Source organism: Pseudoalteromonas sp. P1-30 (assembly GCF_001400005.1).
In the GTDB taxonomy this organism is placed as follows: domain Bacteria; phylum Pseudomonadota; class Gammaproteobacteria; order Enterobacterales; family Alteromonadaceae; genus Pseudoalteromonas; species Pseudoalteromonas atlantica.
On sequence record NZ_LKBC01000004.1, the window covers coordinates 1 to 210,974 of the forward strand.

At 40.4% G+C, this 210,974-nt stretch carries 171 protein-coding genes, 1 tRNA gene and 1 pseudogene; 49 read left to right on the forward strand and 124 right to left on the reverse strand.

Annotated elements, in window-relative coordinates; translation table 11 throughout:
* Positions 1–186: 186 nt before the first annotated feature.
* From AN395_RS09525 to rfaH, 17 genes and pseudogenes are all read right to left on the reverse strand, one after another.
* A complete protein-coding gene (locus AN395_RS09525) occupies positions 187–1,914 on the reverse strand; it encodes an SLC13 family permease (protein WP_054982846.1) in 1,728 nt (575 codons plus the stop codon).
* 85 nt (positions 1,915–1,999) lie between these two features.
* The gene (locus AN395_RS09530) at positions 2,000–3,298 is read right to left on the reverse strand and encodes an oligosaccharide flippase family protein (protein ID WP_054982847.1); all 1,299 of its coding nucleotides are present in this window, start codon (positions 3,296–3,298) and stop codon (positions 2,000–2,002) included.
* A 56-nt stretch (positions 3,299–3,354) separates the two neighbouring features.
* Positions 3,355–4,746 (reverse strand): undecaprenyl-phosphate glucose phosphotransferase, encoded by a 1,392-nt coding sequence (locus AN395_RS09535; RefSeq protein ID WP_235576565.1) that lies wholly within the window; start codon positions 4,744–4,746, stop codon positions 3,355–3,357.
* Between the two features lie 101 nt (positions 4,747–4,847).
* Positions 4,848–6,263, reverse strand: coding sequence for a phosphomannomutase (locus AN395_RS09540; protein ID WP_054982849.1), 1,416 nt, complete (start codon positions 6,261–6,263; stop codon positions 4,848–4,850).
* 161 nt (positions 6,264–6,424) lie between these two features.
* A complete protein-coding gene (locus tag AN395_RS09545; RefSeq protein WP_054982850.1) occupies positions 6,425–7,831 on the reverse strand; it encodes a mannose-1-phosphate guanylyltransferase/mannose-6-phosphate isomerase in 1,407 nt (468 codons plus the stop codon).
* 11 nt (positions 7,832–7,842) lie between these two features.
* Positions 7,843–9,081 (reverse strand): O-antigen ligase, encoded by a 1,239-nt coding sequence (locus AN395_RS09550; protein WP_054982851.1) that lies wholly within the window; start codon positions 9,079–9,081, stop codon positions 7,843–7,845.
* A gap of 3 nt (positions 9,082–9,084) precedes the next feature.
* Complete coding sequence (locus tag AN395_RS09555) at positions 9,085–10,002, reverse strand: glycosyltransferase family 2 protein (RefSeq protein ID WP_054982852.1); 918 nt, start codon at positions 10,000–10,002, stop codon at positions 9,085–9,087.
* On the reverse strand, positions 9,992–10,717 hold the full coding sequence (locus AN395_RS09560; RefSeq protein ID WP_054982853.1) for a WecB/TagA/CpsF family glycosyltransferase: 726 nt from the start codon (positions 10,715–10,717) through the stop codon (positions 9,992–9,994). The genes AN395_RS09555 and AN395_RS09560 overlap by 11 nt, the downstream gene beginning before the upstream one ends.
* A gap of 1 nt (position 10,718) precedes the next feature.
* Positions 10,719–11,657: a glycosyltransferase gene (locus AN395_RS09565; protein ID WP_054982854.1), complete on the reverse strand. Its 939-nt coding sequence runs from the start codon at positions 11,655–11,657 to the stop codon at positions 10,719–10,721.
* A gap of 14 nt (positions 11,658–11,671) precedes the next feature.
* Positions 11,672–12,481 carry a sulfotransferase gene (locus tag AN395_RS09570; RefSeq protein WP_157683949.1) on the reverse strand — a complete coding sequence of 270 codons (810 nt, stop codon included), beginning with the start codon at positions 12,479–12,481 and terminating at the stop codon, positions 11,672–11,674.
* Between the two features lies 1 nt (position 12,482).
* A complete protein-coding gene (gene cysN, locus AN395_RS09575) occupies positions 12,483–13,913 on the reverse strand; it encodes a sulfate adenylyltransferase subunit CysN (RefSeq protein ID WP_054982856.1) in 1,431 nt (476 codons plus the stop codon).
* An 87-nt stretch (positions 13,914–14,000) separates the two neighbouring features.
* Positions 14,001–14,347 (reverse strand): annotated as a pseudogene (locus AN395_RS09580) (four helix bundle protein).
* Positions 14,348–14,444: 97 nt separating this feature from the next.
* Positions 14,445–15,371: a sulfate adenylyltransferase subunit CysD gene (gene cysD / locus AN395_RS09585; RefSeq protein ID WP_268796016.1), complete on the reverse strand. Its 927-nt coding sequence runs from the start codon at positions 15,369–15,371 to the stop codon at positions 14,445–14,447.
* Between the two features lie 131 nt (positions 15,372–15,502).
* The gene (locus AN395_RS09590) at positions 15,503–17,734 is read right to left on the reverse strand and encodes a polysaccharide biosynthesis tyrosine autokinase (RefSeq protein ID WP_054982858.1); all 2,232 of its coding nucleotides are present in this window, start codon (positions 17,732–17,734) and stop codon (positions 15,503–15,505) included.
* A 15-nt stretch (positions 17,735–17,749) separates the two neighbouring features.
* Positions 17,750–18,184: a low molecular weight protein-tyrosine-phosphatase gene (locus AN395_RS09595; protein ID WP_054982859.1), complete on the reverse strand. Its 435-nt coding sequence runs from the start codon at positions 18,182–18,184 to the stop codon at positions 17,750–17,752.
* 10 nt (positions 18,185–18,194) lie between these two features.
* On the reverse strand, positions 18,195–19,301 hold the full coding sequence (locus AN395_RS09600; protein WP_054982860.1) for a polysaccharide export protein: 1,107 nt from the start codon (positions 19,299–19,301) through the stop codon (positions 18,195–18,197).
* Positions 19,302–19,947: 646 nt separating this feature from the next.
* Complete coding sequence (gene rfaH, locus AN395_RS09610; protein WP_029773213.1) at positions 19,948–20,433, reverse strand: transcription/translation regulatory transformer protein RfaH; 486 nt, start codon at positions 20,431–20,433, stop codon at positions 19,948–19,950.
* 447 nt (positions 20,434–20,880) lie between these two features.
* Between rfaH and AN395_RS09615 the strand changes: the two genes are divergently transcribed.
* A complete protein-coding gene (locus tag AN395_RS09615; protein WP_054982862.1) occupies positions 20,881–22,257 on the forward strand; it encodes an MBL fold metallo-hydrolase RNA specificity domain-containing protein in 1,377 nt (458 codons plus the stop codon).
* A 388-nt stretch (positions 22,258–22,645) separates the two neighbouring features.
* Here AN395_RS09615 and wecA read toward each other — a convergent pair whose 3' ends face one another.
* The 14 genes from wecA to AN395_RS09685 form a co-directional block, all read right to left on the reverse strand.
* Positions 22,646–23,716: a UDP-N-acetylglucosamine--undecaprenyl-phosphate N-acetylglucosaminephosphotransferase gene (gene wecA, locus AN395_RS09620; RefSeq protein WP_054982863.1), complete on the reverse strand. Its 1,071-nt coding sequence runs from the start codon at positions 23,714–23,716 to the stop codon at positions 22,646–22,648.
* 26 nt (positions 23,717–23,742) lie between these two features.
* Positions 23,743–24,975, reverse strand: coding sequence for a glycosyltransferase family 4 protein (locus AN395_RS09625; protein ID WP_054982864.1), 1,233 nt, complete (start codon positions 24,973–24,975; stop codon positions 23,743–23,745).
* 2 nt (positions 24,976–24,977) lie between these two features.
* Entirely contained in the window at positions 24,978–26,621 is a 1,644-nt protein-coding gene (locus tag AN395_RS09630; protein ID WP_054982865.1) for a heparinase II/III family protein, read from the reverse strand.
* Positions 26,618–27,496: a glycosyltransferase gene (locus AN395_RS09635; RefSeq protein WP_054982866.1), complete on the reverse strand. Its 879-nt coding sequence runs from the start codon at positions 27,494–27,496 to the stop codon at positions 26,618–26,620. Before AN395_RS09635 ends, AN395_RS09630 begins: the two co-directional genes overlap by 4 nt.
* Positions 27,489–28,664: an O-antigen ligase gene (locus tag AN395_RS09640; RefSeq protein WP_054982867.1), complete on the reverse strand. Its 1,176-nt coding sequence runs from the start codon at positions 28,662–28,664 to the stop codon at positions 27,489–27,491. The genes AN395_RS09635 and AN395_RS09640 overlap by 8 nt, the downstream gene beginning before the upstream one ends.
* The gene (locus AN395_RS09645; RefSeq protein WP_054982868.1) at positions 28,654–29,757 is read right to left on the reverse strand and encodes a glycosyltransferase family 4 protein; all 1,104 of its coding nucleotides are present in this window, start codon (positions 29,755–29,757) and stop codon (positions 28,654–28,656) included. The genes AN395_RS09640 and AN395_RS09645 overlap by 11 nt, the downstream gene beginning before the upstream one ends.
* A complete protein-coding gene (locus AN395_RS09650) occupies positions 29,754–30,839 on the reverse strand; it encodes a polysaccharide pyruvyl transferase family protein (protein WP_054982869.1) in 1,086 nt (361 codons plus the stop codon). Before AN395_RS09650 ends, AN395_RS09645 begins: the two co-directional genes overlap by 4 nt.
* A gap of 85 nt (positions 30,840–30,924) precedes the next feature.
* Positions 30,925–32,103 carry a polysaccharide biosynthesis C-terminal domain-containing protein gene (locus AN395_RS09655; RefSeq protein ID WP_157683950.1) on the reverse strand — a complete coding sequence of 393 codons (1,179 nt, stop codon included), beginning with the start codon at positions 32,101–32,103 and terminating at the stop codon, positions 30,925–30,927.
* Complete coding sequence (gene wecC / locus AN395_RS09660) at positions 32,100–33,356, reverse strand: UDP-N-acetyl-D-mannosamine dehydrogenase (RefSeq protein WP_054982871.1); 1,257 nt, start codon at positions 33,354–33,356, stop codon at positions 32,100–32,102. Before wecC ends, AN395_RS09655 begins: the two co-directional genes overlap by 4 nt.
* A gap of 126 nt (positions 33,357–33,482) precedes the next feature.
* A complete protein-coding gene (gene wecB / locus AN395_RS09665) occupies positions 33,483–34,616 on the reverse strand; it encodes a non-hydrolyzing UDP-N-acetylglucosamine 2-epimerase (RefSeq protein WP_095206640.1) in 1,134 nt (377 codons plus the stop codon).
* A 22-nt stretch (positions 34,617–34,638) separates the two neighbouring features.
* The gene (locus AN395_RS09670; RefSeq protein WP_054982872.1) at positions 34,639–35,610 is read right to left on the reverse strand and encodes a Wzz/FepE/Etk N-terminal domain-containing protein; all 972 of its coding nucleotides are present in this window, start codon (positions 35,608–35,610) and stop codon (positions 34,639–34,641) included.
* Positions 35,611–35,637: 27 nt separating this feature from the next.
* Entirely contained in the window at positions 35,638–38,316 is a 2,679-nt protein-coding gene (locus AN395_RS09675; protein WP_054982873.1) for an SLBB domain-containing protein, read from the reverse strand.
* Between the two features lie 121 nt (positions 38,317–38,437).
* On the reverse strand, positions 38,438–39,220 hold the full coding sequence (locus AN395_RS09680) for a YdiY family protein (protein ID WP_029773724.1): 783 nt from the start codon (positions 39,218–39,220) through the stop codon (positions 38,438–38,440).
* Positions 39,221–39,384: 164 nt separating this feature from the next.
* Positions 39,385–40,203, reverse strand: a complete 819-nt coding sequence (locus AN395_RS09685; RefSeq protein ID WP_024032471.1) for a mechanosensitive ion channel family protein — start codon at positions 40,201–40,203, stop codon at positions 39,385–39,387.
* Positions 40,204–40,466: 263 nt separating this feature from the next.
* On the opposite strand from AN395_RS09685, the gene AN395_RS09690 reads away from it, so the two are divergent.
* Positions 40,467–40,542, forward strand: a tRNA-His gene (locus tag AN395_RS09690).
* 506 nt (positions 40,543–41,048) lie between these two features.
* Here the strand turns inward: AN395_RS09690 and AN395_RS09695 are convergent.
* The 12 genes from AN395_RS09695 to prlC all read right to left on the reverse strand — a co-directional run bounded on the left by AN395_RS09695 (position 41,049) and on the right by prlC (position 53,462).
* A complete protein-coding gene (locus AN395_RS09695) occupies positions 41,049–42,476 on the reverse strand; it encodes an NAD-dependent succinate-semialdehyde dehydrogenase (RefSeq protein WP_054982874.1) in 1,428 nt (475 codons plus the stop codon).
* Between the two features lie 396 nt (positions 42,477–42,872).
* Complete coding sequence (fdx, locus tag AN395_RS09700) at positions 42,873–43,211, reverse strand: ISC system 2Fe-2S type ferredoxin (protein WP_004585776.1); 339 nt, start codon at positions 43,209–43,211, stop codon at positions 42,873–42,875.
* Positions 43,212–43,221: 10 nt separating this feature from the next.
* Positions 43,222–45,084 carry a Fe-S protein assembly chaperone HscA gene (gene hscA / locus AN395_RS09705; RefSeq protein WP_054982875.1) on the reverse strand — a complete coding sequence of 621 codons (1,863 nt, stop codon included), beginning with the start codon at positions 45,082–45,084 and terminating at the stop codon, positions 43,222–43,224.
* A gap of 41 nt (positions 45,085–45,125) precedes the next feature.
* A complete protein-coding gene (gene hscB / locus AN395_RS09710) occupies positions 45,126–45,653 on the reverse strand; it encodes a co-chaperone HscB (RefSeq protein WP_004585774.1) in 528 nt (175 codons plus the stop codon).
* 96 nt (positions 45,654–45,749) lie between these two features.
* Entirely contained in the window at positions 45,750–46,073 is a 324-nt protein-coding gene (gene iscA, locus AN395_RS09715) for an iron-sulfur cluster assembly protein IscA (RefSeq protein ID WP_004585773.1), read from the reverse strand.
* Between the two features lie 9 nt (positions 46,074–46,082).
* Positions 46,083–46,466: a Fe-S cluster assembly scaffold IscU gene (gene iscU / locus AN395_RS09720; RefSeq protein WP_004585772.1), complete on the reverse strand. Its 384-nt coding sequence runs from the start codon at positions 46,464–46,466 to the stop codon at positions 46,083–46,085.
* A 42-nt stretch (positions 46,467–46,508) separates the two neighbouring features.
* On the reverse strand, positions 46,509–47,726 hold the full coding sequence (locus AN395_RS09725) for an IscS subfamily cysteine desulfurase (protein WP_004585771.1): 1,218 nt from the start codon (positions 47,724–47,726) through the stop codon (positions 46,509–46,511).
* A gap of 25 nt (positions 47,727–47,751) precedes the next feature.
* A complete protein-coding gene (gene iscR, locus AN395_RS09730) occupies positions 47,752–48,243 on the reverse strand; it encodes a Fe-S cluster assembly transcriptional regulator IscR (protein WP_004585770.1) in 492 nt (163 codons plus the stop codon).
* Between the two features lie 220 nt (positions 48,244–48,463).
* Positions 48,464–49,192 carry a tRNA (cytosine(32)/uridine(32)-2'-O)-methyltransferase TrmJ gene (gene trmJ / locus AN395_RS09735; protein ID WP_054982876.1) on the reverse strand — a complete coding sequence of 243 codons (729 nt, stop codon included), beginning with the start codon at positions 49,190–49,192 and terminating at the stop codon, positions 48,464–48,466.
* 99 nt (positions 49,193–49,291) lie between these two features.
* A complete protein-coding gene (locus AN395_RS09740; protein WP_004585768.1) occupies positions 49,292–50,047 on the reverse strand; it encodes a class I SAM-dependent methyltransferase in 756 nt (251 codons plus the stop codon).
* A 50-nt stretch (positions 50,048–50,097) separates the two neighbouring features.
* Positions 50,098–51,279, reverse strand: coding sequence for a PleD family two-component system response regulator (locus AN395_RS09745; protein ID WP_054982877.1), 1,182 nt, complete (start codon positions 51,277–51,279; stop codon positions 50,098–50,100).
* A 131-nt stretch (positions 51,280–51,410) separates the two neighbouring features.
* Complete coding sequence (prlC, locus tag AN395_RS09750) at positions 51,411–53,462, reverse strand: oligopeptidase A (protein WP_054982878.1); 2,052 nt, start codon at positions 53,460–53,462, stop codon at positions 51,411–51,413.
* Between the two features lie 226 nt (positions 53,463–53,688).
* Here prlC and gorA point away from each other — a divergent pair, with 226 nt between their 5' ends.
* The 6 genes from gorA (at position 53,689) to AN395_RS09780 (ending at position 61,361) form a co-directional block, all read left to right on the forward strand.
* On the forward strand, positions 53,689–55,053 hold the full coding sequence (gene gorA / locus AN395_RS09755) for a glutathione-disulfide reductase (protein WP_054982879.1): 1,365 nt from the start codon (positions 53,689–53,691) through the stop codon (positions 55,051–55,053).
* A 106-nt stretch (positions 55,054–55,159) separates the two neighbouring features.
* Positions 55,160–56,386, forward strand: a complete 1,227-nt coding sequence (locus tag AN395_RS09760) for a site-specific integrase (RefSeq protein WP_054982880.1) — start codon at positions 55,160–55,162, stop codon at positions 56,384–56,386.
* Complete coding sequence (locus tag AN395_RS09765) at positions 56,373–58,082, forward strand: hypothetical protein (RefSeq protein ID WP_054982881.1); 1,710 nt, start codon at positions 56,373–56,375, stop codon at positions 58,080–58,082. Before AN395_RS09760 ends, AN395_RS09765 begins: the two co-directional genes overlap by 14 nt.
* A 1-nt stretch (position 58,083) precedes the next feature.
* Positions 58,084–60,147, forward strand: a complete 2,064-nt coding sequence (locus AN395_RS09770; protein WP_054982882.1) for a hypothetical protein — start codon at positions 58,084–58,086, stop codon at positions 60,145–60,147.
* Positions 60,140–60,631: a hypothetical protein gene (locus tag AN395_RS09775; protein ID WP_054982883.1), complete on the forward strand. Its 492-nt coding sequence runs from the start codon at positions 60,140–60,142 to the stop codon at positions 60,629–60,631. The genes AN395_RS09770 and AN395_RS09775 overlap by 8 nt, the downstream gene beginning before the upstream one ends.
* Positions 60,632–60,647: 16 nt before the next feature.
* Entirely contained in the window at positions 60,648–61,361 is a 714-nt protein-coding gene (locus tag AN395_RS09780) for a hypothetical protein (RefSeq protein ID WP_054982884.1), read from the forward strand.
* Positions 61,362–61,603: 242 nt separating this feature from the next.
* Here the strand turns inward: AN395_RS09780 and AN395_RS09785 are convergent, their stop codons facing one another.
* On the reverse strand, positions 61,604–61,870 hold the full coding sequence (locus AN395_RS09785) for a transposase (protein ID WP_054982885.1): 267 nt from the start codon (positions 61,868–61,870) through the stop codon (positions 61,604–61,606).
* Positions 61,871–61,965: 95 nt separating this feature from the next.
* Between AN395_RS09785 and AN395_RS09790 the strand changes: the two genes are divergently transcribed.
* From AN395_RS09790 to AN395_RS09820, 7 genes are all read left to right on the forward strand, one after another.
* Positions 61,966–62,277 (forward strand): helix-turn-helix domain-containing protein, encoded by a 312-nt coding sequence (locus AN395_RS09790; protein ID WP_054982886.1) that lies wholly within the window; start codon positions 61,966–61,968, stop codon positions 62,275–62,277.
* A gap of 31 nt (positions 62,278–62,308) precedes the next feature.
* Positions 62,309–66,091 carry an SIR2 family protein gene (locus AN395_RS09795; protein WP_054982887.1) on the forward strand — a complete coding sequence of 1,261 codons (3,783 nt, stop codon included), beginning with the start codon at positions 62,309–62,311 and terminating at the stop codon, positions 66,089–66,091.
* A 20-nt stretch (positions 66,092–66,111) separates the two neighbouring features.
* Positions 66,112–66,603 carry a hypothetical protein gene (locus AN395_RS09800; protein ID WP_054982888.1) on the forward strand — a complete coding sequence of 164 codons (492 nt, stop codon included), beginning with the start codon at positions 66,112–66,114 and terminating at the stop codon, positions 66,601–66,603.
* 19 nt (positions 66,604–66,622) lie between these two features.
* Positions 66,623–66,964 carry a hypothetical protein gene (locus AN395_RS09805; RefSeq protein ID WP_054982889.1) on the forward strand — a complete coding sequence of 114 codons (342 nt, stop codon included), beginning with the start codon at positions 66,623–66,625 and terminating at the stop codon, positions 66,962–66,964.
* Between the two features lie 21 nt (positions 66,965–66,985).
* On the forward strand, positions 66,986–67,585 hold the full coding sequence (locus tag AN395_RS09810; RefSeq protein ID WP_054982890.1) for a hypothetical protein: 600 nt from the start codon (positions 66,986–66,988) through the stop codon (positions 67,583–67,585).
* A 397-nt stretch (positions 67,586–67,982) separates the two neighbouring features.
* Entirely contained in the window at positions 67,983–69,680 is a 1,698-nt protein-coding gene (locus AN395_RS09815) for an ATP-dependent endonuclease (RefSeq protein WP_054982891.1), read from the forward strand.
* Between the two features lie 2 nt (positions 69,681–69,682).
* The gene (locus AN395_RS09820; RefSeq protein ID WP_054982892.1) at positions 69,683–71,293 is read left to right on the forward strand and encodes a UvrD-helicase domain-containing protein; all 1,611 of its coding nucleotides are present in this window, start codon (positions 69,683–69,685) and stop codon (positions 71,291–71,293) included.
* A gap of 228 nt (positions 71,294–71,521) precedes the next feature.
* On the opposite strand, the gene AN395_RS09825 is transcribed toward AN395_RS09820, so the two are convergent.
* Positions 71,522–73,183, reverse strand: coding sequence for a hypothetical protein (locus AN395_RS09825; protein ID WP_054982893.1), 1,662 nt, complete (start codon positions 73,181–73,183; stop codon positions 71,522–71,524).
* 895 nt (positions 73,184–74,078) lie between these two features.
* Between AN395_RS09825 and AN395_RS09830 the strand changes: the two genes are divergently transcribed.
* Complete coding sequence (locus AN395_RS09830; protein ID WP_235576567.1) at positions 74,079–74,663, forward strand: hypothetical protein; 585 nt, start codon at positions 74,079–74,081, stop codon at positions 74,661–74,663.
* A 209-nt stretch (positions 74,664–74,872) separates the two neighbouring features.
* On the forward strand, positions 74,873–75,709 hold the full coding sequence (locus AN395_RS09835) for a mechanosensitive ion channel family protein (protein WP_054982894.1): 837 nt from the start codon (positions 74,873–74,875) through the stop codon (positions 75,707–75,709).
* 50 nt (positions 75,710–75,759) lie between these two features.
* Here the strand turns inward: AN395_RS09835 and tldD are convergent, their stop codons facing one another.
* The 25 genes from tldD to AN395_RS09960 all read right to left on the reverse strand — a co-directional run bounded on the left by tldD (position 75,760) and on the right by AN395_RS09960 (position 105,057).
* Entirely contained in the window at positions 75,760–77,199 is a 1,440-nt protein-coding gene (gene tldD, locus AN395_RS09840) for a metalloprotease TldD (RefSeq protein WP_054982895.1), read from the reverse strand.
* Entirely contained in the window at positions 77,196–78,023 is an 828-nt protein-coding gene (locus AN395_RS09845) for a carbon-nitrogen hydrolase family protein (RefSeq protein WP_054982896.1), read from the reverse strand. The genes tldD and AN395_RS09845 overlap by 4 nt, the downstream gene beginning before the upstream one ends.
* The gene (locus AN395_RS09850) at positions 78,020–81,877 is read right to left on the reverse strand and encodes a YhdP family protein (protein ID WP_054982897.1); all 3,858 of its coding nucleotides are present in this window, start codon (positions 81,875–81,877) and stop codon (positions 78,020–78,022) included. The genes AN395_RS09845 and AN395_RS09850 overlap by 4 nt, the downstream gene beginning before the upstream one ends.
* A complete protein-coding gene (gene rng, locus AN395_RS09855) occupies positions 81,877–83,349 on the reverse strand; it encodes a ribonuclease G (protein WP_004585759.1) in 1,473 nt (490 codons plus the stop codon). Before rng ends, AN395_RS09850 begins: the two co-directional genes overlap by 1 nt.
* 1 nt (position 83,350) lies before the next feature.
* On the reverse strand, positions 83,351–83,920 hold the full coding sequence (locus AN395_RS09860; RefSeq protein WP_024032489.1) for a nucleoside triphosphate pyrophosphatase: 570 nt from the start codon (positions 83,918–83,920) through the stop codon (positions 83,351–83,353).
* Positions 83,920–84,399, reverse strand: a complete 480-nt coding sequence (gene mreD / locus AN395_RS09865) for a rod shape-determining protein MreD (RefSeq protein ID WP_004585757.1) — start codon at positions 84,397–84,399, stop codon at positions 83,920–83,922. The genes AN395_RS09860 and mreD overlap by 1 nt, the downstream gene beginning before the upstream one ends.
* The gene (gene mreC / locus AN395_RS09870; RefSeq protein WP_024032490.1) at positions 84,392–85,234 is read right to left on the reverse strand and encodes a rod shape-determining protein MreC; all 843 of its coding nucleotides are present in this window, start codon (positions 85,232–85,234) and stop codon (positions 84,392–84,394) included. Before mreC ends, mreD begins: the two co-directional genes overlap by 8 nt.
* Complete coding sequence (locus AN395_RS09875) at positions 85,234–86,277, reverse strand: rod shape-determining protein (RefSeq protein WP_002958401.1); 1,044 nt, start codon at positions 86,275–86,277, stop codon at positions 85,234–85,236. The genes mreC and AN395_RS09875 overlap by 1 nt, the downstream gene beginning before the upstream one ends.
* 136 nt (positions 86,278–86,413) lie before the next feature.
* Positions 86,414–88,453: a formylglycine-generating enzyme family protein gene (locus tag AN395_RS09880; protein WP_054982898.1), complete on the reverse strand. Its 2,040-nt coding sequence runs from the start codon at positions 88,451–88,453 to the stop codon at positions 86,414–86,416.
* 176 nt (positions 88,454–88,629) lie between these two features.
* The gene (locus AN395_RS09885; protein ID WP_054982899.1) at positions 88,630–92,370 is read right to left on the reverse strand and encodes an H-type lectin domain-containing protein; all 3,741 of its coding nucleotides are present in this window, start codon (positions 92,368–92,370) and stop codon (positions 88,630–88,632) included.
* Positions 92,367–92,852, reverse strand: a complete 486-nt coding sequence (locus tag AN395_RS09890; protein WP_095206642.1) for an agglutinin biogenesis protein MshP — start codon at positions 92,850–92,852, stop codon at positions 92,367–92,369. Before AN395_RS09890 ends, AN395_RS09885 begins: the two co-directional genes overlap by 4 nt.
* Positions 92,842–93,681 carry a type II secretion system protein J gene (locus AN395_RS09895; RefSeq protein WP_054982901.1) on the reverse strand — a complete coding sequence of 280 codons (840 nt, stop codon included), beginning with the start codon at positions 93,679–93,681 and terminating at the stop codon, positions 92,842–92,844. The genes AN395_RS09890 and AN395_RS09895 overlap by 11 nt, the downstream gene beginning before the upstream one ends.
* A complete protein-coding gene (locus AN395_RS09900) occupies positions 93,681–94,223 on the reverse strand; it encodes a type II secretion system protein (RefSeq protein WP_054982902.1) in 543 nt (180 codons plus the stop codon). The genes AN395_RS09895 and AN395_RS09900 overlap by 1 nt, the downstream gene beginning before the upstream one ends.
* Positions 94,210–94,701, reverse strand: a complete 492-nt coding sequence (locus AN395_RS09905) for a type IV pilin protein (protein WP_054982903.1) — start codon at positions 94,699–94,701, stop codon at positions 94,210–94,212. Before AN395_RS09905 ends, AN395_RS09900 begins: the two co-directional genes overlap by 14 nt.
* An 8-nt stretch (positions 94,702–94,709) precedes the next feature.
* Complete coding sequence (locus AN395_RS09910) at positions 94,710–95,276, reverse strand: prepilin-type N-terminal cleavage/methylation domain-containing protein (RefSeq protein ID WP_054982904.1); 567 nt, start codon at positions 95,274–95,276, stop codon at positions 94,710–94,712.
* A gap of 22 nt (positions 95,277–95,298) precedes the next feature.
* Positions 95,299–95,883 carry a hypothetical protein gene (locus tag AN395_RS09915; RefSeq protein ID WP_024032498.1) on the reverse strand — a complete coding sequence of 195 codons (585 nt, stop codon included), beginning with the start codon at positions 95,881–95,883 and terminating at the stop codon, positions 95,299–95,301.
* 5 nt (positions 95,884–95,888) lie between these two features.
* Positions 95,889–97,106, reverse strand: coding sequence for a type II secretion system F family protein (locus AN395_RS09920; protein ID WP_054982905.1), 1,218 nt, complete (start codon positions 97,104–97,106; stop codon positions 95,889–95,891).
* On the reverse strand, positions 97,093–98,820 hold the full coding sequence (locus tag AN395_RS09925) for a GspE/PulE family protein (protein WP_054982906.1): 1,728 nt from the start codon (positions 98,818–98,820) through the stop codon (positions 97,093–97,095). The genes AN395_RS09920 and AN395_RS09925 overlap by 14 nt, the downstream gene beginning before the upstream one ends.
* Positions 98,817–100,007 carry a tetratricopeptide repeat protein gene (locus AN395_RS09930; RefSeq protein WP_095206643.1) on the reverse strand — a complete coding sequence of 397 codons (1,191 nt, stop codon included), beginning with the start codon at positions 100,005–100,007 and terminating at the stop codon, positions 98,817–98,819. The genes AN395_RS09925 and AN395_RS09930 overlap by 4 nt, the downstream gene beginning before the upstream one ends.
* The gene (locus AN395_RS09935; RefSeq protein ID WP_054982908.1) at positions 100,004–100,906 is read right to left on the reverse strand and encodes an ExeA family protein; all 903 of its coding nucleotides are present in this window, start codon (positions 100,904–100,906) and stop codon (positions 100,004–100,006) included. Before AN395_RS09935 ends, AN395_RS09930 begins: the two co-directional genes overlap by 4 nt.
* A 2-nt stretch (positions 100,907–100,908) precedes the next feature.
* Complete coding sequence (gene mshL / locus AN395_RS09940; protein ID WP_029773095.1) at positions 100,909–102,567, reverse strand: pilus (MSHA type) biogenesis protein MshL; 1,659 nt, start codon at positions 102,565–102,567, stop codon at positions 100,909–100,911.
* Positions 102,551–102,874: a hypothetical protein gene (locus tag AN395_RS09945; protein ID WP_054982909.1), complete on the reverse strand. Its 324-nt coding sequence runs from the start codon at positions 102,872–102,874 to the stop codon at positions 102,551–102,553. The genes mshL and AN395_RS09945 overlap by 17 nt, the downstream gene beginning before the upstream one ends.
* Positions 102,852–103,532, reverse strand: a complete 681-nt coding sequence (locus AN395_RS09950; protein ID WP_024032505.1) for a hypothetical protein — start codon at positions 103,530–103,532, stop codon at positions 102,852–102,854. Before AN395_RS09950 ends, AN395_RS09945 begins: the two co-directional genes overlap by 23 nt.
* The gene (locus tag AN395_RS09955; RefSeq protein WP_054982910.1) at positions 103,529–104,128 is read right to left on the reverse strand and encodes a PilN domain-containing protein; all 600 of its coding nucleotides are present in this window, start codon (positions 104,126–104,128) and stop codon (positions 103,529–103,531) included. Before AN395_RS09955 ends, AN395_RS09950 begins: the two co-directional genes overlap by 4 nt.
* Positions 104,125–105,057 (reverse strand): hypothetical protein, encoded by a 933-nt coding sequence (locus AN395_RS09960; protein WP_054982911.1) that lies wholly within the window; start codon positions 105,055–105,057, stop codon positions 104,125–104,127. The genes AN395_RS09955 and AN395_RS09960 overlap by 4 nt, the downstream gene beginning before the upstream one ends.
* Before the next feature lie 77 nt (positions 105,058–105,134).
* Here AN395_RS09960 and AN395_RS09965 point away from each other — a divergent pair, with 77 nt between their 5' ends.
* Positions 105,135–106,043, forward strand: a complete 909-nt coding sequence (locus AN395_RS09965) for a 1-aminocyclopropane-1-carboxylate deaminase/D-cysteine desulfhydrase (RefSeq protein ID WP_054982912.1) — start codon at positions 105,135–105,137, stop codon at positions 106,041–106,043.
* Between the two features lie 138 nt (positions 106,044–106,181).
* On the opposite strand, the gene AN395_RS09970 is transcribed toward AN395_RS09965, so the two are convergent.
* The 6 genes from AN395_RS09970 to AN395_RS09995 form a co-directional block, all read right to left on the reverse strand.
* A complete protein-coding gene (locus AN395_RS09970; RefSeq protein ID WP_054982913.1) occupies positions 106,182–107,855 on the reverse strand; it encodes an EAL domain-containing protein in 1,674 nt (557 codons plus the stop codon).
* Positions 107,856–108,000: 145 nt separating this feature from the next.
* Positions 108,001–108,417, reverse strand: a complete 417-nt coding sequence (gene arsC / locus AN395_RS09975; protein WP_054982914.1) for an arsenate reductase (glutaredoxin) — start codon at positions 108,415–108,417, stop codon at positions 108,001–108,003.
* A gap of 9 nt (positions 108,418–108,426) precedes the next feature.
* Positions 108,427–109,443 carry an ACR3 family arsenite efflux transporter gene (arsB, locus tag AN395_RS09980; RefSeq protein ID WP_029773089.1) on the reverse strand — a complete coding sequence of 339 codons (1,017 nt, stop codon included), beginning with the start codon at positions 109,441–109,443 and terminating at the stop codon, positions 108,427–108,429.
* A 9-nt stretch (positions 109,444–109,452) separates the two neighbouring features.
* The gene (arsH, locus tag AN395_RS09985) at positions 109,453–110,175 is read right to left on the reverse strand and encodes an arsenical resistance protein ArsH (protein WP_024032512.1); all 723 of its coding nucleotides are present in this window, start codon (positions 110,173–110,175) and stop codon (positions 109,453–109,455) included.
* Between the two features lie 171 nt (positions 110,176–110,346).
* Positions 110,347–113,073, reverse strand: coding sequence for a response regulator (locus AN395_RS09990; RefSeq protein ID WP_054982915.1), 2,727 nt, complete (start codon positions 113,071–113,073; stop codon positions 110,347–110,349).
* A 170-nt stretch (positions 113,074–113,243) separates the two neighbouring features.
* Positions 113,244–114,155, reverse strand: coding sequence for a LysR family transcriptional regulator (locus AN395_RS09995; protein ID WP_054982916.1), 912 nt, complete (start codon positions 114,153–114,155; stop codon positions 113,244–113,246).
* Between the two features lie 138 nt (positions 114,156–114,293).
* Between AN395_RS09995 and AN395_RS10000 the strand changes: the two genes are divergently transcribed.
* The 4 genes from AN395_RS10000 to AN395_RS10015 all read left to right on the forward strand — a co-directional run bounded on the left by AN395_RS10000 (position 114,294) and on the right by AN395_RS10015 (position 117,694).
* The gene (locus AN395_RS10000) at positions 114,294–115,466 is read left to right on the forward strand and encodes an MFS transporter (RefSeq protein ID WP_054982917.1); all 1,173 of its coding nucleotides are present in this window, start codon (positions 114,294–114,296) and stop codon (positions 115,464–115,466) included.
* 69 nt (positions 115,467–115,535) lie between these two features.
* Entirely contained in the window at positions 115,536–116,675 is a 1,140-nt protein-coding gene (locus tag AN395_RS10005; RefSeq protein ID WP_054982918.1) for an MFS transporter, read from the forward strand.
* A gap of 11 nt (positions 116,676–116,686) precedes the next feature.
* Complete coding sequence (locus tag AN395_RS10010; RefSeq protein WP_054982919.1) at positions 116,687–117,220, forward strand: redoxin domain-containing protein; 534 nt, start codon at positions 116,687–116,689, stop codon at positions 117,218–117,220.
* Positions 117,221–117,283: 63 nt separating this feature from the next.
* Positions 117,284–117,694 (forward strand): hypothetical protein, encoded by a 411-nt coding sequence (locus AN395_RS10015; protein ID WP_054982920.1) that lies wholly within the window; start codon positions 117,284–117,286, stop codon positions 117,692–117,694.
* Between the two features lie 121 nt (positions 117,695–117,815).
* On the opposite strand, the gene ssb is transcribed toward AN395_RS10015, so the two are convergent.
* Together ssb and AN395_RS10025 are read right to left on the reverse strand one after the other, a co-directional pair.
* The gene (ssb, locus tag AN395_RS10020) at positions 117,816–118,520 is read right to left on the reverse strand and encodes a single-stranded DNA-binding protein (RefSeq protein WP_024032519.1); all 705 of its coding nucleotides are present in this window, start codon (positions 118,518–118,520) and stop codon (positions 117,816–117,818) included.
* Positions 118,521–118,540: 20 nt separating this feature from the next.
* The gene (locus AN395_RS10025) at positions 118,541–119,908 is read right to left on the reverse strand and encodes an MFS transporter (RefSeq protein WP_054982921.1); all 1,368 of its coding nucleotides are present in this window, start codon (positions 119,906–119,908) and stop codon (positions 118,541–118,543) included.
* A 163-nt stretch (positions 119,909–120,071) separates the two neighbouring features.
* Here AN395_RS10025 and uvrA point away from each other — a divergent pair, with 163 nt between their 5' ends.
* Complete coding sequence (uvrA, locus tag AN395_RS10030; RefSeq protein ID WP_054982959.1) at positions 120,072–122,891, forward strand: excinuclease ABC subunit UvrA; 2,820 nt, start codon at positions 120,072–120,074, stop codon at positions 122,889–122,891.
* 87 nt (positions 122,892–122,978) lie between these two features.
* Here uvrA and trpS read toward each other — a convergent pair whose 3' ends face one another.
* From trpS to rpe, 3 genes are read right to left on the reverse strand one after another with little or no spacing between them, the layout of a single operon-like run.
* Complete coding sequence (trpS, locus tag AN395_RS10035) at positions 122,979–123,983, reverse strand: tryptophan--tRNA ligase (RefSeq protein WP_029771853.1); 1,005 nt, start codon at positions 123,981–123,983, stop codon at positions 122,979–122,981.
* Positions 123,984–124,016: 33 nt separating this feature from the next.
* The gene (locus AN395_RS10040) at positions 124,017–124,682 is read right to left on the reverse strand and encodes a phosphoglycolate phosphatase (protein ID WP_004589357.1); all 666 of its coding nucleotides are present in this window, start codon (positions 124,680–124,682) and stop codon (positions 124,017–124,019) included.
* Positions 124,682–125,365: a ribulose-phosphate 3-epimerase gene (gene rpe, locus AN395_RS10045; RefSeq protein ID WP_054982922.1), complete on the reverse strand. Its 684-nt coding sequence runs from the start codon at positions 125,363–125,365 to the stop codon at positions 124,682–124,684. The genes AN395_RS10040 and rpe overlap by 1 nt, the downstream gene beginning before the upstream one ends.
* A 426-nt stretch (positions 125,366–125,791) precedes the next feature.
* Here rpe and AN395_RS10050 point away from each other — a divergent pair, with 426 nt between their 5' ends.
* Both AN395_RS10050 and AN395_RS10055 read left to right on the forward strand, forming a co-directional pair.
* Entirely contained in the window at positions 125,792–126,088 is a 297-nt protein-coding gene (locus AN395_RS10050; protein WP_054982923.1) for a hypothetical protein, read from the forward strand.
* Positions 126,089–126,091: 3 nt separating this feature from the next.
* Complete coding sequence (locus tag AN395_RS10055; RefSeq protein ID WP_024032525.1) at positions 126,092–126,277, forward strand: DUF2970 domain-containing protein; 186 nt, start codon at positions 126,092–126,094, stop codon at positions 126,275–126,277.
* Here AN395_RS10055 and AN395_RS10060 read toward each other — a convergent pair.
* From AN395_RS10060 to AN395_RS10100, 9 genes are all read right to left on the reverse strand, one after another.
* The gene (locus tag AN395_RS10060) at positions 126,225–127,091 is read right to left on the reverse strand and encodes a Dam family site-specific DNA-(adenine-N6)-methyltransferase (protein ID WP_054982924.1); all 867 of its coding nucleotides are present in this window, start codon (positions 127,089–127,091) and stop codon (positions 126,225–126,227) included. The two genes, AN395_RS10055 and AN395_RS10060, sit on opposite strands and share 53 nt — an antisense overlap.
* Positions 127,092–127,144: 53 nt before the next feature.
* Positions 127,145–128,524, reverse strand: coding sequence for an AAA family ATPase (locus AN395_RS10065; RefSeq protein ID WP_054982925.1), 1,380 nt, complete (start codon positions 128,522–128,524; stop codon positions 127,145–127,147).
* The gene (aroB, locus tag AN395_RS10070) at positions 128,524–129,594 is read right to left on the reverse strand and encodes a 3-dehydroquinate synthase (RefSeq protein ID WP_024032528.1); all 1,071 of its coding nucleotides are present in this window, start codon (positions 129,592–129,594) and stop codon (positions 128,524–128,526) included. Before aroB ends, AN395_RS10065 begins: the two co-directional genes overlap by 1 nt.
* A 28-nt stretch (positions 129,595–129,622) precedes the next feature.
* Positions 129,623–130,141 (reverse strand): shikimate kinase AroK, encoded by a 519-nt coding sequence (gene aroK / locus AN395_RS10075; RefSeq protein WP_004589350.1) that lies wholly within the window; start codon positions 130,139–130,141, stop codon positions 129,623–129,625.
* A gap of 184 nt (positions 130,142–130,325) precedes the next feature.
* Complete coding sequence (locus AN395_RS10080) at positions 130,326–132,416, reverse strand: type IV pilus secretin PilQ (RefSeq protein WP_054982926.1); 2,091 nt, start codon at positions 132,414–132,416, stop codon at positions 130,326–130,328.
* Positions 132,403–132,939 (reverse strand): pilus assembly protein PilP, encoded by a 537-nt coding sequence (locus tag AN395_RS10085; protein WP_024032530.1) that lies wholly within the window; start codon positions 132,937–132,939, stop codon positions 132,403–132,405. The genes AN395_RS10080 and AN395_RS10085 overlap by 14 nt, the downstream gene beginning before the upstream one ends.
* Positions 132,936–133,541, reverse strand: a complete 606-nt coding sequence (locus AN395_RS10090; RefSeq protein WP_004589347.1) for a type 4a pilus biogenesis protein PilO — start codon at positions 133,539–133,541, stop codon at positions 132,936–132,938. The genes AN395_RS10085 and AN395_RS10090 overlap by 4 nt, the downstream gene beginning before the upstream one ends.
* Complete coding sequence (locus AN395_RS10095) at positions 133,531–134,103, reverse strand: PilN domain-containing protein (RefSeq protein WP_054982927.1); 573 nt, start codon at positions 134,101–134,103, stop codon at positions 133,531–133,533. Before AN395_RS10095 ends, AN395_RS10090 begins: the two co-directional genes overlap by 11 nt.
* Positions 134,091–135,170: a pilus assembly protein PilM gene (locus AN395_RS10100; RefSeq protein ID WP_004589345.1), complete on the reverse strand. Its 1,080-nt coding sequence runs from the start codon at positions 135,168–135,170 to the stop codon at positions 134,091–134,093. Before AN395_RS10100 ends, AN395_RS10095 begins: the two co-directional genes overlap by 13 nt.
* A 131-nt stretch (positions 135,171–135,301) precedes the next feature.
* Between AN395_RS10100 and AN395_RS10105 the strand changes: the two genes are divergently transcribed.
* Entirely contained in the window at positions 135,302–137,818 is a 2,517-nt protein-coding gene (locus AN395_RS10105; RefSeq protein ID WP_054982928.1) for a penicillin-binding protein 1A, read from the forward strand.
* 54 nt (positions 137,819–137,872) lie between these two features.
* On the opposite strand, the gene metL is transcribed toward AN395_RS10105, so the two are convergent.
* Positions 137,873–140,218, reverse strand: coding sequence for a bifunctional aspartate kinase/homoserine dehydrogenase II (metL, locus tag AN395_RS10110; RefSeq protein WP_054982929.1), 2,346 nt, complete (start codon positions 140,216–140,218; stop codon positions 137,873–137,875).
* 6 nt (positions 140,219–140,224) lie between these two features.
* Positions 140,225–141,472 (reverse strand): cystathionine gamma-synthase, encoded by a 1,248-nt coding sequence (gene metB / locus AN395_RS10115; protein WP_024032534.1) that lies wholly within the window; start codon positions 141,470–141,472, stop codon positions 140,225–140,227.
* Between the two features lie 268 nt (positions 141,473–141,740).
* Between metB and metJ the strand changes: the two genes are divergently transcribed.
* Positions 141,741–142,061, forward strand: a complete 321-nt coding sequence (gene metJ / locus AN395_RS10120; protein ID WP_004589341.1) for a met regulon transcriptional regulator MetJ — start codon at positions 141,741–141,743, stop codon at positions 142,059–142,061.
* A gap of 61 nt (positions 142,062–142,122) precedes the next feature.
* Here metJ and AN395_RS10125 read toward each other — a convergent pair whose 3' ends face one another.
* Entirely contained in the window at positions 142,123–143,364 is a 1,242-nt protein-coding gene (locus AN395_RS10125) for a malic enzyme-like NAD(P)-binding protein (protein ID WP_054982930.1), read from the reverse strand.
* A gap of 520 nt (positions 143,365–143,884) precedes the next feature.
* Positions 143,885–144,100 (reverse strand): 50S ribosomal protein L31, encoded by a 216-nt coding sequence (gene rpmE / locus AN395_RS19355; protein WP_004589339.1) that lies wholly within the window; start codon positions 144,098–144,100, stop codon positions 143,885–143,887.
* Between the two features lie 232 nt (positions 144,101–144,332).
* Between rpmE and priA the strand changes: the two genes are divergently transcribed.
* The 5 genes from priA (at position 144,333) to AN395_RS10150 (ending at position 149,433) form a co-directional block, all read left to right on the forward strand.
* A complete protein-coding gene (priA, locus tag AN395_RS10130; protein ID WP_054982931.1) occupies positions 144,333–146,519 on the forward strand; it encodes a primosomal protein N' in 2,187 nt (728 codons plus the stop codon).
* Between the two features lie 11 nt (positions 146,520–146,530).
* Positions 146,531–147,058, forward strand: coding sequence for an SPOR domain-containing protein (locus AN395_RS10135; RefSeq protein WP_054982932.1), 528 nt, complete (start codon positions 146,531–146,533; stop codon positions 147,056–147,058).
* 79 nt (positions 147,059–147,137) lie between these two features.
* A complete protein-coding gene (gene hslV / locus AN395_RS10140; RefSeq protein ID WP_004589336.1) occupies positions 147,138–147,656 on the forward strand; it encodes an ATP-dependent protease subunit HslV in 519 nt (172 codons plus the stop codon).
* Positions 147,657–147,667: 11 nt separating this feature from the next.
* Positions 147,668–148,996 carry an HslU--HslV peptidase ATPase subunit gene (gene hslU, locus AN395_RS10145; RefSeq protein WP_004589335.1) on the forward strand — a complete coding sequence of 443 codons (1,329 nt, stop codon included), beginning with the start codon at positions 147,668–147,670 and terminating at the stop codon, positions 148,994–148,996.
* Between the two features lie 62 nt (positions 148,997–149,058).
* Entirely contained in the window at positions 149,059–149,433 is a 375-nt protein-coding gene (locus tag AN395_RS10150; RefSeq protein WP_054982933.1) for a gamma-butyrobetaine hydroxylase-like domain-containing protein, read from the forward strand.
* A 31-nt stretch (positions 149,434–149,464) separates the two neighbouring features.
* Here AN395_RS10150 and AN395_RS10155 read toward each other — a convergent pair whose 3' ends face one another.
* The 3 genes from AN395_RS10155 to AN395_RS10165 all read right to left on the reverse strand — a co-directional run bounded on the left by AN395_RS10155 (position 149,465) and on the right by AN395_RS10165 (position 153,008).
* Positions 149,465–151,345 carry a methyl-accepting chemotaxis protein gene (locus tag AN395_RS10155; protein WP_054982934.1) on the reverse strand — a complete coding sequence of 627 codons (1,881 nt, stop codon included), beginning with the start codon at positions 151,343–151,345 and terminating at the stop codon, positions 149,465–149,467.
* Positions 151,346–151,434: 89 nt separating this feature from the next.
* Positions 151,435–152,472, reverse strand: a complete 1,038-nt coding sequence (locus AN395_RS10160) for an MJ1255/VC2487 family glycosyltransferase (RefSeq protein ID WP_054982935.1) — start codon at positions 152,470–152,472, stop codon at positions 151,435–151,437.
* Positions 152,469–153,008, reverse strand: coding sequence for a phosphatase PAP2 family protein (locus AN395_RS10165; protein WP_024031314.1), 540 nt, complete (start codon positions 153,006–153,008; stop codon positions 152,469–152,471). The genes AN395_RS10160 and AN395_RS10165 overlap by 4 nt, the downstream gene beginning before the upstream one ends.
* Before the next feature lie 202 nt (positions 153,009–153,210).
* Here AN395_RS10165 and rraA point away from each other — a divergent pair, with 202 nt between their 5' ends.
* On the forward strand, positions 153,211–153,708 hold the full coding sequence (gene rraA, locus AN395_RS10170; protein ID WP_004589330.1) for a ribonuclease E activity regulator RraA: 498 nt from the start codon (positions 153,211–153,213) through the stop codon (positions 153,706–153,708).
* A gap of 77 nt (positions 153,709–153,785) precedes the next feature.
* Positions 153,786–154,832: a formimidoylglutamase gene (locus tag AN395_RS10175; RefSeq protein ID WP_054982936.1), complete on the forward strand. Its 1,047-nt coding sequence runs from the start codon at positions 153,786–153,788 to the stop codon at positions 154,830–154,832.
* Positions 154,833–155,034: 202 nt separating this feature from the next.
* On the opposite strand, the gene AN395_RS10180 is transcribed toward AN395_RS10175, so the two are convergent.
* Positions 155,035–156,699, reverse strand: coding sequence for a GGDEF domain-containing phosphodiesterase (locus tag AN395_RS10180; RefSeq protein WP_029771746.1), 1,665 nt, complete (start codon positions 156,697–156,699; stop codon positions 155,035–155,037).
* Positions 156,700–156,821: 122 nt separating this feature from the next.
* The gene (hutI, locus tag AN395_RS10185) at positions 156,822–158,069 is read right to left on the reverse strand and encodes an imidazolonepropionase (RefSeq protein ID WP_054982937.1); all 1,248 of its coding nucleotides are present in this window, start codon (positions 158,067–158,069) and stop codon (positions 156,822–156,824) included.
* 111 nt (positions 158,070–158,180) lie between these two features.
* On the opposite strand from hutI, the gene hutC reads away from it, so the two are divergent.
* From hutC to hutH, 3 genes are all read left to right on the forward strand, one after another.
* On the forward strand, positions 158,181–158,888 hold the full coding sequence (gene hutC, locus AN395_RS10190) for a histidine utilization repressor (protein ID WP_054982938.1): 708 nt from the start codon (positions 158,181–158,183) through the stop codon (positions 158,886–158,888).
* Positions 158,889–158,955: 67 nt separating this feature from the next.
* Complete coding sequence (hutU, locus tag AN395_RS10195; protein ID WP_054982939.1) at positions 158,956–160,629, forward strand: urocanate hydratase; 1,674 nt, start codon at positions 158,956–158,958, stop codon at positions 160,627–160,629.
* 2 nt (positions 160,630–160,631) lie between these two features.
* Complete coding sequence (gene hutH / locus AN395_RS10200) at positions 160,632–162,185, forward strand: histidine ammonia-lyase (protein ID WP_054982940.1); 1,554 nt, start codon at positions 160,632–160,634, stop codon at positions 162,183–162,185.
* Here the strand turns inward: hutH and AN395_RS10205 are convergent.
* Positions 162,163–162,933, reverse strand: a complete 771-nt coding sequence (locus AN395_RS10205) for an NADP-binding protein (RefSeq protein WP_054982960.1) — start codon at positions 162,931–162,933, stop codon at positions 162,163–162,165. The genes hutH and AN395_RS10205 overlap by 23 nt on opposite strands.
* A 116-nt stretch (positions 162,934–163,049) precedes the next feature.
* Between AN395_RS10205 and AN395_RS10210 the strand changes: the two genes are divergently transcribed.
* The 4 genes from AN395_RS10210 (at position 163,050) to AN395_RS10225 (ending at position 169,749) form a co-directional block, all read left to right on the forward strand.
* A complete protein-coding gene (locus AN395_RS10210; protein WP_029773386.1) occupies positions 163,050–165,077 on the forward strand; it encodes a methyl-accepting chemotaxis protein in 2,028 nt (675 codons plus the stop codon).
* A gap of 431 nt (positions 165,078–165,508) precedes the next feature.
* Complete coding sequence (gene secA, locus AN395_RS10215; protein WP_054982941.1) at positions 165,509–168,217, forward strand: preprotein translocase subunit SecA; 2,709 nt, start codon at positions 165,509–165,511, stop codon at positions 168,215–168,217.
* A gap of 60 nt (positions 168,218–168,277) precedes the next feature.
* Positions 168,278–168,676, forward strand: coding sequence for an 8-oxo-dGTP diphosphatase MutT (gene mutT / locus AN395_RS10220; protein ID WP_029773387.1), 399 nt, complete (start codon positions 168,278–168,280; stop codon positions 168,674–168,676).
* Positions 168,677–168,681: 5 nt separating this feature from the next.
* Positions 168,682–169,749 (forward strand): phosphotransferase enzyme family protein, encoded by a 1,068-nt coding sequence (locus AN395_RS10225; protein ID WP_054982942.1) that lies wholly within the window; start codon positions 168,682–168,684, stop codon positions 169,747–169,749.
* 154 nt (positions 169,750–169,903) lie between these two features.
* Here the strand turns inward: AN395_RS10225 and AN395_RS10230 are convergent, their stop codons facing one another.
* The 3 genes from AN395_RS10230 to pmbA all read right to left on the reverse strand — a co-directional run bounded on the left by AN395_RS10230 (position 169,904) and on the right by pmbA (position 174,179).
* Complete coding sequence (locus tag AN395_RS10230) at positions 169,904–171,979, reverse strand: M13 family metallopeptidase (RefSeq protein ID WP_054982943.1); 2,076 nt, start codon at positions 171,977–171,979, stop codon at positions 169,904–169,906.
* 250 nt (positions 171,980–172,229) lie between these two features.
* Positions 172,230–172,712, reverse strand: coding sequence for a DUF721 domain-containing protein (locus tag AN395_RS10235; protein ID WP_054982944.1), 483 nt, complete (start codon positions 172,710–172,712; stop codon positions 172,230–172,232).
* A 117-nt stretch (positions 172,713–172,829) separates the two neighbouring features.
* Positions 172,830–174,179, reverse strand: a complete 1,350-nt coding sequence (pmbA, locus tag AN395_RS10240) for a metalloprotease PmbA (protein WP_029773391.1) — start codon at positions 174,177–174,179, stop codon at positions 172,830–172,832.
* A 144-nt stretch (positions 174,180–174,323) separates the two neighbouring features.
* Between pmbA and yjgA the strand changes: the two genes are divergently transcribed.
* Positions 174,324–174,857: a ribosome biogenesis factor YjgA gene (gene yjgA / locus AN395_RS10245; protein ID WP_004589315.1), complete on the forward strand. Its 534-nt coding sequence runs from the start codon at positions 174,324–174,326 to the stop codon at positions 174,855–174,857.
* 112 nt (positions 174,858–174,969) lie between these two features.
* Positions 174,970–176,343 carry an oxygen-independent coproporphyrinogen III oxidase gene (gene hemN, locus AN395_RS10250; RefSeq protein WP_054982945.1) on the forward strand — a complete coding sequence of 458 codons (1,374 nt, stop codon included), beginning with the start codon at positions 174,970–174,972 and terminating at the stop codon, positions 176,341–176,343.
* Positions 176,344–176,450: 107 nt separating this feature from the next.
* Here hemN and AN395_RS10255 read toward each other — a convergent pair whose 3' ends face one another.
* From AN395_RS10255 to AN395_RS10265, 3 genes are all read right to left on the reverse strand, one after another.
* Entirely contained in the window at positions 176,451–176,966 is a 516-nt protein-coding gene (locus AN395_RS10255; RefSeq protein WP_004589313.1) for a DUF2489 domain-containing protein, read from the reverse strand.
* A gap of 12 nt (positions 176,967–176,978) precedes the next feature.
* On the reverse strand, positions 176,979–177,572 hold the full coding sequence (yihI, locus tag AN395_RS10260; protein ID WP_054982946.1) for a Der GTPase-activating protein YihI: 594 nt from the start codon (positions 177,570–177,572) through the stop codon (positions 176,979–176,981).
* 741 nt (positions 177,573–178,313) lie between these two features.
* Positions 178,314–178,946 (reverse strand): cytochrome c, encoded by a 633-nt coding sequence (locus AN395_RS10265; protein ID WP_054982947.1) that lies wholly within the window; start codon positions 178,944–178,946, stop codon positions 178,314–178,316.
* Positions 178,947–179,226: 280 nt separating this feature from the next.
* On the opposite strand from AN395_RS10265, the gene yihA reads away from it, so the two are divergent.
* Positions 179,227–179,883: a ribosome biogenesis GTP-binding protein YihA/YsxC gene (gene yihA, locus AN395_RS10270; RefSeq protein ID WP_054982948.1), complete on the forward strand. Its 657-nt coding sequence runs from the start codon at positions 179,227–179,229 to the stop codon at positions 179,881–179,883.
* 10 nt (positions 179,884–179,893) lie between these two features.
* Here yihA and AN395_RS10275 read toward each other — a convergent pair whose 3' ends face one another.
* The 3 genes from AN395_RS10275 to polA all read right to left on the reverse strand — a co-directional run bounded on the left by AN395_RS10275 (position 179,894) and on the right by polA (position 184,436).
* Positions 179,894–180,412: a DUF1285 domain-containing protein gene (locus tag AN395_RS10275; protein ID WP_054982949.1), complete on the reverse strand. Its 519-nt coding sequence runs from the start codon at positions 180,410–180,412 to the stop codon at positions 179,894–179,896.
* Positions 180,409–180,996 (reverse strand): YceI family protein, encoded by a 588-nt coding sequence (locus AN395_RS10280; RefSeq protein WP_029773395.1) that lies wholly within the window; start codon positions 180,994–180,996, stop codon positions 180,409–180,411. The genes AN395_RS10275 and AN395_RS10280 overlap by 4 nt, the downstream gene beginning before the upstream one ends.
* Before the next feature lie 710 nt (positions 180,997–181,706).
* A complete protein-coding gene (gene polA / locus AN395_RS10290) occupies positions 181,707–184,436 on the reverse strand; it encodes a DNA polymerase I (RefSeq protein WP_029773397.1) in 2,730 nt (909 codons plus the stop codon).
* Between the two features lie 524 nt (positions 184,437–184,960).
* Here polA and elbB point away from each other — a divergent pair.
* The 3 genes from elbB to AN395_RS10305 all read left to right on the forward strand — a co-directional run bounded on the left by elbB (position 184,961) and on the right by AN395_RS10305 (position 188,963).
* A complete protein-coding gene (elbB, locus tag AN395_RS10295) occupies positions 184,961–185,608 on the forward strand; it encodes an isoprenoid biosynthesis glyoxalase ElbB (RefSeq protein WP_029773398.1) in 648 nt (215 codons plus the stop codon).
* Between the two features lie 203 nt (positions 185,609–185,811).
* Positions 185,812–186,207, forward strand: a complete 396-nt coding sequence (locus tag AN395_RS10300; RefSeq protein ID WP_004589305.1) for a cytochrome c5 family protein — start codon at positions 185,812–185,814, stop codon at positions 186,205–186,207.
* A gap of 182 nt (positions 186,208–186,389) precedes the next feature.
* Entirely contained in the window at positions 186,390–188,963 is a 2,574-nt protein-coding gene (locus AN395_RS10305; RefSeq protein WP_024032156.1) for a diguanylate cyclase domain-containing protein, read from the forward strand.
* Here the strand turns inward: AN395_RS10305 and rep are convergent.
* Positions 188,956–190,974 (reverse strand): DNA helicase Rep, encoded by a 2,019-nt coding sequence (gene rep / locus AN395_RS10310; protein ID WP_004589303.1) that lies wholly within the window; start codon positions 190,972–190,974, stop codon positions 188,956–188,958. The two genes, AN395_RS10305 and rep, sit on opposite strands and share 8 nt — an antisense overlap.
* A gap of 161 nt (positions 190,975–191,135) precedes the next feature.
* Here rep and ubiK point away from each other — a divergent pair, with 161 nt between their 5' ends.
* Positions 191,136–191,399, forward strand: coding sequence for a ubiquinone biosynthesis accessory factor UbiK (ubiK, locus tag AN395_RS10315; RefSeq protein WP_004589302.1), 264 nt, complete (start codon positions 191,136–191,138; stop codon positions 191,397–191,399).
* A gap of 81 nt (positions 191,400–191,480) precedes the next feature.
* Here ubiK and AN395_RS10320 read toward each other — a convergent pair whose 3' ends face one another.
* The 8 genes from AN395_RS10320 to ilvG all read right to left on the reverse strand — a co-directional run bounded on the left by AN395_RS10320 (position 191,481) and on the right by ilvG (position 200,636).
* Positions 191,481–192,128, reverse strand: a complete 648-nt coding sequence (locus tag AN395_RS10320; RefSeq protein WP_054982950.1) for an NAD(P)H-binding protein — start codon at positions 192,126–192,128, stop codon at positions 191,481–191,483.
* An 8-nt stretch (positions 192,129–192,136) separates the two neighbouring features.
* Positions 192,137–192,796 (reverse strand): carbonate dehydratase, encoded by a 660-nt coding sequence (can, locus tag AN395_RS10325; protein ID WP_024032154.1) that lies wholly within the window; start codon positions 192,794–192,796, stop codon positions 192,137–192,139.
* A 64-nt stretch (positions 192,797–192,860) separates the two neighbouring features.
* Positions 192,861–194,036, reverse strand: a complete 1,176-nt coding sequence (locus tag AN395_RS10330; RefSeq protein ID WP_054982951.1) for a methyltransferase — start codon at positions 194,034–194,036, stop codon at positions 192,861–192,863.
* A 62-nt stretch (positions 194,037–194,098) separates the two neighbouring features.
* Positions 194,099–195,085, reverse strand: a complete 987-nt coding sequence (locus AN395_RS10335; RefSeq protein WP_039972499.1) for an ABC transporter substrate-binding protein — start codon at positions 195,083–195,085, stop codon at positions 194,099–194,101.
* Between the two features lie 144 nt (positions 195,086–195,229).
* Entirely contained in the window at positions 195,230–196,783 is a 1,554-nt protein-coding gene (gene ilvA / locus AN395_RS10340) for a threonine ammonia-lyase, biosynthetic (RefSeq protein ID WP_054982952.1), read from the reverse strand.
* 2 nt (positions 196,784–196,785) lie between these two features.
* Positions 196,786–198,642 carry a dihydroxy-acid dehydratase gene (gene ilvD / locus AN395_RS10345; RefSeq protein ID WP_024032149.1) on the reverse strand — a complete coding sequence of 619 codons (1,857 nt, stop codon included), beginning with the start codon at positions 198,640–198,642 and terminating at the stop codon, positions 196,786–196,788.
* Positions 198,643–198,747: 105 nt separating this feature from the next.
* A complete protein-coding gene (gene ilvM / locus AN395_RS10350; RefSeq protein ID WP_004589295.1) occupies positions 198,748–198,990 on the reverse strand; it encodes an acetolactate synthase 2 small subunit in 243 nt (80 codons plus the stop codon).
* Positions 198,987–200,636: an acetolactate synthase 2 catalytic subunit gene (gene ilvG, locus AN395_RS10355; RefSeq protein ID WP_004589294.1), complete on the reverse strand. Its 1,650-nt coding sequence runs from the start codon at positions 200,634–200,636 to the stop codon at positions 198,987–198,989. The genes ilvM and ilvG overlap by 4 nt, the downstream gene beginning before the upstream one ends.
* An 832-nt stretch (positions 200,637–201,468) precedes the next feature.
* Here ilvG and AN395_RS10360 point away from each other — a divergent pair.
* The gene (locus AN395_RS10360; protein ID WP_004589293.1) at positions 201,469–202,347 is read left to right on the forward strand and encodes a TraB/GumN family protein; all 879 of its coding nucleotides are present in this window, start codon (positions 201,469–201,471) and stop codon (positions 202,345–202,347) included.
* 36 nt (positions 202,348–202,383) lie between these two features.
* On the opposite strand, the gene AN395_RS10365 is transcribed toward AN395_RS10360, so the two are convergent.
* From AN395_RS10365 to tuf, 6 genes are all read right to left on the reverse strand, one after another.
* Positions 202,384–203,796, reverse strand: coding sequence for an ATP-binding cassette domain-containing protein (locus AN395_RS10365; RefSeq protein WP_054982953.1), 1,413 nt, complete (start codon positions 203,794–203,796; stop codon positions 202,384–202,386).
* A 77-nt stretch (positions 203,797–203,873) separates the two neighbouring features.
* Positions 203,874–205,598, reverse strand: coding sequence for a response regulator (locus AN395_RS10370; protein WP_054982954.1), 1,725 nt, complete (start codon positions 205,596–205,598; stop codon positions 203,874–203,876).
* A 158-nt stretch (positions 205,599–205,756) separates the two neighbouring features.
* Entirely contained in the window at positions 205,757–208,090 is a 2,334-nt protein-coding gene (locus tag AN395_RS10375) for a fatty acid cis/trans isomerase (protein WP_054982955.1), read from the reverse strand.
* On the reverse strand, positions 208,087–208,452 hold the full coding sequence (locus tag AN395_RS10380) for a hypothetical protein (protein ID WP_029774302.1): 366 nt from the start codon (positions 208,450–208,452) through the stop codon (positions 208,087–208,089). The genes AN395_RS10375 and AN395_RS10380 overlap by 4 nt, the downstream gene beginning before the upstream one ends.
* 118 nt (positions 208,453–208,570) lie before the next feature.
* Positions 208,571–209,368, reverse strand: coding sequence for a VOC family protein (locus tag AN395_RS10385; RefSeq protein ID WP_054982956.1), 798 nt, complete (start codon positions 209,366–209,368; stop codon positions 208,571–208,573).
* 401 nt (positions 209,369–209,769) lie between these two features.
* Complete coding sequence (gene tuf / locus AN395_RS10390; protein WP_004589660.1) at positions 209,770–210,954, reverse strand: elongation factor Tu; 1,185 nt, start codon at positions 210,952–210,954, stop codon at positions 209,770–209,772.
* Positions 210,955–210,974 lie beyond the last annotated feature (20 nt).

Below are 210,974 nucleotides of genomic sequence, written 5' to 3' on the forward strand. Positions count from 1 at the left end.
CGCTTCGCGCTACACCGAGAAAAAGCTCTTCTCATTTACTTCTCTGAACTCTCTTTGGTGAATAAGGCACTTTTGGTTCATTACTAAACTACATTCAACTACCACAGAAAGCACTAAGGTGCTGCACAGAAGAACCTTAATTAAATTAACTCACCCTAAAATTACTTTTGTTTTTCACGCTTATTATTAGAATGGAAAAAACAAAGGCACAAGCGTTATAACCACCGCACTGTATGTAATAGAAATAGGTAAACCAAATTTAATAAAATCTGTTAATTTATAATTGCCGGCGTTATATACCATTAAATTTGTTTGATACCCATAAGGGCTAATAAAGCTACCGCTTGCAGCAAAAGCCACAGCAAGTACAAAGGGCAAATAACTCACGCCAAGGCCCTGTGCAATACTAAACGCGATAGGAAATGTGAGAGCAGCCGCAGCGTTATTAGTAATAACCTCAGTGAGCACTAAAGTGAGTACAAACACCCCTATAAATGCTACATAAACACTTTGGCCTGCAAGCAAGTGCTCTACACCAGAGGCAATAAGGGCAGAAACACCTGTATTATCTAATGCCGTAGCAAGTGTTAATGCGCTCATTACAATTAACCATAGCTCAAGCGGAAAACGACGCTTTATTTCGTTTAACGACAAACATTTACTACCAACAAGTAATGCCAAATAAAATACAAAACACTTAAATAAGCTAATATCAAAAATAAGTGAGCCGCCAATAGTCGCTAAAAAGCCCCATAAAACTATTCGCTCTTTTAGGCCACTTAACATATTTTCGGCTTTTACACCGCTTAATATAAAAAAGTTTTTTGTCAAATTAGTACGCTTGGCAAAGTCTGCTCCAACAGCAAGCACTAAAAAATCACCGCTTTGAATGGTTATTTCGCCTAACTTACCAGAGAGCTTTTCACCCTCTCGCCTTACAGCAACAACGGCAGCATCAAAACGCGCCCTAAACCCAGCTGTTTTGAGTGTTTTTCCTACTATCGCAGCACCTGGTTTTATAACCACCTCGGTAAGGTTGTCGCGTAATAAACCATCTTGCTCGGCAAATAAAGTCAGGCCTTCAAATTGTTGTAATATTAGTACCTTAGTTACATCGCCCGAAAAAATAAGCTTATCGCCTTCACGGATCATTTGGCTAGGCGCCACAGGCGATATAAGCCGGTTGTCACGGACTATTTCAACTAAAAAAAGTGACTCTAAATTACGCAAACCATTTTGTTCTACCGTTTTACCTATTAGTGGTGAATTTTCAGTTACTTTGGCATCTACAAAATAATCACTAATTACGGTGTTGTTATTTAATGTGCCTTTTAATCTATTAATTGTTAAAGCCATAACAATAAAGCAGACAATAACAGCAGCTAAACCAATGGGTAAAAAGTCAAAAAATGCAAAGCCAGCTTCGCCTCGCTCAATCAGCATAGAGTTAACAATTAAATTAGTAGAAGTACCAATAAGGGTGAGTGTACCGCCCAAAATAGCAGCGTACGAAAGCGGGAGTAACAATTTAGTAGCAGGAATAAGTTTATTATTTTTAACAGGGCTTATAAGAGTGGCAACTACGGCGGTATTGTTTAAAAAGCCAGATGCAATAACAGTGGCAAACAAGGTTTTTAAATACGATTTAAATACTGAACCATTAAATAAAATAGTGGCAATTTTACGTAAAAGGCTTGTTCGTTCAAATGCGAATGCGCACACAACCAAAAGCAATAATGTTATTAATCCTGGGTTAACCGCATTATTTAATAACTGCTCTGTAGAGACAAGTGAAAGCGCAAAACAAGTAAGACTGGCTGCAGCAAATACGCGCTCTGGCACTTTTTGAAACTTAATCAAACCTACAATGGTTGTAATAAATATAACCACTATCAACCATTGCTCTAAAACCACTTATTCTTCCTTAAATTCGCCCGCTAATAAGCCGCAGCCCTTAGCCCGCAACTCTTAGCCCGCTGCTAGTAACTCTCAGTTTTTCTTAAATTTTCTGCCAAAACTTTAGTGTATTAAAACCTAAGCGTTTTTTTACAAAGTACACTGCAAGTAAGTTTTGTAAGCTAATAAAAAAGGCGGTAGCAGCCGCTGCTCCTATTACGCCATATAAACTTGTAAATAGTGGTACGCTCACTAATACGCCACAACCGCTTATTATCGTTACTAACCGCATATCACGCTCATTACCTGTCATTTGCAATAAAAACCCGACAGACCCTGTAATCACGTTTACGGCTTGCCCTAACACTAATATTTGTAAAATAACCGCGCCTTGCTTAAATTGCTCACCAAATAAGCCCATTAAAAACTCAGGTAACAACAACATAAACAATACAATAGGCATGGCGCTTAAAACTAATAAGCGTACGCTAAACAATGCCGTTTTTCGTATGCCTTCCATGTCGTTTTTAGCTTTAAAAGCAGCAAATTTAGGCGCAACCACTAAATTTATAGCCATTAAGATAAAACTAGTAAGCAGCGCTATGCGCTGTGCAACACTAAAAAAAGCAACTTGCTCAGCCACTAAATACACACCAATAATAATAGGCGCGCTCCACTGTACTGCTTGGCTCATTAAAATAATAATCCAATTCGGGCGAGCACTTTGCCAGAATTCACGTGAACTAACAGTGTTACCAGCAGTGTTTAAGTTTTTTACAGCAAACCAATAAAAAAAGCTTGCCGATAAACTTAAGCTTAAACTCAAGTAAAGCAAAGCAAGACTCGCCGTGTTGATATTAAGGACTATAACTGCAGCACCGCACAGAAAAAAATGTGCAATATTTTGACACGGAATACTAGCCACTAGTTTTTGCCTAGCTTGCAAACTCATCGCCACTATAAACACAACACTAAGTCCAACGATCGCAGGGGCGATATACTTAAGGCTCTGTGTCATCAAAGGTTTATTAAAAAGTACATCAGCTATAAATGGGGCAGCTAAATAAAGTATCATCGCTATGGCTACAGCAAATGGTAAACTATATCTTAAAGCGAAAAGCAAAATACTTTTTACTGTCAACCCATTGTTTGCACTTGCCCCAGTAAAACGCAGCACAGTATTATCAAACCCAAGCCTAGCAACTGCCGACAACAACATAGCAACTGCAAAGCTTAAAAAAAAGTAACCTGCTTGCTCGGCCCCTAATTGCCTTGCAATAATTAAGTTAAATATAAATGCCATACCTGCACCAAAAACGCGTATAGCGAGCGCAATAGCGGCATTTATTGCCGTGTGGCGGTGTTCGACATCACTTAATATAGCTTTTATTTTGCTAAACATTTATTTCTCATTTTCCGTAGCCCGTAGCCCGTAGCCCGTAGCCCGTAGCCAAAGCATTAATACGCATTTTTATTTATAAAGCCTTTAAAAATAGTTAAAAACACTATTTTTAAATCTAAAGCAAGTGACCAATTTTGAATATATTCAAGGTCAAACTCTATGCGTTTTTCCATTTTATCAAGGGTGTCGGTTTCACCCCGCCAACCATTTATTTGTGCCCAGCCAGTAATGCCGGGTTTTACCTTATGACGTAGCATGTAGCCGTCAACTAAGCTACGATACTGCTCGTTATGTGCAACTGCATGGGGACGAGGGCCTACAATCGACATTTGCCCTTGTAGTACATTTAAAAACTGTGGCAGTTCATCAAGGCTCGTTTTACGAATAAATTGCCCTATGGGTGTAAAGCGCTTATCGTTTTTCGTGGCTTGGGTAACTTTAGCGCCGTCTTCCATTACGTTCATTGAGCGGAACTTCCACACCTTAATTGGCTTACCATCAATACCGTAGCGGTTTTGTTTAAAAAACACCGGCCCTTTTGATGTAAATTTAACAGCTATTGCTAGCCCTATTAACACAGGGGAAATCAAAGTAAGTATCAAAATAGAAAGTATTACATCCTCTATGCGCTTAACTATAGCGTTACTGCCATCTATAGGGGAGTCGTAAATACTGATAGTGGGTATACCCATGATGATATCACTACGTGAATGCAATAATTGGTAAGTAAATACATCGGGCACTATATAAACACTGGCGGTACTGTCGGATAACTGTTTAACTAGCCACTTTCTACGTTCATAAGCCTGTGGGGGTAACACTATATAAACACGATCTATTCCACCGTTTTTACAGTCATCAACCAGTTGCTCTAGGTTACCTAATGTTTGCGCTGCAACCACCTTTTGGCTAGGGAGTTCATCATCATAATAACCACTAAAAACTAAGCCGAAGCTTGAGTGTTCAATAATATTATTAGCTAACTTTTGCCCTAATACCCCTGCCCCCACAACTACCACATTTCGGGTATTGTAACCTTGCGCGCGTAAAAGCCTGAGCATAAAACGTAAAAACATACGATACAAACTCAACAGCAAAGTAGCTAATACAAACCAAGTTAATTGTAACCCTTCGGGGGTTAAGTATTCGGGCGCTATAAAATTAACACTTAAAAACAAAATTGCTGCGCTAATAAACCAATGAGAAATCGTTTTTTTAAGTTCTTTATAAAGCGATAAACCGCGCCACGATATATATAGCTTGTCGAGCTCACTAGTAAAGTGGAACAAAAAAACGGCTAATAATGCAGCTGTTGTATGCTGCAATAACCAAGCTACATTATGAGCATTAGTACTAACCCACAACGTACCGACAATTATTACTATATCGAGAACTCTTTGAATAAACGCAACAATAGTTGCGTTACTTTGCAAAATTCCTTTATGCATTTGCATATCATCTCAATTATTGTTGTTATAAAGGCAATTTAAGAATAACTGAATAAACTTAGATTACCATAACTTATTAACCTTTAAGTGACTGCAGCAAGCTAGTGCTTAGTTACATACTTTAAAGTATTTACTACAAGCTTTTCTGCTAATTGCTCACTAGTGCTTTCAGCGTAACAACGTAACTCTGGTGCATTGCCTGAGGGCCTGAGGTGAACAATATCACCACAGTTTAAGGCAATGCGCAAACCATCTATTGTATTTACTGAATAGGCCTCTTCATAACCTAAGTAACTTAAAAAATAAGCCGCGTCGTTTTTTAACTCATTCATCAGTACCATACTATTTTCTTTAGAAAAATTCTTTAGCCTATCACTCGCTGTATAGCAAGAGGGTAATTCATGAGTAAGCTCAGATATTGCCTGTTGTTGCATAAACAAAACAAGCGCAGGTAATAAAGCATCGCGAGTCGGCAATGCTGTTAAAACTGTATCATTGAGCTGTATATCCTTTCCAAGTAAATACCCCCCATTCGCTTCAAACCCTGCTACGTTTTGATATGAACGATTCAAATCAGAAAACTCCGCAATTACATAAGGAGAGCCAATTTTGGTGCGCGCAACATGTTTAAAGTACCCAGACTTCTCTATAGCTGTATTACAACTAACAGGCACTGCTAACGCATCTATGCCGAGTAATTGACTACATAATAAACCCAGAATATCCCCACGCAGCCACTCACCATTCTCATCTGCCACCAACGGACGGTCGCCATCACCATCTGTTGAAAATATCGCATCAAAACCATGCGCTTTTGACCACTCACGGGCTTTTTGCTTATCCTCATCCGACACGGCTTCGGTGTCTATAGGCACAAAGGTATCGCTTCTTTCTAAGCTCGTTACTTCTGCCCCTAGACTTTCAAATAATGATTTATATATATCACGCCCCGCGCTTGAGTGTTCGTATATACCTATCTTTTTACCCGCAAGCGCATCGGCACTAAATAGCGCTGCATAACGGCTTATATAGGCCTGCTCTGCTGCATTACTCACAGTTAGCACTGATGACTCACTTAGCGGCATAAAAGGCGCATCATTATGTAAAATAGCTCGCTCATCGTCTTTCGTTATTTCACCATCCGGACGATAAAACTTTAAGCCGTTACGGTCAAAGGGAATATGACTGCCTGTAATCATTATACATGGCATACAATCTTGCATTGCTTTATAAGCTAGCGCGGGAGTGGGTATAACGCCATAATAAACTGTGTCAATATTAAGCTGTTTTAACCCTTGCGCGCAGGCTTGCGCCATAGCGTAGCTACTGGGACGATTATCTATCGCAAGTGCAACAGTGTTAAAACTAAACTCATTATCAATTGATTTTACAAACGCTATAGCAAATGCAGCACATACATCAGGAGTAAAATCCTCAACTAAACCTCGCGCACCACTAGTACCAAAAACAATACCACATTGCGAGATCACCTTTGAGCTAATTAACTTTTTATTCATTATATTTCCAAGTGGAGTCGCAGTTACCGTTTACCATCGAGAACTGTGAGTCGCTGGGTGATGGACAGAAGAGAAGTTTGGATTAACTACTAACCTTGACTTCCCTGTGCCTCGGTGGTGGAAAAATTAGTAAGCTGAACTCTTATATTTTATATTGCTGATTACTTTACCCGACCATATCGGTCTTCAAAACGCACAATGTCGTCTTCACCAAGGTAAGAGCCTGACTGTACTTCAATTAATTCTAAATCAACCTTGCCTGGGTTTTCTAGAGCATGTACTGCTGTGATAGGAATGTAGACTGACTCGTTCTCTGTTACATATTGCTCTGTATCATCAATTTGTACTTTTGCTGTACCCGATACCACAATCCAATGCTCTGCACGGTGGTGGTGCATTTGTACTGATAACTTAGCACCTGGTTTTACGGTAATACGTTTTACTTGAAAACGCTCACCATAATCGACAGAGTCATACTTACCCCATGGGCGGTAGACCTCTCTGTGTAATTTAGCCTCTGAACGCTGCTCATCTTTTAATTGTTGCACTATTGCTTTTACATGCTGCGACTTATCTTTATGCGCAACAAGCACGGCATCTTTTGTATTAACAATTACTAAATTTTCTACGCCTACAGTAGCAACAAGCTTATCTTCGCTAAATGCTAAGGTGTTTTTTGTATCAGCAGCTTTTACATCACCTTTAAACACATTGCCATTTTCATCTTGGGTTGATACTTCCCAAAGGGCAGCAAAGCCACCAACATCACTCCAACCTGCGTCCATAGGCACAACAACTGCGTCTTTTGTGTGTTCCATTACTGCATAATCAATCGACTCATCAGGGCATGCCTCAAACGCGGCTTTATCTACACGTACAAAATCCATATCATCACTTTGCACTTGCATCGCTTTTTCACACGCAGTATATATATCTGGACGAAATGCATTTAACTCCTCTAGATACCGACTTGCTTTAAATAAAAACATACCACTATTCCAGTAGTAATCTCCGCTTTCTACATACTCCTTGGCTGTATCTAAATTTGGCTTTTCGACAAAACTATCAACAACATAGCCATGCTCTATCGCTTTACCACGTTTAATATAGCCATAGCCTGTTTCCGGCTTATTACCCACAATGCCAAAGGTCACTAACTTACCTTGCTCGGCAAGCGATGACGCTTGATAAACACTTTGCTGAAATGCACTCGTATCATTGATAACATGATCTGCGGCAAGTACAAGTAACAATGGATCTTCACCATTTTCTAATGCTTTAAAAGCTGACAGTGCAATGGCTGGGGCAGTATTACGTCCGACGGGCTCTAAAAATATACCACTGTGCTCAACCCCTAGTTGACGCACCTGCTCCGCAGCGATAAACCGGTGCTCTTCATTACAAATTAACATAACAGGTGAATGAACTAACCCATCTAAGCGATTTAACGTGCTTTGCAACATGGTATACTCACCGCTTAGTGTTAAAAATTGCTTAGGATAATTACCGCGCGAAAGCGGCCATAGACGTGTGCCTGAGCCACCCGCCATTATTACTGGTAAAATCACGATGTTCCTTATTAAAAATTACTTTTATAGCCCCAGCTTTTCACTTTAAATAATGAAACTGAAACTAACATAAAAAAAACAAAACATACTGATTGAGGAGCATCTAAATCTTCGAAAATAAGAATAGGCAAATTAGTTAAAATTAAAGCCATACCATCAAATCCTCCTTTTCTCATATTTAAAATAAAATAGAACAAAATATAAATAAAAAAGGTAAGGACTATTAAAAATCCAATTATACCTGTTCTGACAAAGACACCTAAAAAAGTATTATGAGACCCTAGAGGTATATCCCAACCGTCAAGCCTGGGTTTCACGCCAACTCCCAAAATAGGATTTGCATTCACAACCTCCCAAAAACTTACTTTATAAAGCAGAAAACGTAAGTCTGTACTTCCTTGCCTTGCATTCAAAGTAGAATCCAAGGCACCCGTCGCAATAAATAACATTATCAAAAGCAAAAACAAGCTAATACTAAAAAAGATAAATATATTACCCTTACTAGATAAGATAAAAGGCTTGACTAACTGTAAGATATAAAAAACCATTAAGGCTAACAATACTATTCTTGAAGCCGTCATAAAAACTACAATTAACGCGATGACCGAGAAAAGAACAAACACTGAAAGACTTGATTTTCTATCAAACATATATAAACAGCAAACAGCTAAAAATGTAATCCATGCAGCGGCTGTGGGATAAATACCAAAACCACTATACCGGACTGTACTCTCCCCGTTGATCCAGTCACCCACGTAAAATTTTAAAGCTGTAGAATCTAATATTAAAGGCGGTAGTTTTTCCGGAAGTAAAACACCTAGTGCACTGTGCAAGCTACCGCCTGCAGTACCAGTTAAGAACAAAGATGAAAAGCAAACAAAGAAAGTTGTAAGTATAAAAAACTTCGCCCCTTTGGCTAACTGCTTTGTATCCAATCTTTCTATATTCGTTTTACTTTTGAAAAAAGCTAAGATAGTAAAGGCTATAATCCAATATGACCAATTGTACAAACTGCTAATATAACGCTGGACTTCATAATCCAATGTAAAAAAAGAGACACCTAAAGAGAACAAATATGCCAAACAAAAAAAGAATACGATTACCGCAGGAATACTTAGCCTTTTTATAACTGAAACATTTGTTAGCAATATATAAAACACTATCAAATGAAAATAGAAAAAACTAACACCCAGCAGCCACACTGGCAATAAGTAAAAATATATTTTTGAAAAGTGATTATGGATATTCATTATTTACCTGTAACCAACCTTCAATAATTTGTCGGCAAGCTTTTGATAATATCTCTTTGGTAAAAATATTTGTAACGCAACCTCTATTGAGTGTTTAAATGAATAACAACCGAACATTAAAGCTCTAAAGAAGTAGTATATTGCTGTAAACTTACTTGTTCCATTTTGGCGAAACAGTGCTTTAGCGCAATGCCAACCTAAATCAGAGTAATAGGCTTTTTTTGGAATACTTTCTTTAATACTGTTAAGCCATAAAATCCTGTTTTTAGGATGAGGAGTTGATGATATTCTTATAGGATCATAAACATCATCCCAGATAACAGAGTAACTATCTTGCATAATAAAATGATAACCCAAATTATACGCCCTAATCGCGAAGTCAGTATCCTGACCAGCCTTTAAACTTGGATCAAAAGTAATTTGCGAAAATACGTTTTTACTTAAAAGTAACGTGCTTGTTTGAACAAAACCTTTGTTACAAAGGAGGTACTCAGCCATATTTTCGTTTTCTAAAATAGCTCTTTTGGGCTTAATAAAACCAACCTCTTCGGAACGTTTAGCATAGACTTGAGAATAAACAATTTTATTAGGGTTACTTTGTAATAGTTTGACGCCATTTTCTATATGAGTAGGCAAATACTCGTCATCAGAATCCAAAAAAGCTAGATATTTCCCACTTGCTAGTTTTGCACCAAAATTTCTTGCAATATTAGCACCTTCATTTAATTTCTTATGAAATAAAATATTTTTATTACTTAGTTTTTCAATTACTAACTCTGGAAAATCAGATGAACCATCATCGACTATTATTATCTCTATATTACTGTAAGTTTGTTTGTTAATTGATTCAATAGTACGTTCTATCTTATTAGCTCTATTATAAAGGGGTATAACTATACTTACTAATTTATTATCGTTCATCACTCAAACCTATTATGTTAACCCTGAAACTCTTTATAAAAAAACCATAAACTAGCTTAAAAGCATTAATGAAGTAGCCAATAAAATAGCGTTTTACTGTATGTGGCTCTTTATACATTCTATAAAAAGCTCTAAGTTTAAGCCTCTCGATCCATAATGGGTAATAATCATTTTTGCTATTACTTTCTTGCCTTATAAAGCCACCCGCAGTAAAACCAACACCATCAAAGCCGTGGCCACGCAGTTCAATTAAAAAACCCTCTTGAACACCTGCCCCCATACTTGCAACGACCACGTTAATGTCATTATGTATAATTTCGTTGATGACAGTGGTACGGTCTGTATTCATAAAATAGCCATCACAATACCCGATGATAACTAAATTTGGGTACCGTCCTTTTATTTTTTTCACAAACAGCTCTATCTCGATTACTGAAGCACCAACAAAGTAGAGTGACAAGTTATTACTTTCAGCATAACTGAATATTGGATCAGCTACAGAAGTAAAATCAAAACTAAAACGACCAATTCTTTTAAAGTTTAAAAAACTTAATAACCCTGCTAAAAGCATACCATCACAAAAATAAGTCATATTCTGTTCTTTTTTATCTGCAAGCACTTCACCTACCGAAGCTAAGTTTAAAAAAGAATAGTCCCCACCTTTTTCCATTACACTTTTTAATTCAAAATTTTTAACAATGCTTATTCGCTTCATACTATTTTAAATACTTAGTTAAGATATTAATAATTTTCTCATCTCTAAAATGAGAGCTTATACTTTGGTCAAATGGGCTTGTATAATACATCATAATGTCATTAATTTCAGACCATGAATTAATACAAAAAAAAGAGTTACTATTTTTAATACCTATTTCTTCAAATAAACTAGTAGAACGTGTAATAACTTTTGTTTCGAGAGTAAATGCATGGATAATTGATCCGGAAATAATTGAAGTATTACCAGGATTAGTTACTAATACAGCCTGTGAGCTTCGTATTTTTTCATTCAACTTTTCAGTTGGAATGAAATCATTCAAAACATTAACATTGAGCAAATTCCTTCTGTTTATTATTGATTGACACTCATCATAATAAGCTTCATCAAATTTACCCCAAAGGGAAACTTTAATATCTGGTGATATAACCGAAAGCAGCTCGACAATCTCTTTATATTTTTGCATCCGCCCAAAAACTAAGAGGCCATCTTTACTTATAATTTCCTCTGAGATAGGTTGCTGTCGAGTATATAAAGGATGTGGTAAGTAGACTAATTTATTATTTTTAGAATAGCTTTTTCCATGACAAAAGGTGACATCAGATAACAAGCTTATAATTTTAATCGAAAGTTTATTTATTTTAATAGAATATGCGCTATTCAGGTTATGACTAACTATATTATGCTTTACGTAAAAGACCCTGTAACCTAAAACTTTTACTAAAATCATAAACACAAAGATCAAAAACAAACCTAAAAGCCCATGGTTTCTTGATTGATTTTCAAACCAATTTAAAAAAATATAATTGTTCTGATAAGCGTTTCTAAATAGCTTAAATAGTGAAAACTCTTCTGATTTAATACCAATCTTGTTAAATATATTTTTAAACAACTCTATATATTCATTTTCTTGAGTTTCAAACGGAATAACAAATATCATGTAAAACACCTAAATTAGTAAATCATCGCTAATAGCTTAATATACTCTTCATTCAACTCTTTATATTTCTGCATAAATAGCTGTTCTGATAAGAAGCCTTTAACCTCTCCCTGGTTATTTCGCAGCCCTACTTCATTGAAGTTATTGTGTTTCCATGTTTCACTTTCGTCAATTATATCTTTTAAATCTATCTTCCTAGTAACAATTGGCTTAGTTAAAAATTGGCACAAACCATCTAAAACATGCTCTTTATGTGCAACAAAATAATCGTAATCAACAAAAAAATGATTTTTTTTATTAATATATTTTTTATGAATATTGATGTCAAATGCATACCTTTCTATTAATTCATCAATATTACGACCACCGTTCCAGTGCTCGGGCTTTTCATTACTGGCTTTATAAAATGACCGTAAATTTTCGAATGGCTTTCGTACTATATGAATAAACATCGCATTTTCATCTACACTTTTTATTTGTTCAATAAAATGCAAATGCATTGGTGTTTTTTCTATAAAAAGATTTTTACCTCTAGCTTTTTTTACTTCCTCAAGAAGCTCAAAAAAAACTCTTTGAGCTCCTTGACTAGTTAGCAGCTTACTTCGTGATAGTTCAATATTTAGTTTTAAATTTTTATTTAATAGATTTATAAATTCATTTACATACGACTTTTTACTATAAAAAAGGGGCTTAAAGGGGTTTTTTGTTTTCATTTTAGAAAAAAAATGGGATTCTGGGATAGATAAAGAATCAAAGCCCTTATAGACCTCCTGTTGAAGCAGCGTAGTTCCGCTTCTAGGTGTACCTACAATAAATATATTCACGTTATAACTTCTCACAGTTCCATTCTGGGTAATACTCACAAATATATTTATTAAGAGCCACTTCAGCTTCTGTATATGTCCGAGCTACGGGCTGCGGGCTGTGGGCTTCGAGCATCGTATTTGTAATCATACCAGCGCCTACAGTTACATTAGTTAGGCGGTCTATAATAATAAACGAGCCCGTGCCTACCACGTTTTTATACGTGTCGATCACTACTGGGCTTGCGGTTTCTATATTACAGTTTGCAATCTCGTTTAATTGCAGCTCGCTGGCTTGTAGTTCATTTAAGGTATTTACATCAATACGGTGGTTTATTGCACTTATAGTGCCAAAGGTGTTTTTGGTGCCAATTTTAAGCTCGTATTCTTTACCTGGCTGCATTGGTGCATCGGCCATCCATACTACATTGGCAGCAAAGTTTGTAGTGCTGGTAGGCTGTTGCAACTCATCGCTAGTAGTACGAGTAATTACATCACCACGGCTTATGTCTATTTCATCCGCAAGCGTAAGTGTAATTGCTTGGCCTGCAAACGCCATAGGTAGGTCGCCATCGGCTGTTACTATACGTGCTACGCTTGATGTTTTACCCGATGGGTAAGCCGTTACCTTGTCGCCAACATTAATAACACCACTGGCTATAGTGCCGCAAAAACCACGGAAATCTAAATTAGGGCGGTTTACGTACTGCACAGGTAAACGAAAGGTATCTAGGTTTTTATCGTCACTAATGGTTACTGTGTCTAGCAGTTGCATAAGTGTTGCACCTGGGTACCAATCTAAATTACTGCCTTTATCAACCACGTTGTCGCCTTTTAGCGCCGAAATAGGCACAAAGCGAATATCGGGTATGTCTAACTGCTCTGCAAAGGCTTTGTAGTCGGCTTTAATTTGGCGGTAAACGTCTTGGCTGTAATCAACTAAGTCCATTTTATTAATCGCTACAATCACGTGCTTAAGGCCAAGTAAAGATGCAATATAGCTATGACGCTTAGTTTGCGTTTGTACTCCCTTGCGCGCATCAATCATCACAATAGCCAGGTCGCAGTTAGATGCGCCGGTTGCCATGTTACGCGTGTATTGCTCATGCCCTGGGCAGTCAGCTATTATAAACTTGCGTTTTTCGGTTGCAAAGTAGCGGTACGCTACATCAATGGTAATACCCTGTTCACGCTCTGATTGAAGGCCATCAACTAATAGTGCTAAGTCGAACTCTTCATCGGTGGTGTTAAACTTTTTAGAGTCGCTTTTTATAGCCGCCATGTGATCTTCAAAAATTAATTTTGAGTCGTGTAATAAGCGCCCAATCAGTGTTGATTTACCGTCATCTACGTTACCGCAGGTTAAAAAACGCAGTAAGTCTTTATTTTCGTGCTGTTTTAAGTAACCTTCAATATCGTTTTCTAAAAGGTTAGTTTGTGTTTGTTCGGTCATGATAATCCTATTTAGCTTTAAGCTGTAAGCGACGAGCTACTGGCTACGAGCTACGTGCTTAAATTTATTTATGTTGCGAGCTAAGAGCTACGAGCAACTTTTAATTGTTCTAATTAGACTACCTAGCATTTTTCCAATTAATTCACATTCATTAATAATTGATAAGCTATCTTCTTTTGAAATATAAGCTATTTCAGTTGCAATCATTAACTGTGTTTTTAATTCGCCTAAAGAGCCCTTTGCTATAATTAAAAAACGAGCCTTTTCTTTATCAGACTCCCTTTCAAAGCCTTCTGCTATATTACTAGGAACAGAAACGCTGGCTCTACACATCTGATCTTTTAGGCCAAAGTCTTTTAGCTGCTCAAATGGTTTATAAATTTTATACTTAGGCGAAAACTGCGCTGCCAAACCTCTAAATTTTCGTATCTCATAAGCATCCTTGTTTATTACTTTTGGCTACTTACTGAGAGCTAATAGTTGAATATTTAAGCTCGCAGCACTTAGCTAGAGGCTCGAAGCGCTGGGCGCTTAGAAGTACCCTTCCATTTTCTTTTTCTCCATTGAGCCAGATGAATCGTGATCAATTACACGGCCTTGGCGCTCAGAGGTTTTGGTTAGCAGCATTTCTTGGATAATTTCGGGTAGTGTTGTGGCCGTTGACTCAACCGCACCGGTTAACGGGTAACAGCCTAGCGTTCTAAAGCGTACCATTTTTTGCATCGGTACTTCGCCATCGGCTAGTGGCATACGCTCGTCATCAACCATTATTAATGTGCCGTCGCGCTCTACTACTGGGCGTTCTGCTGCTAGGTATAGTGGTACAATGTCGATATTTTCTAGGTAAATGTACTGCCAAATGTCAAGTTCGGTCCAGTTACTTAACGGGAATACACGAATGCTTTCGCCTTTTTCTACTTTGCCGTTAAACGTGTTCCACAGCTCTGGGCGTTGGTTTTTTGGGTCCCAGCGGTGGTTTTTATCGCGAAATGAATAAACACGCTCTTTTGCGCGTGACTTTTCTTCATCGCGGCGCGCGCCGCCAAAGGCTGCGTCAAACTTGTATTTGTTAAGCGCTTGCTTTAGGCCTTGGGTTTTCATTATATCGGTGTGTTTTGCACTACCATGGGTAAATGGCCCTACGCCTGCGTCAATCCCTTCTTGGTTTTTATGTACAATTAAGTCAAAACCCAGCTTTTTAGCCATTTGGTCTCTAAACTCAATCATTTCTTTAAACTTCCATGTGGTATCTACATGCATTAAAGGAAATGGAGGTTTTGCCGGAAAAAACGCTTTCATTGTTAAGTGCAACATTACTGCTGAATCTTTACCTACTGAGTAAAGCATTACTGGGTTGTCGAACTCAGCCGCTACTTCACGAATTATGTGAATAGACTCCGCCTCTAATTGCTTAAGATGGGTCATCCTAGCTTGTGAGATTTCCATTTTTTTCTCCAGGGTATTAAGTTTTAAGCTGTAAGTTTTGAGCTACAGGACTCAAGCGTCGAGGTGTAGGCCTCGGGCTACGAGCCTCGTAGCCCGTAGCCCGTAGCCCGTAGCCCGTAGCCCGTAGCGTAGCCAATAATTATCTATTTATCTGATTTATATTCGTAATTGTAGTAGCCATAATAGCCGTAGGCATTACTGGCTTTTTTTACTACACCGTTAAATACAACGCCTTTTACATCTATTCCGTTTTGCTCAAATCGGTTTCGTGTTAGCTCTATTTCACGAAGGTGGTTTTGCCCAAATCGTGTAACCAATAATGTAGTGCCACTGTGCGCACTTACTATTGCGGGGTCGGTTACCGCTAATATAGGAGGTGTATCTATAATTATTAGGTCGTATTCGGCGCTTATCTCTTCTATAAACTGGCTAAAGTTACTGTGCATTAGCAGCTCTGATGGGTTAGGTGGTATTTGCCCACGGGTTACTACACTTAACCCCTCAACTTTTGTTGGTTTAGTTACTTGCGCTAAATTTAAGCGGCCAGATAGGTAATCACTTAAGCCATTATCCCACTTAAGGCCAAACTGTGTTTGCAAATACCCTTTGCGCATGTCGGCATCAACTATAAGTACTTTTTTACCGCTTTGTGCAAGTACAGTAGCCAAATTTACCGATATAAATGATTTACCCACACTTGGGCTTGGGCCCGATATAGCAATAATGTTGTTTTTGGCTTCCATCATCGCAAAATGCAAGCTGGTACGTAAGCTGCGTAGCGCCTCTATAGATAAATCGGCGGGATTATCTAACGCCAATATACTCTTAGGTTTGTTCACTTTATTTTTACGGGCACGCTCAGCAAAACCACTTAATTTATTTTGATAGTCTGAGTAAGGGACACTTGCATAAACAGGTAGGCCTAGCGCTTCAATTTCATTTGGATCTTCTACCCCACGGTGCATGGCTTTTTGTATTAACACAATGGCGACCGCTAAAAACCCGCCTAATAATGTTGCAACTACAGCTATTAGAGCTTTTTTAGGTTTAACTGGCTCGGTAGTGTCTACCGCTGCTACATCTACCACGCGTACATTACCTACTGTACCCGCACGGACTATATCTAGTTCTTGCGTTTTACTAAGGAGTAGCATGTAAATTTCATTACCTACTTCTACATCACGCTTTAGGCGTAATAGCTCTTGTTGTGTTTCTGGTAAATTCCCCACCTCACCAACTAATTGCTCTTTTTGACGATCAACCTCTTTGATTTGTTCAATAATACCTTGGTAAGTTGGGTGATTTTTTTTGAACTTGCGACTCAGCTCCAAACGGTTAAGCTCAAGCTCTTGAAGCTTTGTTTCTAGCTTTACAACTTGCTCAAGTACTCCTTGTGTCTCTAAAGAGATATTTATAGATTGCCGCTGTTTTTGGTAGTCATTAAAGCGTTGCTCTGATTGCTCTAGCTGCTTTTTAACCTCAGGTAATTGTATCTCTAAAAAGTCGAGCGACTTTTTAGCTTCTGCGCTATTACGCTCTACATTACGGCGAACATAAATTTGCGATACTTTGTTAAGCACTTTTTCTGCATGTGCTGAACTTTTGTGCTCGTACGCTAGGGTAATTATGCCTGAGTCTTTGCCTTTTTCGCTTGCCGATATTTCCTGCTGAAGCTCAACTACGGTGCGGTAACGGTTATTTTTTACAAGTGTAAAGGTAGTGCCTGGGCGAGCATTTAAACTGCGTATTGTTAAATTATAAAAGCCACTTTGCTCATCTTGTCCAACAGTGCCGGTTAGCACTGTTTCACCGTCGGGGTTAATAAGCTTATAGTGGTTATTTTTTTCAGTAACTAGTTCAAACGTTTTGCCTTCAAGTGCTTTTGGCACATCGAATCTAAATACATTTATGCTTTCGCCGCCCCATGCATAGCTACTAGCTCCTAATAACGGGCTAGCTAACTCGTTAGGTTGCTCTGCTACAAAACCACGGTAAACTTTACCCCCAATAACAGGAAATAATTTAGGCTCTGCAATTATATTTAGCTTTAGTGTATCTACCGCTTCGCCAATTACGCTGCGCGATTTAAGTAGCTCTATTTCGGTTACGGCTTCGCTTGAGCTTTCAAACATTCCGGCCATGTCGTCTAGGCCTGGTACTGAGGGGCTGCTCTCTTCTACCTGTATTAGTGCTGTTGCTTTGTATATAGGCGTGCTTAATATGGCCACAGCAACACCAACAATTGCAAACACTGCGGTAAATAAAATAATAAAATATTTACGGTCGAGTAGCGTGCCAAATAAGGCAAGAAGATCTATTTCTTGTTCGGGAGATTTATTTTGGTCATTGGTTGGTGCTGTAGTCTTAGGGGTCATTTACTGTGCCAATCCTTATAAATACTTTTGCCAAGCGCTACATGCGCTCTCAATTAATGCGTATACATGCTCAAATGCTTCAGCACTTTGACGATAGGGATCTGGGATTTCGGTGTTATTAATCCATTTTCCTAATAAAAAAGTTTTACCACGTGCTTCGGGGTAACGGGCGTATAAATCTTTTAAGTGGCGCTCTTCCATTACTAAAATAACGCTATTTTGCGCAACTAAAGCCGACGTTAATTGACGCCCTTGATGGGCATCCATATTTATACCATTTGCTAACGCTATTTTTGTTGCTAGGGGGTCGGCTGGCTTGCCCTCTAATGCGGTTAAACCAGCAGACGATACGTTAATATTTTTCCCTTCAAGCTTATGCTTTAAAACGTATTCACCGGTTGGACTGCGGCATATGTTACCCGCGCAAACAACTAAAATTGAATCAAACATTATATTCGCCTTAGTTGTTTATATCGTTAAGGTTATCAACGGTAGCTACAGATGGTAATAATAAGCTTATAACGCGATTCCAACGGGCCAGTGGTGCAGAGGTTACGTATACAATGTCGTGAGGTTGCAGCTCAAATTGCTCGGCTAAAACCATTGCAGCTATATTTTTTGCATGTAGCTGATAAACGTTTGCAATATAGCCTGTTTTTTCTATGTCACTTTTACGCAATACAAATACACCATTTGCATCAGCTGTATTTTCGTTTAAACCGCCTGTGTCACTTAGTGCCTCGGCTAAATTTAAACCATAGCGATTTAGTGTGACTGAGCCTGCGCGCTTTACATCACCTAAAACGTAGACCTTTTGTGCATCATTGCGATTCACATGCACTATATCGCCGTGTTGTAATAAACGGTTTTGTGATATATCTCCATGCGCATAAAAGTCATCAAGCTCAATGACTTCTGTTTTATCGCCGCGAGTAAAAGTAACACTGCGCCAGTCGGCTGCACTTGTTAAACCGCCAGCTTGGTTAAGAGCATCAATAAGCGTAAGTGGCACCTCTGTTACTGGGTATACGCCCGGCTGTTTAACCTCTCCTGTTACATATGCTTTTTGGCTATTAAAGCCTACTATTTTTATATCTACTTGAGGGTCTTCTATTACTCGGCTTAAGCGGCTTACTAAATCGTCTCGTACTTCACTAACTGTTCTGCCCGCTGCTGGTATATTCGGTGCATAGGCATAAGTTATAGTGCCATCTTCTTGCACTCTAAAACCGTCAAACTCAGCAGTTCGCTGAACTGCTGCTGGGATTGTAAGCTCTGGATGATCCCACACACCAATTGTTAATACATCACCTACACCTAGTTTGTATTGGTAATTACTAGTATCAACACCAGCATAACTTGATATTGGTTTAGCCGCACTGCGAGATTGCTTTTGGACTAAAGAGGAGTCAATAATTTGAATATTAACTTTTTCGAGATCTTGCTCAAGATTTTGAGTTTCCTCACCAGGCGAGATCCCCTTAAAGTGACTACCTGGAACTATTGTACAGCCTGTTGCTGCTAGCATTACGAGAGAAGTTACGAGTGATTTACAGCTTGACGCCATTGTAGAATCCCAAAATTATTTTAAATATTGCACTTGCTCACCAACCTTGGTGAGTACTTATTTTTTTAGCGGTGTAATTAAAGCATGAGGGGTGATAACGCGCAAGCGCGAATCATTTTATGCGTATTAATTTAAAGGCCAACGCGTTGGTAAAAGTGCAAAAAAGCAATTTAAATACACCAACTGAGTAATAGCGAGTTTACCTTGCGTTTACTCTTATTAGTTTTACGCAACATAAAGCCGCTACCACAACTACTGTGGGCTTCGCCCATTACGCAGCAAGCTGCGCGTCTACGAGCTAAACATTGAAAGTTTTGCACTAACCTAGTAGCAGCGAGTTTACCTCGCGTTTGGCCTTCATTAATATTGTCGCGGCATAAAAATGTAAAAGCGTTGCTTTTATTACGCCAGCAAGTTGCGTGTCTACGAGCTTGTCTAGCCCTTTGGGGACGCTTCACGTTCCAGTTCGTCGCAGAGCTCCTCTCGCTCCAGCTTGAAAGCAAAACTATTTGCTTGTCTAGCCCTTCGGGCACGCTTCACGTTCCAGTTCGTCGCAGAGCTCCTCTCGCTCCAGCCCTAGGTTGCAGTTCCTACGTACTGATACTTACTTAAATTTTTTGGCATAAAGCCGAAGCTGTGCATTTTGCTAGTATTGTTTTATATCTTTGTTATCTACGCTCATTTCTACTTGTTTATTAAGTAGATTAATTAGCAAAATACTGCGCATATCACCGTCTGGCTCTTTGTAAATAGCTTTAATATTATTAAATGAGCTGTTATTTACGCTAACTACATCACCCGTTTTAGGTATAGTAGAATCATTAGTATGTAAACGCTCACTTTTAAGTTGTTCTATTAGGGCTGTAGGTACAATTTGATAATTTGCCCCATAAGATACAAAGCCGCTAATTCCGCGCGTATTTTTTACCGCAGAAAAGTTACCGTTTTGTGACTCAAGACAAACAAATAGGTAGTTAGGGAATAGAGCTGACTGTTTAACGGTACGTCGACCTTTAACCAGTTTCTCGGTGGTTAGCTTGGGGTAAAACACTTCAATCCCTTGGTTTAGTAAGTTGGTGGCTGCTCGCTCTTCTTGGCGAGGCTTACACGTAACTAAATACCAACTTTCCATAGCAATCCTTACTACAAATATAATTGCAAAAAACACAACGTTAAATTTAATAACGCGTAATTATAAACAATTTAAGCGCATTAAGTAAATAGATGTTTATTGTAAATATTTACTAACCTTGTTAATTGTAATAGTGAGGTTTGTTGTAACAATTACGCGTTTTGTCGCTAAAATTAAAACTTAAATCGTTCTTTGAATATTAGTGCCAGCATAAAGCCACTGCTACAGCTATCGTGGGCTTCGCCCATTACACCAGCATGTTGCGTGTCTACAAGCCATAAACTAATAAGAGTAAAATATATCTAGTAGCAGCGAGTTTACCTCGCGATAGCTCTACAAATTTTTACGCGGCATAAAGCCGCTGCTACAACATAACTAAACTTTGCTTAAAGCGCTGTTTGACCCTACTTTTAACTTTATCCTTAAAAAACTAAATATAGATACCCTATGAAAATACTTCACCACGGAGCGGTAAATGGCGTGACTGGCTCGTGCCACGAATTAGTTATTAATAGTATAAACAGCGTGCTAGTAGATTGTGGGCTTTTTCAGGGGGAAGACGCAAAGGATGATTTATCAATAGAATTTGATATTGCGCACATTTCCGCGCTTATTGTTACCCATTGCCACATTGACCACGTTGGGCGCATTCCTTATTTATTAGCAGCCGGTTTTAAAGGGCCTATTTATACTACGCCTGCCTCGGCTAGTTTGCTGCCATTAGTGATTGAAGATGCATTAAAAGTAGGTGTTACCCGCAATACAAAAATTATAAATGCGTGCTTAAGCTTGATAAATAAGCAGATAGTAGCGGTTAATTTTTATACCTGGTTTGAGCTGCCTTGCGCCAACCAGCAAATAGCTAAAGCGCGGTTTCAGCGTGCTGGGCATATATTAGGTTCAGCCTATGTTGAAATAGATGTTGGCATTAATGCAAAAAATAATAAAAGCCATAGAGTTGTGTTTTCGGGCGATTTAGGGGCGCCCTACACGCCGCTATTACCGGCTCCAAAACCTCCTTATAAGGCCGACACATTAGTTATAGAGTCAACCTACGGTAATAAAAATCATCAAGGCCGAAAAGAGCGCACCCAAACACTAAAAAATGTAATTGAACGCGCAGTAGCAGATAACGGCGTAGTGTTAGTGCCGGCATTTAGTATTGGCCGCACACAAGAGCTACTTTACGAGCTAGAACAACTAATACATCAATCAGCTAAAGGATCGCCTTGGCGAAGTATTCATGTAATTTTAGACTCCCCTATGGCTGCCAATTTTACCGAGCAATATATTAAGTTTAAACACTTATGGGATGCCGAGGCTAAGCGCAAAGTAGCCAAAGGCCGCCACCCGCTAGACTTTGAAAACCTAACCACGGTTGATACCCATAGCGAGCATAACGCTATTATTAATTATTTAGCGTCGCGCCAAACTCCAGCCATTATTTTAGCTGCCAGCGGAATGTGCAGTGGCGGACGAATAGTTAATTACCTTGAGCGCTTTTTACCTGACAAAACAACCGATGTATTGTTTGTTGGCTACCAAGGCCGCGGCACGTTGGGGCGCGATATACAAAAATATGGCCCCCGCAATGGGTATGTTTTTATAAACGATACACGCATTACAATTAACGCACAGGTGCATACCATTAGCGCTTACAGCGCGCATGCCGATCAAAACGGATTAGTAAAATTTGTAACCGGCATGCGTAAAAAGCCAAGCCATATAAAAATTGTACACGGCGATGAAGATGCAAAGCGCGCTTTGGCAAGTAAATATAAAGAGGTGTTGGGTAGTGAAGTTAAAATTGAGATAGGGACTTAGCTTAGCCCAGCACATTTTTACCACCGAAAACACAGAGGCGCTACGCGCTCCATCGAGAAGTTATTGGCTTTTCTCTTTCACTTCTGCGTGTTCTCTGTGGTGATAGTCATCTCTTAATGATTTTATAAAAACAAATCTACCACCGAGAACACAGAGACGCTGCGCGCTCCACCGAGAAGTTATTGCGCTCCACCGAGAAGTTATTGGCTTTTCTCCTTCACTTCTTCGTGTTCTCTGTGGTGATAATCATCTCTTAATGATTTTATAAAGACAAATCTTCCCCCGAGAGCACAGAGGCGCTACACGCTTACAGAAAAAACATAAACTCTTTTTCTACAGATCTCGTTGGTAGAATAGTTACTTACAAAGCTATTACAGGAGAAATTAGTTATTGTTGAATTGTAAGCTTAGGTAAGCCTAGCTTACACCTTATAAAGTTAATTACTTTACAGTAGTTTGCAAGTGCGTATAAATAAAGGCTAAATACAGCTAGAAAACCATAAAACATATAATACTCTGGAATATTATACACTTCTCCGATCATCCCAACTCCAGCAAAGATTGAAGCGATCAAACAAATTAATGCCAATGTTTGCATTGGAGAGCAACCTATTCTCTGACAGATATGATGCAAATGCTCTCTATCTGGTTTAAATGGCGATTTTTTTTGCTTTATTCGTCGCACCATTATTGCGACCATATCCATTAGTGGCACTGCTATTAACCAAAGAGCTGTTACAGGGCGAATCATTGGACTGCCTGGGTTTTGGCTGGCACCAATCAACAACCAGATTACTGTAAAGCCAATCATCATACTGCCTGCATCACCCATAAATACTTTTCTGGCACGTCCAAATAGGCCTAGATTCATTATAATGTAGGGGATCATAGTTACTACTAACAGCACGCAAAGATAACTTAACTTTTGCTCACCGGTAAAGAATAATAAAATAGCGATACTGCCAAATGTTACGATAGACAATCCACCTAAAAGCCCGTCTATACCATCAACCATATTAAACGCATTGATACAGCCAATAACAGCAAATACTGTAATTATTGGCCCAGCCCATGATAGGTTAACTTCTCCAAACCCAAACATATTGCCTAATGTTTGCATTTGCGCTTCAGCAAAGTAAATCATAATAATTGAAATGCCCGTTTGAACGGCCATTCTGAACTTTACACTCAGATTGTACTTATCATCGAGCACACCTATTGCTGTTAATGCGGTTATACATAACATAAATAAGTTCTCGTGGTTTATCATTCCGGGGTGTGAATAAATATAATGTACGATAGTAATACATATCGCAACGCCACCAACTAAAGGGATATTACCGGTATGGGCCTTCCTGCCGGAAGGCTTGTCAACAAGCTCAATTTTTCGTGCTACTTTTCTCATAAGAAAAAGCAACGCAAATGCAATTATAAACGTGAATGAAAGATCTATGAACATAAAATAAAACCTAATAAGGGCGAGCGCTAGCTATTAGTTCTAACAGTCTCTTCAATATGAGTTAACATGGTATTGGCCTGCACAACTCGGTCAAACTTCTTAGCAGCCTTGGCTGAGCCTTCTCTTAATTTAGCTAATTTATCTTTATCTTTCGAAAGCGAAAGTACAGCCTGAGCTAATGCAGAAGGATTTTCAGGTGGAATTATAACTCCAGCATTATTATCACTTACTATTTTTGTAGATTCACCTTCAGGAACAGACATAATAATAGGTAATCCCATCCCCATTGATTCAAAAATTTTTGAAGGAATAACCGTTTTAAAAAGTGGAGTATTTTTTAAATGGACCAGAGAAACATCACAAATGCTCCAAAGAGAGGGCATATTACTCTTATCTTGACGAGGAATCATCACAATATTTGATAAATTATTTTTGACAACAAGTTCTTCGATTCTAACTCTATCAGCACCTCCCCCTGCAAATACAAATTTTATTCCGTCTTCGGCTTGTAGTAACTCTGCAGCCTTCACTATATTATCCAATGAATGAGCCAAGCCATGAGTGCCAATATAACCTGCAATAAATTTACCATTTAATGAATAAGTATCTACAAACTCTTGATCTTTATCAGTTTGTGAAGCGAAGCTACTTAAATCAACGCCATTTAGCACAACTTTAATTTTGTTTGGTTCTACTCCCCTTTCTATTAATTCACTCTTAAAGCTATTAGTAACGGAAATAATACTACTGGCTTGTTTATATAAAAATAGCTCTATTTTTTCTAAAATACTTATTAGCTTACTTTTCTTCATAGCTCCAACAGCTGTGATAGATGCAGGCCAAATATCTCTCAATTCAAATACAAATGGCACTCGCTTTAGCTTGGCTAAAGCCCACGCAGAAATGGCAGTAAAAAACTGTGGAGATGTACCGACCACAACATCAACTTTTTTGGTAAAAAGACCAAATAAAAAACTTGAAAGCATGAAAGAAATAAAATCTAGGGTACGTTTCACGAAGCCTTCGTTTGCTGTGATGTATGTTTTAACCCTCCAGACAGTTATTCCATCAATATTTTCTTTATGTAACCATTTATTAGAATAACCTTTAAATACAACACCTTCAGGAAAATTTGGCGCCCCAGTTATAATTGTAACTTGTACTCCTTTTTTTACCCACTCCCTGGCATGTTCATATGTGCGAGTGGCTGGTGCATTACCTTCGGGTGGAAAGTTATCTGTTAAAAATAATATATGCATTACTAAAACCTTACAAAAACTGTATTTTGATTATTAATCAACGTGCAAACTAATTTTACATTAGGTATTGAAATGCCAAATTCAGGATGCCACGTGGTATTAAGAATTTCTACTTCCCCTATACTAGAAAAAACAACCTTTTCATGGTTAGGTAAAATAAGGTGAACTTCGCTTTTACTAATACGCTCCACTTTAATATCAGGATGGAGATGGAAGTGAGATTGACAACTTCTATGGGGCCCTAATACCTCATCTTTTACTTCTACACTTGATTGATTAAATTTCCAGCTCCGCTGATGTATAGGGTTTCCCTTTAGGCGTTTAAAACCATTGTGTGAGCATACAATCTGTAAATAACTCTCATTAATTTCTACTTTTTTTACTGTGGGGTAAGCTCGTCTCGCCACTCGAAAACCACTCCACACCTCACTTGAATCTAAACCGTCAATACTCAGAGTGTTATGCGATACCGTTTTCCTCTGTCTTAACCTTTCATCTGTAACACCATATAAACTGGTGCCACTATTTACGAATAACCGTTGAGAACCATGGCTTATTTCGAATGATAAAGTATCAGCATGAGCGTGCCCAGGGAGATAATCAGGACCAACACGTGCCATATCTAAAATAGCCTTGAATGTTGAATTTGAAACAACGGCATATCCACTGTTTTTATGAAAAGTGAAATGATCTATTCCTTTTGTGGGAACGGTTGTATTTTTAAGCTCTTTAGTAGTTAAAGCTAAAGCTTTACTATACTTATGCAGTACCTTTATATCTGGCGCGATCCCAAATGCAGAATCATTAAAAAAAGACACTTTACCATCTGGGTGGCTCATACTCTGCCCCCAATGCAACATCTTAGTTATAATCGATTGCCAGCCATCAACTTTAGACATTAAATCTTCTTTATTTGTCGAATTTGCGAGATTTACAAGGTCTAGCATGTCAGTAAGAATAATATTGTGGTACATAGGTGATAGTTCAAAGTTTGCACCATCGCTTAGTACTTGCTCATTGAGCTCTGCAGTTATAATTTTCAAACCTGTAGCAAGCCACTTTTGTGACTCCTTACAGTTAAAAAAACTACCTGCAAAAATCAAAGCCTTCGCATTTGCAAAAAGGTGATTGCCTAAAAGGTGATATTCAAGCTTTTGACTTAAGACATTTGATTGTGACCAAAGACTTTCTATCGCCTTTTCAGGCAACGCCTCCTCACTCCAATGAAATTTAATCCAATTAACAATGCGCAACGATAGTGGGTAAGGCTCCCAGCCAACGCCAGTGTTAAATTTATTATGCTCCACCCAATGACTAATTATTTTTTGATTTAATTGGTGTTTTTCAGAGCAACCTCTGGCATTTAAATAATCAAAGTAATGTAAATTATAAAGCCATAGTAACGGTTTCGTTTTATTGTCCCAGTCAAGTATTTTTCCTGTTTCATTAAGAAACGTGACATTTTGAGAGTCAATAATTGCATTATCTAGAGCTTCTAGCTTTATATACTGATTATTATCTAGAATCTTAAGCTCATTTGGGCACTCCAAATAAGTAATTTTTTTATACTTTCTATAAATTCTATTTACTATTTGTATAACTTTCATATAGTAAATAGTGAACAAAAAAAGGTGTAGCTTTCTCATTTTTTAAAAAACCTTTTTATTGAACTAAAATTAAAATACTTAAAAAAAGAAACATTATTGTTTGCGAAAAACTTTATAGTTCTAAAAAGCTCTTTACGACCATAAGCCCGGCTCATATATATTAAAGCTAACGGAGACATGCCTATAATATTCTTATATTCATTAGGCAAATAGTGGAACATACGAGAAAAAACCTCTAACCTAATTCTAAAAAGCTCAACGTTTTTTATTTTTGTTAGGCTTCCTTGAGAAACGGTTACATTATATATAGGCTCGGAAAAGCATTTTATTTTTTTGCTTTTTAACGAGCACTTTGCTGAAAACATCCCGTCATTAGCGATTAATGTCTCATCGAAATAAATACCATTACTTTTAATTAACTCAATATTTATGGCTTTACTCCAAGGGACATAGTGAGAAAATAAAAGCATGATTTTATTTTTATAAGAATCATCCCGAATATATGAATACACTAAGTCTGAATACTTTAAATGCCTTTTTGCAGCTTTATTTGTATCTAAATAACTAGAAGTAGGAGGGAAAAAGAGAATATCTTCGTCATCAGTATTGTTTATTGCAGAAACTACTTGGTTTATGCCTCCTTCGATAAAGTAATCATCAGAATCTGCAAACAAGAGCCAATCCCCTCTTGCTATCTCTATCCCCGTATTACGTGCCCCGCCGGCGCCTTTAGCATATTTGTTACTCACCAATTTAAAATTACTGTGAAGGGTTTTAGGTAATTCAACTGGTTGAGTACTGTGATCATCTATAACAATTACTTCTATACAAGGGATATTAGGGATTGATGCTAATAATTTTTTTAAAGATTCAGATGAGTTAAAGTGTGGAATTATAATACTTATATTAATCATTACTTTTTTCTTTTTTGAAGCATGGGTAAATCGTTAATAAATATGAAAATATAAAAATAGGAATAAATAACCTCAAACCTACAATTGAATATGACTTCATAAAGTTAAATGTTAAGAAAATAAAAATAGCGTAAAGTAAGGCAAGCTGATTATTTTTAGGACCATATAGAAGACTTGCAAGAAAAAGTAAGAAAACTGACAATGTTACTAGCCCTGTTTCAAATGCTAATTCAAGAAAAACATTATGCGGATAATAATAAGCGTCAATACCGTACACTTCTATACCAAATGTGCCAAGACCTTTACCTAAGAAAACAGCTGTGAGATCTTCGAAACCATTATGATACATACTCTGAAGTGCGAATAATCTCTCGTTCACCGAGTTTCCACCGTTATCATTTAATAACATTTCAAATCTCTTAATAGTTCTTTCAAAAAAACTATATAGATCTATATTAACCGTACTTATAATATAACTACAAACTATAAAAACCAGAGGTAATAAATAGAATCTTCGATATATAACCTCTCTAATAATTGTCTTATAATTAGCGAAGAAGAGTATTGTGAGACATAAAAAAAGCCCTAAAAGTGGTCCCCTAGCACCAGACATTAGAACTGCAATTATATTAACAGATACTATGAGGCCATACAAAATTTTCGCTCTCGCTATTTGAGTAACGGCATAAACAATCGATATACATAAGTATAGGGGCAAACTCAGATAAATACTTCTAACTACGTCTACGCCCCCGGCACCGCCTGAAAATAACTTTGGTAGTATATAAATAAAATATAAAGCTACCGGAACTGACATTATACTAAAAACATCCAAGTAGGTTTTAGCATTATATTTATTATAATTCAGTGTTAATAAATATAATGAAATAATTAACCCTGGGGCTGTTGCTATAAACTTATAACCCCCAACACTCTCAGATTTTGAAAAATAATAACTAACCCCCAACATTATAAAGAACAAAAAAAGAAGAAGAATGGGTGAAGTTACTTTAAAATTTTTTTCAAGGAATACGTATAAAATTGAAACAGCTAAAAATGATAATAAAGTTATATCAATAGGAAAAACATATAGCTGTTTAATTACGCTGCTATATAAGAACAGGGATGTAAAAAAAGATAGAAAAATAAAATAGAAGTTATTTTTCATACTTTATTCTAGTAATAAGTTCTAACCATTGCTCTTTCCATATATCAAAGCTGAATGATGAAGATGTACTTTTATAAGCATTCTTACTCATCTCAACACGTAGAGCGTCATTAGATATAAGTCGGTCCAAGCTTTTTTCTATCTCACTAGCTCTTGGGTCTATTAAAAAGCCATTGAACCTGTTAAGAATAATGTTTGTCATTCCTCCTACATTGCTTGCAATTACAGCACACCCTGAGGCCATAGCCTCAAGAAGACTCAATGAAGTACCTTCACCAGCAATTGTAGGCACAACAGCAATATCGAACTTTTTGTGAAACTCCAATGATTCATAAGCCTGGTAGGATGTAATGCACACTCTACTTTCGCCTTTAAATGAACTCTCTATGTAAGGCTTTAAAGGACCATCACCCGCAAAAGTAACTCTTATGTTTGAATGCCTATCTAAAATGTTTTTTATAGCTTCACAGAAGATATATACGCCTCTTTTTTCTATAAACCTTCTTGCATAGACAATTTCAATTATCTCTTTATCTTTAAAAACGATGGGCTCTCTGTCTGGCAAAGTTGTAAAGTTTGGAATCACTGTAATTTTTTTAGATATGTTATTCCGAGTATACGTTCTGTACCAATTAAGGTAATTATAATCAACACAAACCACATGATCTGAAGTCGCAGTCAGTTTTAAGGACTTAAGCCTTTGCCCTAATTTAAAAAGGTGTCCTAGACAGCTTTTCATAACTTTTAGTTTAAGTTTAGAGTTGGTGTTTGTGTAATCAAAACCTATACCGTGTTGTATCGAAATAGATTTGTAATTGCCCTTAATTACATGACTATCCGTGCCCCAAACTACAACATCTTCCTTTTGGATATTTAACTTCTGAAAAGCCGGGATTTTACTCACTTTATCAGTAGGCACTGATATTACTTTAAGCCCATTTACTTGAAAAGCATCAAACTCACTGCCCAATTGGCAAATGACAACGTCATGTTCACTACTAAGTGACAACGATAAATTGTAAAGGTAAGTCTGTATTCCACCAATACATAACGTTCCATCCTCAAAAACTTTGTCATGCAATATATAAATCATTCGATTACCTCTGCATTTATATTTAATAAAGCTTTGGACATATCACTAGCCTCCATATATTTTTTTTCTCTAATAACATTGAGGTTTTTAACATGATTTTCATAATCATTATTTAGTTCTTCAATTAACGAATATAACTGATTAATATTAAAGTCATCATTCCAAATAAGCCCAGTATTTAGGGAAGCGCCTATCATTAGCTTTGGCTCTATTTCTATTGAAATTGCCGGTATACCTAATAGAGTTCCATACACAACTCCATGAAACCTTGATGATATAAAAAACTTGTATTGAGATAACTTTTCTATAAATGATTTTGATGAGTAAACTTTAGGTTCCCATTTAACAAGGTTAATGTTATTTAGTTTAGCAAAATTTACCCATTCGGAATCGTTGGCAAATAACACCAAATCAGTGTTATTTTTATTTTTAATCAGATACTCTTTTATAGCAGGGAAATGCTTACGACCACCTTCATCATGTATCCAGTCTCTTAAAATAACCGCACTTTTTTCACTACTATTTAGCTTAGTAAGTTTTTTTAAAAAACATAAATCCGTATTAATTTTTACATTTTTTACTTTATTATTTTTACAAAAGTCATAGCTTTTAGTATCTCTCACGTACAACTCATCAAATGATTTTAAGTCATTGATTATTTTTTTAAATTTTGAAGAGTTTTTTGTATAAAAAGGACCTAAACCTAAACCTAAACCAATTTTTTTATCATAAGAGATTTCTAGGCCTCTTCTTAATATTTTATTAATTAAGTTTTTTGGGTTTTTGAGATGATATTTGACTTTAAAAATAAAGCTATCTGAAGTTGGGAATAAGTAAAATTGTGTTCCGCCTCCATAGATAAACACTGAGCAATTAATACTTGCTACATCATTTGGGTGATAAACATCAAGCATAGGATAACCGTCTTTTAAATAAGATGCATTTCTTGCAATAACTGCTACTTTACTGTTAGGTGGTAATTGATTGAAAACTACATCAAACAATGCATCGTCGCCAAAGTTACCCGTACCATAGGCCCCTTTGATAACAAAATCATATTTATAACTACTACTCTTAATCATCAAACTCTCTTATTCGCTATAAACTTATTCACCAATGCTTAATAAGTTAAACTTTTAAATAAACTAAATACAAAACAATAAAAATTTATGTATAGAAATGATTTTTTTCTTTTTTTAAAATAAAATAAAATCCTAATAATGAAGTAAGTCTAACAGAGACGAAAGCTAATACAGCACCGTATAAGCCCAGTAATGGTATCAGCGCAATGTTTACTAATAAGGATACGGCTAGCTGACAATAAGAAACTATATTCCCTTTTTTTTCTTTTCCAAGAGCAACTAAGCTAAGTCTTTCTAGATTAGCTATAAATGAGAAAAAAACCCCTACTCCCATAATAGGTAAAATAATTAATGTTTCCTCATACTTCTCACCAAATAAAAACTCTATCGCTATGCATGCAATAGATATATAGAGTATGATCATACTCAAAAAAATTAAGATAAGCTTAGCTTTAGCACCTTCCAAACTATTATTTTTTTTTAGTGTTGGCAATAGAATAGTAGTTAGACTCGAACTTATAATTGGTAACAAAAATATAAAACTAAATGCTGCCCAGTAATAAGCTACACTTTGTGAGTTCAAATAACCAACACCAACAAAAAAGGTTAATAACCAAACCTCTAACCTCATTAATACCAATACAGACACTTCAAAAACTATAAAACCTTTAGAAACATTTATAAGCTTTTTAAGAGAATTTAGCGGCTTGTTTCTTAATCGAGTTTTGGAGTATAGTAAATATATTAGAATACTAATAAAAAAAATTATGCTAATACTCTTAAAATATGCATCGATAAAATCCTCATTAAAGAAATGGAGTACTACAATCATAATTAAAAGCAGCAAAATACTTCGTAGAGGAAGTAAAAAATTGTAAACTTTAAAATTTTCTGAGGCTTGGTATTTACTTAAAACATGATCGAAGCTTGCGCCTAGCAGACCAGCTAAAATAGAATAAATATAAATTTTTTCTATAAAAACAGAAGAAACAAGTAAAATGAATAAAAAACCTAACGTTACTATCAATTTTGAATTTTCGTAATCTTGCATTGAAATATTTGTGCTATTTACTACATACGCGTTATTAATTCCAATACTTGGCAAGAGCATGGCTGCTGTAAAAATAGAAAATACAAAACTAAAGTAAGCATAATCAATTACAGTCAGTTCTTTCATCAGTACAAGTGTAATCAGAAATGAGCAACCAGCACCTAAACAGCGAAAAAGGACAATCGACAGTACCTTTTTAATACTGACATTCAAGGCAGTAAGCCAACAAAATCTAAAGTGTATTCATTGTTTTTTAAATTATAAAACTCTTTGTGTTTTACTAAAACAACATGGATATCTGCATACTCGACAGCGTCGTTAATATTAGTACATTCAATACTATCTACATGCGTTGAATCTATATTTGGCTCGACGGCTTTTACTGTACCTCTATGGAAAGACTTAATCTTTTGGGTAATAGTTAGAGCAGGACTTTCTCTAAGGTCATCAATATCTGGCTTGAAAGCTAGGCCATAGCAAGCAATAACAACATCTTTAGCTGTTTTACTTGGATTGGCTTGTAGGAAATCGGAAATAGCAACTTTTACCTTATCTATAACCCATTGAGGTTTAGCATCATTTACTTGGCGTGCAGTACTTATCAATTTAGCTTCATCAGGTGTTTTGCTTACAATAAACCAAGGGTCTACCGCGATACAATGGCCACCTACACCAGGCCCAGGCTGCAAAATATTTATTCTAGGATGACGATTAGCTAATTTTATTAGCTCCCAAACATCTATATCTAATTTGTCACATATAACTGAAAGTTCATTAGCAAAGGCGATTTGAACATCTCGACAAGAATTTTCGGTTAATTTAGCCATTTCAGCAGTTCGCGCATTAGTAATGACACAATCTCCCTTCACAAAGGTGTGATAGAGCTCTACAGCACGAGCTGAACATTTAGCTGTTATACCTCCAATTACACGATCGTTCTCAACAAGCTCTCTCACTACATGACCCGGTAGTACCCTCTCAGGACAATGAGCGATGCTAATGTCGGCAGATTCCCCGGCTTTCATTGGAAAGGTTAAATCAGTTCTAGCTAATGCTAACCACTCAGCCATTTGCTCTGTTGCACCAACAGGTGATGTTGACTCAAGTACAACTAAATTCCCTTTTTCGAGTACAGGAGCAATTGCTTCACAAGCTTTCTTTATATAGCTTAAGTCTGGTTCAGGGATTGAAGAGTGATTGTTTTTAAAAGGTGTAGGTACCGCAATTAAGAATGCATCTGCTTTTTCTGGAACTGTAACAGCTTTTAAAAAGCCTTTATTAACAGCTGTGTATACTATTTTATCTAAATCAGGTTCAACTATATGTATTTCACCTCTGTTTATTGTATCTACAGCTAATTGATTTACATCAACCCCAATTACTTTTTTTTCATACGACGCAAACATTGCTGCTGTTGGTAAACCTATATAACCTAAACCAATAACTGAAATTTTTTTGAATGACATTTTAATCCTTTCTACCTTACTGCTTTGTAGCTTTTACACTCAAGCTTTGGGGTGATTCAAAGCTTATAAATATATTAAATAATCCGAACACTAAGCTTATTCAATTCAAGCTAAACTAAATGCATATTAGTTCATGCTGCTAGCTAAAATGTCACATATACGCTCACAAGCCTTGCCATCTCCATATGGGTTGTGAGACCTACTCATCTCTTTATACGACATATCATTATCTAACAACTCATCTAAAGCTGAGGTGATTCTTTCTACATCTGTGCCAACTAATTTTACAGTCCCGGCATCAACGGCCTCAGGACGCTCAGTAGTGTCTCGCATTACAAGCACCGGCTTGCCTAAGCTCGGAGCTTCTTCTTGAATGCCTCCCGAGTCTGTTAGAATTATATGCGCTCGATTCATTAAGTAAACGAATGGCAGATATTGTTGAGGTTCAATTAAATGGACATTATCTACATTTTGCAATATGCGGTTTACAGGCTCTTGTACATTTGGATTTAAATGTACAGGATATAAAATTTGGCACTCTGGATGAGCTTTTGCGGTTTTGGCTAAAGCTTCACAGATACGTTCAAAGCCACCACCAAAACTTTCACGTCTGTGCCCAGTTACTAAAATTAGCTTTTTATCTTCATTGAGCATAGGGAATTGCTCTGCAAGTTGATTACTTAATTCACCATTAGTATCTATCTGTTTTTTAACAAGTAATAGGGCATCAATTACAGTATTTCCAGTAACGCTTATATTTTCGCATTTATGATTTTCTCTTAATAAGTTTTGCTTAGAAGTTTCTGTTGGAGAAAAGTGATATTTTGTCAATGTTCCAGTTAACATACGATTTCCCTCCTCCGGCCAAGGAGAATAGATATTGCCAGTTCGTAATCCGGCTTCTACATGCCCCACAGGAATTTGCTCAAAGTAGGCTGCTAAGCTTGCTGCGAACGTTGTAGCTGTATCTCCATGTACAAGAATTACATCAGGCTTAAACTCTTTTAATACAGGAGTTAGTTCTAGTAATATACGACTCGTTACTTCAGGTAAAGTCTGTCCTGCTTTCATTAAATCAAGGTCATAGTCAGGCTCAATCTTAAATAACTTTAATACTTGATCCAGCATTTCTCTATGCTGCGCTGTGACGCATACCTTACTATCGAAGCGATTATCAACATTTAACGCATTTACAAGAGGCGCCATTTTAATTGCTTCTGGTCGAGTACCAAAAACCACCAATACTTTTTTACTAGCCACACATTTCCCCAAGAATATTTAATTAATTATAACGTCTAGATTTCTTTAAATTCTCTCTAAAGTAACCTTTTAGTAACACGATGAAAATACCTAGCAGAGCACCTAAGAAAGCGCCCAAAACACAAATAAGTGCTCGTTTGGGACCTGATTTTTTTTCAGGAACTAGTGCTGGATCTATTGTCTTAAATACATACTCATCCCTAACCTCAGCAAACATGATCGTTTTAGACTGTTCCTCAATTAGCTTATAGAGTATCGAACGCATATCAGCGACTCTAGTCTGCTTAAGCTGCTCAGTTAAAAACTTTTTACTTTTAACCGCTTCTTTTACATCTCTAATTTTCATCGTTTGATTTATATCTTGTACTAACCACTCAACCCACTCTCTAGCGATGTATGGGGATACGTGCTCAACGCTTATAGTTACGATTCCAGTATCTTGGTTTTCGATTACTTGCATAATTTCTATAAATTTCTCATAGGCCTCTTGCAAGGATGGTATTGCTTTTTTAGGTGGCTGAACTTCACGGACCCACTTTTGTAGCTGGGTATCATAGAGTTCAGCATCATAAATAATAGAGTTGCCCATCACATTCCAGCTTTCAGCAGCAAACAGGTCTATCAAAATATTATGCTTTTCTACAAAGTCATTTATAAACTTTCGAGATTTAATTATTTCTAGAGCTAACTTAGCATTACTACCTGAAGAATTCATGTTTATACCAGCTAAGCTGGCTAAACCACCGAACTGCCCAGAAAGAGCTGATAAACCACTTGATTGCTTAACATCAGCAGGAGCTAATATAACCTGGGTTTTATAAATATCAGGTAACTTTAGAGCATAAAAAATTGATAATACAGAGCAGAAAACAGTAATCGAAAATATGATTACTTTTTCTCTCCACAAACTTTCAAGTAAATTCCAGAAGTCTGTTTCATTCTCGTAAATTGAGCTATTAGGCTTCAGCGAAGGAGAGGTATTATTTGTATTCATTTATCACTCTTAATTATTTAATTTTGTTTACAAACTACCAATCGCAGCTACTGCTACACCCAGTTGATAAAGGATTTGGGTAGCTGTGCTCCATAGCGTTAGCTTATCCATATGGCTTGCATCCATCGGTATTACTATTGTATCACCAGGCTCTAACTGCTCTGAGTTATTAACCGCAAACCAGCCACCTTTATTTGGAATTTTTACTGAACCATTAGCTTTAATAATATAAATGCTATCTTCATTGGCACGCTCTTTAAGACCACCACTTAGGGCAATATAATCGTCAACACTTACACCTGCTTTATATAAGTGTGATGTTGAGTAATTAACCTCACCAATAACGCTAATAGAGTCACGTTTGCTAGGTACATACAATACATCACCGTCTTGAAGGACTAAGTTTTGCTTGTTTTCAACAATAAGTGGTAAATCGATAACTAGGCGCCCTACCGCTTCTACATTCGCTAAATCATTTAATAACTTATTCATTTCATCATAAGAAAGTGAATTACTACTCACTGAGTTTTGAAAGCTCTTTGAAGCAATATCGCGGCGTAGCTCAGTTGATAAGCGGGCTAGCTGTTGCTGCTCTTGTTCTTTAATTGAGGCACGGGTGAATACAGCTGCTTTTTGTTCAGCAAACTCAGAGAAGCCACCTGCACGCTCAAGTAACTCAGTTAGTGTTTCGCCTCGGCGAATTGTGTATGTACCAGGGAACCTAAGTTCGCCTTTAAGCTCTACTTTTACGTTTTCTTGCCAATTTGGGATAGCGAATACGTTAATGCTGTCTTTACTTTGCAATGTAATGTTGCTTTGTAAATCACCACGCATTGCACTTTCGAGGTCTAAACGTAAGTGTTCTATTTTAGACGCGTCGCTTGCAACAATACGCGTAATTTCGGCTTGTTTTACGTAGGCTGATTCTAGCAAGCCACCTGCAGCGGTTACTAAATCACGTACATCACCGCCTACCATTAACGGGTAAACACCTGGGAATGTAACGTTACCGCTAATTTCTACTAGCTGCATAGCCTGCTCAACTGAGGCTTGCTGCTTAAATTTGGCAATAATGGGGGCTAAAAGGTTATGGCGGCTAAATAAAGCGTAATCTTCAGGCTTTAATTCAAGTTCGGCTTCTTCTTTTGCTTTACGTTTTGAAATTTCGGCTATTGTAAGGGCTTTATTTTCTTCAAAAATAAGCTCCTCTTCTTCTTGGTTTATACCGATGTATTTTTCAAACTCTTTTTGCTGATATGTATGCCATTGCTCAGCCTTTAGCTGCTGCTCTTGCTGCTCCTGACTCAACGCCATATTAGCAAGTGCTGATTTTTCAGCGTCTTTCTCTTCAAAGCGGCTAAATACTATGATTTTGTCATTAGCTTTTAATGCTAAATTGTTTTCAGGATTTTTAATAATGGCTTGTGCTACATCAAATTGATGCGCTTCTATATCACCATTTATGTTAATTTCGCGAATAACTAAGCCGTAGCTTAAATCTGCTTGTGGCAACAAATCGCCACGTACTGATTTTAAAACATCAGAAATACGCTTACCTTGATACCATTGATAATTCCCTGGGCGCGCTACAGCACCAATTAAGCTAATAGAGTTTTGGTATTGTGAGCTTACAGAATTAAAGCGTACACGGTCGCCATCTTGCGGGATGTAGTTAATTTGTGGCTTAGTAAAATCTACTGATAGCACTTCTTTGCGATCAAAATTGAAACGTTCTACCACGGCATTTTTTGCATAAGCACCCGGCTTTAGGCCCCCTGCCATAGTGAGTAACTGCTTAGCTGTTTCACCTTTTTTAAGTTCAAATATTGCAGGGCGTTTAACTAAGCCGTCCACAGTAACTTGAGCACCTACTGGTGGTACAAAAACGACATCGCCAGGCTTTAGTACTATATCGTTGCTGCTATCGCCATTGATTAGTAAATCGTAAAGGTCGAAATTAGCTACTGTTTTACCAGCGCGTTTTACTTGTATGTTACGCAGTGAAGCAATTTCAGACACACCACCACTTACAAACAAAGCATGTGATACGGTTGTTAAAGACGATACGCTGTAGCTGCCTGGTTTGTAGGCCTCACCTAATACAAGTATGCGCATACTACGCAGTTGGCCCAGTGATACAAAGGCTTTTACACCGATTACTTCTTGCTCAACCTTTACTTTTATTAGCTCTTTAATTTCGGCAAATGTTAAGCCTGCTACTTCTACAGGGCTTAAATCGGGAATGCTAATACGCCCTTCACGGCCAACAGTTACATCAAAACTATCGCTTTCTTTCCCGTAAAAGTTAATTTTTAGTTGATCCCCTGGACCTACTATATAAGTGTCAGGTACGGCTGCATTTTCACTTGGCATAAATGTGGTGGGTTCACCGGCAAAAAGCTCGTAGCCGTAAGGCTTTAATTCTTCTGTTTTTGGCTTAAAACGCTCTTCGTCAGTTAAGTCTTCTTGTTCTTTTTCTGGGCGTTCGCCGATAGTTGACTGCTGCTCATTTGAGTTTTCGTCATTTGATTGATTAGCGCCGGTGATCGTAGAAATATCTACACCGTATTGCTTTGCTAGGGCTTCTTGTTGGGCTTTTGGCAACTTTTTAAATTGCTCAATTTGTGAGGCCGTTGGCGTAAAAGCCATGGTACTAAAACTACAAAGTAGAATAAAAGCACTAAAAAATTGTGTAAAAACTTTCACGAGTAGGTATATCCCTAGGTCTACAACCAAAATTGGTGGCTATAATACATTAAATCTAAACAAATAAAAAAGGGACTTTCGCCCCTTTTGTCACTTAAATGTCATTAAATACGGTTTTTGGTTAAAAACTGTAAACTAACGTTAATGACGTCTCTGTATCTGTGCTTTCTTCGTCATCAGCAACATCTGAGTTGTTGGTAACATTAAAAGCGACTTTCATTTGCAGCGAGCCATTTATTTTTGCTAGCAATGCAGTTTCTGAACGCGTTTTGGTGTTTGAATCACCGTACTCAACTGATACAAGTTGAGTAAAACGTGCGCTATCTGAAATCTGCCAGTTGTAATCAAGTTTACCTAAAGCAATTACTTCACTGTCGCTTTCGCCTGCAAGTAGGTTACCGTCGTCATCAACTTGCGTGCTGTCGTCTGAGTATTCAAAAAATTTGTAACCCGGACCAAACTCTGCATTTAACCACATATCTGGTTGGTCAATTAAACGTAAGCCGTAACCAGCAGAAATTACAGATTCAGTTCTATACGCGCCAAAGTAATCTGAAACGTGTGAACCATAAATGAACAAATGAGAATTCTTTTCATTTAATTTGTAATTACCTTGCGCAGATGCAGAGTACTTTTCGTTCGTACGCTGCTTGTCTTTGTCGCCGTTGTCATCTTCTACTTCATCTTCTTTATAGATGCCGTCGATTTTGTACTCGTTATTCCAGTTTTCTAGGTGATGTAATACCTTTAAACCGCCTTTCAACGTTGTAGTTTCAGTGTTACCACTAGTGACAATAGCACCTAGCTCGCTTGTTACTTCCCACGTTTTTTTCTCTGCGTCTTCAGCGAATGCGTTAGTTGCAGCAGATGCTGCAACTAAAAGTGTTAAAAGCTTTAATTTCATTAAAAATAACCTATTTAATCCTAAAAATTATACTAATTCGCTTAATTAAGTAATCTATTTTGAGGCTGGAAAAGCGTGTTAATAGCCAGGCAAAAAATTCGCTATTTAGTTGTTCTAAATGAGAATTTTTTAACGAAATGATTAAGTATTATTGCGGATTTGTATTAGTCTTGCTTGTGTAAATGTACATCCATTTGTGGAAATGGGATTGTAATGTCTGCATCATCTAATGCAATTTTAATGTTCTCTAATAATGCCCAGTACGTTGGCCAGTAATCACCAGAGTTTACCCAAGGACGCACAATAAAGTTTACGCTTGAGTCTGCAAGTTCAGAAACTGCAACAGTGTATGCTGGATCTTTAAGTAAACGAGTCTCTGCGTCAAGTACTGACTGTAATACTTCTTTTGTTTTACGTAAGTCAGCATCGTAACCTACACCAATTACTAAATCGATACGGCGAGTAGACTCACGCGAGAAGTTAGTAATAGCACCAGACATAATTTGTGAATTTGGTACGATAATTACTTTGTTATCTGGAGTGCGAAGCTCTGTAGAGAATATTTCAATTTTTTTAACCGTGCCCATTTTACCGCCAGCTTCAACAAACTCACCTGATTTAAATGGACGAAGCAATATAATAAGTACGCCAGATGCAAAGTTAGACAGCGAACCTTGCAGCGCTAAACCAACAGCTAGGCCAGCCGCACCTAAAATAGCAATAAACGAGGTTGTTTCTATACCGATTTGCGAAAGTGCCATTAAAATAGTGGCAGCAAATACGATGGCATAAACTATACTCGATACAAATGAGCCTACAGCTTTATCAACTTTCTTTTTATCGAATGTTTTTTCTGTTAAGCCTGCACAAAACTTGGCAATACGGCTACCAAGTAAAAAGATAACAAGCGCAATAACTGCTTGAATACCGTAGTGTAAAATTAGGCCTGAGTTTTCGTTTAGCCAAGTAAGTATTGAATCCATAGTAACTCCAAATAGTTTTTATTAAGCAATTTCCCGCAAGTGAGTATACATTAATTTACATTTTATTCTCATTAAATAGTAAATTATCACTACAAAATAATTTTTATTATCAGCGCTAATACGCTACACACTCTTTATGAACCTTTACTGATAGTAGGCAATTTTATGAAATATTTATTTTTTTTGATTTTTTTTAATTTTAGGCTTCACAACATTTATAATATTATGTATTATGCGCGCCACACCAAACGAGGTGTGTAGTGGCGGTTGTAGCTCAGTTGGTAGAGCCCCGGATTGTGATTCCGGTTGTCGCGGGTTCAAGCCCCGTCAATCGCCCCATTTTTTCTCTTCTTATTTTTTCATGTAAACTTCCTAGCAATATTTAAAATAAATTATTAATTTATTACCCTCAATGAAATAACTTTTCACACACCCATTTTTATTTATATTAATTTTTGTTTTTAAATACGTTTTAAAATAGCATCCAATCTAAAGTGCGTTTAGATTTTTATTAAAAATGTATCGAAGTAATACTATAAAAATAGGCGAGTTTGAAACTGCGGTATAATTAAAAATGCTTATCGAGGGCGTGGAGTTTAATCATCAAGCTATAAAAAATGCCACCTTGCGGTGGCATTTACACACGGGTTATTTCTACAAGTAGAAATTCTTTTTATTTTTGATTATTTTTAAACAAAAATTATGCCGTAAATGTAGCACTAAGGCCTATATCTAGCAATAAAAAGGTAACCTGTAGTTATAGATCACTTAATTAAGCAAATTGGTATTAGTAACCTAAACCGTGCTGGGTAACCAATTTTTCATGGTTTCTGGTGTCATCGTTTTTAAACTTTGATACACACGTATTTTTCTTCAAGGTATTCATCAAGCCCTTGATGGCCGCCTTCTCGGCCTAAGCCTGATTGCTTAACTCCACCAAACGGTGCCACTGGGTTAGATATAACCCCTTCGTTAACACCAACCATGCCAAACTCAAGCCCTTCGCTAATACGATAAATCTGCTTGATATTTTGACTGTAAAAATAAGCCGCTAAGCCATATGGAACATCGTTAGCAAGGGCTAGTACTTCGCTTTCTTCATCAAAAGGAATAACAGTTAATACCGGGCCAAATACTTCTTCGTGGTATATATCCATTTCGGTCGTTACGTTAGTAACAATAAGCGGGTTTTGAAAGCTGCCGCCTAAGTCGCTGTTATCCCCTATTAGGTCTGCGCCTTTATCAAGTGCATCTTGCACAAGCTGCTGCACTTTTTCTTTCGCTTTTGGGTAAATAAGGGGGCCAATGTCTACGTCCTCTTCAAACCCATTGGCTACTTTTAATGCGGCTACTTTAGGCGTAATTTTACTCAGCACTTCATCTAAAATACTGCGCTGAATAAAAATGCGGTTTGCGGCTACACATGCTTGGCCACTGTTTCTAAACTTAGCCGCCATGAGGCCGTCGATTGCTTCGTCTATATCGGCGTTATCAAAAATAATAAAGGGGGCGTTTCCGCCAAGTTCCATGGAGGTACGTTTAATCGTACCCGCACACTGAGAAAGTAACTGCTTGCCTACGCCTGTTGAACCTGTAAAAGTAAATTTGCGCACCACTTCTGAGTCAGTAAGTATTTGTCCGACTGTTTTTGCGTCTTGCGAAATCAGTACGTTAAAAGCCCCTTTTACAAACCCAGCTTGATCGGCAAGGTATGCCAACGCCAAAGCACATAAAGGTGTATATTCAGAAGGTTTTAGCACAAAACTACAGCCTGCAGCGTATGCTGGCGCCACTTTACGTGTCACCATAGCAACCGGAAAGTTCCAAGGAGTAATGCCAGCCACAACGCCTACAGGTTGTTTAAAGCTCGTTAATCTATGTGTATCGTCGGTTGGGGGGATCACATCGCCGTAACTGCGTTTAGCTTCTTCTGCAAACCATTTTATAAACCCAGCGCCATAGTCTATTTCACCTAACGACTCTTTAAGCGGTTTACCTTGCTCTTTGGTCATTAGCTCAGCAAGCGTTTGCTTGTGTTTTATTATCAGCTCATACCAACGCATTAGCGTATTACTTCGCTCAGTGGCATTGGTTGATTTTAACTTAACAAACGCACCTTGCGCTGCCTTTATTGCGCTATTAACGCCTTGCTCGTCTATATCACTTACTTCAACAATACTTTTTTCGGTCGCGGGGTCGTCAACGCTAAAACGTTTATTGGTTTTATAAAATTCACCATTAATAAACGAGTCACAAAAAATTAGATTACTCAAAATAGACCTCCGAAATAGTTTTATGGGTTAGGTAAAACGCGTAGCAGCGGGTTTAGCCAAAAGCGATAATTCCTTGACTGTAATTCGACCTGTAAAACGTGATCACTTTAGATCTAGGCCTATTTTAAAAACGCGACATAAAGTCGCTGCTACGGTGTAAGATGTAGCAGCGGGTTTACCCCGCGATTATGATTACGTGGTCATTCATTTAAAAACGCGACGTAAAGTCGCTGCTACCGTGTAAATGTAGCAGCGGGTTTACCCGGCGATTATGATTACGTGATCATTCATTTAAAAACGCGACATAAAGTCGCTGCTACGTGCTTATACAATCTCTTAAACAAAAAAGCCGCTGTAAAAAACAGCGGCTTTTAAAAAATTCTCGTTAATTAAAAACTAGTGCTCTTCATTAACGATATTGAGATTGTACTTAGGTATTTCAACTACTAAGTCTTCATCTCTAATCACTGCTTGGCATCCTAAGCGAGATTCTGACTCTAAGCCCCATGCTTTATCTAGCATGTCGTCTTCGAGCTCATCGCTTTCATCTAGTGAGTCAAAGCCTTCGCGGATCACTAAATGGCATGTAGTACATGCACACGATTTTTCACATGCGTGTGGAATGCTAATGCCGTTTTTAAGGGCCACATCAAGGACTGTTTCGCCCGCAGGCGCTTCAAGTGCTGCACCGTCAGGACATAATTCCGGATGGGGAAGAAAAATAATTTGTGGCATTCTAACCTCTTTAAACGTTGTCTACTGACTGCCCTGTAAGGGCCTTTTTAATTGATGCATCCATTCTGCGCGAGGCAAAATCGCTGCTAGCGTTATCTACTTTTTCAATTGCGGCTTTAATTTCACCTGGTTGCTGTGCGGTCTCGCGCACTTTAGCAAGCTCGCTTATTTCAGCTTTTAAATTAGCAAGTTGAATATCGTCGAGCAACTCACCGTCGCTAGCAAGTGACGCCTCTAGTGCTTCTATAACACGTAGCGCCTCTACTTGTTGCTCTTTAAGCATACGTGCTTGCATGTCATCTTTAGCGTTGCTCATTGACTCTTTAAGCATGTTAGCTACTTGGTCATCAGATAAGCCAAATGATGGTTTAACTTGGATTTCAGCTTGCACACCAGTCGATTTTTCCATTGCTGATACACTTAACAAGCCATCGGCATCCACTTTAAAGGTAACACGAATATGTGCAGCACCTGCTGCCATAGCCGGTATACCTTTTAAGCTAAATTTAGCCAGCGAGCGGCAATCGTCAACCAGTTCGCGCTCACCTTGTAGCACATGTAAAGACATTGCCGTTTGGCCGTCTTTAAAGGTAGTAAATTCTTGCGCACGAGCAACAGGAATAGTGGTATTACGCGGAATTATTTTTTCAACTAACCCACCCATCGTTTCAAGGCCAAGTGACAGTGGCAATACATCAAGTAATAGCATGTCAGAATCGGGCTTATTACCTACTAATACATCAGCTTGTAATGCTGCACCTAGTGCAACAACACGATCCGGGTCGATTGATGTTAGCGGCTCTTTTTCAAAAAACCCTTCAACTTGGCTGCGAACCAGTGGCATGCGAGTTGAACCGCCTACCATTACAACTTGCAGCACTTCTTCGTTTTCGATGCCAGCATCTTTTACTGCACGACGACACGAACGAAGTGTTTTTTTAACAAGTGGCATAGCCAGCTCGTCAAAAGTTTCGCGTGTCACTTCTACGGTGTGTTTTTGCTCGTCAAATTCAAGCACTACATTTACTTTTGCGTACTGGCTTAGGGCTTCTTTACAGGCTTTTGCTTTATTAATAAATAAGCGAAGCACAGAAGGTGATAATGATGACACACCTGTTTGCTGCTTAAAGTAATCGACTAATAACGAATCAAAATCATCGCCACCTAAGCTTGAATCACCGCCAGTTGCCATTACTTCAAACACACCTTGGTGTAAGCGAAGTATAGAAATATCAAAGGTGCCGCCGCCTAAATCGTAAACAGCAATGATACCTTCTTGGCCCGAGTCTAACCCGTAAGCGACTGCCGCAGCGGTTGGCTCGTTTAATAAACGTAATACGTTAATGCCAGCAAGTTCGGCTGCATCTTTAGTGCTTTGGCGCTGTGCGTCATCAAAGTACGCAGGCACAGTAATTACTGCACCTAAAATGTCTTGATTACCAAAGCTTTGCTCTGCACGCGCTTTTAGAGCCGCTAAAATATGGCTAGAGGCTTTAACAGGGCTGATTTTTCCGGCATCGGTTTGAATGGCAAGCGAGCCGTTATCTTCACAAAACTGGTACGGTAATTGGCCGTAGCTTTGCTCTATTTCGGCTTGAGTTTTACCTAAAAAACGCTTAACCGAAATAAGGGTATTGGCTGGGTCTTGTGTTGCAGCTTGTGCAGCATCGGTACCTACCGTGATGCCGCCAGCTTGGTAACGCACAACCGATGGCAACATGGCTGCACCAAGGTCATCTGTTAATGTGCGGGCTTCGCCACTTTGTACCGTTGCAACCAATGAATTAGTGGTACCTAGGTCAATACCTATTGCTAATTTGTGTTCATGTGGTGCCGCGCTCTGCCCCGGCTCAGCAATTTGCAATAATGCCATAATGCTCTTTAAACTCGTGTTGCTCGCTTTACAGCAAGTAATTAATCGTCAAATAAACTGTCTTCAATGCGCTCAAGTTCGTCTTCTAATTTATATACAAACTTTAATTTGCGAATGTTGTCAGCAGCTTGTTGATATTGCGCCTCGTCGTTACTTGCAAGTTGCTCGGCAAGTTCATTACTGTATTGGATTTTTAATTGCTTTATTTGTGATTCAAAATTGGCGATAGCGGCCTCAGGGTTACTTGCTGAAGCGAGCTCTTCAAGCTCCTCACGCAGTTCCATTTGCTGCATTAAGAACATTGGATCTTGCAGTGTTTGTTGCTCAGCTCGAATATCAACACCTAGTTCGCTGAGCATATATTCAGCTCGTTTTACTGGGTGTTTTAGCGTTTGTAGCGCATCGTTAATTTCAGCGGTACTTTGTACGGCCATTAACTTATCACGGCTGCTCGCATTAGCGTGGCGATCGGGATGCACTGCGCGCTGCAGCTCTAGGTAATGCTTATTTATTGTTGCCAAGTCAATGTTGTAATCAACTGGTATTGCAAATAACTCAAAGTAACGCATAGCTTCAACCAATAAAATTTAGAAATACAAATTTCACAAATAACAAAGCCCTACAATTACTGGCAGGGCTTAAAAATACTACAAAGGTAGCTGAGCTTAAACAGTAAAGCTTTCGCCACAACCACACTCGTCGGCTTGGTTAGGGTTATTAAATTTAAACCCTTCATTTAAGCCTTCTTTGGTGTAGTCAAGCTCAGTGCCGTCGATGTAAACCAAGCTTTTAGCGTCAACAATTAAGGTAACGCCTTTAGCTTTAAAGGTTTCATCGTCTTCGTTAAGCTCATCAACAAACTCGAGTACATAAGCAAGACCTGAACAGCCCGTCGTTTTAATGCCAACGCGCAGGCCTAAACCTTTACCGCGGTTTGCTAAAAATGATTGTACGCGGTTTGCTGCCGCATCTGTCAATGTCACTGCCATGAATTTCTCTTACTTCGCTTGTTTGCTTTTGTAATCAGCAATTGCTGCTTGAATTGCATCTTCAGCTAAAATTGAACAGTGAATTTTCACTGGTGGTAATTCAAGCTCTGCACTGATATCAGTGTTTTTAATAGTTGATGCTTCGTCTAGTGTTTTGCCTTTCACCCACTCTGTTACAAGTGACGATGAAGCAATTGCACTGCCGCAACCGTATGTTTTAAATTTTGCATCTTCAATAACGCCTTCAGACGATACTTTAATTTGCAATTTCATTACGTCACCACATGCTGGTGCGCCAACCATACCCGTTGCCACTGACGGATCATTTTTGTCTAAAACACCAACGTTACGTGGGTTTTCTACGTGGTCGATTACTTTATCACTATAAGCCATAATTCTATCCTCATTACCTGCTACGGTAGGTGCTCACTCGTATTAGTGGTGAGCCCATTCAACTGAATCTAAATCAACACCTTCTTGATGCATTTCCCATAAAGGAGACATCTCGCGTAGGCGACCGATAGAGTTTTTCATTAATTCAACGGTGTAATCAATTTCTTCTTCGGTAGTAAAACGGCCAATACTAAAACGAATTGAGCTGTGTGCTAGTTCGTCGTTACGGCCAAGTGCGCGTAATACATATGAAGGCTCTAAGCTTGCTGATGTACACGCAGACCCTGATGATACCGCTATGTCTTTTACTGCCATAAGTAACGACTCACCTTCAACAAAGTTAAAGCTGATGTTTACAATACCTGGTACTGATTGGTCTTGTGCGCCGTTAAAGTATACTTCGTCCATATCAGCCATAATGCCGTCAATTAGGCGTTTACGTAATGCGCTGATGTGTGCGTGATCTTTTTCAAAATCTTGCTTAGCAATTCTAAATGCTGCACCCATACCTACTAGCTGATGAGTTGCAAGTGTACCTGAACGCATACCACGTTCATGGCCGCCACCGTGCATTTGCGCTTCTAGGCGAGCGCGTGGTTTACGACGAACGTAAAGTGCGCCAACACCTTTAGGGCCATATACTTTGTGGCCTGAGAACGACATAAAATCAACTTTAAGCTGTTGTACGTCGATTAATACTTTACCTGCGCTTTGTGCTGCATCTACGTGGAACATAATTTTACGTTCGCGACACATTTCACCAATAGTATTGATATCTTGAATTACACCTAGCTCGTTATTAACGTGCATAATGCTGACAAGAATAGTGTCGTCACGCATAGTTTCTTCAAGCTTTTTAAGATCTAACAGGCCGTTTTCTTCAACGTCCATGTAGGTTACTTCAAAGCCTTGGCGCTCAAGTTCACGACACGTGTCGATTACTGCTTTATGCTCAGTTTTAGCGGTAATAACATGCTTACCTTTCTTTTTGTAAAACTGCGCTGCACCTTTAATTGCAAGGTTATTTGATTCTGTTGCGCCCGATGTGAAAACAATTTCACGCGGGTCGGCATTAATTAAATCGGCAATGTCTGTACGCGCTTGGTCAACTACTTCTTCAGCTTGCCAACCAAAACGGTGCGAACGTGACGCAGGATTACCAAAATTACCGTCCATTGTCAGGCATTGCATCATTTCTTTTGCAACACGCTCGTCAACAGGCGTGGTCGCTGCGTAATCTAAATAAATCGGTAACTTCATTTCTCTCTCCGCTGCAGGTCAACTTTTATAGTTGACAGCTTACTTGAATGTTTTCCAACTGCTTAATTGCATTATTGATGCTGTTATCTTGGCGAGATGCGATTTCTTTCACATCTGATTTTTCCACCAATTCAGCTAAGGTAATATTATTTAAAAACTCTTCGATACGTGCGCTTAAATCAGACCATAGGTTATGAGTTAAACAACGCATACCGCTTTGACACCCGGTATCGGCACCTTGGCAACGTGTTGCATCTACCGATTCGTCTACGGCGCTAATTACATCGCCAACAGAGATAACCGCGGCTTCTCGGCCTAGCAAATAACCGCCGCCAGGACCACGAACCGAGCTCACTAAGCCATTTTTACGTAAACGGGCAAATAATTGCTCAAGGTAAGACAAAGAAATTTCTTGTCTTTGTGAAATATCAGCAAGGGCAACAGGACCTACACTCGCATGTAGTGCAACATCCAGCATAGCTGTTACGGCATATCTGCCTTTTGATGTTAACTTCATAACGCCCCCCGCACAAAAGAGTGCAAATTTTAATTACCAGAGTAAAATAGTCAAGTATTATCACTTGATAAAAATTTGATTAGAGAACACTGTTCTATTAACAAATTTTTAATACCTGACCTTTTTGGTCAAGTATTAGGTGTATTGTAATTACTTGAGTGTTTTAGTCAAGTATTAGCTCGTTATTTACCCGCAGGTTTTTATAACCAATCGCTATACCTTACTTAGGAATAGATTTATTAATTGAGGTAAGAATACCGCGCAGTATGTTCAGCTCTGCCTCTTCTGGGCGTGCACGGTTAAACAAACGGCGTAGCTTGGTCATTACTAAACCTGGATGCTGCTTAATAATAAAACCGGTGTTATCGAGCGTCTCTTCTAAATGCTCGTAAAATAACTCTGTTTGTTTTGAGCTTGGGTAAGCAGTCTCATCGTCTGCTTGCTCAGCCTTTGGCTGCTGATTTAAAAACGCCATACGTGTTTCGTAGCTTAGCGTTTGTACCGCCATAGCTAAATTAAGCGAGCTGTACTGTGGATTTGCAGGAATACATACATGGTAATTACACAGCTGTAGTTCTTCGTTAGTTAAACCGCTGTTTTCACGGCCAAATACAAGCGCTACAGGGCCGTTTACAGCCTCAGCAACTAGCTTTTCACCGCACTCACGTGGCTCAACCATAGGCCAAGACAGCGTGCGTGAACGAGCACTCGTACCAATAGTTAATGCACAATCGGCAATCGCATCAGCCACGGTATCAACAATAACCGCATTACCTAAAACATCGGTTGCACCGGCTGCTAAGGCGCTTGCATGGCTGTCTACTTCACAAGCAGGGTCCACTAAATACAGTTTTGATAAACCCATGGTTTTCATGGCGCGAGCCGCCGAACCAATGTTGCCAGAGTGTGAGGTATTAACTAAAACGATGCGAATATCATCTAAGATCATTGCTGTGCTACTTTACTATGCCAAAAAATTGTGCGAATTCTAACATAAAAGCGCGCTAAGATCCTAGATCCTTAAAGCCGATCAACACGCTAAATACCGTTAAACCATGGCCGCTTTTACATACACATCAAAACGGTTCTTTTTTGTTTTAATTTGCATGCTGGGGGTTTGATTGTTTAAAAATGGGGCGTAATCGGGGCGTTTAACGACCACACGCTTACTGGCAAGTGGGTAGGCGAATTCAAGTAAGTCATCGGCGTCGGTATCTGCGCCTACTAATGCCTGAAATACGCGCATTTCTTTTTTAACTAACGCTGATTTTTCTCGGTGTGGAAACATAGGATCTAAATACACTACATCAGGCATGCTCTCGCACTGCTCTAATAACGTGTGGCTTGAGCCAAACACTAAGCTCATATTTTGCTGCATCCACGAACCAATCTCTGCATCTTCGTAAGCGCGTTTTAAGCCATCAAATAATAAAGCTGCTACCACAGGGTGGCGCTCATGCAGTATAACCTTACAGCCAAGTGACGCTAGCACAAAGCCATCTCGGCCAAGCCCGGCGGTGGCATCAAGTACAACAGGGGTTGCGCCTTTATTTAACCCTACCGCTTTTGCGATTGATTGCCCTTTGCCGCCGCCAAACTTACGCCTGTGAGCAACTGCACCTGTTACAAAGTCTACGTTTATTGCGCCAAGTTTAGGCTCATCGCTTTTTAAAAGGCTAAGGCCTTTATCGTCGTAATGCAGAGTAAAACCGCTACAACTTTGCGCCCATTGGGCTAAGTTAAAACGCGTTTCTAGCTCATTTAAATATGGGCGACACTCTTTAAAAGCACACTGAATAACCACTACACACTCCGACGAAAAATTTCAGCTGCAGTATAACAAGCGTTAAAGCACTAAAATAGCTCTATATCGCTTTGGTGCGCAAGACTATGTGAGCTGGCCTCCTCTACTTTAGAGCGTAAGTTGCACAATAATTCGTTGCGGCTCTCGGTCACTTGTTTAAGCTGGTACTTTATAAACGCTAAATCACTATTTGCGGTTACTAGCAGCTGCATAGTTTCGTCTAATTGCGACATGTATAAAGTTAAATCGGCAGGATTGGCGTGTGCTTGTGTTTGTTTAATTGCACAGTTAAGTTCATGAAGCTGCTCTATAAACTGCCTTGTATAGTCGTTTTGTACAACATTTTGGCTAGTAAGCTGCTTTACTATATCTTGCAAAGCAGTGCTAATTTGGGTGGCTTGTTCAAAGCTATTTTCGTTTCTTTCCATAGCAACGACCTTTTCGTTTGTCACTTCGAGTATGTGCGGGAATAAGTCTTTATAACGGCCGTATAAAGCACGATTATCAGCCGGCATATTCTTAATTAATAAAGATATTTTGGGGTAGTTAATAATGGTGCTGTTACCAATATCCACAAACCGATTGGCATTACGGTGCTGCTCTAAAAGCTCCTGCTCGAGCGGGCATACACCACTTTCAAAACTATAAAAATAGCTCCCCCCCTGATACCAAAACACAATAACCACGTCTAAATTAAACGGGCTGAAAAAGGCAAGTAAGTGCTCGCTTAACGAATGAAAGTTATGAGAGTGATAGCTTTGCCCCACAAACCTAACAATACGCCCCATATCCCCCGACTCCGCCAAAGCCATTGCGGCGGTATCTTGCGCTTTAGCTACATCAAATTTTAGCTTTTCACATTGCTGCCGGTACTCATAAAGCACTTTAATGCGTGCCATTAGCTCTTCGGTGTTGAAGGGTTTTATAATGTAGTCAGATGCGCCTACGCTGTAACCTTTTACTCTATCGTTAAGCTCCACCTTAGAGGACAAAAACATAACGGGTATATCGTGTGTTGACTCATCTTCTTTTAGTGCTTGGCATACTTGGTAGCCGGATTTACCGGGCATTTCTATATCAAGTAAAATTATGTCGGGCGTGTGCTTTTTGGCTAGCTTAAGTCCTTGTTCGCCATCTTTAGCGTGAATAAGCTTACAAAAGCCCGCTAAAGCCTCTTCAATAATTCGATGAACATACAAATCGTCATCAATCGTTAGTACCAACTTTGCCATGCCCTAGTCCATTTTGCTGCGTATACACAAAGCATAGTACGGGAGGTTAAAATTACTAAAAACAATTGGCCAATATATTAAAAAACATAAAAAAAGCGCCATGTAGGCGCTTTATAAGGTTAAGTAGTTGTTTATGCAGCTATACCACTGTGACGCAGTAGCGCATCAACATTTGGCTCGCGACCTCGGAACTTTTTAAATAACTCCATAGGTTCTTCACTGCCGCCTTTTTCTAAAATATTTTCTAAGAAGGCTTTACCTGTTTCGGCGTTAAAAATACCGTCTTCTTCAAATTTAGAAAATGCATCGGCAGAGAGTACCTCAGCCCATTTGTACGAGTAGTAACCGGCGCTGTAGCCACCTGCAAAAATATGACTAAAGCCATGTTGAAAACGATTAAACTCAGGCGGGTTAACCACCGACGTGCGGCTACGTACGTCGTTTAAAATCGCTTGAATTTGGCACTCTTGGTTTGCCTGGTAGTCGTGGTGGATTCTAAAATCGAACAATGAAAACTCAATCTGACGCAGCATTTGCATGCCAGAATTATAGTTTTTGGCAGCCAGTAGCTTATCAAGTAGCTCTTTTGGTAATGGCTCACCACTTTCAAAATGGCCTGAAATAAAGCTCAGCGCTTCTTCATCGTAACACCAGTTTTCTAAAAATTGGCTTGGTAGCTCTACGGCATCCCATGCAACGCCGTTAATACCAGCAACAGGAGCAGCATCAACTTGGGTAAGCATGTGGTGTATACCATGGCCAAATTCGTGGAAAAGCGTGGTTACTTCGTCATGTGTAAATAGCGCCGGTTTGTCGCCTACCGCTTTATTAAAGTTACACACTAAGTATGCCACGGGTGTTTGCAATTCGCCGCTGGCGCGCACTTTACGCCCCATACAGTCATCCATCCACGCACCGCCACGTTTGCGCTCACGTGCATATAGATCAAGATAAAAACGACCGCGCAATGTATTACTGCTATCAAAAATTTCAAAAAAGCGAACATCGCTGTGGTAGCTATCAAAGTCGCTTACTTCTTTTACCTTAATACCAAAAAGGCGGTTAACGGTTTCAAATAAACCGCTAAGTACTTTATCTGCAGGGAAGTAAGGGCGCAGTACTTCATCTGAAATTGCGTATTTTTCTTGCTTGAGCTTTTCGCTGTAGTAACCAAAATCCCATGCTTGAAGCTCAGTAATACCATGGTGTTGCTCAGCATAGGCTTTTAGTTCTGCCACTTCTTGCTCTGCTTGAGGCTTAGACTTAGCGGCTAAGTCTTCTAAAAATGAGAAAACTTGCGCTGGCGACTCGGCCATTTTAGTTGCTAATGATTTTTCAGCGTAGTTATTAAACCCTAATAGCTGCGATAGCTCATGGCGTAGTGCAAGCTCTTCTTTCATAATGGCTGAGTTATCAAACTCACCCGCATTAGGGCCTTGATCTGAAGCGCGCGTACAAAATGCCGTGTAGGTTTCTTTGCGCAGTTCGCGGTCATCTGCATAGGTCATTACCGGTAAGTAAGACGGAAAATCAAGCGTAAATACCCAGCCGTCTAAACCTTTGCTTTTAGCTGTTTCGCTAGCAAGCGCTAATGCCGACTCTGGCAAGCCTGCCAATTGGCTTTCATCGGTAATGTGTTTATGCCATGCAAGCGTTGCATCCATTACGTTGTTGCCAAATTTAGAGGCAAGTTCAGATAAACGCGTGCTAATTTCGCCGTAGCGCTTTTGATCTTCTGCTGATAATGCAATGCCTGAAAGTTTAAAATCACGTAGGGCGTTGGTGATGGTTTTTTGCTGCGCAGTGCTGAGTGTTTTAAATTCATCGCTGTTATAAAGCGCATTATACGCTTCGTACAGGCCTTGATGCTGCCCGACAAATGTTGAGTACTCAGATATAAGTGGTAAACATTGCTCGTAGGCTTCACGCAGCTCGTCGTTATTCATGACTGAATTAAGGTGCGATACTGGTGAAAACATACGCGAGAGTTTATCGTCGGCTTCTTCAAGGGGTAATACTAAATCGTTCCATGTATACGAGCCTTTCGCTAACACGTCATCTATGGCTTTACGACATTGCTCTATACCGTGCTTTAGTGCCGGTACTACGTACTCTGGCTTTATTTTTGAAAACGGGGGTAAGCCTTCTAGGCCAATGAGTGGATTTGTTTGTGCTTCGCTCATGAATTTTCTCAATTTAATTGACTATGAATTTGAAGTTGGGGCAAAACGGTGAAATACAAGCCTCCATTAATGGGTCTAATATAGCTTAGGATGAAACTGATCGGCATAATAAACAATTTCGTTTGTTGTATTTATCAGCTTTTTAGCGCGCCGCGCTGGGTGACTTGCACTTAGCATATGCTATCATCGGCACATTATAGTTAAATATATTTTTTGAGGATAAAACATGGCTCAGCATTTTGATTACATTGCGATTGGTGGTGGTAGTGGCGGTATTGCCTCTGCTAACCGTGCGGCAATGCGTGGCGCTAAAGTAGCGCTTATCGAAGCAAAACACATGGGCGGCACCTGTGTTAATGTAGGCTGTGTGCCTAAAAAAGTAATGTGGCATGGCGCACAAGTTGCTGAAGCAATTAACTTATACGCACCTGATTACGGCTTTAACGTAGAAGTAAAAGACTTTAACTGGAGCAAACTCGTTGAGAGCCGCGAAGCGTACATTGGTCGCATTCATAAAGGATACGACAACGGTTTAGCGAACAATGGCGTAACCGTAATTAATGGTTTTGCTAAATTTGTTGATAGCAAAACCGTAGAAGTAAACGGCGAGCATTACACGGCCGATCATATTTTGATTGCAGTAGGTGGACGTCCGCATACACCTAATATTCCAGGTGCTGAGTACGGTATAGACTCAAATGGCTTTTTTGAATTAACAGAGCAGCCAAAGCGAGTAGCGGTAATTGGCGCAGGTTACATTGCTGTAGAACTTGCTGGTGTACTGCATGGTTTAGGCACAGAAACTCATTTATTTGTACGTAGACACGCGCCGCTTCGTAATTTTGATACGCTACTGGTTGAAACCCTGGTAGAGATCATGAAAAAAGAAGGCCCAACACTGCATACCGAATGCTCGCCTAAAGAAATTGTTAAAGAAAGCGATGGTAGCTTAACCATTCATTTTGAAAATGGTTACAGCCAAAATGTTGACCAAGTAATTTGGGCTATTGGCCGCGAGCCAAGCACCGATGTAATTAACATTGCAGCAGCAGGGGTTGAACTAAATAGCTCTGGTTATGTAAAAGTAGATGAATATCAAAATACAAACGTACCTGGTATTTATGCTGTAGGCGATATTATTGAGCACGGTATAGAACTTACGCCTGTCGCTGTTAAAGCCGGCCGTACCCTATCAGAGCGTTTATTTAATAAAGACCTACCTGATGATTTAAAAATGGATTACAGCCTTGTACCTACCGTGGTATTTAGCCACCCACCTATTGGTACTATTGGTGAAACCGAGCAAGAAGCCATTGCTCGCCACGGTGAAGAAAATGTAAAAGTGTACAAGTCGGGCTTTGCCGCTATGTACACAGCCGTTACACAACACCGCCAACCGTGTGCAATGAAGCTTGTATGCGTAGGCCCTGAAGAAAAAGTAGTTGGCTTACACGGCATTGGTTTTGCCGTTGACGAAATGATTCAAGGCTTTGCGGTTGCTATGAAAATGGGCGCAACTAAAGCTGATTTTGATGCTGTTGTTGCACTGCACCCTACAGGCTCAGAAGAGTTTGTTACTATGACAGGCTAGTGTAGAAAACATACCAATACACTTTTAAAAAATCTGGAATAATTCAAAAGCCAACTATACTTACCTTAAAGTTAGTTGGCTTTTTTATTTCAGAAAGGAGGAAAGTGTGGCTAAACTTATTCGCTCAGCTCTGGTAAAAATAAAAAAGTCAGAGACAGAGCTTGAAGATTTAGAGTCTCTACCAACTCTATATACTTCTGACGCGAGGTTCGTTCACTCTGTTAATGCTTGGTTCTATGATTTGGTAGCCTGCAAAAGACTGAAAGATCTGAACTCTTATTCTAGAGCACTTCTTTGTTACTGGTCATATTTAGAAGTTAACTCTCTGAATTGGGATGAGTTCCCACCAATAAAAAGGCTAAAGCCCACTTATAAGTTTAAATATCACTTATTGTCAGAAGTAAACAGTAGAAAAATTTCTCCCTCAACCGCTAACCTTTATTTAAAGCACGTTGTGCAATTCTATATATGGGCTATCGAAGAATCTGAGATCGAAATAAATGACGAAAAAACAGCTCCTTTTGTAATTGAGTTCATTAGCATCAAAAGAACTGATAAATTAGCTCATTTAAAACCTAAGTTCATAGTTCAAACTACTGACCTGAAAATACGTGTCCCAAAAAAGTCTGAGAGTGGTCTAAGTCCTTTAACGAGTGAGTCGCTATTAGCATTTTCTAATAAGCTCAAAAGCGAACCAATTGAATTTAAATTAATGTGTGCCCTTGCTCTTTTAAGCGGGCTTAGAAAATCTGAGGCCTGCTCGTTCACACAAGAAGCTTTAAATAGCGCTATACCAACTAGCAATTCCCACACTAGATATACTTTAACTTTAGGGCCATCTACAGGTGTAAATACCAAATATAACAAACAAAGAGAAATTGAAGTTCCTGCAACTCTATTCAACAAACTAAAAGATTATTCAATTAGCGAAAGGAGGCTAAAAAAGATCCAGAAATTAAAAATTCGTGGTGAATATGAACCACTTTTTATTAGCCAATACGGAAATCAAGCTCCCGTAGGAACTTTGAGTGCACGTTGGTCTGACTTCAGAAAAATTATCAAGTTCACACATAGCAACTTTCACTACTCGTTCCATGACTTGAGGAGTACGTACGCGACCTATCGACTTAACGATCTTCTTGATGCAGGGCTTGGTGTTGGTGAAGCTCTTGATTGCCTTATGCATTGGATGGGCCATGATCAAGAAAGCACTACAATGAAATATATAAGGTATTTACAGAAAAAGACTGCCCTTGAAAATAAATTCGGCTTGCTTGATCAAATAATGCATAACGCTATAGAGAGTGAAGGTTTCATCAATGAGTCCGAATAAATGGCAAGAAGAAATGTGCTTGAAGCTAAGAAGCGGCGCTAACACCACGCATTATTTAGATTTTAATAGAATACGCTTCAACGGCATTCCACCAACTAAAAGAATAAGAGACTTAAAAGGCATTGAGTTTGCCCATCGTGATGATTTAGCTAATGAGTTCCAAAAAGTACTCACAATGCTTCGCTTAGAAAAGTCGGATGCAACCATATCAAACTACTACTACAAATTTACTTATTACCTTAAGTGGTGTGACGCACTAAACATGCTCCCAATTGAGCAAAGCACAATACAAAAATTCTGTATGTATTGTTACGAGCGCTATCGATTAGGAGAGCTTAAAAGTAGCGCATATATAACTTTTACTAGCACTCTAAAAGTGATTTTTTCAAACTTAGAAATCAACAACGCCTCAGAAAAATGGCTAAATAACATTGTTATCATTCCAAACAATGACACTCAACCACATGAACCCTACACAAGCTCTGATTTGAAAAAGATGCTTCCTTTTCTTCGTTCACTCTTCAAACAAACGGCTAAACAATTTTTAGCTTCCCCAGAGAAATATATAGCCGCTTCGAAGAAAAGCTCTCCAATGTTCTTCGAATGGAAAGGTAAGACTCACAAAGTTTATCTTCCTGTAAATAAAATGATGATAGCCGCTACGTTTTTACTCGCTTATTACACTTATTCCAATACAACCCAAATTCTAAACCTTCGACGGCCAAAGTCTGCAGGGTATAAAAATGAAAATTGGTATGTAATGAGCGCCTTTAAAAGAAGAGCCTTCAAAGTAATAAACATTGAGATAGGTGAGCACCATATTGACATACCTAAATATTGCATAGATTTTTTTAATACTTTATTAGATGTATCAAAAGTAATTGATAACTCTGATGACGCTCCTTTAATTCAGGCTTGTTGGGAAAATAAGAGAGCACCTTTGAACAATGCGTTTTTACGTGATTTCAATAGTATTTTTATAAAAAAAAGCTTCCCGATGTATGACTCTACAGGCAAAGAGCTTAGATTTAGCGTTTCAAGATTCAGAGCAACAGGAAGCTTTATTTCTCAACTTAACAGCAATGAAATCGAAACGGCTCTATTGCTAAACAACACTCCCAGAACAGTCAAAAGTCACTACTCAGAGGGAAATAAGCTAGAAAATAACATAATGATGCAACAAGCATCTCTAATAAGAGCAGAGCAAGCCAAGAGTCTTTCTTCAATAGATAAAGCTAAGGAGAACCTCGATATCAAGGTTCTCAAATATGAAGAACTGCAAGAACAACTTTCACCACAAATTAAACAGTCTGCTCATGGTTCATATTGCGCCAACCCTTTTGGCGAACAATCAAAGAAGTTTAGTAAAAAAGTCAGTTCCTATGGTTTACACGAGTTAAAGTTAGCATGTGCTGATCTTCTTGGTTGCTTTGGATGCGATCATCAAGTAATTGTCCAATCGGTTGAAGATATATGGTGCCTATTGTCATTCAAAGAGTGTATTGAAGAATCATTGTACTTCCACCTAAATGCGAAACACTTTGATCAAAACTTTAGTAAGGTTTTAAATTATATCGATCAAAATATTCTCCCTAAAATTGCAAAAAAGATCATTGCTGACGCTGAAGTTAAATTAACTGAAGAAGGGCGACACCCTCTTTGGCTTACCCCTGACTCGCTACCAACGGTTAAATAATATGACCCCACTAATTGCTCTCCCAAAAGACATTCCTCAAAAACTACTGACACAGTTTGTAGATGTAATCGAACTACGTAACAAACATGACTGGAGGAAACTTAATCAGGTTGTAATTAGTAAAGACTTTATGGGCAAGGATAAAAGCTACTTCGGAGACCAAGTTTGGGATATGACTGCCTACGCAGCGAGGATTCAAATAAATAAAAAAAGTAAATTTGACTTTGGCTTTATAGAAAATTCTGAAGAGTTAACTCTAGAATTAAAACTTATTGTTTATGGCTGGATTTATCAAAAGAACAGCACAAGAAGTAGCCATATAAAAATACAAACTTTAGTAAATAGGCTTGCCGCGCTTAAAAAGGTTTATACTTTTTTACTTCAAAATAATCATAAATCAATTTCAGCCTTAAATGATAAAAGAACTTCACAATCACTAGATTCATACCTTATCAATAAAAAGTTAGCACAACGCACTTTAGAGCACGTTTATGCTGGTATAAACAGCATCTTCAGATTACAAAGTTGGCTACAGCTTGATTTGACTCTATCAACACTAAAACCATACGAACACGCTTTAAAATTAAGCACTAAAACACCCCAACAAACCCTTTCTATTCCAGAAAGAATAGCTGATGAGCTCTATGCTAAAGCGATAGAGTTAGTCGAGGTTTATTACCCGCATAGGCATACGCTCGCAGATATTGAGAATGATCTACAAGATAATTACCTCAGAGGGAAAGCCATTGTTGATTTTAAAATCAACAATGGTAGTTGGAAGTTTTTAAATGTACCCAAATCAGGTTACCCTATAGCTCACCGAAAAGCCCAGGAGGTTAATAAGGCTGCCCCTCAAAAGTGCTCAAGTATATTATCAAAATACACTTCAAAGACTCCTTTTCAGAGCATAAAAACTGCTACTAGTTGGAAAAAGTTATATGGCCGAATAACCACAGCTTGCTATATTTGCTGTGGTGCATTTTCAGGGATGAGAGACTCAGAGCTTAGTGTATTGAAACCAAACAGTTATTTCTGTGATGAAATAGGAGGGCATACATTTCATCTATTGCAATCTCGAACCTTTAAATTAGGTGAAAAAAATACAACGTGGGTTACAGCTCCAATTACCGAAAAAGCTGTCGAACTTATGAAAGAGTTCACAAAAAACTGGAGGAAGGAGCTTCTTGAGGCTAACTATGAAAAAGAAAGTAATTATTTATGGTTAAATAGAACCGCTCGCTCAAAGTTGCCTGTAGTCATAACAAAATGGCCTGACAGATTACAGCTTTTTTCTGACACATATGGCTCAACAATAACAAAAGAAGATCTAGTTGAAGCATTTCGATCTAATCCAAATGCACATGACAAGATTAAAGAAATATGTACCTTAGGTAAAAACTGGCCCCTCAAAACACACCAATTTAGGCGTTCATTGGCACTGTTCACAACAAGACATCGAATCGGTAATAGTTGCGCTCTTAAACAACAATATAAACAAACTTATCTGCAAATGGCTGATTGGTATAGTGTCGGTAGTATTAGTAACAGGCTACATGATTTAAGAATAGATAGTGACTTTCAACACCTTCTTGAAAAGACACAGTTAGAAGAAACCGCTAATAAATTTTTTGACATGATTAACAGTGACACTCCTTTATCCGGAACTCATGGCAAAGCAATCATGCAAATGCGCGAGGATCTTCCATACATTTACAGCTCCTGGGATGTAATTTACGATGCAGTCAAAAAAGGAACTTTAACATTGCATGGAACTATGCATAGCTACTGCAAGAATGGTTATGACTGCAATATGGATGGGGTCATAAACCCTGCCTTCTGTGTTGACTGCAAAAGCGGCGGCAGCATTATTGACGAAGCCCAAGCCAAAAACTGGCAACAAAAACATACTCGGCTCAGTTCGTACCTCAAAACCCAAATAGATTTATCTCCTTCTGTTTACGCCCATTGCATAACTCAAATCCGTGCGGCTGAGTCTGTAATGTCAGATTTCAACATTTCTTATGAACAATATAAGCACCCCATTGAGGTAACTCAGTATGACTAAGAGTGAAAACACCCTCATTAGATTAGAGGCAGCACTTGAGCGTATTTTGGCGGGAGAACCTAAGCGCATCCCCAAAAATAGGAAACTAAGCATAAGGGCTGTTGAAGAAGAAGCTAATCTTGGTAACGGAAGTTGTCACTACTACTCTGAATTCTCTTCCAAGGTAAGGATACTAAAAAGTAAACAAAAAAGCTCAAGCAGCCAGCAAGAAGCAGATACAGAGTATACTGATTCTTTAAGGTCTAAGGCCTCGAATGAAAAGAGAATAAAAGAAAAGTATCGTTCAGAAAATGTGGAACTAAAAAAGACAATTCAGCAACTAGCAGCGGAGCATCATCAATTTAATGAGTTAATACGCCGGCATAAGGCGCAGTCAAAACAACTCGAAATAGAGAATAAAGAGCTTAGCGTTGCTCTTGAAAATACTAGAGAAGAGTTGACGCAATTAAAGAGAGAACGCATTATCGAGTTCAATAAAAAATAAATGAGTATCTAGCCGCATGGAAGCAATCAATATTTTTAATGACTTGATAAAGCAGTCACCAAAAAATAAAAAACTCCTGGAGATCTTTTATGCCAATAAATTTGAAAAATACACACTAGTAACAACAGGTTTGTCTATAACCACGTTTTTTATACTTTACCTTTTTGATTCATCTAGAGAGTGGTCCCCGTTTGCGCTAATCACAGCTTTCATTCTCATTATTGCATACGCCTTTGGTCAATTTATATTTAACATCTCAAGCTTGAAAAACCCATCTAAAGACGTATTAGTTAGTATTGCTGAAAGCTTAGATCGACAAGTTTTACTTACTCAGCGATTAGGAACGTATTCATCATGGAATCTCCACCTTGCGAAAAGCCGAGTTGAATATGACATAGATAGGATATCAACTCGATTAGGGTTCCTAGTTGGAGCAATGGATAAATTAGGTCTAATTCCAGCTGCGTTTGGTTTATATTTAGTCTATGCCAAAACTTTTGGTGGGCCTCAGCTAGATAGTATTCCATATCCGATTTTAGGCTTTCTGGGTGGCTTATACTTGGGAGCTTTCTCAGCAGTAGCTATTATCAGCCGTTTTAAATATTTAAGAATGGTTTTGACTCATGCCATTGACTTAGCACAGCACAGAGAATCAGTACTTAAACAACCCTTAGCAAATGTACCTGATGCAGGCCGATTCGACACCCCACAATACAAAAACAATATTTGAGAAAATAATACGCCCCCATATATGAATAATGATGAGTTACAACGACTTGTATATGAAGCGTTTACTCGCTTTAATTATTTTTCAAATCAGCGAAAAGGAGTGTTTAAACTCCCCCCAGTATCAGTACATGACAATCTGCCCTTAAGGTTACCGAAGCTATTACCGTGATCCAAGCTCGCGAGGGGGAGAAATTAAAGATACTAAAAATAAAAAAATAACCAGTTAGCCTATTAATGAAAAAGCTAAATAGTTAATTTTTTTGCAAAAATAGAAGCGGCTTTAATTAAAATATCTCTCTCATCTGAGACTTGCTGAAGCCGCTGCTCTAACTTCTTCACAATAAACTTTTCTTTTGAATTCTTTTTTATTTCACTGTTTGCCTTTAACCACCTGTAAATTGTACTTTGCCCAATACCGTATTCACTAGAGACATCAGATACACGACGACCTTTAATGATGACTTTTTGTAATACCGATTTTTTAAATTCAGAAGAATAAGGTTTACTCACAGTATCCTCACATAGTCACTTAGGATTCCTAAGTATACATGATAGACTATAACTTAGAGAATCTAAGCATGGCTTTCTTTTTTCATGATTAACTTTTGGATTTTAATAACCCACTTCCCAAGCGCCTCAAAGAGGCGAGGCAGCGAGAAAGAATTTCTCAAAAAACACTGGGAATTAATATTGGCATGGACCCTAGCTCTGCGAGTGGTCGCATGAACCATTATGAAAAAGGCAGACATACTCCTGATCTTCAAACCTTAAAAAGAATTGCTAAAGAGCTCGATGTTCCACTGAATTATTTTTTCTGTGAAGATGAGACTACAGCAGAGCTAGTTATTGAGATAGCAAAATTAGATACAGAGAAGAAGTTTATATTAATTCAAGAGCTTAAAGGACTGCCTAAATAGCTACATTGTATCCATAAACAAGGAAGGTTAAATGCGATTTAATGAAAATGGACCTAATATTCCAGATGAACTTCTTGATAAATGTGACCGCGGCAAAGTAGTTTTATTTTGTGGGGCTGGTGTTTCTTTTAACTCTGGACTACCAAGCTTTATAGATCTAACAAAAGCTGTAATTGATTTTTTTTCTCCACCAGAAAGCTCCGAGGTTTACCAAGAATTCTTACCTTGGATCAGCGAAGGCTTTAATAAGTCACATTTAAAAACTCCATTAGATCAAGTTTTCCACTTGCTATACCAAGACTACGGACGTGACGAAGTTAATCAAATCGTTGCCAGGGTACTTTCCAAATCTAATTCTATTGATGATGTTGGCAAGGAGCATGGTATATTAAAACTCTTATCCAGTGGTCAAAGCGGTAAACCAAAAATAGTAACTACAAATTTTGACCTACTTTTTGAGCAGAACGAAGTCCTCTCTTATAGTGAACCTCCTTTTTTCCCTGATCTATCATCCGGCGCAAGTCTCGAAGCAATAACCTATTTGCATGGCAGGCTAAAAGATCCGTCTGAAAAACATCATCCTTATATTTTAAGTAGCGCAGATTTTGGAAGAGCATATTTATCCGAAGGTTGGGCAACTAAATTTATAATTCAATTATTAGAGGTATACACAGTAGTTTTAGTCGGCTATCAAGCTGAAGATCCTCAGGTGAAATATTTACTTCAGGGACTTAATCATGATGAAAAGTTTGACCGGACAAAAATTTACGCATTTGATAAAGGCGAGGCTGAAGACATCGAAGCCAAATGGCGTGATCGCGGTGTTACTGCAATAGCATATCCAGACCACCGAGATTTATGGGAAACACTTTCAATTTGGTCAGAGAAAGTCGATAAACCCAAACAATGGAAAAAGTATATATTAAATCTTGCATCCTCAAGCCCAAGAGAGTTAAAACCTTTCCAACGGGGCCAAGTTGCTAATTTTCTTACTACCTCAGCTGGGGCTAAATTATTTAGTACTGCAGAGCCCACACCTTTAGCTGAATGGTTATGTATACTTGATCCTCAAATAAGGATAGGAAAACCGAGTAAAAGTCACAACTTTAAGGATAGCGATGCCGAATCATTTGATCCATTTATTGAGTATGGACTAGACGATGATCCTTCGAGACCGGTGGATACAGAAAACTACAATTTGCCAATAATACCATATAAAAACTATTTATCATGGTTACCGTGTGACAACATTGCAACTGAAGATATTGACTTGCGCTCAAACACTAACTTGATATCACCTAGACTCTGGTATATCACAAATTGGATAATAAAGAGCTTAGACGACCCTATTATTGCATGGTGGGCCATTAGAAAAAGATCTTTGCATAACACTTTAAAAGAAAGAATCTTAGAGAAGCTTTATAGTACTAATACACTTAACCCTAACGCACGAAAAGTATTAAGCTATATAGCTAACAAGCAGTTTGAGGGTGGTGATTGGTTTAACCCGTCTTATAACTACTATAAATTTCAAGATCTAATAAAAAATGAAGGATGGAATTTCACAACCTTACGCTTTTATGAGACAAAGTTAGAGCCTTTCGTGGAATTTGAAAGCCCATATGGTATACATGCATCAAGACCCCCTTTAAAAGCATGGAGTGAAATACGTTTATCTGATATTTGTAATTTTGAAATAAAGTTCCCTTTAAGGCTTGAGCATAATATTGAGGTGCCAGACGCCTACTTGTATCGAGTTTTACAAGCTACTTTAACCCACTTACAATATGCTAACGATTTATCAAATGAGTTTGACCACAAGCATTTTTATAATACTCCTTCGTGTTATCCAGACCCTAATGAAGACACTTACAACTTAGAAGAGCACAGCTCATTTTATTTTTTTATTGAAAATTTCGAAAAATTAGTAAATAAATTTCCCTCACAAGCAAAAGCGCTTAGCTTTAATTTAAATTTAAACAACTCCTTATATTTTAATAAACTAAACTTTTATTCATATGGGTTTAACTCTATTTCCTCCGCTTCAGAAGCGGCAAACTATATATTATCAATTGATCAGGAATGTTTTTGGAGTCAAAACTATCAACTCGATTTACTTCGTTTATTAGAAAAAAGATGGAAAGATTTTTCTAATACAAATAAAGAAAAACTAGTTAAAAAAATCCTACAGGGCCCTAATAAACATAAGCATATATCAGATGAAGAATTTCAAACTTTCAAGAACATAGAAATATTTCGCTACATTAAATGGTTTGAACTCAGTCAATTGGTTCTGCCTGAAAAGTACAGAAAAAAAATCGACATGATCATATCCATGCATCAAGACTGGCAAGTTAAAGAACCGGCGGAATTGGTGCATAAAACATCTGTAAAAGTTCATGGAATTACAATTGATGAGGAAACTGATTTAATCATTAATGCTCCAATTAGTGAGGTAATTAAAAGATCAATACAAGTTTATGATAGAGGCTTTGAAGAATATACAGCTAGGAGGCCATTTGATGGCTTAATAAAACTTAGGCCTAAAAAAGCGTTATTAGCATTGTCGTATTTGAGTAAAAGAAAAGATAACCCAAAGTATTTCTGGTCGGTTTTATTAGATAATTGGCCGGATAGTGCAAGCAGAAAGACTAAAATCACATTACTAAATCGGCTTTATAAATTACCTAAAGAGATATTAATTGAGCTAAGTTATAACTTAAGTAATTGGCTTGATCGCCACGGTTCAATCTATTTAAAAGAGTTACCTAGCTTATGCTATAAATTTTTCGACTACTGTACATCAGTAATGTTAAGAGATGAGCAAAGCGCTTTGGACTCCAAAGATACTTCAATCAGTCACATTACATGGATTGAAGCTAGAGCTAGCTTAACAGGCGCTATTCTTAATACATATATCAGAGAAATTGACTCTTATCGTTTAGATAGAAATGCTGAAATACCAAGCATATTTAAAGACAAAATTGAACAATTTTTAATAAGTGAAGATACTGTTGGCGCTTACGCATCAGCAATACTTTCTTATCAAATAAGTTGGTTACATTATATAGACTCTTCTTGGGTTCAAAGCTTCCTTTTGCCATTACTAAATCTAGATAATAAGTTATCTGCTCCTGCTTGGAGTGGTGTAATTGCAAATAAATTACCATCTGTCGAGGTAAGCGTCCTATTGAAGCCAAAGATGATTCATCTGTTCCCCAGAATTTATGAATGGGCTTGGGATCAGAGACTCATAGAGGCCACATCACATAAAATAATTGAGCTTGCCTTACCTTCATATGAAGGTAAGGATAAAATAAACGCTTCAGATGCTAAAAATTGCTTTAGAAATATGAGAGAAAAAGAAAGAGCAACGGTAATTCGATATTTGAGTAAGGGCTTTACAAAAAACTCTGATGAATGTCTTAGAGACGTAACTACTATTATCGAGGATATTTGGCCTAGAGAGAGAAAATACAGAACTAAAGAACAAACAGCAGCATGGATTAGCTTATTAGAGAAGTCTGGTAGCTATTTCCCCACATTATTTTACTCTATAGAGTGGTGTTTAACACCATTGGAAGTTCAACATCATTGGTTACATTCATTTACACGCAATACTTCAGAATCAATTCCATTAGCTTATCAATTTCCCAATGAGGTTCTAAGCCTGTGTAATCTGATAATACCAAAAGAGACACGTTCATCCCTTTATCACTTAAAAGAAGTTCTAGATCTTATAGAGCAAGCAAACAATGATATTGTTAATGATCAGCAATTCATGAAACTAACTAAAATATGTGAAAATATTTAACTTACAATTAAGAGGTTAGAATGGATATAAACCTTTTGGTTCAGCTCATTACAATAATAACAGCGTTATTAGCTATTGGGCTTACCTATTGGACTATTAGAACACAACAAAAACACAATAAACTATCGGTTTCACCAAGGCTAAGTGACTGGCTTCATACGGACGATAGCTCCATTTGCTTCGATATAATCAATAAAGGGCTAGGTACTGCACAAGTTAGATCATTTGAGTTCATTGTTAATGATAAAAGCATCTCTTGGTCTGAACTTGATAGTGATATTCGTAATTATTTTAAAGCCGAGTTAGACACTAAGAATGTATATACATCAAGTTTATCTGCCACGAGCTACATAGCTCAAAATGAAAAAGTATGTATTCTTAAGTTACATTTTTTACCTGGAATGGATATGAGCTCTATCGAGAAGAGACTAACTACCAGATATAAACTAAAAATAGAATATGCCTCGTTATATGAGCAAGTATATTTTTACAGCTCCCCCCTTAAGAGTTAATAGTATTTAGGTATGTGTAATGATGAAAAATGAAGTGGAAAAAGAAATCTTTGAGCTGCAAATACAATTTACTGAGTTAATGCGTCTATTTGATGACAAAGAAATAAATTTGGATGTTATCTCAGTCAGATATTCCAAATTAAAACAACAAGTAAATGGTCGTGTAAACGATTTAGAAAAAGCTAGAAAGGATAGTCGGCTCAATGAATATGAAGGCTATTTCTTACTTCCATGCATGAAAAAGATAAGCCTCAGCTGTAATGCTAGAGTAGGTTCAAAAGATAAATCCGCACTAAGCTCATCTATATATGATGGTGAGGATTATTGCTCGTATTGGCTGACAGAAATAAAAAATAGTTAAATTACTTTTAGGTAAACAATAATGCCGAACCAAATAGAAATATCTATTGTTAGATCGCAACGACTTATATCTGCTGCAAAGACTTTGTTAGATTTAATCGAAGACGATGAGCTATTCTTGTGCGATAAGCGAGAGCCCTTTGTTTTACTCTGTGCTTTATCTATAGAAGCAATACTAAATGAAGCCCTAAGCGACTTAAAAAACTTATTGCAAGAGCAAGAGCTAGGCAAAAGTTTAATTAATGCCTTTGCTACTATGGGGTTACAAGCAAAACTTAATAGTTTATTTTATATTCTATCTAAGGGGCGCTATACAATAAATAAATCTTCAGACTGTTATTCATATTTGAGAAAAATAATAAAAGCTAGAAACATAAGTGCTCACCCAAAACCTGTTGAATTGGGTTCATTTGAAATTGACATGTACAAAAATACCGATGGTTTTGATTCTTTTTCGCTGCCAAAAGAAGTGTTTACTAAAGGGCTGTTGCAATCCGATATTTTTACGGCTCAAGAATTAAAAAACTGCTTATTAAATATCACTCTATTACAAAATACCCTCAAATATATAGTCAGAAAAGATCCGTTAGAAAACAGAGAACTTTTACTAGAGGTTAGCTAAGATACATCAATGTAATGTCTTTTAAAGCTACTTATATGTAGTAGCTTTGACAGACATTACGCTTTTTTGTACTTCATCTAAAAGGCTGCGATAACCTGACACTGGGAAAGTTAAATTTATTCCTGCTTTTTTGAGTAGGAGCCTAATTTTGTCCGATAACATTATTAACCGCCGTTTTGGTTCAAAATAACAAGCTTAATTTCAAGCTATCTTAATTACTCGTTTACAAAGGTAATTATTGGTGAAATTATCAGGGTATGTAATACACGCCGTTTTAGTGTGTATCAAACCACCGAAATGGTGTTCGATAAGCTGTTACACGTCATTTCAGATATACAGCAATGAGTTTCAAGGTAGTAATTAGGTTAGCTCTGCCAATGTCTATAAGGAAAGAGAATTGAAAATAAGTAAGGTGCATTTAGAAGGATTTAGAAATTTTTCCAATTCGAATATTAATTTTAACAAAAACACTTTAATTATTGGCGCCAACGATGTGGGAAAAAGCAATTTACTCCATGCATTAAGAATACTATTAGACAAAAGCTTATCTGAAGTGGATATCGAGCCAAGTGAGCTTGATTTTCATATTAATCCGACCGGTGTCAGCGACGAAATATCAATTACCGTTAAGTTTTCAGATATCACCGAAGACGCTGTTATCTCGGTTCTTAAGGGGAGCGTTAGTGAAAATAATGAAACCTTTTTACGATATACCGCAGTACATAGCAGCCTAAGTTATAAGCTATTTGTTGGTCCTTCAGTTGATGATCTACAAGAAGTCAACAGTCGTTTTTATCTAAAACACATGCACTTAAAATATATTGAGTCTCAACGTGATTTAGAGAGGTTCATCCGCAAGGAAAAGCGGCAGCTGTTAAAAATTGCTCAAGAATCACTTTCTGACGATGAGAAGCAAGAAGATGATGATTTACTTGGTGAAATCAGTAGTGACTTAGAAAACCTCAATGATAAAGTCTCTCAATTGGTTTATGTAGATAACGCAATGAATAACGTTAATGACGAACTAAAGAAGTTAGCTCATCATTATGCTAATTATGAGGTGCAACTTGACACGGGGGCAATTCAGGTAAATGACTTTATAGAAAAGCTACAGCTTGGTGCTAATACCAATGGCTCTAACGTGATGCTCGGTGGCGATGGGCGAAATAATCAAATACTGTTAGCTTTATGGAAAGCAAAAAGTGCACAAGAACATGATTTAGAAAACGAAGTTATCTTCTATGTTATCGAAGAACCAGAAGCACATTTGCACCCTCATCAACAGAGAAAGTTGGCAACTTATTTAATTGATGAGTTGCCCGGTCAAACGATTATTTCTTCCCACTCACCACAGATAACTGTGAATTTTTCGCCTGACTCTATCATACGGTTACTTCCCCAAAATTCATCAACAGTAGCTGCTAGTGAGGGATGCTCAGATTGTATTGAGTCAGGTTGGGAAGATATGAGTTACAGAATGAGTATTTTGCCAGCTGAAGCATTTTTCTCTGACGGTATATTCTTAGTCGAGGGGCCATCTGAAATGCTCTTTTATCAGTCACTATCTAAAGCCTTGAATATTGACCTTGATTTTGAAAACTTGTCAATCCTTTCCGTCGACGGTATTTCTTTCAAAGTATTCATATCTATACTCGATGCGCTTCAAATTCCATGGATAATGAGAACCGATAACGATGTTTCAAAAATATCAAGTAAAAATGAATGGCAGCATGCAGGCATTAATCGTTGTTTAAGTCTTATAGGAGAAGACCCATTCGATAGAGGTTATACCGAGTTTTCCCCTCAAGATACTGTGGACAATGGAGAGTGGCAAACAGCTTCGGATATGCTCAATGACCAAGGAATATTTTTATCTAAAGTTGATTTAGAAACTGATTTAGTTGAAGAACTATCTGATGAAATACAAACAGCGGTTGGAAAATCTGACGATGATTCCGCAATCAAGTACCTTCAAGGAAAAAAAGCACTAAGGATGAGAAATTTGCTTAAATCTATTTCAAGAGATCTTCATAAGCTGAATAGAGGTGAATTAGCAAAACCATTGCACAAACTAGTAGAGATGAGAAGGTCTTAGTAATGAGCACTTTTAATCCAACACTGCAGCAGCAGGCCGCGATTGACTGTGAAGATAGCATTGTCATTACAGCTTGTCCTGGTAGTGGAAAAACCACCGTGATAAAGGAAAAAATCCGAGGGATTACACCGAATCTATCTAGTCATAAAGGTGTAATTGCTATTACTTTTACGAAAAAAGCGAGTGAGGAGCTTAAGAAGCGCTGCAAAGAGAATGCTCACGACACAAAACTTAGCTTTTACGGCACAATAGATAGCTTTTGCTTGAAAGAATTGATATTGCCATTTTTAGGTCGAATATGGGATGGCAAACCGTCTGATTGTAAGATAGTTAAAAAACTAGACTCTCATCAGCAACTTTACTTATCCGGAGAATACAATTCACCGACTTGTGATGAACTTAGTTCTGATGCTGGTTTTAAAGCATTATACGATGCAGGTATATTGTGGATGAATAGTTTTGCTGCATTGTCATTATTAATTCTTAACAACTCGGTTACCGCACAGCGTTATATAAGAGCACGTTACTCGCATGTTTTTATCGATGAATACCAAGACTCGTCTCAATCTCAGCATGAATTATTCATAAAAATAAAAGAGCTTGGATTAATCGCAACGGCAGTTGGAGACATTGACCAGTCGATATATCAATTCAGGGGAAGTCAGCCAAAATTCTTGCTAGCCTTAATCGAAGACAATGCTAACTTTCAGCACTTTGAACTCGACTTAAACCATAGATGCCACCCATCAATTGTTAATTATGCTTCCCGTGTTCTTGATCCTGAATACAAATTGATAGCTCATGAAGATGATATTTATGTGTTTCGTCGTCTTATTAATGGAAGCTTAAAAAATGCTGCAGAACATATTTCACCATGGATAGACGATTGGTTAGAAAAAAACACAATTAACAATGCATCTGATGTAGCTATCCTAGCTAAGAAGGAAATATCGTTAAGAGAATTTGCAACTGGTTTAAACCATAATCACCGACTATATACTGACAGCCCCCTCAATGACATAGGAACTGAATGTGCTGACGTTTATTCAGATTTGCTATTATATAAGTACGGAGCTATTCCAACCGCTCAAGACGTAATAGAAAAGTATTTCTTTCAACTGCCAGCAAGAAATATGGCAAATATACGAAGACAATTAAAGGGTATCCGAGCAGAAGCTATACTAGAGGCTTTCATTGAGAAGAGTAACGACTTACTTGAATTAATCGGGTTCGATGAATTTGAAGAAGAAAATGATGCTGTGAGGCTTATCTGGAGCAAAGATACATGGGTTAAGCTGTTCAAGCCAATAGCTAAAGATGAAGTTCAGTTAATGACACTTCATAAATCTAAAGGCCTAGAATTCAAAATAATATTGCATTTAGATATGGAGGAATGGTCTTTTCCACATAGAATTCCGGGGGTTAACTGGGATGACATTAACTACCCAAGCCTAGCCGAAGATACTAATCTGCATTATGTTGGGGTTACGAGAGCTGAGTTATGCTGCATTTTAATTCGTACATCGTTACGCAGAAACGCGCAAGGAAACTATGGAAACTCAAGGCCATCTTATTTTCTAGGTTTACCTCAGCTTGAAGGGTTATACCAATGAATCACTTAGAAAGATTGAAAAAGTAAAAGAGCTTATTGTTAGCAGTCTAAATCACGTGTAATAAGTCAAAGCGCTCGGACAACATGAACGGTGCCGGTGTTTGAAGCGTTACCAATGTTTGCTGTTGGCACACAATTGAACTTCGCCAAAAAGCGAATTTCAGATTGTAAAAGGCTGCAATGCTTGGAGCCAAGATTTTGTATATTCAGTTTTCAAAAGAAAAAGTTTTTAGCTATTTTTTCTATTAGTAGTTAATAAAATAATTAATGCTACAAATATAATTATACCTATAGAGATCCCTATAGATATTAGCGGACTTTGAACGTTGCTTAATGAAGGCCATACTTTTTGAACTAAAGGGTGAAAAACAAAATCAGCAAGACTTGCCGCCCCCACTAAACCAAAAGTAACTGCAAGCCACCTGTCACTTCGACTCTTAGCTTGATCCGATTTATATCTTAATTCGTCAAGGTGAAATCTTGCGGCTTCCTTACTAGGATTCACTAAAGATGCTGTTCCGAATACTTGAATTGCGTGTGAAAGTGCATCGTTAACTTCTCCTGCATTGCTACTTTGATGAACTAAAACTTCTGAATTTGCTAATACTTCATAAGCAGTTAATAAGTAGTCACTATTTATAGGTGATTGAGCCCATGAACAGGCTCTTGCTATATTAATGTTATTGTATTCGAGATGCTCTGTTCTCGCTTGGTTCTCGTAGATTCTTGACATTGTATTAGGTTCATTCCAAGCATCATCTAAACAATCTTTGGTTTTTAACCATGTCCATAGGATAGTAGCTCTATTTAAATGTAACGATGAATCATTGAAAAGTCTTAAGTCAATTGGTAAATCCAATGGACTTACTACATTTTCAGCTCTCATTAAAATTCTATTTATAGAGTTAGCAAAACTATTCAAAAGCTCACCTTTCGTTGACGGCTGCTCCTCAAAACGCATTAAAGAAATGGAGGGGCGACCTTGCCAAAAGTAACCTAGTGGCGATTTGCTCCCAACACTCTCATTAGTTACCAAAAGACTACTTATGCTGTTGCAATATATACTTCTACACTGTTCAATGGTTGACTCTTTTGAGTCAGTATTCTCGGTACCTACAATTTTATGGAGTGCCCAATCAAACCCGTCTAAAACAAATAGTTCCCCATCACTTTTTAATGTTTCTTCTAAAAAGTGACGGCTCTCATTCTTCATCTTTTTTATTAAACGTCGAATCCTGAAGCTTTTCAAAGGCTCCCCACCTAAAGAAAAATAGTCCTCGTAAGCATTTATTAAAACAATATTTGCATCCAATTTTTGTAACTTTGAGTCAACCCAAATTGATTTAAAATAACACTTAAAAATATTGACTACCTGAGGAATAAATTCTCCCTCATCTAAACCTTCCCATGTTTGATCCATTTGAAAACTGAGTACTGCAAGTCCACTGGAGAATATTTTAACCGATGAGTACAAAGGAATATGGTAGCCTTCAAAATCAATTACTAAAGGCGGTAAACTCGCTCTCATGTATGGCACTGAATGATTTTGAAATTGATTTTCGTGGAAAGCTATTTCAAGAGAATTAAATAAATCACTAGCAATGTTTTTAGGGATTTTATCGCTTAGTTTAATCTTCCATGATGAATCCCACTGGCGACCCTCTGGGCTAATTATTTCGACTTGTCTTTTTCCAGAGCTATCAAGATACATACATTTAAAATCGGAAAAGAATATGGATTTTGATACACCCGCTTCAAGCAACTTAGCTCCTGTTTTTAACAAATCTATATATAAACAATCAAAACCAATGGAGTAATTATAAAATACATTTGCTTGATTTATTTTTAAAGGTTTAATAGGTTTTTCCTTACTAACATAAATACTCCTCAAAACTATTTATCAACCAAAGAAACTCTTGATAACAATAGTATTTAGAGAATCCAAAGGCGATGTATGCCCATTAGATTACTTTACCTAGCGATACAAAACATCAAAAAGTTTATTTATATCAATTTCCCTAATTAAAGCCTGTTTGCAGTCTAGTTTTGCTTCATTTAGGTAATCAATGTAAGGAGTTGAGTCGTCAGTGATAGCTAAAACTGCTTCTAACTTAATAAATGCTTGTCCAGTACAGCTCTGCTTTTTTTGCTTTAAAATAAATCTTATAGGTATAAAAAGAGTAGGCCTTAATTTTAAGTATCGTAATCAATTACTGTTGGCACTTAGGCGACTGTCAGATTTGGTTAATTCCTATTATTCGAGCCAGTTAGTAAAGTTAAAACTTATTTGATGTCCAGCAAGTATGGAAATCCAATACAAAATCTGGAAAACCATTTTCCAGACCTCAGAAAAGTCCAAATTTCTTTGCAATTTTTCACTTTTTCTGAAAAAGCATTCTAGGTTATGTAAAACGTAGCTTTCCAGACTTTCTTCAGATTTTAAATGTAACAGTACGCCCAGACGATGCGCTAGGCATATTCTGCTTATAACGTTAAAAGCCCTTACTATGTTTTAGTAAGGGCTTTTTTATGCTTAACGCATTTAACCCTATACAGCACAACTAATTAACTCAACTTATTACAAAAAACACATCATAAATACATAATATAAAAACATAACCCATTAATTTAACAGCAAAAAACTTAGACCGATAAATATATAAAAAGTTTCTATAATGTTTTGGCTTTTAGCCATTTTTATAATTAAACTGCCGCGCATTGTTTTCTATTTGAGCTTTTATATGTTTTTACTGCGATCTTTTATTTACTTATTATGCTTAGCAGGTGTGGCTTTTTTAATTCAGCTTGAAGGTTTTGATTTACAGCAAAATGCACTTTACAGTGAAGAAACACTAACAGAACACATGCAAGATATTTTAACGTTTTTAAGTTGTATGCTGTTTTTTTACGCCTCACGTATTCACTCTGATCTTAAAATAGCCGCGCTGTTACTGGCTACATTGACAGCTGCTATGTTTGTTAGAGAATTTGACACCTACCTAGATATATATGTGTTTGATGGCGCATGGCAAGCAATTGTATATACGCTGTTAGGGAGCGTACTACTTTATTTAAAAGCCCAACGAGGCTTTATTTACAGCTCGTTAAAAGCCTATGCGCAAACACCGAGTTATGGTATTTGTCTATCTGGCTTAGTGACCTTACTCGCTTTTTCGAGAATGATGGGCAAGGGCGAGTTTTGGCACTCAGTTATGGGGGAACAATACGTTCGGGTCGTTAAAAATATTATTGAGGAAGGCATAGAAACCCTAGGTTACACGCTTATTTTTATCGCTGCCATTGAGCTTGTATTGTTTTGCCAAAAACACGCTAAACACACGCAGGTCTCTATTACAGAGCAAACAGCCTAGCTGCTAAGTAATACCGGTTTAATTAAGTATTAGCCATTCTAGCGTACAAGATAAAGCGCTAACAGGGTTATAACGCTATTCAGCTATTGCTATAAATGGCTCATAACTTAATACAATTGGTATAAGTGATTTTATGTAGCTTAAATTTGCTAATTGGTTTGATTACTCAATATACTTAGCGTGCCTATTGCTACTCGTATTTGGAAGTTATGATTAAAGACATATTCATGCACCCTTTTTTAGTTTCTGTGCTCGTGCTTGCCATTGCTTTTGTGCTTAAAGTACTGGTTGATAAACTAGCAAGAAACCGCGCAGAAAAAAAAGAAAAAGACATTCGTTACATCACTCATAACATTAAGCACTTTATTAATTTTGTTATGGTGTTGTCGCTGCTATTTGTGTGGTCGACCGAAATACAAAATTTTGCGCTGTCTATTGCTGCGTTTGCTGTAGCTATAGTGCTTGCAACTCGCGAGTTTATACAATGCGTTATAGGCTTTTTTTACCTGGTTACCACCCGCCCGTTTAGAGTAGGTGATTGGATACAAGTGGGTGACTATTTTGGCGAAGTAGCCGAAACAGACTGGGTAAAAACCACCATGCATGAAATAGACATGCACACTTATCAGTTTTCGCGCAAAACAATTTATATTCCAAATAATAAGCTGATCACCAGCTCAATTAAAAACCTTAATTATGTAAAGCGCTTTGTTACTCATCATTTTACTATTGTACGCAGAGAGAGCTTTAACCCTTATGTTATTCATGACGAGTTAGTCAATCAGGCAAAGCTGTACTGCGAAGAGTTTCACGATGTAGCAACACGTTATAATTCGATGATAGAGCGTAAACTCGATGCAAAAATTTCAGGTCCGGCACCGGTTATTCACTTTGGTACTACGGAGCTTGGTGAGTTTAAAGCAAGCTTTACGCTATTTTGCCCAACCAACAAAGCACTTGAAATAGAGCATAAATTAACTGAGTGTTTTATGGCTTTGTGGTACGAACAGGCGAAGAAGAACAAAGAAGAGCAAAGCGAGGCGTAAACCTCGCATTGGTAACCTATAAAGCGCGAATTGCTTCGCGCTTTATTGTTTTATGCGGTGCCACCTACTGTAAGTTGGTCTATTTTAAGGCTTGGTTGACCTACCCCTACAGGAACGCTTTGGCCATCTTTACCGCAGACACCCACGCCTTTATCAAGGGCTAAATCGTTGCCTACCATAGAAATATGCTGCATCACCTCTGGGCCATTGCCAATCAGTGTTGCACCTTTAATTGGCTGGGTAATTTTACCGTTTTCAATTAAATACGCCTCTGATGCGCTAAATACAAACTTACCTGAAGTAATATCTACTTGGCCGCCACCAAAGTTTGGTGCAAATACCCCTTTTTTAACTGAGCTTATAATATCGGCTTGGCTATGCTCGCCCCCTAACATGTAGGTGTTGGTCATACGCGGCATAGGTAAATGCGCATACGACTCACGACGTGCATTACCCGTTGGGTTTACACCCATTAAACGCGCATTGAGCTTATCTTGCATGTAACCTTTTAAAATACCGTCTTCGATAAGTACGTTATAAGCTGCAGGTGTGCCTTCATCGTCAACGTTAAGTGAACCGCGGCGATCAGCCATGGTGCCATCATCAACTACTGTACACAGCTCAGACGCTACTTTTTGCCCCACTTTACCGCTAAATGCCGAAGCCCCTTTACGGTTAAAGTCGCCTTCAAGGCCATGGCCTACCGCTTCGTGTAGCAACACGCCAGGCCAGCCATTGCCTAACACAACTTCCATTGTGCCAGCCGGGGCATCAATTGCCTCTAGGTTTACTTTAGCTTGGCGTACTGCTTCTTCGGCAAAGCCCATCCAGCGCGGCTTGCCTTCAACTAGCTCTTTAAAGTAGCCATAATCTAAGCGTGCGCCGCCCCCTGCACCACCGCGTTCACGGCGGCCATTTTTTTCAAGTAAAACGGAGCAGTTTAAACGAATAAGCGGGCGTATATCGGTAGCAAACGTGCCATCGCTGGCAGCAATTAATACCTCTTCGTATACAGCCGACATTGAACTAATTACTTGCTCAGCATCAGGGGCGAGTTCGCGTATGTAGTTTTCAAGCTCACGCAATAAACTCACTTTATCGCTGTCACTCATGCTTGATATTGGCTGATGCGGGGCAAATTGCTCTTTTGCTTTCACATCGCTAAATACTTTAATGGTTTTATCTTCGCCTGCATCGGCAATGCTACGAGCTGCCGTTGCGGCTTTGTTTAAAGCTTCAAGGTTAATGGCATCAGAGTAAGAAAACCCTGTTTTTTCACCACTAACGGCACGAACACCCACTCCGCGCTCAACATTGTAAGAGCCTTCTTTTACTAAGCCGTCTTCAAGCACCCATGACTCATGATGGCTTGATTGAAAGTATAAATCGGCGTAATCCACTTTATGCTGATGAATATACCCAAGCGTTTTTTCGAGTTCTTCTCGATTTAGCTGGCTGTCGTGTAATAAATGCTGTTCAACCGAATTCATAATAAATGCTCTCTAAATCGTTGATGAGATTGCACGGGCATATCTCTTCTAATTTTATTTAACTGGTTTAGGTCGGCGTAACCGCTTATAAACCCTACTCCACTTTCAAGCGTTGCTATTTGCTCGCCCCACGGTGAAATAATAATACTGTGGCCGTATGTTTGGCGGCCATTTTGATGCGTTCCATACTGCGCCGCTGCAATAACGTAACATTGCGTTTCTATTGCGCGTGCTTTTAATAAGGGCTGCCAATGTGCCTGCCCAGTAGGGACTGTAAAAGCACTGGGCACTAAAATTATTTCAGCCCCTTGGCGCGTAAGTGCGCTAAATAATCCGCTAAAGCGCAAATCATAACATACTGTTAAGCCAATTTTACCAAACGGTGTAGCAACAACCACCACATCATCGCCTGCTTGAGTAAAGTCTGACTCTCGATAGCTGGCGGTTTTATCGGCCACATCAACATCAAATAAATGCATTTTATTGTACGTGGCTACGCATTCACCTTGGCTATTAAATAAGTGCGAGGCCGCAAAGTATTTATTATTTTTGTGTGGCTCAGGGATAGTGCCCGCATTTAGCCAAATATTATGCTTTTTACACAATGCACTTAATTGCTGCTTATAGTGTGTAATACGTTTAGCAACCGCTAGCGTATCATCGCCACTTTTACTAAATACTAAAAACGCCTCGGGTAAACATACAAGCAATGGCCTGGCTGCGGGGAGTTTATTTAACGCCTCGCCAAGGGTTGCCATGTTTTCGTCGGGGTTGGTGCCTGAGCACATTTGCAAAGCAATTATATTGGCGTTTAACGTACTCATTGTGTTGCTGTTACCGCGGCATCTTTAAGTGTGAGTGTACTGGCCGCTTGCGGCTGATTTTGCGCAGCTTGCGGTAAGGTAACTTCTTTACTTTTACGCTCAAGCTCTTGTACCACAGGGTCATTCATTTTGCCGGTTACTTTAAAGTTAATTTCGGAGATCACCCTTGCTGAGTGAATAACCTTATCAAGCGCTAAAGCGGCAAGCCCTGTGACGGGATTAACCATCCAAGCCACTATAACCGGAATACTAGATGTTACTTGCGGTGCCACAGCTAAATCGTAATCTATTTCAAGGGTGTTTAAATTAGCATAGCCGTTAATCGTTAAATCGGCTGGCACGCCATCCATTTTGGTATCTTTTGTGTAGGCTATACCTTTATCTAGCTGCATAGAGCCTTTTAAGCTGTTATAAAAAAAGCCTTTTGAAAATACATCTCTAAAATCGAGTTTTAATTTACGCACTAGCGAGTCAAGGCTAAGTAGCGAAAATACACGTGCCCCACCATCACTTATTTCAGCAATGTGGCCTTCGCCTAAATCCCACTTAACTTCACCGCCCAAACTAGGTATATCAAAGTCATACGGGGCGCCTTGCCAAGCAAGGTTGTAGTTAATATCGGCTTTTGAATCTTTTATAGCGGTGGTGATATCAAATTCATCAAATAGCGCGCCTATATCGTCACTTTTAAGTTCACCATTAAATTGCGTAAAGCCACCTTGCCACTGCCCTTCGGTACGTAAAATATGGTCGCCCTTATCAACCACAAGCTCAGAAATAGTAAGCTTGTCGCCTTCACCGACCAGCGAAGCGCTCACTTTATCAAGCTGATAACTTGCCACTTTACAATCTGCACATTCAAATTCAATGGCAGGTACTGTGTTAAGCCACGCTAGGTTTTGCTCTGGCAGTACATCGGTGATCTCAAGATCTTCTTCTACTTTAGGTGCAAAGTTAAGTCTTAAGTAATCGCTATTTATACGTATCGGCTGGCTTGGCTGAGAGCTGGGAATAAACACGTCAGCACGCAGTTCTTTGGCATTAAGCTTTAAATATAAGTTGTTTTGCTGGGGCGCTAAGCGCATTTCAAAATCGTTAAAAATAATGTCGCTAGCATTAACCTTATCAATATGCGCAACCACTTCATTTAATGGCGGCATAATACCCTCAGACTGCTGGTCTGGCTTAGCTTGAGCGGCTTTAATTATTTGGTCTATTAATTCAAACCATGCTTCTAGTTGCGTTTGTTCAAGGTTGATATTAACGCTTAAATCTTTTTGATTTAGCCCTAAATCTTGCTCACCAAGTACAATATGCATATTACTAAATTGCGGCTGACCGTTTTCTAAAATCGCATTAAAATATAACTGCTGATTAGCATTAGCCGTAATAAGATTTGAAATATCATCGCCTTGCACTATGCCCGTTAACGGCCAAACCTGTTCACTTGTTTTGCCATAGGGCGCTGGTAGCGTGCTCGTCAAGCCACGTAGCTCAGAGCTAACCTGAGCGCGGTAATTAAAGCCTTGCTCGGTAAAATTAAGTGCAAGGCCTATATCAACTTCACTTTGCCCACTCAGGTACCCTTTCAGTATACCTTGCGCCTGGGTTGTTAGTGTATCTGCATTTAGTAACGCCGTTATATCAATATTAGCGGTGTACTGCTGTGCTTCGCTTGCACTATTATAGTTAATGCTAAGCGGCATACCCAACCATGTAGCGCTGGCGTTTTGCATGCTAATTGTATCGTTTTCAAAGCTGAGCTCGCCGCTTAGTTTTTCAAGCGCAATGCCAGGGGCTGCAATATAAACAGGTAAATCGTTTAGCTTTACTTTGCCGTTTACACTGGCTCCACCTTTAAATTTAGAGCCAATTAAAAGTGTTACGCTTGCATCGGCTTGACCTTTACCCTGCACCACTTCAAAAATATTGGCCAGTGGGTTTGCAATCGGCGTGGCTGCAAAAAAGTCATGCAGTTTTTCCATTTGCGTGCGTTTATCTATTTGTACAATGAGTTCATCAGCGTGCATTAAATCGGCAATACTCACTTGCACGCTATCGCCTACTTCTAAATTAACTAACTGGCCTTGCTGGCTGTAAATATCCATTCGCTCGTTGGCAAAGTGCAACTGCACATTGGCGTTAGTTACTGCCGGCCAATTGGGGTCAAACGCGTACGTTGCATTATCTATTTGCGCGAGTACATCAAATTGGCCGCTGCCATCGGTGAAAGGAAAACCTGAAAGCGGGCCTGCAAATAATACTTGCGCCTTAGCCACTTCGCCCCCTTTTATTGCACCGTTTAAGTAGCTTACAAGTTGAGGGCTCATTGCCTTTAACGGAAAGTAGTGCCCAGCTACTGTGGCATCCTCTGCATAGGCTTCTGCGTATAGATCTAAGCGAGGATCGTCGCTAAGGCTTACATTTAGCTCAGCCGCTAAGGTAACTTCGTTATTATCAAACCAAATATTATTACTGCTTACATTCCAGTAATTATCTGTTTTTGCTAAATCCAGATCGATATTAATTTGGTTGTAATCAATATTTTTACTGAAGCTATCGCCAGTTATTAAAGTCCCGTTTTCGCCAAATAGCTGCACTCGCCCGCGCTGCTGATTTATAAGCCCCGAGACTCTAAGCGCCTGCGCTGCAGGAATACCAGACACTTCTTGCCAGCCAATATTATTAGCTGAAAACCATAACTGCCATTGCTCATCTGGATTAAGTTCTAGGTAGGCTTGATCGATAAAACCACTTGGTTTGCGGTTTAAAAGTGGTTGTAATGCTTCAAAATTAGTTAACGACGCCAAGTTACTCAGTAAAGAAAGATCAACCTGCTGCAGCCACACTTTATTTTGCTTACCTAAGTTCGCCTCAAATTCTAGACTTGGCCAGGTTGTGTCGTTATTACTAAATGTCAGACCCGTGCTTTTTAAGTGCCAAGCGTTTGCCTCAGGAAATAAATGAAATCCCCCTTCACTTAAGCTTACTTGTTTAGCTTGTTGGTTGTTTTGCCAGTGTACAAAGCTAGGTAACCACTGCATTTTTACATCGCTGATAAAACCATTTTCGAGCTTAAGCCAAGACTTTAAGTTTATGTCTGTGTAAAGCTGTTGTTTTTCAGTATTAATATATTGCGCCAACCAATTAGACACATCTACGCTATTTGCTTGTACGTAAATATCACCCGCAATTTGCTCTATAGTTTTGCCACTAAGCGCGATACGTGCGTCAAAGCTACCAACACTAATGCCGGGCAAGGCGAGGCTGCCGCTTCCTAAATGTTGTTCATCTTGGTTTTGCCATACTATGTTTTCGAGTAATAGTTTGCGCTCTCTACCATCTTCTAAAATAAAATTAATACTCGAATTTTCAATAGCAAAATGCCCTGTATCTCCTAAAAATAGCTCTTCAATTAGCTCTTTTTGTTCAAACGAGACATCATCGTTATTGGTGTTATTAAATAAATTTTGAATATTTACACTGGTATGAAAGCCATTAATAACAAAGTAATTAGACTTTAACTGAAAGGCTTTAATGCTCTCCCATAGGTTAAGTTCTAGGCTTGTTTTGGCAATAGTAAGCGATATAGGCGCAGTTTCGTTATCCTTAAAAGAGAGATCTTCTAATACCAAGGCAGGGCCGGCGCCATGCCAACTGGCAGAGATTGCGCCTATAGAAAGACTAATGGCAAATTTATCGTGCAGGTAGGTTTCTATATCGCCTTTGTAGTCGTTTGCATAAGGTAAGGTGTACTTTAAAATAGAAACAATCACGGCCAGTAATACTAAAATTATGGCGCAGGTTTGCCATAACTTTCTAAAACAAAAAAAACAGACCGCTTTCGTTTTCATTACATCATTACCACATCAAACTGCTCTTGGCTGTATAAGCTCTCTGTTTGAATATTGACCTGTTTTCCAATAAATAGTTCAAGTTCGGCAAGGTTATGATACTCATCATTGAGTAAGGCTTCACTTACAGCCGGCGCCGCATACACCATGAATTTATCGGCATCGTAGGCACGATTAACGCGCACTATTTCACGCAGTATTTCATAGCATACGGTTTCGACTGTTTTTTGTGAGCCGCGTCCAGAGCAAGCCGGACATACATCACACAAAATATGCTCAAGGCTTTCGCGGGTGCGCTTACGGGTCATTTCTACTAAGCCTAATGCGCTTAAGCCGTTTATGTTGGCTTTTGCACGGTCTTTAGATAGTGCTGACTCTAGAGAATGTAATACTCTGCGTTTATGATCTTCGCTGATCATATCGATAAAATCGATAATAATAATACCGCCTAGGTTACGCAGGCGTAGCTGCCTAGCAATGGCTGATGTGGCTTCCACATTGGTATTAAAAATGGTTTCTTCTAAATTACGATGCCCTACAAACGCACCTGTATTCACATCAACTGTGGTCATCGCTTCGGTTTGGTCGATAATTAAATAACCGCCTGACTTAAGCGTGACTTTACGATGCAATGCTTTTTGAATTTCGGTTTCAACGTCAAATAAGTCAAAAATTGGGCGCTCACCTGGGTAATACTCAAGTGCTTGCGAAAGCAAAGGCACAAACTCTTCAGTAAACAGCTTTAGCTCTTGATAGGTTAGCTTAGAGTCAACCCTAATACGCTCCATATCTTCACCTACGTAGTCGCGCAGGGTCCTAAATGCAAGCGTTAAGTCTTCGTGTAATATACTGGCTTTATTGGTTTTTTTACGACGTGATACAATTTTTTGCCACAGTTTTCGTAAAAATTCAGCATCGTGTCTTAGCTCCGCTTCACTGGCGCCCTCTGCCGCTGTACGAACAATAAAACTGCCATTATCGTCGCCGTATTCTGCCACTATTTTTTTAAGTCGCGCACGCTCTTCTTCGGTTTCAATACGCTGACTAACACCTACATGCGTAGCGTCTGGCATAAACACTAAATAGCGAGAAGGAATAGTGATATCGGTAGTAAGCCTTGCTCCTTTAGTGCCTAGTGGGTCTTTAACCACTTGCACCATAATGTATTGGCCTTGGCGTACTAGCTCACGTATGTCTTGTACTTTTTTGATCGGCTCGTCGTCTACGCCCTCAACTATTGAGGCGCTATTGACTATGTCTGATGCATGCAAAAAAGCGGCTTTTTCTAGGCCTATATCAACAAAAGCAGCTTGCATGCCTGGCAGTACGCGGCTTATTTTTCCTAAGTAAATATTGCCTACGATACCTAGGTTGCCTATACGCTCTAGTTGAATTTCTTGTAATACACCGTTTTCGATTAGGGCAACACGGCTTTCACTTGGCGTGACATTTATTAGTAATTCTGTACTCATGTTACCTTCTTAGGAATGCTTGTAATAATTGTTCGGTCTCGTATAAAGGTAAGCCTACAACAGCAAAATAGCTACCCGCAATGTGTGTAACAAAGCGACCACCTAAACCTTGAATGCCATAACCACCGGCTTTATCTTGTGGCTCGTTTGACTCCCAATAGCTATTTATCTCTTCATCGCTGAGGGTTTTAAAGGTCACATCGGTACTCACTACACAACTTAGTACATCTGTTTGTGTAGCAAAAGCAACGGCAGTAAGTACTTGATGTGTATTACCAGATAAACGTTTAAGTGTTGTTATGAAATCGTTTTTATCGCGTGGTTTACCCAACGATTCGTTATCAATAACAACCACAGTATCACTACCAAGCACTGGACGGTCTGTGTAACCAAGCGCCACGCCTGTTTGCGCTTTTAAGCGGGCTAAGCGCTCAACCAACGCATGAGGCTGCTCGTTTGCAAGTGGGGTTTCGTCTGCATCTACACTGAACTGTTCAAACTCAATGCCTAACTGACTCAACAACTCTTTACGTCGCGGGGAGGCTGATGCCAAATATACTGCGGTTGTCATTACCTGATCCTAAAATGTCTACGGTATTTGCGAAGAAGTAAAAAGACCCAAAACCAGCTGACCATACCGGTCGCCACTGGCCACAGGTATTGTGGATTAAAATAAACACCTAATAAAAAGTGATTTAACCAAAATTGCATTAAGTGATACAAGGTTAAAAATAAGCCCACTAATAAACTTTGCTGCCAAAGCGAAAAGTTACGTATTTTTTGAAAGTTACTTGCGGTCACAAATATACAAATAGAATACGTGAGTGAATTAACTCCTAATGGCGAGCCTAAGGCTAAGTCCATGAGTAGACCAACAACCCACGCGGTACCAATATTTAATCTATGCGGCACTGCCAGTGACCAGTACATTAATACCAGTAATACCCAATCAGGTCTGAAGGGCTCAAACGAAAAAGGCAGTGGCATTAATGCCATAATTAAAGCAAAAAAGATGCTTAGGGCAATTAACAATGAATAACGATTAATCATCGCTGATTTGCTCCTGTTGGTTGCGCCATAAAATAACCAACAAACGAATACGGTCTAGCTGTGCAATAGGCTCTGCAAATACTTGAGCAAATGGGCGCCCTTCATCCCGGTTTATTTCGGTGACAACGGCCACCGGATAACCTTCAGGAAACGTACCGCCAAGCCCCGAGGTCACGAGTACATCACCAATGCGCACATCAAGGCTATGAGGTACATGCGAAAGCTTAACAACGTTAATTTTACCTATGCCTTCAACTACCGTGCGTACGTCGTTTCGTAGTATACGTACCGGCGTAGCATGAGTTGTGTCGGTCATTAGTAGCACGCGCGATGTGGTAGAGCCTACTTTTGTTAATTGACCAACAACCCCCATTTCATCAATTACAGCTTGCCCTTCACTGAGTCCATCAGTAGTGCCGCGGTTAATAACCACTTGATGACTATAAGGGTTTGAATGTACAGAAAGTACTTGGGCTATTTTTTTACGATTAGATTGCTTAGCCGATGAGCCAAGTAAAGCACGTAGCTTTTGGTTTTCGCGGGCTAAAAATTGGTATTGCTGCAATTGCTCGCTTTGTAGCATTTGCTTTTTTTTCAGCGCTTCGTTTTCACTCAGTAACTGATCGCGGGTATGCAGGCTTTTAGCACCTAAGCTAAATATTTCGTAAGGTAGGTTGGCAACGTAAATTAATGGGCTGACAAGTGTATTAAGGCTTGTACGTACAACCGTGCCGCCTTGTGTAAACTTATCGCCCGCAATGAGCACTATGCTCAAAAGCACTGCGACAAAAAGTCGCAGTTGCAAAGAGATGGTTTGTCCAAACAGTAATTTCATTAATCGTAACTAAAAACGTCACCACCATGAACATCAATCATTTCAAGTGCTTTACCGCCGCCACGTGCTACACACGTAAGTGGATCATCGGCAACAACCACAGGAATGCCTGTTTCTTCCATTAATAAACGATCTAAATCTTTTAATAGTGCACCACCGCCAGTCAGAACCATACCGTGAGCTGAAATATCTGATGCAAGCTCAGGTGGAGACTGCTCAAGTGCAACCATTACCGCACTTACAATACCCATTAGCGGCTCTTGGAGTGCTTCTAAAATTTCGTGCGAGTTAAGTGTAAATGAGCGAGGAACACCTTCGGCTAAGTTACGACCGCGTACTTCAATTTCAATTGGTTCGTCAGTTTTAAAAGCAGAGCCAATTTGATGTTTAATATTTTCAGCCGTTGCTTCACCAATTAGGCTACCAAAGTTACGACGCACATAATTAATAATGGCTTCATCAAATTTATCGCCACCAATACGCACAGACGATGAGTAAACAACACCGTTTAGTGAAATAATAGCAACTTCGGTAGTACCACCACCAATATCAACAACCATAGAACCGGTTGCTTCTGATACTGGTAGCCCAGCACCAATTGCTGCGGCCATTGGCTCTTCAATTAGGTACACTTCGCGCGCGCCGGCACCCATTGCTGATTCGCGGATTGCACGCTTTTCTACTTGGGTTGCACCACACGGTACACAAATAAGTACACGCGGGCTTGGGCGCATAAAGTTATTGTTGTGCACTTGTTTTATAAAGTGTTGTAACATTTTTTCGGTTACATAAAAGTCGGCTATTACGCCATCTTTCATTGGGCGAATCGCTTTAATATTACCCGGTGTACGCCCTAGCATTTGTTTTGCTTCTGTACCCACAGAAGCAACACTTTTAGGTCCACCAGCGCGTTCTTGACGAATAGCTACAACTGAAGGTTCGTTAAGTACAATACCTTCTTCTTTTACATAGATAAGGGTATTGGCTGTACCCAAGTCGATCGATAGATCGTTTGAAAAAATACCACGGAGTTTTTTAAACATGAGGCTGGATGACCTTTGAAATACGTTCTTATGTTAGCTGCACTCACTTTAACATGCCTAATTAGATGAGCAATATAAAGCGCAACTACCTTTGTTAATTTGTGAAAAAAGGAAGCTAGGCTTCCTTGGTTAAATGCTATCGTTCGCGGACTAAGCGAAAGCCAATGTAGTTAGATCTAAAATCTGGCGCTAAAATTAATCGTGTTGAAGCACGTGCAAGGCTTGGTGCAAAGTTCCACGCCCCGCCTCTTACTGCAACATCAGATTCGCCCGACTCTTGAGCTGTCCATTCCCACACATTGCCTACGGTGTCGTATAATCCAAATGCGTTAGGAGAAAAAGAACCCACCGGTGCTGCACGTTTGTTTGACCATTCGCTACCACACCAACCACAGTTAGCTAAATTTTTACCTATTTCGTTACCCCAAGGGTATTCTGTTTCTGTACCTGCGCGAGCGGCGTATTCCCATTCAACTTCATTAGGTAAACGGTACTGCTGGCCGGTTTCGCCAGAGAGCCATTCGGCGTACGCTTTCGCGTCGTTAAATGTTAAACACACAGCAGGAAAATCGCTGCTTTGCTCAAAACCTGGGTTACGCCAGTTTAAATTAGCTTCCCATACGGGTTCGCCATTTAAATAATAAGCACACCCTTTGCTTTGCTCTGCTTGTGTTTTATACCCAGTACTTGCTACAAACGCTTCGTAGGCACCTACGGTAACCTCTTTGGTTTGCATAGCAAATGAGCTGGCTATCACTTTTTCAATAACCGGGCGTTCATTTGCTAAACCATTGCCGTTAATATCGCCCATCTTAAATTTACCGGCGGGCACAACTACAACATTATTTTGTACATCAGCAGAGCGATTAGCGCTTGCTGTACGACTTACAGGTTTTGGTTGCTCGCGAGTGTAAGCCGGTGCAGCAATCGACTCAGACTTTTTTACTAAGTTAGCATGAATAGTCTGTGCTTTAGTTAAATCAACTCTTACTTTGTAAGGCTTATAACCTAATTTACGTATTTCTACGTTATGCACACCACGCGGTAAACGCGTAACTAAACGCGTAGAGCCAAAGCTCACCCCATCAATAAACACTTCATCATCGTAAACATTTGAACGTAAAGTCAGCTCAACTTGCTGATTTTTCTCTTTATTTATAATTGATGGATAGTTTTTTTTTGTAGGTGCAGCTTTCACTGAATAATCGCGCACTGGCTGATTGTTCATTCGCGATACAGACACAGTGTCGGTATTATCCGCGGCGTTGCTGAATGTTAACTGACTATCAGAGTAGGTTGTACCGTAACCAGGCTGATACGCTGTCGCGAGTGGCGAGCCATATTCAGAACAATAACGGTTATCTACGTTTAATAAATTACATAGGCGGCTGCTGTTTACTTCGCCGCGCATGGTTACGCTTAAGTTAACGTTGTAATTGCCTTGTCCGCTAAATGCACTGTTAACTACATGGCTACTTAAAATTTGTACTTGTGCGCCTGCCATGTTGCGTTTTGGTTCAACAATTCGCTCTTCTGTTAAATTAGCAAATATTTGATCAACAAAGCGCTTAGTGGCTTTTTGTAAACCCATTTGCTGACCGCGTTGCTCACAAGCTGCGAGCGTTTCGGTACGCTTACAGTTAATTGTGTGGTTTACTTCCAGTGTACCTTCGCGGGTAAACTCATTACGTAAACGCTCTACTCGGGCTGTAGTTAATTGCTCTTTTAGGCTTTCTAAAGTGTTTAAAAGCGTATGTTTTGCAACACGAATTTGCTCTATATCTTTACGATGAGATGCAATTGCCGCCAACTGCATTGAGATGTCGTCTTTATTTTGCTTATGATCAACCACGGCTTTTTGATAGCGCGATTGGGCAGCACTAATATCAAGCGTAGGATCGTCAATTAAGCGGCGATACATTTCGTTCATCGCATCAAGTGCTTGGTTTTTCTCTTTATCAAGCTCTGTAGAGCGAGAACGAAGTAGTTCAAGTTGGTTTTGTAACTGACTTTCTTCTTTTAAGTGTTTTTCAAGTATTTGTGTCGAGTTATCGTATTCTGTTTGTTTAATACTAATCTCTGATTCAATTCCGGTTACTGTTGCTGTGTCTTGTGCAAATGCACTACTAGCTAACAAACTAGCGGAAATTAACAGAGATAAAGGAGCAATTCGCATATATTCCAGTCCCAAAAAGCGGCAATTATTTGGTCGTTATTATTGTTTATTAGAGTGTACTCACTTTTAAAAGCTGAACATTTTTCAACCATCAAAAATCAATACACCCAATGCCTTATGCTATGTACTTGAAGCACAAAACACAAGCTTTGTTCAATTATTATCTTAGTTTACAACTATTCTCTTGTTTCACGCCAGTAAATAACCCGATCATTTCCTCTAAAGCGACCAAATTGCAAAATAGCATGAGGATCTTGCTGTGAATTATCACCAAGCCAATCCCACTTTAACCAATTTTCTGTTTCGTATTCTAATGTAAATGTACCACTGCCATTTGGTGTTGCATAAATAGCATTGTTTGTAGGGTAGCTGCCTGCCTCTAATGAACCCGCTGCACCTGCACCATACTCATAGCTTAATATTGGCGTTGAAGGCGATATTTGGGATAACTGCGGATGCTCAAATACACTGCAGTTATCTTCGGTATTTAATACAAAGCCTGTTCCATCAAAGTACTGAGCCTGCATTGGCACACGTAATGAGTCTAAATCTGAGCCGGCATTGTTGCCTAGCACTAACCGTCCAAAGCGAAAGTCTATTGGCACATCATTTAAACGCACGCTATTGCAATCAGTGCTGCAGTTCGCTTGCGTACTCGGCTCATCGTTAGCATCAATTAACGTAGCGCCTTCTGTATTAGTGACGGTGGCCATAAGATTAACCATAGTAAATGGGCCGTCGGGGTTATTTATAGCCAAGCGCGTTAACATGGCAGTGCTGTCGCTCATTTGCCATTGTCCATCAGCTAGGGTGTTCCAACTATTGCTGCTTATATTGGCTAACCTGCTGGTTAGCGTTGTTGCTGGTACATAATTACCAGCTTGATTGTTTTCGGCATTTATTTGTACTTGGGCTTTTTCAAAGCCTTGTTTGTAATTAGCCATTAGCTGATTGTTATGATTAAGCGCTTGTACCTTAAAACCCAGCTCAAAGGGCTGATCTAAATAGGTTAAATTACTGCCTAACTGTGTACATTGCGCAGCAGCTTGAACACCTAATACTTGATAGTGCGATGGAGCAAACCGCCCTACGTTGTTTAGCTGCCCTTTTACATCGCCCACACCAAAATAATCGCCATCTTGTAAACCCGCAAACACATTTATAATACCCACTTGGTCATAAGCGTACTGCGATATGGATTCACTCAAGCTTCCCGTATCAGTAAAGGCAAAGGTACTTAGCGCTTCAATTTGTCCCTCATTACCAGAGCTGGGTAATACTAAGCTCTGTGTTACTAAAGGAGACTCGCTAATGAAGTGTTTGGCAATGGGATTGCTATGAATAGCGCTATAGTTATCAGGTATCCCGTCATTGTTATTGTCTTGCCCTGCACGCCACTGTACTGCATTCATTTTTAAATCAAATGACTCACCCGTTAATCTAAATAAACTATCGTTTGCTGTTTGGGCATAGCCGTCACTTGCAACTTGCATCGCTAATCCAAAGGGCTTAACTACATATTCGTTAGAGCTGCCGCTTAAGCTTACTGATAAATTAGTTACTGGGTCTAATACAATTGTTGCCCGTGCATTTAAACTTAATTTAGCGGCATCAGGGTAGTTAATAGCAATAGGGGCTTTTGAGTCTTGATCAAAGGTGAGCGAAAAAGTTTGATATGCTTGCTGCACGCTATACGTATTCGCATTATTACTAAGTTGTATTGGATCTGAACACGTAGCGCCGGCACTGCAGGTATAAGCTAAATCTAAATCAACTTGACCACCTGCAGGGAATGCGGCTTCGCATACGCCTGTTGTAGTATTTGTTTTAACCGCTTGAATGGATAGCTCGGCGGCATTAAAACCCTCGCTAGAGGGTTTACCAGATAATTGAGTGGGGATACTCGCTGTATTGGCTGTGTCGTTATTAAAAATAAACCCTGCATCAGAAAAAACCACTTTGCACCCGCCCAGCCCTACGTTACTACCATTAATATAACAACGCAGCGGTGCAGATGGGTCGGCGGTATTATAGCCAAGTGTGACGGTCCCTGTGGTACGCTTTGCAAGCGCTACGGTGGCAGAGCCTGTAAAGGTAACATTTTCACCGTTTACCCAGCTTTGCTGGCCATTGTTATCTGGAGACAGGTCAAGTGCGGAGGGCTCATCGTACAGTAAATCACATGCATCGTTTGCACAGGCGGTTAATGTCATTTCTTTTGCTTGGCAGGTTAAGCCTTGGTTATCACTTAATGATATGCGGTAGTGATCAAGCAAAACCGGCGTAAAAATACCGCAAAATCCAGGAATACTCTCTGGCACTGTTAACGCATCAAACGTAGAGCTGCCCTCGGTTATTACTTGTGTTGCAGCGGTTATAGAGCCCTGGTATGTGACATTTTGAGCAATTCTTACCTCCCCCGTTGCGACAATATATGCAGCAATATTTGCATCGGCCGCAATGGCAACATCACCATCGACATATATAGCTAAATACGCCCCTTCTTCAACCACAATATACGTTTTGCCTATGTTCAAAAATGCGCTAGAAATTAGCGACGATGTATCTTTTAAAAAGATACGGGTGGGCGCTGTTACCTTGTACTCATCTTCCAATAAGTTAAGTGCTAGTTCGTCATAAAAATAATCACCAGCTAACGATACAGGCACATCACCGGTAGAGCTTCCATCGTTTGTGACCGTGGGTACTTGCGCAGCTTGATTTGGCTCAAGGGAGTTATACCCAGTGGCCACACAGCCTTGGCCATTACACAAAGGCGGGTTGGTGAGTGCCGTTGATATTAAATTAGTGGTGGTAATAAATTGTGCATTGCTATCGGTTATTTCCACACCTTGAACAAGCTGCACTTGTCCATCATTGTAGGTAGAAATAGCGCCAGGAAATAAAGTATCGCAATCTAAAATATCGCCATTAAATACAAACGTACTGGTCATGGCTAATATAGAGGCTTCTTCTTTTACGTGGTTACGCTCTCTGTCGCCATCACGGTCTTCATCAACCACCAGCCCTAACCGATCCGCTCTTAAATTACAGCTGCGCAGCCACCCACCGTCTTCTTCCAGTCGAGAATTTTTACTTGCCACCACCAGCGGTGCTTCACTAAAGTTATTGTTAAAATTAAAGTAGTTACATCCATCATTCCAACCATCAACTTCGAACCCTGTAAAAAAGGTCTCCCACGACACTTCTACTCCATTGTCATCGGTAAAGGTGCGATTACTGCCAGGCTCTACAGCCATGTAGGCCACCGTTTCAGTTTGAATAACACCTAATGCGGTTTCTGAGGCCTCTAACGCTATATTTACCCCGCTTGTAGATAAAGAACCACTTTGCACTGCAATGGTTAAAAAAGGCACAAGCGCTTGAGACGGCGGGTTACTATCTAAACTATTTAGTGTTTGTAACGAATGAAAAAAGTTAGGCCTTACCGCAAACTGTTTATTAAAAGTCAGTGATTTGTAACCTTTAGGCGTGATGGGGGCAAACCCCGACTTATCACCGTATTGTAGCTCAAGGCGTAAGTCGGTGTTCCCGACTTCCATAATGGTCCCATCAGGAAATTCATGCACTCCATATTCTACCGCTAAATAGTGCGCGCCCATGGTTATATGCTCACCATCTTCTCCTGATGGCTCAAGTGGCAATGCTTCAAACCCTGTGGTTGTTACATTGCGTATTCTCACTATAGCGGGGTTACCGCCTTGATTAGTGGACAACATAAATACCGCAGGAGGGGTTATGTATTGCTGCTGAAAATTTATTTTTGTCCATATGGGTGAAGTGTATGTGTCTTGTAGCTCTATAAATCGCCCTTCAATTTTAGGCGGTACACCCATAGCGCATCGGCTTAGTAGCAAACTTATTAAACATAAAATACAGAGGATATATTTGCTCATGGTAATGTTTTAGCCTCCACACTTAGAGTACGTTGGGTTTGCCAATATTCCTTTTGACATGCTGCACCGGCAGCACAATCATTGGCGGCGCACGTTGCAGAGCTTTGTAAGTAGTAAATATTAACAGTGCCAGAGCGGGTGCTGCTATCGGGTAAGGCTATGTATTCACTACAGCTCAGTTCAACCTCACAATTGGCTAGATAGAGGGTGCTAAAATTCCTACTGGTGGTTACTGCACTGCATGTTTGCGCAGTGCTATTTAGTGCAAAAATTTCGCTTAAGCCGGTTTCTAATCCGCTTTGGGCTGCCATGTAAGCGCGCGCGCCGTAATACTCAATGGTATTTTGCTGCGCCGCACCCGATAACACTTTAGAAAGCGCCAGCCCTAGTGCCAGCAAAGTGACAATGATCACCAACGTAATTATGAGCAAATTACCTTGCTGCTTTTTAGCAAAACTGATGTTTTTTATATTAGGGGACATTAGGCACATGCACCTCATGGCTAATACTTATTTGTTCGGTGTCGTTAAACCCCATTTGCGCAAACACATTAACAACCGCGCTGCGCTGTAGCGAAATCTCACTTAACGTAAAAAAGGCTCTGCTCGTTAAGTTATTGGCAATATAATTACTCATTAAATCGCGTTTAACACCCGAGCTAACCTGTAAGCTGGCGGCGTTTAATTGGTTTGTAGTAAAGCCGTAGTTGCTATAGCGATACAGTGAATTACCTTCTACACAAAAGCTAACGGGCTGATCTAATAAATAAAGGCGCTTACTCGGTGACTCTTGAGCAAATGCTTTGCTAAATTGCCATGTATCTAGCTCACTTGTAACGGCGCTGTAGCCGCTAACTTGTAAACGCTTGTTTTGACTTTCATCGTATATATCGCTGCTATTTAATGGATAGATACTTGCCCAATCGTTTATTTGTGGCTCAGTTAAATTATTAAGCGCAAAATTAACGGCGGTAATCTCAAAAGGGACACTAGTGGGTAAGTAATCGGTATAGTGAGTGGCAGATAAAAACGGCGTAAATTCTAAACATTGCTGCGTGCTACACGCTCCAATGCTGGCGTTATCGCAATTTAAGCGCAGTGAGTTAGGGGTTGCGTGGCGAAGCTCTTTACTTAATCGGGTCAAAACAAAGCGACTTTGCGCCACCGCTTCTTGGCGTTTCACACCTTGGCTGTAAATATTAAATCCAGCGCTAATAAACGAAAATGACGCTACGGCTAAAATACCAATAATTACCATCACAAGTAATAGCTCAACTAAGGTAAAGCCACGCTTTTGCTTTGCTCTATTCATTAGTAATTACCTTTATATGCACTAAAGCCGTACACTTGCCCCAAGGGTGAGGTTACTTCAATGGTAATTCGTTTAAAGGCAACGCCATCGTTATTGGTTGCCTCGTTTAGGTCGCTGTCGTATTGCACGTTCACAACCAGTGAAAAGTCGCTGTATTGCGCTAATGTATTCCCTAAACTATCACTAATTGGTTGCCCTGTGAGCGCAATGTAATCATCAACATCGTTAAAATCAGCCCGAGTTTCACCGCTATCAGCACCAAGCTCAGAATGAGTACTACAAGGCTGGGCGCCTAAGCTTGTTTCGGAGCAGCGCCTAAATGGTGGCGTGCGCTCGCTATGTTCATCAAATGATTTAGCTAACATTTCGTTCATTAATGCTTGCCCAAGCTCTGAGGCCCTGAGTGCGACAATAGGCTCGGCACTTTGCTTTGCTTGAGGTGCTATAAGCGCTGTAATGATACTTAGCGCAATAGCAAACATCACAATGCCAATAATCAGCTCAATCAAGGTAAAACCTGATTGTATTTTAGGGGCAGGCATAAATAAGCCCTTCACCGCTAATGCAGACCGCGGCTAGACCCAGGTCAATTTTACATTGTACTGTGCAATTTTGATCTGCTCGCCCAAGTGGGTCAAAGTTAATTTGCGTAAACGCATTAGCATTGCTATCTAAGGCATTAAATCGTACGTCGCTGCGCTCGGTATTGATAGCAACAACTAAATGCTCGCTATTATTGGTACTTGGGCCACCAGTACAGGTTTCTGGCTCTGGCCCCGCAACCAAGGTAGGTGAAATATACAGTTTATGGCAGCTGCTTGTTGCAGTATTTTGCATCGCGCGTAATTGTACTGTGCGTAGGGCGTTTAATACCCTATCTCTGTATGAGTATGCTTGCTCTGTTGAACTTCCTAGCAACTTGGGCACTGCCGTTACCGACAGTATGCCCAAAATAACTAAAGTAATAATTAATTCAACCAGTGTGAAGCCACGCAATCGTTGATTACTACTGCTATTCATTTATGCAATTAACAGCCTTCTATAAAAAGCTCAACTTTAGGCGGCGTCACGTTCACTGGCCCAGTAGTCGCCGTTGCTTGAGTGTACTCAATACGACATTTGTCATCTGTAGTTGCATCCCCTGTTGCAGTATAGCTGTTTGGGTAAATAGTAACTTTTGGTACGGCACCAGCATCAGTAGTACCATTAGTACCATTAGACGTTTCTACAAGGTTAAAATCTGCAGAGTCATCAGATGCAAATTCTACATCTAAAAAAGCTTCAAAAGCTGCTTCTGTCGCTGCGGGGTAGCCATAAACAGTGGGGACGTCTGCACCACTATCTACAGAAACCAAATCAGCATCTTTTTTATGGGTACTTGCGATAATAGATTTACCATTAACGATGTTCATACCACTGCGAATTGAGCCTTGCAAACCTTCGAGTGTAGAAGCGTTAGCATCACCCTGCAGGTTTAAAAAACGAGGGGCAGCGGTCACCGCTAAAATACCTAAAATTACAATTACAATTATTAGTTCAACAAGCGTAAAACCTGCTTGCTTATTCATTGGTTGTTTTAATGACTGCGTTTTCATAAGTAAGCCTCTTTATAATTACTTAGTTTTTAAAAATTTGCACTTTGCCTGTTGTTGGAAAGTACGAAAACCCTACTTTTTTAGCCATAACGGCGCCATCGGTAGGTAGGTTATTGGTGTTTAAATTATGAGTTAAATAATAAATACACTGGTTGTTTTTAGTGTTATAACGCACTAAATAACTCACCTTGGTTATTATAGAAACCTCAGTACTTAATGTGCTTGTAGGCGCATCTTGTAAAATTACACTTAATACTTTTTGGCATTGCAGTGCAGTCATTGCGCTGGCCCGCGTATCAGTATTAGTCGTTTTATCACCCGTTGGTGTGCCTCTGTGTCCATCGACACCAACAATGACACCTCCGTAATTAATATGTGTTGTATTATTAACGCCCTTTGGACGCCCCGATAATTCCCACTGACCTTTGACCATCAACACCGCAGAGGCAAATCCACCAGCCACCACATCCACACTCGCATTGTGTGCCTGATTTTTAATGCCTATGTATTGAGGTATAGCAAAAGCCATAATAACTGCCAGTAAAACAACTACTAAAACAAGCTCAAATAACGAAAAACCTGTTGCACGAACACGACCGTTAGTCACAATGGCTACCCTTTAATAGCCGACATCATGTTCCACATCGGCATAAAAATACCGAGTGCTAAAATAAGCACCATAATGGCAACAAACACCGTCAAAATGGGCTCTATTTTTGCGGTTAAACTGCGTAAATCGTAATCGACTTCTCGTTCATAAAAATCAGCCGCTTCTTGTAATAACTCATCTACGCGACCGGTTTCTTCACCCACTGCCACCATTTGCAGTACCAACTGTGAAAATAGCTGGCTACTTCGCGAAGCCCGCAACAAACTGTCGCCTTTTTCGATATCTTGACGCATGGTGATAATGGCTTTTTCCATGTAGCTGTTATCAACTGCATGGGCCGTTAACGACAGCCCGGTCGTCATAGGGACGCCCGAGCGCAGCACCATGGCTAAGCTTTGGCTATAACGGCCAAGTAAGGTGCGTTTTAAAATATCGCCTACAAATGGAATTTTGAGTTTGTGGTGATCCCACTTAAAGCGCCCAGCCGACGTATTTAAATACCGACGCCATGCAACGACTCCACCCACTAACATTAGCGCTAGCAGCCACCAATAATTGACAAAAAAGTTACTGGTGCCAATGAGGATCTGGGTCATTAAAGGCAGCTCTGCATCAAACTTTTCGAACATGCTGGCAAAGGTTGGGATCACAAAAATATTTAATATGATCATCGCAACTAAAAGCGCCAAAATAACAAAAGTGGGGTAACGCATAGCGGCTTTTATGCGCTTACGAGTCTCTTGCTCTTTTTCAAAGTAAATAGCCAGCTGATAAAACGCATCTTCTAATCGTCCCGACCCTTCTCCGACTTTAACCATAGAGATAGTTAAGCGGCTAAACACCTTGTTGTGTATAGCTAACGCACTAGAAAGTTCACGGCCTTGTTCGAGCTGGCGTGTTACCTCAAGCAATACACTTTTAAACTCTTTATTTTGCGTGGTATCAGCAAGCCCTATCATTGCCCTAATAATGGGGATCCCGGCTTTAAGTAAAGAATACATTTGCCGTGAAAACATGATCATGTCATCAAGGGTTATTTTTTCGCTAAATAGGTTATCGAATAACTTTATATTGTTTTTTGTTTCAACTAACGAAATTGAAATAGGTATGTACTGGCGCTTTAATAAGCTATCGGCCACACCGGCCTCATTATTTGCCTCAACACGCCCTTTAACCAGCGCACCTTTTGCGTCTTTGGCTTTGTAACTATAAAGCTGCATCGTCATCACCTACCACTTCAGGTACATATTCAGCCACTTTAAATACCTCATCTAACGAGGTAATGCCTTGCTTTGCATACGTTAAAGCCATATAAGAAAGCGGTGCAAAATTAGCGCTATTTTTAGCCGCTTCACCAAAACGCTGTGTGTCGTTAATACGCAGGGCATCCATCATAGCGTCGTTCATTTCTAACAGCTCAAAAATCCCCACCCTGCCTTTGTAGCCGCTATGGCTACATGCTGTGCAGCCTTGGCCTCGCCAAAACTGTGTGCTGCTAACATCTTCGCCTAAATAGGTAAGCCAGCTTTGTTCTTGTTTATCTGGGTGATACGGTGTTTTACATTCATTGCAAATACGCCTAACTAAACGCTGAGCAATAATAGCGCGTAGTGAGCTTGCAACTAGATAAGCGGGTGCTCCCATATCAATTAAGCGCATTGCGCTTGATATGGCATCGTTGGTATGTAACGTAGAAAGTACTAAATGGCCTGTTAATGCAGCCCTTAGGCCTATATCAACGGTTTCTTGGTCACGCATTTCGCCAACCATAATAATATCGGGGTCTTGGCGTAACGTGGTTCTTAATACACTGGCAAAACTTAAGCCTATTTTGTTGTTTATTTGCACCTGGTTTACCCGTCCAATGCGGTACTCAACCGGATCTTCTACAGTAATAATTTTACTTTCTTGTTGATTAAGCTCACTTAAAGCGCCATACAAGGTGGTCGTTTTTCCTGAGCCGGTAGGCCCAGTCACTAACACCATGCCATGAGGACGTTTTATAATGCTGCGCAGGCGTTTTAAAATATGCACCGGCATGCCCGTTTCATCTAACGATAAAAGCCCTGCAGATTGGTCGAGCAACCGCATCACAACTGATTCGCCATATTGCACTGGCATTGTCGATAAACGTACATCAATGCTGTGCGCGTGCACTTTTATATTAAAACGGCCGTCTTGCGGTAAACGCTTCTCCGATATATCTAACCCCGACATAAGCTTTAGCCTAAGTACTAAAGCAGAGGCTATTTTTACTTGGTTTAATGTGTGCTCTTGCAATACACCATCAACTCGTTGGCGAATGCGTAATAGCCTTTCATCGGGTTCTATGTGGATATCTGAGGCACGTACTTGTACTGCATCTTCAAATATAGATTGCAGTAGTTTTACTACGGTGGCGTCAGAGGTTTCATCTGCTAAGGAATTAAGATCAAACTCTTCTACGTCTTCGTATTCTTCGTGTAGCTTTTCAGCAAAGTTAGTAATATCTTCTGTTCGGCGGTACACATTATCAAACGCTGCCATAAGCTGGCTTTCTTGCACAACAGCAAGCTCAATTCGCTTAGGGGCTAGCATCGGCGCTAACTGATCCAACGCTCTCAAATCAGCGGGGTCACTCATTCCGACTAACACAGAATCCCCGTTATCTTCTATTACTAATGCTCGGTAGCGTCTGGCATAAACCTCTGAAAGTAATTTAGATACATCTGAAGATATTTTGCGCTGCGAAATATCTAAAAACGGTATTTGTAATTGTTGGGCTAAAAAGCGCAATAATTGCGGCTCACTTATAAACTCAAGCGCAATTAATGTAGCCCCTAACTTTCGCCCTGACGCAGCTTGCACATTGAGTGCTTCGCTTAGCTGCGCTTCGGTGATCATTTGCTCATGAACGAGTAAGTCCCCTAAACGCATTTTTAAACTGGGTCTCATACAGCCTCCTTCAATGCGACTAAGCGCTGTAGTGCATGTTGCGTCATTGCGGCATTTAAACCGCCTAAATCTAGGGCAACTTTATAAAGGTGCTTTGCATCAGCAAACTCCCCCAATGCATCTTTTGAAGTAGCTAACGCCAGCCACCATTTAGCCTGCTGTGGTTGAAGCTGTGTAAGCTGTGTAAAACTCGCAAGCGCTATTTGATGTTGCTGCGCATTTTGTGCTGCAGTGCCTTTTAATACCCAAAACTCCAAGTTTGCTTGCGGCTCAAGTTCGGCTATAAGCAGTTTAAGTACGCCTTCGTACTCTTGTTGCATAATTAAAATTTTACTGAGCATTACACGCCACTGCACAATCTCAGGGTTTATTTTTATGCCAGCAACTAATAACTGCTGAGCCATAAGTACATCTTGTTGCTGAAAATACGTTGCCGCGAGTAAATTACGCGCTTCTATATGCTCAGGTTGTGTTTGTAAAATAGCGGTTAAATCGTTAATCGCATCATCATATAAAGCAAATTCCAACGCTTGTTTAGCACGCTTTAATTGCAGTGCTATACGCTGGGCTTTGCTTTGCTTAACACTGGCAGTTTTTACTAATTTATTTTCAGCGGGCGGCTGCTCAGCCTGTGTAATGCTTTTTACTGGTGCACTGCTTTTTGCTTCAACTGGGGCATTTATTTCTGGTCTAGTAGCTACTTGTACGTTTGCTTCTGTGGGGCTTGCTTTTTTGCTCAGTAGCGCAGCTTTGTCTGCAGCGTGTAGCTGTATTACTTCGTCTTTTGGCTGATCAGGTAATGCGTTATTGCTTTGTACCTGCGCCAGCTCTTTTTGCGTATCTGCATTAATATGAGCTGCTTTAGCGCCAGAGTTTTCTTCGCTTAATTGTTTTAAGGGCTTAATTACGGGGGTAATTTTAGCTTGTGCAATTTCAATCGGCTGACTGTTATTATTAACCGCATATGCTTTTTCAGCCGTGTCCTTACTCGCTTGTGGTGCCTGTGCAAAAGGTAAATAAAGGTAGGCTGTAAAAATTAGTACAATCGCTAATAAAACACTCAGCACTTTAAATAATACATCGTGGTAGTCGCGTACAGGGGGAATAGCGACCCCGCCACTTTGCTGATTACGCTGTGCAGTTTGGCGCTGGTCGATATTTTTTAGCATGTTATTAATAACACTCATAACCATTGCCTCCATACCCACATAACTGCAATAACAAAAACACTAATAGCTAATAAGCTGTAAGCCCAGTAATGGTTAGCGTGGTGCTTTTTGCAATCTTCGGTGTCTGCAATGGCAAGATGTATATGGCGCGGTGTTACTTTATTAAGGCCTTCACCGTATGCCTGCAGTAAAACTTTATGGCATAAAATATTGACCAAACGGGGAATTCCTCGACTCGCACGCGCTATTTTTAATCCTAAACGATTCGTAAATAGTGGTGGCTGATTAAAGCCTGCCACCTGTAAACGGTGATTAATATAATAAATAACTTCACTGGCGGTCATTGCACGCAATGAGTAGGAAAAACTGATCCGCTGGCGTAGTTGCCTCACTTTACTATTGGCAAGTTTTTCATCTAATTCAGGTTGGCCAAATAGCACCACCTGAATAAGCTTATCGGTTTCGGTTTCTAGGTTTGTAAATAATCGAAGCGCTTCAAGTGTATCCCAACTCAGGCACTGCGCTTCATCTATTAGTAGTACAACCCGTTCGTTATCTTCTTGCAGCTCTAGTAAGTAATGGTTTATTTGCTGACTTAACGATTGCTGATCTAGGCTTTTATCTACCTCCATGCCAAGTTCTACAGCAATAGCCCAACGTAATTCTTCAGGGCTTAAATAAGAATTAGGTAAATAAGCCACAAAGTAGTCTTCTTCAATTTGATTTAGAAGTTTTCTGCATAGTAAGGTTTTGCCTGTCCCTACTTCTCCTGTTACTTTTATAAATCCCTCCCCCATTTCTAGCGCTGTGGTAAGTACTTGCATCGCTTCGTGGTGCGGCTCAAGTGCACAAAAAAACTCGGTGTTTGGGGTTAAGGTGAAAGGCATTTCACTTAAATTAAAAAAGCTCAAATACATAGTTAGTTCTCATACCATGTATTTAACAGCGCGCGGCTGTGAGCTTGTTGCTTTTTCCACGTGTCGGGCATCACCACCGTTGGCTTGATTAAAATAACGAGCTCTTTTTTCTCTTGGCGCTTACTAATACTTTTAAACAAATTACCTAATATTGGCACATCGCCCAAAATAGGTGTTTTCGATTCTTCATCTTCTGTGGTGGTTTGCATTAACCCACCAATTACGACTATTTCACCACTTTGAGCGCGGATCACCGTGTCAGATTCGCGAATATTACTTTGTGCAAGCGGCAACTCAAAACGCTGATCATCTAATGTAATCACCTTGAGCTGCTCTTCTGTTTCGGTTACCGATGGGTGAACGTGCAAAATAACTGAGCCATATTTATCGATTTGTGGTGTGACATCTAAGGCAATTCCCGAAAAAAACGGAGTTAGATCTATTTCTGGTGACGTAGTCGTTGAGGTGCCCGTTACTGTTGTGCTCGAAACGTTAGTAACAAAGTACTCATCTTGCCCCACTTTAATCACGGCTTTTTGATTGTTTGTTGCAGTTACACGCGGGTTAGAAAGCATTTGCAGGTCGCCCTGCGTTTCAAGCAAACTAATTACGCCACTAAAGTCGCCTTTTTCAATCGTTAACGAGGAGACTCCTCCTAAAGTAGCTGAAATAGAATTACCTATGCTGCCTGCTGTAGTTGCAAACGACACCCCACCTTCTAACCCTCTAGAAATTCGCTCCCAGTTAACGCCTTGTTGGTATTCATCTTTTAAGGTTATTTCGACAATTTTAGCCTCAAGAATAACTTGCCGCTGAAGGTTTTCTTGGCTTTGACGTAAAAAGTCTTTTAACTGGTTTATTTCACTTGGTAATGCATTAACCGTAACCAAGCTCGCCTGTGGGCTGGCAACCACATAACGACCATCGTTTGAACCAATAAGTGATTTAAGAGCAAGCTCAAGTTCCTTCCAAAAGTCGTTTTGGTTAATTGTTTGGATGCGAGAGCCATTTAGCTCGGTATTTTGATTATCGCTGCCAAACTGATTATTTTGGCTCGAATTATTACTACTGTTTGAGCTTGAATTTGAACTTGAGTTGTTTTGTGAAAACTGGCTCACTCCACCAGCAACAACACTTACCGTTGATTGCCCATGGCGCTGCATCATTAAATAATTAACCGGTATAGTTTCTGTGCGCATGACCGCTGGTAACACCTGCACAATACGACCTTCTTGGACAATATCTAACGGGTACATGCGTTTAATAACAGCTATAACTTCCTCAAACGTGACGTTTTTTAAATTTAAAGAAATAACTCCGCTCACCTTTGGGTGTACTGCCACGCTGTATGGAGTATCAGCAGTTAATCCATTAAAAAATGAGCTTATTTCTACCTCTTTTGCGGCTACATCAAAACGCTTTACAGCTAACTCATTTATTAAACTTTGCTCGCTATTAAGTGACGAAAGTAAGCTTTGTGTAAGTGCGCTACTCACCTCTACCGGGGCAACACTTTTAGCATTGTTGCTTATAGGGGCAAGCTCTTGCGCTATGTGTGGCTGAATCTCTTTTCCGGGCTTAAAACTATGGCACGCTGTTAAAAAAGGCGGTATTAAAATAAGCGCAAGCCATGGCTTTGTTATATTATTTTTTAATTTCATAGTCGTATAATTCTAATTTTATTTGCTTATCATCATTTGCTAACAACACTGAATTGGCGTTTATTGTTAGCACCCGAAATTCACCTATTACATCTCCTGGCTTATACACCTGCTTAGAAATAATCGCTTTGTATTGCTTTTCGGTTTTAATAATTGACTGTAACGACAGCGCTGCATTGCTAAGTGCAGCACCTTTTAGTATTGGTGCATTGCTTGGCTGAGTAGGATCGCGCAGTATTTCAGCTGAACTAACAGAGAAAAAACACACGCAACACACACTCAAACTATAAAGCGATAAATTTTTCATTGGCACTCACCGTTGCGATTTGTAATGTTAACTCTGCATTAGGGTATGTTTGCACCTGATAGTTAAACTGCTGTATTAACAACTTTTGCTGGCTAGCTTTAAGGCCTTCTAAATACTGCTGTAAGCTAAAATAACGCCCCTGCAAAGTAACCACCATTTGGTGTTCGAAAAACAAGGTTTGCGTATCGTGCTCACCAAGTTTTTCTACATCAATTGCTTTTGCTGGGTTTACTCTAAAGCCAACCACTTGCACATCGGGGGTATTTACTAATAAATCCTTTAATACAGCAGGTACTTTGTTTGCTGAAATAAAGCCTTGGCTAAACGTGCTTAACTTATTATTTATATCTTCTAGCTCGCGCTGGGTTTGCCCTACCTGATTTCTAAGTACTTTTGTGTAGTCATGCTCTAATGCCTGGGTAAGCATAGAGAGCTGTGCTTCATTTTGATTGAGTTTTTGCCACAATGTATTTTGTTCAACGCGTAAACTATTTACTGCATCTTGCTGTGGAAACACCACAAACCATAAACCTAAATAAACAATAAGAAACAAGCCAACAAACAGTACAGAATACTTTTCCCGCTGCTGTAATGCCGCAAATTGTGCTTGGTATTTAACGAATAATGGCCAGCCTTTATTTTCATTTTGCTCATTCATTGTGCTACCTCACTTGAACTAAGTTCTGTAGCCACATTAAACTCGCTCACGCCATCACTGCTCGACAGCTCCAGCACTGAAAACTCCTTCCCTTTGAAAAAGCTCGAATGCTTGAGATTAGCAAGCCAAATAGGTAAAAATTTGGCTTGCTGAGTACGCCCTTTGAGCATTACTTTTTGGCCTTCAAATTTTATCTGATCAAGCCAAATTTGCGGTTCGTGGTACGCTGCCAAATCGCGCATTACATCGGCATAATCCGTCTTCGTGTGCATGGATGTGTTTTCTAAATAATCAAACACCTGCTGTTTATGCAAAATTTCTTGTTGCAGTACTTTTAGCTCATCTATCAAATGCGATTTATTTTGTTTATCAGCTAATCGCTGCTTTACCACGTTTAATTGCTGCTGCGTTTGCTTTAGATAAGCTTGGCTTTGCGTAAGTAATTGCTGGCTATTGTGCTCTTCGTATAAATAAAACAACCAAGTTAATGCAACCACTAACAATGTACCTAGCCACAGCAACAGCATTCCCTTAAAGGGCACGGGGTCGCGCCTAACCCTAATGGCTTTTTGGTAAAAATTAATCCGTGTTTTCATAACACTGAATCCGGATCAGTTAATTGATACGCTGCGCCTAATGCGTAATAAAAGCTTGGTTCGAGATCCTGTGCTAAATCTATATTAGGTTTAAAATCAACAACCTTTACTTGCAAAAATTCTGCAAGGCCTGCCCTTAACGTCAAAGACGATAAATCATCGCAATGCAGCTGAATGCTTCTGATAGGAGGCTGTTTTAGTTGGCTTTCAAAAAAATCCATTGATCGTTGGATCTCAAGCCCTAAGGCTTCAACCAAACCGTGTGTGCGCTCTTTATCTGAAATGCCTAAAAACCCGTTTAAACGCCTAGCTAATAAAAGCTGACCATCACGAATAATTAAAATACGCGGCTCATGCCCTGCATGTTGCACTATAAGCATGTGCGCGCTTTTATCTTCGCCAAACAAGGTCACTAAAATCATTTCTTCCGAGGTCATTGCTCTGAGCACAGGCTTTATTTTTGAAAAGCTATCAATAAAAGGCAGTAACTGTAGTTTATTAGTAATAAACACATTCATTTTACTGCTTTGCATAGGCTGAATAATGGGGTAATCGATAAAGTCGGCAACAATGTTCTCTGGTGGAATATCAACTAAGTCTTTTGTTGTCCAAGGTAAGGATTGAATGATCTCTTCGTCACTCAGCATGGGTTTATCCATTTGCACTATTTGATAAAAATAATGAGGAACCACTAAATTTACTGGGCACACCTCAGCGCAAACTTCATTTGTGCAAGTTGCAATAGCGACTGTATAATCCGTTTGGTCCTCTACATTCACACTGTGTGAGTTATGTACGTACCACTGCCCTTGATTTTTTTTTAAACACACCGCGTTTACTGTATCTGCATAAGTAGCAATACCAATCGCTGTGCTTGAGTCTAAACTGCGATTTAACCAAGATAACAACGAAAACAGCTTTTTTTTCATATAGCTACTATTGTTAATAAGAGATTAATTAAGTGTCGTACAAGTTTTTTAGTTTGCAAGTTTAAACACGAGAAATAATGCTTAATTTATTCAATATTGAAAAAGAAAGTCCAATACAACAAATAGATAGCGACTGTCTTAAAAAGAGAAACATACGGTTAAGTATAAAAAGAGATGACTTACTTCACCCACTAATAAGTGGTAACAAATGGCGTAAGCTAAAATATAATTTACAGCAAATGCAAGCCCTTAATAAAACACAACTCCTCACCTTTGGGGGGGCTTTTTCTAATCATGTTCACGCCTGTGCTGGTGCGGGTAAACTATTTAATATAAAAACCCACGCCATAATTAGAGGGCCACACTTAGATTCTCAAAACCCCACCCTGCAATTTGCTAAACAGTGTGCAATGGATTTACATGCGGTTACTCGTATTGAATATAAGCAGCGCCATGACCCAGATTATTTAGCCCAGTTGCAAGCACGCTTTATGCACGCCTATATAATCCCTGAAGGTGGAAGTAATACATACGCCCTGCCTGGGTGTGCTGAGCTTGCTAAAAGCTTACCAAAGCATGATTACTTAGTATGTCCCACCGGGAGTGGAGGAACACTTGCAGGCTTAATTGAAGGTAGCCATGAGGCCACACAGCTGTTAGGAATTGCGGTATTAAAACAAGCCGAGTACTTGAATAATGAAATTACAGCGCTCAGTAAAAAAGCAGCTCAGCAATCCAATTGGCATCTACTTACTGAGTTTCATGATGGCGGTTATGGCAAATTTAGTAATGACTTATGGCAGTTTTGCCAACGCATGCAGCAGCAACATAACTTACCTCTTGAGCCTATATACAGCGGTAAAATGATGTATGCACTATGGCAACTTATCGAGCAAGATTACTTTGCTGCTGGTAGTCATATAATGGCGATTCATACAGGCGGTTTACAGGGGCTCAATGGGCTAAAATATCGTGGCCTGATCTAGGGCTATTAACCTCTGGGCATTAAAACATGCTTACTTAGGGCCAGTTTAACCACGGTGCTGTGTGTAACATAGTGAGCTCTACAACCGCTGCTAGAGTGACCCTTTTGGCTGCGCTTAGCTTAAAAGGATTAACTGCCCTTAGTAAAATGTGGCATGTGTGTATTCCTGCAAGGGCTCAGAAAAGTAAAAACCTTGTGCGGCAACTACGCCTAGTTTAGCCAACATAAGTAGCTCTTTTTGGGTTTCTACACCCACCGCGTACACAGGTATATTGAGTAGCTTGCTTTGCGCCACAATGTTTTTAACTTGTTTTTGCTGTTGTGTTTTTTCATCCACATTATGAACAAGCGGATATCCTAGTTTAATACCGCTAACTAATTTTTGAGAAGCAATTTGGTTAATGTGCTCCACATTCTGTACATTATCAATCACCAGCAAACTTTGTAGGGCCGTCAGTTTTTCAAAGGCACCTGCTAGTTGCGCTTGGTACTTAATAAAGTCTGCTTCGCTAATTTCAAACTGTAACTTTCGCTTTGTCGTAAAATCTTTCATATTAGTGACAAACCAGCTCCAAAACTGCTCGTTAAACCAATTACTTATATGCAAATTAACGCTCACCGTTAGAGCACTGGGCTCAGCTAAAATAAGCTTTTTAACTTGAAGTAGCACCGCTTTATCTAACTCAAATGCTTGGTGATTGTTAAAGTCTTGATTAATAAAGTAACGCGCAGCTAATAAACCGTGCGGTTGCTGCCTAATTCTTATTAGCACTTCATGTTGTACAATATCGCCGCTGGTGATCATAAATAACGGTTGAAAGAATAAGATAAATTTATTCTTTTTAATATTTTCAATAACCTGCTTACTAGAAATTAAGTTCCCTTGCTCGTGCTGTAACGCGAGCCTATGCCAGTGCTGAATTAAGCTTTTTTCTGAAAATACTAAAGCTGACTTAGCTAGTTTAAAAATAACGGGTTGCTCAGCCGCATATCGATAATCGCACAGACCAACCTTTATGTTTTTACGCGTTACTGTGCTTCGATAACGCTTACAAATTTGATAAACGCATTCGTGTAGGCTTTCACTATATGTATCTAGCTTTGCTACGGGGATATTATTTAAAGTAATAGCAAGGTTGTTAGCATCAAATACATTAACTGATACTGCAGGAAGCTCTTTAAAATATTTTGCTATCAATACCTTAAAGCTTGCTTGGGTATCGGTATTTTCATCAAACACACAATCACATTTCACTATGGCAAATAAGCTATGACGCGCTGCACTAACACCGTACATAGACTTTACTTCGCAGTTTAATGTGGTTATTTGCGTAGAAAGTTTTTTTGCAGCTTTAGTTTTGCTGTAAGGCAATGGCAGGTTCGCTGCCGGTTTTGTTACTAATACTTTCCACCATCTAACCCACCAGCTAGTGGCACCTAATATAATGATATTTAATAGTAAAAATAAGTAAGCTTGCTCCACCCAGGCAGGCCAGTGGTATAAACTTATGCTGAGCGTTTTATAGCTAAATACATCGTGCTGTATATCAACTAAGTATTTGAAGTGTTCGGAATTTGAGTGTGCAGCCAGCATAAAGCCCTTACTTTGCACCAATGCCTGCACTATTTCTTTATCGGCATTGGCATTAATTTGCAGCTCAAAAATTTGCTGTGTTAACTGCTGACCATTTTTATGAATTTTTTTATGGAGCGTATCATTTAAAAGCACATTAAAAATAATTACCACCAGCGTGAAACTGGTTAAGTAAATTATTTTTTTTTGCTCAGCAATTTTTATTAAGGCTTTATGCATAGTGCTCTCTGTGGCAACGCGACTATTTAAAGTGTTGTTCAAAATAGTCATTAGCACAAGCAGGCAAAGCAAGTTTAAATGTTTATAATTTTGCTAAACAAAAAAACCCCGTGTAAACGGGGTTTTGGCAAATAGTTTATTACTTTTAGGGTTGTTCGCCCTGCGCGTTTAATATCATTTCGCCGTCTTCTTTGTATAGCTCACCTTTAGGCCATTGTGCTAATAGCGTTAAAACTTGCTCACTAGGGCGGCACAGTTTAACCCCTTTTTCGGTGCACACTATAGGTCTATTAACCAGTATAGGGTGCTCAAGCATCGCCTCTAAAATAGCTTCGTCTGTTACGTTTTCATTTAACAAGCCTAGCTCTTCAGCAGGCGATTTACTCACTCTCAACGCTGTTTTTGGTGTTAAGTTTGCTGCGGCAAATAACGCTAACAATTGAGGTTTTGTCCAGCCCTCTTTAAGGTATTCAATAACCGTGGGGTTATAGCCAGCGGCTTTAATAATCTGCAATACATTGCGCGATGTACCACAATCTGGGTTGTGATGAATAACGACCATGACACTCTCCTAGTTAAACCAATGACGCGTTTTATTAGCAAAATAAACTAAGCTAAGCATAACAGGTACTTCAACAAGAACGCCCACAACGGTGGCAAGCGCAGCACCAGAGTGTAAACCAAATAATGAAATGGCTACGGCAACAGCGAGTTCAAAAAAGTTAGAAGTTGCAATCATGCAAGCTGGAGCTGCAATATTATGAGCTAGGCCCATTTTTTTTGCGGCTATATAGGCTATTGCAAAAATACCGTACGTTTGAATAAGCAGCGGAATAGCAATCAATACAATGGCTTCTGGGTTATCTATTAATGTTTGAGACTGAAAACCAAATAAAAGTGCCACCGTTGCCAGTAAGCCAATTATAGAATACGGTTTCATTACCTTTAAAAAGTGATTTAACCGTGTGTGATCTTCACCTTTATCTAACTTTTTGCGGGTAATAGCGCCTGCTATTAATGGAATAAGTACATACAAAACCACCGAGAGTAATAACGTGTCCCACGGTACCGTTATGTCTGTTACCCCTAGTAATAAACCTGCGATGGGCGCAAAGGCAAATATCATAATAATATCGTTTATAGATACCTGCACTAACGTGTAATTAGCATCGCCTTTTGTTAATTGACTCCACACAAACACCATTGCAGTACATGGTGCTACTCCTAATAAAATCATACCGGCTATGTATTCTGTTGCCGTTTGTGGATCAACAAAGTCTGCAAAAATGCCTTTAAAAAATAACCACCCTAGTAAGGCCATGGTAAAGGGTTTTATGAGCCAGTTGATAACAACTGTCAGTACTAAGCCTTTAGGCTTTTTGCCTACATCTTTAATAGAAGAGAAGTCAATTTGCACCATCATTGGGTAAATCATAAACCAAATGAGTACAGCGATAACAATATTTACATGTGCATATTCTAAGCTTGCAACAACACTAAATACATCGGGTACGGTGTAACCAGCGACAATCCCTACCGCGATTGCCAGCGCAACCCACACCGATAAAAAGCGTTCAAATAACCCCACAGTAACCTCCTAAATGTCTTTTTGATTTACGCGTTTACTGAGCTGCTCTGCTGTTTCTACTCGCTCAGAGTATCTATCAACAAAGTAATCTTTTTGGTCGCGCATTAATAAGGTAAATTTTACGAGCTCTTCCATTACATCCACAATTCGATTGTAAAAAGCGGAAGGCTTCATTCGGCCATTCTCTTCAAATTCTAAAAACGCTTTAGGCACCGATGACTGATTAGGTATTGTTACCATGCGCATCCAGCGCCCTAATACGCGTAACTGATTAACCACATTAAATGACTGCGAACCACCACAAACCTGCAGCACAGCCAGCGTTTTACCTTGTGTAGGCCTTACCCCACCCAGGTTTAATGGAACCCAATCAATCTGGTTTTTAAACACACTCGTCATAGCACCGTGTCGCTCCGGCGAGCACCATACTTGCCCTTCAGACCAGAGCATTAAATCACGCAACTCTTGCACCTTAGGGTGCGTCTCATCTTCACTATCTGTTATGGGTAAACCTTCAGGGTTAAATATTTTAACCTCAGCACCAAAGTGGGTTAGCAAGCGTGCACTTTCTTCTATAACTAACTTGCTATATGAGCGGGCTCTTAGCGATCCGTATAACAATAAGATTTTAGGTTTATGAGATGAAAACGTTAACGTGAAATCCTTAACGGTAGGCGGAGTGCTTTGTGAAAGTTCTAAATTAGGTAGCTCGTGTTCAATTGATTTACTCATAATCCTTAACCTTGTAGTTCTATAGTGAACTAAATACATATGAAAAAACGAATATATGAAATTTCACATATCAAAAGGTGTGAGTCAAACCCTATTTATATAAATTTTACGTTTGGCTTTTTAACGTTGCAGGCGTTAAAGCCTGCTATTAAAGGTAGGTAATTGATAAGTTTATTTATTTAAGCAATTAAGTATTGTATCGCGTAATGTTTTAGCTTTTATTGGTTTAGCAACATGTGCATTCATACCAATAGATAGGTAGTGAGTAATATCACCTTTCATTACGTTTGCAGTTAACGCAATGATAGGCATAGAGGCAAGCGCAGTATTGCTGTCACTGCGTATTACTTTAGTCGCTTCTACACCGTCCATAATGGGCATATGAATATCCATTAAAATAATATCAAACGTTTCTAATTTTACGGTTTGTATGCATTCTAAACCATTTTCTACTACGTGCACCTGCGCCCCACTGGCGGCTAATATATCGGATACAATTAACCTGTTTATGGCGTTATCTTCCACAACGAGTATTTTTACCCCTTGCAGTGGCTTTTCGGTGGCAGGTTTATGGGTATTACTTGTAGAAGGGCTAACCACTTTGCTTTTCATCGCTTCAAATAACACGCTGGTAAGCACAGGCTTATGCAAAATAGTTTTAATGTTTATTTTTTTAGCTATGTCGTAAATTGCGTCGTTTTTGCTTGCTGTAAGTACAATAATATTGTTGCAAAGCTGTGGGTTTACTTTGTAAATGCGGGTAAAAAACGTTTCACTGCTCATGGTCGGCATTTCACAATCAACAATAATAATTTTATAAGTGTTTATATTTTCTTTAATTATCTCTATTGCATCACTTGCCTGCGTGCAAGGCGTACAACGCAGTCCCATTGCACTAAGCTGACTTTTAATTAAGCTTAAATCATCTTCGTTATCATCTATTAGTAATACATCAAATGGTTCAGCAAATGATAACTGTGGGCTGTCTTCTATTAATGCTTGGGTGTTTACCTCAACGTTTATGGTAGCAATAAACTCACTGCCTTCACCTTGCGTACTGCTTACAGAAATATCGCCACCCATTGCTTGGCATAAACGTTTACTAATGGCTAAGCCTAACCCCGTTCCCCCGTATTTTCGGGTTGTAGAGCTGTCGGCCTGAGTAAATGATTCAAACAAGTTAGGTAAGCTTTTTGCATCAATACCTATGCCGGTGTCTTTAACACTAAAGCGTAAAACAATACTTTTGGCGTCATTGGGGGCTTCTTCTGCGTCTATTTGCACCGAAACAGCCCCTTTAGAGGTAAACTTAATCGCGTTAGAGCACAAGTTAATTAATACTTGGTTTATACGCACCACATCGCCAACTAAGTTATGTTTCACGTTATCGCTAATATTAACCTCAAACGCAATTCCTTTACTCCGCGCCCTATTTTCAAATGTGGTCGTTATATAATCGACAACCGCGTTTAGCGAAAATGCAAAGGCCTCAAGTTTAATATTTCCTGACTCGATTTTTGAAAAATCTAAAATGTCATTAATAACCACAAGCAATTGATCTGACGAGTATTTTATTTTTTCTAAATATTGTTTGTCTTCTTCAGGTAAGTTTTTGCCCAATAAAATATTTGTCAGCCCTATAATGCCACTCATTGGGGTTCTGATCTCGTGACTCATATTGGCTAAAAATTCAGATTTTGACGAGGTAAGTTGCTCTGCTTCTTCTTTAGCTTGTAATAGCTCTTTAGTGCGTTGCTCTACACGCGATTCAAGTCGTAGCTTTTCTTCGTCAAGCGCGTTTACAAGCTGAATGCGGCGGCGGTTTAATCGTAATACAAACACTAAAAAAGCGCTCAATACAAAAATAGTAATCGCGGCGCTGTAAATTAACACTTTATTTTGTTCAAAGTAACTCGGCTTGTAATAAGCAATAATCGATTTTTCTGGCAGGCTTTGCGGGGCAACATTATATTTTTTTAGCTGTCGCCAATCGTATTTATGAACACTTAAATTTTCATCGCTTATAGTAGGTAACACGTTATTTTCACTGTAAGAAATAATAGCTTCACCCACGCGTTTACCTATTTTCTCACCTGATAAAACATAACCACCCACTACACCTGAGCCCAATAAAACTTCCCAGTAGCTAAAAATGGGGGCGTTACTATGCTGAGCGAGTAAGCTGACGAGCTGATACGGGCTAATCGACTTATTTTCGTAATTTCTAAATATAGGGGTAAATAAAATAATGGCGTCTGAAGGCGCATTTTTTACTTTTGTCATCAGTTCAGCAGCCGGAAGATCAAACCATTGCTCAATCTCTAAATACGAAAAATCTTGGCTGATAATATTGAACAGCCCTGTATAAAAGTTTATACCTATTTCATTTTTAGTATCTAAGATGACAATGAGCTTTTTAGGTTTCATTAAATTAACCGCGCTGGCGGTTGCTTGCTTGTAGTCTAACTTAGCCTGCATTGAGGCATTATTAGTGTTTGCCGGCAGCCTAAACTGTTCGCCAGGTTCTAAATAAATTTTTGGTGTGCTAGTAAAAAAATCATTCAATTGCGATATTAACGTGGCAGCTGAGGGAGATTGCGTGACAATTATATCAATGTGCTTATTTTTATATTTTCGCTTAAGGTAGTCGCTCATTAATTGCGTTTGAGTGGCCTCATCAAAGCGCCCTACATCAATGTTTTCAACAAAAAGCTCATAGTCAAAAGTCCGTGTTGATAGCTCGCTATTTAAGCCCTCTTCAACACTTTTATGCCAAGGCATATGTTGGTTGGTAGAATTTATAAATAAGACATTGGTAATTTTAGAATCCGGTTGAGCGCTTACCGGCAAACTGGCAAATTGAAAAACAAGAAATAAAAATAAAATAATGGCTTTCATGTTTCTCATAGTTGCTTGAAGTAATTAGTACCACTAGAGTAGATGTTAATTAGTTACAAATCAATTAAATGAGATGTAAATTACAAAGGTGTATTTGCGTTTTTTCGCATTTACGCCTCGCTAATTATTGCAGCGCATAAGTTAGCTAAAAGCGCTTTTATAAAGCCAACTCAATTACGCATGCTAAGCTGAATCTCTGCTTGGGCATTAAGTGCCATTTCAACAAACGCTTGCGTGGTAGCGCTGTTGTTAATTTGCTTGTATTGCAGCTGCAAATAAATTTGTGTGTCGACCTTTTCTAACTCTATAAAATGGCACCCCTCGCTATATAATTTACTTACACAATAAGGTGCTATAGCTAACCCTAAACCAGCGGCAACCTCTGTTACTAAGGTTTGCATATGCCTTGGTTGACTAATAATGTTAGGTGAAAAGCCAGCGCGCTTGCAACGAGTAATAATTTCATCAAACAACCCTAAGGCTTCGTCGCGATTAAAAAGAATAAATGGCTCATTTTTAAGGGTTTTCAAATCAATAGTTTGCGCCGATGCAAAGGGATGATTTTTGTTGACCACCGCTACGAGGCGGTCAACGTACATAGTTTCACTTATAAACTCATCGGCTATGGTGCTTGGTAACGGCCGAGAAAACGCAACATCTACCCGTTCGTTTTTAAGGGCCTCTATTTGCTCGGTCGCGGTCATTTCTAGCAAGGTAACGTGAACATTAGGAAACTGCGACTTATACGTTCGGATTAATTTGGCCAAAAATGTTAAACACGCAGAGCTTAAATACGCAATACTCAGCGAGCCTAACTGCCCGCTATCGACCAGTTTAACCTTATTTTTAGCCCGCTCTGTAAGCGCTAAAATTGCCGTGGCATCTTTAACTAACTGCTCTCCGGCTTGCGTGATCGACACCTCCCGAGAGTTACGGATAAACAAGCTAACACCTAGCTGCTCTTCTAACGAAGAAATATGGCGACTTATAGCGGGTTGAACTGTATGTAGCTCTTGAGCCGCTTCTGAAAAGCTCAGGTGCTTAGCCACTGCAATAAAACTTTTTAATATTTTTATATCCATGTGCGACTCAAATTTGCTCTGTATGAGAGGTATAGCAACAACTATACGTTATTTGTATAGATTCCATCAAATTTAAACATTTCTAACATCAAGCTTCTCCCTCTATCATTCGCCTACCTTTTAATGTTGGAGAGCAAAATGACCCAGGTAACGCAAAGCGCCTCGTTAAGTCGCTTTATTTTATTGTTGATGACAACCGCCATTGCAGCAACCGCTGCAAACCTATATTACAGCCAGCCAATTTTACCTCTGATTGGTAACGAGTTTAATTTAACGGATTCACAACTTGGTAGCATTCCCGCATTTACTCAGTTTGGTTACGCTTTTGCCCTATTGTTTATTTCGCCGCTGGGGGATTCTATTGCGCGTCGTCGCTTAATAAGCATTTTATCGGGCTTACTGGTTATTGCATGTAGCTTTGCCGTATTTACACCTAACTTACCGCTGTTATTAATGTCGGTATTTTTAATAGGGGTAAGTGCCAACATTACCCAGCAATTAATCCCTTTTGCGGCATCACTTGTATCTGCTGAAAATAAAGGGGCTACATTGGGCACCTTAATGATGGGTCTAACCATTGGTATTTTACTTTCACGCACGTTAAGCGGTTTTGTAGGAGAGCACTTTGGTTGGCGTGGCGTATTTGTTATGTCTGCAATATTAGCTGCGCTATTTGGTGTACTACTTAGGCTCTTTTTACCCCTAAATAAACCACAAACTAGCTTACGTTACTGGCCGCTACTTAAAAGTACAGTGGCGTTATTTAAACAGCACAAACCACTACAAGTGTTTACTTTAACTGGCGCGCTTTGGTTTGCTGCTTTTAATGTACTTTGGGCTACTTTAGCTATTTATGTCAGTGATGCACCTTTTAACTACAGTGCCCAAGAGGCCGGATTATTTGGCATCATCGCATTAGCTGGCGTAATAGGGGCTAAGTCTTCGGGTAAGTGGGTCAATGCGTTGGGCTCTAAAAAATTAGTCATGATAGTACTCACACTTGCCGCAATTGGTTTTGCTATTACAGGCGTTTTTTTAGGAAACCTAATAGCCCTAATTATCGGTATTATTTTAATCGACTTCGCTATTTTTAGCGCACAAGTAGCCAATCAAGTCCGCGTATTTAGCATAGACCCAAGCGCACAAAGCCGTATTAATGGTGTTTACATGCTCGGCTACTACTTAGGCGGCGCCTTTGGCTCAATTATTGGTGTGAAAGCCTTTGCTTTGTACCAGTGGCCTGGCGTAGTCGTCCTTAGTGTAGTGTTAATTACCATCAGCGCTGCTTTTAACTCTCTCGCAAAAAAATAACCGCCATTAACTCCTTGCAACTAAGCGTAAGTCCCCCTTAGTTGCCCCATTTAAAAACAGAGAATACTTATGAATAAACTCAATAACGCAGGAAGCTACACTTTGCTGTGTATAGCTTGCTTAACAATCATGGTGGGTGCATTGGTTGCACCTGGTTTAATCAGTATATCAACAGCCCTAAATGTTGCTGACAGTGCGGTATTTTTAGTGACCTTACCGGCTTTAGGGGCTGTTATATTTGCGCCTATTGCAGGTAAATTAATTGATAAATATGGCGCTTACCGTTCATTAATTATTGGCTTATTTTTATACGGTTTTTTAGGTGCAAGCGTGTATTGGTTGCAAGGGCCGTTGTTGGTTTTTGCTAACCGTATTTTGCTTGGCGGTGTTACCTCAATTGTTATGGCCGGTTGTACCGTTTTAATATCACAGTGGTACTTTGGTAAAGCGCGCCTAGGCATGCTTGCTAAGCAAGGTATGGCAATAGAGCTCGGTGGCGTTATATTTCTATTTATAGGTGGCCTACTTGCTGTGCAGCATTGGGCTTTACCATTATCGTTGTACCTTATTTCTTGGGTATTTTTAGCCATGTTGCTACTTTTTGTGCCGCGTAATCACCCTCAAGCACAAGAGGCACAAGCAATACAAGAGCACGTAATATCAAATAAAGGCTTATCTCTTAAGCATGTGTATTCGCTGGCTGTGCTTGCAATGGTCACGTTTTTTAGCGCAATTGTTTTACTGCCCAGCACAATGCATGCGCAAAATTATAATGAAGAACAAGTAGGGTTTTTACTCTCTTTCATCTCGTTAGTGGCTGTTGTTGGGGCACATTTTATGCCTCAGTTAACTAAAAAAATGGGCGAGCAAAAAGTACTTGCGCTGGCATTTATAGGCTATGGGGCATCATTTGCTTTCTTTTTACAAACGGGTACAGCCTTATTGGTAATAGGCGCTGTGTTTAGCGGTATTGGCTTTGGTTTTAGCATCCCACTATTAAACCATATGACCGTAGAGCGTAGCGCAGCCTCTGTTCGCGGTCGTAACCTCTCTTATTTCACAATGGCTGTTTTTTCTGGGCAATTTTTAACATCGTTTGTTGAATATATCCCAGGAGGCACTCGCAATATTTTTATTAGCTGTATCAGCTTATGTGCACTCATTGCGCTGTACTTATTTGTTAAAAAAAATCATTCACAATCAGTATAAAAGAGGTTTTTATGTCAGAGTCATTTAAATTAATAGCCGGTAATTCATTTCCAACAGTTACTGCACACTTGCTCGATGGTACAACCGCAGATCTAAGTAAGCCGCACGGTGGTGCCGAGTGGCAAATGCTCGTGGTATACAGAGGCAAGCACTGCCCGCTTTGTATGCGTTACTTAAATTTACTTGAAGCGCAATTACCCGCATTAAAGGAACTTGGCGTAAGCGTTTGTGCTGTTTCTGCAGATAACCGCGCACAGCTAACACAAAGTATGGACACGCTCGCGGTTAGCTTTCCTATAGCTTATGGTTTAACACAGCAGCAAATGAAACAACTTGGGCTGTATATTTCCTCACCTCGCTCTGAGCAAGAAACCGACCACAACTTTGCAGAGCCCGCTATGTTTGTCGTAAATAAGCAAGGGATATTGCAAGCTGTAAATATTTCTAATGCCCCGTATTTACGCCCTGAATTAGACGTGGTTGTAAGAGGCTTAAAGTTTATTAAAGAGCAAAATAACTGCCCTATTCGCGGCACTGTTGTGTAACCATTTAAATTGCAACCGTGGCGTTTATTACCTGACGGCTGCTTTATTAAGGCATAAGCCTTCATGAAGAATTTATTTAGTAATCTTTTAAATTTAGCCAGCGCGCTTTTTATGTTTAAGTTTGCCCTGCCAAAATTATTAGCAGCGCAAGTAAGCGTTAAAACCTTTAGCTACTTTGCACAGGTACTGCCCGTTAACGCTAAAATTTATATGTATAGCGTTGGTTTACTGGAGTTGGTAGTGGGTTTAATGATGCTTGCTCTTTTGTTTATTAAAAATGAAAAGCAAAAAGCACTGTTTATCTATGTTGCGTATGTTTTATTGGCGGGTACGTTAATTGGGGCGCTGTTACATGAATATTTTGTTCGCCCCGAGCCAGTTGCTCAGTTAGTCTCTTACTCAGGCTGCTTTTTAGTTATATGTGCCATTCAATTTTTAGCCTATAAAAAGGCGCTAATAGCGCGTTTTGAGTGACTTTAAGGCGTTAAATGGTAGATAGAAACAGTGCCTTTTGTGCTAAAACGTGTAGTTACAAAAAAGCCGCTAAATAGCGGCTTTTAATATTATTTTTCAACATTTTGTTTTTTGTCTTTGATCAAAACGGAATGTCGTCATCAAAATCTATTGTTGGTTCCATAGGATTTGATGCACCGCCCTGAGGGGCGTTTTGCGGCTTAGGTGCAAAACCACCTTGCTGCTGTGGCGCATTACTTTGCCCAGGAGCAAAGCCACTGTTGTTTGATTGTTGGTATTGGTTATTTTGCTGTGGAGCAGGAGCTGCAGCTGGGCGTTGTGCTGGTGCAGCTTGTTGCTGTGGTGCATAACCACCTTGCTGGCTGTTTTGGGCTTGGTTGTTTTGACCATAGCCACCGCCTTGTTGATTATTTTGGTAACCGCCACCTTGTTGGCCGCCTTGATTACCTTGATAACCACCACCTTGCTGATCGCCACCGCGAGCACCTAGCATTTGCATTTGACCCGTAAAGCCATCAACAACGATTTCTGTTGTGTATTTTTCTTGGCCTTGTTGGTCGGTCCATTTACGTGTTTGAAGTTTACCTTCAACGTAAATTTGCGAGCCTTTACGGCAGTACTCACCAACAATTTCAGCTAGCTTGCCAAAAAATACTACACGGTGCCATTCAGTTTTATCAACCATTTGGCCAGTGTTTTTGTCTTTATAGCTGTCTGACGTTGCTAAGGTAATATTTGCTACACCATTGCCATTAGGCATGTAACGAACTTCAGGATCTTGTCCTAAATTACCAACCAAAATTACTTTGTTCACACCGCGTGCCATGGAACCTTCTCCTATAAACGTTAGATTAAACCAGCTACTTTACGTGCTTGGTCTAGGTCAAATTCTTTATCATTAATCTTTAAATAGCTGCGGCTTTCGTCGCGTACTACTGTTGCTTCTATTACGCCAGGTAAAGCAACTAGCTGAGAAGCAAGTGCTTGAGCTTGCTCTTCAGAACTTAAATTGGTCATTAAACTAATAACTTTACTTTTCGGTGGGACTTGCATTTTCCACGCAATAATAAGCCATATTAACCCAACAAGTGCCGCTGCCGCAAACACAGCTTGCGTACTTGTAGTTTGGGCAACATAACCCCCTAAAATACCACCTAAAAAAGCCCCCAAAAACTGGCTAGACGAATACCCACCCATTGCCGAACCTTTTTGGCTAGCGGGCGCAATACGCGATACAAGCGCAGGCATAGTGGCTTCTAAAAAATTAAATGCTACAAAATAAAGCAGCATACAAATGGCAATGCCAACCACGCTATTCACCCAAATAGACATAGCAAGCATACTAATAGAAAGCAGTGCTACTGAGCCAATAAACGCCTGTTTTTCTTTTTCTTTTTTAATGGCAATAATCATAATAGGGACCATTAAAATAAACGCTAACAGCAATACTGGAATATATAAATACCAATGATGGTTTGCCACTAAGCCATCTTTTATTAGTTGGCTCGGCAGTACCACAAAAATAGTGGTTAGCGTTAAATGTAGCAGTAATACACCTGCATTTAAGCGCGATAATTGCGGATGCTTAATAAGCTTTTTAATATCACTAAAGCTTGCCAAGGTATCGCCTTTGGGCGCTTTGTTTACTGCGTTTGGCACTAAAAATAAAATAATACCAATACCGAACACGGCAAGTATTGCTGTTAACCAGAATACTCCCGCTACACCCCACGACGCGGCAACAATAGGCCCAAGTAACATAGCAAAAGCAAAGCTCATGCCTATGCTCATACCAATTACGGCCATTACTTTAGGGCGCTGTTCGTCGCGGCTTAGGTCGCTGGCAAAAGCAAGCAGCGCACTGGCTATAGCGCCCATACCTTGTAGTGCACGGCCCACTGTAACCATTTGAATAGATTCAGCAAGGGCTGCAATAACAGAGCCCAACGCAAACACAACTAAGCCACCAACAATGACTTTTTTACGGCCTATTTTATCTGACAAACGCCCCATAGGAATTTGCAGTACCGCTTGCGTTAAGCCATACGCGCCAATAGCAAATCCTATCCACATAGGCGAAAAACCATCAAGCGATTGGCCATAAATAGCCAATACAGGCATCAGCATAAACAAGCCGAGCATTCTAAATGCAAACACACTCGCCAGCGATACAGCGGCGCGCTTTTCTCGTGAATTAAGTGAAGATGCGGTCATTATCTGCGTATTCTTACGATATGAAAAATTTAGGCTGGGATTCTACCACAAGCTTGGCAATAATTAATCGCCTATAAGTAAGGATTTTTTCGTTGATCATTGATTAATAATGTTTCGTATTATGCGATACTGGACAAATAATTTTGGTAATAAACGAGATAGCATGGAAAACATTGAAGTCCGAGGCGCCCGTACGCACAATTTAAAAGACATCAGCCTAACCATCCCACGTGATAAATTAATTGTTATCACAGGCCTATCTGGTTCGGGAAAGTCATCACTGGCATTTGATACTTTATATGCAGAAGGACAGCGTCGTTATGTTGAGTCACTTTCTGCCTACGCAAGGCAATTTTTATCGTTAATGGAAAAGCCTGACGTTGATCATATTGAAGGCCTCTCTCCCGCCATTTCTATTGAGCAAAAATCTACATCGCACAATCCTCGCTCAACAGTGGGTACCATTACCGAAATATACGATTACTTGCGTTTAATGTTTGCCCGCGTGGGCGAACCACGCTGCCCAACCCACGACTTACCGCTTGCAGCTCAAACAATTAGCCAAATGGTTGATACCGTTTTAGCACTGCCAGAGGGCACTAAGCTGATGCTTTTAGCGCCAGTGGTTAAAGATCGTAAAGGTGAGCACGTTAAATTACTTGAGCAACTTGCAAGCCAAGGCTACATTCGTGCTCGTATAGACGGTGAAGTATGCGACTTATCAGATCCACCAACGCTTGAGCTTCATAAAAAACACACTATTGAAGTGGTTGTTGACCGCTTTAAAGTAAAAGATGGCCAACAGCAGCGTTTAGCAGAGTCGTTCGAAACCGCACTAGAGATGTCTGGCGGTGTGGCAAATGTAGCCTACATGGACGACAGTACGATAGAAGAAATGCTGTTCTCGGCAAATTTTGCCTGCCCCACCTGTGGCTACGCAATGACCGAATTAGAACCGCGCTTATTTTCGTTTAATAACCCTGCCGGTGCGTGTCAAAGCTGTGATGGTTTAGGCGTACGCCAATACTTTGATCCCAACCGTGTGGTACATAACCCAGAGCTCAGCCTTGCCGGTGGTGCTATTAAAGGCTGGGATAAACGCAGCTTTTATTATTTTCAAATGCTACAGGCGGTCGCCGAGCACTATAACTTTGATTTAGATGTGCCATTTGAAAAGCTGGCTAAAGAATCGCAAAAAATTATTTTAGAAGGCTCAGGGCAAACAAAAATAGCCTTTAACTACCGTAACGACAGAGGCGATTTAATAACACGCAACCACGAGTTTGAAGGCGTGTTAAACAACATGAACCGTCGCTATCGCGAAACTGAGTCAAACTCGGTGCGTGAAGAGCTCGCTAAATATCAAACTAGCCAAGCGTGCCCTAGTTGTCATGGCTCGCGTTTGCGCCAAGAAGCACGCCACGTATTTATAGGTCAAACAAACCTACCTGCTATTACAACTATGAGTATTGGCGAAGCGATGGACTTTTTTGAAGGGTTATCGCTAACAGGTCAAAAAGCTCAAATAGCTGAAAAAATCCTGAAAGAAATTCGCGACCGCTTATCGTTTTTAATTAATGTAGGCCTTAATTACTTATCGCTTGAGCGCAGTGCCGATACCCTCTCCGGTGGTGAAGCCCAGCGTATTCGTTTAGCCAGTCAAATAGGTGCAGGCCTTGTAGGCGTAATGTACGTACTGGATGAGCCATCAATTGGTTTACACCAGCGCGATAACGACCGTTTATTACAAACATTGGTGCATTTACGCGACTTAGGTAATACCGTTATTGTTGTTGAGCACGATGAAGACGCGATTCGCGCAGCCGATCATATTATTGATATTGGCCCAGGCGCGGGTGTGCACGGCGGCCATATTATTGCACAAGGTACACGTGACGATATTTTAGCCACTAAAGACTCAGTAACTGGCCAGTTTTTATCAGGCGTGCGCAAAATAGAAGTGCCACAAGAGCGTAACCCAACCAGCGACAAATGGCTTGAGCTATTTGGTGCCACAGGGAATAACCTAAAAAATGTAGACTTAAAAATTCCATTTGGCTTATTAACCTGTATTACAGGGGTATCGGGCTCAGGTAAATCAACGCTCATTAACGATACACTCTTTAAGCTTGCGCATACCGAGCTTAACGGCGCGACTACAGCAGAAGCCGCGCCTTACAAATCAATTAGTGGCCTTGATCATTTTGACAAAGTGATTGATATTGACCAAAGCCCAATTGGTCGCACACCGCGCTCAAACCCTGCAACCTACACAGGTATTTTTACCGGTATTCGTGAGTTATTTGCAGGTACACAAGAAGCCCGCTCTCGCGGCTATAAAGTAGGTCGCTTTAGCTTTAACGTGAAAGGCGGGCGCTGTGAAGCCTGCCAAGGGGATGGTGTAATTAAAGTAGAAATGCACTTTTTACCTGATGTATATGTACCGTGTGATGTATGTAAAGGAGCACGATACAACCGCGAAACCTTAGAAGTACAATACAAAGGTAAAAACATTCACCAAGTACTCGAAATGACCGTTGAAGATGCGCACGACTATTTTGATAAAATACCTGCAATAGCGCGTAAACTTAAAACGCTAATGGACGTTGGTTTATCGTATATTCGCCTAGGGCAAGCTGCTACCACGCTCTCTGGTGGTGAAGCACAACGTGTAAAACTGGCTCGTGAGCTTTCTAAACGCGATACAGGTAAAACATTGTATATACTTGATGAGCCAACAACCGGCCTTCACTTTGCCGATATTGAACAACTACTTGTGGTACTACATCGCCTGCGCGATCATGGTAATACCATTGTGGTAATTGAGCATAACTTAGATGTGGTTAAAACCGCAGACTGGGTGGTTGATTTAGGCCCTGAAGGGGGCGCTGGCGGCGGTGAAATACTCATTGCAGGCACGCCTGAAGAAGTAGCCGAATGTGAGCGCTCGCATACTGGGCATTACCTAAAACCATTGCTTTAAGATAGATAATAAAAAGTATTCATTAAAAGTTACAAAAATGCCGCTAAATTTAGCGGCATTTTTATTTGCTTATACTAGTAAAGCAATTTATGTACGAGGAATAAACCCTAGTGCATCGTAAACCGATTTAAGTGTTTTTTCTGCACGTACACTGGCTTTTTCTGCGCCTGATTTCATGATGCTATCAAGTAGGTTTTGATCTTCTCTGATCTCTTTAAAACGTGCTTGGATTGGCTCAATCATGCTAACAACTGCATCGGCTGTGTCTTTTTTCAGGTGGCCATACATTTTATCTTCGTACTCTGGCACTAAGTCTTCAATTGAGCGCTTAGTGGCTACGCTTAATAAAGTAAGTAAATTAGAAACGCCTGGCTTTTCAGTGCGGTCAAAGTAAATACGCGCTTGCTCGTCTGAATCGGTTACTGCTTTTTTAAGCTTTTTCTCAATCTTTTTAGGCTCATCTAATAGCATGATGTAGCCATTAGGGTTTTCATCAGACTTAGACATTTTTTTGAGCGGATCTTGAAGGCTCATTACGCGTGCGCCAAATTCGGGAATATATGGCTCAGGTAACTTAAATACGTCACCGTATAAATTATTAAAGCGTGTCGCTATATCTCGAGTTAATTCTAAGTGCTGCTTTTGGTCATCCCCTACCGGTACTTGGTCAGCTTGATATAATAAAATATCCGCTGCTTGTAATACTGGGTACGAAAATAAACCGACGTTTACATTGTTAGCATGCTTAGATGACTTGTCTTTAAACTGGGTCATACGGTTAAGCTCGCCCATTTGTGCGTAACAATTTAGCACCCATGCTAACTGCGCGTGCTCTGGCACTTGCGACTGTACAAATAAGGCCGATTTTTCAGGATCTATGCCACATGCCGCATATAACGCTATACCATCTAATACACGAGAGCGAAGAAGTTCAGGCTCTTGGCGCACGGTAATCGCGTGTAAATCAACAAGCATAAAGAAACTTTCGTGGTCTTCCTGTAGCTTTAGCCACTGGTTAATAGCGCCAACATAGTTGCCTATTGTCATACCACCGGTTGGCTGAATGCCACTTAAAACTACTGGTTTACTCATGATTTTCCTTTACTGTTTAGTTAATTAAAAATTTTAACGCTGTGTTAGTGTTGGTATTATATCTAAGAAGTTATCGCATAGGTACTGTGGATTATAATCCTCAAGATTTTCGCCTTGGTTATAACCATAATCCACCGCTATTACATCAATTTTAGCGGCATGTGCTGCCAATATATCGCTTTTTGAATCGCCAATCATAATAGCCTTACTCGGCTCAACATTCAGCTTTTTACATGCATACAATAAAGGCGCTGGTGAAGGCTTTTTAGCCATATCGTCTCCACACACTATCACTTCAAAGTGACTGGTAAGGGAAAGCTTATCAAGTAGTAGCTCGGTAAATAGACGCGCCTTATTAGTAACAAGTGCTTTTGGCATGCCCCGCAAAGCACTGAGCCCTGTTTCTACATGCTGATACAACACACTATACTTGCCCACTAGCTGCTCATAATGTTGGTAAAATAAGGCAATGGCTTTTGCACTAAGCGCTTCATCTAAATGTTCGCTAATTTGCATATCGCCGCTGAGTGCACGCTTGACTAGGGTTTCAATACCGTTGCCTATCCAGCTTTCAACCAAGCTTTGGCTAACAATAGGAAACGCTAAATCACTCAGTGTTAAGTTTACTGCTAGGTATAAATCGTAAACGCTATCAACAAGTGTGCCGTCAAGGTCGAACAAAGCTACATCATATTTCATTACTTTACGTTTCCTAACTGCTCACGCATTTGATCAATAACAACCTTGTAATCAGGCTCATTAAAAATAGCAGACCCTGCTACAAACATATCGGCTCCTGCTTGCGCCGCTGCGGCTATGTTATCAACCTTAATACCACCATCTACTTCTAGGCGAATATCACGACCCGACTCAACTATACGCTGCTTAGCTTGAGCTAGTTTTTCAAGGGTGTGGGGGATAAAGCTTTGGCCGCCAAAGCCTGGGTTTACCGACATTAATAAAATAGTATCTAGCTTATCAATAACGTGATCGAGGTAGCTAAGGCTAGTGGCAGGGTTAAATACTAAGCCTGCTTTACAACCATGGTCTTTAATGAGCTGTATGGTGCGGTCTATATGCTCGCTGGCCTCAGGGTGAAAAGTAATTATTGATGCGCCGGCCTCTGCAAACAAAGGGATTATACTATCGACTGGTTTTACCATTAGGTGCACATCTATAGGCGCTGTTACACCGTAATCTCTAAGCGCTTTACACACCATAGGCCCAATAGTGAGATTAGGCACGTAGTGATTGTCCATGACATCAAAATGTACTACATCAGCGCCTGCAGCGAGTACTTTATCCACATCTTCGCCTAATTTTGCAAAATCGGCTGACAAAATAGAAGGCGCAATTAAGTATTTTTGTTCAGGGTTTAACATAGTAATCCGTCAATCAGTAAAGTATGCCTTAATGTACCGTAAATGCTGAGGTTTCCCAAGTAATACACTGTAAATTAGGCATAACTAAAAATATCGATTTAAATATATAAGTATTTATTTATGAAAAGCTTTAGGGCGTGTTGAGCTTTAGTGGTTGAGTTTTGGGCAGCATGTTTAATTTTTGGTAAGGCCGTGAGTAGACGCACAAGCTTTGCTTACATGATGTAAGCTATTAGATTAACGTAAGAGCAGTTATTGTGCCCACTCGATTACAAACTTCGGGGCGCGATTTAAAAACTCTTAGCTTGAGAGCACACTTTAACTCGCAAGTTTCAACAGGCCTTAGCTATTACAGGTAAATATTAGTTTGTTATTTATACAGCTTTTGTTATTATTAAAGGAGTAACTTAATTTTAGGCTAATATTATGCGTGCATTTAAAACAGGGATCTTAATTGCGTCGGCATTGTTATTTATTGGGGCATTTAGTTTTGCGCCAAGTTCTGAGCAAGATTTAAGCTTAGTTAGCAATTGTCAGCATCAGGCAAGTAGTAAAAACGCTCCAAACACCTTAACGTGTGCGAAAGTAGAAGAAGACTCATCGTGGTTTTCGTGGCTAACAGGCGATAGCCGCAGTGCGCAGTTTCATTATTTAGATTTATTAGAGCTGTTAACTAGCTCAGAAGACGCTAAGAATACGCCTTCAATAAAACCTCTATTTTAAATAATGCTGCACTTTATTAGCGCGTTGCAAAGTGTGCTAGCAGCATTTTTTGGTGTGCAATCAGAGCACAAACGCCAAGCCGACTTCCAACAACACTCCCCTCTTTTTATTATTGCTTTAGCTGTGCTGTTTTTTGTTATTTTTGTAGTGACAATTTACGCAGTGGTTGCTTGGGTGCTAAATACATAGCCATTAACTCGTCGACCTTGTTGCGTGATCCACCTTTAGGGCTGATAGTTCGTTTTACCTGAATTTTACCAAGTGTAGCTTGGCTATAAATTTTTCGCGTCCATACGGTATCGTGGTTAGATATAAGCACTGGGGTATTGTTTTTAAACGCGGCTTGCTCGGCTAAGTTTGCCAAGTTTGCTTGATCGTCTAAATTAAACCCGCCTTTAGCATAAGAGGTAAACGACGCTGTTTTACTTAGCGGTACATAAGGCGGATCGCAATAAATAACCGCATTGTTTGGCACAAGCTTAAACACATCATCGTAGCTTAGGCAGGTAAATGTGGCTTTTTGTGCTTTTTCGGCAAAAAAGTACATTTCTTTTTCTGGAAAATAAGGCTTTTTATATTTACCAAATGGCACGTTAAAAATGCCTTTGAGGTTATACCTACACAGCCCATTGTAACCATGGCGATTCATGTATAAAAAGAGCATTGCGCGCTCATATACATCATTGCTTTTATTAAACTGTACACGGTATTCGTAGTAAGCGTCTGGGTGGTTATTTAAATCAACAAATAGTTTTTTAGAGTCGCTTATAAACTCATCAGGCGAGCGCTTGAGCTCTTTGTATAAGTTAATTAAATCAGCATTGATGTCGTTGAGTAAATAGTGTTTAAAATTACTATTTAAAAATACCGAGCCTGCACCTACAAAAGGTTCTACCAAGGTTTCAGCGTGTTTGCTGGCTTGAGATAAACGTGCATTAATATCTTCAACTAGGCTGTATTTACCGCCAGCCCATTTAAGGAAGGCTCTACTCTTTTGTTGCATTGGTTCTTAACTTCAATCTGCTGTAGCGCGATTTTACACTAAAGTGAGTCAGTTTACTGATCAAGTCGTGCAATTTCTTGTTTTATTTTGCTGATTTTTTTATAAAAAGGCTTGTTCTTTCTAAGCGCACTCGACAAGGCAGACAACGCACTTTTAGCATCAGCGAGTGATGCATAACTGCCAATAGTAACCACCCACCACACTTTATTATTTCGCTTAGTTTGATATACCTTAGCGCGCTGGCTTAAATTATGTTGAATAATAAACTCACGGGTGATTTTTTCCTGTGTAACAGCTAGCAGCTGCACAGTTGTATTATTATCTGGCTGTGCTAAATACCAAGCGTTATCTGATACGTTATTTGAGGTTTTAGGCTGCGGGCTTTCTTTATCGTCACTTTCGATTGGCTCAATAGTCTCAGGAGTGTTTAAGCTTTGTGGTAACGCCTCACTTTGTTCACTTTGCTCACTCTGAGCGCTTAGTTGAGCTTGGTGCGTTAGGCTTTGCATTATCGCCGGCACATCGTTTTTATGAGGCGCTACATTACCTTGTGATTTATAGCTGACCGGCTCTAAAGGCAAATCCGCTTTTGAAATATCAGCATTCGCATTACTGACTTCTTTATCCACGCTCGGGATAGCGGTAATTTTAGAAGCAGGAATAGCGGTATCTATGACCTGGCTTTGTTGATTTTGATAGTACGTTTGCCACCACTGAGTCATATCATTTTTATACAGCAAACCAATGATAAGTAGCATAATTATAATTAACAACGAGATTAAGTGTACTCGCCACGACACTTTATCTTTTTTTACAATATCAGCCACATGCTCCGTTGGTTGCCATGCTAATAATAAGCTGGGGTTGCCATTCGCTTCATTTAAAAATGCGCTAAATACGGGGTCTTCATCGTACGGTAAATTAGGAAAATACCAGCTCATTAGCTGTTTAGATTCAAGTGCAGATAAAGGCTCTAAGTAAATTTCAACGGCATTATTAATAGCTAGCTTTGATTGCGAAGCTAGCATGATATAAAGCGTTACAGGGCTGTTTTTGGCAAGTAACTCTAATTCCTGTAATAGCTCTTCAGATAGGTGCCTTGCATTATCGAGCACCCACAAACAAGCCTCACACGGCTGCTGCTGCAACAATTGGTAAAAGTTTTCACTTAACGATAAATCGTGGTCAATCAGCGGAGAGTTAAAGCTTTGCTCTAATATATCACTCATCAGTGATACATCATTTACACTGGCACTTACTTGTACAAATGCTTTATTAAAACTGTTGTATTTGTCGGTGATGAAGGTTTCGAGCATATAACTTTTGCCTAGGCCAGAGGTGCCTAGTAATACAATTAAGTTTTGCCCGTATTCAAATTGCAGAGCGATTCTATCCACCAACGCCGCACGGCTTGGTAAAATTTGCGCCTGCATTATTGCTCGATTAACGCTCTAACTTGGTCGTCTGATACGTCATCTACCAATGCGCATTGACCAAATTGAGTAGGTAAAATAAAGCGGATAGTGCCTTTTTTATTTTTTTTGTCTTTGCGCATATGCATTAAAAACTGCTCAGCAGTCATTTCACTTGGGATCTCAGTCGGTAAATTATAAAGCTTGAGTAGCGTTACAATTCTATCTACCTCAGTTTGCGATAAATCACCGCGTGTATGCGCTAATTTAGCAGCAAGTACCATTCCGGTAGCAACAGCCTCGCCATGTAGCCATACACCGTATCCCATTTGCGCTTCAATTGCATGCGCAAAGGTATGCCCTAAGTTGAGTAATGCACGAAGGCCATTTTCTTTTTCATCTTGCGCCACGATAAGCGCTTTAATTTCACAACATCTATAAATAATATGCTGCAAACTTGCTTCATCTAGTTGCTGTAGCTTTTCTACATTTTGCTCAATAAAAGCAAATAGCTCGGTATCGTAAATTAAACCATACTTAATAACTTCGGCCATACCCGCTGCAAATTCGCGCGCCGGTAAAGTGTGAAGTGAATTAGTATCAATAAAAACCGCTTGCGGCTGATAAAACGCCCCAATCATGTTTTTACCCAGTGGGTGATTTACCGCTGTTTTGCCCCCTACAGAGGAGTCAACTTGTGATAGTACCGTGGTCGGAATTTGAATAAACGGTACACCGCGCTGATAACATGCAGCAACAAAACCTGTTAAATCGCCAATAACGCCGCCACCTAGTGCAATTAAGCATGTGTCTCGGCCGCAATTATTTTGCAATAAAAAAGCAGATATTTTCTCAAACCATTCAAGCGACTTGTATTGCTCACCATCTGGAATGACAAAAGAAAGAGGGTCTAGATCAGCTAACGAATCAAGCAGTCCTTGTAAATATAAAGGCGCAACTGTGTCGTTAGTGATAATGATAGGCCGACAATCACCAATGTGGTGAACAAGGCGGCCATTATCTTGAAGTGCAGATTGACCAATAAAAATAGGATAACTTCGCTCGTCCAAATTAACAGTTAATTCAAGCATGCTTTGTTATTTCCTTTATTATTGGTTTTTAAAAATCTAATTTCTCGATGATTTGGTTAGCAACAACTTTAGCGCTTTGCTCATCGGTGCGTACAACAAAATCGGCAACTTCTTTGTATAGTGGCTCGCGTTCTTCTGCTAAGCGCTCTAGTACATTACGAGGTGCTTCTTCAGTTTGCAGTAATGGGCGACGCTTGTCGCGTTGCGTGCGTGCAACTTGCTTTTCTATAGGTGTCTCTAGGTATACAACGATACCACGAGCCGAAAGCTTGTTTCGAACTTCTTTACTCATTACTGAACCACCACCGGTTGCAAGTACAATACCTTGCATTTCGGTTAAGTCGCCAATAACAGATTCTTCACGAAGTCTAAAGCCTTCTTCACCCTCAAGATCAAACACCCAGGCAATATCTGCACCGGTACGGCGTTCGATTTCTTGATCAGAATCGACAAATTCAAGGTGTAATTGGTCAGCGATGTGACGACCAATCGTGCTTTTGCCAGCCCCCATGGGGCCAACTAGAAATATATTACGTTTCTCAGCCATATCTTTTAGTACAAACGAACTCTAAAATTTGAAATAAAACCCCGCCTAACGACCTGGCCCCAAAATTAAGGAGGGGATTATCTCAGTAATTGGCCGGGTATTTCAAGTCTATTACAATAAAAAGCCATATAACGAGCAATTATTATCAATAAACACTCGTTGACGAACATAAAACCACTAAATTTTAATCTATTTGTATTTTCGGTGTCACGAAAATAAGTAATTCACGTTTCTCATTAAACTCGCTGGTGCTCTTAAATAAGCGTCCAACATATGGAATATCACCAAGTACAGGTACTTTATTTGTGGTATTAATTATTTGCTGCTGAAAAATACCACCCAGCACAACGGTTTGGCCGTTATCAACCAGCACTTGTGTTTCAATTTGTTGAGTGTCTATCGAAACCGCTTCACCTGTTCCGGTTTGAACCGTTTCGCCACGAGTATCTTGTGTAATAACTAAGTCTAAAATAACTTTGTTATCAGGCGTTATATGCGGTGTAACCTCAAGGCTCAATACCGCTTTTTTAAAGCTTACAGTAGTAGCGCCACTTGAGGCCGATTCGGTATAGGGGATTTCAGTACCTTGCTCAATACGTGCTTTTTGCTGATTAGCTGCAGTAATGCGCGGGCTCGCAATAATCTCACCTTTATTTTCTTCTTCTAAAGCACTAAGCTCTAAATCAATTAAAGTGCCATTAGCCAACTTAGCTATGTGTAAACCAATACTTGCCGCAGGGTTAGTAATAGGTAGGTTTACATTAAGACGGTCTGATAAATCAGGAATAGTGCCATTTGAGATAGACTCAGCTCCTTCAAGCGAGCCAGATATACCATCACTATCTTGTTGATCACTAAACCCCCAACGCACGCCTAAATCTTCTGTGACGTTATCGCGCACTGTTACCATACGTGATTCAATAACAACCTGTTGCACTGGAATATCGAGTGTTTCAATCATACGACGAATACTCTCAATGCTCTTCGCTGTATCTTTAATAAGTAATGTATTGGTACGCTGGTCAACCGATACACTGCCTCGGGCAGAAATGATGCTGTTAGTATCGGTTTTGAGTAAATCCGCAAAATCTTCAGCCTTAGCGTAGTTTAAACGAATATACTCACTGTAAAGCGGCTCTAAATCCTCGACCTTTTGTTTTGCTAGTAAATCTTTAGCTTCACGTGCTGCGAGCTCTTCAGCTGGCGCAACCATCAATATAGAGCCATCCATGCGCTTATCAAGTCCTTTAATACGTAGTACAACGTCTAAAGCCTGATCCCATGGAACGCCATCTAAACGAAGCGTAATATTGCCGGTTACTGAGTCACTCGTTACTAAGTTAAACTCGTTATAACCCGCTATGATTTGCAGTACAGCTCTAACCGAAATATCTTGGAAGTTTAAGGTCATTGGACGACCTTGATATTCTTTGCCGCCATCTAAATAGGCATTTTGCGTTTCATCTTTTTCAATGGTTAACGTTAAAATGTTATCTATTTGCTGGTAGGTAAAGGTAAAAGCAGCATTAGGCTCAATAACTACACGGCTTAAGCTATCTTCTTTAAAGGTTTCGATGGTACTTACTACAGTACCAAAATCAAGCACATCTAATTCATACAGTAAGTCGTCTAAAATATCTGTGTGATGAAACTCTGCAATTATTTTTCCACCACTTTCATGTACTTCTATTGCAGCTTGCGTGTCTTGTAAAAATACTAAAACTTTTGCTTCACCTTTTTCACCACGGCGAAAATCAATAGATTGAATCCGATTAATATAAGCGCTTGAGGCATCATAACTATTGCTGCTTTCATCAGAAGCTTGTTCAGTCAGCGGGTTATCAGATACGCGCAACGACACTAAGTTATTATTAACTTCTGTTTCGTATATTTTTAAACGCTCTAAATTTACCGTAACTTTTAAACCCTGCTCTGTTAGTACGCTGCTTACACTGTTAATACCTGCGTGATCGACCGGCACATTTTCAAGGCCCTGTTCTAGTTCTGCACCATCAAATAGCATTTCTATGCGCGCTGGTGTGTTGTGTACTTGAATTTTAGGTTGTTGTGTTAGCTCTTCGTCAAATACAAGTTGTAACTCTGTCTCGCCTTTTAGCAAGGGGTTATAACGTACATCATAAAGTAGCGGCGCTGCACTGGCTGTTTTTGCGACAAAAAGAGCCAATATGACAAATAACACCGTTTGAAAACGATGATGCCAAAGTACATCTTTATGCATGTGTGTTTTACCTTTTTTATTATTAATTTGCGCCATTATTTGCCGCCTCTAACATTTCCAATTTAGTCAGCCGCTCTTTCCAACAACCCGACCCATCAGGGATTAATTCAACTAGTTCTACATAATCACTACTTACAGACTTAACTTTACCGTCATACGTTCCTAAGTAATTATTTACCGTTACCCTATGCAGCGTTTCATCCGCTGCGGTGATCAGTGCCCACATTTGCCCGTTAGAGCCTAATGTACCTTTCATTGATAGGTTATCGAGCGGGTACTTTTCTAGTGGCTCTCTCACTCTATCAGGGTCAGGGTGTAAACAATTTTTAATTTGCGTTAGTTTATTTTGAATAATTTCAGGCTGCGGAGCCACAAAAGGACTACGTAACTGCGATGCATTATATTCAAAATGTTCAAACTGCGTTAATTCAGGTATTTCCTCAACTTTAGGCGTGGTGCTGGCCTTAACTTGGTCAATAAATTCTTTTTGCTCCGACGTATCGTCGTTACAACCTGCCAACAATAAAACTGATAATGATAATAAAGGGACTAATCTCACTTTTTAACCCCTTCTTCATAACGATATGTTTTTGCTACCACACTGAATGTTAGTTGCTTTTCGCCAGATGATACAATCGAAAAGTCGTGTAAACTTACAATTCGTGGTAATTGGGCTACTTTTCCTACAAATTCACCAAATTCATGGTAAGTGCCTATTACTTCAATTTTTATTGGCAGCTCAGTATAAAACTCTTTTTCGACTTCAGGTAACCAGCCAATTTTCAAAAATGTTAAACCGCTAGTAGTACCTACATAAGATAAATCGTCTAACAGGCCTGGGGTTTCATTTGAGGTAGGTAATCGCTTTAGTAGTTGTGAAAACTTATCTTCCATTTCAACCATTTGCTGGCGGTATATATCAAGCTTACTGGCTACGGCATACTTTGTTCTGTAGGTACTGCGCAGCTCTACTTCTTTAGCTACCGCGCTGTGATAGCTGTCAATTTCATCAGATACCAATAGGCTGTAACTAAAAAACAACACTAAACCGGCTATAAATAAGCAACAAATTGCTTTTACTGCAACGGGCCACTCGCCAATGTTGTCGAGCTCAATTTCATTCCAATCTATTTCATTTAAGGCTTTTAAATCAAGGTTCATCACTTACCTCACCAATTTCATCAAATGGTTTTACGTAAAACTCCATATTAAAATCACTGAGTAACCGTGATGTTTGATCGCCTGCCACAATGCCTTGCATGGTAGGTCTTTCTAATAAATATGAGCCTTGCACCTGACGCAGCATAGTAGATAAACGATTGTTTGATTCACTGCGCCCTAGCACATGTATTTGACTACCGCGGCGCTCAAGCTTAGTTAAATACACGCCTTGAGGTACAATTTTAGCTACTTCATCCATAATTTGAGTACCTAAATTACGGCTGCTTTGTAGCTCTTCAATTAATCGCATACGTTGTTGTAAATTTTCTTTTCGCTTATCAAGATTTCTAATTTCACTGATTTTTTTATCAAGCATGCTTATTTCTGAGCTTAAATAATTATTTTTTAAATTTTGGCCATCTTTTAAACCCGCGTAAAAAGAGCTAAGTAAGTACATACTTGCAAAACAGCAAATAACAACCGCAACTAAAATTGTTATAAATTTCTTTTTTGATTCTTCACGCTGCAGCTCTCGCCACGGCAATAGATTTATATGTGGCATGATGAAAAGCTCCTTAATGCCAAACCAGTAGCAATTGCAAACTGCGTTCTATTTCGCTGCATTACATTTCTGTCTACTTTTGGCGAAACTTCCATATTTGCAAATGGTTCAGCAACCACAGCATGAATACCTAGCTCTTCAATTAACAACCTATCTAAACCGTCAATCATCGATGTACCGCCGGTTAGCACAATATAATCTACTTGATCTTTACCTGTAGTTGTTAAAAACATTTGTACCGCACGGCGCACTTGTTGCAATAATGATGTTTGAAACGGTGCCAGCACTTCAAAAGTATAATTAGGGGGTAAGTCACCCGTTGTTTTGCCTATTTCAGCCTCATCAAAGCCTTTGTTATAGTAAGACACAATGCTGTTAGTGTATTGGTCGCCACCAAACACTTGGTCACGGGTATAAATTGTTTCACCTGCTTGAACAACACTGACCAACATTAAAACAGCGCCAATATCTACCACAGCAACACACTTATTAAAGGCGTCACTTGGTAATTGCTGATAATACACATCCATTGCTCTACTTAACGCATAGCTTTCAACATCAACCACTTTAGCGGTTAAGTTTGCCGCCTCAAGTGCGCCCACACGGGCTTCAACACTTTCTGTACGTGCAGCAGATAACAACACATTCATTTTACTCGGGTCGGCTTCGTTGGTAGAGAGCTTTTCAAAATCTAAACTCACTTCATCAAGGGGGTAAGGTATTAAGCTGTCAGCTTCTATTTCAATTTGCGACTCTAATTCAGCGTCACTTAATGAAACATCCATAAAAATAACTTTAGTGATAACGGTTTGCCCTGATACAGCCACTGCCGCTGATTTTAAAGATTTTGGTAGTTTTCTTTTTAATTTTGTAATTATGTTACCAATTGCTTCAATATCCTGAATAGAGCGCTCGCTCATTGCGCCTTTTGGCATAGGTTCAATTGCAAGTGCTTCTAGTCGAAATCCCGTTTCAATTTCACTTAAAAGCACTGCTTTGATAGAGTGCGATCCGATATCAATTCCGACCATCGCAGTGGATGGCTTTTGAAATAGTTGACTTAGCATGTTTGCAACTTGACCTTTGTTTTAATAATAAACAAGTTATAATTTTTTTAGTAAAAAATATTATTCATTTTTTAATCAATATATACTAGCAGTCTAAACTCGCAATTGGGAGTCCATTTAGGGAAATATAAGTGATTTTATTAAAACGAACATTACAATTTTTTATCATTTGCACGTTATTTGGTCTGATCACTTTAATCAGCCTTTATTATTACGTTAAACCTGATATCCCCAGTGTGCAAGTTTTAAAAGACGTGCAATTACAAACCCCTATGCAAGTCTTTACCAAAGATGGACTCTTAATTAATCAATTTGGTGAAAAACGCCGCATCCCCGTCACTATAGACGAAATCCCCCAGCCTTTAATTGATGCTTTTTTAGCAACAGAAGACAACCGTTTTTATGACCATATTGGTATAGATCCTATTGGTATTGTCCGCTCTGCTATTGTGTTAATTTCAACAGGTGAGAAAAAACAGGGCGCGAGTACCATTACTATGCAGCTTGCTCGTAACTTCTTTTTAACACGAGAAAAAGCGTATATTCGTAAAGTTAAAGAGATTTTTATAGCTCTACATATTGAAAGTGTATTAACAAAAGACGAAATTCTTGAGCTGTATCTTAATAAAATAGAACTAGGTAATCGTGCATTTGGTATTGGGGCTGCTGCTCAAGTTTACTATGGTAAAGAGCTAAAAGACCTCACTCTTGCACAAATGGCAATGATTGCCGGTTTACCTAAAGCCCCTTCGGCGCTTAACCCGATTCGTAACCCAATTAGAGCTAAAGCACGTCGTAATGTAGTGCTTGGTCGCTTACTTACTGAAAACTATATTACGCAACAGCAATACAACGATGCGGCTAACCAGCCTATCACAGCTTATTTTCACGGTGCTGAGATAGACCTTTACGCCCCTTATATCTCTGAGATGGTTCGTGCTCAGATGGTTGAGCGCTACGGTGTAGAAAAAGCATATAACTCTGGCTTTAAAATATTTACCTCTGTGGAGTCTAAAGTTCAAAAGGCTGCGCAAACAGCTTTAGTTAATAATTTACATAACTACGATATGCGTCATGGCTTTCGTGGGCCTGTAGACGTGTTGTGGGATCCAGAAACACAGCCTGCCTTAAGTGAGCAGCAAATTATAGAAAAGCTAAAACCTGTTAAAGAAATAGCTGATTTGCATGCTGGCGTGGTGTTAAATGTGGCAGAGAAAACCGCTGACGTTATTTTAAAAAATGGCCAGCGCACCACACTTGATTGGGATAATTTAAAATGGGCGCGCAAATACATTACTCGCTACCGCCAAAGTTTTGCCCCTAAAGCTGCTACTGACATTCTTACCCCTGGCATGCAAATATGGCTGCGTAAAAATAACGACAACAGTTACCTACTAAGCCAAATACCAGAAGCTGCCAGTGCACTTGTTTCACTCGACCCACAAGATGGTCGTATTAAAGCTATAGTAGGTGGTTACAGTTTTGAGCAAAGCCAATACAACCGAGCGGTACAAGCTAAACGCCAAGTTGGCTCTAATATTAAACCCTTTATATATTCTGCTGCGCTCGAAAATGGCTATACATTGGCCTCTATTTTAAACGACGCGCCAATAAACCAGTGGGATAAAAGTTTAGGTGTAGCGTGGCGACCAAAAAACAGCCCAGCCGTTTATAATGGCCCTATACGTATTCGCCGTGCACTTGCACAATCTAAAAACGTTATTTCTGTGCGCTTACTTCGCGGTGTAGGGTTACAACGCACCGCCGATCACTTGCTTAAGTTTGGTTTTAAAGATGCTGATATTAACCGCAGTGAATCGTTAGCATTAGGCAGTGCATCAATCACGCCATTAGAGCTTGCTCGCGGCATGAGCGCATTTGCTAATGGCGGTCACTTAATTGAACCTTACTTTATATCTGAAATTCAAGATGCCTATGGCAATGTACTATTTAAAGCAAACCCGGCTCTTGCTTGCGATGAAGACGAGCTATTACCCGTCTCTAAAGCAGTGGATAGCTTTGCCAACAATAACCTAGATACCGACATAACAGATGATACAGCCACGCAACCACGTTGTGCACCACGTGTTATTTCAAAGCAAAATGCTTTTTTAATTGCTGAAGCAATGCACAGCGCAGTATGGGGTGGCGGTAGCTGGACCCATAAAACAGGCTGGAGCGGGACAGGTTGGCGTGCGCAAGCATTAGATAGACGCGATCTATCGGGTAAAACAGGCACAACCAATGACTCTGTTGATACTTGGTTTAGCGGCTTTAACCGCAATGTAGTAACGTCTGTATGGGTTGGTTTTGACAACCCAGGTAACTCGTTAGGACGCTCAACCTATAATAACAACCTAGATAGCAGTCAAATCTCTGGTGCTGAATCGGGCGCCAAAACGGCACAGCCTGCTTGGGTTGATTTTATGAAAGTGGCGCTTGAGGGCACACCAGAGGCGCCAATAGAGCCTCCTGAAGGACTAGTTTCAATTCGTATCGATTTAAAAACAGGTTTGTTAAGTCATAAAAACGACTACACCAGTCGCTTTGAATATTTTGAAAAAGGCACTGCGCCTACAAAATATGTGCTGTCTCAGCCAACTGATATTTTTGAAGAAGATACAAAAACAGAAGAAGAGTTATTCTAAAAACAAAAACGGCAGCTTACACAAGCTGCCGTTTTACTATTAATATTTGCTGCGCTATTTTAAGTTTTTAACTAACCAATATAAATCAGAGTGCACGCCCGCGGCGGTCACTTCTTTGCCTGCCCCTGGGCCTTGTATTACTAAGGCATTTTCGTTGTACCACTGGCTATTAATAACAAAGATATTATCGCCAGGTGTTAAGTTAGCTAAGGCGTCCCCTTTAGGCGCATAAGTTATACCTACCTTCGCCGATACTTTACCCTGCTCTAATGCTAATAAACCAGTATACCTAAGTACAGCATCTTGCGCATTTGCCGCATCGGCATGGTGTTTAATAAAGGCATTTAGCTTATCTTTATTCGCTAAAAAGTCATCCCATGAACCTTGGGCTAACTCATCAGGCATTAATGCTTGTAAGCTTATATCATTTAAATCTAATTCAATGCCAAGCTCGCGCGCAAGTATTAGCAATTTACGTTGCATATCGCGGCCCGATAAATCCTCGCGAGGATCAGGCTCTGTAAAGCCCATTTTTTGCGCTTCAAGAACAAGGTCAGAAAATGCCACACTGCCATCGTATTTGCTGCATAGCCACGAGAGTGTGCCCGAGAAAACACCTTCAATACGGGTAATTTTATCGCCACTATTTTGTAAATCAGCTAACGCAAAGTTAATCGGCAATCCAGCCCCAACACTGGTGTTGTAGCGCCAATGCAAGTTACGCTCGCTAATACTTTGGCGCAGCGCGTTATACCAATTAGATGCAGCAGTGCCCGCGTACTTGTTAGCACTTATTAAATGGCAGTCTCGCTCAACAAAGTCAGTGTATAATTGGCTAAATTGCTCGCTTGCCGTTATATCAACAACAACTTTGTGCTCGTAATCAAGTTCGTTTAATGCACTTAATAAATCCGCCTGCTCATAAGCAACGGCATTATGCTGCCATTGTTTTTTCCATTGCCCAAGCGTAATACCCGAGGCATTAAATAGCATATGTTGCGAGCGAATTAACCCAACTAGCTTAATACTATAATCGCCCGACAAACGCTTAAATTGAGCATCTAGCTGGCTTAAAAATTCATCGCCTACATTACCTAAGCCAGCCACAACCAGGGCAACTTCTTGGCCTTTATTAATTAATTTTTCGTGCAATAAACTAAGTACATCGCTTTCTATTAACTGATCAGTTAACAGCAATGTATAGCCTGTATCTTGATGAATAAAACGAGGGTGAATACTTTGCTGATTTAAAACCTCAGCCGCTAATGTACTTAATGTGTAAACATCTTGCGTAGGCGCAACCACCGCGCAGCCATTTAAATTAGACTCGCTTATATTTGCTCGCCCAGCAAAATAACTCACTACTTGATGCGTTGCACCCGCGGGCACAACTAAGTATGTACCCCCGTTATGTATAAAATGATGAAGGCTGTGCTGAATAAGCTGGCTAACATGCGCCACTTCACCCGCGTTAAGGCCTTCAACGAGCAATAAATCAACGTTTTGTAATGTAGTAATAAAACGTTTTTGCTTAGCTTTGCCTTGTTTTACAATATCGGTAGGAGCAGTTTGCACATCAAAACTACTACGTACAGCCAGTTTAATATTACTGTTTTTTAAAGGCGAAAGCGTTTTAGCATGTAACACAGGGTTACCCAATCGAGCTAATAAGTTAGCTTGTTCACGGCACACCTTGTTGTACTTAATCGCCTTTTCAACTTTACGTGGGTCGGCACTAAAGACCCCTGGCGTATCAGTCCAAATACATACATTTTGTGCGTCGCAATAATTGGCCAATAAGGTGGCGCTGTAATCACTACCATTGCGCCCAAGCGTAACTGTTTTACCATCAGCACTTGCTGCGATAAACCCTGTTACTACGTTAATTTTATTTGCATCAATAACTTGGCTGCATTGCTGTTTGTTTTGCGCATGCAAAAGCTCCCCGCTTGTTACACTAAACAGCGCTCTAGCATCATGAGCACACGCTTGAATGTTTAATTGCGTTAAATAGGCTGCTAATAATCGCGCAGACCACAGCTCACCATGCGCCAGTAAGGCCGCCTCTTGCAACTGCTGCTTGCTGGCTTGCTCCGCTACATCACTTAGCTCTTGCGCTAACACAGCTAAAGCCGTGTGTTTAGCATCGGCTTTTAATAACTCTTCAATTAATGCCGTTTGGTGATTACTCAATTGCAGCAAAATATCAGCAACGGCTTGCTTATCTTGTTGTTGATAACTTTGCCACAGCGAAACCAATGTATCGGTGGTTTTACCCGCAGCAGATACAACCACGCAATCGCCAGGCTGTGTGTGGCCAATAATTATTTTTGCCACACTTTGATAGCGCTCGCCCGAGCTTAAGCTCGAGCCGCCAAATTTATGTACACTTTTTACCATACTCAATCACCACAAAGCTGGATGAGCAGCCTGCTGCTTTACATCACCATTGGCATTGCCTGCAGCTTTACCAACACGCCCTACATTTTTATTTTGACCAGGTTTAACTAAGTTAAATACACGTTCGAAATCAGCCAGTAGGTCTTCTACATCTTCAATACCGACCGAAATACGAATTAGCGTATCGCCCACACCCGCCTCTAAACGTGCTTGAGCTTCCATACCTGCGTGAGTCATGGTCGCAGGATGACAAATTAAACTCTCAACCCCACCTAACGATTCTGCTAAGCTAAATTCTTTAAGGCTTGTTAAAAACGCCGCAGCATCATTCACATCGCCTTTAATATCAAAACTAACCATACCGCCAAACCCAAGCTGTTGGGCTTTAGCAAGCGCATGTTGAGGATGCGATTCAAGGCCTGGGTAGTAAACTTGGCTAACATACTCAGAGCTTTCTAGGTATTTAGCAATTGCCAGGGCATTTTCTTGGTGCTGCTTTAAACGCACATTTAAAGTACGTAAACCACGTAACGTTAAATAGCTATCAAATGGTGCGCCGGTAATACCAATGTTATTGGCCCACCAAGCAAGCTCATCACCAAGCTCTTGTGTTGCAGCAACAACTGCACCGCCTACAACATCAGAATGGCCGTTTATATATTTAGTGGTTGAGTGCACAACAATGTCTACGCCAAACTTAATTGGGTTTTGTAATGCCGGTGATAAAAAGGTGTTATCGGCGGCCACTAATGCACCGCACTGTTTTGCTATATCCGTCACGGCTTTAATATCCGTTAGGCGCAGCACAGGGTTACTTGGTGTTTCTATCCAAATTAATTTAGGTTTAATGGTTAAAATTTGTTCTAGGCTTTCTGGTTTAGTTAAATCAAGTACTTTAAGTTTAAGCAAGCCGCGCTTTTCTAAAGACGTAAATAAACGGTAGCTGCCGCCATAACAATCGTGAGGAATAACCAATGTATCATCGTTATTTAATAACTGTGTGGCTAAGTGCACTGCTGCCATGCCCGTAGCAGTAATAATTCCGCGTGCGCCACCTTCAAGCTCTGCTAGAGTGTCAGCTAAAATATCGCGATTAGGATTACCACTGCGTCCATAGTCGTATGCGCGCTTAGTATCAAAATCGGCAAACGAATAAGTCGTCGATAAATAAATTGGCGGTACAACGGCGCCATGATGTTTATCGGCATCAACCCCATTTCGTACAGCAATGGTTGCTTTGTTTTTTTCGCTCATATTCGTCACCTGATTAATTTGGATGTTTAGACGTCTAAAAGAGTAAGTTATCCATTATAATAAGTCAAAGAATTTAAAGCTCTAGATGGCTAAAAATAACAGACGTGTAAAACTTCAATGAGGCTGTATTTACTATTACAGCCAGCTTATTAAGATAGATTGCTATCTATTATTTGACTATCTTTTTTAAAACGATAGAATTTCACGCATATTTACACGCTTTTTACGCCGTGTGAGAAATTAATAATCTGAGGCAACGATACATCTTATGGCTAAATGGAATGGTGAGTATATTCACCCATACGCAGAACACGGGAAAAAATCAGAGCAAGTTAAAAAGATCACCGTTTCGATCCCGCTAAATGTATTAAAAGTATTAACTGATGAGCGTACACGTCGTCAAATAAACAACCTGCGTCATGCAACAAACAGCGAGTTACTATGCGAAGCGTTTTTGCATGCCTTTACAGGCCAGCCATTACCTAATGATGATGACCTACGTAAAGATAACGCAGAAAAAGTACCTGAAGAAGTTAAAAAAATAATGCAAGAAATGGGTTTAGAAGTGCCTATTTTAGACGAAGAATAAAACGTCTTTTTAAACAAAAAAACCTCAGCATGCTGAGGTTTTTTTGTTTAAGCGCTATATATTACGCCATATAATTTTCCGGTAAGTCAATTTGTGCCACGCCCGATTCAACAGCAGCAATAGCAACCGCCTTGGCTATACGTGGTAATAAACGCGGGTCCATAGGTTTAGGAATAATGTAGTCTGCACCAAATTCGAGCTTTTCTACACCCGCTGCTTTTAATACTTGCTCAGGCACTGGCTCTTTAGCAATGCGACGAATAGCTTCAACAGCGGCTATTTTCATTTCATCGTTAATTGCGCTTGCACGTACATCAAGTGCACCACGGAAAATAAACGGGAAACATAAAACATTATTAACTTGGTTAGGGAAATCAGAACGCCCCGTTGCCATAATTAAGTCTTTACGTGCACTGTGCGCAAGCTCAGGTGCAATTTCAGGATCTGGGTTTGAACATGCAAACACCACTGGCTTATCGGCCATTAGTTTTAGATCTTCAGGTGCAAGTAAGTTAGGACCCGATACACCTACAAACACATCAGCATCAGCAATTACATCTTGTAGAGTACGCTTATCTGTATTGTTAGCAAAAAGCTGTTTGTATTCGTTTAAGTCATCGCGGCGAGTATGAATAACCCCTTTGCGGTCTAGCATATAAATATGTTCGCGCAGTGCACCACACTTAATTAACAGCTCCATACAAGCAACCGCTGCTGCGCCTGCACCTAAACATACAATAATGGCATCTTCTATTGATTTGCCCTGCACTTCTAAGGCGTTAAGCATACCTGCCGCAGTTACAATAGCGGTACCGTGTTGGTCATCATGAAAAACCGGAATACTGCAACGCTCAATAAGTGCTTTTTCAATTTCAAAACACTCTGGCGCTTTAATATCTTCTAAGTTAATACCACCAAACGTGTCGGCAATATTAGCCACTGTATTTATAAAGTCTTCGGTGGTGCGATGCTTAACTTCAATATCAATAGAATCTAGGCCAGCAAAACGTTTAAATAAAAGCGCCTTACCTTCCATAACAGGTTTAGAGGCTAATGGCCCTAAATTACCCAAACCTAAAATTGCCGTACCATTACTGATTACCGCAACCATATTACCTTTACCGGTATATTTATATGCATTGGCTGGGTCTGCTGCAATTTCGCGCACAGGCTCTGCAACACCGGGGCTGTATGCTAATGCTAAATCTTGCACCGTTTCGGCTGGTTTTGTTAGCTCAATGCTGATTTTGCCTGGAACGGGGTGAGAGTGGTAGTGTAATGCTTGTTCACGAAAATCTGACATAACGCGATGGTATCCTGCAATTTAAGTTAAGTGAGAGGGAGTATGGGGCTAAGATACTCTTATTATTTTTAAATTCCAAGCAATATCAGGTCTATCCTGTTATATGCTATATCCGTTAATTTTAAGTGATTTATCAGCAACTTCGCTAAAAGTTATCAATATTAAACAAATAAAAATTCATTCAAAAAGTGCTTTTTGAGGTTCATTTTGCCCTGCCAATATTTTTCTAAAATAGCAGAATATTAAAATAGTAAAATGCACCAATATGGCGCGTTTATCACCGTTAAAAACAAATATCGCCACGATAAGCACTTTTAGCAGCTTGGTTAAAAATTAACGTATAAAAAATATAGAGAAGAATTGTGAGTTTGTCTGCAAAGGTTTATGCATATTCAGAATAAGAACAGGAAATAGTTATGCATACGTAGTACGGCAACAATCGGTGATTTTTTAGTAAAAATGATGAATTTTAGGCACAAAAAAAGCACCCGAAGGTGCTTTTTTTACTAAACAGCAATAATTACTTCTTGCTGCTAAGTGCACCGAAGCGCTTGTTGAAGCGATCAACACGGCCGCCAGTGTCTAAAATCTTTTGCTTACCAGTGTAAAACGGGTGACACGCAGAACATACGTCTAGGTGAATGTCTTTACAAAGAGTAGAACGAGTTTCGAATTTGTTTCCGCATGAACATGTTGCAGAAATTGCTTCGTACTTAGGGTGAATACCTTCTTTCATAGGAACCTCTAGTTAAGGCCGCATCGCTCTCCAAACCCGAAGTCTGGCACCATACGTCGTTAAAACAAATTTATAGGCCGCGGATTTTATCCAACTAGCTTGCCCCGCACAAGCTTTAATTACGCTTTTTGCCAAAAAAGTAACCAACCAGCGCTACCGCATCCATTTGTATGTAGGTTTTTAGCCTTATTTTTAGTACATTAAGCTATTACCCTTTATCACATGAGTTGTTATGCGTTTTGTTGAAGTTGCTATTAAAGTTCCGTTACCACGCACCTTTGATTATAAAATAGATGAACAACTCATCTCGCCCTCGGCGCCTATTATGCCAGGGATGCGTGTTTTAGTGCCTTTTGGCAATCAAAAGAAAGTAGCGGTTGTTCTTGCACTTAAAACGCATACCGACGTGCCAGAGAACAAAATTAAAGCGGTTACTGAGGTTATTGACCAAACCCCTATTTTATCATCACAGCATTTAGAACTGCTTAGCTTTACTGCACGCTATTATTGCTATCCGCTCGGCGAAACCATACACACTGCACTGCCAGGTGCGCTTCGCCAAGGTGAAAACCCAGATAAAACCAGCATTAACATGGTTAGCCTTACCGAAAAAGGCGCAAAGGTTCCATCGTTAAAAGCGAAAACTCAGTTAAATTTACTAAAGCAACTCGCGCAATCCGGTAAGTCGTCGGTAACCGAGCTAAAAGCGCTCGGCTTTAGTAAAAAAACAATAGATGCCTTAATAGATAAAGAGCTTATAACCCAAAGCATTGAGCATGATAATCAATGGCAAAGCGTTGCGCCCACAGTCGGCACCAAGCCAGTACTTAATAAAGAGCAAGCCGTAGCGTGCACTACAATAAATCAAAGTGTTGGCTTTAAAAGCTTTTTATTAGAAGGTGTAACAGGCAGTGGTAAAACCGAAGTATATTTACAATGCCTAGAAGAAGTCCTTAAACGTGGCGAGCAAGCCTTAGTATTGGTGCCTGAAATAGGCTTAACGCCACAAACTGTTAACCGATTTCGTCGTCGCTTTCCCGATACGCCAATTATGCTATGGCACTCTGCCCTAACCGATAACGAACGCTTGCAAACATGGCGTTTTTGCGAAAAAGGCAGCTGCGCAATTGTAATAGGTACCCGTTCGAGTATTTTTCTACCTTTTTTAAAGTTAGGAATGATAGTGGTTGATGAAGAGCATGACTCTTCATTTAAACAGCAGGATACCTTACGCTACCACGCACGCGATTTAGCAGCTTATCGGGCATTTCAGCACAAAATACCGCTTATTTTAGGCAGTGCCACCCCTGCGCTCGAAACACTGCACAAAGCTATAAACAACAAATACCAACTTTTAAGCCTTACAGAGCGCGCACAAACTGCGACCGATAATCAGTTTATGTTGCTTGATATGAAAGGCCAGCCCGACCAAGCGGGTATTGCACACGCAAGTCTTGCCACTATGCGCCAACATTTAAACCGTGGTAAGCAAGTTATGGTGTTTTTAAATCGTCGTGGCTTTTCTCCTACGCTAATTTGTCACGAATGCGGTTGGCTGAGTGAGTGTAATCGCTGCAGCACCAGCGCAACCTTTCATAAAGCCATTGGCCAAATGATTTGCCACCACTGTGGGGAGCAACACCCGGTACCTCACCAATGTCCTGATTGCGGTAGCACACAAATTTTTCCTAACGGTAAAGGCACCGAACAAATTGAAGAATTTTTATCGAGTGAATTCCCCGATACACCCGTAACCCGCATCGACCGCGATTCAACCCGCCGTAAAGGGAGCCTAGAAAAAGCCTTAGAGGAGATAAACCAAGGCGGGGCGCGTATTTTAGTGGGCACACAAATGTTGGCTAAAGGTCATCATTTTGCCGATGTTAGCTTAGTGCTTATATTAGATGTAGATAGCGGCTTGTACTCGTGCGATTTTAGAGCCACAGAGCATTTAGCCCAGCTGGTAACTCAAGTTGCTGGGCGCGCGGGTCGCTCTGGCGAACCAGGCCAAGTATTACTGCAAACCCACTTTCCTGAACACCCTTTATTGCAAGACTTAGTAAATAATGGCTACCAAGATTTTGCCCGTTTTGCTTTAAGTGAGCGTGATGATGCCGACCTTCCACCCATTACTAATATGGCTATAGTTAGAGCACAAGGGCACAGTATTAAGCTCGTTGTCGATTTTTTGACGGATTTGGTTCCTGTTAACGGTGTATCTGGTATACAATTGCTCGGTCCAATCCCTGCCCCACTAGAAAGAGTGGCGGGTATGTACCGGTTTCAATTGCATATTCAAGCGCAAGACCGCAAAGTATTGCATCAGTATCTTGCGCAAATGGTCGACTATTTAAGCACCAGCAAACTTGCACAAAAAGTGCGCTGGAGCCTTGATGTTGACCCTATAGACATGATTTAGGTTAAAGCCAAATGGCACAGCACGATTATATTAATAAAAAACCAGCGGGTAGAAAAAACACCAAGCAAGCCCCTGCTAAAAAACCATTTCCTATACTTTTAGTTGTTATTACTGTTTTGCTTGTAAGCGGCTTTGCTTACGGCTTATGGTTTATTAAAAATAACGCCGACCCTGAGCTTGTTGAGCAGCAGGCGCACCCTAAAACAGCTGAAAAAGTAGAAATAGCTAAACCTCGCGCTCCTAAGTTCATTGAAGAAATTAAAGAGCACGAGATCCAAGTTGAAGTAAGAGAAATTGAGCAAAAAGGCCCCTATGTTATGCAGTGTGGGTCGTTTAGAACACACGCACAAGCCGAAACCCTCAAAGCTAAGATTGCCTTTGAGGGCTTAATTTCTGAAATTAAAAAGACCACAGGTACTAATGGTGTTTGGTATAAAGTGCGTTTAGGCCCTTATAAAACGAAGCGCCAAGCCGAAAGCGACAAAAACAAACTCAAGCGAGTGCATGTTGTTAGCTGCGGAATTTGGGGCTGGACTTGAAATTAGTCCATTCACCCATATAACCTCATCATAATCGTTTTTTACAAGCTGCCCCCGCAGCTTGATGATGAGGAATAACATGACCACTATCGTAAGTGTACGCCGCGACAATAAAGTAGTAATTGGTGGCGACGGCCAAGTTTCACTTGGTAATACCGTAATGAAGGGCAACGCCCGTAAAGTTCGACGCCTTTATAATGGCAAAGTAATTGCTGGTTTTGCCGGCGGTACTGCTGATGCCTTTACCCTTTTCGAACGCTTTGAAAGCAAACTAGAAATGCACCAAGGTAACCTCACTAAAGCCGCTGTAGAAATGGCCAAAGACTGGCGTAGCGACAGAGCCTTACGCAAGCTTGAGGCACTCCTTGCGGTTGCAGATGAAACTGCTTCACTAATTATCACCGGCAATGGTGATGTAGTGCAGCCAGAAAACGATTTAATAGCCATTGGTAGCGGTGGTAACTTTGCTCAATCAGCAGCCACTGCCCTATTAGAAAACACCGATTTAAGCGCTCGCGATATCGTAGAAAAAAGCCTGACCATTGCTGGCAACATCTGTGTATTTACCAACAACTTCCAAACAATCGAAGAATTATAATAGGACCCATTATGTCTGCTATGACCCCAAGAGAAATTGTACACGAGTTAGATCAGCATATTATTGGTCAAGCTAATGCTAAAAAAGCCGTGGCTATTGCCCTGCGTAACCGCTGGCGCCGTATGCAACTAAACGATGACTTACGCAGCGAAGTAACCCCTAAAAACATTTTAATGATTGGCCCAACCGGTGTCGGTAAAACTGAAATTGCCCGCCGTTTAGCTAAGCTCGCTAATGCGCCTTTTATTAAAGTAGAGGCGACTAAATTTACTGAAGTGGGTTATGTTGGTAAAGAAGTAGAGACTATCATTCGCGATTTAGTTGATGTATCAATTAAAATGACCCGCGAGCAACAAACTAAAAAGTTTAAACACCGTGCAGAAGAAGCAGCAGAAGAGCGTATTTTAGATGCACTTTTACCACCGGCTAAAGATCAATACGGTGAAACACAGCGCGATGACAACTCATCTACTCGTCAAACATTCCGTAAAAAATTACGCGAAGGTCAGCTTGATGATAAAGAAATAGAAATAGATCTAGCGCAAGCACAGCCAAATGTAGAGATTATGGCGCCTCCTGGTATGGAAGATATGACCAACCAGCTGCAAAGCATGTTCCAAAACATGGGTGGCGACAAACGTACTAAGCGTAAGTTAAAAATTAAAGAAGCCTTTAAGTTATTAACCGAAGAAGAAGCCGCTAAATTAGTTAACCCTGAAGAGCTAAAAGAGCAGGCTATTTTTGCAGTAGAGCAAAACGGCATTGTGTTTATTGATGAAATAGACAAAATTTGTAAGCGTGGCGATTCGTCAGGCCCAGATGTTAGCCGTGAAGGTGTACAACGCGACCTACTTCCTTTAATTGAAGGCTCAACCGTTAATACTAAACACGGTATGGTGAAAACCGACCACATGCTATTTATTGCATCAGGTGCGTTCCAAATGGCTAAACCATCAGACATGATCCCTGAGCTACAAGGTCGTTTACCTATTCGTGTAGAGCTTGAAGCACTAAGTGCTAATGACTTTAAACGAATTCTTACCGAGCCACATGCTTCACTTACTGAGCAGCAACGTGAACTGCTTAAAACTGAGCAAGTAAATGTTGAGTTTAACGATGATGCAATAGAGCGCATTGCTAAAGCCGCTTGGCAAGTAAACGAGAAAACCGAAAACATTGGTGCTCGTCGCTTACATACGGTAATGGAAAAGCTAATGGAAGAAATTTCATACGATGCATCTGAACAAGCAGGCTCTACCCTTACTATTGATGCCGCTTATGTAGAAAAACATTTAGGCGCATTAGTTGAAGATGAAGATTTAAGCCGCTTTATTTTATAAGGTAGGCAAAAATACTATACTAAAAGCCTCCATATTGGGGGCTTTTTAATGGGACATATAAAATGAAACACGTAACAAAAGTGCATTATCATAGCGTGAGTAAAAACCTAGATGTTTACTTTGATGATGACAGTATGGCTGTATTTAGCTGCGAGTTTTTACGCGTTCACTCTCCCTCGGCCGAAGTGCAAGGGCATGGTGCAGAGCCAATGAAGTTGGTACTTAATAAACAACATGTTGGTATAAAAAAGATTGTACCGGTGGGGCGTTACGCACTTAGATTAGACTTTGATGATGGTCATAACAGCGGGCTATTTAGCTGGAGCTACTTTGAAACACTACAAGCGCAGCACGAAACCTTGTGGGATAAATATCAAGCGCGTCTTGCCGAGCACGAACAAAACAAAGATAGCGTACCAATAAAGTTTGTTCCTTAAACCTTATTGGCTTTTTAAACGCTACACTGTATTACACTTTAAATTTATCAATAGCCGCAAATAATACGCGCGCTTGTTCAGAGACTTCTTCACTGGTTTGCGCATTATTAACTGCATGCTCAGAGGCATCTTGGGCAATGTCTCTGATGCGTACTACATTTTTGTTCACCTCTGATGCCACCTGACTTTGCTCATCAATAGCAACGGCAATTTGAGTGCTCATTTCCATTATGGTTTGCACATCTTCGGTAATAGCGCCGAGTAAATCACCCGCTTTAATAGCTTGTGAAGCACTTTCATCACCTTGCGAGCGACATTGATGCATAATACTTACTACCTCTTGCGTGCGCTGCTGAAGCGTATTAATAATGCCTTCAATTTCACTGGTAGACTCTTGTGTACGTTGCGCAAGCGAGCGTACTTCATCCGCCACAACAGCAAACCCTCGCCCTTGCTCACCAGCACGAGCGGCTTCTATCGCAGCATTCAATGCGAGTAAATTGGTTTGCTCTGCAATGCCTCTGATTACATCGAGCACAGAGCCTATGGTTTCACCGTCTTTTTCAAGTTGCGATACCACACTTGATGCGTTACCTAACGACGAAGATAAATCGCGTATCTGCTTAACCGTAGAGTCTACTTCATTTCGCCCTTGCTGCGCGCTTAAATTGGTTGACTCTGCTTTTTTAGCGGCAGCTTCGGTATTATGAGAAATATCTTGAATCGTTGCCTGCATTTGCGTAGCCGCAGTGGCAACCATATCCGCTTCGTGTAACTGCTCTTGCATGCCTGAACTTGTTGCAGAAGTACTTTCAGATAAGTGCTCTGTTGCCACATTTAACGTATTAAGCGCGGTATTCACTTCGTTTATGAGGCTTTTAAAATCGCCTATTAAACTATTAAAGTCCGAGGTCATAATGGTAACTTCATCATTACCTGTTTGCTCTATCATTACGCTTAAGTCGTTATTACGGCGTATGTCGTTTATGGTGTGATATACCCGCTCAATAGGCACAATAATCGAGTGGCTAGTAAAGTACACCAGCGCCAACACTATAATCCCCGAAATAACAAATACAACGATGGCAATAAACTGCGCTTGGTCAACGCTTTTCTCAACTTCCAGCTTAGTTGACTCAACAATTTGACCAACAACTTGATCGCTTTTTTCTACGTTAATACGCATAACGCCTAGTGCGCCAGAGTCTAAATCGAGCCCTAACTGCGTTTGTGCCTTTACAAGATTTTGAAAAGCACTTTGATACGTATCTATTAAAGGGCTTATTTGCGACTTATAACTACTTTGCAAATCAGCTTGGGTAATTTTTTGTTTAAACGTACTAATAAGTTCGTTAAAGCGAGTTAAGTATTTTGCATCAAAGCGCAGCATAAAATCTTTCTCAGCGCGTCGCAGCTGTAGCATTGCCGATAAAAGCTCAAAGTTATCTTGCTCTTTTAATAGCACCTCAACTTCGTGCACTGCAGTTCTGAGCTTGCCATACAACCCATCTTTAGGGTTTAAGCCTATCTGTTGCTGTAACCTAACAACCTCTGAAAAATTGTTATTGTAATTAGTAATAAGCGTATGAAAATGCTCAATTTGCGCTGTGGTAATGCCCTGCTGTTGCATTACCTCCTGCAGCTTTTTGATTTTAGTGCTTAGCTGTTTAAAATCCTTATCAAATGATGTAAGTGCTTCCTGCTGCTTGTAAAAAAGAAAGTTTTTTTCATGCTTTCTAAGCTCTAGTGCATGTACGTTGAGCTCTTCTGCAAGCTGAATTGTTTTATTCAGATTGAGTGTTACGCGCGACTCATAAATTATCACACACAACAAAATGACCATTGCCAGACCGACTACCACTGCATTAAGCTGCAAACGCCTTTTAATGGTTAAGTTTTGTAAAAAATTCATTGAAAACACCTATATTTAATATGCACTAATAGTGTAGTACGTTCTGGCGCTTTATATTGAACTTTTTATTAACTTTTTATACATATAACTCATGCTTTCAGATTAACATTCCCCCATAAATTTTTATGCAATGAGTGAGTGTCATGCCACTGTTTATTAAGTAGCCATTTAACCAAAGGGGCAGGATCACTGGGAAAATTAATTTGTTTGTTTTGCGGGGCACTATTCCAATCATCCAGCGCTTGCGGGTTTAAATAATTCATTACATGGGCCATTTTCATCGCCCGCAATGTTTGTGCATTTGCATCTTGTTCAAACTGACCATCGAGAGGTTTAAGTAATAATTTTTTCCCAAGCTTTAAGGCCTCACTTGCCAGCTCAAAGCCTGCATTACCAATTACGCCACTGGTATTTGCTAAGTCGTTTAAAAACCCCGCTCGTGAAGGAGTGCGCAAATGAATATGCCCGAGGGATTTATCCTGCGCATGCGGGTGGTAACAGTAAAACTCTTTTTCTGGGAAGTCCTTTAGATAATCAATAATGTTGTCGAGGTTCTCAAAGGGCAAATACACCAGCACTTTATTCATAACGGCGACAGGATTGCCATGGTCATGGTTTGCAATAAAGGGCGGTATAATATTATCTGCAAAGGGCTGCCAATGTACGCCTAAATAGGTGCTTGCTGGCGCGTAGTGCTTAATGAGAGATTTTCTAAATAAACCACGGCCAAACATAGGCACACTATTAGATAAAAAAGCCGCTTGGTGACTAATACCAACTACAGGCACGCCTGCGCGCTTTGCAGCCCAAGCTGAAATAGGCTCAAAGTCATTTAAGACGAAATCGTATTTTTTTACATTAAATGATTTTATATCGTTAACTAACTTACACACTCGGGCATTTTTTAATGTTTGATAGCTTTTTACTTGGCCGTTTTTAGTGCTAAACGATAACCCCCGAAAGGTTTTGTAATCAGCAAATTCCTGCATATCAAAGTAGTCTTTTTCAGGGCGTCCTGAAAAAACGTAATCTACATCTATACCTAACTCTTTAAAACAACTTGCCATAACACGGGCGCGCGTAATGTGGCCATTACCTGTGCCTTGTATGCCGTATAATATCTTCATACAGGCACCACCAAAGCTAGCGCAAATAAACCACATGAACTGCCAATAACGGCGCCTATTATTATATCTGCCGGAAAATGTACGCCTAATACTACGCGAGAAACCGCCACCCCCGATGCCCAACTAAACCAAAGCCACGCATACTCTGCAAAAAAGTGACTCAATATTACCGCAACTAAAAATGCTGCTGCACTGTGTCCCGAAGGCAAACTAAATTTGTCACTAGGCACAATATACGCATTACTGACTAAGCAATCACAGGGGCGGATTCGGCCAAAGCTACGTTTTGCTAAAAAATAAATAGGCCTTTCAATTGCAAACCCCAGTAACACTGATATTGGCAATAACTGATGCTGCTCATTGGTACTTAGCCACCAAATAGCGCCACACATAAGTAAATATAAACCACCATTACCACTTTTAGATAAACCAAGTGCAGCCGTTTTCAGCCATTTGGGTGAATTATAATTAAACAGAGTTAAAAAGAGTTGTTCATCCATTTGAGCCATTTTTTTAAGCACGTTATTGTCGTTCATTATTTACCCTTAGCTGCACAATATCTAACCATAGTTAAAGCTTAGTGGCAGAAAATAACAATTGAGTGACGCTTTTAAGACACTATTGTTGCCATTTCTAATTTCGGTATTTTTTGAATAAATTTACTGCTATTAAGTCGTTGTTATTGCATATAAGGAGGGTATACTGAGGGTAACTTATGTACCCTTTGAGGATAAAATAATGGATTACAGCACTTCTGACTTATGTGACTTTTTTGCCGATGTGGTTGACGTGCTTGAACCGATGTTCATCAACTTTGGTGGTCGACACACGTTTGGCGGCCGAATTAAAACGGTTAAATGTTTTGAAAATAATGAACTGATCCGTGAAATACTCTCACAAGACGGTACTGATCAAGTACTACTTATCGATGGTGGTGGCTCAACACGACGCGCCCTTATCGACATTGAACTTGCAGAGCTTGCGCTTGATAACAACTGGAACGGCATTATTGTATTTGGTGCTGTGCGTCATGTAGATGAGTTAGAAGAAATTGATTTAGGTATTCAAGCGATTGCATCAATTCCTGTGGCCGCCGACAGCGAAGGCGCTGGTGAAGATGGCATTGGCGTTAACTTTGCTGGTGTGTCGTTTTTTGATGACGATTTTATCTATGCAGATAGTACTGGCATTGTATTATCAGCAGAAGAACTTGAACTAGAAGTTATCGAAGAATAAAGTAACAAGCAGTGCTCAATAGAGCACTGCTTACGCCACCACGAATAATTTTTGCTGCTCAACACGGATTCAACACAGTGCACCCTACCTTAAAAGTGTATGATGAAAACGCCGTTAAACCCTATTGCTCCACACGCGTTAACGAAACAAAAACTTGGCAGTCTGTTGCCCTATTAGACACCCATGTAAATGTACAACAAGCCCTTAACGATGCAGCGCAATTTGGTATTCGCTACGTATTAATTGGTATATGTGAAGATATAGGCCCTCGCGCTAATTTAGGCAATGGCGGCTCACATCAAGCTTGGCCCGCTTTTTTACAATACTTTTTGAACCAACCAGTTAACCAGTTTAACGCGACCCAGCAGGTATTGCTGTTAGGCGAAATTGACGTTGATGATGTAATGGCGCAAGCCCAAGGCTTAAATAACCAGCATGCTGAAGAGCTGGCTCAACTACGCAAACTATGCGCAACAATAGATGAGCGAGTAGAGGCGGTATTAACGCTTATATTTAATGCGGGCCTTGAGCCTATTATTATCGGCGGTGGGCACAATAATAGCTTTGGCATACTCAGTGCTTTAAGCAAACATAGTGGGGCTTCAGTTAACGCTATAAATTTTGATCCCCATGCAGATTTACGGCCTTGCGAAGGTCGCCACAGCGGCAATGGCTTTAGCTATGCCTTGAAGAAAAATGCATTGCAGCAATATCATATTATTGGCCTGCATGAGCAAAAAAATAACCAAGCCATTTTTGACTTAATCGCGCAAAATCAATGTAGTTTTCACAGCTATCAAGCTATTAATGTACGCCGAGAAATATCACTAACCGATGCCGTACAGCACGCCTTAGCAGCGTTTAATAATGCGCCACTTGGTATTGAACTCGACTTAGACAGTATTTCATTTTTACCGGCCAGCGCGTATACATGCTGCGGCTTTAGCGTTAGTGATGCTGAGCATTATGTTTATTTAACAGCAAAACACAGCACTGCCCGCTACCTACATTTGTGTGAAGCTGCACCGCTAAATCACCCTGCTGGGTTAACAGCAGGTATGCAAAGCTGTGGGCAAATTATTAGTGCATTAGTTAATGCCTACTTACATGCAAAAACGCGTTAATTGTAATTAGCTTAATTAATCGCTGCATTTTTTAAGGCCGCCAAATTGCCTTACTGGCTTAGCTAATAATGGTGAGTTAATTGAGCTTACTATTGGCAGGTGTATAACTCACTTTTGCACGCTATACGCTCATAAGTGAGTAATCTTATCGCAGCGAATTGCAGAATTTTCCTTACAAAATAATTATTGCAGCTTGGAAAACTTATTGAGTTTGGTGAGCCTGCCACTGCTTTAGCCAACTCATTAAGCCAATGCTGCTTAACGGGTGGCCAAAATAATAACCTTGTGCTGCGTGCGCTTTTAAACTTTTTACAAACTTTAATTGGTCTAAGGTTTCAACGCCCTCAAAAATAACCTTGGTATTTTGTTGGTTATGCATTTCAACCATACCGCCTACTAGGCTGCGAATATTATTTTGATTGCTAAAATCTGCAGTAAGCGATGGCGCCACCTTAATGTATTCAACAGCTAGATTTGGCAGCTTAGAAAGAACAATGGGGTTATCGCCTAGCCCATCAACGCATATTTTTAAACCTATATTATTTAATCGGGCAATCATCGCACGACCCTTATTATCTAAATCTGTGAATATATGCAGCGGGCATTCAACAATTAAATCTCCGTGCTGTAAGTTGTGCTCACTCACCACACTATCTACAAACTCAACAAACTCTTCGTTCAGCATTTCGGGGCCAAATAAGTTAATGCTCAGCGGTATAGCAATTCCCTCTATACGCAACGCCATGGCAAGCTCTGCAGCTCGCTCTATAACAAATTTAGCCAGTGGGTAAGCTAAACCCGCAATATGAATATCATCAATAAATCGGTGGGCAGATAAAATACCTTGTTGAGGGTGCTGCCAACGCAACAGAAGTTCTAAAAACTCAATTTGGCCGTCGTCATTGCGAATAATAGGCTGAAAATAAAGTTCAAGCTCGCTTACAAAATCAATATTAGCCAGCTCTTTTAAACGGGCTTGCTGCTCAAGTTGCTCAACCATCATTTGTTGATGGTACACAACCACAGCTTTTTTAGGCTGACTATCAAGGGCTAAGTATGCACACGATACTAAGTTATCAAAGTTAGCGTCTTGCTCATCGCAATTAACGTAACTCGCCCTTGCTTTTACCTCTACGGTACAATTAGCAACGTTAAACGGCTTAAGTGTTGCGCCAATAATTTGCTCAATGATGTGTTCATGGCTATGTTTGTGCACAGCTAAGCTGCAAATAAAGGCAAAGTTAAGACCGCCTAAATGCGCCAATTTTTCTTGGCCACCTAAATCAATCACGTTGTCGTTATTTAGTAAGTCTTTTATTCTGTTGGCCGATTGAGCCAACAACAAATCACCAAAATCTCTGCCTATGTGCTGATTAACTTGCTCAAACCCTTCTAGACGAACAATCACCAGTGCTGCTTCTAGCTGTTTTTCTTTACACCAGCTGTAATAGCCTTGGCGTAACTGCTGTTTATCTGCAAATGCAGCAAGAGGAGAGTCATCTTGGTACGGCTCAGGCTCATTAATGTTATGCGAATCTTCAACTTTGGGCTCTTCTTCCTCGCTCATTAGCCCTACAACCGCTAGCAGAATAATAGCCACCACCACCCAAAATAGGGGCACATCCATAAGTAAATGCGCTGAAAACAACACCACAAATAGCAACCCTGAAACGGCGCTTGTGATAATCATGCTCCAACTATTACGCTCAAACGCTTGCCATAAATGAAAGCAAAAACCAAAAGCGAGCAATATTGCTAACCAAGCAGCCCCGCTACTTAAAATGGCTAAACCGACAGCGCCTGTACATAAGTAACTAAATTTAATACTGGTATTTTTAACCGCAAATAACGTAGCGACCATCGCCATTAACAGCGCGCCGCTAAAAAATATTGGAAAGTTACTGTCAGTCAAAATACTCAAGCTTACGCCACTCCACTAGCTATAAAATTTAATAAAAGCATGTTAAATATGGACAAAAATAATACAAACTAATTAATTCTACCCAAAATCCATAGATTTAACAGTTTATTTACGCCAAATTGGTAACTTAATTGTGCAGGGTGACCTATTTGCCAGTGCGCAATATCAGCCCTTGCACCAACCTTTAGCACGCCTCTGTCTTTCAAACCTAGTGCCTGCGCTGCATTGCGGGTTACTCCCGCAAGGGCCTGCTCAGGGGTGAGCCTAAATAAAGTACATGCCATGTTCATCATTAATTGCACAGAACATAAAGGCGAGGTGCCTGGGTTAAAGTCACTGGCAATAGCAATAGGCACATTGTATTTTTGCAGCAAATCGATGGGAGGGAGCTGTGTTTCTCGTAAAAAATAAAAAGCCCCAGGTAATAAAACAGCCACAGTGCCAGTATCTGCCATGGCTTTTACGCCGTTTTCATCAAGGTACTCAATATGATCAGCTGAAAGGCCTTTATATTCAGCCACCAGCTGTGCGCTCTGCTGATTAGAAAGCTGCTCAGCATGGCATTTTACCGGCAAGTTATGTTTTGTAGCTGCATCAAACACTTGTTTTGTTTGTGCAAGACTAAAGCCTACATTTTCACAAAATACATCCACAGCATCGGCAAGGTTATTAGCCACTACCTGCTCAAGCATCTGCGTACATACTAAATCAATGTATTCATCTGCACGGCCTTTGTATTCAGGGGGTAGCGCATGTGCACCTAAAAACGTGGTTTTAATATCAATAGGATGGTGCTCATTCAGCAAACGCGCCACTTCTAAAATTTTTATTTCGTTTTCAACATCAAGCCCGTATCCCGACTTAATCTCAGCAGTCGTTACGCCCTCGGCAAGTAAAGTGTTTAAGCGATCTTTTGCATCAACAAATAGCTGCTCATGATCTGCCGCGCGAGTGGCCTTAACAGTACTGGCTATACCGCCACCTTGCGCAGCTATTTGTTCATAGCTTACACCTTGTAAGCGCTGCTCAAACTCCTCAGCTCGGGAGCCTGCAAATATTAAATGTGTATGGCAATCAATAAGCCCAGGTGTTAACCATTGCCCTTTAATACTTAATGTAGGGGTAGCAAAGGCATCAAAACTGGGTAAGTTTGATTGCTCACCTAACCATACAATTTCGCCGTTTTTAATCGCCAGTGCCGCATTTTCTATAGCCCCATAAGGTGCATCTATTGTGCTATCCATGGTTGCTATGTTGGCATCAGTTAATAATAAGTCGAGATCTTCTAAGGTGTAACCCGTTGTTTTATTTTGCATACTTAGCTCCCTAATGCGCTTAAAATACAGTCTAACAATACACCTTGTATATACAAGATAATTATGCCATCTTTATTAAATAGTTTATTTTAAGTACAACTAATAATAGTAATGACCACACCTAAATTTGCACAAATAAAACAATTTATTGTCGATAAAATAAAAAATGGCGCATGGCAAGAAAACCAACGTGTCCCTTCAGAAAACGAGCTTAGCAGCCAATTTTCTGTAAGCCGTATGACCGCACGACGTGCACTGAGCGAATTAACAGATGCCGGTATTTTAACGCGCAGCCAAGGGTTAGGTACGTTTGTAGCAAGTTTTAAATCGCAGTCGTCACTACTTGAAATTAAAAACATAGCCGATGAAGTAAAAGAACGTAACGGGCAATACAGCTGTAGTGTGCAAGTGCTTGAATCAATCAATGCGGTAGCACCCATAGCCATTGCGCTTGGCGTTGAAGTAGATAGCCTGGTGTATCGCAGTGTGCTTGTACACAATGAGAACGACAAACCACTGCAAGTTGAAGAGCGATTTGTAAACCCAGCTTTAGCCGCGGGTTATTTACAACAAGACTTTAGCGCCCTCACCCCGCATGAATACTTATCGAGCGTAGCGCCGCTCACACAAGCGCGCCACACAGTGGAAGCGGTTATGCCTAACTCGCAAATGTGCCAATGGCTTAACCTGTATAACGAAGAGCCCTGCTTGCAGGTTATTCGTCGTACTTGGTCTACAAAAGGCATAGTAAGCTTTGCTCGCTTAGTATCACCGGGCAGTAAATACCGTTTGGGCGGGCACTTAACATTTAAAAAATAATAACAACGTAACGCTCAAGGGCGTTTTTTTGTAGCTGATCATCTTGTATATACAACAGGAGAAATTCATGAACAACCGGCTCGACACACACCGAGAAATCCGCGCGCCTCATGGCGATAAAATTAGCGCTAAAAGTTGGCAAACAGAAGCCGCTAAACGCATGTTAATGAACAATTTAGACCCTGATGTGGCAGAGCACCCTCACGCGTTAGTGGTATATGGCGGTATTGGCCGTGCGGCAAGAGACTGGCCAAGCTTTGATAAAATAATTGAAACCCTTAATAGGCTCGAAAACGACGAAACCCTGCTTGTGCAATCGGGTAAGCCCGTGGGCGTATTTAAAACCCACGAAAACGCGCCGCGCGTTCTCATTGCTAATTCTAACCTGGTGCCACATTGGGCAAATTGGGAGCACTTCAATGAGCTCGATAAAAAAGGCTTAATGATGTATGGGCAAATGACCGCGGGCTCTTGGATTTATATTGGCTCACAAGGCATAGTGCAAGGCACTTACGAAACCTTTGTAGCAATGGCAAAGCAACACTTTGGCGGTAATGCAAAAGGTAAATGGGTTTTAACAGCAGGCCTTGGCGGTATGGGAGGCGCACAACCACTCGCCGCGACGATGGCAGGTTTTAGCGCATTAGTTGTGGAATGCGACGAAACCCGTATCGATTTTCGAATTAAAACCGGCTACGTTGATGTAAAAGCCACGACACTTGAGCACGCGCTTGAGCTAGTTACCGATGCTTGCATTAAAGGTAAGGCATTATCGGTAGGCTTATTAGGTAATGCTGCCGATATTTTTACTGCACTGGCAAACAGCAATATTACCCCTGATATAGTGACCGACCAAACCTCAGCGCACGACCCACTCAACGGCTACCTACCGCAAGGTTGGAGCATGCAACACGCAGCAAAAATGCGTGAACAAAACCCACAGGCAGTGGTTAAAGCCGCCAAGCAATCTATGGCAGTGCAAGTAAACGCCATGCTAGCACTTCAAAAAGCCGGTGCTGCCACTACCGACTATGGCAATAACATTCGCCAAATGGCATTTGAAGAAGGCGTTACCAACGCATTTGATTTTCCGGGCTTTGTGCCTGCTTATATCCGTCCGTTATTTTGTGAAGGAATTGGCCCATTTAGATGGGTTGCGCTTTCAGGCGACCCCGAAGACATTTATAAAACCGATGCAAAAGTGAAAGAGCTTATCGCAGAAGATACCCACTTACATAACTGGCTTGATATGGCGCGTGAGCGCATTCAATTTCAGGGGTTGCCAGCGCGTATATGCTGGGTTGGTTTAAAAAACCGGGCTCGCCTTGCACTGGCCTTTAACGACATGGTTAAAAATGGCGAGCTTAAAGCGCCGGTTGTAATTGGTCGCGATCATCTCGACTCTGGCTCTGTAGCAAGCCCCAACCGTGAAACCGAAAGTATGCAAGATGGCTCAGACGCCGTTTCTGATTGGCCGCTACTTAATGCTTTGCTTAATACTGCGGGTGGCGCAACGTGGGTGTCGCTGCACCATGGCGGCGGAGTGGGCATGGGCTTTAGCCAGCACGCAGGCGTGGTTATTGTTGCAGATGGTAGTGAACAAGCTGCGCAACGCATAGCTCGTGTGCTTTGGAACGACCCTGCTACCGGCGTTATGCGCCATGCTGATGCAGGCTACGACATTGCAAAAAATTGTGCGCAAGAGCACCACCTAGATCTCCCTATGCTAAACAAGGAATAGTCATGATTTCACACACTCTCACACCAGGGCAGTTAGATTTAAGCACCCTAAGAAAAATTAATGACTCAGCTGTCACACTTAACTTAGTCGATGGCGCCAGTACACAAATAGCGGCCAGCGCACAAACTGTTCAAAACGTAATAAACAAACGCCAAACGGTGTACGGTATTAACACCGGCTTTGGCTTATTAGCCAATACAAAAATAGCAGATGACGAGCTTGAGCTACTGCAGCGCAGTATTGTACTTTCGCATGCTGCCGGTATTGGGGAGCTCATGGACGACAGCACTGTAAGACTAATGATGACCTTAAAAGTAAACTCTTTGTCTCGGGGCTACTCAGGGATACGCCTAGAGGTGATCGCATTTTTTATGAAACTACTGTGCAGTGAAGTGTACCCGTGCGTACCACAAAAAGGGTCTGTGGGTGCTTCGGGCGATTTAGCGCCTCTTGCTCATATGTGCCTTCCACTATTAGGTGAAGGCAAAATGCGCCACAAAGGTGAAATTATAAGTGCTGCTCAAGGGCTGAAAATTGCCAATCTTTCACCTATTACATTAGGCGCAAAAGAAGGACTGGCACTGCTAAATGGTACACAAGCCTCTACCGCGTTTGCGTTACAAGGGCTTTTCAAAGCAGAGGATTTATATGCACAAAGCTGTGTTATAGGCTCTATTAGCATAGAAGCCGCAATGGGTAGCCGTGCGCCCTTTGATGCACGCATTCACGAAATACGGGGGCAACGCGGCCAAATTGATACGGCCAGTGTATTTAGAGAGCTACTTAGTACTGAATCACAAATTAGCCAATCTCACGTAAACTGCGAAAAAGTGCAAGACCCTTACTGCCTTCGCTGCCAACCTCAGGTACTCGGCGCGTGTTTAACACAAATACGCCACGCCGCAGAGGTGTTGTTATGTGAATCAAACGGCGTTACCGATAACCCGCTGGTATTTGCCGATGTGGGCGATATTATATCCGGTGGTAACTTTCATGCAGAGCCCGTTGCTATGGCAGCTGATAACTTAGCCATTGCGATTGCCGAAATAGGCGCGCTGGCAGAGCGAAGAATCGCGCTACTTATTGATTCAAACCTCTCTACACTGCCACCTTTTTTAGTTGAAAACGGCGGAGTTAACTCAGGTTTTATGATTGCCCAAGTAACCGCAGCTGCGCTTGCCTCCGAGAACAAATCGCTTGCGCATCCCGCCTCGGTAGACAGCCTGCCAACATCAGCAAATCAAGAAGATCATGTCTCTATGGCAACCTTTGCAGCAAGGCGCTTAAAGGAAATGGCCAATAACACCCGCGGGGTATTAGCAATTGAATGGCTTGGAGCTGCTCAAGGGCTTGAGTTTAGAGCCCCACTAAAACCTTCACCGCAAGTAGAAAAAGCAAAAGCTCTGCTGCGCGAGCATGTAAGTTACTACGATAAAGACCGCTACTTTGCCCCCGATATAGAGGCAACCAATACGCTTTTAGCACAAGGGGCATTGTGCGACTTTATTCACCACAACCCACTACCATCGCATTTTAAATTCCATGCTGATAGCTAAAACCTAACGCCTCAATTGCTGAGCCAAGTACTTTGCGCTCAGCACTTTCATTACTGGTAAAGGTTGGCATTTCGCCGCCATGCTCTGCACACTTTTGTGCATAAAAATTCGCTTTAGTTGGGTGCGATGGATTTACCACGTTATAAATATTTTGCCCCGAGTTATAGTTTTCTATTACCGCAAAAATGGCGTTTATCACATCTTGTTGATGCACCATATTAACCACCTGCTGGCTCGATGAATTTAACTCTTTCCCAGCAACAAAGCGCCCCGGCTCGCGGTTAGGCCCTAATAACCCTGCTAAACGCAGTACTTTACCATCTTGCTCAAGCACCTTTTCTTCGCCATCGTATAGTTTTATTTGTCGCTCATTGGTACAACTTATTTCACTGCTTTCAGTGTAAACACCTGGCTCTTGGTCGTACACACCGGTAGATGAGCACAAAATAAAGCCCTTTGCATTTAATTGTTTAGAAAGTGAAAGTGCAGTGCTTAGTGTTTCTGGGTAGTTACTTTCACTGTGTCTGCTTCGTGGGGGGATTGCACACACCCAGTAAGCATCGTGTAAATCTATTTGGTGTATTAGTTGCCCATCAATCAGTACAAATTGACGCTGAAAATCCTCTGTATGCTGATCACTTCTATGCGTACCTTGTACCTGCCAACCCGCCTGTTTAGCTTGTAGGCACAAAGTATGACCCAACCAGCCTGCGCCTAATACTACTAATTTATTAGCTTTTGTTTCCATTTTTGCATAACCCTTCATTTTAAACGCATAATTAGTGCTTTTTATCTAACTTCATAGAGATTTAAAGTAAGATATGATTAGATACAACCTACTAAAAAACAATAATACGTGCACTTATGCTAAATAATTTATCATTACGGAAGAAAATATTATTATTGATTGGTGGCACCATCACCATTTTGCTAATTATTGCTTCAACATTTTTTGTAAATCACATCGCTAACCTTTCCAGAGTAAACATTGAGCGCGAAGCTCAAAGCTACCTACAAAGCGAACAACTTTCAATGCAAAGCTACTTTGCAAAGTATGGCAAGCTGGTTTCTACGTTTGTTAATAACCCGCATTTAGTTAATTTTTTTGAAAATTGGGATACTCGCGACCAGCCGATTAAAAATGCCCCCGGCTACAACGAAGTTAATCAAGACTTTGTACGCATTAGCTCAAATGACGAAAATGTACTGTCGGCGTTTTTCGCATCAGCAACCACCGGTGAATACTTTAAAGAAAACGAGCGTACCAGCCATTACAATGGCCAACCTTACTACGCCTATAAACGTGGTTGGTGGCAAGAAGCTCTGCAAATTAATAAACTTTACGTAGGCCCTATATCGGTCGATTTAACCACTGGGGTTGCCTCAGCAGTTGTACAACAGCCGGTATACAACGCACAGCGTAAACTTATTGGTATGGGCGGCGTTGATTTACAGCTTAATAAAATCAACGATATGGTTGAAGGTATTCGCTTTAACGGCCAAGGCTATGGCTTTTTACTCGATGGCAATCAAAAGGTTGTACACTTTTCAAATGCTACCGGCCATAAGCTGTCTAACACCGACGAAGGCCCTAAAGGTAAAGAAGGGCTAGATGGCCTTGAAAGCCAGTTTAATAATACTTCAGGCTTTACAGAGCTTAACGCACAAATGCGTAATAACCTCGAAGGCAGCCAATTGGTGACCTTAAAAGGAGAAGAGTATTATGTGGTGTACCATCGCTTACAACTAGAGCAACCTTATCTAGATTGGTATGTAGGTATACTGATCCCAACCAGCATGATTGAAGCCCCCGTTAATGAGGCGGTTACCACCACAACCACCGCAGTGGTGATTATTTTAGTGATCATTCTAGCGATGATATTATGGGCAACCCACATGATCTCGCAGCCTATTACCACTTTAACTAATATAATGCGTGATATTGCATCGGGCGAAGGCGATTTAACCCAAAAGATTAATATTACCAGCCAGGATGAGGTCGGCCAGCTTGCCAATCACATGAATACATTCATTGATAAGCTGCGCGCCATGATGTTAGAAACAGCCGCACAAGCTGAACAGTTAACCAATGCCGCAGCGCAACTTAAAAACGTATCTGCTCAAACCAACACCGAAATACAGCAAGAAAAACAACAAGTAGACAGCGTAAGTGCCGCCGTGACCGAAATGGCCAGCACTGTACTTGAAATATCGCGTAACGCGCAGCATACCAACAGCGCCGCCGAAGAAGTACAAGCTATTACTGCCGAAGGGGCTGACCGCTCAACTCAAGCACAACGTGTGATGACCGAACTTGCGCTACACATAGGTGAAGCGTCTAAAGTGGTAGCAGGGCTTGAGCAAGAAAGTAATAACATTGGTGCATTAGTGGATGTAATTAACTCCATTGCCGATCAAACCAACTTACTTGCTCTAAATGCCGCCATTGAAGCTGCGCGTGCAGGTGAGCATGGCCGTGGTTTTGCGGTAGTTGCTGATGAAGTACGTTCACTGGCAAGCCGTACGCAAGAATCAACAGACGATATTCGTAATATGATTTCTCGCTTACAGCAAATTGCCCAACAAGCGTCGGTAATGATGCTACAAGGGCAAGAGCAAACTGAAGGCTCAGTATCGCAAACAAAAGAAGTGCTAAGTTCATTACAAAACATTGCTCAGTCGGTAACTAAAGTGCAAGACCAAAGCCACCAAATTGCCACTTCAACTGAGCAACAAACCGTTGTCGCAGAGGATATTAATACCAGCCTTGCAGCAATTAATGGCTTAGTAAACAGCACCGCTGATCACGCACACATTTTAGCAGATGAAGCGCGCGATTTAAGCGACCTTGCTGTTGCCTTAAACAAAACGGTTAATCAGTTTAAGCTTTAAATACATAGCGTAATAAGGTGGGTAACTAAGTATAAAATTAACCCACCTAGGGCGTGTTGAGCTTTGTGGATTGAATGAATTTTAATCACCCAAGGCCCGCATGCCCTAGCACTCTTGTTTTTAAATTTTTTAACACCATATCTTCACAACTTGCTGCTATTTTTTAGCGTAATTAAATCAGTTAAAGTGGTTTTTACGCATCAGATCAAATTTTTCTGTTTTTAATACACATCTTTTAGTTGAGATAGTTTGTTGTTTGGCAGAGTCTGGTATAGTAGCACACGTATTAAACAGTGCTTTGAGGCTCTTTAATACAAAATTGCTAATTAATATGTTCTACAGGTTATGTAAAAGTACATATTAATTACCAATTGTAAAAAATGGGTTAGCCGACACTCGGTTAACAAAGAATACATTGTAACGGTTTTATCATGATATCTAATTTATTTACCAAGATTTTTGGTAGTCGCAATGACCGCACTATTAAAAACCTAAGAAAGACGGTCGCGCTAATTAATGCGCTAGAAACGCAATTAGAAGCGCTTTCTGATGAAGATTTAAGAGCTAAGACAGCTGAGTTTAGAGAACGTTACGATAACGGACAAAGCCTTGACGACATTCTACCAGAAGCATTTGCTGTGGTACGCGAAGCGTCAAAGCGTGTAAATGGCATGCGTCACTTTGACGTACAGCTATTAGGCGGCATGGTTTTACATCAAGGTCGTATTGCAGAAATGCGTACCGGTGAAGGTAAAACCCTAACAGCCACACTTCCAGCCTACTTAAATGGCTTAACAGGCAAAGGCGTGCACGTAATTACCGTGAACGACTACCTTGCTAAACGTGATGCTGAAACAAACCGCGAGTTATTTGAGTTCTTAGGCCTAACTGTGGGCTGTAACGTACCAGGCATGATGCCACAACAGAAAAAGCAAGCTTATACTGCTGACATTACCTACGGTACAAATAACGAATTTGGTTTTGACTACCTTCGTGACAACATGGCATTTAGCATTGATGAGCGCGTACAGCGTCCATTGTTTTATGCCGTAGTGGATGAAGTGGATTCAATCTTAATTGATGAAGCGCGTACACCACTTATTATCTCAGGCCCAGCTGAAGATAGCTCTGAGCTATACATCGAAATCAATAAAATTGTGCCGCTTTTAGAGCTTCAAGAAAAAGAAGACGAAGAAGGCATTGAAGGCGATGGCGATTACACAATCGACGAAAAGTCTAAGCAAGTTCATTTAACTGAGCGCGGTCAAATTAAAGTAGAAGACCTACTTACTGAACGAGGCTTAATTGAAGAAGGCGACTCGCTTTACTCAGCCGGTAGCATTACCTTACTGAGCCATGTGTATGCCGCACTTCGTGCCCACAAGCTTTATCAAAAAGATGTTGATTACGTTGTTAAAGAAAACGAAGTTATCATTATCGATGAGCACACAGGGCGCTCAATGGAAGGTCGTCGTTGGTCTGAAGGTTTACACCAAGCTGTTGAAGCTAAAGAAGGTGTAAAAATTCAAAACGAAAACCAAACACTGGCTTCAATCACTTTCCAAAACTACTTCCGTTTATACGAAACTTTAGCCGGTATGACAGGTACAGCCGATACTGAGGCATTTGAGTTTCAATCTATTTACGGCCTAGACACGGTTGTTATGCCAACTAATAAGCCGATGATCCGTGATGATCGCGCCGATTTAGTTTACCTAACACAAGAAGAAAAATACGAAGCTATTTTAGCCGATATTAAAGATTGCCAAGAGCGCGGACAGCCTGTGCTTGTAGGTACTATTTCGATTGAAAGCTCTGAGTATTTATCGCAGTTTTTACGCAAAGAAAAAATTAAGCACAACGTACTTAATGCTAAATTCCACGCGCAAGAAGCTGACATCGTATCGGATGCTGGTTTACCAGGTACTGTAACAATTGCAACCAACATGGCCGGTCGTGGTACCGATATTGTGCTTGGTGGTAACTGGAACAGCGAAGTTGAAAAACTAGAAAACCCATCAGATGAGCAAATTGCTGAAATTAAAGCGGCGTGGAAAATTCGTCACGATGCAGTAATTGACGCTGGCGGTTTACACATTATTGGTACTGAGCGTCATGAATCGCGCCGTATAGATAACCAATTACGTGGCCGTGCTGGTCGCCAGGGTGATGCCGGCTCTAGCCGTTTTTACTTATCGATGGATGATGCGCTAATGCGTATATTTGCCGGCGAGCGCATGACTAACATGATGCGTAAACTAGGCATGCAACGCGGCGAAGCCATTGAGCACCCTTGGGTTAACCGTGCAATTGAAAACGCTCAGCGTAAAGTAGAAGCACGTAACTTTGATGTACGTAAACAATTACTTGAGTACGATGATGTAGCAAACGATCAACGTCGTGTTGTTTACTCTCAACGTAACGAGCTGCTTGAAGAAGGCGATATTTCAGAAACCATTACAGCAATCCGTGGTGATGTACTTGCCGGTGTTATTGATCAATACATTGCACCACAAAGCCTTGCTGAAATGTGGGATATCCCAGGCCTTGAAGAGCGCTTAAAACAAGACTTCCTGATTGAGCTGCCTATCACGCAGTGGTTAGCTGATGACAATAAACTATACGAAGAAAAACTTCGTGAACGTATTGAGCAAGCGGTTGAGCAAGCTTACAAGCAAAAAGAAGAGCAAGTTGGCGACTCTGTACTACGTCAGTTTGAAAAAGCGATTATGCTTCAAAGTCTTGATCAGCACTGGAAAGATCACCTTGCTGCAATGGATCATTTACGCCAAGGTATTCACTTACGTGGCTATGCACAAAAGAATCCTAAGCAAGAATACAAGCGCGAGTCGTTTGAGCTATTCACCGAAATGCTTGAAAACTTAAAAGTTGATGTAGTGGGCATTTTAAGTAAAGTACAAGTTCGTGCCGAAGAAGATGTTGAAAAAGTAGAAGAGCAACACCGTAAAAGTGAAAATGCCCCTCGCGAGTACCAACACGAAGAAGCTGAACATGTAGGCGGTGAAGCACCTCAAAGCGCAACTGTAATGGCAAGAACAGCGCCTAAAGTTGGCCGTAACGATCCGTGTCCGTGTGGCTCAGGACAAAAGTTTAAGCAATGTTGTGGTAAATTAAAGTAACGACGCATTGTATGTAATTAAAAAGCGACGCTAGCGTCGCTTTTTTTATGGAGAAAAAACATGACAACAAAAATTGTAAATGTAGCGGTAGGCGTAATAAAAAAAAATAACGCCATCTTTATCTGCAAGCGCGCCGATGAGCAACATCAAGGTGGCTTATGGGAATTTCCAGGCGGGAAAGTAGAAGCTGGCGAGAGCGTATTTGCTGCACTTAAGCGTGAATTAAGTGAAGAAGTTGGCATTACTATTCATAGCTCTAGCCAACTTATGGTAATTGAACATGACTATGGCGATAAATGTGTAAAACTTGATATTCACGTTGTGAGTAACTTTAGCGGTGAAGCACATGGCGCCGAAGGGCAACCAAGTGAATGGGTCGCTATTAATCAGCTTAGTAACTATGAGTTCCCTGCTGCTAACGCTGAGATTATCGAAAAAATACAAGCGCGATACGCCTAAAGTACATGAATACAGCAATACAAAATAAATTAAGTGAGCTATTAGCGCTAAACCCTGAGCTTACTCAGGTGAGCTCTTTAGGCAGCGGACATATAAACACCACGTGGCTGTTAACTAATGCTGCGCAGCAATTTGTTGTTCAAAAGCTCAATACTCATGTATTTAAAAACCCAGCACAACTGGTCAATAACGCCCAGTTAATTGAGCAGCACCTAAGCGCTAAACAACAAACAAATACTTACCCGCTCGACATTGTTAAGCATATAAGTACTTGCCAAGGTGAATACCTTATTACAATTAACAACGCGTACTATCGCGTGCTTAATTTTATTAGCCAAAGTATTAGCGAAGATGTGGTTACAGAGCCCCATCACGCACAGCAAGCCGCATTTGCATTTGGCACCTTTACACGTGCCTTGCTCGATTTTGACGCATCAAGTCTCTACCCTGTTATTACTGACTTCCATAACTTAGCTATGCGCTTTGAGCAGCTTAATACAGCCATTAGCACCGCCACTAAAGAGCGGCTGCAGCAGTGTAAAAACGACATTGACTACTGCATTGCACAACAGCATTTAGTAAAAGAACTCGCTGACGTAACAGCCGATTTGCCCACCCGGGTATGCCACAACGATACTAAAATAAATAATATGCTGTATTGCAGCAATACATATAAAGCAAAAGCAGTTATCGATTTAGATACATGTATGGCAGGCTTTTTATTGTATGACTTTGGAGACATGGTGCGCACATTTTGCTGCGCTGAGCCAGAAGATTCGATTAATATTGATAAAGTGGTTATTCGCAAAGAGGTATTTACAGCGCTTGTTAAAGGCTACCTTGCCCCCCTTAAATCGGCTATTAGCAACAAAGAGCAAGCAAGTTTGCTACTTGGCGCTAAAGTTATGCCGCTAATGCTCAGTGTGCGGTTTTTAACTGATTACTTAAATAACGACGTGTACTTTAAAACCACCCATGCAGAACATAATTTAGAACGTGCGCAAAACCAGCTGGCTTTGTATAAAAATATTTTAAGCAATCAAAGCTGGATGCATAAAACACTCATGCAGTAGCCCTAAATTAAGTATTATTGCGCATTGGTATTAGTACTCAGTATTTAAATATAAAAAAGCCAGCAAGCTAAACACTTACTGGCTTTTATTTATCAACCTAAATGCGGGGTAATTTATCTCTTAACCAGATTCAGGTTAACTAACAGGCTATCAATTACCAAATTTTTACGCGGTCTTCTGGTTTGATATACATTTTGTCGCCTTCTTTTACGTCAAACGCTTGGTAAAACTCAGGCATGTTCGACAAGATACCGATAACACGGTAGTGACTTGGTGAATGCGGGTCTGTCATTAAGCGGTTACGTAGCTCTTCATCGCGGTACTTACGACGCCAAATTTGTGACCAACCCATAAAGAAACGCTGATCGCCGGTGTAGCCATCAATAACAGGCGCTTTGTTCTCACCTAACGATAATTGATACGCCTTATAAGCCACCGTTAAACCACCTAAGTCGCCAATGTTTTCGCCAAGGGTAAGCTCGCCGTTAACACCCGCATCTTCAAACGGTTTATATTCGTTGTATTGCGCTACTAACGCGCCGGTACGCTCTTCAAACTGTTTAAGGTCAGACTCACTCCACCAGTTACGTAAGTTACCGTCACCATCGTATTTAGCACCTTGGTCGTCAAAACCGTGACCTAGCTCATGGCCAATTACTGCGCCAATTGCACCGTAGTTTACAGCGTCATCGGCTTCTAAATTAAAGAACGGTGGCTGTAAAATAGCAGCTGGGAATACAATTTCGTTATTTACTGGATTGTAGTAAGCATTCACTGTTTGTGGCGTCATGTGCCACTCAGAGCGGTCCACTGGCTTGCCTAATTTAGCAATCATATCGCTATAAGCCCACTGGCTGTAACGTATGTAGTTACCCACTAATTCATCAGGGTTAATGCTCAGCTGTGAGTAGTCTTTCCACTTATCTGGGTAGCCAATTTTTGGGGTAAATTTGTTTAGCTTTTCTTGGGCTGCAAGCTTGGTTTCAGGGCTCATCCACTCCAGGTTTTCAATAGCAACGCCGTAACCTTTAATAACGTTATCTACCAGCTCTTCCATACGTGCTTTTGCTTCAGGCGGGAAGTTATCTTTTACGTATACTTTACCTAAAATTTCGCCAAGTACGCTGTTAGATGCATCAACCGCTTTTTTCCAAAGTGGCGCTTGCTCTTTTACGCCGCGTAATGTGGTGCTGTAAAAATCAAATTTAAGATCAACCAAGTCAGTGCTCAGTAACTGCGCGTAACCACTTACAAAATGAAACTTTAAGTAGTTTTTCCACGTTGCTAAATCTGTTTCTTTGTACACATCAGCAAACCCTTCTAAGTAGCTTGGCTGACGTACAATAATGTCTGAGGTATCTACCCCAGCACTTTTGAAAAACGCAGCTAAATCAAAGTCGCCTGTTAGCTTATTTGCCTCAGCTACGGTCATTTTATTGTATGACTTAGTTGCATCACGGCTTTGTACTCTACTCCATTGCGCCTCAGCTAAAGCGCTTTCAAATGCGATAACGCTTTTCGCGGCATCAGCGGCATTTTCAACGCCTGATTTAGCTAAAATATCGGTTATGTATTGCTCGTAAGATGCGCGAATTTTAGTAAATTTTTCATCATCTTTTAAGTAATAGTCACGATCAGGTAAGCCAAGTCCAGATTGCGATAAGTACAACGCGTATTCACTTGAATTTTTAGCGTCGTTATTTACAAACCAGCCAAATGGTAAGCTCGCACCTTGCTGCTGAATTTTAGCCATTAAAGGAGCAAGGTCAGCTTTTGAATCTAGGCTATCAATGGTATTAAGTGAAGGTTGTAAAGGTGTAATACCTAACTCATCACGTGTGTCTTTATCCATGTAGCTTTTGTAAAAAGCACCAATTTTGTACTCATCGCTGCCTTTTTTAGCACTGCTATTATTAGCGGCACTTTCAAGCGCTGTTTTCATCGCTTTTTGCGACTCGTCGTATAATTGTGTAAACGAGCCGTAGTTCGACTTATCGCCAGGGATCTCTGTTTTAGCAAGCCACTGTCCATTTACATGGTAATAAAAGTCATCTTGTGCGCGAACCGACTCATCCATATTGGCAAGGTTTACACCTAGCTCAAGCGTTTTTTCTGCCGGTGCTGTAACGGCAGCGGTGTCGGCCACTTGCGTTTCTTGTTGTTTTTCACCGCAACCTACTAGGCCCAGTGCAAGTGCGATACTTGCAGCGGTAATAGTTACTTTTTTCATAATTATTCCGTTTGTTAGTAAAGAATAAAATATCTATTTCATTAAACTATTGCATGCCAGAGAAAAAATAAAAGCGCCCTGCGATGCTTTCACTTAATGAAATTAATATTTAGGCGGTTAAAACAACACGCCGAATTTGTATGATAAACCCCATTAAAGAAACAATAAAATAGAATATGTAACAAAGTATTTTCTATGAGACGAGGTAACAAAATAGCCCTACCAACAACCATAATCGCGCTTTTGCGAGTTATTTTTTACCATGGCGAGCAAGGCGCTCTAGCTTTTCTTTCAGCGAAGGGGGCGCTGATGCGGCAATGGCATTAAGGTAATCTGAAGTTTGCTGGCTCATTTTTCTTGAATTGCCAGGTGCTTTACCTGCGTGGCCGGGTTTATCTGCAGTTGGGCTTAAGCGCGCTGTTGCTTGAGGGTTTGCAACAATTTTAATTTGTCCGAGCTCTGCCATGCCTGCCGCTCTAAAATGCGACTGCATATCCATTTTTAAATAATTAAGTTTAAGGGCAATTGCCGCCGATACAGCTTCAATCATCAACGTGCCATCGCGGTAATTACTCACACGGCATTTTTCAGCAAGCTTTGGGCCTAAAAACTCTTTAAGCAACACCTGTTGCTTATCAAGCGCTTGGCTTTTACCTGCATAGGCCGATAAGCGATTATTAAGGCCTGCCATAATGTCAGTCAGGGGTTTTGGTGCGTACCTATCTTTAGCCATTCAACACCTCAAAAATTTAAATAAAGCACGTTTAAGCCAAGCGTTTAAATGCTCGGCTTAAATAAGTGCTTTTATATTATACCAATTCGCTTAATTACGTATTATTGCAAATTGCTATTATGCGCCTGCTATTTGCATTTGCTCTATAAGTACTGAGCCGGTTTGAATGCCGCCTCTGCGCTCAATATCGCCCCCTATGGCCGAAATACCTTTAAACATGTCTTTTAAATTTCCGGCAATGGTAATTTCACTAACAGGGTACTGAATTTCACCGTTTTCTACCCAAAAACCAGCCGCTCCACGCGAGTAGTCACCCGTAACGGTGTTTACGCCTTGCCCCATCAGCTCGGTAACTAATAAGCCTGTTCCCATGGTTTTTAATAAAGCCGATAAATCGTTGTGCGTTTGCTCAACTAACCAGTTATGAATACCGCCTGCATGGCCTGTTGGAGCCATATTTAGTTTACGCGCTGCATAACTTGCTAATAAGTACGTTTGCAGCTCACCGCCTTGAATAATTTCACGGTCAATCGTTTTTACCCCTTCGCTATCAAAAGGCGACGACGCTAATCCTTTTAATATATGAGGACGCTCAGCAATATTAACGCTCTTACTAAATACTTGGGTGCCTAGGCTGTCGAGTAAAAAGCTCGATTTACGATAAAGCGCCCCGCCGCCAATTGCCGACACTAAATGGCCAAACAATGAGTTGGCAATATCGGCTCTAAAAATAACAGGGACTTTCATAGTACCCAGCTTTTGGCTATTTAGTTTAGCCAGAGTTTCGGTGGCGGCTTCTAGGCCTACCGCAGCAGCGTCGTTAAGTCCGCCCTGATCGCGAGCAACAGTATAAGCAGAGTCGCGCTGCATGTGCTCGCCTTCTTTGCCTATTACCATCGTGCTAATGCTGTGGCGCGTACGTGGAAAACCAGCAATTAAACCATGGCTATTACCATACACACGTAAGCCTTGGTGCGATGAAAAACTTGCACCATCTGAATTAACAATACGCTCATCAGCATTTAAAGCGGCTTGCTCTGCAGCGTGACATAGCTCAATCCCTTGCTCAGGGCTTACATCCCACGGGTGATATAAATCAAGGTCCTTAGGGGCAAACTCGAGTAGTTCTTTATCGGCAATACCATTAAAAGGGTCGTCTGAGGTAAATTTGGCAATATCAATGGCTTTTTCTACTACCGTGCGCAGTGTTTTTGGGTTTAGATCAGCAGTAGACGCCGAGCCTTTATTATTCCCTACATAAACACTGATACCTAAACCACCATCTTGGTTAAACTCTATGGTTTCTACTTCACCCATGCGTGTGCTTACCGATAAACCCGATGTACTAGACATAGCAGCTTCTGCGGCAGTGGCACCCAATTTTTTAGCATGCTCGAGCACTTCAGCTACGGCATCTTTTACTTGAGAGATTTGAGAATAAATTGGATCGTGTTGTTGGCTTTTCATAAATTAAGTCCTGAGCCTTAAGGCAATATTGCACGCATTTCTTATCTTTAAATGCTAACACACTCACTGCACCACATCAGCTAATATTAATCACTAAAAGAATCGCGTATAATGGCAAAAGTTATTTTTACTTAAGAGCACCCCATGGCGAAGAAAAAAGGCAAGCCTGCTGAAATTGAAGAAGAAATTATTTACGTATCAAAAAGTGAACTAAAGCGCGACGCGCAAGAGTTTCATCAGTTAGGTTCTGAAATTGCTAAAATGGGGAAAAAGCAACGCGAACGCTTACCACTCAATGACGATTTGAAAGCAGCCATGGTAGTTGCTGATAAAATCAGTAATAAAAGCGATGCGTACCGCCGCCACTTAAATTACATTGCTAAAACGCTACGCACAGTAGAAAACGTTGAAGAAATTAAAGCCATTATTGACGTAATGCTTAATAAAAATAACCAAGCTGAGGTTTTAATTAAAAAAATTGAGCAATTACGTACCGACTTAATTGAGCAAGGCGATGATTTAATTAACGAAACTATTGAGCAATACCCAACCCTTGAGCGCCAAAAAATGCGCCAATTGGTACGTAACGCCGCTAAAGAAGTTAAAGCTGAAAAGCCAGGCAAGGGCTATAAAGAATTGTTTCAATACTTAAAAGATGCCCACAACATAACGTATTAACAAAAAATACTCTTTTAAAAAGGTGCTTAGGCACCTTTTTTGTTGTAGATCAAAACCCCTCCCTTAAAAGCTTTTTATACTCAACACCTCATTAATACATAAGGTGCGCGTGATGATAAAGCTTCCAAAATGGGATCAAACTCTTATAAATAAGTATAACGTGTCAGGGCCGCGCTATACCTCCTACCCTACCGCTTTATCTTTAAGCGAGGGGTATCAGCAACAAGACCTTGTTAGCGCTATAAAATCATCCTCTAGTCGCTCACTTTCTTTGTATATTCATATCCCATTTTGCAGTGAGCTTTGCTATTACTGCGGATGTAACAAGGTGATCACACGCCATCAGTCTAAAGCCGATGTATATTTAGATTACTTAACAAAAGAAATAGCAGCGCATGCCCCTTTATTTAAACACTACGCAGTGGAGCAATTACATTTAGGGGGTGGTACGCCAACCTTTTTAACTGTAAAGCAAATGACGCGCTTAATTAACTTATTAGAGCAGCACTTTCACTTTACCCGCAACACTGAGCGAGGCATTGAAATAGACCCACGCTCCCTTGCAAAAGATATGCTTATACACTTACGGGTTTTAGGCTTTAACCGCGTATCCTTTGGTATTCAAGATTTTAACGATGAAGTACAACAAGCGGTTAACCGCACACAGCAAGTAGATACCGTTAAAGCCCTGATAACTCAAGCCCGCGAGCTTGGCTTTAAGTCTATAAATGCAGATATGATTTATGGCCTGCCTAAACAAACACCCCAAAGCTTTGAAAAAACAATAGCGCAATTAATTGCCTTAAGCCCAGACAGAGTTTCTGTATTTAATTACGCGCATTTACCAGAGCGCTTTGCAGCACAACGTAAAATAAAAGAGGCTGACTTACCCAGTGCCCACGACAAGCTAACCATGTTTAAAAACACCTTGGCGCAAATGACCTCTGCAGGCTATCAGTTTATTGGTATGGATCATTTTGCAAAAGCCGATAACGAACTTGCAGTCGCGCAAAATAAAGGGCAGCTACATCGCAACTTTCAGGGCTATACCACCCACGGTAATTGCGACTTATTAGGTTTAGGGGTCTCGTCTATTTCGCAAATTGGCACTGCCATTTTACAAAACCAAAAAGTGCTTAAGCATTATTATCACGCAATTGAAACGCAAGCCGGCAGTGCTATACATAAAGGAATGCATTTAACGCACGATGATGTAATACGCGCGGAGGCTATTAAATCACTTATTTGCCAGTTTGAATTAGACACGCACGCATTTGCGAAAAAGCATTCTATACATTTTAATGAGTATTTTGCGGATGCGCTGTTAGCGCTAAAGCCTTTAATAGACGATGACATGGTGCATATAAACGATAAGGTAATACGCGTCACGCCTCGCGGAAATCTATTTATTCGTATTATATGTATGTGCTTTGATGCTCACTTACAAAAGCAAATAAGTAAAACCCGTTTCTCACGTGTGATTTAATTAGTGCTATACCATTTCGCTTATCACGTTTGAGGTGGTAAAAACGTGTCGATAAGCAGGCATAAAAAAAGCAGACCTGAGTCTGCTTTTTGTATTTTCTATAGGGTTTAATTAAACACGATGTTTTCGCTGCCCGGCGCAGCTTTAAACTCAACAATGATTTTGTCGCAATCGGCTTTAATCTCATCACTAAAGTTTTCTTCAGCTCGCCAACGTGCTGTATCTTGCTTAAAAATCTCTTTTTTAGAGTATTTTTTGCGTGCATCGTGAGTCGGCATTTCTTTCACAACGTTATACATTTTATAAATGCCTGGGTACGCTAGCGTTAAATCTCGCTCATCTTCAAAAGCGTACTGAGACATTAAAACCCAAATTCGTAAACAGCCTTCAGAGTACTCACATTGCTCTTCAGCCATTGCACGAGCAATTAGATGAATGCTATCTGCAAGTTTAGCGTTACGCTTTAAGCGCGACTGCTTAAGCTTTTGCTGTTGCTCTGCTTGCTTTTGCGCAATTAACTTTTTTTGCGCGTTAAGCTTATAGAGCAACTGACCTGCATAAAATGCTAAGCCAGCAATAATAACAGCACCTACAAACAAGGCTACAATCACTGCGGTACTCATTAAGCGCCCTTACTATTTGTCGTCATCATCATCTAGCCACTCATTGGCTAAATCATCAGAAAGGTACTTATCGAAATCTGAGTTACCGTCGCTTTCGAAGTTATCTTCAAAATCATCTTCAAACTCGTCTTCATCTTCGATACCTAGTAACTTACAAAGTACTTGGTGGCGAGCAATACGGCTATTAAAGTACTTCGCATCTTTACCCGTCAGCATTTCACCTTGCTCATGGCGCTCAACGAGCTTAAGTAAACGCTCATCGTTTTCAAGCGCTTCTAGCTCTTGCTCAGGCGTAAGCTCTGGCTCTGTAACCTTTTTAAGCTCAACTGTTGGCTTTAAGTTACGCTTCATTTCTACTTGCGGCTGTGGTGCACTAGCCACTAAAGGCACGGCTTTTTTACTGCCGACGCGCTTATCTTTTGGCGCTGAGTTTGCTTTTTTAGTATCGCTATCTAATAGCTCAGGTGCATTACGAGAACCAGGCTTAGCGCCCTTTGGCTTTTTAACTCGTTGCTCTTTTAACGCACGCATTTCTTTAAGCTTATCTTGGCTTAAACGAACAGGGCCGTTTGAAGGAATTTTGCGTGATTTTTTCTTTCTACTCATATCTTGATCATCTCACTTAAGAGGTTTTGAGCGAGGCACATAACATGAGCATCGCAGTGCTGGCCTAGCCAGAAGAATTCGATTTGCGCATTAAAGCTTGGGTTGCTCGTTGAATTAGCGCATTAGCTTATTGCTAAACGGTGGGTATTGTAACAGGACAAATAAAAAGGCGGTAGAGAAAACATCTCTACCGCCTACTAATCTGAGCGCCATTATCTGGACACTTCTCCCTTCGACTTTTTTTAGTCTTTATTATTTTTATTATTATCAGTCCGTATTGTTATTATTTTAACCTTCCTTGTTACATTCCATTTTGTTTTTATTATTAAACTTCCTTGAGATTTTATTATTTACGGTCATCCTGACGCTTTCTTGTTATTTCCTTTTGTAGCACCTTCAATGTGCTATTCAGTCGTGTCGCGCCATTTTCCTTTAGCATAATCCATGTTGTTATTGTTGTTTTGCGACAGTGGTTAATTTACCCGTTAATATTTTTGTTACAACTGGTTTATATAATTTTTCTTACATAGAGCATATATAAAAAACAAAAAATTCATAATAAACATAAGTTTAACTGTAAAAATAATTTTAAAATAAGTTATTTCTTACAAAACAGCATGGCAAATATCTCACAAACTAAAGGGTGATATCGTTAAAATGTGGACACAAAAAAAGCAGCGCAAGCTGCTTTTTAATCATATTACATAGTATTACACTAGCTAATACTAGATAAATACGACTTTAGTGTAAGCCACCTAAGTATTGAGATAGTACTTCAATATCTTTATCAGTTAGCTTTTTCGCTATATCTTGCATCATACCGTTATGGTCGTTTTTACGGGTTCCATCACGAAACTTCTCTAGCTGAGCTTTAATGTACTCTGGGTGCTGAAAAGAAATTTTAGGAAACTTAGCAAGAGACGAACCATTGCCTCGCGGACCATGACACGCCGCACAAGCTGGAATACCACGTTCAGCATCGCCTGCTTTGTAAAGCATTTGACCAACTTCAACCACCTCTTTAGGGGTGGCGCCTTCAGTCATGTTCAATGAAGAAAAATAAGCAGATAGGTCTTTCATGTCTTGTTCGCTAAGTGGCATAGCCATCGCGCTCATTACAGGATCCATACGGCCTTCTTTACCGCCTGAAGTCATACCTAATTTTAAATCCTTAAGTTGTTTAAGGATGTAATCTGGGTGCTGGCCTGCAAGTTTAGGGTAAATATTAACCGGTGCATTACCGTCTGGGCCGTGACAAGCCGCACACGTTGCTGATTTTTCTTTACCTGCGTTTACATCGCCATCAAATGCTGTTGCGTTGCTTGCTGACAACGCACCAAGCAATATTGTTAAAGATAGTGCTATTTTTTTCATGGTGAATTCTCTGTTTCCGACCCTGTATCATCTACAATATGGATGTTGTAATTCATGTATTCTACACGATAAAAAATTCTCTGGCACGTTTTCTACTCATATTAAGCTTATAATTTATAGGGTTTTGACCTAGATTAACCTTTAAGCAGCTTTAATAGTGCCATTTATAGAGTTTTTAGGTGTTTAAATACGCTTTTTAATACATCCTTTATAGTATAAAATACGCGCCCTGAGTGAATTTAGCTCAATAAGATTAACTTTTACGTTTTTAGGAGAGCCTGTGCTCAAATCTCGTATCAAATATAATACTGCGTCTTTTGTAACAAGCGCGCCAGACATCACTAAATTACCTGCTGATACGGGAATTGAAGTCGCGTTTGCAGGTCGCTCTAATGCAGGTAAGTCAAGTGCTCTTAATGCACTGACAGATCAAAAACTTGCTCGTACCAGTAAAACGCCAGGTCGTACGCAGTTAATCAACACCTTTGAATTAGGTGAAGTAGATGATATGCGCTTAATCGACTTACCCGGTTATGGTTTTGCTAAAGTACCTATTGAAATGAAAAAGAAGTGGCAAAAGTCACTGGGTGAGTACCTACAAAAACGTCAAAGTTTAAAAGGTATTGTTATATTAATGGATATTCGCCACCCATTAAAAGATTTAGACAAAGATCTAATTAACTGGGCTATTGGCAGCGAAATCCCGGTATTAGCGCTTTTAACTAAAGCCGATAAGCTCAAGCAAGGTGCACGTAAAGCACAAGTACTGCAAGTACGCCGTGAATTAAGTGAACTAGACGGTGATATCACTGTACACGCTTTTTCATCACTTAAGGGAACAGGTTTACCAGAAGTCGCTAAAAAGCTAGATGAGTGGTATTTAGGGCCAATTGTGGCTGTTGCACCGCAAAGTGATGAAGACAGCTCAGACGCTTAAAAATAAGCACCTACGAAAGATAAAATTTTCCCCCTGCTGATTTTATAAAATAGCCGCGCTCATCAGCGTCGGCTATTTCAGCCCACTGATAAAACACACTCCGTGATACCCGCGCGCTACACCCATAAGGTAATTGCAAATAAGGCACCGCTGCATTTTTATAGTTTTTTATATAAAGAGGCTGCTCAGCACTGATTAACCATTGCCGTGCTAAATTATCTACACAACACATAACCTGCCCTTGCGCTGTGCTCTCAATATGCCAGCTTACGATAACGAAAGGCGCATCTTGCACCTCTATCGCTATTTTTTCGATGGGTGTTTTTAAATAAAACTGCTCACCTTCTTTGCATAAAACACTGGCAAACAGTTTTACCATCGCAGGGCGAGTAATTTCGCTGCCATCGTAAAACCACTGCCCTTGCTCGTTAATCATAATCGGCAGCTCACCACACTGGGCAGGCTGCCAACTATCAAACGGTTTGCTAGGCTCGCTTAATTGCTTACTAAGCGCTGTTAACGAGATCACTGTTTTTTAAGTGTTAGCGCAAAAGTAACTGGTACGGCTGTAGCAACTCCAGGTAAACCAGCTAATTGCTGTAGCTTTTTAACGCCTTCTGTCACACCGAAGTCTTGGCTATTTACAATCACAGGCGTAAACGACGACACACTTAAATCGCCATTTTCGGCACTGCTAACAAGTACATTTATTTTTAATGGCTTTTTATTACCATGAAAATCAAGCTGCGCATCAACCTCTTTTAATACATGCTGGCCCGGTTTTTTAATATTACTTAATTGCTTTTTTAAATCCGCAGTTAAAACTGCATGAGGAAATTTAGTCGCTTCAAATACAAATTGAGTTAAACGTTCATTGCGAATAGGGATCAGTGTTTCTGCAGAGGTTAAGTCTATATTTACACTAAAAGCACCACTGTCTGAAAGTGTTCCTTCTAGGTTAGTAAAATGATGTGCCTCAGCAATCGAGTCTTTTTTGATAGAAACAAAACTTAATTGGCTCTTGTCATTGACTAGCTGCCAATCTGCATGAGCGGCATTAGACAAAGCAACACTTGATAACGATAAACCGATAATGGCTAACGTTTTAAACATAACGCACTCCTAAAATAAAATGAGAATAATAGCGCTTTCGATACTATCACCTGAAATAGGGGCAAACCACCTCAAATTAAAGACGGCGCTAAATTACTTAGCCCGTACTGTTATTAAAAAATTAATAACGATATAGCAGCCTATAACTGATGCTTTTTAGGGGCGTAGCGCAACATCCACGCTAATCATTGCGTGAGATAGCTTTACTTTCCTACGTTTGCTTTATAACTGCTTTATACATATACCCGTTTGAGGGCGCGCAAGGTATGGCACAAAAAATAATAAGTATAAATGAGCATAAAGTGTGAATAGTAAAAAAGCGCTTTGAGGTGCTATTTAGCTTTAAAGGGCAATCTAATGAGGAAGAAAAAGCAGCCTGCTTAAAACAAGCAGGCCGATATAGCAAACTGGGGAGAAGCTATCAATTTGTTGCACCTTTTCAGATGCATCATCAACAGGATGTCCTACAGGATGAGGACGCGCGCACTTTAGCAAAAGCGCGCATAAAAATACAATGATATTCCGCCAAAATAGTTCGAATTGACGAACATATAACTATTTAATACAAATAGTTGCTTAAATTAACCTACTTTTAACTAAACTTTGTTTACGCGTAGAAATGCTTATATCGATTCGCTTAATTGAGTGAGTTATTTAGAGGCAATAAAAAAGCGCCTTGCGGCGCTTTTAAAATGTAAGCATGTTTTAGGTTAGTGGGCTTGTTCCCAGTTTTCACCTTCGTCAGCTTCTACAATTAAAGGGACATCTAAGCTAGCCGCTTGCGACATTAGCTCACAAATCTGCTTTGTGTATGCTTGCGCACAATCGGTTTTAATCTCAAACACCAATTCATCGTGTACTTGCATTAGTAACTTAATGGTATTGGGAGCTTGTTGATTAACCCAGCTATGCACGCTCAGCATTGCTTTCTTAATAATATCAGCGGCTGTGCCTTGCATTGGTGCATTGATTGCTGCACGTTCGGCGCCTTTACGGCGAGCTCCATTACGTGCATTAATTTCGGGTAAGTGTAAACGACGCCCAAAAATAGTTTCTACGTACCCGTTCTCGGCGGCTTTTTCGCGGGTTGTTTCCATGTACTCAAGTACCCCAGGGAAACGCTCAAAGTATTTATCTATGTAGTGCTGCGCTTCGTGGCGTGGTACATCAAGCTGACGCGCTAAACCAAAGGCTGACATGCCGTAAATTAACCCAAAGTTTACTGCTTTAGCTTTACGACGCATATCTGTGGTTACATCCTCTAGCTCAACCCCAAATACCTCAGCAGCGGTTGCACTGTGCACATCTAACCCATTAGCAAAGGCATTTAGTAGCCCTTTGTCTTGTGATAAATGCGCCATAATACGCAGCTCAATTTGACTGTAATCGGCAGCCACAATTTTATAGCCTTGTGCCGCTACAAATGCCTCACGTATACGACGTCCTTCTTCAGAACGAATAGGGATATTTTGTAAGTTAGGATCGGTAGAACTCAAACGCCCTGTGGCCGTAACAGCTTGATGATAAGAAGTATGCACGCGCTGTGTTTTCTCATTAACCATTAGTGGTAATTTATCGGTGTAGGTTGATTTAAGCTTAGATAAACCACGGTGCTCAATAATCACCTTAGGCAATGGGTAGTCATGGGCAAGTTCTTGTAGCACTTCTTCAGCCGTTGAAGGTGCACCTTTAGGTGTTTTTTTAATGACTGGCAGCTCAAGTTTTTCAAATAAAAGTACTTGCAGCTGCTTTGGCGAGCTTAGGTTGAATGGTTCGCCAGCTATCTCAAACGCTTCTTTTTCAAGTTCAAGTAAACGCTCGCCTAAACGCTGGCTGTGCGCCGCCAGCATGTTGCTATCAATTGCTACGCCGGTACGTTCAATATCAGAAATAACATTCACTAATGGCATTTCTATTGTTTCAAATACTGACTTTAACTTCTCATCAGCTTCTAATTTTGGCCAAAGTACTTGGTGTAAACGCAGTGTAATATCGGCATCTTCTGCTGCGTAAGGCGCAGCTTGCTCAAGCTCTATTTGATTAAAGGTAAGCTGCTTTTTCCCTTTGCCGGCTATATCTTCAAAGCTAATGTTTTTATGGCCTAAGTATTTAAGAGCTAATGAATCCATGTCATGGCGAGTGCCCACGCTATTAAATACGTACGACTCAAGCATAGTATCAAACTTAATGCCATTGAGCTCATAGCCTGCATTAGCCAGTACGCTCTTGTCGTATTTTAGGTTTTGCCCTACTTTAGCTTTGTTAGCATCGGCGAGGATTGGCCCAAGCTTTTGCATTACATATTCAAGGCTTAATTGCTCTGGTGCACCCGGGTAGTCGTGTGCAATTGGTAAGTAAGCAGCTTCGCCTGCTTTTACAGCAAAGCTCATACCTACTAACTGCGCTTGCATGTAATCAAGGCTGGTTGTTTCGGTATCAAAAGCAAATAACTCAGCGCTATTTAGCTGCTCAATAAGCGTATCAAATTGTGATTCGGTTAAGATAGTTTCGTAATGTGCATCTTCTACTTTTGGCAGTTCATTTGCCTCAGTAGGGAGCGCTTTTTCTGCATCTTTTGGATTATCAAGCAGCTCAGCTAACCAGCGGCGGAACTCACACTCACCATACAGTGCAATAAGCTCATCTTTATTTGGCTCTTGTACTTTAAAGGTATCTAGGTCTGACTCTACCTCAACATCACATTTAATGGTGGCAAGCTCATAACTAAGTGGTAAATGATCAAGGGCGTTTGCAAGCTTCTCACCAATCTTGCCTTTAATGTCGCCGGCATTATCAATTACACCTTGAAGCGATCCATATTTTTGAAGCCATTTAACAGCTGTTTTAGGTCCACAGCCTTCAACACCTGGGATGTTGTCAACCTTATCACCCATTAGCGCTAAATAGTCGATGATTAGCTCAGGACCCACACCAAATTTTTCAACAACGGTTTGAGGATCTGAAATGCTGTCGGTCATGGTATTGATTAGCGTAACATGCTCGTTAACTAGCTGAGCCATGTCTTTATCGCCTGTAGAAACCAATACATGGCGCTTTTGCTCAGTTGCTATTCGTGAAAACGTACCAATAACATCATCGGCTTCAACCCCTTCAATACTAATTAGCGGAAAGCCCATCGCTTTAATAATACTGTGCAGTGGCGCTATTTGCGTTCGTAAATCGTCAGGCATAGGCGGACGGTTAGCTTTATACTCGCTATACATATCGTTTCTGAACGTTTTGCCTTTGGCATCAAACACCACCACCATGTGGCTCGGATCATATTGTTTGATCAAACTTTTAAGCATGTTTACCACGCCATAAATAGCGCCAGTTGCTTCACCTTTAGAGTTGGTTAAATGCGGTGGAGAATGATAAGCACGAAATAAATATGAAGAGCCATCAACTAAAATTAGCGGGTTTTCGGGGATCTGAGCCATGGTGAATTTGGATCCTAAATACAAAAAAGTAATATTATTACAAGCATGCCATAAGGTTGTGAATAAAACGACAGTGAATTACGCTTAGTAGCCATAATTATTGCGGAGCAACCTGTGGATAACTTTGTAGATAACAGCCACGAGCTATTCCTCCAATGCATAATAAAATGCTTAGAAAAATAAATAACTGCTTGTTTTGTTTAAAAAAGATAATACGAGGTTCTTTTTTTATTATTTTAAAACCAATGTGGAAAAAGGTTTTCTAACTGATACATCCGCTGTGAGTCACTTTAGTTATTTGTATCCATTTAAATAACCGGAGGAGTATTCTAGCATAATGGATCAAAGATCATAGCGATCCTTTATAATTTTTTTTATGAGCGCACAGGCAAAAATGGCATAAACCGCAATACAACTTGCACTGCGAATACTTTTTAAACTAAAAAATTATTTTAGTGTGTGTTTTGGCCCGTGTTAAACTTCATCCAAACGACTTATTTAAAATACTTAAGGAGCACAAAAGCATGAAAAAGATAGCTGTAATATTAGCCGGCTGTGGTGTGTACGATGGCAGTGAAATAAACGAAGCAGTATTAACACTGCTGCACATAGCTAAAAACGGTGCTGCATATCAATGTTTTGCTCCTGATATAGAACAACTTCACACTATTAATCACCTCACCGGTGAAGAAATGCCAAGCAACCGTAATGTACTCACTGAGGCAGCACGCATTGCCCGTGGTGATATAAAATCATTAAGCGAATTAAAGGCATCTGAATTTGATGCGTTAATAGTACCAGGGGGATTTGGCGCCGCTAAAAACTTATGTGATTTTGCCGTTAAAGGCGCTGATGCGCAGATAAACGACCTAGTATTAGAGGCCTGTAAACAATTTGCTAATGCACAAAAAGCCGCTGGCTACATGTGTATTGCGCCGGCTTTAATTCCGTTTATATATCCCAATGCTACTTTAACCATAGGTAATGATGAACAGACCGCAAGCGCTTTAACCCAGCTAGGCTCTACACACGCAGCCTGTGCGGTTGATGATATTGTGATTGATGAGGACAATAAACTTGTTACCACCCCTGCTTATATGCTGGCGCAGTCTATTTTAGATGCCGATGCGGGGATCGAAAAACTGGTTAAAAACGTACTAGCATTAGCTTAAATAGTGATTTACTAAGCCACCGATTATAAATGTTTGTTAACTGAAACATGCAATTTTATTGCGTTAACGCAAAAATTAGTCAGTTTTATTGATAAAAACACCAGTGGGCGTTTTATAAATTGTTACACAAAGGTATAATCGGTTTAATTTCCGTCATCTATAATCGTGATTGATCACGTTCAAATCGAAGTGAGCAAGGCAAAATGAAAAAACTATCAGCTGCAGCATTATTAGTGCTAGCAACCACCGCATACGCACAGCCATATGATAACTCTATGACTGAAGATGCGATTAAAAAACGTTTAGCACCAGTTGGCGCTGTTTATCTTGAAGGCGAGAAAGCTGCTGCAGCCGCAGCCCCTACTGGCCCTCGCTCTGGTGAGCAAGTGTACCAAGGCGCATGTTTTGCCTGTCACGGTACTGGCGCACTAGGTGCACCTAAATCAGCTGATGACTGGGCACCGCGTATCGCTAAAGGTAAAGATGTACTGCTTGATCACGCTATCAACGGTTTTAATGCGATGCCGCCAAAAGGAACATGTATGGATTGTTCTGATGATGAGATTAGCGCAGCTATTGATTTCATGACATCTAAATAATTTAATTAAACCCCTGATAACTAGGGTGATTAATTTAAAAAGGCCTATTTTTATAATAGGCCTTTTTTTATTCCTAAAATAATCTTTTTAGTTGCTGTTTTAGGGCATTAGTTACTTGACGATCGCAACTAAAAGTGAAATTATACGTTTAATAAACATACAATAATAAAATAATATGATTCATGTCATCGGAAGATAAGCCCGCGGCACCGAGTAAACTAGCGCACCAAAATAAACGTCTTAAAGCGCTATTAGAAAAGTATAAGCAATCTCACCACTTACAAAATGCCCTGATCCAGCTATCAGAGCAAGCAAGCTCTGTTGCCGAATTAACCTTACTTTACCCCGCTATCCATGACATTTTACAAGCATATCTACCTAGTAAAAGCTTTTACGTGGTGCTTGCTAATCAATATACTCATGCCCTAGAACTTTCTTATTTTTGCGATGAAAAAGATGGTATATCAGTCGCCCTCAATCAAGATAATAGTTTTGAAGAAGGCGCTACAGGCTACGTTTATAAGCTTGGCAAAACCACCTGCTTTACCAAACAAGAAATGCAAAGCGCTGCACAAAACGGCTTATTTAAAGCACTAGGCTCACCTGCTGAGTACTGGGTTGGTGTTCCTATTTATCAAGAGCAAAACATTATTGGCGTACTTGCTGCGCAAAGTTACGATAAACACCAAGATTACAGCAGCCAGCAAGTGCACTTACTCGAAGTAATGTCTTTATACTTAGCCACAGCCATAGAGCGAGTTAAAAAAAGAGAGTTGCTCGAATCTGAAGTAAAAATTCGCACCCGTGCGCTCACGCAAAGTAATGATGCGTTAAACCTAGAAATTGAACAACGAAAACGCGCACTGCAACGCCAACAAATTTTGTTTAAAATATCGGAGTTGGCAACACAAGCGCAAAACTTAGATGATGCCTATGTAAAAATTCATCAAATTATAAAAACCATTACATACGCAGAAAACTTATACATTGCACTTTATAACAAAGAGACTGGTTGGATTAGCTTCCCGTACTGTGTGGATGAATTTAAAGACAACACCGAGCCGAGGCCGTTTGCAAAAGGTTATAGCGAACTGGTTATTAGCAGCGAGCAGACCCAACTTATACACCCTAGTAGAGCCAAAGAGCTATTAGAAAGTGGTGATGTACAACGAAATAAGCCAGTACCTGAGGAGCAAATGGCCACCAGTTGGCTAGGTGCACCGCTTAAAACATCGCAAGGGGTTATCGGCTTAATTGCATGCCAAGCGTATAATAATAATCATATTTTTAGCAAAGACGACTGCGAGCTTATTACTTTTGTATCACACCAAATTGCCACGGTTTTACAAACAAAGTTAGCCACTCAAGCACTTAAATCTAGCCACCAAGAGTTAGAGTATCGAGTTAACGAAAAAACAAAAGCGCTGCAGCAAGCTAACCTACATTTACAAATGCAAATTGATGAGCGTAAAAAAGTAGAGCAGCAGCTTTATCATGATGCGCATCACGACTCATTAACGGGCCTGCCTAACCGCAGCTTGTTTTTAACCCAGCTAGAAAAAACACTGCAGCATTACCATCGTTTTCCTGATCATCACTTTGCTGTGTTATTTATTGATTTAGATAAGTTTAAAGATATAAACGATCAACTAGGTCACCATGCCGGCGATCAATTTTTAATAAGTGTGGCTGATTTATTTTCGCATTGTATTCGCGAACACGATTTACTCGCTCGCCTTGGTGGTGATGAATTTGTAATTTTGCTTACCCACTTAACAGAGCTACAACAAGCAGAAGATGTAGCTGATCGCATTATTAATATAATGAAAAAGCCATTTTGCAGCAAAGGTACCTGCATTCAAAGTGGTGCAAGTATTGGTATAACGTACTCAAATTCAAGTTATCAGCATACTGATGAAATTATTCGCGATGCCGATGCTGCTATGTATTATGCTAAAAATGCGGGGCGCGACCGCTATGAGCTGTTCCACCCGTTATTAACGCAAACACTAACAAGCGCAGAATCTCCAGCACAGCACCATCTTGATTCACTTCCGATGAGTTTTAGAAGTGCAGATATTATAAACCTTGATGAACAACAGCAATCAGAATCATTGTTTGAAGCCTTTGGTGAACACCCTGTATTAGGCTATACCAGTTTTGAAGTGCTGAAAAAGTTTGCAACCGATAAAGAGCAGCACCTCCAAGTTGAATTAGAACTATTGCAGCACGCCTACGCCCATGCCTTAGCGGCAAATGTAGCCATGGTATTGTTGCCATGCTCAGGGTTACTTTTAGAAGCGCTTGAATTCAATTTATTTACTGAGGTATTAAGTAAGCTGCAAGGGCAAAGCCAACTGTGTTTATTGTTTGACGACCAAGAAATACGTTACGCCTGTGCAACTCAGCTAGAAAACCTTAAAAAGCTCTCGCAGCTTGGCTACAGCATTGGCTTAAATAACTTTGCAAAAGACCGCTGTGAGCTAAATGCACTGACCGACATTACCTTCGATTATGTACTACTTAGCTCAACCTTTAGTAAACGCGTACTGCAACAAGAAAGCTTTAACTTGCAATTACAAGGTGTACTGGCAATCACTCAGCTAAAAGGCATAAAAGTCATTGCCAAAGGCCCTTCTATACTTAACTTTAGAGCCTTGCTAGATAAATACGGACTAAACTTATTTGTTGCTAAGCAGCAAGGCTTATCGGAGCCAGTAGCGGCTAATAACAACGCCGCGCAGTCTATTAACTAGGTTTTTTCAGCATCGCCCTTAAGTTAGCGACCCGTGCTTGGCCTTTTTCCATGCGCTCAGCTTGCGAGCTTGGGGCTTTTTTGTTTTCAAACGCTAGGTCATCTTGCGGTAACTCTTGCACAAAGCGGCTTAGCTCTGTTTGTGAGGTTTCGCCAAACTGACGACGTATTTTTGCATACGTTAGTGTCAGCTCTTGCTGGGCCCGTGTGATCCCTACGTATGCTAAACGGCGCTCTTCATCTACGTTTTCTTCGTCAATACTTACTTGGTGTGGCAATAACCCCTCTTCCATACCAACCATAAATACGTACGGGTATTCTAAGCCTTTAGATGCATGCAAAGTAAGTAACTGTACCGCATCAGACTCATCTTCTTCCTCGTTACGCTCTAGCATATCGCGAAGCGTTAATTTGCTGACCACTTCAGGTAAGGTCATCGGTTCGTTATCGGCATCTCCGGTGAGCATATCGGTGATCCAACGATACAGCTCTGAGACGTTTTTCATGCGCATTTCTGCCGCTTTGGCACTTGGCGATGACTCATATAAATACGCTTCGTAGTTAATATTACGTACCAAGTCTTTTACCGCTTCGAGTGTATCGCTACGCACTGCATTATCTGAAAGCTCAACAACCCAACGTGCAAACCCCGAAAGCGCATTTAAGCCACGCCCTTTAAGGCGGTAGCCTAGGTCGTTATCAAAACAGGTGGCAAATAAGCTTTGGTGCTTTTCGTTTGCAAGTGTGCCTAGCTTTTCAAGTGTAACGGTGCCTATTTCACGGCGCGGCGTATTAACAATGCGTAAAAAAGCGTTATCGTCGTCTTGGTTAACCAACAAGCGTAAATACGCCATAATATCTTTAATTTCTGAGCGCGAAAAAAACGACATTCCGCCACTAATTTTATAGGGAATGCGGTTACTCATTAATGATTTTTCAAAACCGCGTGCCTGGTGATTACCACGATACAAAATAGCGTAATCTTTATAGCTGGTGCGCTTCATAAATTTATGAGAAATTATTTCAGCAACAACTCGCTCGCACTCATGCTCTTCATCCCTACAGCCAATCACTTTAATCGGCTCACCGTAACCAAGCTCACTAAATAGCTTTTTTTCGATATCGTGCGGGTTATTGGCAATTAAAATATTTGCTGCTTTTAGAATGCGCTGGGCACTACGGTAGTTTTGTTCAAGCTTTATGAGCCTAAGGCCGGGGTAATCCTTACTTAACAGTACCAAGTTTTGGGGGCGGGCTCCGCGCCATGAATAAATAGATTGGTCATCATCCCCTACCACAGTAAAACGCGCTCGCTCGCCTACTAATAACTTAACAAGCTGGTACTGGCTGGTATTGGTATCTTGATATTCATCCACCAGCAAATACCTAAATCGTTGCTGCCAACGCTCTCGTGAGGTGGCATTACTACTCAGTAATAAGGTGGGGATCATTATTAAATCGTCAAAATCCAGTGCGTTATATGCTCGCAGCTGATTTTGATAACGCGCGTAAAGCTGCGCAAATAACGCCTTTTGCGCATCACGTGCTTCGCGTATGGCTTGCTCTGGCAAGATTAATTCGTTTTTCCAGCTGCCTATTTGCATTTTCAATAGATTAAGTAGGTCTTTGTCTTTTTTAAGCTCGTCTTCGGTTAAATCACCTAGCAGCTGGTTAGTATCTTGGTCATCAAACAGTGAAAAACCTTCTTTAAAGCCAAGCGTTTTGAGCTCTTTTTTAATTATTTCAAGCCCTAGGGTATGAAAAGTTGATACCCACAGCCCTTTCGCCTCTTGCTTATTAAGCGTTTGTAATACACGCTCGCGCATCTCTTTGGCCGCTTTATTCGTAAACGTTACCGCAGCAATATTACGTGCTTTGTACTCGCACTTTTGCACCAAATAAGCAATTTTGTTAGTGATTACGCGGGTTTTACCTGAGCCTGCACCCGCGAGTACTAAACACGGACCACTAATATATTTTACTGCTTCATCTTGTTTTGGATTGAGTTTCATAACGACCATGGAGTTTTAAAAGGCAGCTAATTTTACCGTAACCACAGATACAGGCATAGCCATTAGATTAATTAATTCCATTGTGGTGATCATGTATTAAATACCTTAGGTATAAGGTAATATTAGTCATTATCATTTTAGGGCAACAGCAAGGGACGATTATGATCAATCCAGCAAAACTTGAAGAAATTGCTAAGCAAATCACCAACAACATGCCGCAAGGTGTAAAAAACCTAGCAGATACACTGGAAGGTAAAACCAAACAAGTTTTACAAAATAAGCTGGCTGAAATGGACTTTGTTAGCCGCGAAGAATTTGATGTGCAAAGCCAAGTACTTATTCGTACTCGTGAAAAACTCACTGAGCTTGAAGCAAAAGTTGTGTTACTAGAGCAACAACTAAATGCTAAAAATAACGCCGAGTAGCACGTACTACATCTGTATACTCAGCCACAAAAAAAGCAGCTAAGGCTGCTTTTTTTGCTTTTAGTTTTAACTAAAAGCCCACTATGTATCAAAAAGTGCCTCTAATACATAGTATTGCAGTGATTGTTGCTGCGCTAAACTTACAGCGCACATTTTTAGCGCCACTTGCTTACCCGTAATGGGTTTATAACGTTTTAAAAAAGGAAGTTGAGTAATAACAGGTAACACAAATGCGCCTATTTGCTCAGCTATTCGTGTATCGTTTCGCTCACCCATTAATAAAGACGGCTGGAATATACTTACTTTTGCAAAGCCCAGCGTTTTTATGTGCTGCTCAAGCTCGCCTTTCATTTTTAAGTAAGGGCTGATGCTGTGCGCATTAGCGCCGCTTGATGACACTAAGCAATAATGGCTCACTGCATTGTTTGCCGCCATTTGCGCCGCAATAAACTGATAATCAAAATCAACTTTACGCTGCGCCGCGGTTGAGCCAGCCTGCTTTTTAGTAGTGCCCAAACACGAAAAAAACACATCCCCTTTAAATAACGCGCAGTAGTTAGTTAAACAATCAAAATCAATAACCTGATTAGTGAGCTTAGTATGTTCAACGTCCAGCTTACGGCGAGTTATAGCAATCACATGGCCAAACGCAGGGCTCTGCAGTAAAAGCGTTAATAGCTCACTCCCCACAACCCCTGTTGCCCCTATGATTATCGCCGTTTTAGTCATTGCTTAAATTACTCGCAACCGGCTTTAGCGAGTACATGTGCAACGGCTTTTTTATACACATCGCCTTCTTCATCGGCGCAGGTTACAACCGATGATAAGTCGTGCAAGTGGCCGTTCTCTAATCCATATACCCAACCATGAATCGTGAGCTCTTGGCCTTTATCCCATGCATCTTGAACTATGTTTGTTCTGCACACGTTGCGTACTTGCTCAATAACATTTAGCTCAATTAAGCGGCTTAAACGCTGTTGCTCATCCATTGCATTAAGCTGCTCTAAGTGTTTTTCTTTTACATCGCCAACATGGCGTAACCAATTATCAATAAAACCAAATTTGGCGTTATTTAATACCGCTTGTACACCGCCACAGCCATAGTGGCCAACCACCATAATATGTTTTACTTTAAGCACCTCTACCGCGTATTGCATTACCGATAAACAGTTATGGTCAGTATGTACCACCACATTAGCTACATTACGGTGTACAAATAATTCACCCGGCAGTAAATCAACAATTTGGTTGGCAGGAACACGCGAGTCTGAACAGCCAATCCACAAGTACTCTGGGTTTTGTTGCATTGATAATATTTTAAAAAACTCAGGGTTGGCTTCGGTTGTACGTGCAGCCCAACGTTTGTTGTTTTCGAATAAATTTTTTAGCTTTCTCATTGCATCTCTTATTTAGGACGGGATAGAAATTACACCCCAGAAAAGACAAATAATGAGCGCCTTTTTAGTTGGTGTTTGCAAGAATTAAAATATTGCGAGGAGTTAATTGTTTCTCACAAAAGGTGGTAACTGAAACGTGATAACCTTGCTGTTGCAAATATAAAGCACGATCGAGCACAAGCCAAACTTCTATTGCTCTTCTAAACACATGTCGAACCAGTTCGATTCGCTCTGTTACTTTTTTACGCGCCTTACCAATTAATAAAAACTTATCGTAATCAGTGTCTTGAGGGATACTTATAGACTTTTTATCCCCCGCCCAAGCACAAAACTGTGCAAACGTATCAGAAAACACGGCTTTGTTAACTGAAGGCACACTCACGTAATATTGTTCATGAGTGAGTGACTTTCGAAGTGCGTCAAACCCTAAGCGCCATTCCACCTCAGTTTTTCGTATTTTAGCTACACGTGAAGGGGCTGTAACTGTTTCTTGCAGCGCCAGTTTTAGATCGCGGTGCGTTAAATTAAGCTTACTAGCAAGGGCAAGCTCACTCATTGCCTGATAACGACTATCGGTAAATAAGTGATAACAGCACGGCGAAAAACTAATACGTTTTACCCTAGCGGCGCTGGCCTGTTGCATAAATGTTTGGTGCAGTGCGCCACATGCATGCAGTGCAACCGCATGTGTGTCGGTATTAAAAAAATGGCGTGTTTCATCTTCAAGCACATTAGCTTGGCTAAATTTCATCGCCAAACCTTGCTTGCGTGCACTGTGCTCTCCTTGCTCGCAAAGATGCCTTTGTAGCTCAACACTGTGCACGCTTTGCGCGCCGTTATAAGCAAGCATTCGGCCTAAATGCCCTTTACCTGCGCACCATTCTAGTACAGGCTGTGTGTTACTCGTTAATGCTGAAACAAAGTCTTGCAGTTGCTCAAACTTACGCCCTTTAATACCGTTACTTATCCAAAACGGGTATTCACTACGTTGCTGCTGGCTTTTTGGTAAATTACACAGCTCAGGTAGCTGCTCTACCCCAGCAATAAACGGGCTAAAAAATTGATAAAGCTGTTGCTGATCGTTATCAAGCCTTGCGACATCTTCATCTGATAAGTTATTTAACACAGCTTGTAGCTCAGGCCACGGTAATTCATCAAAATCAAATGCTGTACATTGCCAATATTCGCGGGTATTCATTAGCACTGCATCGAGTGCTGCAAACTGCTCAGCTAGGTTCATAACAACTTAAAATAGTAAAAAGACGTTTAATTATACCAGTTGCGCAGAGCTGCATTAAGCGGTTATTTTTTTCCAAGTATTAAACGCAAATAAAGGGGGATCGAAATAATACTCACAATAAAGGCGGCTATTAGCATCCACGACAGTTGTAATCGCTCTGGCTCTTGGTATTTATAAACAAACCCAGCTTTGTGCTCGTCAAATTGCGTTTGCTTAATGCCATAATAATCTGCAATTAAGCGCCACTTAGCCATCGACATATTCCCTAAATGGGTCGTAGGCGGCATTATGTAGTCTTTCAATACTTCGGCTTCATAAGCTAGCTGATGAAAACTTTTGTTTGGCGCATACACTTGCTGAGTAATTGCAATGGCTTCATCCATATTCATCATCGCATAGCGCCAACCTTTTAAGCTCGCTTGGTAAAACTTTTCGACCGTTTGCGGGTGCTTTTTAAGCATTGATTCGCTGGTAAATAACACATCACCATACACATCCATACCATAGCGCTGTGGGCATATAAGGCGGTGCGATACCCCTTGCTGAGTCATAAAGTAAGGCTGAGTGGTGACATACACTTGCATTGCATCAAGTTTGTTTTCTTGCCACGCTTGTAGCGCAGGCTCATCGCCTTCGTATACCTCTAAGGTGGCAATATCAATACCGCTGCGTTTAAGCATAACTAGCAGCTCGGTACTGTCTTTTTTACTCACTTCGGTAATACGTTTAGCGGTAAAATCGCGGGGGTGAAAAATATCAGAGCTGTCTTTTACCATCCAACAGTAAGGAGAAAACTGTAAAATAGCCGCCATTGCTACAAACGGTTGGCCGTTTACTCTTTGTTGTAAAATACCCGAATGCGCTACGCCAAATTGGGCTTCTCCACTTGCTACAGGCGTGAAAGTGTCAGGCATTTTAGGATTGGCTTCGCGTATGGTTACATCAAGTCCGGCGTCTTTGTAATAGCCTTTTTGCTGAGCCATGTAATAGCCGGCGAACTGAAACTGGTGGGTCCATTTTAATTGTAAAGTGACTGATTCTTGAGCCATTAGTTGGCTGCAAAAAAGCAAAATTACAAATATTAATCCTTTAATAAGCAACTGGGTGTTCCAAATAGTAGTCATTAGCTGTAACTATATTTAAAACACACGATAAAGCAAGCATGCAAACGTGCATACTTGCTTATAAAAACCCTAAGCTGAGGCTAAATTGTCAACGTTTGGGCTTTGTGGCTGAGAGGTTAAAAACTGCGTAAAACACGGGTTATGTGTTTCATCTTGTACACTGTAACCTAAGCGATTTAAGTGCTCGTTAAACATATCAAATTGGCTTGGCTCAATAGCAAAGCCCGCAAGTACATTTCCGATAGAACCCCCATGATTGCGATAATGAAATAAAGTAATATTCCAATTGCTACCTAGGGTATCTAAAAAGCGCGCAAGGGCTCCTGGGTATTCCGGAAATTCAAACCGTAATAACCTTTCGTGTAACTGCTCCGGTGCTTTACCCCCTACCATATAACGTACGTGTAATTTAGCGAGTTCGTTATCTGATAAATCGCAAAATTGGTAGTCGTTATTGGTTAGGTCTTGTTTTAACTCGTTGAGTTCTTGCTCACCCTGGCGCAGGGCAATACCTACAAATATTTGCGCTTCACCTGGGCCTGCATAACGATAGTTAAACTCAGTAATAGCCCGACCACCTAAAGAGGTGCAAAACTGCTTAAAGCTGCCTTTTTCTTCTTTAATGGTCACCGCAAGTAGCGCTTCGTTTTTTTCACCTAGCGCAGTACGCTCAGCCACATAACGTAAGCGATCAAAGTTTAAGTTAGCACCCGAAAGCACCGCTGCTAAATGCAGCCCTTTTAAGCCCGATTGCTGGCTCCACTTTTTAAGCCCTGCGGTTGCAAGTGCACCTGAGGGCTCTGAAATTGCGCGAGTAGAGACAAAAATATCTTGCATGGCGGCACAAATTTCATCGCCACTGACAGTTACAACTTCATCGCAAAATTTTTGCGCTAAGCGAAATGTTTCACTGCCAATAATTTTAACCGCTACGCCATCGGCAAAACTGCCAACACGGTCAAGCTCAACAGGCTCGCCCGCTCTAAGCGCGGCTTGTAAACATGCACTTTCGTCAGCTTCTACGCCAATGACTTTTATATCGGGGCGTAATGATTTGATATAAACCGCCATACCAGCAAGTAAACCACCACCGCCAACAGGGATAAATACCGCATCAAGCTCGTTGAGTTGCTGCATAAGCTCGCGAGCCACTGTGCCTTGCCCCACAATTACGTCAGGGTCATCAAAAGGCGGTACAAATACGCCATTGCGTTGCTCTGTTAGTTCAAGTGCATGTGCTTTTGCAGCATCAAAATGATGGCCATGTAAAACCACTTCACCGCCCAGCGCACGTACCGCACTTACTTTTATTTCAGGCGTGGTAACTGGCATAACAATAGTGGCTTTATGGCCAAGATGTGAAGCACTAAGCGCCACACCTTGTGCATGGTTACCCGCAGATGCCGTAATAACAACAGACCCTTTTGGTAACTTGTTTAATTTATTATAAGCACCGCGTAACTTAAACGAATACACGGGCTGTTGATCTTCACGCTTTAACCAAACATGGTTGCCTAATTTATCACTGAGGTCGCGCATTTCGCTGACCTCAGTCACTTTAGCTAGCGGTTCCATATTGGCCTGAATAATAGCGCGAAAATAATCGAGCTCTTGAGAAACCATAATTAGCTAAGCTCCTCCAGTTTGGCTAAATCACGTACTGCGCCTTTATCGGCACTGGTTGCAAGTAATGCATACGCTTTTAATGCCGACGATACATAGCGGTCACGATCAAGCGGCTTATACGCTTGCTTACCACGCGCTAATTGCTTTTGTTTACGTGCTTCTAGCTCTTCATCACTTAATGCAAGGGTGATTTCACGTGTTGCGATATCAATGATAATTTTGTCGCCATTTTCAACATACGCAATGGCACCGCCACTTGCCGCCTCTGGCGATACGTGGCCGATTGATAAACCAGAGGTGCCGCCCGAGAAACGACCATCGGTGATCAGGGCACATTTTTCAGCAAGGCCTTTTGATTTTAAGTAGCTCGTTGGGTAAAGCATTTCTTGCATACCTGGGCCGCCTTTAGGGCCTTCGTAGCGAATAACCACAACATCACCGGCTTTTACTTCGTCGTTTAAAATGCCTTCTACTGAATCATCTTGTGACTCGTACACCACGGCAGTGCCTTCAAAATGCAGCATTTCGTCCACTACGCCTGCGCTTTTAACAATACAGCCATCAACCGCTAAGTTACCTGAAAGCACAGCTAAGCCACCATCTTGTCTAAAGGCATGTTCAACACTACGGATACAACCATGCTCTCGGTCGTTATCGCCTTCATCCCAGCGGCACTCTTGGCTCATTGCTTTTGTAGTACGAATACCGGCAGGGCCTGCACGGTAAAACTTTTGTGCTGCTTCGTTTGTAGGATCAGTCGCATCCCACTTTTTAACAAGCTCACCCATCGTCATACCCGCTACGTGGTTTACCGATAAATCAACTAAACCCGCTTTACCTAGCTCACGTACAATTGCCATCATGCCACCAGCGCGATGCACATCTTCTATGTGGTACTCAGGTGTAGCTGGGGCTACTTTACATAAAAATGGGGTTTTACGAGAAAGCTCGTCAATGTGCGACATATCAAAATCTACACCAGCTTCTTGTGCTGCTGCTAATAAATGCAATACGGTATTAGATGAACCACCCATGGCAATATCAACCACCATAGAGTTCATAAAGGCTGTTTTGTTTGCAATTGCACGCGGTAACACGTCGTGGTTGTCTTTTTGGTAGTACTCGCGGCACAAATCAACAATGCGAGCGCCGGCTTCTACATACAGTTGCTTACGATCTTTATGCGTTGCAAGCGTTGTTCCGTTACCCGGTAGTGCAAGGCCAATAGCCTCTAATAAACAGTTCATTGAGTTGGCAGTAAACATACCCGAACACGAGCCACAGGTAGGACACGCAGAGCGCTCTACTTGCTCTGAATCAGCATCACTTACTGTTTCATCAGCGCCTTTTACCATGGCATCAACTAAATCTAGTTTAATATCGATGTTAGCAAGTTTGGTTTTACCCGCTTCCATTGGCCCGCCCGATACAAAAATAACCGGTATATTTAAACGTAGCGCTGCAAGCATCATCCCTGGGGTGATTTTGTCACAGTTAGAAATACAGATCATCGCATCGGCGCAGTGGCCGTTAACCATGTATTCAACAGAGTCTGCAATTAAGTCGCGAGAAGGGAGTGAGTAAAGCATACCACCGTGGCCCATTGCGATACCGTCATCAATTGCGATGGTGTTAAATTCTTTTGGTACTCCGCCCGCTTGCGTGATTGTTTCAGCCATTAGCTCACTAAGCTGATTAAGGTGTACATGCCCTGGTACAAATTGCGTAAACGAGTTAACTACAGCAATAATAGGTTTACCAAAGTCGGTGTCGGTCATGCCTGTTGCGCGCCATAATGCACGTGCGCCTGCGCGTTTACGTCCTTCAGTTGTTGTTGCACTTCTTAATTTAGCCATAGTTACCTCTGTTTTGCCGCTGTATAAGCGGGCATTCCTCATTCTAAAAATTGTTGAGTTACTGAAGGTTATATTCAGTAACGCGTAAATGTGTTTCGTTAGCAGTTACACTGCTTGTTGCTGTAAATTTTCTAAGCTGATTTCTTTCACGTCTACCAACTTATTTAGCTGGCTGGTTAATAGATGAATAGGCTTATCGCTATCGACCGTCATTGCTATCGTATATTGAGCTTCATCGGTATTAAGCTGAAAATGCGTAAGGTCAAAACCACGGTGACGTACAACACGTAAAAAGCGCTCCACCGCAATACTTTGGTTTTTCAATGCAATAGTTAAGCTGTGTTTCATTGTGCTTTCTCCGTAATCATTTCGTCATTTGCAGCCCCTGGTGGTACAAGCGGCCATACGTTTTCTTTATCATCTATACAGGCATGTAAAATATACGGCCCTTCGCTGTTTACCAGTGCAGTGATTGCATCGTCTACTTCGTTGGCTTTAGTAATAGTTTGCCCAGGAATACCAAATACCGCCGCTAACTGAACAAAATCAGGGTTATCTGAAAGATTGGTTTCAGAGTAACGCCCTTCAAAAAACAGTTCCTGCCATTGACGAACCATACCTAAGCGTTGGTTATCTAATATTAGTATTTTTACTGGTAAATTGTTACGACGTATAGTGGCAAGCTCTTGAATGTTCATCATGATTGAGCCATCACCCGACACCGTTATTACAAAATCGTCTGGGCGTGCTACTTGCGCGCCAATAGCCGCGGGTAAACCAAAGCCCATAGTGCCTGCGCCACCACTACTTAAGTGATTACTTGGGTGGTTAAATTTCATATGTTGCGCCACCCACATTTGGTGCTGGCCTACATCGCAGCACACTACGCCTGTTTTTGGCATACGCTGGCTTAACTGGTTCAATAAATACGGGGCAAATACTTTTTCGCCTGGGTAGTCGTAACGCCATGCGTGTTTTTCGCTCATGAGCTTATTTGTATCGCACCATGCTTTAGGTGTTACAACACACTCAAGTGCGGGTAATGAGGTTTTTAGATCAGCAATTAAGGACGCTTTAGCAGGTTTGCGTTTACCTACTTCGGCCGCGTCAATGTCTAAGTGAATTACTTTTGCTTTGGCTGCAAATTTGGCTAAGTTGCCCGTTACGCGGTCATCAAAGCGCGCGCCTATACATACAAGTACATCACACTCTTGTACTGCTATGTTAGCCGCTTGTGTGCCGTGCATGCCTAGCATTCCTAAGTAGTGCTCGTAATCTGGTAACACACTGCCTAGCGCTTTTAATGTTGATACCGCTGGCATTTGTGTTTTGTTTAAAAACTGCATTAACTCATTTTGCGCATCGGCGGCTTGTACGCCACCACCTACATACGCTACTGGCTGCTTTGCTTCAGTTAATAACTGGTTTGCAATGGCTACTTGGTTTAAATCAAGTTGTGGTAAATATTCATCAGCAGCTAACCAAGGTTTAAAAGGCACTTGCGCCATTTGAATATCTTTTGGAATATCTACAAGCACTGGGCCTGGGCGACCACTTTGAGCTAAGTGCATGGCTTCTTGTAATATTTCAGCTAAGTCTTCTGGGCGCTCTACCATGTAGCTATGTTTAGTACACGACAGTGACATCCCTAGTACATCGACTTCTTGAAATGCATCTGAGCCAATAGCGGCAGTCGGTACTTGGCCTGTAATTGCTAATAATGGCACTGAGTCCATCATTGCATCGGCAAGAGCTGTTATTAAGTTAGTAGCGCCAGGGCCTGAGGTAGCAAAACAAACGCCTAATTTGCCTGTGCTGCGAGCATAACCCACTGCGGCAAAGCCAGCACCTTGCTCGTGGCGAGTAAGGTAATGCTTTACAGGCGCGCCATACAGCGCATCGTAAATGGGCATAATAGCTCCGCCAGGGTAGCCAAATACTTCATTTACGCCGTGCTTGGCTAATAAATCGATTGTTAGTTCTGCGCCTGTCATTAATTAATCCTCATTCCTCAGTGACAACCCAATTACCTACTTACTTAAAAACTTATAGCTAATACCAATCCGCAATAATACTTAATTATTTTTAGGGGGCTAAAAGTGTCGCTATTTGCGTTAAAAAATTCTCATTTAGAACAACTAAATAGCGAATTTTTTGCTAGATCACTTAATTAAGCGAATTGGTATAAAATTTTAAAACTTTGTGCTTAAAACTAAAAAGCCCTCCGAACGGTTAGGTGCGGAGGGCTTTTTAATGCTTAAGTTTATAGCACTACGAAGCCCTCGCGGGAATAATCACCACGATAATAATCAGGACTAGGTTAAGTGCATTTGTAAGCATGTAATTAATACCAAAATGTGTTCATTTGTTACGAAGTAATACTCTTCGCTCTGTATATGTATTTGTACCGCGCTGAGGCGAGTAAGTCAACACCAAACTTAATTCAACAAAAGAGCAAAAAGCGACTTTAAACGGATTTTAAATTCACAAAAAAAGGCTTAAATGAAAAATCTATACCTTAATTTGCATCAAGTAAATTCACTAGCCACATAATAGCCATATAGGGCTTGATTAATTTTTGATACATTGTAGTACAAATAACAGCGCTGTACGGTAAATAACTTAAAACTTTGCTAATTAGGCAGGTTTACTCCGCGAGCCCTATTACGCACCACTCAATTACATTCACCCAATTTAAACAAGGTGCCCTAGTGCAACTAAATTCATAAGCGTATTCAAAAGTGTTTAATATAATCAAATAGGTTTATTAAAGCGCTTTAATTTAAGCTAGTATTTAGGCAACTCAATTAGATTTAAGGACAAAATATGCAAGCCCTCTCTCGAATTAGTCAGTTCTTTATACTGGCACTTTTTATAGCAACTAGTTTTAATAGTGTCGCAGCGCCGGCATTATTTAAAGTAGAAAAAAACGGTACTAGCTCTTACTTGTTTGGCACGGTTCACGTAGGCGACGCCAGCATGAAAGGCTTACCAGAAAAAGTAACTAAGGCTATAGATCAAAGCGAGCAAGTTGTTGTTGAAGTAGATATTAGTAAACTCACGCCTTTGCAAATGCAGCAGCGTTCAATGCCCTTTATGATGCTTAAAGATGGCAAAACATTACAAACAGAACTCTCAAAACAAAACTACAATAAGCTTAAAGACTACTTTGCTAAAAAATCGATTGATATAGCTATGTTTAATGGCCTCAAACCTTGGGCTGTAATGGTAACCATGATGCAGATTGAATTTCAAAATGCAGGGTTTTCTGACCAAACAGGCATAGACAAGCAAGTACTTGCTTACGCTAAAAAGCAAAATATCACGATTGGAGAGTTAGAAACGCTAGAGCAGCAACTGCAAATGTTTGATGGCATGGCTTTGCTCAGTAATGAAATGATTGAAGAAACGTTTGAACAGCTTGCCGATATTAATACTTATTTTATTAAGTTAGTAAACGCCTGGAAAAATGGTGATATGGATACGCTGACTGAATACTACAACATGAGTTTTGACGAGAGTAACTACGGTGAAATAAGCGAGCAAGTTATGCTAGTTAATCGTAATAATAAATGGGTGGAGCAATTAGTGCCTCGCTTAACTAACGAAAAGCTATTTATTGCTGTAGGCGCGCTGCACTTACCGGAGCAGCATGGTTTAATTAAACAGTTAACTGATGCAGGCTTTACCATTACTCGCCTATAACGTGGCGTTAAAGGTTGGGCATATTCAGCCCAGCCTTTAATTAAAATCTTCCATTTTTAAATAATGCTCAATCCCTTTAATTTTGTCTGCCGCATGGTGATTTACATAAATAACGGTGCTGGTATTTGCGGCACAAATTTTCTCTATTAAAATTAGTACTCGCTGTCTATTTGCCTCATCAAGCCCTAAGCAAGGTTCATCTAAAATAAGTAACGTGGGGTGTTTTACCATAGCACGCACTATTAATAGCATGCGCTGATCGCCGTATGAAAGTTGCGTAAATGAGCTATTTTGTTTATCGCCTAACCCAATCAACGCTAACCATTGCTTAGCTGTATTTACCTGTGACTCTGTTGGCTTTTGATATAAGCCAATGCTGTCGTAAAACCCTGAAATAACTGTATTCAATGCCGATATACTTACTCGATAATCCATATGCAATGCATTTGATATATAGCCAATATGCTGTTTTATATCCCAAATACTTTCACCACTTCCGCGCTTAAAACCAAATACCTGAATATCATTGCTGTAGCATTGAGGGTTATCGCCAGTTATTAAATTTAATAAGCAGGTTTTACCTGAGCCATTTTTACCACTCAATTGCCAGTGTTGATGTTTATTAATTTGCCAATTGAGATTTTTAAATACATCAACCCCAGCGTAGCTAACCTTTGTATTACTAAGCTTAACCAATGTATCGGCGGTATACTCTGCACGGCCTTGGGAGTCATCCGGTTGAGGTATTTCTAAAGCGGTATGGGTTAAATGCAGTAGTTTAAGCAAGTCAGCACGCTGCTCTGCGTTTGGATTATTAAGTACATGCTGCAACTGCCCCTGATTTACATAAGCGTAATGAGTAATAAACGGTGGGATTTCATCAAGCCTATTTAACACAAACACAAAGTTGATTGTTGAGCTAAGTGTTTCTAATAAAGTGTTTAGCACCTCACACGAATGTTTATCTAAGCCATCATATGGCTCATCTAGTACCACTAAATCAGCATGACTACTTAGCGCATTTATAAGTAGGAGTTTACGGGTTTCGCCGGTAGAGAGATCTCTAAAATGCCTCTCTAAAAGGTCGCTGTAATTAAAGGCATCTATTAGTTTTTTACGTAGCTCATGGTTGTAGCTACTATTTTGAGGGAAGATAAAATCTTTTACTAAGCTGTGATGTTCATGCTCAATTTCGTTTTTGATTAACTGCTTTTGCACATCAGATGACACAAGCTGCGTACTATTAAAGGTACTTTTAAAAGTACCACTTTGCTGCTTAGCTTCACCCGTTAATGCGGCGCCCAATGCCGATTTACCTGCGCCATTAGCGCCTAATAAGAGCCAGTGCTCACCAGCATTTACTTGCCAACTTAAGTCATTAATTGTGTAACGGCTTTTACCTTGCCCTTTTAAATAACCACTAAATTGTTCAAATACAATACTTTGCACAATACTGCCTTCACCATAAGCTAAATAAACAACTTAACGTATAGTAAATTGCTTTAGCAAGCGTATTTAATTGCGTATTAATTTATTTCATTAGCTATGCATACATTTACCAATGCATCAGCCACTGCCTGCTTACTTATGGGCTTATGAATATGCTCACTCGCGCCATATTCATAAATTAAGTCCATGTCTTCGGCTGAGGTATTTGCTGTAACAACGATTATGGGCATGGTTTTATTTAGCTCTTTGCGTATTTTTTTAGTCGCTTCAAAGCCATCCATGACCGGCATGTTTAAATCCATAAACACCACATCATAGTCAGCCTTACCTACCTTTTCGCAGGCTTCTAGGCCATTTACAACGCATTCATAGTCCACACCTAACGTTGCCAAAATACGTGTGAGTAACAAGGTGTTTAATTCGTTGTCTTCAACCACAAGGCAAAAAAGCTTTTTTTCGACTTCTCTTTCTGTTTGCTGGTTAGTAATTTCAATCGGCAAGTTAAGCGTAACATGAGCGCCACACGCTGCGTTGTTTTTAAATGAAAGCGAACCATGCAGCGCTTTAACAACATACTGCGCCCGTGTTAATCCCGTTCTTAGGCCTTGAAAGTGGTTAGTTTGTTTAAATGAGTCAAACTCTAGTTCTGTTATTTCGCTAGAAAAACCACACCCACTATCATTAACGGTTAATTGTAATTGCGAGTTTTGCATGTTTGCAGCAACTTCAACCTCGCCCTTGTCGGTAAACTTTATTGCATTGCTAATTAGCTCGGTTAATACATGCTGTAAGCGCTGATGATCTAACTTACAAAAACAATTAAGAGACTCATCAAAATGAGTGATTAATGTTAGCCCTTTTTGCTGCGCTGCATACTCATACGCCAACACCACTTTGTTTATGGATTCTAAAAGGTTTTCGTTTTTAAGAATTGGCGCCCACTTTCCTGTGCTTAGTGCTTGTAGGTCTTGTAGCTCATCAAGCATAGATAGAAGTCTAAGGGCGCAGTAGCTTGCTTGCGTTTTAATATTTTGCTGTTCGGAATCGATGGTTAGCTCATCAATCGACGTAATTAATCCCTGTAACGGTGTTCTAAATTCGTGGCTTGCTCTGGCAATAAAGTGCTCTTTGTTTTGGCTCATTTGCGCTACAAAGTCCTTTTGTTTTTGAAGAGCTGTTAAGGTGCGTTCCACCTCTTTTTCCATCGGCATAAACACAAATCTTAGCTCAACGAGCAATAACACCATGGCGACTAACCAGCACAGCAATTCTAAATTAGACACGCGGTTAACTTTTTTCACTGCATGTTGCTCAAATAAAGTAACCGCGCGGTCAAGCTTAGCTAGCAGGTTTTCTACATGTGCTACGTTGAGCACCTGTGTGTCTACCTCGCCTTTTTGATACAGCAGCCAGCTAGCTTGGGCAATAAATTCATTCACTTCGCTATCTAGATTAGCTGGCTCAGAAAAGTATAACTTTACTAATTCTGGCGTTAAATAACGGTAACTACTACCTTGCTTGGTAAGTAATACCTCATGAGCTGTTTTAAATTGTGCGAGAGAGTGTTCGAGGGAATTGGTATGGGTAGCAACATCGATTCGTGATGAAAGAAGTGCATTGCTATGCCAAGCAATTTTTTGCGAGAGCATGCGCTGCTTACCTGCCATATTAATAATTTTAGCATCGTACTTTTGTACAGAAAAGCCATACTGCAGCAATAATGCTGAGCCACTTATTAACAGAGCAATAGCAATAAGCGCCCATCGGTAACGCTGTCTTACATTGGCAATAATTTTAAACATACAAGGCCGCTTTTTTATTTTAAGTGTAGCCTATATATAGAAAACTCAACATCAGCTTTAGTAATTATATAAATAAAAAGCCCAGTAACATGACTGGGCTAAATGTATTAAGTGTGAGGCAAAAAGGGCAATACTTGCGACACTTTTGTAATTACCAGTTAGCGATTTTCTAATCGGTTGTAGTCAAACATACCAAATTCAACGCCGCGATACTCTTTAGCTACTTGGTGCATTATGTCGCTGTATTTCCAAAACTCTGGATGTGAGCGACGAATACCAAATTTTACTTTTAATGCAGCATAATCTGCTTCAATTTGCATCATAGGTAATAGCTGTGCAAACTCACCCACTTCATTTTGATCATTTAAATACCAAATAGCCGCAGGGTAATCGCCAATAAAACCTGGCACTAGGGTGGCGGTATCTTCATCATAAGCGCGCTGCCCATCTTCATTTAATAAGCTGGAAATATTGTAATGCGCGTTGTGATGAATAAGCGTGTAAGCTTTATGTGAAGCATCGTCTTGCTTAACCAAAATATACGATAACTGCGGTAATAAATTTATAGCCTTAGCTGGCATATTGTTCAGTGCATTTAATGGCGTGGGTACTTTTGTGTAGTCGTAGTGCTCACTCAGTACTGGCGCTAAAGTTTGCTTAACTAACCCATACAGCTCGTGTTGTGGGTCATCCGTTTTATATTCAATACCGCTAGGTTGGCTAAACTCTCGATTGTTTTTAAAAAACTTAGATAAGCTTGGCGGAGACTTTCTATACCAGCTTTTTTTAATTTGATGGCGCTTCGCTTCAGGTAATAAAGCCAAAAAGTTTTGCTCACCCTCTAAACGTAAAAAGTCCATGTATAGGCGGGTCACTAATTGGTGGCCGATATTTCCGTATACATCAAAGCCTGCAACAAGTAAGTAATGAATACGCTCAAATAGCGCATAATCTAACACCCACATAGTTTTAGGCTCTTGACCAATAAAGCCTTTCACTACCGTAGCACTATCAAAGTGGCGAAATATTGTAAGCGCTGCATTTTTGTTATGGCCTTCACCTTTCCACAATAGGTCGGTGGTTAAATGCTCTCCGTTTTTAAACATCTCGTTAGCCAGCTCAACTTTGGCTTGTAAGTACTTTTTCTCACGCACTGAGTATTTAACCCAGCTAGAGATAGGCAATGCATTGCTTTCTTCTGCTGCAGGTAATTCAAGGGCTTCTTCGTGCTGAAGTAACATATCTTCCACTGCTGGAGTCGCGACTTTTTCAGGGTCTGCAAAGGCAACCCAAAAATGATCGTTAATCACATTAAGTGCAATTTGGCCGCGGCATACAGGGCCCTTAATAAAGCCCATAATAATTAGCTCAGCTTCATCAAGCATAAATTGATACTTAGAATTAATAGGAATTACTTCAAACGTTTTAAAAGGATTAGATGCCGCCTCGCTCTTATAACTTGGCATTTTAGTAACCGTATAATCGGGAGCTATAAATTGCTCATAAATACGTGCAAGCTTTGCATCATCAAGCTTTAGCGGTAAATGTGTTTTTGATAAAACAGTTGAGCGGTCTTGTAGTAAACGGTAATACACACGGCTTACTTTAGGGTCATCGTATGGTCGGCGCGTATTAATTAGCTTAATTTCTTCGCCTGGCGGCGTACTTGAACGAACCAGTTTAAAAAAGCTCTGTGGTTTATCAGAACCAAAATAAATATGGGCTAAAAACCAATGCTCGTAAATATAACGTGCGGCTAATTGGTATTTTAAACTGTCTTGATTTAAAAACGCTTCCCAGTTTTTAACGTTTGTTAGCTCGGCTTTGGTGGGCGGTTTAATATGCGCCATTTTTCCACCGTCTTTAAGCCACTTTTGTAAATGATAAAATTCCTGGCTAGACACGCCCGGTAAACCGTAAGGCATACCGCCATGAGGCTGCTCTGCAGCTAAACGATCGAATTCTCCCATAGTGGCGCATGTTTGAGAGCGGCTAAGTGAAAAGTCAAATTCGTCATCAAGAATTTCATTCTCTGGTAAGGGTGCACTTTGCTTAAGCACTAATGAATTAAATAACACCCCACCGGCAAGGTGTGCTTCTGGGTTTTGGTCACGTTCGTTAAGTACCGGAGTAAAGCCCTTTTTACGCCATTGCTCAGTGCTGGTTGCATCAAATAACAACCGGCTTGGTGTAGTGGCTAACAGCCGTGTACCATCATAAACAAGCTCTTTGCTTAGCCCTCTATCTATCCCTTCAGGGGAGGAAAGCTTTAGCTGGCATGGCGCATCATAACAGCCATGGCATACTACACAGCGTGTATCTAGCACAGGCTTTACATCTTGCAAAAACTCGGCACCAGCACCTGTATCATGCGGCACTATACGCTGCTGCGTTTGTTCATCACCAAATAAGTCGTTGTAGTGAGCATTGCCTAAATAAGCACACCCGCTGAGGATAATAAGAACGAATGTACTGATCAGAATTTTTTTCATTCTTCATCCTCATCACCCAGGTCGAAGGTTGGCATCATATCCATTTGTGGAGAGACAAAAGTTTGGTTGTCGTGGGTATTTAACACCACACTTAACAGTGGGCCGTGGGTCAGCGTTATTTGTGCATCGTGCTCTTGGTTTAACAACGCATTAAATTCGCTGCTATGCGGCGCAAGCTCATACTCTTTTAAACTAATAGCGATACTGCTATCAGGTGCTGGGTTTTGGCATATCTGCGTCAGTAGCTCATCATCAAGAGCAAATGAAATGTCTAAATCGGGCTTTTCTACATCTCGCTCACTAAGCGACTCATTTAAAATAAATAACGGTAAGGTTAATTTACTATCTTGTTCAAATTCCATTGTGCTCTCTTGCTGACTGAGGGTGTAATTACCCGCCATTATAGCAAAAAAGCACATAATTACTGCGCCTAAATAACCACACTAAAGTCTAAAATTTAGCCTTAAGCGCTGTTAATGACTAAGCTTTAATATCATCCATTGCCGATTCAATAATAGAAAATACAGCCCCTTGAGGGTCGCAAATAACACTAAAACGCCCTACATCAGGAATATCTGTAGCAGGTACACACACTTGCCCTCCAAGAGTCGCCGCTTTTTTTACATAGCTATCGCAGTTATCCACGGCGAAGTAAATCATCCAATGGGGAGGTACGTCTTGTGGCCACTCATCAGTCATTTGTAGCATGCCTGCTACCGGCTTACCTGCAACTAAAAACAAGGTGTAATCCATACCTTCCATAGGCTTTGTTTCACTTTTCCACCCCAGTAGTTCACAGTAAAAATCACGGCTTGTTTCACTATCGCGCGTTGCCATTTCATGCCAATAAGGCGTGTTGAGCTCACAAGGACGCTTACATCCTATATGCTCTTTACCTTGCCACAACGCCACCGTAGCACCCGCTGGGTCTTTAAGCATTAACATACGCCCTGCATCCATAACATTATGAGGGCCTGCTATAATTTGCGCACCGAGCTCTTGCGCCTTAATTGCACATGCATCAACATCATCTACGGCAATATAGGTAAGCCAGTAGCTAGGCGTAGAGGCCACTTGCTCTTTAGGCATTTGATACATGGCAGCAATATCGTCACCTTGCTTTTGTAGCATAGTGTAATACTCATCATCGCCAATGGGCTGATCGTCATTTCCCCATTCAAACAACGAGGTATAAAAAGCTTTCCCGTCTTGCCAATTATGAGTACACAGTTCAGCCCAGCAAAATATACCTTGCGGATAGTTATTTTTATTATTCATCGCCCATTTCCTGTTGTAAATTTAAGCCATTTTTAGCTTAGGCTAATACCCTGTAAGTGTCGATAGTTATTCACTGAATAAGCACCTCCTTATACATCAGTGACCACTTCTACTCGGGCTTTGTAAAGCCAACCCAAACAACATTATTTACATTAACGCCAAGCAGCTAAAAGTTGATAGCTAAAAACTAATCACTTTTTTTCAGGCAATAAAAAAGGCCACCGAAGTGACCTCTATTTAGTATTAATTAGCTAGGCTAATTATTACTCATTGAACGTTGCTACATAGCACCTACGCCTAAAGGTAATAGCGCCACCTTCACATGACGTAAATTTCAGGCATTAAAAAACCCGAGGCTAAGCTCGGGTTTTTATAGTATTAATTAACTTAAACGTTAACTATTACTCTACGATAGTTGCTACAACACCAGCACCTACAGTACGGCCACCTTCACGGATAGCGAAACGAAGACCTTCGTCCATCGCGATTGGCGCGATTAGAGTTACTGTCATCTTAACGTTATCACCAGGCATTACCATTTCTACGCCTTCTGGTAACTGTACGTCACCTGTTACGTCAGTTGTACGGAAGTAGAACTGTGGACGGTAACCTTTGAAGAAAGGAGTATGACGACCACCTTCATCTTTAGAAAGTACGTATACTTCTGAAGTGAATGTAGTGTGTGGGTTGATTGAACCAGGCTTAGCTAGTACTTGACCACGTTCAACGTCTTCACGCTTAGTACCACGTAGAAGTGCACCAATGTTCTCACCAGCACGACCTTCGTCAAGAAGCTTACGGAACATTTCAACACCAGTACAAGTAGACTTAGTAGTCTCTTTGATACCAACGATTTCAACTTCGTCGTTCACGTTGATGATACCAGCTTCAACACGACCAGTTACTACTGTACCACGGCCTTGGATTGAGAAAACGTCTTCGATAGGCATGATGAATGGCTTATCGATGTCACGCTCTGGCTCTGGGATGTAAGAATCTAGTGCTTCTGCAAGCTCAACGATCTTGTCTTCCCACTGCTTTTCGCCTTCAAGTGCTTTAAGAGCAGAACCTTGAATTAGTGGTAAGTCATCACCTGGGAAGTCGTATTCAGAAAGAAGTTCACGAACTTCCATTTCTACTAGCTCAAGTAGCTCTTCGTCGTCAACCATGTCACATTTGTTCATGAATACAACGATGTAAGGTACGCCAACCTGACGAGAAAGTAGGATGTGCTCACGCGTTTGTGGCATAGGGCCGTCAGTCGCAGCTACTACTAAGATAGCGCCGTCCATTTGAGCAGCACCAGTGATCATGTTTTTAACATAATCGGCGTGTCCAGGACAATCTACGTGTGCGTAGTGACGAGTTGGTGTATCGTACTCAACGTGAGAAGTTGAGATTGTGATACCACGCTCGCGCTCTTCTGGAGCGTTATCGATTGATGCGAAATCTTTAGCAACACCGCCGTATACTTTTGCAAGTACGTTAGTGATTGCTGCAGTTAGTGTAGTTTTACCGTGGTCAACGTGGCCGATTGTACCAACGTTTACGTGCGGTTTTACGCGTTCAAACTTTTCTTTTGCCATGACGTAACCTATCAGTTTTG

Bases quoted from the DNA above. Each gene is read 5' to 3' on its own strand.
- AN395_RS09530 (WP_054982847.1), bottom strand. From the start codon at position 3,298: ATGTTTAGCAAAATAAAAGCTATATTAAGTGATGTCGAACACCGCCAC.
- AN395_RS09535 (WP_235576565.1), bottom strand. From the start codon at position 4,746: ATGCATAAAGGAATTTTGCAAAGTAACGCAACTATTGTTGCGTTTATT.
- AN395_RS09540 (WP_054982849.1), bottom strand. From the start codon at position 6,263: ATGAATAAAAAGTTAATTAGCTCAAAGGTGATCTCGCAATGTGGTATT.
- AN395_RS09550 (WP_054982851.1), bottom strand. From the start codon at position 9,081: ATGAATATCCATAATCACTTTTCAAAAATATATTTTTACTTATTGCCA.
- AN395_RS09555 (WP_054982852.1), bottom strand. From the start codon at position 10,002: ATGAACGATAATAAATTAGTAAGTATAGTTATACCCCTTTATAATAGA.
- AN395_RS09560 (WP_054982853.1), bottom strand. From the start codon at position 10,717: ATGAAGCGAATAAGCATTGTTAAAAATTTTGAATTAAAAAGTGTAATG.
- AN395_RS09565 (WP_054982854.1), bottom strand. From the start codon at position 11,657: ATGATATTTGTTATTCCGTTTGAAACTCAAGAAAATGAATATATAGAG.
- cysN (WP_054982856.1), bottom strand. From the start codon at position 13,913: ATGACCGAACAAACACAAACTAACCTTTTAGAAAACGATATTGAAGGT.
- AN395_RS09590 (WP_054982858.1), bottom strand. From the start codon at position 17,734: ATGACCCCTAAGACTACAGCACCAACCAATGACCAAAATAAATCTCCC.
- AN395_RS09595 (WP_054982859.1), bottom strand. From the start codon at position 18,184: ATGTTTGATTCAATTTTAGTTGTTTGCGCGGGTAACATATGCCGCAGT.
- AN395_RS09600 (WP_054982860.1), bottom strand. From the start codon at position 19,301: ATGGCGTCAAGCTGTAAATCACTCGTAACTTCTCTCGTAATGCTAGCA.
- rfaH (WP_029773213.1), bottom strand. From the start codon at position 20,433: ATGGAAAGTTGGTATTTAGTTACGTGTAAGCCTCGCCAAGAAGAGCGA.
- AN395_RS09615 (WP_054982862.1), top strand. From the start codon at position 20,881: ATGAAAATACTTCACCACGGAGCGGTAAATGGCGTGACTGGCTCGTGC.
- wecA (WP_054982863.1), bottom strand. From the start codon at position 23,716: ATGTTCATAGATCTTTCATTCACGTTTATAATTGCATTTGCGTTGCTT.
- AN395_RS09625 (WP_054982864.1), bottom strand. From the start codon at position 24,975: ATGCATATATTATTTTTAACAGATAACTTTCCACCCGAAGGTAATGCA.
- AN395_RS09630 (WP_054982865.1), bottom strand. From the start codon at position 26,621: ATGAGAAAGCTACACCTTTTTTTGTTCACTATTTACTATATGAAAGTT.
- AN395_RS09635 (WP_054982866.1), bottom strand. From the start codon at position 27,496: ATGATTAATATAAGTATTATAATTCCACACTTTAACTCATCTGAATCT.
- AN395_RS09640 (WP_054982867.1), bottom strand. From the start codon at position 28,664: ATGAAAAATAACTTCTATTTTATTTTTCTATCTTTTTTTACATCCCTG.
- AN395_RS09645 (WP_054982868.1), bottom strand. From the start codon at position 29,757: ATGATTTATATATTGCATGACAAAGTTTTTGAGGATGGAACGTTATGT.
- AN395_RS09650 (WP_054982869.1), bottom strand. From the start codon at position 30,839: ATGATTAAGAGTAGTAGTTATAAATATGATTTTGTTATCAAAGGGGCC.
- wecC (WP_054982871.1), bottom strand. From the start codon at position 33,356: ATGTCATTCAAAAAAATTTCAGTTATTGGTTTAGGTTATATAGGTTTA.
- AN395_RS09670 (WP_054982872.1), bottom strand. From the start codon at position 35,610: ATGAATACAAATAATACCTCTCCTTCGCTGAAGCCTAATAGCTCAATT.
- AN395_RS09680 (WP_029773724.1), bottom strand. From the start codon at position 39,220: ATGAAATTAAAGCTTTTAACACTTTTAGTTGCAGCATCTGCTGCAACT.
- AN395_RS09685 (WP_024032471.1), bottom strand. From the start codon at position 40,203: ATGGATTCAATACTTACTTGGCTAAACGAAAACTCAGGCCTAATTTTA.
- fdx (WP_004585776.1), bottom strand. From the start codon at position 43,211: ATGCCACAAATTATTTTTCTTCCCCATCCGGAATTATGTCCTGACGGT.
- hscA (WP_054982875.1), bottom strand. From the start codon at position 45,084: ATGGCATTATTGCAAATTGCTGAGCCGGGGCAGAGCGCGGCACCACAT.
- hscB (WP_004585774.1), bottom strand. From the start codon at position 45,653: ATGCGTTACTTTGAGTTATTTGCAATACCAGTTGATTACAACATTGAC.
- iscA (WP_004585773.1), bottom strand. From the start codon at position 46,073: ATGGCAGTGACATTGACAGATGCGGCAGCAAACCGCGTACAATCATTT.
- iscU (WP_004585772.1), bottom strand. From the start codon at position 46,466: ATGGCTTATAGTGATAAAGTAATCGACCACGTAGAAAACCCACGTAAC.
- AN395_RS09725 (WP_004585771.1), bottom strand. From the start codon at position 47,726: ATGAAGTTACCGATTTATTTAGATTACGCAGCGACCACGCCTGTTGAC.
- iscR (WP_004585770.1), bottom strand. From the start codon at position 48,243: ATGAAGTTAACATCAAAAGGCAGATATGCCGTAACAGCTATGCTGGAT.
- trmJ (WP_054982876.1), bottom strand. From the start codon at position 49,192: ATGATCTTAGATGATATTCGCATCGTTTTAGTTAATACCTCACACTCT.
- AN395_RS09745 (WP_054982877.1), bottom strand. From the start codon at position 51,279: ATGGCAAAGTTGGTACTAACGATTGATGACGATTTGTATGTTCATCGA.
- prlC (WP_054982878.1), bottom strand. From the start codon at position 53,462: ATGAGCGAAGCACAAACAAATCCACTCATTGGCCTAGAAGGCTTACCC.
- gorA (WP_054982879.1), top strand. From the start codon at position 53,689: ATGGCTCAGCATTTTGATTACATTGCGATTGGTGGTGGTAGTGGCGGT.
- AN395_RS09765 (WP_054982881.1), top strand. From the start codon at position 56,373: ATGAGTCCGAATAAATGGCAAGAAGAAATGTGCTTGAAGCTAAGAAGC.
- AN395_RS09770 (WP_054982882.1), top strand. From the start codon at position 58,084: ATGACCCCACTAATTGCTCTCCCAAAAGACATTCCTCAAAAACTACTG.
- AN395_RS09775 (WP_054982883.1), top strand. From the start codon at position 60,140: ATGACTAAGAGTGAAAACACCCTCATTAGATTAGAGGCAGCACTTGAG.
- AN395_RS09780 (WP_054982884.1), top strand. From the start codon at position 60,648: ATGGAAGCAATCAATATTTTTAATGACTTGATAAAGCAGTCACCAAAA.
- AN395_RS09795 (WP_054982887.1), top strand. From the start codon at position 62,309: ATGCGATTTAATGAAAATGGACCTAATATTCCAGATGAACTTCTTGAT.
- AN395_RS09800 (WP_054982888.1), top strand. From the start codon at position 66,112: ATGGATATAAACCTTTTGGTTCAGCTCATTACAATAATAACAGCGTTA.
- AN395_RS09805 (WP_054982889.1), top strand. From the start codon at position 66,623: ATGATGAAAAATGAAGTGGAAAAAGAAATCTTTGAGCTGCAAATACAA.
- AN395_RS09810 (WP_054982890.1), top strand. From the start codon at position 66,986: ATGCCGAACCAAATAGAAATATCTATTGTTAGATCGCAACGACTTATA.
- AN395_RS09820 (WP_054982892.1), top strand. From the start codon at position 69,683: ATGAGCACTTTTAATCCAACACTGCAGCAGCAGGCCGCGATTGACTGT.
- AN395_RS09835 (WP_054982894.1), top strand. From the start codon at position 74,873: ATGATTAAAGACATATTCATGCACCCTTTTTTAGTTTCTGTGCTCGTG.
- tldD (WP_054982895.1), bottom strand. From the start codon at position 77,199: ATGAATTCGGTTGAACAGCATTTATTACACGACAGCCAGCTAAATCGA.
- AN395_RS09845 (WP_054982896.1), bottom strand. From the start codon at position 78,023: ATGAGTACGTTAAACGCCAATATAATTGCTTTGCAAATGTGCTCAGGC.
- AN395_RS09850 (WP_054982897.1), bottom strand. From the start codon at position 81,877: ATGAAAACGAAAGCGGTCTGTTTTTTTTGTTTTAGAAAGTTATGGCAA.
- rng (WP_004585759.1), bottom strand. From the start codon at position 83,349: ATGAGTACAGAATTACTAATAAATGTCACGCCAAGTGAAAGCCGTGTT.
- AN395_RS09860 (WP_024032489.1), bottom strand. From the start codon at position 83,920: ATGACAACCGCAGTATATTTGGCATCAGCCTCCCCGCGACGTAAAGAG.
- mreD (WP_004585757.1), bottom strand. From the start codon at position 84,399: ATGATTAATCGTTATTCATTGTTAATTGCCCTAAGCATCTTTTTTGCT.
- mreC (WP_024032490.1), bottom strand. From the start codon at position 85,234: ATGAAATTACTGTTTGGACAAACCATCTCTTTGCAACTGCGACTTTTT.
- AN395_RS09875 (WP_002958401.1), bottom strand. From the start codon at position 86,277: ATGTTTAAAAAACTCCGTGGTATTTTTTCAAACGATCTATCGATCGAC.
- AN395_RS09880 (WP_054982898.1), bottom strand. From the start codon at position 88,453: ATGCGAATTGCTCCTTTATCTCTGTTAATTTCCGCTAGTTTGTTAGCT.
- AN395_RS09885 (WP_054982899.1), bottom strand. From the start codon at position 92,370: ATGAGCAAATATATCCTCTGTATTTTATGTTTAATAAGTTTGCTACTA.
- AN395_RS09890 (WP_095206642.1), bottom strand. From the start codon at position 92,852: ATGTCCCCTAATATAAAAAACATCAGTTTTGCTAAAAAGCAGCAAGGT.
- AN395_RS09895 (WP_054982901.1), bottom strand. From the start codon at position 93,681: ATGAATAGAGCAAAGCAAAAGCGTGGCTTTACCTTAGTTGAGCTATTA.
- AN395_RS09900 (WP_054982902.1), bottom strand. From the start codon at position 94,223: ATGCCTGCCCCTAAAATACAATCAGGTTTTACCTTGATTGAGCTGATT.
- AN395_RS09905 (WP_054982903.1), bottom strand. From the start codon at position 94,701: ATGAATAGCAGTAGTAATCAACGATTGCGTGGCTTCACACTGGTTGAA.
- AN395_RS09910 (WP_054982904.1), bottom strand. From the start codon at position 95,276: ATGAAAACGCAGTCATTAAAACAACCAATGAATAAGCAAGCAGGTTTT.
- AN395_RS09920 (WP_054982905.1), bottom strand. From the start codon at position 97,106: ATGCAGCTTTATAGTTACAAAGCCAAAGACGCAAAAGGTGCGCTGGTT.
- AN395_RS09925 (WP_054982906.1), bottom strand. From the start codon at position 98,820: ATGAGACCCAGTTTAAAAATGCGTTTAGGGGACTTACTCGTTCATGAG.
- AN395_RS09930 (WP_095206643.1), bottom strand. From the start codon at position 100,007: ATGAGTGTTATTAATAACATGCTAAAAAATATCGACCAGCGCCAAACT.
- AN395_RS09935 (WP_054982908.1), bottom strand. From the start codon at position 100,906: ATGTATTTGAGCTTTTTTAATTTAAGTGAAATGCCTTTCACCTTAACC.
- mshL (WP_029773095.1), bottom strand. From the start codon at position 102,567: ATGAAATTAAAAAATAATATAACAAAGCCATGGCTTGCGCTTATTTTA.
- AN395_RS09945 (WP_054982909.1), bottom strand. From the start codon at position 102,874: ATGAAAAATTTATCGCTTTATAGTTTGAGTGTGTGTTGCGTGTGTTTT.
- AN395_RS09950 (WP_024032505.1), bottom strand. From the start codon at position 103,532: ATGAATGAGCAAAATGAAAATAAAGGCTGGCCATTATTCGTTAAATAC.
- AN395_RS09955 (WP_054982910.1), bottom strand. From the start codon at position 104,128: ATGAAAACACGGATTAATTTTTACCAAAAAGCCATTAGGGTTAGGCGC.
- AN395_RS09960 (WP_054982911.1), bottom strand. From the start codon at position 105,057: ATGAAAAAAAAGCTGTTTTCGTTGTTATCTTGGTTAAATCGCAGTTTA.
- AN395_RS09965 (WP_054982912.1), top strand. From the start codon at position 105,135: ATGCTTAATTTATTCAATATTGAAAAAGAAAGTCCAATACAACAAATA.
- AN395_RS09970 (WP_054982913.1), bottom strand. From the start codon at position 107,855: ATGCATAAAGCCTTAATAAAAATTGCTGAGCAAAAAAAAATAATTTAC.
- arsC (WP_054982914.1), bottom strand. From the start codon at position 108,417: ATGGTCGTTATTCATCACAACCCAGATTGTGGTACATCGCGCAATGTA.
- arsH (WP_024032512.1), bottom strand. From the start codon at position 110,175: ATGAGTAAATCAATTGAACACGAGCTACCTAATTTAGAACTTTCACAA.
- AN395_RS09990 (WP_054982915.1), bottom strand. From the start codon at position 113,073: ATGAAAGCCATTATTTTATTTTTATTTCTTGTTTTTCAATTTGCCAGT.
- AN395_RS09995 (WP_054982916.1), bottom strand. From the start codon at position 114,155: ATGGATATAAAAATATTAAAAAGTTTTATTGCAGTGGCTAAGCACCTG.
- AN395_RS10000 (WP_054982917.1), top strand. From the start codon at position 114,294: ATGACCCAGGTAACGCAAAGCGCCTCGTTAAGTCGCTTTATTTTATTG.
- AN395_RS10005 (WP_054982918.1), top strand. From the start codon at position 115,536: ATGAATAAACTCAATAACGCAGGAAGCTACACTTTGCTGTGTATAGCT.
- AN395_RS10010 (WP_054982919.1), top strand. From the start codon at position 116,687: ATGTCAGAGTCATTTAAATTAATAGCCGGTAATTCATTTCCAACAGTT.
- AN395_RS10015 (WP_054982920.1), top strand. From the start codon at position 117,284: ATGAAGAATTTATTTAGTAATCTTTTAAATTTAGCCAGCGCGCTTTTT.
- ssb (WP_024032519.1), bottom strand. From the start codon at position 118,520: ATGGCACGCGGTGTGAACAAAGTAATTTTGGTTGGTAATTTAGGACAA.
- AN395_RS10025 (WP_054982921.1), bottom strand. From the start codon at position 119,908: ATGACCGCATCTTCACTTAATTCACGAGAAAAGCGCGCCGCTGTATCG.
- uvrA (WP_054982959.1), top strand. From the start codon at position 120,072: ATGGAAAACATTGAAGTCCGAGGCGCCCGTACGCACAATTTAAAAGAC.
- trpS (WP_029771853.1), bottom strand. From the start codon at position 123,983: ATGAGTAAACCAGTAGTTTTAAGTGGCATTCAGCCAACCGGTGGTATG.
- AN395_RS10040 (WP_004589357.1), bottom strand. From the start codon at position 124,682: ATGAAATATGATGTAGCTTTGTTCGACCTTGACGGCACACTTGTTGAT.
- rpe (WP_054982922.1), bottom strand. From the start codon at position 125,365: ATGTTAAACCCTGAACAAAAATACTTAATTGCGCCTTCTATTTTGTCA.
- AN395_RS10050 (WP_054982923.1), top strand. From the start codon at position 125,792: ATGCGTGCATTTAAAACAGGGATCTTAATTGCGTCGGCATTGTTATTT.
- AN395_RS10055 (WP_024032525.1), top strand. From the start codon at position 126,092: ATGCTGCACTTTATTAGCGCGTTGCAAAGTGTGCTAGCAGCATTTTTT.
- AN395_RS10060 (WP_054982924.1), bottom strand. From the start codon at position 127,091: ATGCAACAAAAGAGTAGAGCCTTCCTTAAATGGGCTGGCGGTAAATAC.
- AN395_RS10065 (WP_054982925.1), bottom strand. From the start codon at position 128,524: ATGCAGGCGCAAATTTTACCAAGCCGTGCGGCGTTGGTGGATAGAATC.
- aroB (WP_024032528.1), bottom strand. From the start codon at position 129,594: ATGCTTGAATTAACTGTTAATTTGGACGAGCGAAGTTATCCTATTTTT.
- aroK (WP_004589350.1), bottom strand. From the start codon at position 130,141: ATGGCTGAGAAACGTAATATATTTCTAGTTGGCCCCATGGGGGCTGGC.
- AN395_RS10080 (WP_054982926.1), bottom strand. From the start codon at position 132,416: ATGGCGCAAATTAATAATAAAAAAGGTAAAACACACATGCATAAAGAT.
- AN395_RS10090 (WP_004589347.1), bottom strand. From the start codon at position 133,541: ATGAACCTTGATTTAAAAGCCTTAAATGAAATAGATTGGAATGAAATT.
- AN395_RS10095 (WP_054982927.1), bottom strand. From the start codon at position 134,103: ATGCCACATATAAATCTATTGCCGTGGCGAGAGCTGCAGCGTGAAGAA.
- AN395_RS10100 (WP_004589345.1), bottom strand. From the start codon at position 135,170: ATGCTAAGTCAACTATTTCAAAAGCCATCCACTGCGATGGTCGGAATT.
- metL (WP_054982929.1), bottom strand. From the start codon at position 140,218: ATGGTAAAAAGTGTACATAAATTTGGCGGCTCGAGCTTAAGCTCGGGC.
- metB (WP_024032534.1), bottom strand. From the start codon at position 141,472: ATGAGCGAAAAAAACAAAGCAACCATTGCTGTACGAAATGGGGTTGAT.
- metJ (WP_004589341.1), top strand. From the start codon at position 141,741: ATGGCTAAATGGAATGGTGAGTATATTCACCCATACGCAGAACACGGG.
- AN395_RS10125 (WP_054982930.1), bottom strand. From the start codon at position 143,364: ATGTCAGATTTTCGTGAACAAGCATTACACTACCACTCTCACCCCGTT.
- rpmE (WP_004589339.1), bottom strand. From the start codon at position 144,100: ATGAAAGAAGGTATTCACCCTAAGTACGAAGCAATTTCTGCAACATGT.
- priA (WP_054982931.1), top strand. From the start codon at position 144,333: ATGCGTTTTGTTGAAGTTGCTATTAAAGTTCCGTTACCACGCACCTTT.
- AN395_RS10135 (WP_054982932.1), top strand. From the start codon at position 146,531: ATGGCACAGCACGATTATATTAATAAAAAACCAGCGGGTAGAAAAAAC.
- hslV (WP_004589336.1), top strand. From the start codon at position 147,138: ATGACCACTATCGTAAGTGTACGCCGCGACAATAAAGTAGTAATTGGT.
- hslU (WP_004589335.1), top strand. From the start codon at position 147,668: ATGTCTGCTATGACCCCAAGAGAAATTGTACACGAGTTAGATCAGCAT.
- AN395_RS10150 (WP_054982933.1), top strand. From the start codon at position 149,059: ATGAAACACGTAACAAAAGTGCATTATCATAGCGTGAGTAAAAACCTA.
- AN395_RS10155 (WP_054982934.1), bottom strand. From the start codon at position 151,345: ATGAATTTTTTACAAAACTTAACCATTAAAAGGCGTTTGCAGCTTAAT.
- AN395_RS10160 (WP_054982935.1), bottom strand. From the start codon at position 152,472: ATGAAGATATTATACGGCATACAAGGCACAGGTAATGGCCACATTACG.
- AN395_RS10165 (WP_024031314.1), bottom strand. From the start codon at position 153,008: ATGAACGACAATAACGTGCTTAAAAAAATGGCTCAAATGGATGAACAA.
- rraA (WP_004589330.1), top strand. From the start codon at position 153,211: ATGGATTACAGCACTTCTGACTTATGTGACTTTTTTGCCGATGTGGTT.
- AN395_RS10180 (WP_029771746.1), bottom strand. From the start codon at position 156,699: ATGGCGATGGTCGCTACGTTATTTGCGGTTAAAAATACCAGTATTAAA.
- hutI (WP_054982937.1), bottom strand. From the start codon at position 158,069: ATGCAAAATAAAACAACGGGTTACACCTTAGAAGATCTCGACTTATTA.
- hutC (WP_054982938.1), top strand. From the start codon at position 158,181: ATGACCACACCTAAATTTGCACAAATAAAACAATTTATTGTCGATAAA.
- hutU (WP_054982939.1), top strand. From the start codon at position 158,956: ATGAACAACCGGCTCGACACACACCGAGAAATCCGCGCGCCTCATGGC.
- hutH (WP_054982940.1), top strand. From the start codon at position 160,632: ATGATTTCACACACTCTCACACCAGGGCAGTTAGATTTAAGCACCCTA.
- AN395_RS10205 (WP_054982960.1), bottom strand. From the start codon at position 162,933: ATGGAAACAAAAGCTAATAAATTAGTAGTATTAGGCGCAGGCTGGTTG.
- AN395_RS10210 (WP_029773386.1), top strand. From the start codon at position 163,050: ATGCTAAATAATTTATCATTACGGAAGAAAATATTATTATTGATTGGT.
- secA (WP_054982941.1), top strand. From the start codon at position 165,509: ATGATATCTAATTTATTTACCAAGATTTTTGGTAGTCGCAATGACCGC.
- mutT (WP_029773387.1), top strand. From the start codon at position 168,278: ATGACAACAAAAATTGTAAATGTAGCGGTAGGCGTAATAAAAAAAAAT.
- AN395_RS10225 (WP_054982942.1), top strand. From the start codon at position 168,682: ATGAATACAGCAATACAAAATAAATTAAGTGAGCTATTAGCGCTAAAC.
- AN395_RS10230 (WP_054982943.1), bottom strand. From the start codon at position 171,979: ATGAAAAAAGTAACTATTACCGCTGCAAGTATCGCACTTGCACTGGGC.
- AN395_RS10235 (WP_054982944.1), bottom strand. From the start codon at position 172,712: ATGGCTAAAGATAGGTACGCACCAAAACCCCTGACTGACATTATGGCA.
- pmbA (WP_029773391.1), bottom strand. From the start codon at position 174,179: ATGAAAAGCCAACAACACGATCCAATTTATTCTCAAATCTCTCAAGTA.
- yjgA (WP_004589315.1), top strand. From the start codon at position 174,324: ATGGCGAAGAAAAAAGGCAAGCCTGCTGAAATTGAAGAAGAAATTATT.
- hemN (WP_054982945.1), top strand. From the start codon at position 174,970: ATGATAAAGCTTCCAAAATGGGATCAAACTCTTATAAATAAGTATAAC.
- AN395_RS10255 (WP_004589313.1), bottom strand. From the start codon at position 176,966: ATGAGTACCGCAGTGATTGTAGCCTTGTTTGTAGGTGCTGTTATTATT.
- yihI (WP_054982946.1), bottom strand. From the start codon at position 177,572: ATGAGTAGAAAGAAAAAATCACGCAAAATTCCTTCAAACGGCCCTGTT.
- AN395_RS10265 (WP_054982947.1), bottom strand. From the start codon at position 178,946: ATGAAAAAAATAGCACTATCTTTAACAATATTGCTTGGTGCGTTGTCA.
- AN395_RS10280 (WP_029773395.1), bottom strand. From the start codon at position 180,996: ATGTTTAAAACGTTAGCCATTATCGGTTTATCGTTATCAAGTGTTGCT.
- polA (WP_029773397.1), bottom strand. From the start codon at position 184,436: ATGGCTCAGATCCCCGAAAACCCGCTAATTTTAGTTGATGGCTCTTCA.
- elbB (WP_029773398.1), top strand. From the start codon at position 184,961: ATGAAAAAGATAGCTGTAATATTAGCCGGCTGTGGTGTGTACGATGGC.
- AN395_RS10300 (WP_004589305.1), top strand. From the start codon at position 185,812: ATGAAAAAACTATCAGCTGCAGCATTATTAGTGCTAGCAACCACCGCA.
- AN395_RS10305 (WP_024032156.1), top strand. From the start codon at position 186,390: ATGTCATCGGAAGATAAGCCCGCGGCACCGAGTAAACTAGCGCACCAA.
- rep (WP_004589303.1), bottom strand. From the start codon at position 190,974: ATGAAACTCAATCCAAAACAAGATGAAGCAGTAAAATATATTAGTGGT.
- ubiK (WP_004589302.1), top strand. From the start codon at position 191,136: ATGATCAATCCAGCAAAACTTGAAGAAATTGCTAAGCAAATCACCAAC.
- AN395_RS10320 (WP_054982950.1), bottom strand. From the start codon at position 192,128: ATGACTAAAACGGCGATAATCATAGGGGCAACAGGGGTTGTGGGGAGT.
- can (WP_024032154.1), bottom strand. From the start codon at position 192,796: ATGAGAAAGCTAAAAAATTTATTCGAAAACAACAAACGTTGGGCTGCA.
- AN395_RS10330 (WP_054982951.1), bottom strand. From the start codon at position 194,036: ATGAACCTAGCTGAGCAGTTTGCAGCACTCGATGCAGTGCTAATGAAT.
- AN395_RS10335 (WP_039972499.1), bottom strand. From the start codon at position 195,085: ATGGCTCAAGAATCAGTCACTTTACAATTAAAATGGACCCACCAGTTT.
- ilvA (WP_054982952.1), bottom strand. From the start codon at position 196,783: ATGGTTTCTCAAGAGCTCGATTATTTTCGCGCTATTATTCAGGCCAAT.
- ilvD (WP_024032149.1), bottom strand. From the start codon at position 198,642: ATGGCTAAATTAAGAAGTGCAACAACAACTGAAGGACGTAAACGCGCA.
- ilvM (WP_004589295.1), bottom strand. From the start codon at position 198,990: ATGAAACACAGCTTAACTATTGCATTGAAAAACCAAAGTATTGCGGTG.
- ilvG (WP_004589294.1), bottom strand. From the start codon at position 200,636: ATGACAGGCGCAGAACTAACAATCGATTTATTAGCCAAGCACGGCGTA.
- AN395_RS10360 (WP_004589293.1), top strand. From the start codon at position 201,469: ATGCAAGCCCTCTCTCGAATTAGTCAGTTCTTTATACTGGCACTTTTT.
- AN395_RS10370 (WP_054982954.1), bottom strand. From the start codon at position 205,598: ATGTTTAAAATTATTGCCAATGTAAGACAGCGTTACCGATGGGCGCTT.
- AN395_RS10375 (WP_054982955.1), bottom strand. From the start codon at position 208,090: ATGAAAAAAATTCTGATCAGTACATTCGTTCTTATTATCCTCAGCGGG.
- AN395_RS10380 (WP_029774302.1), bottom strand. From the start codon at position 208,452: ATGGAATTTGAACAAGATAGTAAATTAACCTTACCGTTATTTATTTTA.
- AN395_RS10385 (WP_054982956.1), bottom strand. From the start codon at position 209,368: ATGAATAATAAAAATAACTATCCGCAAGGTATATTTTGCTGGGCTGAA.
- tuf (WP_004589660.1), bottom strand. From the start codon at position 210,954: ATGGCAAAAGAAAAGTTTGAACGCGTAAAACCGCACGTAAACGTTGGT.